Genomic DNA, 230,686 nt, shown 5'->3' with positions numbered 1-230,686 from the left:
GAGCAGGTCGGCGTCAGCGACAATTTCTTCGCCCTCGGTGGCGATTCGATCATCTCGATTCAAGTGGTCAGCCGCGCCCGTCAGGCCGGGCTGCATTTCACGCCCAAGGATCTGTTCCAGCATCAGACCATCCGCAGTCTGGCGACGGTGGCCACACTCGGTGACGGTGGGGTGCGCATCGACCAGAACCCGGTGACCGGCAGCACGCCGATGCTGCCGTTCCAGCAGTTGTTCTTCGCCACCGAGATTCCCGAGCGGCATCACTGGAACCAGTCATTGCTGCTGAAGCCTGCGCAAGCCCTGCACGGCGAAACGCTGGAGCAAGCGCTGCAAGCGCTGGTGCGTCATCACGACGCCTTGCGCCTGACGTTCAAGCAGAACGCCGATAGCTGGCACGCCGAACACCGCGCAGTCACCGATCAGCAAGACTTGTTGTGGCAAACCGCGCTGAATTCGGCCGATGAAGTCGAAGCCGCCTGCGAAGAAGCCCAACGCAGCCTCGATCTGCACCACGGCCCGCTGTTGCGCGGCATGTTGCTGAGCCTGGCCGATGGCAGTCAACGCCTGCTGCTGGTGATCCATCACCTGGCGGTGGACGGCGTGTCGTGGCGCGTGCTGCTGGAGGATTTGCAAGACGCCTACCGCCAGATTCAGGCCGGGCAAGCGCTGAAGTTGCCGGCCAAGACCAGCGCCTTCAAGCACTGGGCCGAAGGCTTGCAGGCGCACACGGCGAATCTCGTCGGTGAACTGAGCTTCTGGCGCGAACAACTGCGCGACGCCCCGCTGGACTTGCCGCGCGACAACCGCGACGGTCGTCTCGACAACAATCAGGCGCTGAGCGTGCGCACGCAACTGGACAAAGAACTCACACGCAAACTGCTGCAACGCGCTCCGGCGGCCTATCGCACCCAGGTCAATGATTTGCTGTTGACGGCGCTGGCGCGGGTGATCTGCCGCTGGACCGGTGACGCCTCGACGCTGATCCAGCTCGAAGGCCATGGCCGCGAAGAGCTGATCGACGGTATCGATCTGAGCCGCACCGTGGGCTGGTTCACCAGCCTCTATCCGGTGCGCCTGACTCCGCAGGCGCCACTCGCCGAGTCGATCAAACAGGTGAAGGAACAACTGCGCGCGATCCCCAACAAAGGCCTGGGTTTCGGCGCCTTGCGTTACCTGGGCGATGACGCGACCCGCGCGGCGCTGGCCGCGGTGCCGGATGCACGCATCACCTTCAACTACCTCGGGCAGTTCGACAGCCAGTTCGACGAGGCTGCCTTGTTTGTGCCGGCAGCGGAAAGCGCCGGGCGCGAGCAGAGTCCGTTGGCCCCACTGAGCAACTGGCTGGAAGTCAGTGGTCAGGTGTACGGCGCCGAGCTGAAACTGAGCTGGACCTTCAGCCGCGAAATGTTCAACGAGGCGACCATCCAGCGCCTCGCCGATGACTACGCCATTGAGCTGGCAGCGCTGATCGAGCATTGCTGTGCGCCGGGCAACAGCGGCATCACGCCGTCGGACTTCCCGTTGGCGAGCCTGAACCAAGCGCAACTCGACGGCTTGCCGCTGGCAGTGGCCGAGATCGAAGACATCTATCCGCTGTCGCCGATGCAGCAGGGCATGTTGTTCCATACCCTGTCCGATGATGGCGATGATCTGTACATCAACCAGATCAACCTGCCGGTCGACGGCATGGATCCGGAACGCTTCCGCCGCGCTTGGCAACATGTGATTGGACGGCATGCGATTTTGCGCACTTCGTTCCACTGGCAGGGCGGGCAGACTTCGCCGATTCAAGTGGTGCAGCACCATGCCGAAGTCGATCTGCAGGTCATCGACTGGCGTGGTCAGGACATCAGCGCGGAGCGTCTGGCCGAGCGTGCACGTGAAGAACGCGCGCGCGGTTTCGAGCTGCACCGTGTGCCGTTGCAGCGGTTGTTGCTGATCCGTACCGGCGAAGACAGTCATCAACTGGTCTGGACCAGCCATCACATCCTGATGGACGGCTGGAGCAGCTCGCAGCTGTTCGGCGAAGTCTTGCAGCATTACGCAACCGGCGAGGTCGTCGGCGACAGCGGCCGTTACCGCGATTTCATCGAGTGGCTGCAAAGCCAGGATCAGGACCGTCTCGAACAGTTCTGGCGCGGTCATCTGCAAACCCTGGCCGAGCCGACTGCGCTGAGCCAGGCGATGCACCCGCGTCACGTTGACACCACCGCGGGCCACGAAGCGCTGTACACCAACTGGGACGCGCAGCAGACCAGCCGTCTGCAACACCATTGCCGCGCCCATGGCATCACCGCCAACACTCTGATTCAGGGCGCGTGGCTGCTGGTGTTGCAACGCTATACCGGACAAAGCAGCGTGGCCTTCGGCGCGACGGTGGCCGGGCGTCCGGAAGGGCTGGCGAATGCCGACAGCATGCTCGGCCTGTTCATCAACACCCTGCCGGTGATCCAGACCCTGCAACCGGCGCAGCGTTTGAGCGACTGGCTGGCGCAGTTGCAGGCCTACAACCTCGATCTGCGCGATCACGCACATGCGCCGCTGGCGGATATTCAGCGCTGGTCGGGGCAGGGCGGGCAGATGCTGTTCGACAGCATCATCGTGTTCGAGAACTACCCGATCGACCGCCGTCTGGAAGAAGCCAAGGGCGGCCTGCGTTTCGGCGCTTCGGCCAACCATGACGTGACCAACTTCCCGATGGACCTCGCGGTGCATCTGAACGAAGAGCTGTCCATCGAGTACCTGTTCCTGCGTGATTGCTTCAGTGTCGAAGCGGTGCAGCGCATCCGCGAGACCATGGAAATCACCCTGCAAGCGATGCTCGACACGCCGCACGAATACCTCGGCAACCTGCAACGTCTGGCCCCGCAGCAACTGCAAGCCTTGCAGCAGTGGGGTGGTGAACCGGCGCAATCTGACCAGCGCGAATGGTTGCCGCTGATGATCGCGGAACACGCGCGCATTCGTCCGCAGGCCAGTGCCGTGGAATGCGCCGGTGAACGGCTGAGCTACGGCGAACTCGACGCCCGGGCCAATCGTCTGGCGCGGCACCTGATCGCCAATGGCGCGGGTCCCGAAGTGCTGATCGGCGTGGCGCTGGAGCGTTCGCTGGACATGCTCGTGGCGCTGCTCGCGGTGTTCAAGAGCGGTGCTGCGTATGTGCCGCTGGACATCGATTACCCGCGTGATCGCCTGGCCTTCATGATTGAAGATTCGGGCATGCGCCTGATGATCAGCCGCGGCCAGGTGGCCGAGCGTTTACCTTTGTCTGACGGACTGGCTTTGGTCGATCTGAACGCGTTCGACGCCAATGCCTGGCCGGACACGGCGCCGCCGGTGCAGGTCAGTGAAGACACCCTGGCCTATCTGATTTACACCTCCGGTTCCACCGGGTTGCCCAAAGGCGTGGCCGTCACCCATGGCCCGCTGAGCATGCACTGTCAGGCGATTTGCCAACTGTATGAAATGGATCAGACCACGCGTGAATTGCACTTCATGTCGTTTGCCTTCGACGGTGCCCATGAGCGCTGGCTGACCACTCTGGCGTTCGGCGGCACGCTGGTGCTGCGTGACAACGAATTGTGGACGCCGGAGCAGACCACGCATGCCTTGCAGACCCTGGCGATCGACATCGCCTGCTTCCCGCCGGCGTATCTCAAACAAGTCGCCGAGTATGTGCAGGCCAGTGGTTTGAGCGCACCGCAAGTACGCATCTATTGCCTGGGCGGCGATGCCGTGCCGGAGCAGACCCTGCAACAGGTGCGCAGCATTCTGCGCCCGCAATACATCACCAACGGTTACGGGCCGACCGAAACCGTGGTCACGCCGATGCTCTGGAAAGCGCCCAACGATGAAGCCTGCGCGGCGGCCTATGCGCCAATCGGGCGAGTGGTCGGCCAGCGTTCGCTGTGGGTGCTGGACGATGATCTCAATCCATTGCCGGCGGGGTTGTCCGGGCAATTGCACATCGGTGGCTATGGGGTTGCCCGTGGTTACCACGGTCGTCCTGCGGTCACTGCCGAACGCTTCGTACCGGACCCGTTCGGTGCGCCGGGCAGTCGTCTGTATCGCAGCGGCGACCTGGTGCGCCTGCGTGATGACGGCGTGATGGATTACGTCGGCCGCGCTGACCATCAGGTCAAGGTGCGCGGTTTCCGTATCGAGCTGGGCGAAATCGAAGCCTGCCTGCGTTTGCAGGAAGGCGTGAGCGACGCGGTGGTGATTGCGCGTGACGGCGTCTCCGGCAAGCAATTGATCGGTTACGTGGTGTGTGACAGCGATGATGAGGTGCGCACTGTCGAACGCCTGAAGACCGAATTGCGTGCACGTCTGCCGGACTACATGGTGCCGGCGCAGATCATGTGCCTGACGCGCATGCCGATTTCACCCAACGGCAAACTTGATCGCAAGGCCTTGCCCGAGCCGCAGTTTCAGGTTGAGCAATACGTGGCGCCGCGCACCGAGGAAGAAGCCCTGCTGGCGCAGATCTGGGCCGAGGTGCTGCAAGTCGGACAAGTCGGTTTGACCGACAACTTCTTTGAGCTGGGCGGCGACTCGATTCTCAGCCTGCAAGTGATTTCGCGGGCGCGTAACCACCCGCAACTCAAGCTCGATCTGAAGCTGCGTGATCTGATGCGCTACCAGACCATCGGCAATCTGTTCGATCAGCAGGTGGTCAACCGCGCGGCCGAGGAGCAGGTGCAGGTGGTGCGTGCAGGCGCATTCCCGCTGATCCCGATTCAGCAGTGGTTCTTCGACGAAGAAATGAACGCGCCGCACCACTTCAACCAGGCCCTGATTCTGCGTTCGCGGCAGTCGCTCGATGCGCAGGCACTGGAAAAAACCCTGATGGCGATGCTGGTGCAGCACGATGCGCTGCGTCTGCGCTTTGTCCGCGAAGGTGGGGTCTGGACTCAGCATTATCAGAGCCTTGAGGAATGCCAACAGCAGGCGCAAAACGCGCCGTTGCTGTGGGTGCACGAGGTGGCCGACAAGGATGAACTGGAAGTGCTCGCCAACCAGGCGCAGCGCAGCCTGAATCTGGGAACGGGGCCGCTGGTTCGCGGCTTGCTGGCAACGTTGCCGGACGGCGAGGCGCGGCTGTTGCTGGTGATCCATCACTTGGTGATCGACGGCGTGTCGTGGCGGGTGCTGTTGCAGGATCTGCAAACCGCCTACGACGCTTATTGCCTGGGCGAGGAGCCGCAATTGCCGGTGCGCTCCAGCAGCTTCCGCGACTGGGCCGAACACCTCAGCGCACACACGCGCACGCTGATCGACGAGGAACTCGATTACTGGCTGCAAACCCTCGACCAGCCGGGCAAGGAAATGCGCTGCGACAACCCGCGCGGGAAAAACCTCGTGCGGCATCGCGCCGAAGCGGTGATGAATCTTGATGAAACCTTCACCGCCAGCCTGCTCAAACAGGCACCTGCGGTGTACCAGACGCAGATCAACGACCTGTTGCTGACTGCGCTGGGCCGGGTGCTGTGCCGCTGGAACGATGAACAGTCGGTGCTGGTGCAACTTGAAGGGCATGGCCGTGAAGATTTGTTCGAAGACCTCGATCTGAGCCGCACCATGGGCTGGTTCACCAGCATGTTCCCGGTGCGTCTGGCGCCGGGTGCGAGCGCCGACATCGGCGCCTCGATCATGACTGTGCGCGATCAATTGCAGAGCCTGCCGAACAAGGGCGTCGGCTACGGCGCGCTGCGGCACATGGCGGGTGCGCAGATCGGCCAGCGTCTGGCGGCATTGCCGCAAGCGCGGGTGACGTTCAACTATCTCGGGCAGTTCGACCAGAGCTTCGACGAGCAGGCGTTGCTGGTTCCGGCCGATGACAACATCGGCGACAGCTACGACATGGACGCCGGCATGGCCAACTGGCTGGAACTGGTCGGCCAGGTGTACAACGGCCGCTTGGCGTTCCGCTGCATCTACAGCACCCGACGCTACCGCACCAGCACCGTCGAACGTTTGATGGATGACTATCAGCGCGAGCTGCAAGCCCTGATCGACCACTGCCTGGCGCAGTCGGCCTGAACCCTTTTCAACCTTCGATAGAGGTGCGGCCCACGGGCCGCACCGGGATGTCCTACATGTCTTTGAATCCGGAAATCGCTGCGTTTCTCGACCTCGTCGAGGCCAACCAGACAGGTGCTGCGCAGGCCTTTCACCAACAGACGCCGGAACAGGCCCGGCAAGCGTTCGAGCAGTCTTCGGCGCAGATGCGCTGGCAAGTGCCGGGCGTGGAGTCGCGTGATCTGAGTTACCCGACCCGCGACGGCTCGAGCATGGCGCTGCGGCTTTACACGCCGATCAGCGACAACGCCGAGCCATTGCCGGTGACGGTGTTCCTGCACGGCGGTGGTTTTGTGGTTGGCAGTCTCGACTCCCACGACGGCATCTGCCGCGAGTTTTGCCAGCGCACGCCGTGTGCGGTGGTGGCGGTGGAGTATCGTCGCGCACCGGAATACAAATTCCCCACCGCGCTGCATGACGCCGCCGATGCGCTGGCCTGGCTGGCGCAACAGGCACCGGCGCTGAACCTCGATAGCACGCGGCTGGCGCTGGCCGGCGACAGCGTCGGCGCAACTCTTGCCACGGTGCTGGCGATTGAAGCGGCGGCCGATCCGCAACGGCTGCAACCGTGCCTGCAACTGCTGTGTTATCCGGTCACCGATGCTTCGCGCAGCAGTGAATCGCGGGAATTGCTCAGTGAAGGTTATCTACTGGAAAGTCCGACGCTGGAATGGTTCTACGAGCACTACGCGCGCACCCCTGAAGACCGCCACGACTGGCGCTTCTCGCCGTTACTGGCGCCTGCTTTGCCCGGTGTCGCGCCTGTGCATCTGGCGCTGGCCGGGTTTGATCCGCTGATCGACGAAGGCCATGCCTACGCGCAACGGCTGGAAGCGAGCGGGGTGACGGTGCAGTGCAAGGAATACACCGGGCTGGTGCATGACTTCCTGCGCATGCCGATGGTCACGGGCGAGATTGAAAGCGTGTATCAGGAGCTCAGCGAGGTATTGCGACAAGCGTTGTACCCGGCGGGTTGAGCAATCGCTGTAACGCACGAGGCCGGAGCGGGGTAACCCGTTCCGGCCTTTTTGTTGCTGGCTGGCGCAGTGCGGCAAGCACCTGAAACCCGCGCATAAAAAAACGCACCGTCAGACGGTGCGTTTTTTCAGACTGAGGCAGTTTTGTCTCAGAACGAGTACTTGAAGCTGGTCATCACGTTGCGCGGGGCGCCGTACATGCCGTCGTAGTAGATCATCGAGTAGTACTCGCGATCGAACAGGTTATTGACGTTCAGGGAGGCACTGAGGTTTTTGCTGATGTCGTAACGCGCCATCACGTTGGTAATCGCGTAGCTGCCTTGCTCGTTGGTGTGCAGGTCTTCGCCGATTTTCGACTGCCAGTTCACGCCACCGCCAATGGTGATCTTGTCCAGTGGGCCATGCAGACGATACGAGGTGAACGTCTTGAGCATGTGGCGCGGGGCGTTGGTGACAATGCGCTTGTCATCAGCGTTGGTGGTGACGCTGTAAGCATAACCGGCGGACGCCTGCCAGCCCTCGGCCAACTCACCGTTGAGTTCGAACTCGACGCCTTTGGTCTCGGCGCTTTGCTCGAGGCGATAAGCCTGAGTGTCGGACATCCACACGGCCAGGTTGTCTTGTTCAAGCTTGAACAGGGCCAGGCTGGTGTTGAGTTTTTCGTCGAAGAAGGTGCCTTTTACGCCCACTTCGTAGCCCTTGCCTTCGGTCGGTGCCAGGGACTTGTTGTTGATGTCGCGAACGTAGGACGCCTGCGGGTTGAAGATTTTGGTGTAGCTGGCGTACAGCGACCAGTTGTCGTCCAGGTCGTACACCACGCCGGTGTATGGCGTGAAGATCCCGGTTTCCTTTTCCTTCACGGTGCTGGCTTCACCGCCGTAAGGCTTGGTGTCGGTGTCACGTTTCCAGTCGGTCAGACGACCGCCGAGGATGAACGTCAGGTCATCGGTGACGTTGAAGCGCGAGGTCATGTAGGCCGCGTACTGCTTCTCGTGCATGGAGCCCTTGCTGATGACCGAGGTGGCTGGTTTCGGCGAGTTGCCGTTCCAGGTATTGATGTCCGGTACAGCGAAGCTGTAATCGCGCAACCAGTCGCCGTAGCTCGGAGTGCTTTCCTTGTAGTCGGTCGCGGTGACGCCGAGGATCAGCTCATGCTCGCGACCGAAGGCCGAGAACGGGCCGGTGAGGTATGCGTCGATGTTGTCCTGGCGTGGCGTACCGGACCAGCGCACCGGCAGCAGGCCGGTGCCCGAGCCAGTCGCCTGGTCGAGCGTGCCGGTGGCGACGGCGTAGAGCTGGTCGAACTTGTTTTCGGTGTGACCGTATTCGATCTTGCCGCTCCAGCCATTGTCGAAGCGGTGCTCGACCGAGGTGAAGAAGTTGGTTTGATCGTGGTCGTTGTAAGACCAGTCCGGCGAAGTGTTCAGCGAACGACGCACGTGGGACTTCTGGCCATTGCCGAAGAATGCCGGGTAGCCGCCGCGCATTGGCGAGTCGACCTGGGTTTTCTGGTAGCTGAAACCGGCGGTCAGCAGGGTGGCGTCGCTGAGGTCGAATTCGGTGATGCCGTAGATCAGTTGCGAATCCTGTTTGAAGCGATCAACCCACGAACCCTGAGTCTTGTAATCCACCACCAGACGGCCGCGCACGTTGCCGGTTTCGGTCAGTGGACCGGACACGTCCATGCCGGTGCCGTAGCGATCCCAGTTGCCGGCTTCGCCAGTCACGCTGGCTTGTGCTTCGGCGGTCGGACGCTTGCGGATCAGGTTGATGGTCGCGGAAGGATTGCCCAGGCCGCTGATCAGGCCGGTGGCGCCACGCACGATTTCCACGCGGTCATACATCGCGGTGCTTTGGGTGTAGTTGTCCAGACGGGTGGAAGTCGGCACGCCGTCGATTTCGAAGTTCTGGATCTGCGAGCCGCGCGACCAGTAGGAGTCGTTCTCGGTGCCCATGCCGTTGCGGGTCACGGTGATGCCGGCGGTGGCGTCGAGCACGTCGGTCAGGTTGGTCAGCTTCTGGTCATCCAGACGCTGACGGGTCATGACGGTCACCGACTGCGGGGTTTCGCGCGGGGTCAGGTTCAGCCGCGTCGAGCTACTCGACGAATAGGTGGTGTACAGCCCGGTGCCTTCGGTCTGCGAACCGGGCGCCTTGCCGGAAATCGAGATCGCACCCAGTTGCATCGAATCTCCCGCTGCGCCGGCAATTGGCGTCAACGAGACCGTGTTGCCGGTGATCTGATACGTCAGGCCGCTCCCCAGCAGCAAGTCGTGCAACGCCTGTTCAGGCTCGAGATTGCCCGACACCGCGTTGGATTTCAGGCCCTGGAGCATTTCCGGGCTGTAGATCATCTGCAAATTGGCCTGTTGACCCAGCTGCTGCAAGGCGCTGGACAATGGCTGAGCCGGGATGTTGACGTTGGTCGGTGCGGCGAGCACCTCACCGGTGCCAAGCAACAGCAGGGTCAGCAGGGCGCGCGGCAGGATCGCCTGGCTCCGGGTTTGCTGCTGGATCGCCGTTGCCAGGGGTGCGCGGGACAAGGTTGGGCTGTGCATTGCGTGAAATGCTCCTGAAGTGCGTATGGGCAGTTTTATTAGTTAATGATAATTAGACGCAACAACCGCCGAAAACCGGAAAAATAAATCCCGCACACTGCGAAAAAACGTCTATCGCGAGAGGCGGGATTGGTTTGACGCGGTATTGCTCCGTCAGGCCGGGGCCATTTCCGTCACGACGCGGCCGGCTTCCATGCGCACCAATTGGTCGGCCACGTCGAAATAGCGGTCATCGTGGGAGATCACGATGATGGTTTTTCCCAGCCGTTTGAGGTCCGGCAGCAGCTCGGTGTAGAAGATCCGGCGGAAGGTCGGATCCTGATCCGCCGCCCATTCGTCGAACACCAGCACCGGGCGTTCTTCGAGCCAGGCGTTGACCAGTGCCAGGCGCTTGCGTTGCCCGGTGGACAGATCGGTGGTGGTGAAACTGCCGTCCTGCACGCTGACCTTGTGCGCGATTTCCAGGCGTTGCAGGTATTTGTTGGCGTCTTCGGGGATGTGCGTGTCGCCCTGCACCACGTCATCGAACAGGTAGTAATCGGCAAAAATCGTGGTGAACAACTGGCGGTAGTCGTCGCGGTTCTCGGCATTCACGCTTTGCCCGTTGAGGCGGATTTCACCCTGCTGCGGCGGGTACAGCCCGAGCAGCAGTTTGATCAGGGTGGTCTTGCCGCAGCCGTTTTCGCCGACGATGAAAATGATTTCGCCCTGAGCGATGTTCAGGTTGACCGGGCCCAGACGAAATGGCGCAGCATCGGCCACCGCCGGGAACGCGTAGCTGACGTCCTTGAGTTCCAGGCTGTGCACGGCCGGGGCCTTCTGGCCCTGATCATCGAGCAGCAGGTGCGCTTCTGGCGAGGAGAACTGTTCGGACAGTTCGGCGATCCGGCGGAAGGCGATTTGCGCACGGCTGACAATCGGCAGGGTGCCGACCAGATGCTCCAGCGGGCCTTTCATGTACAGCAACACCAGCACAAAACCGCTCATGACGGTTTTGTCGGCGCTCGGCCAGTAGGTTTGCAGCGCCAGTGCGAGGCCGATCACCACAAAGAACAGCATCGAACCGAAGGTCTTGGCGATCACGAACGTGTTGATCGAACGAATCTGCGTGCGGCAGATGAACTCGGCGGTGGCCTTGATCCCGGAGACGAACATGCGCTGGCGACGCGGGCGGTGAATGCGCAGTTCCTTGGCGCCTTCAGCGATCGCGTTGTAGTGCTTTTGCAATTCGTCTTCAGCGTCACGCGCCGCCATGAAGCCTTGAATGCCACGGCCCTGGGCGAAGAACTGAATGCCGGTGCCGATGATGATCGCCACCACCATGATCAGGAACATCGGCCACGACAACATCGCCAGATAGCCCATGCAACCGAGGGTCACAGTCATCGAAATGGCCAGCGGGGCGAAGGCGAAAGCGAAGTCACTGATGGTGTCGACGTCGTGGGTCAGCACCGGTATCAGGCGATGGCTGCGATAGCGCTCGATCTGTTCGATGGGGGCCGACAGCACTTTCTCGCCGAGCTGTTTGCGCAGGGTGGCGATGATGTGTTGCCCGACGAAGTTGGTGCCGATGTCCGAGCAGATCGAGCTGAGCAGCGCCAGCACGCACAGCCCGGCGAATAGCGCGACCATGCCTTGGGTCAGGCCGGCGTCGGAGTGCAGCGCCGAGTTGATGGTTGCCAGCAGCACCGTCACGCTGAGGCCGCCGACCATGCCGAGAATGATCGACAGGATGACGACCAGCCTGAACGGTTTGAGCAGCGTGAACAATTCGTGAACGGCACCGCGTGAGGGCTGGGACATGGGGAGACAGTTCCTTGGGTCGTAGAGACAGATACCCAGTAGAACGTCTGGTCAGGCGCTTAATTTAGACGGTCGCCGACTGGCGGCGACCGGAGGGGAGAGCGGGTGCCTGCGCGCAGGTCAGAGATCGCGTACTACGCGAAAGCCGATCCAGTCGCCACGGGTGCTCGGATAGATGTTGTTGCGGTTGCCCGAGCGCGAGAACACCGGTGCTTCGCCCCAGTCGTTGCCGCGAATGTTGTACGACTCGCAGCCCGCTTCAACCCACGCGCTGCCGTCGGTCGGGGCACCGACGTAGTTGGGATGTTCGCAATCGGCAATCCACTCGTAGACGTTGCCGTGCATGTCGTACATGCCGAAAGCGTTTGCCGGGAAGCTGCCGACTGGCGAGCTGAAGCTGAAGCCATCGGTCGGGCCGTAGGTGTTGGCATGCTTGGCGATGTTGTACTCGCCGTCTGCATCGAAGGGGAACGGAAACGGGCCGCTCGAACCGGCGCGCGCAGCGTATTCGCGCTGCGCTTCGCTGACCATGCGGTAGTTCTGGCCGGTTTTCTTCGACAGCCAGGCGACGTAGGCCTGAACGTCGCTGAAGTCCATGCACACCGCCGGTTGCCGCGGTTCCTGTTTGTAGCGCGGTTTGCTCGCCACGCATTCGCGTCCCGGACGGGTGTCACCGTCGGCGATCTTCACCCCGGTTTCCTTGACGTAGCTGTCCCACTCGCCGGCGGTGATGTGGAAGCGGCTCATGGCGAACGGCTTGGCGAAGGTCACTTCGTGCATCGGGCCTTCATCGGGTTCGCGGCCGACTTCGTTGTCCGGGGTGCCCATGGTGAATTTGCCGGCTGGCAGCACGACCATTTCCGGGCAGTTCTTGCAGTCCTTGAACACCTTGCCGGCGGGCAAAGGTTCAGTCGCCGCAGCGGCAGTGCCAGGCAGCAAACCGCCGAGCAGCGCGGTCAGGGCCAGTCCGGCCAGGGCGTTGAGTGTCGGGAGGTTTCGCGGTCGGTTGAGCGTGTCACTGTTCATGAGTTATCTCGATCAAAGGGAAAGCAAAGTTGTGGGATCACAGCTGCGGGACCAGCAACTGCATGAAGCGATCAATTTCGGCTTCGGTATTGAGAAGACCCGGCGCGGTACGCACCACTGGCCCGACATCGCGCTCGACGGCATCCACCACCACGCGGTTGTGCATCAGGAAGGCGGCGATCTTGTCGCTGTCGCGATCCTTGACCCGGAAGAACGTGAAGCCGGCCGACATCGCCGGACTCAGCGGGGTCACCAGTTCGATCTGCGGGTGTTGTTGCAGACGTTGTTTGAGGTAGCTGTTGAGCTGGTGAATGCGCGCCTGAACCTCGGCCTTGCCCAGTTGCAGGTGCAGCTTGAACGCCTCGCTCAATGCCCAGCGATGTTCGAAGGCGTGGTAACCACCGGGCGACATGCTGGTGGCGAAATTGCTGTCCTGAGAGAAGGTCGGAACAGTCGGCGTGACGTCTTTGAGCTCTTCCGAGCGCGCGCAGATTATCCCGGTGCCGCGCGGGCCGAACATCCATTTGTGGGTGCCGGCGATGAAGAAGTCGCAGTGCATGTCCGGGAAGCTCAGGTCTTCGACGCCAAAGCCGTGCACGCCGTCGACCACGTACAGAATCCGCTCTGCCTCGGCACGATTGCGGTTGATTTGGTCGACCAGTTTGCCGATCTCGCCGATGGGCAGTTTCACGCCGCTGCCCGATTGCACCCAGGTCATGCCCAGCACGCGGGTGTTGGGGCGAATGGCCTTGCGGATCGCGGTCAATACCTCGTCGGTCGAAACGCTGTAGGCGTTCTCGAACAGCTTGATCTTGCGCACCTGCGTGCCTTGCTTTTTCACCCGGAAGTCGAGGGTGAATTCGGTCGAGTAGTGTTCGTGAACGGTGGTCAGGATTTCCTGGTCCGGGCGCACGTGGATGCCGCCATAAATCGCCGCGAGGCCTTCGGTGGTGCTGCCGGTCAAGGCGATCTGGCCGGGTTTGACTTGCAGATAGCGACCGGCCCATTCGCGCACATCGGCTTCGTGTTTCCAGGTTTCTTCCAGGTCCCAATCCATCATCAGTCCGGGGTTGCGATCAAGCGTCGCGCGGTGGCGGTCGATGGCTTCCTGCACCGGGCGCGGATGCGAGGTGATCAGAAAATTGGAGAAATGCAGGTAGTCAGGATCCTGATTGAACAGCTGACGCAGCTGACCCCATTTGTCGTTGGTCAGCACTGGCGCGCTGGGGGAAGTCTGGGCGTGTGCCTGCACGGCGGCACCCAGCGGCAGGCCGGCGGCGAGGATGCCGGCCTGTTTGAGAAAGGTACGGCGGTCGGTCATGGGCGCGGTTCACTTGTGCTCAAAGTGGAGAAGTTCATCGGCTGGCGACGGGTTTGGCGGATTTCTGCACCTGATCCCAGACCCGCAGGAAGTTGCCGCCCCAAAGCTTGGCGATGTCGGCTTCGGAGTAGCCGCGCTCCAGCAATTCGGCGGTGACGTTGCGAATCTCGCCGACGTTTTCCCAGCCTTTGACGCCGCCACCTTCGTTGAAATCCGAGGCGATGCCGACGTGGTCGATACCGATCTTGCGCACCGTGTAATCAATCGCGTCGCCGAGATCTTTCAGCGTGGCTTTCGGCTCTTCCTCGAGGATGCCGTACAGCTGACCGGCGTACTGGCCGAACTTCTGTTCCGGCCATGCCGCAATGATCGGATCACCCGGCATCAGCGCCATGGCCAGGTTCGGCAGCGGCGGCAGATCGAAGCGCGCGCGCAGGGCGTTGAGTTTGTCCTGCGTGCCTTGGGTCAGCGGTCGCAGATAGGCCGAAAAACCCACCACCTGGACCACGCCGCCGCTCTGTTTGATCAGCTGCATTTCCTTGTCGCTGAGGTTGCGCGGGATGTCCACCGACGCGCGCGGTGCCGAGTGCGAGGCAACCATTGGCGTGCGGCTCAGTTGCGCCACTTGCTCCAGCGCCTTGGTCGACATCTGCGAGACATCGATGATCACCCCCAGATCATTGAGGCGCTGCACCGCTTGTTTGCCGACATCCGACAGACCATTGAGCGCGTCCGGCGAATCATTGAAAAACGGCAGCGGCCGCGAAGAATCGCTCCACTGGTTGTTGCCGATGTAGCTGAAGCCGAACATGCGCATGCCGCGTGCGGCCCAGGTGTCCAGCAGGTTCAGGTCATTGCCCAGCGGGTAGGCGTTGAGCATGCTGATGAAAATCGCGAATTTGCCTTCGCCATGCAGACGGCGGAAGTCGTCGGGGGTGTAGGCGATGGCCACCTGATTGGGGAAGTCGCGGACCATGCCGGAGATGATTTTGTAGCGCACTTCCTGTTGATTGCGCGCTTCCTCGACGAAGCCGTCGGTAGGTTTGTGCGGAGCATTCGGGCCGTTCCACATTTCCGGCCAGCCGAAGATCGTCAGCGCCGCGCCGGACAGGCGTCCGCGACTGGCCTTGACCAAGTCGAACTGGCCGCTGCCGTCCTTGTCGATTTCGTTGCCGGCAGTGCCGAAGTCCAGCGGCACGGTGATGTGGCTGTCGAACGAGAGAATTCTCTCCTGCAGCTCATCTGCCTGTTTCAGGGTTTTGGCCGGGTAGCCGGGATTGTCCTTGAACCAGTAATCCCAGGCCGCATAGCCTGCACCGGCGCTGATTGCCAGAGCCAGCGGCAGGCCGATGTATAGAGCCTTTTTCGAACGTGGTTTTGTCATTGCCAATCTCAGTCAGTTCGCCGTCGAGGTGCAGGCACAAGGGCCTTTGCTATCTGGAAAGAACGAGTGATTGGCGAGGGAATTTAGGTTTCGGCCAAAGATCGCTTCAGGGCGCGGCGGTCTTTTGCCGTCGCTGCGTAAATTTGCCGGCGTAACAATCGTTCTAGCTTGGATAAAGCCTGCTTCATGGCTGACACAGGTAGGGCAATGAAGATTTCTCGACGATGGTTCATGGCAGGCCTGGCGGTGACCGGTGCTGCCGTGCCTGCGGCTATTTATGGGCATCGCGAATGGACGAAGCCCGACCCGACGATTACCCCCGGCGAGGCCACGGTGGACCTGGCCGATGCGGCCGGTCAGCAACTGTCGAACGCCTTGCGCGGGGTCTGGAGTATTCGCTTCGAAGGCTCACAAGCGGGGCTGGACGGGTTGCCGCTGGAGGGGCTGGAACTGTTTCTTGATGTAGCTCAGCGCGGTCGCGGTCTGCGCGGTTACCTCGACACCGCCCAACGTCTGCGTGGCGATGCCGAGCCGCGCTATCGGATCATCGGCGATCTGGTGCAGGCCAAACCGTCCGAGCTGTACTGGCGCCTGATCGACACGCACGCGGCTGACGGTGCGCCGGCGTACGAGTTGGCGGTGGTGCTGGATGAGGTCTGGGCGGATTTCGGCAATGCCGGCAGCGGCACGCTCAGCGGGCGCATTTTGCGTCTGGATCGGGCACTCGGTTTGCCCGAGGAGAACAATCGCTTTGTCGCACACAAACACTTGTTTCCCGAAGCACGGCAGCGCATCGGCCTGAGCCCGACCTTGCTGGCGTGGCTGATTTCGCCCGAGCATCGGCTGTTCCATCAGCTCTGGCATGCGTCGCGAGACAAGTGGCATACCCTGCCCGAAGACAAACGCGATGCGCTGCGCGGCATCGGCTGGCAGCCCGGGCCGCGCGGCCAGGAGCGCGATGCGCGTGGGCCACGCAAGGATCGTAATGGTTCGGGCATCGACTTTTTCTTCATGCACCGGCACATGCTTGGCACGGCGCGCTCGATGCAGCCGCTGCCGTCGTGGCCGGAGTTTCCGCGACCGCAACCGCAACTCGATCTCGACCGCCAAGGCTTCGCGCGTTATTTCGATAATCACGACGGCTATGCCTTGCCGCCGACCTGGCTGGCCAGCGATGACGCCGACTACACGCAGTGGGTCAGCGACATCAAAACCAGCGAGACCTATCACAGCAATTTCCAGGTCTGGGAGTCGCAGTACCGTGATCCGCGCTACCTGTCGAAGCTGACCCTCGGGCAGTTGGGGTCGGAGATGGAGTTGGGTCTGCATGACTGGCTGCACATGCGCTGGGCCTCGGTGCCGCGCGATCCGTCGAACGGTCAGCCGGTGCCGTTCGCCCGCGATCCGGCGGACTTTTCCGCGCGCTGGTACGCCGCCGAAAACGACTTTCTGGGCGACCCGTTTTCCTCCCACGTCAACCCGGTGTTCTGGCATTTCCATGGCTGGATCGATGACCGTCTCGAAGACTGGTTCAAGGCGCACGAGCGCTTTCATCCGGGTGAGCTGAGTCGTCAGGAGGTCAACGGTGTGCCGTGGTTTGCGCCGGGGCGCTGGGTCGAGGCCGGTGATCCGTGGCTCGGGCCGGTGACTCACGGTTGCAGCACCACGCCTGGCTTGCAGGTCGGCAAGTCGATGGAAATGGACCCGGAAACCATGAAGCTGGCGCTGCGCATCACCTTCAGCGAAGACGAGAAAGTCCTCGCCGGGTTGTTCCGTCGGGTGCCGCAACGGCCGTGGTATGCACGGCATCTGAAGGTCAAACAGCGGCAGGTCTGACTGGCGCTTTATCTAGCAATCGCGAGCCTGGCTCGCGATTTTCATCTGAAGGCTGATGCGGTTAGCGCGTCGGCCATCCGCCACCCAACGCCTTGTATAACGCGATGCTCGCCTGCACGCGCGACAGCCGCAGTTGCACGTTCAGATCCTGCGCGGCGTACAGCGTGCGCTGGGTTTCGAGTACCGTCAGCAAGTCTTCGGCGCCGGCCTGATAGCGGCTCTGAGCGATGTTGAAAGCGGTTTGCGCCTGATTCAGTTCTTCGCTTTGCCATTGTCGCTGTTCGTCGAGCCCGCGCACGCTGCTCAGCGCTTTCTCGACGTCGGCGAAACCATTGATGATCGCGCCACGGTAGTTTTCCAGCAGTTCCTGCTGGCGGGCTGTGGCCTGATCGCGCTCGGCGCTCAAGCGGCCGTTGTTGAAAATCGGCGCGATCAGTCCGGCAGTCAGGTTATAAAAAGGGCTGCGCAGCATGTCGTTGAAGCGGTCGGCACCGGAACCCAGTTCGGCACTCAAAGTGAGATTGGGCAGCATCTTCGCGCGGGCCACGGTGACGTCGGCGCGGGCGGCGGCCAGTTGCGCTTCGGCGCGAGCGATGTCCGGGCGCCGATTGATCAGCTCGCTGGGCACGCCGGCAGCGATGGTTGGCCACTGCAATTGGTCGAAGTGTCGGGTGAGCGCGGGCAATTCCTGCACTGGCCGGCCGAGCAGGGCGGCGAGGGTGATTCTGGCGTCGCGCGCACGTTGCTGCACCAGCGGTAATTGCCGTTGTTGCGCGGCGACCAGGCTTTTCTGCTGCGCCAGTTCCAGCGCGGTTGCGGAGCCTGAATCAAAACGCGTCTGCACCAGTTTCAGGACATCCGAGGCGTTGCTCAGATTGAGTTGGGCAATCCGGCTTTGCTCGCTCAGGGACAGGGTTTGCGCATAGCTGTCAGCAACGCTGCCGAGCAATGTCAGCTCCACGGTCGCCTGATCGAATTCGCTGGCCTGCAAGGCGTATTGCGCGCTTTCGCGCGAAGCTCGCTGGCCGCCCCAGAAGTCCAGTTCATAACTGGCGCTGAGGTTGGCGCTGAAGTAGTCCACCGTGGTGTTGCTGCTGTCGGCGTCGAGCTGGCTGTAGCCATTGCCGCGCAACAGCTTCTGCCGATTGGCGTTGAGCCCGGCCTTGACCTCGGGCAGTTGCGAACCACCGGCAATCACCGTGCTGGCCTGGGCCTGGCGAACGCGCGCGACCGCCGCCGCAAGATCAAAACTGCCGAGCCGCGCCTGTTCGATCAGGCTATCCAGTTCAGGGCTGCCGAACTGCGTCCACCACTGCGCGTCGTTGCGCGCGCTGCTGGCGCTGTGCGGCGTGTGCCACGCGGCGGGTGGCTGGATGCCGCTCTGCGGGCGTTGCGTAGGACTGCCGCAAGCACTGAGTAAAAGGCACACGGTCAACAGGCTGAGACACGGTTTCATAGATCGATCATTCACTGGTAAGGGCCGTGACCGGGTCGAGCCGGGCAGCTTTGCGAGCCGGCATGAAGCCGAAGACAACACCGGTGACCAGTGCGCAGCCAAAAGCGCCGAGCACCGCCATCAGGGAGAATGCGACGGCGACTTCGCTGAGGATCAGCACGCCGCCGACCAACAGCGCCAAGCCGATGCCGGCGAGTCCGCCGACCACCGAAAGCATCACCGCTTCGGTGAGGAACTGGCGCAGGATGTCGCGTTGCCGCGCACCGGTAGCCATGCGAATCCCGATCTCGCGGGTGCGTTCACGCACGGTCATCAGCATGATGTTCATCACGCCGATGCCGCCCACCAGCAGCGAAATGGCGGCAATCGAACCAAGCATCAGCGACAGGGTGTTTTGCGTGCGCGCCTCGGCCTGGATCATCGCGGCATTATTGGTCAGCTCGTAGTCGTGCTTGCCGTTGTGCAGGCGCTTCATCAATTCATCGATGGCCAGTTCGGCCTCTTTGACCTTGCGCGCGTCACTGGCGGCAATCACCACGTATTCCGGATTGTGCCCGCCAAGCAGACGGATGGCGGCGGCGGAGTAGGGCACGGCAATGCGGTTGTCGCTGTCCTGATCGCCGGAGCTGGCGCCTTTCTCGGCGAGCACCCCGACCACCTGAAACGGTACGTTCTCGATCAGGATGTACTGGCCGATCGGGTTGGCGACATCCTTGAGCAGTTTGTCGCGAATCTTCTTGCCGATCACCGCGACGGCGGCGGCGTTACGCTCGTCCGCGTCGGTGAAGTAGCTGCCTTGCACCACCGGCCAGTTGAAGATGCTCGGGAAATTGGTGTCATTGCCGCCGACGTAAGCGCTCTGATCGACGTTGCCAAAACGCACGGCGGCTTCAGCACCAGTGACCGGCATGATGCGTTTGACCTGCGGCAGGGTTTTCAGCGCGGCCACGTCGTCGAGAGTGATCACGCCCAGCGGCGTGCGCGGATTGGGTGAAGCGCCGCTGAGGTACAGCAGGTTCGAGCCGAAAGCACCCATTTGCGCCATGACCTGGCGCTTGCTGCCTTCGCCGACCGCCAGCATCACCACCACCGACGCCACGCCAATGACGATGCCGAGCAGGGTCAGGGCAGTACGAAAGCGGTTGATCCACATCACTCGCCACGCCGCCTGCACGGCGTCCACCAGTTCACCTTTCCACGCGCCCGTGGCTTCGGCGCCTTCGCTCAGCCGCTTGCGCAGATCGACGGCCTGCAGGGCGCCGGGATTGGCCGAGGTCTGCGCGTGGGGGTTGTCCAGCGCGCTGTCGCTGATGATCAGCCCGTCGCTGATTTCAATGATGCGCTTGGCGCGGGCGGCAACTTCGCGGTCGTGGGTGATCAGGATCACCACGTGGCCCTGGCTCGCCAATTCGTCGAGCAGCGCCATGACTTCTTTGCCGCTGTGGCTGTCGAGCGCGCCGGTGGGTTCATCGGCCAGGATGATATGGCCGCCGTTCATCAAGGCGCGAGCAATGGAAACCCTTTGCTGTTGCCCGCCGGACAGTTGATGCGGACGGTTGCCGGTGCGCTCGCCCAGACCCAGGCGTTGCAGCAGGGCGGCGGCATGCGCGTGGCGCTCGGCGGCGGGTGTGCCGGCGTAGATGGCCGGCATTTCAACGTTTTCCTGGGCTGAACTCGACGGAATCAAGTGGTAGCCCTGGAACACAAAACCGAAGGCTTCGCGGCGTAGCCAGGCCAGTTCGTCACTGTTCAGTTGCGCAACGTTTTCCCCGGCGAACAGGTATTCACCCGAGGTTGGGCGGTCGAGGCAGCCAAGGATGTTCATCAGGGTCGATTTGCCGGAGCCGGAAGCCCCGACAATCGCCACGAATTCCCCGGCGTGGATCGCCAGGTCAATCCCGCGCAGCACGTCGACTTGCGGGGTGTCCTGTCCGCCGTAGGATTTGCGAATGTCTTTGAGGTCGATCAGCGGCGTTTGCATCAGCCTCCGCTACCTTCTGCCGGGCCGATCAACAGGTGATCGCCTTCATTCAGGCCGTCGAGGATTTGCACCTGCAAGCGGTCGCTGAGGCCGGTGCGCACCTGACGATGTTCGATGTCACCGTTTTTCGCCACCACCCGCGCGGTCTGGCTGCCGGCCTGCTGGCCTTCGTTGTACAAGGCTGCAACCGGTGCGGTGAGTACATCTTTGGCGGCGCCGGCGACGAAAAATACTTGGGTGGTCATCTCGGCCATCAGCGCGTTGTCGCTGTTTTCGACGTCGAGCAAAACCGTATACAGCACCACGCGGCCGCTGCCGCTTTTGCTCGTGCTGTTGGGGCTGCCGCTGCCCTGGCTGGTTTGATCCAGTGGCTTGGGCGGCACCGGCAGAATTTGCCGCACGGTGCTGCTCCAGCGCCGGCTGCCGCCGCTGAGCGTGGTGAAGTAGGCATTCATGCCGGGTTTGACGTGGCCAATGTCGGCTTCGGAAACCTCGGCCCATACGGTCATCGGCGACAGCTTGGCAATGCGCAGGATCAACGGCGTCTGCTGCTGCGCGTTGAGGGTCTGGCCTTCGCGGGCGTCGATGTTGACCACCGTGCCGGCCATCGGCGCATAGATTCGTGTGTAGCCGAGCTCGGCCTGATCGCTGCGCAGGCTGGCCTGAGCCTGGCGGATCTGCGCCTGGAACATGTCGATGCGGGCCTGCGTGGCCTTGAGTTCGGCGCGGGCGGTCTGCACATCTTCTTCACGAGTGGCGCCGCCGGCGGCGAGGTTTTGCTGGCGCTGGTATTTCTGCTGCGCCAGTTCGTGCTGGGCCTTTTGCTCTTGCAACTGCGCTTTGAGGTTCTCGATGGAAAACTGCCCGGCGTCAAGTTTGGCCTTCTGCGTGGAGGGGTCGATCTCCACCAGCAACTGGCCTTCCTTGACTACGTCGCCGACTTCCACATGGATCTTCTGGATCTGCCCCGACGCTTGCGCACCGACATCCACGTAGCGTCGCGGTTGCAGGGTGCCGAGCGCGGTGACGCTGCTTTCGATGTCGCCGCGACTCACCTGCACCGTGGTGAATTTGTCCCGGCCCGGCGGCATGATCTGCCAGGCAGCGTAAGCGACAACGGGGATCAGACAGAGGATAACGAGCAGGGCGCGTCGGGCGGGACGAGGACGTTTCATGCAGGGTTCCGGCCAGTGGAATTCGGCCCGTCATTCGTGTGCCGCGCAAGATCGGCGGTCATTGAATGCTGGCGCAGGGCGCGACAGACACGGGGAGCTGTCCATTAAACGATGAAAGCAGGCAGGAATTTAGCTGGTGACACAGGTTGTTACAGCTAATCATGCGGTATAGCGGAGGACTATTTATCCGGCAACGACAAACACCACTTTAAATCTATATGAGAATTACTATAAATTACGCGCCTCAAGTTGCCACCATCTCGCTACTGCGCTTTTGCGGGTGGCCGGGTGGTGTGCTCAAGGACAGAAACCGCGCTTTTCGCGGCCGGGAGTCATGTTGGAAAACTACTATCGCGAGCTGGTGTGTTTCCTGAACGCCAAGCTCGGCAACCGTCAGGTTGCCGAAGATGTGGTGCATGACGCCTATCTGCGGGTGCTGGAACGCTCCAGCGACACGCCGATCGAGCAACCCCGCGCTTTTTTGTATCGCACCGCTCTGAATCTGGTGATCGACGACCATCGGCGTAATGCTCTGCGTCAGGTCGAGTCGCTGGACGTGCTCGACAGCGAAGAGCGCTATTTCACCCCGTCGCCGCACAGCACCCTCGATCACAGTCAGCGTCTGGAAATGCTCCAGCGTGCGTTGGCAGAACTTCCCCCGCTGTGTCGCGAAAGTTTTCTGCTGCGCAAGATCGAAGGCCATTCGCACCCGGAGATCGCTGAGCATCTGGGGATTTCCAAGGCGCTGGTGGAAAAGCACATCGTCAACGCGATGAAACATTGCCGGTTGCGCATCAAACAATGGGATGCCCATTGAGCTGTTGCCGGTAAATTTTATTTCACTGTCCTCGTTCCTACTCAACAGACGACCTGCTGTCCCGCTCAAGGGCCGGCCGGTCACCCAAGCTCTTCCTCCCCGCTGTTGAGGGGTTCATCCAGAGGACACTGGAAATGACACAGGCAATTGCATCGCCCATCGTTCACGACCTGATCGGCGTCGGCTTCGGCCCTTCCAATCTGGCGCTGGCCATCGCTCTGCAAGAGCGCGGCCCGACCCAGGGCGAACTGGATGTTCTGTTTCTCGACAAGCAACCCACCTACAGCTGGCACGGCAACACCCTGTCGACCCAGAGCGAGTTGCAGATTTCCTTCCTCAAGGATCTGGTGACCCTGCGCAATCCGACCAGTCCGTATTCGTTCGTCAACTACCTCAAGCAGCACGGGCGCCTGGTGGATTTCATCAACCTCGGCACCTTCTACCCGTGCCGCATGGAGTACAACGACTACCTGCGCTGGGTCGCAGGGCAGTTCACCGAACAGAGCCGCTACGGCGAAGAAGTGCTGACTATCGAGCCGGTGCTGCACAACCATCAAGTTGAAGCGCTGCGAGTGATTTCCCGTGGCAGCGACGGCCAGCAATTCGTGCGCACCGCGCGTTCGGTGGTGGTCAGTGCTGGCGGCACGCCGCGCATTCCCGAAGCGTTCAAAGCGCTGAAGGGTGACGGCCGGGTGTTCCACCATTCGCAGTACCTGTCGCAAATGGCCAAGCAACCGTGTGTGAACAATCAGCCGATGAGCATCGCGATCATCGGTGGCGGGCAGAGCGCGGCGGAAGCCTTTATCGATCTGAACGATTCGTTCCCGTCGGTGCAGGTCGACATGATCCTGCGTGGCTCGGCGCTCAAGCCGGCGGACGACAGCCCGTTCGTCAACGAAGTGTTCTCGCCGGAATTCACCGACCTGATCTTCCAGCAGAAGAGCAGCGAGCGTGAGCGGCTGGTCAACGAGTACCACAACACCAACTACTCGGTGGTCGACATCGATCTGATCGAGCGCATCTACGGCATCTTCTATCGCCAGAAAGTTTCCGGTGTCGCGCGTCACGCGTTCCGCACGTTGACCACGGTCGAGAAAGCCATCGCGACCGACAACGGTATTGAACTGGCAGTGCGTAACAACGCTACTGGCGAAGTCAGCGTGCGCACGTACGACGCCGTGGTGCTGGCCACCGGTTACGAGCGGCAGATGCACCGCAAACTGCTGGCGCCGCTGGAAGAGTATCTGGGCGACTTCGAGGTTGATCGCAACTACAAACTGATCACCGACGAACGTTGCAAGGCCGGTCTGTACATGCAGGGTTTCTGCCAGGCCAGCCACGGTCTGAGCGACACGCTGCTGTCGATCCTGCCGATTCGCGCGGATGAGATTGCCGGTTCGCTTTATGAGCATGGCAAGAACCGTGGGCACCGTTCGATGGCGGATCTGTTGTTGGCGACTGCCAGCTAAATCAATGTCGGCTGATACATCGCCTTCGCGAGCAAGCTCGCTCCCACACTTTGCCCTGTGTACACAGAGCTATTGTGGGAGTGAGCTTGCTCGCGAAGAGGACCTTGCTGGCACTGCAAAATCTGAATCCTGAACCCTTCCTGAACATCCGCCACATTCCCCAACCTCATTCCTTTTGCGGGTTTACTCTCCAGAAATCGGGGCGTAAGCTTCGCGCGTTTTCATCAATAGCGGAGACCCACAGTGGGTACTTGTTCGAGTGACAGTTGTCGGCCGGTCTCGGTAACCGGCAGATTCTCGGCAAGATAACGCGCATCTTTTTGTGCCGTTGTCTCGCCGAACAGCGAGCAGCGGCATCCCGATCCTGACCGATTCCGGTCATGTCCCGACGTCCTTCTCATCGACACTGAAAAGAGCGTGATTACGACCTCATCGTCGTCATCGCAGCCCTATCGACACGCCTGTCTTTTGTGACTGGCGCGCCACGCCTTGCCGTGCCGATTTTCCGGCTGCCAGAGGCATGGCCGTACCTGCTTGACGGTTTCCCGGCTGACCATAGGGGCAACAGCCATGAAACTTACGCTCAAGGAATTTTTCGCAGGCTTTCTGCGTAACCGCCACATCGCCCGGCACTTCCGCCGCCTGGCGTTGCTGGAAACCATCAACGACACCACGGTCAGCCGTGAAGTCCCGCCCACGCTGGCCAACGTGTTGGTCGACGCCGCGCATTTCGACAGCGGCCTGCTGCTGTCATCGCTGGGCACCCACAGCGATGGCCTCACCGATATCGAAGTCGAAGCGCTGCGTGCGCAATATGGCCTCAACGAAGTCGAACACGAACAGCCGCTGCCGTGGTGGACCCATCTGTGGCACTGCTACAAAAACCCGTTCAACCTGCTGCTGACCCTGTTGGCAGTGATCTCGTGGCTGACCGAAGACCTCAAAGCCGCCACCGTGATTTTCTCGATGGTGGTGCTCTCGACCCTGCTGCGCTTCTGGCAGGAGAGCAAATCCAACCAGGCTGCCGACGCGCTCAAAGCAATGGTCAGCAACACCGCTACTGTGCTGCGCCGCGATGCACCACGCGCTGAACTGCCGATCAAGCAACTGGTGCCGGGCGATCTGATCGTGCTTTCGGCCGGCGACATGATCCCCGCCGATTGTCGGGTGCTCAGTGCCAAGGATCTGTTTGTCAGTCAGGCAGCGATGACCGGCGAATCGATGCCGGTGGAGAAATTTCCGCGCCAGCCCGATCGCGACACACGCAATCCACTGGAGCTGGAGAACATCCTGTTCATGGGCACCAACGTGGTCTCCGGGACGGCGGTGGCGGTGATCCTGACGACCGGCAACAACACCTATTTTGGCGCCTTGGCCCAGCGCGTTGGCGCCACCGATCGCGCGCCGACTTCGTTTCAGCACGGCGTGAACAAAGTCAGCTGGCTGTTGATCCGTTTCATGTTCGTGATGGCGCCGCTGGTGCTGTTCATCAACGGTTTCACCAAGGGCGACTGGACCGAAGCGCTGCTGTTTGCGCTGTCGATTGCCGTGGGCCTGACCCCGGAAATGCTGCCGATGATCGTCACCTCGACCCTGGCCAAAGGTGCGGTGTTTCTGTCGCGCAAAAAAGTCATCGTCAAACGTCTCGATGCAATCCAGAACTTCGGTGCGATGGATGTCCTGTGCACCGACAAGACCGGCACCCTGACCCAGGACAAGATCTTCCTGGCGCGCAATGTCGACGTCTGGGGCCAAGACTCGGATGACGTGCTGGAAATGGCTTACCTGAACAGCTACTACCAGACCGGCCTGAAAAACCTGCTCGACGTCGCGGTGCTGGAACACGTGGAAGTCCACCGCGAACTGAAGGTCGGTACGGCGTTTCGCAAGATCGATGAAATCCCGTTCGACTTCAATCGGCGCCGGATGTCGGTGGTGGTCGAAGGGCGCGGCCAATCGCATCAACTGATCTGCAAAGGCGCCGTGGAAGAAGTGCTGGCGGTGTGCAGCCGCGTGCAGCACGGTGATGTCGAGGAAGCCTTGAGCGATGAATTGCTGGCGAAAATTCGTCAGGTCACAGCAGCATTCAACGCTGAAGGCTTGCGCGTGGTGGCGGTGGCCGCTCGGTCAATGCCGCAAGGTCGCGACACTTACAGCCTGGCCGATGAGCAGGAACTGACGCTGATTGGTTATGTGGCGTTTCTCGATCCACCGAAAGAAAGCACCGCGCCAGCGCTCAAGGCGTTGGCCGCACACGGTGTGGCGGTGAAAGTGCTGACTGGGGATAACGAACTGGTCACGGCGAAAATCTGCCGCGAAGTCGGCCTCGCTCAGCAAGGCCTGCTGATGGGCAACGACATCGAGCGCATGAGCGATGCCGAACTGGCGCTGGCAGTGGAGACCACTAACGTGTTCGCCAAACTGACGCCGTCGCACAAAGAACGCATCGTGCGCATCCTCAAGGGCAACGGTCATGTGGTCGGCTTCATGGGCGATGGCATCAACGACGCCCCGGCGCTGCGTACGGCAGACATCGGCATTTCCGTGGACAGTGCGGTGGACATCGCCAAGGAAGCCGCCGACATCATCCTGCTGGAAAAAAGCCTGATGGTGCTGGAGGAGGGCGTGCTCGAAGGACGGCGGACCTTCGCCAACATGCTCAAGTACATCAAGATGACCGCCAGTTCGAACTTCGGCAACGTGTTTTCGGTGCTGGTGGCGAGCGCGTTCATTCCGTTCCTGCCGATGCTGCCGATGCATCTGTTGGTGCAAAACCTGCTTTACGACATTTCTCAGATCGCGATCCCGTTCGATAACGTCGATGAGGAAATGCTCAAGCAGCCGCAGCGCTGGCAGCCAGGCGACGTCGGGCGCTTCATGCTGTTCTTCGGGCCGATCAGTTCGATCTTCGACATCACAACTTTTGCTTTGATGTGGTACGTGTTTGATGCGAACACCCCGGATCACCAGACGCTGTTCCAGTCCGGCTGGTTCGTGGTCGGATTGCTGACCCAGACGCTGATCGTGCACATGATCCGCACGCCGAAGATTCCGTTCCTGCAAAGCCGCGCAGCCATGCCGCTGCTGGTCATGACCGCAATCATCATGGCCGTGGGCATCTTCCTGCCGATGGGACCGCTGGCGCACTACTTCAAACTGCAGGCGCTGCCGTCGCTGTACTTCGTGTTCCTGCCGATGATTCTGCTGGCGTACATGGCGCTGACTCAGGCAGTGAAAGGCTTCTACATCCGCCGGTTCGGCTGGCAATAACAGCTGTCGCTGTTCCACATCACCCTGTAGGAGCTGCCGCAGGCTTTGTGTTTTCAGCCCCCAGCAAGGGGGCTGTGATTTATTCAAGGATTTCATCATGCAAGCCATCAACAACCTCAACCTGACCTCGCTGATCGACACCCTCGTCAGCCTCAGCGCGGCGTTCATTCTCGGCGGTCTGATCGGCTTCGAGCGCCAGTATCGGCAACGCACCGCAGGCCTGCGCACCAACGTGCTGGTGGCGGTCGGTGCGGCGATTTTTGTCGACATGGCCAACCGTCTCGCCGGGGCCGAAGGCGCGGTGCGCGTGGTTGCTTACGTGGTCTCCGGGATCGGTTTTCTCGGCGCCGGGGTGATCATGCGCGAAGAGGGCAACGTGCGCGGCCTCAACACAGCCGCGACTCTTTGGACATCCGCGGCGGTCGGTGCCTGTGCCGGCGCCGATCTGCTCGCCGAAGCCGTGCTCGGCACACTGTTCATTCTCGCCGCCAATACCTTGCTGCGACCGATCGTCAACAACATCAACCGCCAGCCACTGGATGTGGTCTCGGCAGAAGTCACCAACATCGTCTACGTGATCGCCCGGCGTTCGCAGCAAAAAGCCGTGCTGGCCTTGCTCGAAGCCGAGCTGGAGCGCAGCAACTACCCGGCTAGCGATGTCGATGTGCATGCGTTTGGCTCCGACGAAATTGAGGTCGAAGCCACCCTGGCGACCACCTCGGTGGACGGCGATGAACTGGACGCACTGGTGGCGCGCATCTCGACATCTGCGCTGGTGGTTCAGGCGTTCTGGAGCCCGAGCACGACCGAATAAGCGTTGCTGGCTAACGCATCGCAACGCAACAACCCGGATGAATGACTGGTTTTTTAGGAAAAGTCCTACAGAAGACTTCGCGTGGCGTGCGTAACCTTGGCGACCCTGAAGCAGCCACCGCCCGGGTAATCCACCGTGATCCACAAAGACTTGCGCATTCTGATCGCTGATCCACAGCACTTTCAGCGAATGATGATCGAGCGATCGTTCAATCGCCTCGGCTACTATCGCATCGCTCCGGTGCAATCGCTTATCGAACTGCTGACCCTGGTCGACAGCGAGTGCACGACGTTCGACGTGGTGCTGGTGAATGCAGATCTGGCGGCAGGTTCGCTGAATCTGGCGGGATACTTCCTCGATAACCCGCAGGTTCGTCAGTGGCTGATCTATAACGAGCCTTTGAGTGATGCGGCCACGCCGGACCTCCAGACAATCGAGCGTTTGATGTCGCGGGTCGAAGCGTCACGCAAGCAGGAGGTTGTGACCTGGAACCAGGCGTTGCCCATGCAATGCAGGGCGTGAACACAGTTTTCAGCCGGCCGCAACTGTCAGATCTGACAGGTAGATTGATCGCGATTCCCGTGCAACAGTCGTTGAGCAGCCACCGTGGCGCCAGCGTCCTACGTCTGTATGGGGAGTGGTAATGAATAAAGCGCTGATTGCTGACGATCATCCGGTGATCCAGAGCGCCGTCAGTCTGATTCTGCAAGCGTTGGGCTTCGGCACGATTTATCTGGCGACCAGCGGTGTGGAAGCCTTGTCGGTGATTCGCGAACACCAGCCGGATATCGTGATCCTGGACTTGAAACTCAAAAAAGGGAGCGGCTTGGAGGTGCTTGAGCGTATCCGGTCGAGTGGCTTGAGTAGCCGGGTGCTGGTCTACTCGGCGGCGGGAGATGACCACTACATGGGGCGCTGCAGGCTCGTCGGGGCAATGGGTTACGTCAACAAGGCAGCGCCATTGCAGCAGTTGCGCGATGCCATCAAGGCTCTAATGACCGGTTACACCTTTTTCCCTGAATCCGCATTCAACGGGAGCAGAGGTACGCCACACAGCAGTGAGCGCCAGATGATCGATCAATTGTCCGATCGGGAACTGCAGATTCTGGTCCAACTGGCCGCTGGCAAAGCCAACAAGGACATCGCGGTCGAGATGTATCTGAGCCATAAAACCATCAGTACTTATAAAACCCGCCTGATGCTGAAACTTGGGCTGAGCTCGCTGGTGCTTTTGCGCGAATTTGCCACGCGTAACGGGCTGATCTGATGGCGCGCGCATGAGGCCGGGCGAAGTTGTCCTCGCGCTGCTTTTGGTAATCGGGATTGCGGCATGGGCCAGCGCCACGCCGCAGGAACTGGAAGTACTCCCCCGCGCCAGTCTTGAAAACGTCCATCTGCAACTGGACGGCAGAGACCAACAATGGCTACGCAAGCTTGCACCATTGAGCATCGGGGTTTCTGGTGCCGATTACGCGCCGTTCGAAGTGACGCGCAATCAGCACGAGCTGGAAGGTCTTTCCGCTGACTACGCCGACATGCTTGGGCAACTGTTGAATGTTCCGGTCAAGGTGCTGCGTTACCCGAACCGTGATGACGCCATGGCCGCGCTCAAGTCCGGCACTCTCGATCTGCTGGCTACTTCGAACAACTTCGAGCGTGCCGACCCGGGTTTGACGCTGTCTCGCGCCTACGCCGAAGATCAGCCCATGTGGGTTATCCGGCACAACGCGCTGCTGCCGGCGGACCTTGCGGGCAAGCGCATCGCCATGGTTGAAGACTACTTGCCCGCGTCGACCATTCGGCAGGCATATCCCGGCGCCGTGCTGATCACGTATTCCTCGATTCTCGATGCCCTCGGTGCAGTGGCATTCGGCATGGCCGACCTGTATCTCGGCGACTTCATCAGCTCCAACTATCTGATCAACACCAACTACCGCAATGACCTGCAGTTGGCCGGGCCTGCCGGGCTGGACGCCAATCCGTTCGCTTTTGCAATGGCACACGGCAATGCCCGATTGAAGCGCATCGTCGACCAGGCGTTGCTGGCCATCCCCATGGAGCAGCGGCAGATCATGGAGCAGCGCTGGAGCGCTGGCCGCGCCGACATGAGTGGGCAATTGCGCGTGAGTCTCAGCCCTGGTGAGCACGATTGGCTCGAACAACATCCAGTGGTGCGGGTCGGTGCCATCGAGGATTTCGCCCCGCTGACATTCTTCGATGCTGATGGGCAGTTGCAAGGTCTCACTGCACGATTGCTGGATCTGATCACCCAGCGCAGTGGACTGACATTCGAGATCGTGCCCGGGCAGTCTCTGGATGCTCAGGTCGAGCAGCTCAAGAGCGGGACGCTGGATGTGTTGCCCGTGTTGACGCCGAGCCGCGACCGAGAAACCGAGATGCTGTTCACTCGCGCCTACCTGAACAGCCCATTTGTGTTGATCACTGGTACACAGGCTCATGCACCGCGCAGTCTGGGCGAGATGGCAGGCAAGCGCCTGGCGCTCTATCGCAACAATCCTCTGCGTGACTACCTGTTGGATCTCGTGCCGGATATTCGCCTGATCGAGTTGCCGAGTCCGGCGCAGGGCACGCAGGCGCTCCTTGAAGGTCAGGCGGACGCGACGTTGAGTTCGCTGCTGGTCGCGCGCTATCTGATTGATCACCGGTACCGCGAGCGATTGCGCATCGTGTCCACCTTGGGCGATACCCCGGCCAGAGTGGCCATGGCCACTGCGCAGGACGCACCGCAACTGCATTCAATTCTGAACAAGGCACTGCTCAGCATCACTCCACAGGAGATGGACGATCTGCTATCGCGCTGGAGTCATAACGTGGTTGTGCAGGACAGTTATTGGCTGCGCCATCGCCAGCAAATCCTCCAGGGGTTTGCGATGGCGGCGGGGTTGTTGCTGCTGGCCCTGCTGTGGATCGCTTTTCAGCGCCGACAGATCCGTCAGCGTCAACAATGGCTACATGAGTTGCAGCAAGCCAAGCAAGCGGCCGATGACGCCAACCGCGCCAAGACGACTTTTCTGGCGACCATGAGTCACGAGCTGCGCACCCCGTTGAACGCGGTGATCGGCATGCTCGAGCTGGCACTCAAACATGCCGATGAAGGTGTCACCGACCGTGAGGCCATTGAGGTCGCGTCTCAGGCCGGCCAACAGTTGCTGGCAGTGATCGGCGATATTCTCGATATTGCGCGCATCGAATCCGGGCATTTGTCGCTGAATCCCGAACGCGCCAACCTGCGCGAGCTGGTGATGTCGGTGGGCCGGGTCTTCGAAGGCTTGGCACGACACAAGCAATTGGCATTGCACGTTGAGGCGGATACGCGCAGTTATGTCGATGTAATGATCGATCCGACGCGTTTCAAACAGGTAGTGTCCAACCTGCTGAACAACGCGATCAAGTTCACTGATAACGGCGAAGTGCGCCTGCGCTTGCAGGTCATCACCGAACATGACGGACGCGTGGAAATTGGCCTGGCCGTCGAAGACACCGGTAGCGGTATTAGTGCCGTGGATCGCCAGCGTTTGTTCAATCCTTTCGTGCAGGTCGGCGACCAGGCGCATTCGGCGCGCATCGGATCCGGCCTGGGCCTGGTGATCAGTCGCAATCTGTGCCGGATGATGGGTGGCGAGTTATGGCTGGAAAGCGAGCCGGGACGCGGTACCCAAGTCATGCTGCGACTGGAGCTGCTCAAGCTCGAGCCAATTGTGCAGCCGGCCGAAGGGGCTCAATCGCTTCCTTCAGCAAAATCGCTGAGGGTACTGGTGGTGGATGATCATCCGGTAAACCGTTTGTTGCTGTGCCGGCAGTTGAGCGAACTCGGGCATCGAACCGTCGACATCGAGGATGGCGAGCAGGGCTTTGCGTTGTGGCGCAGACAAGCGTTCGATGTACTGATCACGGACGTCAATATGCCCGGTCTCACCGGTTATGAACTGGCACGCGCGGTGCGACAGGAGGAGGTGGCAACGCACAGGGCGCCGTGCCTGATACTAGGATTTACGGCCAACGCCCAGATTGAAGAAAAGCTGCGGTGTCTGGCTGCAGGCATGGACGAATGCCTGTTTAAACCGATTCTGCTGCGCGAATTGAGCGAGGCGCTGTTGGTCGCGCAATCTGCCGAGTGGCCGACTGAGGGCGGGATCGATGAGGCATCGGCCGACTTTGATTTGTCTACGCTGGTGCAACTTGCGGGAGCGGACAATCCGCTTGTCCAGCAACTGCGTGAAGAGGTCTTGAGCAGTCTCCGCATCGACCTCAAGCGCTTGCTCGAATTGGGTCGGATCGTTGACCGAAGTGGCTTGCATGAACTGGCGCATCACATCACTGGCGGCGCTCACATGATCGGAGCTGATCGCGTGGTCTCGGCGTGTCGAGAGCTTGAACGGGCCTGTAGTGACGGCTCCGCCGGGGTAATCAAGAGCGCAGTCGATGCGCTGCGCGATGCCATGCACGACCTTGCGCAGCAGCTTCAGGCCTGACCGGTCAATCCCACTGTTGCGCAATGTGCTCGGCGCCGACCACGGCAATCGCCTGCTGCATCAGATCGTAGCCTAGTCCAAGGGCAGTGCTCACCGAAGATGACTACCTGACCTTGCAGGGGAAACGTACCACGACCGAAAGCGGGAACCGACATGCAGGACTCCAGGGTTGCAGTGGGAATGGGCTGGAGTATCCGCAAGTGGTGGTCTGAGAAAAACCGTTAACAGGGCAATATAATGTCCACCCAGGGTCACGAATGACATCATAATCATTTTTAACTGCGTTTATGAAAGCGATACTGCCGACCTCTTTCATTGATAGTTGCCAGTAAATCCAGCGCGTGTTTGTCCAAAATTCCGGACCGTTGCAGTACTGCGTAGAGTTGGTAAAAGTCGCCGTTAAGATCGTTAGCAAATATGCCAGGATCGTCCGAGCCTAATGAGATCATGATATCTGGGTCTCCATCGATAGCATAGCCAGGAGCTTTCATCCACCTCAGGGAGTGATGCTCGGAAAACGACTCGTACTGACTGATCCGAACATTGCTGGTGGGAAGTGTTTCTACCACGATGTTTCGTTCAGAAATCAACTTCATAACTTTCTGTTGAAGTAGAAGCAGCATGCTGTCATCAAGATAGTTAGTATTAACACTGATCAGCTCTTCGCTACGCTCCCATAACTTATTCTCTCCGGTGAGCCACTGTGCGTAAAGTTTTAGCGCGCGCGCGTTTTTTCTTTTTACCATATAAACTATGGAGGCTTCCTCTCTCCAGTTGTCAGACAGGGATGCCTGCCGCCAGCACCAAGAAGAATTTTTCTCAGCCTCAAGTACATACGGGGCATGCAGCCCGCGTAGTCGCATAATATGTTCTAGGCAGGTTATGCTGATGTCCTCATTGAATATGTAGCTGGCGAGTCCCGTAATTGATGCCTCCAAACTCCTTGCCGAAAGTTGAGCTTTAGGGTCAGTGTGCAATAGGGACCACGCACACAACAGATCCAACATCCATTCCCCTCGGGTTATCACTAATTGCGGGGGCATTCTCGAGAGCCAGAGAGACGGGGCAATTCCGAAAGCCGTACCATGCCCAATCCGATCTCCTTGTTCAAGATTTAGCAATTGCAGTGCATCGGTTACATGGCGCAAACCGGATATTAAGTGGGAGAAGTCTTCTCCGACGTGGTAGGTTCGGTGCGTGAATCCCTTGCGCTGACATACTCTGAAAATAGTTGCGAACACTTCAGGAGGTGCGTGTAGTTCATTTGCCGCAGCATCAATCCCGGTTATCCAATCCTCTAACAATGGCCACTTATTGATCACTCCGATCAATGCGTTGCCTTGGACAGCAAGTTCTCTTCTTAGTGAATAATGTCTATATGGTTGTTCTTTTTTATCTTTCCAGTTCCATTGTTTTTTGGGGAAGTGTGCGACTAGAGTCAGTTTGTGATTGTTGCGATGATTAGAGGTGTTGAAATCGTTTCTGCGTGCATCCAGTTCTAGCAGAATTTTGCTTAAAGAGCGCGGCGGGCGGGAAGATTTATTTTTAGTATCATTGTTTAATAAATACTCCAAGTACCCACCTAATACGGAAGCAAGAATCGTTTGATTCGCAGTGATGCTTCTTTTTGGTGCAAAGCGCCCCTCCAACCATCCAATCCTACTGACTTTTGGGTTGTCTCCATGCATCTGCTGGAAGCGCGCGAGATACCACTTCTCAATGGGGTCGCGCAAATTTGTCAAGGTCAGTTTTTGGAATTGGTCGAAGCCATACTGTTCTTCGCTTTGTACAAGAAGTCGGTAATATTGGTTTTGCAAAAGTAGATAGATGTGCAAGAGTCGATCAATTAGTGGGAATTTCTTTTTTTGCAGGCGCTCAAGTACGACCTGTATCCAGATTAGTTCTTCGCTAAAAGTGCATCTGTTTTCAATAAGTGCACGGGGAGTAGCTTTCGATGATGCACTTAAGATTTCTTTATGATGAATCATGTTCTGGAAAGTGGCTGGAATTGTTAAGTTTTGAAAACACTCGATATCGTAAGCGAATACAATCAGGCAGGCGCGAATGTTCCGAGCACCTAGCAAGTGACGATACAGGAGGGCCGGTGACAAATCCGCGTTTATCGAGTGGCACAGTTCTCGAGTTCGTGCCCCGTTTTGAGAGCGCTCGGAGTACTGTTTGGAAAATGCCTGAATGTCTGACTTGGGTTCGTAGAGCGCCTTAAGCCAGCAAGATTCAGCGTGGGTACTCCCATTGAGGTGCAGATGCGTCTCATGAAGCCCTTCACGTTCGATATAATCCTCAACGAGTGGATGTGTTGGACTCAGTAAATGGGCCACCTTCATATGATTTTTGTGAGTTTTCTGCCGGTTATATATCGCCTGTTCAGCGCTTCCTGCATATGCCGCCGCCTGAATGGGGAGGGCGGATATCCTACTTAGAATGTTCTGTTGCCACTCGCCAAAACGCGCCATGGTGACATGGAGGTCTCCATGCTGAAATTCTAGGAATTCGTTAACCAGAGTTTGCAGTGTCGGTAATACCCAATGTCCTTCTTTCGCGAGGTAACTACTGCAGAAAAGTCGCCAGTTAGACTGGAAGATATGATCCGGTTGACGGGCGAACCAAGTTTGAAACGTTAAATACACAGCTTCCGCCATATCTTCTGCGAGAAGTTCTTGGGTGAATGGAAGTTGCAGTAGTCTATTGAGTAGGCGGTTGCTCGATAATAGCGAAGTAGCTATTCCCGAATGTACTATGGCAGGAGTGTCCAGATAAGATTTCATATGGTGTTTTTCGCTACCTGCGAGGGTGTGGTTTTAGTTGTTATTAGATTTGTTTTTTCTCGCCTGACGAGGGATTGAAGCTAGGTTTATATATGCATGTGTTCTTTCCGGTACGCCGGGATTATTTTTTTCTGAAGCGCTTAATGCAGAAAAAAGTTCTGTGTATGTGATTATATTAGGAAGTAAGTTTAGAATTAACGGGCATCCTCCGATAATGGTAGTCAGCGGGTAGTCACCTTTTTTAAAATCCTTAAATTTTGAATTGATTGTAGATCCAGATTGTTTTGGGTTTTTTCTGAAATTGTTGGAGGTGTCTGGGTTTCTGTTCGAGCTGTAATGGTGCTCATGCTCTTCCACGAACACGGCGTTGATTACACAGAGTGCGTAAAATTCCATGATGGTGGCTGCACCAGTTGTTGAATGTGCTTCGGTCGAGTAGTTTTGTGCCACATTTATAAGGCTGAAATACAGACGTGTCCAGATTTTGCCGATTAGAATCGCAGATGGATTTACATTTTTTTCTTGTCGTTTGGTTTCGGTAATCCATTCGGCTAAGTTTGCAAATAGTTTGGATTCTGTTTTGTAGCTGGGTTCAGTTTCGTCTTCTTTGTGCAGTGAATCTTCCGGCCCCGTGCCCTCGGACCAGCGTGGTGCGGAAATTGTCGGAGTGGGGCGGATTTTACTCAGTTCATCCGTCACATGAGTCAAAGGATTTTTGTTTGTGTCGCGCAACAAGCGACACATTAATCCGAGTGTGTTGAAGATGGACGCATACGTTCGGTTGTCTTTATCAAAAACGTTGATGAGTGTGAATGCAAAAGCTGGAAGTTCTTCATCAGGTTTTAACTCGAGTTCAGTAAGGATTTGCTCAATTGTTGTTGCGTTCGAGTTGGATCCTGTGCTTCGGCTCAGGCGGATTACGCCGCACCTTATAGGTGTGGACGGTGTAGTGGAATTCATGATTACCGGTGTTGCATGCCATGCCCAGTTCAAAGCGTCCTCTTCGCGACCGATGCTGAGATAGTTTTTGAATCGACCTTGAGCTGTTTCATCATCGTCTATTTTCATACTGCTTCGGGAATCTTTGTATAGTGCGACGCTGCCAGGGCCTTGCAATAGATACTTAATGGTGTTCGCGGTGCTGTTTTCGCACAGTCGTGCAACTTCCGTCGAGAGTGCTGCGAAACTTTTACGTAAGCTTTCGTCTTTCGGTTGCGGACGCAAATAGGCTCCAGTGTCGAACTCGCCATCTTCTAGAGTCAGGCGAAAGACAGCGTCAATTAACGTGGGCGTGTCTCCAGCGCCAAGCGCGTCTATGTCCACCTCTTTTTTATATAAACTGCCTTGCACCATGGCACGCATTGCTTCAGACAATATCGTGGGCGTGATGGAGGAATTCTCGGAGACTAAATATGGTGCGCAGGTGTTTAGTAGTTGTAGGATAGATCGCAACGGCTGTTTATATAGAAACTCACGAAAGAGCTGAATGTCTTGGTCGGACTTTAATCGCAGACCATCGGTAATGATTCTGGTAACAACTACATCAAGCTTGCGTGGCTCGGCTCCCCAGATAGAATGCGTGAGGAATATGTTGTCGATCGACTTATGAATCCATAGAGGAGGAAGCTGAATTCTTTTGTTTATTGGGAATAATTTAAGCAGGTATTGATCTTCAAGATGGTCGATTAGTTTTTCACGTTGCACATTTCTGGATGGATCTTGCCGATACAGTCGATCGCCCATGTTTTCATGGTAATGGTCGCGCACTAGGTGCGAGTATAATTTCATATCTCCAGTAAACAGTACAACAAACCTGGACGTATCGAGGTAGCATCGAATTAGTTCCAGTATTTCACGTCCTTTTTTAAAATTAGTATCTGCATCGTCGATCGCAATTACTAATGCGTTGGCGTCAAGTATTTTGCACGTTAGTTCTACAAGGTTTTGAAAGTTTTTGGCGAGTTCAACTCCATCTTTTGCTCTTTCTATTCCCCAGTCTAGAAATACTTCCTCGTCTATATTGGTTAGAGGGTTGTGTTCTTCGTTGAGTAGCTGAAGTCCACCCGCTAGCTGTTTGAATTGGTTTCTGAAATGTTCATTTGTATCGTTCGAAGAGTCAGAGCGGTATTGGCTGTTTTCTCGGTTGTGAGAGTCTACTGTTTTTTTAATTTTATATAGTATTGATAAAAATACATGCTCGCGGATATGGATCTTGCTTGGGTCAATTAATTGAAGTGGGGCAAGCTTTAGCTCCTTAATTTGTGCTGTGCTGCCATAGCATAGAGCATTATATACAGCGCTCAAAAATGTAGATTTTCCTGCGCCACGAGTTCCATCAATAAAAAAACCTGGCTGTTTCCCAATGCCGGCGAGTATGACTCGGAAGATTTTCTATTGATCAGTCGTTCTTTAATTTGATTTGTCAGTTTTGTGAACGCTTCTGATTGAATCAGATTATTGGGTTCTATCTGCGAGTTTTGTTCACTTGCAGACAAATCAATTGTTATATGAGGATCAGTTTGATGTGCCAACATTTTTTTATTCCGTTTGAAAAAATGGTGTTGAACTTCTGTTGCTTGATTTTGCGTCGTGCTCAAGAAGTTATTGAATGTTTTGGCATGCTATGCCGAATTTTTGGCCGTTTTATGCCGAAGCCGTTTCTACGAAGTCGTTCACATAAATTCCATCCCTAGAAAAGTTACAGGCAGAAATATTCTGAAAGATATCGAATTGACATCACTTCGTCTACGGAGTCCATGTAGACATTGGTCTGAGCCTTAGAAGCTCAAGCGATGTCGCTTCGCGCGAACTCCTCGCCAAGAAAATCAATCAACGTCCGCACCGAAGGCAATAACCCGCGCCGCGACGGAAATATCGCATGCACGATCCCGCTCTTCGGCGCCCAGCCCGGCACCAGTTGCACCACGCGTCCGGCGGCGATGTCCTCACGCACCACCACGCTGGGCAGATGCGCGATGCCAACCCCGGCAATCACGGCCTGACGCAACGCGATCAGATCATCGGTGACCAGCCGTGGCGTGTGACGGATCTGCGCCTGGGCACCGTCAGGGCCGGACAACTCCCACTGATATTCGCGCTGCGCCGCGCCCCAATGCAGGCTCGGCAAGCCGCTGAGATCAGCGGGCGAGGGCGGTGATGACAGGCGTTCGGCAAACAACGGGCTGCCGACCAGCGATTGCGTGCTGTTGCCCAACACTTTCATCACCATGTCGGTGTTTTCCAGCGGCGGAAACCGTACCCGCAGGGCGATATCGAAACCTTCGTGCAGCAAGTCGACCCTGCGGTTGGTGCTCTCGATGAATAACTCCACCAGCGGGTACTTGAGCATGTAGCGCGTAAGCATCGGCCCGACCCAGGAATTGAGCAGCGCGGTCGGGCAACTCAGGCGCACCAGTCCCTGCGGCTCCGAGCGGTTGCGCTCGATCAGTTCGGCGGCGCTCTCGGCCTCCACCCGCATAGCCAGGCAACGCTGGTAGTAGGCCTGGCCGAGTTCGGTCGGCGAACAATGGCGGCTGGTGCGATGCAAAAGCCGTACGCCGAGGCGCTCTTCGAGCTGCGAAATTCGCCGGCTAAGCTTGGATTTAGGCATGTCCAATGCCCGTCCCGCAGCGGCAAAACCATGATGTTCGACCACTTGGGTGAAGTAATAAAGGGTGTTGAGATCTTCCACCATCGTTCTCCAGATAGAACGCTAAAGCTGATTTTTGCAGTCTAGCGCAGCAAGGGTCACGGTTTTAAGCTTTGTCCATCGCGTCACTCACCCGAATTGGAGGCAAGCATGAAAAACATCATCGGTATCTACACCAGCCCTCGCGGCCATTGGGTCGGCGATGGCTTCCCGGTTCGCACACTGTTTTCCTACGACACTCTGGGTAAACACATCAGCCCGTTTTTGCTGCTCGACCACGCCGGGCCTGCGCCTTTCACCCCGACCACCGAGCGACGTGGCGTTGGTCAGCATCCGCACCGTGGTTTCGAAACCGTGACTATCGTCTACGAGGGCGAACTGGAGCACCGCGACTCGACGGGCAGCGGCGGCAAGATCGGCCCCGGTGATGTGCAGTGGATGACCGCCGCCTCGGGGATTCTCCATGAAGAATTTCACTCCGAAGGCTTCGCGAAAACCGGCGGCACCCTGGAAATGGTTCAGCTGTGGGTCAACCTGCCGGCCAAGGACAAAATGGCCGCGCCGGGTTACCAGACCATTCTCGATGGCGACATTCCGAACATCGCGCTCAAGGACAACGCCGGCAGCTTGCGTCTGATCGCCGGTGAGTTCGATGGCCACACCGGCCCGTCGCGCACTTTTACGCCGATTGATGTGTGGGACCTGCGACTGAACGCTGGCAAGTTGCTGACGCTGGATCTGCATCAAGGTCGCAACACTGCGCTGGTGGTGCTGCGTGGCGCGATTCAGGTCAACGGTCTGGAATCGGTACGCGAAGGGCAGTTGGCGCTGTTCGAGCGCGATGGCCAGCACCTGACACTGGAGGCCAGTCAGGAGGCTGTGGTGCTGCTGCTCAGCGGCGAGCCAATCGACGAGCCGATCGTCGGTCACGGCCCGTTCGTGATGAACACCGAGCAGGAAATCCATCAGGCGTTTGCCGACTTCCAGTCCGGTCGCTTCGGCCGCATGCACGGCTAGCCCGCAGCACTTCAACACTCCGCTCTACAAAGGACGCGTAGGCCGGTTCGAAGGCCAGGGATGGCTGTTGCCCAAAAGAAAGAGGAAACGCACATGAATAACGTCAATGCTGCCAACTTCAATGGCCAAAAACCGACCATCGACGCCAACGACAGCGCGATGCTGTTGATCGACCATCAGAGCGGTCTGTTCCAGATCGTCAAGGACATGGACGTGCCGCAACTGCGCGCCAATGCCGTCGCGCTGGCCAAGGCTGCAACTTTGCTGAAGATGCCGGTGATTACCACGGCTTCTGTACCGCAAGGACCAAACGGGCCTTTGATCCCGGAGATTCACGAAGCCGCGCCGCATGCGCAATACGTGGCGCGCAAAGGTGAAATCAACGCCTGGGACAACCCTGAGTTTCACGCGGCAGTGAAAGCCACCGGCAAGAAGACCTTGGTGATCGCCGGCACCTTGACCAGCGTCTGCCTGGCATTTCCGTCCATCGCAGCGGTGCATGAAGGCTACAAAGTATTTGCCGTGGTCGATGCCTCCGGCAACCACTCGAAACTCGCCACTGATCTGACCATCGCCCGTCTGACTCAGGCCGGGGTAGTGCCGATCGACATCATGGCCACGCTGTCCGAGCTGCAAGGTTCGTGGAACCGCCCCGATGCCGAGCAGTGGGCGGCCGTGTACGCCCAAGCCGTGCCGCACTATCAATTGCTGATCGAGAGCTACCTCAAGGCTCAGCAAGTCGCGAACGAACACGAGGCGCTGGATTCCCAGCGCTGACCTGACCCATCGACATCATTCGATGTCGATCCCACGCGAGGATTACTGCAATGACCACTCAATACAAACGTCTGGACAAAAACAACGCTGCGGTTCTGCTGGTCGATCATCAGGCCGGGCTGCTGTCGCTGGTGCGTGACATTGACCCGGACAAGTTCAAGAACAACGTGCTGGCGCTGGCCGATCTGGCCAAGTACTTCAAGCTGCCGACCATCCTCACCACCAGTTTCGAAACCGGCCCCAACGGCCCGCTGGTGCCTGAGCTGAAAGCGCTGTTTCCGGATGCGCCGTACATCGCGCGCCCCGGGCAGATCAATGCCTGGGATAACGAAGACTTCGTAAAAGCGATCAAGGCTACCGGCAAGAAACAGCTGATCATCGCGGGTGTGGTGACCGAGGTCTGCGTAGCGTTCCCGGCGTTGTCGGCGCTGGAAGAAGGGTTTGACGTGTTCGTAGTAACTGATGCGTCCGGCACATTCAATGAACTGACCCGTGAATCAGCGTGGAACCGTATGTCCAGCGCCGGCGCGCAACTGATGACCTGGTTCGGCCTGGCCTGTGAGTTGCATCGCGACTGGCGCAACGATGTCGAAGGTCTGGGCACACTGTTTTCCAACCACATTCCCGATTACCGCAACCTGATGACCAGTTACAGCACGTTGACCAACAGCAAGTAATACAAGCTGAACAACACACCCCGTGAGCTTTGTGCTCACGGGGTTTTTCGGCTATCCGGGGTAGCGTAACCATCCCGCCAAATCAATTGCTCCTACACTGAGCCCAATCTGTGCGATCTTCTCGCGATTGGCCCCTGTCGGAGTTGTTTGATGCTGTCTCTGCTCACCGAACATCCGTTGTTTTGTGCATTGATCCTGATCCTCGTCGACTTGGGGCTGTGGCGCCTGATCAGCTCGCGCGGCAGTGAGTGGAAGCTGCTGGTGCGGGTGCTGATTTTCACCCTGTTCAGCATCGTGCTGTTCAACGAAGGTCTCAACCCGATGGAGCCCGCGCCGTGGGCTGACAACGTGCCGCTGCACCTGGCGGCGACCGGGTTGCAGATCGGCTGGTGGCTGTTCGGTGCGCGTACGCTGACGGTGTTGCTCGGCGCGGTGATGATGCAGCGGGTCGGGCACACCGGGCGCTTGTTGCAGGACTTGCTGGGTGCGGTGATCTTCCTGATCGCGATCATTGCGGCATTGGCTTATGTGCTGGATCTGCCGGTCAAAGGTGTGCTGGCGACTTCCGGCGCCTTGGCGATCATTGTCGGTCTGGCTTTGCAGAGCACCTTGAGCGACGTGTTTTCCGGGATCGTCCTGAACACCACCAAGCCCTATCAACTGGATGACTGGATCTCCATCGACGGCACCGAAGGGCGGGTCACCGATATCGACTGGCGCGCCACGCGTCTGCAAACCAGTCAGGGCAGCATGGCGGTGATTCCCAACTCGCTGGCGGCCAAGGCCAAGATCATCAACTTCAGCCGCCCGAGCGATATGTTCGGAATCTCCATCAGCCTGCAAGTCAGTCCGCATGCGCGGCCGAACACGGTGATCGAAGCGCTGGAGCGCGCCATGCAGGGTTGCCGTCCCTTACTCGACCACCCGGCGCCAAACGTGTCACTGAAAAGCTCGGCCAGTGGCGGCGTGGAGTATGAAATCAGTGGCTTCGTCGCTTCGATGAACGAAAAGCGCACGGTGCGCAATCAACTGTTCGATCTGGCCTATCGGCACTTGCAGGCTTCTGGAGTCAACCTGTTGTCGAGCGTCGAACCCAGCCCGCCTGCGCACCTGTCGCGGCCACGCGGGTTGCTCGACAGTTCGCCGATTTTCTCCACGCTGCGTGAGGAAGAAAAAGAAACGTTCAGCCAGAACATGACCCTGCAAACCTTCCGTGCCGGCGAGACGATTCTCGGCGCAGGCGAGGTCAGCGATCACTTGTTCATCATTGAATCCGGCGTGGTCAGCGTGACTCTGACGCGCCACGGCGTGCCGTTCGAATCCGGGCGCATGGGGCCGGGCGAGGTGATCGGCGAGGCCGGGATTCTTTCCGATTCATCGGTGCCCGCCGCGTTCGCCGCGAAAACCTTCTGCGCGATGTACCGCATCGAGAAGACTTACCTCAAGCCATGCCTGGATGCCCGTCACGACATCAACGACGCCATGCAGACTTTGCTCGATTACCGCCTGCACAAGGCGCAAGCGCTGACGCAGGACGCGCCGGTGATCGTGCCGAAGAAAGGCTTTCTTCAGTGGCTGCGCAATCGGGTCTGAGCAGGCAAATCCAACGCAACCACTTCGGCACGATGGCGGTCACAGCTTAACCGTCACTGGCAGGAGCTTGCGTCGATGAAAAAGCTGCGGATCGCCACCTACAACGTCAACGGCCTGCGCGCGCGGCTGCCGAATCTGCTGGATTGGCTCAAGCGCGAACAGCCGGACATCGTTTGTCTGCAAGAACTCAAACTGGTCGACAGTGCATTTCCGGCTGCAGAACTTGAGGCGGGGGGCTACGGTGCGATCTGGCACGGTCAGGTGGCGTGGAACGGCGTGGCAATTCTCGCTCGCGACGCGCAACCGCTGGAGAGTCGGCGCGGCTTGCCCGGCGATCCGGATGACAATCAAAGCCGATATCTGGAAGCCGCCGTGCACGGCATTCTGGTCGGCTGTCTGTATTTGCCCAACGGTAACCCGCAACCGGGGCCGAAGTTCGATTACAAACTGGCCTGGTTTGAACGCTTGATCAGCTACGCCAAGGATCTGCAACGCAGCGATCATCCGGTGGTGCTGGCCGGTGATTACAACGTGGTGCCGACCGATATGGATATCTACAACACCCGCTCATGGCTCAAGGATGCACTGCTACAACCTGAGAGCCGCGAGTGCTATCAGCGTTTGCTCGATCAGGGCTGGACCGATTCGCTACGGCATCTGCACCCCGAGGATCGGCTGTACACGTTCTGGGATTATTTCCGCAACCACTGGCAGAGCAATTCCGGGTTGCGCATCGACCACTTGTTGCTCAATCCGGCGCTGAGTCCTTATCTGCACGAGGCCGGGGTCGATGCGTGGGTGCGCAATCAACCGCACGCCAGCGATCACGCGCCGACCTGGATTCGGATTGATTCGCGCAAAAAGCGTTAGGGCTGATTGGCGAAATCAATTGTCGAAGCGTGGCTCGGATCCCGTATACATGGCGACCATCAGCGGAACGATCCGCAGCCACTGCATAAGGACCGAGCAATGAGCGAACCACGCCTGACGGACGTCAAACTGTATCTGCAACGCCTGGGTTTCGAGCAACCTCCCGCGCCGACACTCGACACCTTGCGCCAATTGCAACTGCGCCACACCGGGGTTTTTCCCTTCGAAAATCTTTCGACCATCAGCGGCGAAGCGGTGTTGATCGATCTGCCATCAGTGCAGCAGAAAATTCTGCACGATGGGCGGGGCGGTTACTGCTACGAACTCAACAGTCTGTTTCTGGCGCTGCTGCTTGAGCTGGGTTTCGCTGCGCGTGGTATCAGTGGCCGGGTAGTAATGGCTCAGCCCGAAGGTGCATGGACGGCGCGCACGCACCGCTTGAGTCTGGTGACCATCGACGGGGTGCGTTACATCACCGACGTTGGCTTTGGCGGCATGGTGCCCACTGCACCGTTGTTACTCGACACTGAAAGCGAGCAAGCCACGCCGCACGAGCCGTATCGCATCGAAGCGCAAACGGACGGCTACATGCTCTCGGCCAAGGTCGCTGGCGAGTGGCGCCCGATGTACCTGTTCGATCTGCAGCGCCAGGAAGATATCGATTTCACCCTCGGCAACTGGTACGTCTCGACGCATCCGGAATCGCCGTTCGCTAACCGTCTGATGGTTGCGCGCACTGGCGACGGCTGGCGGCGTACGTTGAACAACGGCAGTTTCGCGATTCATCGCATGGGTGCCGAGAGCGAGCGGCGCGAGGTGGTGGATGTCGATGAACTGCTCGAATTACTCGGGCAGGAATTCGGCATTCGCGTGCCACGCGATCCAGCCTTGCGCGCGGCGTTGTTGCGTTTGATCACCCCGATCTAAGGCTTCACATCCGGCTCCAGCACTCGGCGGATTTCATTGACTGCCGCCGAGAGTTTTTTCTCCAGACTTTTGAGGTCGGTGGTGGTGATGCCGTTTTTGAACTGACCGGATTGCACCGCGTGCTCGACCTGTTCCGGCCTGCCGACATCGAGCAAGGCGTGGCGCAGGGTGTTGTTGATCACCGTCTGATATCCAAACCCTTCGTCTTCGGCCAGCGTACGTGCCGCCTCGATCACCGCATCATCGAGCATGATGGTGATGCGCGTCTTACCCTTGTTGGGCGCCAACGCGCCACGTTTGCCCTGAGAGAAGTCGTATTCATCTTTCATAGATCAAGCCTCCAGAAAATACTCGCGACGTTCGCTCGGTGTGGCGATACGTGCGGAAATGATTCGAATGACATTCGCTTCGCGATAGCTGTACGCAACGACCAATAACCGTCCTTTGTTATCAAGGCCAATGCTGATCCAGCGCGGTTCGTTATGGTCGTTGTCCTCAATGGTCAGTGCTCGTTCGTCGTGAAACACCGGTTCGGCCTCAGCGAGGCTGATGCCTTTGTGCTTGAGTTTGTTGGCTGCGTTCTTGCTCTTGTCGTACTGAATGTCGAATGACTTCATTATGCATACTTTATATGTATAGAAAAGAGCGCGACCGTACCGCTGGTCGCCATGAACACTTCAGCCTAGTGGGATAAAACGCGAAGCCGCAGACGGATGTATTGCCGGATTTGTGAGGGATGGAAGCACCGGGATAGAAGGTTGGGTGGCTACCTATCCATTATGTGACTGACAAGTTGTATACAACTCTATGGACATTTGTCCTGAGTCTTGCATACAGTGTGCGCATAACAAAAACCAGGGAACCCCCCAACCATGAAAACGCCCCATGTTTCACACCAACGGCCCGAGGACGAGAATCTCGGGGTCGGCGCGAATATGGCTTACGGCCTGCAACATGTTCTGACCATGTATGGCGGTATCGTCGCGGTGCCGCTGATCATCGGCCAGGCGGCCGGTCTGTCGCCGGCAGACATTGGTTTGTTGATTGCTGCTTCATTGTTTGCGGGGGGGCTGGCGACGCTGCTGCAAACCCTCGGCGTGCCGTTTTTCGGTTGTCAGTTGCCGCTGGTGCAGGGCGTGTCGTTCTCGGGCGTTGCGACCATGGTCGCGATCGTCAGCAGTGGCGGGGAGGGTGGCTTCCAGTCGGTGCTCGGCGCGGTGATTGCCGCGTCACTCATAGGACTATTGATAACCCCGGTGTTTTCGCGAATTACCAAGTTCTTCCCGCCGCTGGTCACCGGGATTGTGATCACCACTATCGGCCTGACGCTGATGCCGGTGGCCGCACGCTGGGCGATGGGCGGCAACAGCCATGCGCCGGACTTCGGCAGCATGCAGAACATCGGTCTGGCGGCGGTCACGCTGGTGCTGGTGTTGCTGCTGAGCAAGGTCGGCAGCTCGACCATCTCGCGCTTGTCGATTCTGTTGGCGATGGTGATCGGTACGGTGCTGGCGGTGTTCCTCGGCATGGCCGATTTTTCCACCGTCACTCAAGGCCCGATGTTCGGTTTCCCGACGCCGTTTCACTTCGGCATGCCGACCTTCCACTTCGCCGCGATCCTGTCGATGTGCATCGTGGTCATGGTGACGCTGGTGGAAACCTCGGCGGACATTCTCGCCGTCGGTGAAATCATCGGCACCAAGGTCGATTCCAAACGTCTGGGCAACGGCCTGCGCGCCGACATGCTGTCGAGCATGTTTGCACCGATCTTCGGCTCGTTCACTCAAAGTGCCTTTGCCCAAAACGTCGGGCTGGTGGCGGTGACCGGGATCAAGAGCCGCTTTGTGGTGGCCACCGGGGGCTTGTTTCTGGTGATACTCGGCCTGCTGCCGTTCATGGGGCGGGTGATCGCGGCGGTTCCGACTTCGGTTCTGGGCGGCGCCGGCATCGTGCTGTTTGGCACCGTGGCGGCGAGCGGCATTCGTACGCTGTCCAAGGTCGATTACCGCAACAACGTCAATCTGATCATCGTCGCCACTTCAATCGGCTTCGGCATGATCCCGATTGCTGCGCCGAGCTTCTACGACCAATTCCCGAGCTGGTTCGCGACCATTTTCCACTCGGGCATCAGTTCGTCGGCGATCATGGCGATATTGCTGAATCTGGCGTTCAACCACTTCACCGCTGGTAACTCTGACCAGCAATCGGTGTTCGCAGTAGCAGAGGAGCGCACCCTGCGCTATCGCGACCTGGCGGCGCTGCGAGAAGGCGATTACTTCAGCGACGGCAAACTGCATGACTGCGACGGCAAGGAGGTGCCGGTGATTGAAGTGGACGCGGATCACGGCCACGGTGCGCCTAAAGTGCAGAGTAAAAGCAGCGAGCATGTCTGACTGCTTTGACGTTTGAAAAAGGGCCGATCTGGTGACAGATCGGCCCTTTTTATTGGGAGCCACCACGCCCTCTTGGGTGGGAGTATGCAATACCTGCGCAAAGGTTGATTGTTGACGCAATTACAATTTGGTCACAAGTTGTCAACCACCTTGGGGATGAGTAAGCTGCTCGCATGAATCAGCCATCAGTTTCTTCGCCCAGCGCCCGAGGCCCAGTCGATCACGACATTCGAGACCAGATTGTCGCGGCGGCCAACGAGCATTTCAGTCAGTACGGTTATGGCAAAACAACCGTTTCTGACCTTGCCAAGGCCATCGGATTTTCCAAGGCTTACATCTACAAATTCTTTGAGTCCAAGCAGGCGATTGGTGAAGCAATCTGTAAAAATTGCCTGACGGAGATCGTCACGGCAGTGGAGCAGGCCATCAACGTAGAGGGCATTTCGCCGACCGAACGGTTTCGGCGTCTGGTCAAAACCGTGATCGCTACAGGTGTGAGCCTGTTCTTCAACGACCGGAAACTCTATGACATCGCAGCGTTTGCGGCGTCAGAGCGCTGGCCCAGTTCAGAACTCTATGACACTCAGATCAAGAACTTCGTGATGCAAATCGTGCGTGAAGGGCGAGAACTGGGAGAGTTCGAGCGCAAGACACCGCTGGACGAAACGGTAGAGGCGATTCATCTCGCGCTGCGGCCCTTCATCAATCCTTTGCTCTTGCAGCACAACCTCGATGTTGTTGAGCAAGCCCCTTCTCTGATCTCCAGTCTGGTTCTGCGCAGCCTGATGCCTTGAACCTCTGCTGACGGATGCACTACGCATCCGTCTCAGCTTGTACGCCTGAAAAACAGATATCAGTCTTTTCTGCTGTGTTCTGATCCAGTGGAAAGTACTCATTTGTCCGATTAGTGACGATTGACTTAATTGGTCACTTGAATGAGCATGGCGCATCCGTTACCGGGAGGTCTTTATGATCCTGCGCCATCGCTTGTCACTCGCTGTCATTCTCGTCTTGCCGTTTGCCCTGGCCGCCTGCAACAAGGCCACGCCTGCCGATCCTCGCCTTCAAGTGCCTTTGGTGCGTATCGGTGTGGTTCAGCCAGCCGGGGCCGCTGCACGGACATTCACGGGGATCGTCGCGGCGCGCGTTCAGAGCGATCTCGGTTTTCGGGTATCAGGGAAAGTCTCGGAGCGTCTGGTGGATGCCGGGCAGACTGTAAAGCGCGGTCAGGCGCTCATGCGCATCGATGCCAACGACTTGACGCTGACGGCGAGGGCGCAGCAGGAAGTGGTTCTGGCGGCGACAGCTCAAGCCCGGCAAGCCATCGATGATGAGCTTCGCTACCGTAAGTTGGTGTCCGTCGGCGCAGTATCGGCTTCCGCGTACGCCGGGTACAAAGCGGCTGCCGACTCGGCGAAGGCCCAGCTCAACGCTGCCCGAGCTCAAGCTGATGTGGCAAAAAACGCGACCGGTTACTCGACGTTATTGGCTGATGCCGATGGCGTTGTGGTGGAAACCCTGGCTGAGCCGGGACAGGTGATTGGCGCTGGTCAGGTGGTGGTGCGTGTTGCTCACTCAGGGCTGCGCGAGGCGGTGATCCAGTTGCCCGAAACGCTCCGTCCAGCCCTGGGTTCTGTGGCGACGGTTGAGCTCTACGGACCCAACCAGCGTGGCGGCAGTGCTCGTTTACGTCAGTTGTCCGATTCTGCCGACCTGCAGACCCGAACCTTTGAAGCGCGTTATGTGCTGGAGGGGACTCTTTCCCAGGCCATCCTGGGTTCGACGATATCGGTGGGTATCGCGGATACGCATGTGGCTGATGCCAAGGAATTACAGGTGCCCATGGGCGCCCTCTACGACGCGGGTAAAGGCCCCGGTGTCTGGCTGGTTGAAGGCGAGCCGGAACATGTGGTGTGGCGTCCGGTCAAGGTTCGCAGCCTGAACAACGAAGCCAGCGTGCGCGTGACGGGTGATCTGCGTGTGGGTGATCGAGTCGTCGCATTGGGTGCGCACTTATTGAGTGAGGGAGAGAAAGTCAGGACTGAACTGACCGGTGCCACGCAAAAAATGCTGGGAGATGTGAGTCGATGAGCGGCTTCAATCTTTCGGCCCTGGCAGTGCGCGAGCGCTCAATCACCCTGTTTCTGATTCTGCTGATTTCTGTGGGTGGGTTGTACGCCTTCTTCAAACTGGGGCGTGCGGAAGACCCCGCATTCACCATTAAACAGATGACAGTGGTCAGCGCCTGGCCCGGGGCGACAGCCCAGGAGATGCAAGACCAGGTGGCAGAAAAACTGGAAAAACGCATGCAGGAATTGCGTTGGTACGATCGGACCGAAACCTTTACCCGGCCCGGCCTGGCGTTCACCACGGTTTATCTGCTCGACAGTACGCCGCCTTCAGCCGTTCAGGAGGAGTTCTACCAGGCGCGCAAGAAAATCCTCGATGAGCAGAAGGGATTGCCGTCCGGGGTGATTGGTCCAATGGTCAATGACGAGTATTCCGATGTGACCTTCGCGCTTTATGCGCTCAAGGCCAAGGGTGAGCCGCAACGCCTGTTGGTGCGCGAAGCCGAGAGCTTGCGCCAACGTCTGCTGCATGTAGCGGGTGTGAAAAAGGTCAACATCATCGGTGAACAGTCAGAGCGCATTTTTGTCGAGCTGTCCTACGAACGTCTGGCGACACTGGGCATTTCTGCACGAGACATCTTCAGTGCGTTGAACACGCAAAACATGATGACGCCGGCCGGCTCGGTGGAAGCGAAGGGGCCGCAGGTTTTCATTCGCCTGGATGGCGCATTTGATGACCTGCAGAAGATTCGTGATACCCCACTGATGGTGGAAGGCAGAACCCTCAAGTTGTCCGATGTGGCTGAGGTCAAGCGCGGTTATGAGGATCCGGCGACGTTCCTGATTCGCAACAATGGTGAGCCGGCATTGTTGCTCGGCGTGGTCATGCGTGATGGCTGGAATGGTCTGGATCTGGGCAAGTCGCTGGAGGCCGAGGCGACAGCGATCAACCAGCAGATGCCTTTGGGCATGAGCCTGACCAAGGTCACGGATCAGGCGGTGAATATTGGCGCATCCGTCAACGAATTCATGCTGAAGTTTTTTGCAGCCCTGGGCGTGGTGCTGCTGGTGTGTTTTCTCAGCATGGGCTGGCGGGTCGGCGTTGTGGTTGCCGCGGCGGTGCCGCTGACCCTGGCGGCGGTGTTCATTGTGATGGCGGCCACGGGCAAGGACTTCGATCGAATTACTCTGGGGTCGTTGATTCTGGCGCTGGGACTGCTGGTGGACGATGCAATCATTGCCATTGAAATGATGGTGGTGAAGATGGAGGAGGGCTATGACCGGATCAAGGCGTCTGCTTACGCCTGGAGCCACACGGCCGCGCCGATGTTGTCGGGGACGTTGGTGACGGCAATCGGTTTTATGCCCAACGGGTTTGCCAAGTCGACCGCCGGTGAGTACACCGCGAACATGTTCTGGATCGTTGGTATCGCGCTGATCACTTCGTGGGTGGTGGCCGTGGTGTTTACCCCTTATCTGGGGGTCAAACTGCTGCCGCAGATCAAGGTGCCTGAAGGCGGGCATGCGGCGATTTACGGTACGCCGAACTACCAGCGGTTCAGGCGCCTGCTGGGCAGTGTGATCCGCCGCAAAGGCCTGGTGGCTACATCCGTCGTTGGCTTGTTTGTTATCGCGATTCTGGGCATGGGTGTGGTCAAGAAACAGTTCTTTCCCACGTCCGATCGACCTGAAGTGTTGGTTGAAGTGCAAATGCCTTACGGCACCTCGATAGAACAGACAGATGCGGCAGCGGCCAAGGTCGAGGCGTGGCTGGCTCGGCAGCCGGAGGCGAGAATCGTCACCGCTTACGTTGGTCAGGGCGCGCCGCGTTTCTATTTGGCGATGGCACCTGAGCTACCCGATCCGTCCTTTGCAAAAATCGTCGTGCTCACCGCGAGCCAGCAAGAGCGCGAGGCGCTCAAGCTTCGCCTCAGGCAAGCCGTGGCCGATGGCTTGGCGCCTGAAGCTCGGGTGCGCGTGACGCAGTTGGTATTTGGCCCCTATTCACCGTATCCAGTGGCCTTCCGTGTGATGGGTGCCGACCCTGCAGTATTGCGGGATATCGCCGCGCAGGTGCGTCAGGTGCTGACCGCCAGCCCCATGACGAGAACCGTCAACAGCGACTTCGGCGAACGCGCGCCGGCACTTCATCTGACGCTGGATCAGGATCGCCTGCAAGCCTTCGGCTTGACCTCGGCCGATGTCGCGCAACAGTTGCAATTCCTGCTCACGGGGGTGCCTGTCACCGAGGTGCGTGAGGACATTCGTTCGGTGCAGGTGGTCGCTCGCTCGGCGGGAGATACGCGTCTGGATCCAGCGAAAATTGCCGCCTTCACGCTGACCGGCGCCCAAGGGCAGCGCGTGTCGCTGTCCCAGGTCGGCGCGGTGGATGTGCGGATGGAGGAGCCTGTTCTGCGACGTCGTGATCGTACGCCGACCATCACCGTGCGTGGTGACGTGGCTGAAGGTCTTCAACCACCCGATGTTTCCAATGCCTTGATAAAGCAGTTGCAGCCCATCATCGACAAACTGCCAGCGGGATACCGGATTGAGTTGGCCGGCTCGATCGAGGAGTCGGGTAAAGCGAACAAGGCATTGCTGCCGTTGTTCCCGATCATGATTGCGCTGATGTTGCTGACCATCATCATCCAGGTACGTTCGATGTCGGCAATGATGATGGTGTTCGCTACTGCGCCGTTGGGACTGATTGGAGTGGTGCCCATTTTGCTGCTGTTCCAGCAACCGTTCGGGATTAACGCCTTGGTGGGGCTGATTGCCCTGTCCGGGATTCTGATGCGCAACACGCTGATTCTCATTGGCCAGATTCACTCCAATGAGCAATCCGGCCTGTCGCCTTACAACGCCGTGGTCGAAGCCACTGTGCAGCGCGCGAGGCCGGTGATTCTCACGGCGCTGGCGGCGATGCTGGCGTTCATTCCGCTGACCCATTCGGTGTTCTGGGGGACGCTGGCCTATACCCTGATTGGCGGTACGTTTGCCGGCACCGTGCTGACCCTGGTGTTCCTGCCAGCGATGTACGCCCTCTGGTTCAAGATCAGGCCTGAGCCCGCGCATACGAAAGACTGAAACGAAAAAACCCGCCAGAAGGCGGGTTTTTTCGAGGATTCAAAGACTGGAAAAACCATCTCTGAATCTATGTTTGGCTCCACAACCTGGACTCGAACCAGGGACCCAGTGATTAACAGTCACTTGCTCTACCAACTGAGCTATTGCGGAATTGGTGCGTATGTTACTGATTCAAAAAGAGAAGTCAAGCATCAGTTATTAACTTTTACGATTCATCAGGACGGACGGTGGTTTGTCAGCGATTGGCGGTTACCAGAATCGCCCGAGAGGTCTACCATGGCCGCCCGGAAGTGGTCACACGCGCTGCCGGCCATTCGCCGAAAAGGTACGCGCCACATGAATCACACATCACTGCACATCGAGGTGTCCGCATGACCACCGCTCAAATCAGCCTGCCCAAGGGCGTCGGCCCGCACGCCGAAAAACTCTTCGATGCGATCACTCAGGCCAGCACCGCTGAAGAATTGAACCGCGCGGGCGGCAAGGCTGAAGGCTTTGTCCTCGGCCTGGAAACTGCCAAGGCCATCAAAAGCCAGATCGCCGAGTCGCTGTACGTGGTCTATGACGACGCTGCCACTCAGCGCGCAACCGAACTGGCTTAACCGCCGAACGTGACGGTGCCGAGCATCAATTTGGCGTAGAGCATCGTCGCGCCGAGTTGCACCAGCCACAGCGCCAGACCGCCGAGAAACACTCCAGCCGCGACTTGCAGCACCAGATTGTTGCTGCGTTTGGCCGGGGAGCGGGGGATGAAGTCATCCATTTCGTCGCGGTCGGCACGCAGGTCATCGTTTTTCATGTTGTCTCTCTGAAGTATCGTCTGTGTGCAGTCTAGAGGTTATGGGCGGCTTTCTTCAGACAAATAAAAACGGGAAGCCCTGAGGCTTCCCGTTTTTCGTCACGCAACCGAATCAGATCACCTGAACGATGGCATCCGTCACCGCTTTGATGTTGCGCTGGTTCAGCGCGGCCACGCAGATGCGGCCGGTGTCCAGGGCGTAGATGCCGAACTCGTTGCGCAGGCGATGCACCTGTTCTGTGGTCAGACCGGAGTAAGAGAACATGCCGCGCTGACGACCGACGAAGCTGAAGTCGCGTTGCGGGGCTTTTTCTGCCAGCAGGCTGACCATCTGTTCGCGCATGCCACGAATGCGCAGACGCATTTCGGCCAGTTCGGCTTCCCACTGGGCGCGCAGTTCCGGGCTGTTCAACACCGCAGCGACGATGCTTGCACCGTGGGTCGGCGGGTTGGAGTAGTTGGTGCGGATCACGCGTTTGACTTGCGACAGCACGCGCGCGCTTTCTTCTTTCGATTCGCTGACGATCGACAGGGCGCCGACGCGCTCGCCGTACAGCGAGAACGATTTGGAGAACGAGCTGGAAACGAAGAAAGTCAGACCGGACTCTGCGAACAGACGCACGGCAGCGGCGTCTTCATCGATACCGTCGCCGAAGCCTTGGTAAGCCATATCGAGGAAAGGCACGTGACCTTTGGCGCGCACGGCTTCCAGTACGTTGTTCCAGTCCGCCGGGCTCAGATCGACGCCGGTCGGGTTGTGGCAGCAGGCGTGCAGGACAATGATCGAGCCGTTCGGCAGAGCGTTGAGGTCTTCGAGCAGGCCGGCACGGTTCACATCGTGGGTGGCGGCGTCGTAGTAGCGGTAGTTCTGTACCGGGAAACCGGCGGTTTCGAACAGTGCGCGGTGGTTTTCCCAGCTCGGGTCGCTGATGGCGACGACGGCATTCGGCAGCAGTTGCTTGAGGAAGTCGGCACCGATTTTCAGAGCACCGGTCCCGCCGACAGCCTGAGTGGTGACTACGCGACCCGCAGCCAGCAGCGGCGAATCATTGCCGAACAGCAGTTTTTGCACAGCCTGGTCGTAAGCGACGATGCCATCGATTGGCAAATAGCCTCGCGAGGCATGCTGAGCAGCGCGGGTGGTTTCGGCTTCGATAACGGCGCGCAGAAGTGGAATTCGCCCCTCTTCGTTGCAGTAAACACCCACGCCCAGGTTGACCTTGTCGGTGCGGGTGTCTGCGTTGAATGCTTCGTTGAGGCCCAGGATCGGATCACGGGGTGCCATTTCGACAGCGGAGAACAGGCTCATTTTTGCGGCGGCTCTGAATGGAGTATGGAGGGACGTGTAGCGCTCCAGCCGAATGCACTAGAGCGGTGCACAAACGGGGAGCTAGTATAGAGGCCATCATCGACCGATGGCGACAGGCGAATCGGCTTTTGGCGTAAGTTTTTCCGATTATTTCTCGACCGTTAGTCGATTGCCCATGTCAGAGACTTTACCGGATGTAGGACGTTTGCCTTGAAAGGCGAGGCAATCGACTCCACATTCAACACAATCTTCGTTTTTCCTCGGGCGACATTGCTCGTTTGCGGTCTTTTCCGTGGCGCGCCGGTTGATCCGCAGCGTCGCGACCCAGAGGTATTTATGTCCGAATTCCAGCTTGTCACCCGTTTCGACCCCGCTGGCGACCAGCCGGAAGCCATTCGCCAATTGGTCGAGGGCATCGAGGCCGGGCTGGCGCACCAGACGCTGCTCGGCGTGACCGGTTCGGGCAAGACCTTCAGCATCGCCAACGTGATCGCCCAGGTGCAGCGTCCGACGCTGGTGCTGGCGCCGAATAAAACCCTGGCCGCGCAGTTGTACGGCGAGTTCAAGGCGTTTTTCCCGAACAACTCGGTCGAGTACTTCGTTTCCTACTACGACTACTACCAGCCTGAAGCTTACGTGCCGTCGTCCGACACCTTCATCGAGAAGGATGCGTCGATCAACGACCACATCGAGCAGATGCGTCTGTCCGCGACCAAAGCGCTGCTGGAGCGCAAGGACTCGATCATCGTCACCACGGTGTCGTGCATCTATGGTTTGGGCAGCCCGGACACCTATCTGAAAATGGTGCTGCACATCGATCGCGGCGACAAACTCGATCAGCGCGCCCTGGTGCGCCGCTTGGCGGACTTGCAGTACACGCGCAACGACATGGACTTCGCCCGCGCGACCTTCCGCGTGCGCGGCGATGTGATCGATGTTTATCCGGCCGAATCCGATCTGGAGGCGATCCGCATCGAGCTGTTCGATGATGAGGTCGAGAGCATTTCCGCGTTCGATCCGCTGACCGGCGAAGTCATCCGCAAGATGCCGCGTTTCACTTTCTACCCGAAGAGCCACTACGTAACGCCGCGCGAAACCCTGCTCGGCGCCATCGAGGGCATCAAGGTCGAATTGCAGGAGCGCCTCGAATACCTACGCAGCAACAACAAACTGGTCGAAGCCCAGCGCCTGGAGCAACGCACGCGTTTCGATCTGGAGATGATCCTCGAACTCGGCTACTGCAACGGCATCGAAAACTACTCGCGCTACCTCTCGGGTCGCGATTCCGGCCAGGCGCCGCCGACCTTGTTTGACTACCTGCCGGCCGATGCCTTGCTGGTGATCGACGAATCCCACGTCAGCGTGCCGCAGGTCGGCGCGATGTATAAAGGCGACCGTTCGCGCAAGGAAACCCTGGTCGAATACGGCTTCCGTCTGCCCTCGGCGCTGGACAACCGGCCGATGCGTTTCGACGAATTCGAAACCATCAGCCCGCAGACGATTTTTGTATCGGCCACGCCGGGCAATTACGAGGCGGAACACGCCGGTCGGGTGGTCGAGCAGTTGGTGCGGCCGACCGGTCTGGTCGACCCGCAAATCGAAATCCGTCCGGCGCTGACCCAGGTCGATGATCTGCTCTCGGAAATCGGCAAACGCGTGGCGCTGGAAGAGCGGGTGCTGGTCACCACGCTGACCAAGCGCATGTCCGAGGACTTGACCGATTACCTCGCAGATCACGGCGTGCGCGTGCGCTATCTGCACTCGGACATCGACACCGTCGAACGCGTGGAGATCATCCGCGATCTGCGCCTCGGCGCTTTCGATGTGCTGGTGGGAATCAACCTGCTGCGTGAAGGTCTGGACATGCCGGAAGTGTCGCTGGTGGCCATTCTCGATGCGGACAAGGAGGGCTTCCTGCGGTCCGAGCGATCTCTGATCCAGACCATCGGCCGTGCGGCGCGTAACCTCAATGGCCGCGCGATTCTTTACGCGGATCGCATCACCGGTTCGATGGAGCGTGCGATTGGTGAGACTGAGCGTCGTCGCGACAAACAGATCGCGTTCAACCTGGCCAATGGCATTACGCCGAAGGGCGTATTCAAGGACGTCGCCGACATCATGGAAGGCGCCACCGTGCCCGGTTCGCGCAGCAAGAAGCGCAAAGGCATGGCCAAGGCTGCCGAAGAAAGCGCCAAGTACGAAGCCGAACTGCGTTCGCCGAGCGAGATCACCAAGCGTATTCGTCAACTCGAAGAGAAGATGTACCAGTTGGCGCGTGATCTGGAGTTTGAAGCGGCGGCGCAGATGCGTGATGAAGTGGCGAAACTCCGCGAGCGCCTTTTGGCTGTTTGATCTTCATTGCTTCAGATGGCCTCATCGCTGGCAAGCCAGCTCCCACAGGTTTCTCTGGTGTTCACACATGTTGTGTACACCGTCAATCCTTGTGGGAGCTGGCTTGCCAGCGATGGGGCCAGTACAGGCCATACAAAAAATCAGTGGGCCTCTCCAGCCTTCAACCCCTGCGGCAATTTCTTGGTCAACAAGATCGCCAACATGCTGATCCCCAGCGCAATCCCGACAAAGTGAAACGCATCGTTGTAGGCCATGATCGCCGCCTGCTGATGCACGATTTCACTCAACTTGCCCAGCGCTGCCGTGTCACTGCCAAAGCGATCGGTCATCGACGCCATACGCTCGGCCACCTGTGGATTGGTCGGCACAATCGCCTCGCGCAGATAATCGAAGTAGGTCTTGGTGCGCGCATCCAGTAGCGTGGCGAGCAACGCGATACCGATCGCGCCGCCGAGGTGGCGCAGGATGTTGAACAGGCTCGACGCCGATCCCGCGTCCTGCGGCAGGATGTACGCCGTGGCAATCAGCGAAATGGTGACCATGATCAGCGGCTGACCCAGCGCACGGATGATCTGGATCTGATTGAACTGCGGCCCGGCGAAATCCGGATTGAGCACCCCCGAAGAAAAACTCGCCAGCCCGAACAGCCCGAAGCCCACCGTACACGGCCACTTCGGCGAGATGTATTTCATCAGCTTGGGCACCAGCGGAATCAGAAACAGCTGCGGCACGCCCATCCACATGATCACTTCGCCAATCTGCAAAGCGTTGTAGTTCTGGATCTGCGCCAGGTAAAGCGGCAGCAAATAGATCGAGCCGTACAATCCGACGCCCATGCCCAGGCTGGAAATACTCGACAGGCCAAAGTTGCGATTGCGCAGGATGCCCAGGTTGATCAACGGATTCGGCTTGGAGATTTGCACAATGACGAAGGTGATCAGACTCACCAGTGCAATGCTCCCCAGCATTACGATCAGGCTCGATTCCAGCCAGTCCTTGCGATGGCCCTCTTCAAGAAAAACCTGCAAACAGCCGAGGCCGATCCCTAGCGAGAGGATGCCGGTGTAGTCGGTGCTTTTCAGCAGTTCCCAATGCGCCTCTTTCTTCTCCAGACCGTACATCAGCCCGGCAATCATGATCAGCCCCGGCGGGATGTTGATATAAAAGATGTATTCCCAGCCCCAGTTTTCCGTGAGCCAGCCGCCGAGGGTCGGGCCGAGCATCACGCTCATCACCGCAATCCAGTCGCGCCGGGTCGGTTCGCCGACCGGGCGGATCAGCGAATCACCGGCCATTTTCCGGGGCGTCTTTGATGTTCACGGTCGCGGTGACGGACATGCCCGGGCGGATCTTGCCGTGCAGCGGATTGTCAGCCTTGAACGTCAGTTTCACCGGAATGCGCTGCACGACTTTGGTGAAGTTGCCGGTGGCATTATCCGGCGGCAACGGGCTGAACTGCGCGCCCGATGCAGCGAACAGACTGTCGACCCGCGCCACGAATCTGGCATACAGTCGACAAGCGGTAAATGCCGTCTGCTGATATTCGGCCATTCACCACGGCCAACGGGCGTTACAGACGCAAACTTGGCTTAAATGCCCTGCCTGCTGGAGCGGGGCGGGTGTCGCCTGTTACCATTCGCCGCTTATTGATCTTTGCTTTTCATTCTTTTCGAGACATGCCATGACCACCGTCCGCACTCGCATCGCGCCATCGCCTACCGGGGACCCCCACGTAGGTACCGCTTACATCGCATTGTTCAACTACTGCTTTGCCAAGCAGCATGGCGGTGAGTTCATCCTGCGCATCGAAGACACCGACCAGTTGCGTTCGACCCGCGAGTCCGAACAGCAGATCTTCGACGCTCTGCGCTGGCTCGGCATCGAGTGGAGCGAAGGCCCGGACGTCGGTGGCCCGCACGGCCCGTATCGCCAGAGCGAGCGCGGCGATATCTACCAGAAATATTGCCAGCAACTGGTTGACCTCGGTCACGCCTTCCCGTGCTTCTGCACCGCCGAAGAGCTGGATCAGATGCGCGCCGAGCAACAGGCTCGCGGCGAAACCCCGCGTTACGACGGTCGCGCGCTGTTGCTGTCCAAAGAAGAAGTTGCTGCGCGTCTGGCTGCTGGCGAACCGCACGTGATCCGCATGAAAGTCCCGAGCGAAGGCGTGTGTGTGGTGCCGGACATGCTGCGTGGCGACGTCGAGATCCCGTGGGATCGTATGGACATGCAAGTGTTGATGAAGACCGACGGCCTGCCGACGTACTTCCTGGCCAACGTGGTCGACGATTACCTGATGGGCATCACCCACGTACTGCGTGGCGAAGAGTGGCTGCCGTCCGCGCCGAAACTGATCCTGCTCTACGAATACTTCGGCTGGAAGCAACCGGAACTCTGCTACATGCCGCTGCTGCGTAACCCGGACAAGAGCAAGCTGTCCAAGCGCAAGAACCCGACTTCGGTGACGTTCTACGAGCGCATGGGCTTCATGCCGGAAGCGATGCTCAACTATCTGGGCCGCATGGGCTGGTCGATGCCGGACGAGCGTGAGAAGTTCTCGCTGCAAGAAATGGTCGACAATTTCGACCTCAAGCGTGTGTCGCTGGGCGGGCCGATTTTCGACATCGAAAAACTCTCTTGGCTCAACGGCCAGTGGTTGCGTGATCTGCCGGTGGAAGAGTTCGCCAGCCGCTTGCAGACCTGGGCGCTGAACCCGGAATACATGATGAAGATCGCGCCGCACGTGCAGGGCCGGGTTGAAACCTTTAGCCAGGTTGCCCCGCTGGCCGGGTTCTTCTTCGCCGGTGGCGTGAATCCGGATGCCAAACTGTTCGAATCGAAGAAGCTTTCGGGTGATCAGGTTCGGCAGTTGATGCAGTTGATTCTGTGGAAGCTCGAAAGCCTGCGTCAGTGGGAGAAGGACAGCATCACCGCGACGATTCAGGCGGTGGTTGAATCGCTTGAGCTGAAACTGCGCGATGCGATGCCGCTGATGTTTGCTGCGATCACCGGGCAGGCGAGCTCGGTGTCGGTGCTCGATGCGATGGAAATCCTCGGACCGGACCTGACCCGGTTCCGTCTGCGCCAGGCGCTTGACCTGCTGGGTGGCGTGTCGAAGAAAGAAAACAAAGAGTGGGAAAAGCTGCTGGGCGCGATTGCCTGAGGCTGTGTGGCGCTGCCGTGAGTTGTGATCTTTTGATCCAGCTCTTCGGCAGTGTCCCCGTTTTACGGGGGGAGGGCGGTAAGTGATTGTTATGTCGGCAAAAAACTTTGAAATATTTTAAAAATAAGTTTGACAGCCCTCCGAAGCGCCATTAAGATTCGCCCCGTCCTCAGCGATGACATCAACGATGAGGGGCTTTAGCTCAGCTGGGAGAGCGCCTGCATGGCATGCAGGAGGTCAGCGGTTCGATCCCGCTAAGCTCCACCAATTTACACTTTGAAGCCTGGCCACACCGGCTTCGAAGCGATCAACACTCAGCGTTGATCAGTTGTATAGAAGGGTTTGCGTCCCCTTCGTCTAGTGGCCTAGGACACCGCCCTTTCACGGCGGTAACAGGGGTTCGAGTCCCCTAGGGGACGCCAGTTTTACAGAAGTGATGTTGCAAGATGTCACTCCGCCGCGAGGCGAAAAATCCGGGGCTTTAGCTCAGCTGGGAGAGCGCCTGCATGGCATGCAGGAGGTCAGCGGTTCGATCCCGCTAAGCTCCACCAATTTTACAGTTCAAGGTCTGGCCACACCGGCCTTGAATCGATCAGCACTCAGCACTGATCAGTTGTATAGAAGGGTTTGTGTCCCCTTCGTCTAGTGGCCTAGGACACCGCCCTTTCACGGCGGTAACAGGGGTTCGAGTCCCCTAGGGGACGCCACGATTACCCGCTATGCGGGATTTATAAGGGTCATTCAATTATTGAATGGCCCTTTTGTTTGTCTGGCGTTTGGCCAAATCTCCTTTTTCCCTAACACTGTGCTTCAGACCAGCGGTCATATCTTTGACTTGCAGAATATTATTATGAGAATAATATTCTAATCGTAATATTCGGAGGCGACGATGAACGACAAGAAGGCTCAAACCCGCGAACGCATTCTCAAGGCCGCCAGCTCCGCGCTGATCCAGCGTGGCCCGGCCGAACCGAGCGTGGGCGAAGTGATGGGCGCCGCCGGCCTGACCGTCGGTGGCTTCTATGCGCACTTCGAAAGCAAGGACGCGATGATGCTGGAGGCGTTCAAACAGCTGCTGGGTCGTCGCCGCGACCTGATTGCCGACATGGATAGCGAGCTGACTGGCGAAGAGCGTCGCACGCTGGTCGCTGCGTTTTACCTGTCGCGCAAGCACCGCGACTCCAGCGAAGCCGCCTGCCCGATCCCGGCCTCCATCGGCGAGCTCGGCCGGCTGCCAGAGGAGTTCCGCATCGCGCTGAACGAGCACCTCGAATTGATGATCGCGCAGTTGGCATCCAGTCCTGAAGACACTGACAAAGCATTGGCCGACGTGGCCTTGATGGTAGGTGGCCTGGCACTCGCAAGAGCGCTCGGCCCAGGTGATTTATCCGATCGATTGCTGCGCGCCGCCAAGTCGGCGGTGCGTTGACCTGAAGGCGACAAGCCTGAGGAGAGAGCGATGAGCACGTTGAAGTGGGTTCGCGGCGTTAATGGCACCTTAGGCTGGTTCGCACCGAAACTGGTGGCGAGCAAAATGCGTTTGGCATTCATGACGCCGCGCGAACGTCCACTGCGTGATTGGGAATTGCCGCTGCTGGCGCAATCCGAACGCATCACTTTGCGCTTCGGCCTCTCGGCGCTGCGCTGGGGCCAAGGCCCGGCGGTGTTGCTGATGCACGGTTGGGAAGGGCGGCCGACGCAGTTTGCTGCGCTGATCACGGCCCTGGTCGACGCTGGTTACACGGTCGTTGCGCTCGATGGTCCGGCTCATGGGCGATCGCCCGGTCGTGAAGCCAATCTGGTGCTGTTCGCCCGAGCGATGCTCGAAGCGGCCGCCGAGTTGCCACCGCTGCAAGCCGTCATCGGCCACTCGATGGGTGGCGCCAGTGCGATGCTCGCCGTGCAACTGGGCTTGCGCACTGAAACTCTCGTCAGTATTGCCGCACCGGCGCGAATTCTCGGCGTGTTGCGCGGCTTTGCCCGCTACGTAGGCATGCCGCCCAGAGCGCGTTCGGCATTCATTCGCCAGGTTGAGCTCGACGTCGGCATGCGCGCTGCCACCCTTGATGTGGCCCACTATCAACTGGATATGCCGGGCCTGATCGTGCATGCCGAGGACGACAACTTCGTCTCGGTCAAAGAATCGCAACTGATCCACGAATCGTGGTTCGACAGTCGCCTGCTGCGTCTCGAAAGCGGCGGTCATCAGCGTGTGCTCGCCGATCCGCGGGTGATTGATGGCGTGTTATCACTGCTGGCCGGGCGCAGCCTGCAGGCGCGGCAATCGGCGTAGGCATCCGTTACACTGCCACGGTCGAATAATCTGACCGGGAGTGAGGCATGGGCTGGGATCGGGCAACGCCGTTTACCATTGATCTGCAAGTGGGCGCCGAGGACATCGACGGGCTCGGCCACGCGAACAACGCGGTGTACGTGACCTGGCTCGAACGCTGCGCCTGGCGCCACTCGCAGCGTTTGGGTCTGGATCTGGTTGAGTATCGCCGTCTGGATCGCGCGATGGCCGTGGTGCGTCACGAAATCGATTACCTCGCTGCTGCCTATGAAGGCGACGAATTGCAATTGGCGACCTGGATCGTCGATTGGGATCAGCGCCTGAAAATGACCCGACACTTCCAGTTGATCCGCCCCAGCGACCACACCACGCTGCTGCGCGCCCAGACCACGTTCGTGTGTATCGAGCTGTCCAGCGGCAAGCCCAAGCGTATGCCCGTCGAGTTCATCGAAGGTTACGGCCCGGCGATCCAGACGGCGGACATGGGTTTAACCGGCGAAACCCAGTAAACTGCCGCACGTTTTTTCTTTAAGTAGTGTTTTCCCCATGCAAATTGCCTTGGCGCCGATGGAAGGGTTGGTCGACGACATCCTGCGCGATGTCCTGACCCGTGTCGGCGGTATCGACTGGTGCGTGACCGAGTTCATCCGCATCAACGATCAGTTGCTCACGCCAGCCTATTTCCACAAGTTCGGCCCGGAGCTGCTCAACGGTGCGCGGACCCGCTCCGGTGTGCCGCTGCGCGTGCAGTTGCTCGGGTCCGATCCGGTGTGCCTGGCGGAAAACGCTGCGCTGGCCTGTGAGCTCGGCTCCGAAGTCATCGACCTCAACTTCGGCTGCCCGGCCAAAACCGTGAACAAATCCCGTGGCGGGGCGGTGCTGCTCAAAGAACCCGAGCTGCTCAACACGATCGTCGAGCACGTGCGCCGCGCCGTACCCGCGCACATTCCGGTCACCGCCAAGATGCGCTTGGGCTTCGACAGCCCGGACGGTTCGCTGGTGTGCGCCACGGCTTTGGCTGAGGGCGGCGCCGAACACATCGTCGTGCATGCCCGCACCAAGACCGACGGCTACAAGCCGCCGGCGCATTGGGAGTGGATCCCGCGCGTGCAAGAAGTGGTCAAGGTGCCGGTGTTTGCCAATGGTGATATCTGGAGCGTCGAAGATTGGCGTCGTTGCCGCGAAATCAGCGGCGTCGAAGACATCATGCTCGGTCGCGGCCTCGTTTCGCGGCCGGATCTGGCGCGACAAATCGCTGCTGCGCGCGCCGGCGAAGAAGTGGTCGAGATGACCTGGGCCGAACTGCTGCCGCTGATCCAGGACTTCTGGATACAGGCAAAAGCGCAGATGACCGCACGTCAATCGCCGGGTCGCCTGAAGCAATGGCTGGCCATGCTCACGCGCAACTATCCGGAAGCGGTCGAGCTGTTTACCGTCCTGCGGCGTGAAACAGAACTCGATCAAGTCTCGCGTTTATTGGGCTTGCCGGTGTCAGAAGCCGCGTAAAAAAAATTGAAAATAATCTCTTGAAATCAAATCAGCGGTCCCTATCTAAGGGTTACGCGATGCCGAATTCGGGTCGCGGCGACAAAAAACCTTGCTGATTTCTTTCAGGAGATTTGAACCATGAGTACTGCATTTTCCCTCGCACCACTGTTCCGTTCCTCGGTAGGCTTCGACCGTTTCAACGATCTGTTCGAAACCGCCCTGCGCAACGAGCCAGGCAGCAGCTACCCACCTTACAACGTCGAGAAACACGGTGATGATCAATACCGTATCGTCGTCGCGGCGGCCGGTTTCCAGGAAGAAGACCTGGAACTGCAAGTCGAGAAAGGTGTGCTGACCATCAGTGGCGGCAAGCGTGACAACAACGAAGGCGTGACCTTCCTGCACCAGGGCATCGCCCAGCGTGCATTCAAGCTGTCCTTCCGGTTGGCTGATCACATCGAGATCAAGGCCGCCGATCTGAGCAACGGTCTGCTGAGCATCGACCTGTTGCGCGTGATCCCGGAAGAGGCGAAAGCCAAACGCATCCCGATCAGCGGGGCGCAGAAGCCGGCGTTGCAACACTGATTCACGTGTCGCAACACAATCGTCTGAAAAGACCATAGGCCGTTGAATGGAGGCCCCGATACGTCGGGGCCTTTTTTATGTGCGGGGAAACCACCGCAGCGTTTGCCGCTGCTGCCACGGCTCTTTACAATCCGCGCAGTTTTGCTGACCCCACTCCTTACCGGTCAGCCTGGAGCCTTTTTTCATGGACGAGATTCAACAGCGCTGGCTGTTCGCCCTCTCTGCGCCGATGGCGGCGCTCAATCCGGGTGCGGGTTACGCAGACCCCGAGTTCTGCGACGACAAATACATCGATCTGCAATGTAGCTGGGGCATTGATGACCGGCCGCAGCTGTTGGCCATGTTCGAAAGGATGGCCGATCGCGGCCACGCCACTCACCTCGAAGATGCCTACCTCGCCTGGCAGCGCTGTTTGCCCAGTGAATGGCAGGCTTTGCTCGACACGCTCGAACCGCGTGAGCGCATTCTGCATGAGTACGCCAGTCGCACTTTCGGCAATTGTGGGCCGGGTGGGATTCTGTCCTGGGACTACGGGCGCATGAGTTTTCTCTTGCGTTGCGCAGTGCGCAACAAGTGGATCGAGCCGGGCGAAAGTCTTTGGCTGCACAGTCGGCTGGCGATCAGGGCGCAATTTCACTACGGCAGTTGGCTGGCCTATTTCAATGGCTTCCTTACAGGGCGCGCATTCTGGTCATGTCTGAGCAAAAGTGACGATCAGTTGGCTATTGAACTGGATCGACAAGGGGTGAACCCCTACAACCTGCTGATTGCTCGCGGCCTCGATCAAAATATCCCGGATTTTCTGGCTGACTTGCCCTGGCATATGGATCTGGATTTGCCGCAGCGTCCGGCTTCCCTGCAGGAGTTCGACTGGTCATGAGTTGCTGGATAAAACTGGGCATCGAGCCCACCACCGACGAAACACTGATCCGCACCGCGTATCGCGCACGCTTGCCGCAACATCATCCGGAAACCGATCCCGAAGGCTTTCAAGCCCTTCGCCAGGCCTACGAAGGCGCGCTCCGCCTGGCCCGTGAAGACGCTGACGAGACTGAGGATGAATCCGAAGATATGTCGGCGGATGAATCGGTGGTCCAGCAGATGTTCATCGACTTCGATGGGCTGCTGAAGGATCCGTCGCGACGCTTCAATCCGGATGCCTGGCAGGCTTTCATCAGCAGTCTGGATCAGTTGCCGCTGGGGGTGCTGGATGACGTGCGTTGGGGCATGCTGCGCAAACTGACCGACGCCGGCCCTGTGTCTCACCGCTGTGCAAATGCGCTGGCCAAGCGCATGAGCTGGGAACAGCAATTGCTCGAGCTGGATTTCGATCACGCCCGGCATGTGGAGCAATTCCTCAACCGGATCAAAACCGCGGATCCTTTTGATACGACGCTCATGAGTGAATGGTCGCAAGCGGCGCAGTGGGAAACCCTGTGGTATGCGCGCAGTCTCGACTTCATCTTCAATCAGCGTCCGCTGCGCGAATTCGTCGAGTTCGCCAGCCGTGCGACCTGCTTGCCATGGCCTGACGATGCGCAGTTCCTCAAGCGCCTGGCGGTGCAGTTTACCCAGGCGGGGATCGGGGTTACCGGGTTGGAGCAGATATGTGCCGAGCAGCAGCGCGCAGCACCGGATGACGTCGACTGGTTGTATCTGCTGGCGTGTCAGAACAGTTTGCTCGGGCTGGATGATGCGGCACTGCCGTGCTGGATTCGGCTCTGGCAGGAGCACCGCCATCCCGACGCCGAGAGCCAGTTGCTGGCACTGTGCGCGAAGCGTCAGCCAGACTTTTTACCGCTGCTGATTCAGGCTTTCGATCGTCTGCAAGACTTCAGTGACTGGCCGGACGATCTCGGGGATAACACTCAGGCATTTGGCAGTCCCGCGCAACGTCCCGAGACGTTGATGCGCTGGCTGGAGATCGCCCATCTCGACCTGAAGGGGTTGGCGAAGAGCTTTGCCGACTGGCAAATGAATGGCGACGAGTTGCCACTCCTTGCACAGTTGCTGGGGGCGCATGCCGACACTCGGTTGTTGCGGCTTTATCGGCATGCGTGGGCGTTGCATCGTGGTGAGGCAGATCTGCTGCAACAAGTATTGGACGATCCGTCTCCGGTTGATGCACTGGAAGGGTTGTTGCTGAGCGGGTTCAAGTTGCAGGCCGAGCAGCAACTGCGCTGGTTGACTGAGGCGCCGATTCCTCTGGCGATGAAGGCCTTCGTCGACGCTGACGCTGACTCGGCGCAACTGCCCGAGGCTCTGACCAAAGATGCGCCGCACACGATTTGCCGATTGTGGCTGCGCAGAATGCGTCCTTACAGTCACGCGGCGCTGGAGCGCATCGATCAGGCGTTCAAGCTGAGCGATTCGAAGGCCGAAAGCGATCTGGCGCCGCTCAAACTGTTGCTGGAATTGAGCCAGCGCGGCGTTGTGTTGCCGGCGATCGGGCAGGGCGAGGCGGCCTGGCAATGGCATGCCCACACCGCGTTCCTGCTGGCGTTGCTTGACCAGGCGGAGCGCTGGATGCAGTTGATCGATGCGCAATGTCTGCAGCGCCTGACGTTCAATTCCCTGCATCCGGTCAGCCGGTTGCAACCGCAGCTGTCCCGACTGCAACGCGAACAACTTGAACTCAGCGCAATGCTCGGCTGGTTGCAGTCGGCAGACCCGGTGCATGCCATGCTCGCCCGGCAATTGCTCGGTGTTCAGGAGGCGCTCGACAGTCCGCGACTATTAAGCAATGACAGCTTGTTCGAGTGCATGCGCAGCGACATGCAAGCCTTTGACGACGACTTGCTCGGGCGCATGGTCTTGAGTGCTGCGCTGTATCACGACCCATTGTTCGATGCGAAGCAGCGCAGATACTTGATCGACCGGATAACGGAGGTCGTCAATCCACAGGATTGGTTCGACGGCTTTCGCCACGGTTCGATCAAAGGAGAGCCGCCACGGCCACCGCGTCAGGCACTCGAGGATGATGAAATCGACTGCGAGGCCTTTTATCTGGCACTCGATGTGCTCAAGGATCTGGTGCGTTATGGCAGCGCCGGCGTGCCTCGGCAGAAAACCCTGTTGCGGATGCAGCGTGCCAAAGACAATCCGGCGAATGGGCTTGGTTTGCGGTTCGCCTTCAGCGCACTGCTGTCCCGGTGCGAATGCCTGCTCCTGGCCAAAGGCGCCAGCCGTGCGGCGCCCGCCGCAGCATTCTGGCGTTTGAATACGCGGCTGGGGCGCGGGGCGTTTTTCTGGCAGGTACTGGGCACGGTGTTGCTTACGCCTCTGGCGGCGTTGCTCAGCGGCACGCCGCTATCGGGGATCGCTGTGCTGTTGTTGGGCATCGCGCTGCTGCTTGGCATCATTCTGCGGCGCCTGCATGACATCGGACGCGGTATCCCGACGCTGCTGGTGCTTGGCTGCCTGTCGCCGTTCCTGCCATTTCTGCCGTTGATGCTGTTCGCCTTCCCGGGCGACAAATTGCTCAATCGCTATGGTGTGCCACCGGACAGTGCAGGTGAAGACTTGCTGCCCGGTGGCTTGCAGGCCGCATTACGGCAGCTCGACAACTAGAGGCGCAATTGATCCAGCGCCTTGTTCAGCTGAGTCCGCTGGCTGGCAATCTGCGCTGATTGCTGGCTGGCGAGCACGGTGGTGAAGGTCGCCAGCCAGTCAGCGATCTGCTCGCGTTCGTCGCCAAGACTCTGCATCCACGCCCGCTCCAGTCGCGCCAACAGCGTGCGATTGGGCAGCGCGTCGCGCGGATGAATCTTCAGCGTGATCAGGCGTTCATGGCTAGCCTGGCGCGCTTGCGCGTCGAGTCCGGTGGGGCTGCGGTCGATGCTGTGGCTATGGCGTATGCCAGTGGCCAGCAGCGTGACGTCGACTTCCAGCAAACCATTGATGTCGTAACTGAAGCGCACGTCCAGATCCTGGATTTGCTCGCTGGGTGTCAGCTCAATATTGAAGGCATCGATGAAAATGTTGTCGCGCACCCACGGCCGCTCGCCCTGATACACCTCAATGCGGATCTGCGTTTGATTGGGGTAAGAGGTGTGGAAATGCTGGACCCGGGATGTCGGGATGACGGTGTTGCGTTCGATGATCGGCGAAAAGGCGCCCTGGATGTGCTCGCCACGATTGCTGGAAATCCCCAACGTGTACGGACAAACATCCGTCAGGATCAGCTCCTCGATCGCCCCGTCGCGCGCCTTGCACGCCGCTTGCGTGGCCGCACCCAGCGCGACAATCGTATCCGGGTCGAGATGGCGATATGGCAAGCGTCCGAACAGCGTCGCGACCATTTGCTGCACCGCGGGCATGCGCGTGGCGCCACCGACCAGCACCAGACTGTCGAGGTCACGCGGTTTCAGCCGTGCATCGCGCAGGGCTTGTTCGATTGGCGCACGCAAACGCGCCAGCAGCGGTTCCCAGATTTTCAGTGCAGACGCTTCGTCCAGCGACCATTGATACGCGGTGTCGGCATGCCGCCAGCTCAGGTGCTGAATGCCTTCGGCAAGTTTGCACTTGAGCTGCTCCAGCGCATCACCGAGGCTGGCCATGGCGTGCACGTCGATAGCCGCTGCGCTGAGTTGCCAGTGTTTAAGGCAGGCGTGCAGCAGCGCTTCGGTAAAGTCTTCGCCACCGAGAAAGTTGTCGCCGGTCGAGGCGTGAACCTCGATCAGTGGCAGCGCATATTCCAGCACCGTCACATCAAACGTGCCGCCGCCCAGATCGAAAATCAGGGTGCGTTCGAACTTCTGTTCATGCAGCCCGTAAGCCATGGCTGCAGCGGTCGGTTCATTGATCAGGCGCGAGATTTTCAGGCCGGCCAGTTCGGCGGCGAACAACGTCCGTTTGCGTTGCTCGTCACTGAAATACGCCGGTACGGAAATCACCGCTTCAGTCACCGGGTGGCCCAAAAAGGCTTCGGCATCCTGTTTCAACGAACCGATGACCAGTGCCGACAATTCCTCCGGACTGAACTGGCGGCTGCCCAATTCGATCTGTTTGTCGCTGCCCATGAAGCGCTTGAACGCCGCTGCGCTGCGTTGCGGATGGGTGGTCAGGCGGGCACGGGCGGCTTTGCCGACCAAAATGCTCTCGTCCTCATCGAGGCTGATCACCGAGGGTGTCAGCACCTCGCCGAGGGCGTTGGGAATCAACTGTGCGCGGCCGTCCTGCCACACGGCAATCAGGCTGTTGGTGGTGCCAAGGTCGATGCCCAGCAAGGCCGGGCGGGGGAGGGTTGCATCCTGCATGTCAGATCTCGTTGGCGCGTTGCAAAAAAACGCGACCCTACAGGTTGCGGGAAAACCTGGCAATTGCTCGTCCGACCGATCAGTCGAGCAATGTTTTCAGGGTCTCCAGCGCCACCGGCCGGCTGTGCAAAAAGCCCTGATACAAATGGCAACCCAAACCCTGCAAAAACTCCAACTGCTCGGGCGTTTCCACACCTTCGGCGATTACTTGCAGGCCCAGACTGCGTGCCATGGCGACGATGGCGCGGATAATCTCCGCATCGTTGGGGTCGGTGGTCGCGTCGCGGATGAACGACTGATCGATTTTCAGGGTGTCGACCGGCAGGCGTTTGAGATAGGTCAGCGACGAATAACCGGTGCCGAAGTCGTCCATGGCGAAGCTCACACCGAGCTTTTTCAGGCGACGCATTTTGCTGATGGTGTCTTCCAGATTCTGGATCACGATGCCTTCGGTGATTTCCAGTTTCAGCAGTGAGCAGGGCAAGCCGTGGCTGGACATGCTGTGTTCTATGCGCTCGACAAAATCGTTCTGGCGAAACTGGCGCGGGCTGATGTTGACGCACAGGCTGAACGCCAGCGGATCCACCAGACCTTCAGCGATCAATTGTTTGAAGGCATCGCAGGCTTCATCGAGAATCCATGTACCGACTTCGAGAATCAGCCCGCTGTCTTCCAAAACCTTGATGAACTCGGTGGGCGACTGCGCGCCGAGTTCCGGGTGATTCCAGCGCACCAGTGCTTCGGCACCGATGATGCGGTTGTCGCGGGCATCGACTTGCGGCTGGTAATGCACTTTGAATTCGCCACGCGATAACGCCAGACGCAGGTCGGTTTCCATGCGCAGCCGTTCGCTGGCGGCTTTCTGCATGGTGTTGTGATACATCTGCGTGGTGTTGCGCCCGGAATCCTTGGCCCGGTACAGCGCGATGTCGGCACGTTTGAGCAGGTCGGTCGGGGTCGAACCGTGATCGGGAATCAGCGCCACGCCAATGCTCGGCGTGACTTGCAGGCGCTGGCCATCGAGGAACATCGGCTCCGAGAGCAGCTCACGAATGGTGTCGGCCAGTTCGCGCACCTGTGCACTGACGTCATTGCGCGAGCCTTCCAGCCCGCTGAGCAATACCACGAACTCATCGCCACCCAGACGCGCGACGGTGTCTTCCATGCGCACACTGGCTTCAAGCCTGGCGGTGACGATCTTCAGTACCGTGTCGCCGACCGGATGCCCCAGCGAATCATTGATGTGCTTGAAGTGATCGAGGTCGAGAAACAGCAGCGCACCGCGCAAATTATGGCGTTTGAGCAGGGCGATTTGCTGACTCAGGCGATCCATCAGCAACGCACGGTTGGGCAGGTTTGTCAGTGGGTCGTGATAAGCCAGATGGCGGATCTGCGCTTCGGCGTTTTTCAGCAGACTGACGTCACGCGCAGTGAGCAACAGGCAGGCGGTTTCGTTGAGGGTGATCGGCTCGACCGAGACTTCCACGGTGAGCATGTCCCCGCGCTTGTTGCGTCCAAGCATTTCCTGATGGTGCACGCGGCCCTTGATCTGCAATTCGGCGAGCAGTGCCGAGCGCTGTTTTTCCTCGGCCCAGATTCCGACCTGATACACGGTTTTGCCCACCACCTCGTCGGCGCGGTAACCGGTCAGACGACAGAAACCGTCATTGACCTCCAGATAACGCCCGGTATCGCGTTCAGTGATGGTGATCGCGTCGGGGCTTGAGTGAAACGCCTTGGCAAACTTCTCTTCGCTGGCCTTGAGCGCCGCTTCCGAGCGCTGTTGCTGGGTGATGTCGCGCAGGGTGGTGACGATGCACGGCTGATCGCCGACGCTTATCTGTCGGCTGGAAATCACGCAGGTCAGCGACTGGCCGTCCTTGTGCTGGACGATGATCGCGACGTTGCTCAGGCCTTGTTCGCGGATCACCCGTTCGATGCGTTGCAGGCTTTTTGCCGAGGCATCCCACAGGCCGATTTCTTCGGCGGTGCGGCCGATGATGTCGGCGGCACTCCAGCCGAAAGTCTGGGTGAAACTCGAGTTGATCTCGATGAATTCGCCGCTGTCCTGACGGGTCACGCAGATCGGGTCGGGGCTGACCTGGAACAGCGTGGCGAATTTTTCTTCCGAAGCCACCAGGCGCTGTTCGCGCTCGACCTGATCGGTGATGTCGAGCAAGGTCCCGGCCATGCGCAGTGGCGCGCCGTTGTCGTCGCGATACAGGCGCGCGCGGCTTTCCAGGTAGCGCGAACTGCCGTCCGGCAATTGCACGCGGTAGGTCAGCTGATAATTGCCGGCCGGGCCTTCGCGCAGGCTGCGGTAGGCGTCGCGCATGCTCTCGCGTTCTTCGCCGGGCACGCCTTCGAAAAACTCCTCGAACGACTCGTGAAACGGTATCGGCTCCAGCCCGTGCAATTGCGCGGCGCGCGCCGAGCCGTAGAGCATGCCGCTGGGAATGTGCCAGTCCCAAGTGCCGAGTTGCGCCGAATCGAGTGCCAGATCGAGGCGTTCCTGACTGTCCTTGAGCGCAAGCTCGGCGGCTTTGCGTTCGGTGGTGTCAAGAAAGGTGCTGAGCAGGTACGGCTGGCCTTCAAGTTCGACTTTTTGCGCGCTGAGAATGCCGTCGAGGACTTGGCCGTTGCTCGCGCGAAATTGCACTTCCATGCTCACCAGTTCGCCCTTGGCCATGGTTGCCTTGACCAATTCCTTGCGTTGCTCGGGATGCACCCACAAGCCCAGTTCGAGGGTGGTGCGGCCGATGGCGCTCTGCACCGGCCAGCCGAACAGACTTTCAAAGTACTGGTTGGCCTCGCTGATCAAACCGTCTTCCTGACGCGTCAGCAGCACCATGTTCGGACACAGGTGAAACAGTGTGGCGAAACGTTTCTCCGAGCTGCTCAGGGCCTGTTCGCGTTGACGCTGGTGGGTGATTTCGCGAATCACCCCGATCATTCGGGGCCGGCCATGCTTGTCCGGCAGCAGACTGCCGTTGATCTCCAGCCAGTGCAGGCTGCCGTCGGGCCAGCGGATACGGTGGTGCATCGCCTGTTCCAGCGGTGCGCCGGCAATCACCGCGTGAAACGCACGCACGGTTTTCGCCCGGTCCTCTGCCGGCAGCAGATCAAGGTATTCGAGGTCTTCCGGCAGCGGCTGCTTGGGATCGAAACCGAACAACGCCTGCGTGCCGCGCGACCAACTGATCTGCCCGCGCTCGATGTCCCAGTACCACGCGCCCAGCCGCGCGCCGTTGAGCGCGGCCAATAGTTGCGGCGCACTTTCCCAGCTCTGCTCGGAACGACGCGGGTCAATGGCCTGAATACGCGGCATCGGCGGAATTCGGTCAACAGATTTGGGCATTGTTCACGAGCCTTGAGCAGATTTTGGCGTTAGGCACAGGGATAAGCGGCTCTATAGGAGTAGCACAAGTTAGCCGAGAGTCCCTGGCAGATCGATTTGCGCATCCAGCAAGGCCATAAATGCCCGTGCCGCGTTCGACAGCGTCCGTTCAGTGTGCAAGATATAGCCTAGCTGGCGACTGAGCTGTATGCCCGGCAAAGCGATGCTCGCCACCTGTTCGTCGAGCATGGTGCGTGGCAGTACGCTCCAGGCCAGGCCGATAGAGACCATCATCTTGATGGTTTCCAGGTAGTTAGTGCTCATGGCGATGTTCGGCGTCAGGCCCTGCGCCTCGAACAGGCGATGCACGATGTGGTGGGTAAAGGTGTTGCCGCCGGGGAACACTGCCGGATGAGCGGCGATGTCCGCCAGATTCACCGGGCCGTTGTTGATCAGCGAATGCTCCGGCGCCACCACGAAATCCAGCGGGTCGTCCCATACTGGCGTTGCTTTGACCAGTGCGTGCGGCTCTGGCGCGAGGGTGATCACCGCCAATTCCGCGCGGCCGTGGAGAATCTCCTCGTAGGCCACTTCCGAATCGAGGAACTGAATATCCAGCGCGACCTGTGGGTAACGGCGAGTGAACTCCCTTAATAAGGGGGGCAAGCGGTGCAGGCCGATATGGTGACTGGTGGCCAGCGTTAGGCGCCCGCTGACCTCGCCATTCAGGTTGGTCAGCGCGCGGCGGGTGTCGTCGAGCACATTCAGAATCTGATAAGCCCTTGGCAGCAACGCCCGGCCGGCCTCGGTCAGGCCGACTTCCCGGCCCAGCCGATCAAACAGACGCACCTTCAATTGCTGTTCCAGCCCGGCGATGCGTTTGCTGATCGCCGGTTGCGTCAGGTGCAGGCGTTCGCCGGCGCCGGAGAAACTTCCGGTCTCGGCAATCGCGATAAAAGCATTCAGGTTGGCCAGATCCATGTTGGTATTCCAGTTGGTTATCCAAAGCATAAAAAATATGAATTTGAGTTATTTAATCTAACCCCATAGGATCGACCTCACAAGCCAAAGGGTTATTGAATCTCTCAAATACCCAGGGCATAGAAACAAGCTGATGAGGAACCGTCTGATGGCCGGCAAAACGCTCTACGACAAGCTCTGGGATTCGCATTTGGTCAAGCAGCGCGACGATGGCTCGGCGCTGATCTACATCGATCGTCACATCATCCACGAAGTGACCTCGCCGCAAGCCTTTGAAGGTCTGCGTCTGGCCGGGCGCAAGCCGTGGCGCATCGATGCCAACATCGCGACCCCGGACCACAACGTACCGACCACCCCGGAGCGTAAGGGCGGCATCGAAGCCATTGCCGACCAGGTCTCGCGTTTGCAGGTTCAGACCCTCGACGACAACTGCGATGAATATGGCATCGTCGAATTCAAGATGAACGACGTGCGCCAGGGCATCGTTCACGTCATCAGCCCGGAGCAGGGCGCGACCTTGCCGGGCATGACCGTGGTCTGCGGCGACTCGCACACTTCGACCCACGGCGCGTTCGGCGCGTTGGCGCATGGCATCGGCACTTCCGAGGTTGAGCACGTGCTCGCCACTCAGTGCCTGGTCGCCAAAAAAATGAAGAACATGCTGGTGTCCGTCGAAGGCCAATTGCCGTTCGGCGTGACTGCCAAGGACATCGTCCTCGCGGTGATCGGCAAGATCGGCACCGCCGGCGGTAACGGCCATGCCATCGAATTCGCCGGCAGCGCGATCCGCGATTTGTCGGTGGAAGGGCGCATGACCATCTGCAACATGTCCATCGAGGCTGGCGCCCGTGTGGGCCTGGTGGCGGCGGATCAAAAGACTGTCGATTACGTCAAGGGCCGTCCGTTTGCACCGAAAGGCGCTGAGTGGGACTTGGCCGTCGAATCGTGGAAAGATTTGGTATCCGACAGCGACGCCAAATTCGACACCATCGTTGAACTCGACGCTACGCAGATCAAGCCGCAAGTCAGCTGGGGCACCTCGCCGGAAATGGTTTTGGCCGTTGATCAGAACGTGCCGGATCCGGCCAAGGAGATGGATCTGGTCAAACGCGACTCGATCGTCCGCGCCCTGAAATACATGGGTTTGACCGCCAATCAGGCGATCACCGACATTCAGCTCGACCGCGTATTCATTGGTTCCTGCACCAACTCGCGCATCGAAGATTTGCGTGCGGCGGCAGTGATCGCCAAGGGCCGCAAAGTGGCCTCGACCATCAAGCAGGCCATCGTCGTGCCGGGCTCGGGTCTGGTGAAGGCGCAGGCCGAATCCGAAGGGCTGGACAAGATTTTCCTCGAGGCCGGTTTCGAATGGCGTGAGCCGGGTTGCTCGATGTGCCTGGCGATGAACCCGGATCGTTTGGAGTCCGGCGAACATTGCGCCTCGACCTCCAACCGTAACTTCGAAGGCCGTCAGGGCGCCGGTGGCCGTACCCACCTCGTCAGCCCGGCCATGGCCGCTGCGGCGGCGGTGAACGGTCGCTTCATCGACGTTCGTGAATTGATTTAAGGAGCGCAGCATGAAAGCTTTTACCCAGCACACTGGACTTGTCGCGCCTCTGGATCGTGCCAACGTCGACACCGACCAAATCATCCCGAAACAATTTTTGAAATCGATTAAACGCACCGGTTTTGGCCCGAACCTGTTCGACGAGTGGCGGTATCTGGATGTCGGGCAACCGTATCAGGACAACTCCAAGCGTCCGCTGAACAAGGACTTCGTGCTTAACGCCGAGCGTTATCAAGGCGCCAGCGTGTTGCTGGCCCGCGAGAACTTTGGTTGCGGCTCCAGCCGTGAACACGCGCCATGGGCGCTGGAAGAGTACGGATTCCGCAGCATCATCGCGCCGAGCTATGCCGACATCTTCTTCAACAACAGCTTCAAGAACGGTCTGTTGCCGATCATTCTGAGCGACGCCGAAGTCGATGAATTGTTTAAGCAGGTTGAGGCCGAGCCGGGCTATCAATTGCAGGTCGATTTGCAGACACAGACTGTGACCCGCCCGGATGGCAAGGTCTACCACTTCGAAATCGACGCGTTCCGCAAGCATTGTCTGCTCAATGGCCTGGACGATATCGGCCTGACCTTGCAGGACCACGAAGCGATTGCAACGTTTGAAAGCAAGCATCGGGCGAGCCAGCCGTGGTTGTTTCGCGACGCTTGATGGTTTGAGGTGATGCCGAAAAGCTCGCAGCCTTCGTCAGCTCCTACATGAAATGGCATACACCTGTAGGAGCTGCCGAAGGCTGCGATCTTTTGATCTTGAAAATGGAGAAACTGCTATGACCAGCACCGCCCACACTCAGGTTGTCCAGAAGCAATTCGGTGAACAGGCTGCCGCCTATTTGAGCAGCGCCGTTCACGCTCAAGGTACAGAGTTCGCGCTGCTACAGGCCGAACTGGCCGGGCAGGGCGAGGCCCGGGTGCTGGATTTGGGTTGCGGCGCCGGTCATGTGAGTTTTCATGTGGCATCGCTGGTGAAAGAAGTGGTGGCGTACGACCTGTCGCAGCAAATGCTCGACGTGGTCGCCGCAGCCGCTGTTGATCGCGGTTTTAGCAACGTGTCCACGGTCAACGGTGCCGCTGAGCGTCTGCCGTTCGCCGATGGTGAATTCGACTTCGTCTTCAGCCGTTATTCGGCGCACCATTGGAGCGACTTGGGCCTGGCCCTGCGCGAAGTGCGCCGGGTGCTGAAGCCGGGCGGTGTGGCGGCGTTCATCGATGTGTTGTCGCCGGGTAGCCCGCTGTTCGACACCTACCTGCAAAGCGTCGAAGTGCTGCGCGACACCAGCCATGTGCGCGATTATTCCGCCGGTGAGTGGTTGCGCCAAGTCAGCGAGGCCGGTTTGCATACGCGCAGCACCACGCGGCAGCGGTTGCGGCTGGAATACACCAGTTGGGTCGAGCGCATGCGCACACCGGAAGTGATGCGCGCCGCGATCCGCGAATTGCAGCAGTCGATGGGCAACGAAGTACGCGAATATTTTGAGATTGAGGCCGATGGTTCGTTCAGTACAGATGTGCTGGTGCTGTGGGCCGAACGCTAAACAGTATTTTTCCGGGCGCGCCGCTTGATGGCGCACCGACTGAAGACATGAGGAAAGCATGAGCAAGCAGATTCTGATTCTCCCAGGTGACGGTATTGGCCCGGAAATCATGGCCGAGGCGGTCAAGGTGCTGGAGCTGGCGAACGACAAGTACAGCCTGGGCTTCGAATTGAGCCACGACGTGATCGGCGGCGCCGCCATCGACAAGCATGGCGTGCCACTGGCCGACGAAACCCTCGATCGTGCGCGCGCTGCCGATGCCGTGTTGCTCGGCGCGGTGGGCGGCCCGAAATGGGACACCATCGAGCGTGATATCCGCCCTGAGCGCGGCCTGCTGAAAATCCGTGCGCAACTGGGTCTGTTCGGCAACCTGCGTCCGGCGATCCTCTATCCGCAACTGGCCGAAGCATCCAGCCTGAAGCCTGAAATCGTTGCCGGTCTGGACATCCTGATCGTGCGTGAGTTGACCGGTGGCATCTACTTCGGCGCACCACGCGGCACGCGTACGCTGGAAAACGGTGAGCGTCAGGCTTACGACACGCTGCCGTACAGCGAAAGCGAAATCCGTCGCATCGCCCGCGTCGGTTTCGACATGGCCCGCGTGCGAGGCAAGAAGCTGTGCTCGGTGGACAAGGCCAACGTGCTGGCTTCCAGCCAACTGTGGCGCGAAGTGGTCGAGCAAGTGGCCAAGGACTATCCAGACGTCGAGCTGAGCCACATGTACGTCGACAACGCGGCCATGCAACTGGTACGCGCCCCGAAGCAGTTCGACGTGATCGTCACCGACAACCTGTTCGGCGACATCCTCTCTGACGAAGCGTCGATGCTCACCGGTTCGATCGGCATGCTGCCGTCGGCCTCGCTGGATGCCAACAACAAGGGCATGTACGAGCCTTGCCACGGTTCGGCACCGGACATTGCCGGTAAAGGCATTGCCAACCCGCTGGCAACGATTCTGTCGGTATCGATGATGCTGCGTTACAGCTTCAATCTGCACGCGGCGGCCGACGCCATCGAGCAAGCCGTGAGCGTGGTGCTCGATCAAGGGCTGCGCACTGGCGACATCTTTTCGGCTGGTTGTACAAAAGTCGGTACGCAGGAAATGGGCGACGCTGTAGTCGCCGCGCTGCGGAATCTGTAATCTCTCGGGCCCGCTGCGAAATTCAATACAAAGCAGCGGCCCACTTTTCAAGAAGGTGTAGTTGCGATGAAACGTGTAGGTCTGATCGGTTGGCGCGGTATGGTCGGTTCCGTGCTCATGCAGCGGATGCTGGAAGAGCAGGATTTCGATCTTATCGAGCCGGTGTTTTTCACCACTTCCAATGTCGGTGGCCAAGGCCCGTCCGTGGGCAAGGACATTGCTCCGCTCAAGGACGCTTACAGCATTGAAGAGCTGAAGACCCTCGATGTGATCCTGACCTGCCAGGGCGGCGACTACACCAGCGAAGTCTTCCCGAAACTGCGTGAAGCAGGCTGGCAGGGTTACTGGATCGACGCGGCTTCGAGCCTGCGCATGAATGACGATGCGGTCATCATCCTTGATCCGGTCAACCGCAAGGTGATCGACCAGCAACTCGACGCAGGCACCAAAAACTACATCGGCGGCAACTGCACCGTCAGTCTGATGCTGATGGGCCTGGGCGGTCTGTTCGAAGCCGGTCTGGTCGAGTGGATGAGCGCCATGACCTATCAGGCAGCCTCTGGTGGCGGCGCGCAGCACATGCGGGAACTGATCAAGCAAATGGGCGTGACCCACGGCGCTGTTGCCGAGCAACTGGCGGATCCGGCCAGCGCGATCCTCGACATCGACCGTCGTGTGGCTGAAGCCATGCGCAGCGAAGCCTACCCGACCGAACACTTCGGCGTACCGTTGGCTGGCAGCCTGATCCCGTGGATCGACAAGGAACTGCCGAACGGCCAGAGCCGTGAAGAGTGGAAGGCTCAGGCCGAGACCAACAAGATCCTCGGCCGCTTCAAGAGCCCGATCCCGGTTGATGGCATCTGCGTGCGTGTTGGCGCCATGCGCTGCCACAGCCAGGCATTGACCATCAAATTGAACAAAGACGTACCGATTGCCGATATCGAAGGGCTGATCAGCCAGCACAACCCTTGGGTCAAACTGGTGCCGAACCAGCGCGAAATCAGCATGCAGGAGCTGAGCCCGACCAAGGTCACCGGCACCCTGAATGTACCGGTGGGCCGTCTGCGCAAGCTGAACATGGGCACCCAGTATCTGGGCGCTTTCACCGTTGGCGACCAACTGCTGTGGGGCGCCGCCGAACCGCTGCGTCGCATGCTGCGGATTCTGCTTGAACGTTGATCGCTTGAAGCTGTGAAACAACCCGCGCCCGGAAACAGGCGCGGGTTTTTTTTGCCTGCGTGGCGGTCACCCGGTAAAGTGCCGCTCCCCCCGTTTCGCCAGAGGTAGCACCATGAGCCAGACCATTGATATTGCCGTGATCGGCGCCACCGGTACTGTCGGCGAAACCCTTGTACAGATTCTCGAAGAGCGCAAATTCCCGATCGGCACGCTACACCTGTTGGCCAGCAGTGAATCGGCGGGCAGTTCGGTGCCGTATCGCGGCAAGAACGTGCGCGTGCGTGAGGTCGACGAGTTCGATTTCGCCAAGGTCAAACTGGTGTTCTTTGCCGCCGGCCCGGCCGTTACTCTGAGCTATGCCGCCCGTGCGCACGCTGCCGGTTGCTCGTTGATCGACTTGTCCGGCGCGTTGCCGGCCGATCAGGCGCCGCAAGTGGTGCCGGAAGCCAATGCCCAAGTGATTGCCGGTCTGAAAACGCCATTCCAGGTCAGCAGCCCGAGCCCTTCGGCGACCACGCTGGCCGTGATGCTGGCGCCGTTGCTGGATCTGATCGATCTGCAATACGTGCATGTCACCGCTAATCTGGCCGTTTCCGCACAAGGTCGCGAAGCAGTTTCCGAACTGGCCCGCCAGACTGCCGAGCTGCTCAATCTGCGTCCGCTGGAGCCGACATTCTTCGACCGGCAGATGGCGTTCAACCTGTTGGCGCAGGTCGGCACACCGGATGCACAGGGCCATACGCTGCTGGAAAAACGTCTGGTGCGCGAGCTGCGTCAGGTGCTGACACAGCCTTTATTAAAGATTTCCGCAACTTGTGTTCAAGCCCCGGTGTTTTTTGGCGATAGCTTTAGCGTGACCTTGCAGTCAGCGAGCGCGGTCGACCTGCAAAAGGTCAACGCTGCGCTCGAGGATGCGCCGGGTATCGAGCTGGTCGAGGCCGGTGATTACCCGACTGCGGTCGGTGACGCGGTGGGGCAGGACGTGGTCTATGTCGGGCGGGTGCGTGGCGGGGTCGACGAGCCGGCGGAACTTAATCTGTGGCTGACGTCAGATAACGTGCGCAAAGGCGCGGCACTCAATGCTGTGCAGATCGCCGAGTTGTTGATAAAAGACCTGCTGTAAAAGATACTTGGCAACAATTTGTCGACTGATTCTAGCCGGGCGCTATGCTTGGCCGGAGCACTTGATAACGTTTCACCCTCCGGGACTTTCCGGGGCATCAAAGAAATGATCGCGCGCGACATGCTGTCGTCGTCGCGCGCAATGCCTTACGGCAGCGGCAATCAATATCTTCTCGCTGGCCGAGGAACGTTCAAACAAAGGATGAGGCTATGGTTCAAGTTCGCAAACTGGTGTTAGCAATAGCGGCCGCCTCGGCGCTGTCCTCCGGTATGGCGCATGCCCTCGGGCTCGGGGAGCTGACCCTGAAGTCGACCCTGAACCAGCCGCTGCTGGCGGAAATCGAGCTGCTCGATGTCAAGGATCTCACCGCTGCCGAAGTGGTGCCGAGCCTGGCCTCGCCGGAAGATTTCGCCAAGGCCGGCGTCGATCGCCAGGCCTTCCTCAACGACCTGACCTTTACCCCGGTGCTCAATGCCAGCGGCAAAAGCGTGCTGCGTATAACCTCGAGCAAGCCGCTGTCGGAACCGATGGTCAAATTCCTCGTGCAGGTGATGTGGCCCAACGGCCGCCTGCTGCGTGACTACAGCGTGCTGCTGGATCCATCGAAGTTCTCGCCGCAGACCGCTGACGCCGCTGCTCAGCCTGCGCCGACTTCGACCATCACCGCACCGAGCACCGGCGCGACCCATCCGAACCAATACACCACCACGCCGCGCGATACCCTGTGGGAAATCGCGGCGAAGGCGCGTACCGGCGGTTCGGTGCAGCAGACCATGCTCGCAATCCAGGCCTTGAACCCGGACGCGTTCATTGGCGGCAACATCAACCGCTTGAAAACCGGTCAGGTGCTGCGTCTGCCGGACGCCGTACAAAGTGCTGCGTTGCCGCAATCGGCGGCTATCGCTGAAGTCGCGGCGCAGAACGAAGCCTGGCGTCAGGGCCGTCGTTATGTGGCCAAGCCGGGCACCGGTCAGCAACAGCTGGATGCAACCAACCGTGGTCGCGCCAACACTGGCGCTGCACAAAACGCCAAGGACAATCTCAGTCTGGTCTCCGCCGAAAACGCCAAGGGCCGTGGCAAAGGCCCGGCCGGTGATGCCAAGGCGCTGAGCAACAAACTCGCGGTCACTCAGGAAAGCCTCGACACGACTCGTCGTGACAACGAGGAACTGAAAAGCCGAATGTCCGATCTGCAAAGTCAGCTGGACAAGCTGCAACGTCTGATCGAACTGAAGAACAATCAACTGGCCAAGATGCAGGCTGAAGGGGCGGGCGCTGCGCCGGCCGTAAATCCTGCTGTTCCAGCAATTACTGCCGAGCTGGCCGCGACACCGCCAGCCACGCCAGCAGAGGCCGCAGCGGCAGCGCCTACGCCAGAGTCGGCTATTGCGCCGCCGGTTGAAACACCAGTCGAGCCGGTGGTTGGGCCGGTCGTCGAAACGACCCCTGTCGCTGACGACGAGAAAACCTTCAACGAACTGCTGACCAATCCGATCCTGCTGGGTCTGGTCGGTGGTGGCGCTGTGGTGTTGTTGCTTCTGCTGTTGCTGTTGGCGCGTCGCCGCAAGGCTCAGCAAGAAGCCGACAAACATCTGCGCATGGCGCGCGCGCTGGAGGAGCAGTCGTTCTCCGCCGATGACGATCTGCCGCAAAGCAGCTTCGAAGGTCTGGAAACGCCAGCCGCCAGCGTCACGCTCGCACCAGCGCCAGTCACTCCGGCACCTGCTGTGGTAGTCGCGCCAATCGTGATGGCCGAGCCGATCTCCGCGCCACTGGTTGCGCCGTCGGGCGAGCGTTCCGATGACGTGCTCGACAAAGCCCAGTCGCACCTTGATGCCGGTCGCTTGAATCAGGCTGCCGCGTTGCTGGAGGAGGGCATCAGCCTGGAACCGCAGCGCAGTGATCTGCGTTTGAAACTGATGGAAGTCTACGGCCGTCAGGGCGACCGCGATGCGTTCGTGGTGCAGGAGCGTCAACTGGTTGCCAACGGCGATAACTTCGCCAAAGTCGAAGAGTTGAAAACCCGCTTCCCGGCCATGGCTGTGGTGGCTGCAAGCGGTCTGGCGGCTGCCGCCATCGCCGCCGAGCTGGACGCGGAATACGTCAAGGAATTGCTGCTGGATGAAGACGAAGCGCCGGTTGCTCCGGTGGCTGCGCCTGCTGACGATCTGGACAGCACATTCGACTTGAGCCTGGATGATCTGGACAACATCACGCCAATCGAGCCAGTTGCTGCTGTCGAGCCTGAAGCACCGGTGGAGCTGGACGAATTCCCGTCCGACGATGACCTGAGCTTCGAGTCGGTGCTGCAACAGCAGACCGAGATCAAGGAAAACCTCGACGACCTGTCGGACTTTGACCTCGATCTGGACCTCGGTGCCGATCCTGCGCCGGCACCGGTAGAGCTGGCGGACGATGATTTCCTGCTGGATCTGGACGAAGGCGTGAAGGATCTGCCGCCAGTTGAAGCGCCGGTCGCGGCAGAAATGCCGGATGACCTGGAGCTGCCGGCCGATTTCGATCTGTCGTTGGCTGACGAGATGGATGCAGCCCCAGCCGAGCCGGACGCGTTCGAAAGCGAACTGAACGACGTCAATGCCGAGCTGGATAGTCTGTCGGGCAGCATTAACGAGCCGACGTTCACCGAAGCCGATGCGGCGCTGGGTGATGAGCTGGGTGAAGATGATTTCGACTTCCTCGCCGGTACCGACGAAGCCGCGACCAAACTCGATCTGGCTCAGGCCTACATCGACATGGGCGACAACGACGGCGCGCGCGACATCCTCACGGAAGTGTTGACCGAGGGTAACGAGAAGCAGCGCGGCGAAGCCAAGGAAATGCTCTCGAGCTTGTAAGTCAGGTTCGTCGCTAAAAGAACGGCAGCCCTTTGAGGCTGCCGTTCTTTTTGGCAGATCAAAAGATCGCAGCCTTCGGCAGCTCCTACAGGAAACCGCTGATTTCTGTGTAGGAGCTGCCGAAGGCTGCGATCTTTTGATCTTGAAGCCCTATAATGCCCGCCTTTGTAGATCAGCAGGCTGTCCCATCTTGGCAAACATCGAAACCCCGGCCGCCGAAATGGCACCCGAAGGCTTTTTTCGCGTCGCACTCGGCGTTGAGTACAAAGGCTCGCGCTACAGCGGCTGGCAGCGCCAGTCGACCGGTGTGACCACGGTGCAGGAAACCCTCGAAAAAGCCCTGTCGAAGGTCGCCAATGCGCCGATCTCGCTGCAGTGCGCCGGACGTACCGACGCGGGCGTGCACGCCTGCGGTCAAGTGGTGCATTTCGACACCACAGTCGACCGCTCGCTGAAAGCCTGGGTCATGGGCGCCAACATCAATCTGCCCCACGACGTCAGTGTCAGCTGGGCCCGAGTCATGCCCGCGCATTTTCATGCGCGGTTCAAGGCGATTGCGCGACGCTATCGCTACGTGATCTACAACGATCAGATCCGCCCGGCGCACCTCAACGAAGAAATCACCTGGAATCATCGTCCGCTGGACGTAGAGCGCATGGCCGAAGCCGCGCAATATCTGGTCGGCACCCATGATTTCAGCGCGTTCCGGGCCGGTCAGTGCCAGGCCAAGTCGCCGATCAAGAAGATGCATCACTTGCGCGTGACCCGTCACGGCAAAATGATCGTGCTCGATATCCGTGCCAACGCCTTCCTGCATCACATGGTGCGCAACATTGCCGGCGTGCTGATGACCATTGGTGCGGGCGAGCGTCCGGTGGAATGGATGAAGGAAGTTCTGGAAAGCCGCGAACGCCGCTCCGGCGGGGTCACGGCGCATCCGTACGGTCTGTATCTGGTGCAGGTCGAGTATCACGACGAGTTCCCGTTGCCTGAGCGTTTCATCGGGCCACATTTCCTTACGGGTTTCTCGGAACTTGACGGCTGACGCCCTCGAACGCATTTGTTACCATCCGGGACTTTCTCGGATTTGCCTTGGGGTTTTTATCGACATGTCAGCCGTTCGCAGCAAGATTTGCGGGATTACCCGCATAGAAGATGCGTTGGCCGCCGTCGAAGCCGGGGCCGATGCCATCGGTTTTGTGTTCTACGCTAAAAGTCCGCGCGCCGTGACCGTGCAGCAGGCAAGGGCGATCATTCAGGCGCTGCCACCGTTCGTGACCACGGTCGGCCTGTTCGTCAACGCCAGCCGCTGCGAGTTGGGGGAAATCCTCGATGCCGTGCCGCTGGATCTGTTGCAGTTCCATGGTGATGAAACCGCTGCCGAGTGCGAAGGCTGGCACCGTCCCTATATCAAAGCTTTACGGGTCAAGGCCGGCGATGACATTGCCGCCGCCTGCGACGCTTACCCGAGTGCCAGCGGCGTGTTGCTCGACACTTACGTCGAAGGCGTGCCCGGCGGAACCGGCGAAGCCTTCGACTGGTCACTGATTCCGCAAGTGCTGAGCAAACCATTGATTCTGGCCGGTGGCCTGACTCCGGATAACGTCGCTGACGCAGTCGCCCAGGTCCGGCCCTACGCCGTGGACGTGAGCGGCGGAGTAGAGGCGAGCAAGGGCATCAAGGATCACGCGAAGATCCAGGCTTTTATCAACGCAGTACGCAAAACGACGATGTGACGGCTGGCAGACTGCCGCCGTCCACAGCTTGGTAGAAAACAGGCTGAGGATTTTTTGGGTCGTACGCAGGTCAGTTTTGCTGACCCGGCCATCCATCAATCATCGCCACCCATGAATTTAGCTGAAGGGCATACGCGGGGCCGCGAACCAGAGTGTTCGGGCCGCCGGTACTGGAGATAGAAAGCATGAGCAACTGGTTGGTAGACAAACTGATCCCTTCGATCATGCGTTCCGAGGTCAAGAAGAGCTCGGTGCCTGAAGGTCTGTGGCACAAATGCCCGTCTTGCGAGGCTGTGCTGTACCGTCCGGAACTGGAAAAGACCCTGGACGTTTGCCCCAAGTGCAACCACCACATGCGCATCGGCGCACGTGCACGCATCGACATCTTCCTTGATGCCGAAGGCCGTGCCGAACTGGGTGCTGACCTGGAGCCGGTTGACCGTCTGAAATTCCGCGACGGCAAAAAGTACAAGGATCGCCTGACCGCTGCGCAGAAGCAGACTGGCGAAAAAGACGCGCTGATCTCCATGAGCGGCACCCTGTTGGGCATGCCGGTTGTGGTTTCGGCGTTTGAGTTCAGCTTCATGGGCGGTTCGATGGGCGCAATCGTCGGCGAGCGTTTCGTGCGCGCCGCCAACTACGCGCTGGAAAACCGTTGCCCGATGATCTGCTTCGCCGCTTCCGGTGGTGCGCGGATGCAGGAAGCCCTGATCTCGCTGATGCAGATGGCCAAGACCTCGGCGGTACTGGCGCGTCTGCGTGAAGAAGGCATTCCGTTCATCTCCGTACTGACCGACCCGGTCTACGGCGGTGTTTCCGCCAGTCTGGCGATGCTCGGTGACGTGATTGTCGGCGAGCCGAAAGCCCTGATCGGCTTTGCCGGTCCGCGCGTGATCGAGCAGACCGTGCGCGAAAAACTGCCGGAAGGCTTCCAGCGCAGTGAGTTCCTGCTGGAGCACGGCGCGATCGACATGATCGTGCACCGTCAGGAACTGCGTCCGCGTCTGGGTAACCTGCTGGCACAAATGATGGGCCTGCCGACGCCGAAATTCGTCGCCGCGCCAATCGAGCCGATCGTTGTTCCGCCGGTGCCTGCCAACGTATGACCGAGCGCACCCTTGGCGAGTGGCTCGCCTACCTCGAGCAGTTGCATCCGTCGGCCATCGACATGGGCCTGGAGCGTTCGCAACAGGTAGCGTCCCGCATGGGGCTGGGCCAGCCAGCGCCTCGGGTGATTACGGTCACCGGCACCAACGGCAAGGGTTCGACCTGCGCATTCGTGGCTTCATTGCTGCGGGCGCAGGGCCTGCTTGTTGGTGTCTATAATTCTCCGCACCTGCTGCGTTACAACGAGCGGGTGCAGCTCAATGGCGTCGAGGCCACTGATGCACAGCTGTGTGAAGCCTTTGCCGCGGTCGAGGCCGGGCGTGGCGACACTTCCCTGACTTACTTCGAAATGGGCACCCTTGCGGCGTTCTGGCTGTTTCAACAGGCCGGGCTCGATGCTGTGGTGCTGGAAGTCGGTCTGGGCGGGCGTCTGGACACGGTCAATGTGGTCGATGCCGATATCGCGCTGGTCACCAGTATCGGCGTCGATCATGCCGATTATCTGGGCGACACCCGCGAATCCGTGGCCTTCGAGAAGGCCGGAATTTTCCGTCAGGGCAAACCTGCCCTGTGTGGCGATCTGAACCCGCCGCAGCCATTGCTCGACAAGGCGCGCGAGCTGGTGTGCCCGTTCTTCCTGCGTGGACGCGATTTTGATCTCGGTATTACCGATCAGCATTGGCAGTGGCGCGGCACCGATGCCCAAGGGCAATCGGTCGAACTGCGTGACTTGCCGCTGCTCGATCTGCCGATGGAAAACGCCGCGCTGGCCTTGCAGGCTTATTTACTGCTGGGCTTGCCGTGGGATGCTCAGCAGATTGTTGGCGCATTGCAGGCGACCCGCGTGGTCGGGCGTCTGGATCGTCGCTCGTTCGACTGGAGCGGCAAGCGCCTGAATCTGCTGCTGGACGTGGGGCATAACCCGCACGCGGCGGAGTATCTGGCGCGGCGTCTGGCCAGTCGGCCTCCGGTCGGCAAGCGTCTGGCGGTGTTCGGTCTGCTGGCGGACAAGGATCTGGATGGTGTTATCGGCGAGTTGAGTGCTAGTGTCGAGCACTGGGCCGTGGCACCGCTGGATTCGCCGCGCGCGCGTCCGGTGCGAGAGTTGCAGGCAGCACTGCAGAACCTTGGTGCGTCGGTGACGTCATACGACAGTGTCGCGGCCGCCCTCGAAGGGCAGTGTGCCGTGGCCAGCAGTGACGACGAGATTCTGTTGTTCGGATCATTTTATTGTGTTGCCGAGGCCCTTGAATGGCTGGCCCGGCGCTCCACGGAGGAAGCGGCAAATGGCTTTGCTGGATAAAGCGTACAAACAGCGCATGGTCGGTGCTCTGGTGCTGGTGGCGCTGGCGGTGATTTTTCTGCCGATGCTGTTTACCCGTCAGGATGAGCAGCGTCAGGTGACCGTCGAGGCACCGACAGCGCCGCAAGCGCCGGCTGTGGCGCAGATCCAGATGGAGCCGGTGGCGGTGACCGATCCACGAGTCCTGCCGCAAGAGCCAGTGCCAAGCGACGAAGAAGTCGCCGAGCAGACTGCGCCGTCGATGCCGATTGCTCCGGTAACGCAAGCTCCAGCGGCACCCGTTGCGCAGGCCAAATCGGTTGCTCCGGCGCCAGTGACCAAGCCTGTCGCCGCGCCGGCCCAGCCGATTGCCGCGGCACCGGCCAAGCCGGATACCACGCAAAGCCGCGTCGACGCCAATGGCCTGTCGGTAAGCTGGTCGGTGCAACTGGCGAGCCTGTCGAGTCGTGCCAGTGCCGAAGCCCTGCAAAAGAACCTGCGCAGCCAGGGCTACAACGCCTACATTCGCTCTGCCGACGGCAAGAATCGAGTGTTCGTCGGGCCGCTGATCGAACGCGCCGAAGCCGATCGCCTGCGTGATCTTCTGGGTCGCCAGCAGAACCTCAAGGGTTTTGTCGTACGCTTCCAGCCCGAGCGCGGCTGATATCTATCGGCCCGATAGGAATGCACTGTAAATCGCAGCTTACCGACAGCCATGCGCTCTGCTAAAATGCGCCGCCTTATCCGTCTGTAGGCTGCACTGTGCCATTTACCTGGGTTGACTGGGCGATCGTTGCAATTATCGCCATCTCCGCTTTGATCAGTTTGAGCCGCGGCTTCGTCAAGGAAGCATTATCGCTGGTGACCTGGATCATCGCAGGAGTCGTCGCCTGGATGTTCGGTGGCGCACTGTCCGAGTACCTCGCCGGATACATCGAAACCCCATCGGCTCGCGTGATCGCGGGCTGTGCCATCATGTTTGTCGCCACACTGATCGTGGGCGCAATGATCAATTATCTTATCGGCGAGTTGGTTCGCGTCACCGGGTTGTCCGGGACCGATCGATTCCTCGGCATGGCCTTCGGCGCTGCGCGTGGCGTGTTGCTGGTGGTCGTGGCGGTCGGGCTGTTGAGCCTGGGGCCGGTACAGCAGGACGGGTGGTGGAAAGAATCACAGCTCGTGCCAAAGTTTCTATTGGTCGCAGACTGGTCCAAAAACCTGATTCTCGGGTGGAGCAGTCAGTGGCTTGCCAGCGGTATCAGCGTACCCGCTGATATTCCGTTCAAGGAGCAACTCATGCCGTCGGCCAAAACGCCGCAGTGAGTGTTGCTCAGTTCAGATCCATTAAGTAGGGGTTGCGTCGCATGTGTGGCATCGTCGGTATCGTCGGTAAGTCGAACGTCAATCAGGCGCTGTATGACGCGCTAACCGTGCTCCAGCACCGCGGCCAGGACGCTGCCGGTATCGTCACAAGCCATGATGGCCGGTTGTTCCTGCGCAAAGACAATGGTCTGGTGCGTGACGTGTTCCAGCAGCGTCACATGCAACGCCTGGTCGGCCACATGGGTATCGGCCACGTCCGTTACCCGACCGCCGGCAGCTCGACCTCGGCCGAAGCTCAGCCGTTCTACGTCAACTCGCCTTACGGCATTACCTTGGCGCACAACGGCAACCTGACCAACGTTGAACAGTTGGCCAAAGAGATTTACGAATCCGACCTGCGTCACGTCAACACCAGTTCCGACTCGGAAGTGTTGCTCAACGTGTTCGCCCACGAGCTGGCCCAGCGCGGCAAGCTGCAACCAACCGAAGAAGACGTGTTTGCCGCCGTGACCGACGTGCACAACCGTTGCGTCGGTGGTTACGCAGTAGTCGCGATGGTCACCGGTTACGGCATCGTCGGTTTCCGTGACCCGCACGGCATCCGTCCAATCGTGTTCGGCCAGCGTCATACCGACGAAGGCGTCGAATACATGATCGCTTCCGAAAGCGTTTCGCTGGACGTGCTCGGGTTCACCCTGATTCGCGATCTGGCGCCGGGCGAAGCGGTTTACATCACTGAAGACGGCAAGCTGCACACCCGCCAGTGCGCGACCAACCCGTCGCTGACCCCGTGCATCTTCGAACACGTCTACCTGGCGCGTCCGGATTCGATCATCGACGGCGTGTCTGTTTATAAAGCACGTCTGCGCATGGGTGAGAAACTCGCCGAGAAGATCCTGCGCGAGCGTCCTGAGCACGACATCGACGTTGTCATCCCGATCCCGGACACCAGCCGCACCGCCGCGCTGGAACTGGCCAACCATTTGGGCGTGAAATTCCGCGAAGGTTTCGTCAAGAACCGTTACATCGGCCGTACATTCATCATGCCCGGCCAGGCCGCGCGCAAGAAATCGGTACGCCAGAAACTCAATGCCATCGAGCTGGAATTCCGCGGCAAGAACGTGATGCTGGTGGACGATTCGATCGTTCGCGGTACTACTTGCAAGCAGATCATCCAGATGGCCCGTGAAGCTGGCGCGAAGAACGTTTACTTCTGCTCCGCTGCACCGGCCGTGCGTTATCCGAACGTGTACGGTATCGATATGCCGAGCGCGCACGAACTGATCGCGCATAACCGCTCGACTCAGGACGTGGCTGATCTGATCGGCGCAGACTGGCTGATCTATCAGGACTTGCCTGACTTGATCGAAGCGGTCGGTGGCGGCAAGATCAAGATCGAGAACTTCGATTGTGCGGTGTTCGACGGCAAGTACGTCACCGGTGACGTCGATGAGGCCTACCTGAACAAGATCGAGCAGGCGCGTAACGACCTGTCGAAGGTCAAGACCCAAGCGGTCAGTGCGATCATCGATCTGTACAACAACTGAGTTTCTACCGGCCCTGAGGGGCCGGTTTTGTATCCGGCAAAAGACATTTATTTTTCGCGAACAGGGCAAGGAGAGACAGCATGAGTCAGGAATGGGATGCCGGTCGGCTGGACAGCGACCTCGAAGGCGTAGCGTTCGATACCCTGGCCGTACGTGCCGGTCAGCACCGTACGCCGGAAGGCGAACACGGTGATCCGATGTTCTTCACTTCCAGCTACGTGTTCCGCACTGCTGCCGACGCGGCTGCGCGCTTTGCCGGCGAAGTGCCGGGCAACGTCTACTCGCGTTACACCAACCCGACCGTGCGCGCGTTCGAAGAGCGCATCGCTGCGCTGGAAAGCGCCGAGCAGGCGGTTGCCACCGCCACCGGCATGGCCGCAATCATGGCTGTCGTGATGAGCTTGTGCAGTGCTGGCGATCACGTTCTGGTGTCGCGCAGCGTGTTTGGTTCGACCATCAGCCTGTTCGAGAAGTATTTCAAACGTTTCGGCATCGAAGTCGACTACGTGCCGCTGGCCGAGCTGCCGGCGTGGGACGCGGCGATCAAGTCCAACACCAAATTGCTGTTTGTCGAATCGCCATCCAACCCGCTGGCGGAGTTGGTGGATATCGCCGCACTCGCCGAAATCGCGCACGCCAAAGGCGCGATGCTGGTGGTCGACAACTGCTTCTGCACGCCCGCGTTGCAGCAGCCGCTGAAGATGGGCGCTGACATTGTCGTGCACTCGGCGACCAAGTTCATCGATGGACAGGGGCGTTGCATGGGCGGCGTGGTGGCCGGTCGCAGCGAGCAGATGAAAGAAGTTGTCGGTTTCCTGCGTACCGCCGGGCCGACCTTGAGTCCGTTCAACGCCTGGATCTTCCTCAAAGGCCTGGAAACCCTCAGCCTGCGCATGAAAGCGCACTGCGCCAACGCGCAAGAGCTGGCCGAGTGGCTGGAGCAGCAGGACGGCATCGAGAAAGTGCACTACGCCGGTCTCAAGAGCCATCCGCAGCATGAGCTTGCGCAGCGTCAGCAGAAAGGCTTCGGCGCGGTGGTGAGCTTCGAGGTCAAGGGCGGCAAAGAGGGCGCGTGGCGCTTTATCGATGCGACCCGACTGATTTCGATCACTGCCAACCTTGGCGACAGCAAAACCACCATTACTCACCCGAGCACCACCTCCCACGGTCGTCTGGCGCCGCAAGAGCGTGAAGCGGCGGGCATTCGTGACAGCCTGATTCGCATCGCGGTTGGCCTGGAAGATGTGGCTGATCTGCAAGCCGATCTGGCGCGTGGCTTGGCGGCACTGTGATCGAGTTGTCCACGCCGAAGGCCGGGACTCATGGCCGAGTTGCGCTGGTCACGGGTGCCGCACGCGGTATCGGTCTGGGCATCGCGGCATGGCTGATCAGCGAAGGCTGGCAGGTGGTGCTGACGGATCTGGATCGGGTGCGTGGTTCGAAAGTCAGCAAGGTGCTCGGCGAGAACGCCTGGTTTATCGCCATGGATGTCTCGGACGAGAGTCAGGTTGCTTTGTGTGTGGCTGAAGTGTTGGGTCAGTTCGGTCGTCTGGATGCATTGGTGTGCAACGCAGCGGTCGCCGATCCGCATAACATCACGCTGGAAAGCCTCGATCTGGCTTACTGGAATCGCGTGCTGGCGGTGAACCTTAGTGGGCCGATGTTGCTGGCCAAGCACTGTGCGCCGTATCTGCGCGCGCACAATGGGGCGATCGTCAATCTGGCCTCGACCCGCGCCGGGCAGTCCGAGCCTGATACCGAGGCCTACGCGGCGAGCAAGGGCGGTTTGCTGGCCCTGACGCACGCCCTGGCGATCAGCCTCGGGCCGGAGATTCGCGTCAACGCGGTCAGTCCGGGCTGGATCGATGCGCGGGATCCGTCTGTAAGGCGTGCTGAACCGCTGGCCGACGCGGATCATGCGCAGCATCCGGCGGGCAGGGTAGGCACGGTCGAAGACGTCGCGGCGATGGTGGCCTGGCTGCTGTCGAAGAATGCCGGGTTCGTGACGGGGCAGGAATTCGTGGTCGACGGCGGCATGACCAAGAAGATGATTTACTCGGAATGACACGTTTTTGTCTTTTTCAGAAAAACTTCAATCCTGCTATTGACTTAGGTTCGCTACCTGCGTAAATTTCGCGGCCTCGGAGATGCAAACGGGTGATTAGCTCAGCTGGGAGAGCGTCTGCCTTACAAGCAGAATGTCGGCGGTTCGATCCCGTCATCACCCACCACTCCCCGAGAAACTTGCGTAAGCAAGAGCGTAGGCTGAAAGTGCCTGCACCGACGCGCAGCGGTAGTTCAGTCGGTTAGAATACCGGCCTGTCACGCCGGGGGTCGCGGGTTCGAGTCCCGTCCGCTGCGCCATATTTAACGAGTCAGACATTGTCTGGTTCGCGATTGAAAAGCACCGAAGCTTTCAATCAAACGAGTTACTTGAGCGCAAGCTCAAAGCGATACGCAGCGGTAGTTCAGTCGGTTAGAATACCGGCCTGTCACGCCGGGGGTCGCGGGTTCGAGTCCCGTCCGCTGCGCCATATCTGTTTCAAGGATCACTGAACGCCTTGAAACACCGAAAGCAGCCTCTGGTTGATTCGGAATCGATAGCAAACACCCTGGTCGAAAGACCGGGGTTTTTTGTGTCTGAAATTTGACCCTTCCCTTCCTCTCGCAACTCAACACCAATTCGTGTAGGAGCTGCGGCACGCTGCGATCTTTTGATCTTGAAAAACTGGATCAAAAGATCGCAGCCTCGTTTCACTCGTCAGCTCCTACAGAAATTTGTGTGTTCACTGCGGTGCAATGCCGCATTGATTTTTGATTCTTTAGTCAGATTTTTGTAACTGGTTGTTTGCTGCGAGCGCAGAAACCTTTAAAGTTAACCTTTCGGTCAGCTTTGCACTGTCAACACAGCTCTTTGCTTCGCCAGAAAGAGCTTCTGCAAGACTCGAGATTCCCAGCACATAACCAGAAGGGCGGATCCATAACCGCCCAGAGGATGATCCATGTCCAACCGTGAAATATCCCGGCGCTCGTTCCTTCAGGGCGGGCTGGTGGCGGGTGTGAGCGTCACGCTCACGCCGCTCAGCAGTCAGGCGCTGGCTGCCTTGATGGAAAACAGCGTGACCGTGCCGTCCGAGCAGTGGCTCGGCAACAACGGCAAGGCGCGCCAACGTAACGACGCTTTGTCCAAAGTCTGCGGCAGCAAAGTCTTTGCTCGCGACATCCGCTCCAAGGACATGCCAGGCTGGCCGCAGCAGCAAGGCCACGCCATGTTGCTGAAAACCATCAAGGCCGACCGCATCTACGACGGCTACGACCTGTCGTGGCTCGGCGACGACTTGCAGCCTGACCGCATCGTCACTGCGGCCGATCTGGACAAGGACGGCATCGTCTTCCCGGAAGAGCACGCGCCCGATCCGCTGTTGCCGCCGGGCAAAGTGCCGATGTTCATCGGCCATCCGGTGGCGATCCTGATCTGGAACGATTTCGAGCGTTTCCGCCAAGCCAAGAACAAACTCAAATTCAATGACAAAGCGATTCGTTACGGTGCGCAAGTGCCGTTTTACGAAGGCGATCCGTACGGCAGCTTCCGCTACGTACGCGTCGGCGGCCCGACTTCGGCTGATGAAGACGAATTCGCCAGCCTCAAGGATTCGATCCTGTTTCCGATGCTGAAGAACCGCCGCCCGGTGTGGAATGCTCAGCCGAACCTGCACGGCAATCTCACCGAGCGCGGCCTGTTCTACGCCGAGCGCATGCAGAAACAGATCGACACGCCGCCAGACAATTGGCTGGTGTTCGACGAGCGCTACAAGACGCCATCGATCGAACCGGCCGCACTGGAGCCGGACAACGGTAATGGTTGGTACGACCCCGCGACCAAGACTCTGCATTTCGTGGTTGCCACTCAGTGCCCACTGGAAGTTGCGACCGAAACCGCGAAGATGATTTCGCCGTCGCGTTTCGGCCTGGCCAACCTGAACATGCACCCGGGCTACACCGTCGGTTACGGCTCGAAAGACCACAATATTTTCGTTTACTACGCAGCCTTGGCGGCGTTGTACGGCGCTGGCGTGCCGATTCGCCTGGCCAACGACCGCTACGAGCAGTTCCAGAGCGGCATCAAGCGTCACCCGTTCGACATTCGCTACCAACTGGTAGTGGACAAGAACGATCACAGCTTCAAGATTTTCCGCTCGGAAATGAGTGTCGACGGCGGTGGCCGGATCAACTACAGCCCTTCAGTAGCAGCAGTTGGCGCCACGGCGGCGCAGTCGATCTACTACATGCCGCAGAACGACCTGCAAGTGACGGCCTATCATTCACGCGCGGTTGAAGCGGGATCTATGCGCGGCTACGGTACTCTGCAAAGCATGGCTGCCACTGAGATGATGATCGACGAAATCGCCGGTCGCCTCGGTGTCGATGCCATCGACCTGCGCCGCAAAAACGCTCTGCGTTCGGGGATGAAAAACACCCAGGGCGCGATCCCGGCCGGTGCGCTGCGCCTGCACGAGATTCTCGACAAGGCCTCGCTGCACGAAGTCTGGAAGAATCGCGATGTAATTAAAAAGCAGCGCGAAGCGGCCGATCCGGATAACTGGTACGGCGTCGGTTTTGCGATTTGCCAGAAAGACTTCGGCACCGGTTCCGAAGCGCCGATGGCCAGCATCGAATTCACTGCCGAGGGTCGCATTTCCCTGCGCCATATCGGCATCGAGATCGGCACCGGCATGTCCACTTCGCAAGCACTGGTTGTCGCTGATTTCCTCGGCAGCCCGGCGCACGAAGTGAAAACCGGCGAAACCGAATGGCAGGAAATGCAGCTGATCACTGGCGGCAACCCTTACACCATGAGCCAGGCCGAGCAGGACAACTTCCTGCGCAATCCGCGCTGGGTCGGCAAGCTTGCTTCGGCTTCGTCGGCGACCAACTCCGCCTACTACTTCAGCCACGCCACCCGCGAAGCGGCGCGCGTGCTGTTCAATCACGGTCTGTGGCCGGCGGCGCTGGAGATCTGGCGTCAGGGTCCATTCGGTGGCCAGGCCAACCCTTACGTGGTGCGTCGCGAAGATGCGCATTGGGTCGACGGCAAACTCACCGCCAACGGCATGCAGCCGCTGACGTTCGAAGAGCTGGCCAAGCGCTGCCACGAACGCGGTCTGGTGACTGGCGCAACCGTGCACGGTTTCAACCGCTGGAGCTGGGCCGAGGCCGAATACAGCATCGATGGCGTGCGCGAGCGTCTGCCGCTCGACGGCCTGGCGGTGAAGTACGGCGACGGCGCTCCTAAAGCGAAAAAAGCGCAGATGAGCAGCAATGGGTTCCATCTGCTCGATCGTCAGAACATTGCTTACCCCGCGACCCAGCTGAACAACGCGGCTGTGACTTATTACAGCCCGGTCGCGACGCTGGTCGAGTTGAAGGTCAACAAAGGTTCGGCCGAGGTGTCGGTGCTCAACCACCACTCGTGGCTGGAATGTGGGCGCGTGTTGGTCGAAGAGCTGGTGCGCGGTCAGCTCGAAGGCGGGATCGCCATGGGCATCGGCCATGCGTTGATGGAAGAAATGCCGCTTTACGAAGGCGGGCCGGGGGAGGGTGACTGGAACTTCAACCGGTATCGCCTACCGATGGCGCGCCACGTTGCGGTGTGGAAGCAGACGGCGGAAATCCTGCCGCCGCTGTCACCGAGCGATCCGTCCAAAGGCATCGCCGAAGTGGTGATGATTCCGGTGGTCGGTGCCATCGGTAACGCTGTGGCTCATGCCATCGGCAAACGTGTTCGCGACCTGCCAATCACTGCTACGCGCATCAAGGAGGCCCTCAATGGCTAACCGTCCGCTTCAACTGACCCTCAACGGTCAATCCGTCGGCCCGGTGGAGATCCCTGATGACCTGCCGATGATCGACTACCTGCACGAATACAAGAACCTCACCGGTTCGCGTCTGGGCTGTGGCCAAGGCATCTGCCACGCCTGCGTGGTGATCGTCGATAACCCGGACGGCACCAGCGAAGAAGTGCGCACCTGCATCACTGGCGCACATTACTTCGAAGGTAAAAAAGTCCGCACCATCGAAGGCCACGCCACCCGTGACGAGCAGGGTCAGGTCACTGAACTGAACCCGATTCAGCAGCGTTTCGTCGACGAGTTCGCCTTCCAGTGCAGCTACTGCGCGCCGGGCTTCGTCAACGCCGCCACCGTGCTGGTGGAAAAACTGCAACGCCAGCCGATCGTCAAAAGTCAGCTGGAGCAAGTGATCGAGGACAGCCTCGGCCATCACATCTGCCGTTGCACCGGGTACGTGCGTTATTACAGCGCTACCCGCAACGTGCTGACCGATCTCGGCCTGGTCAAGGAGGGTTAAGCATGAAGCAATTATTAACCCGCCTGACGCTGGCGGTCGGTTTGGCTGCGCCGATGTTTTTGGCGCATGCGGATGATCAGGTCAAGCGTGGCGAATACCTCGCTCGCGCTGCCGATTGCATGGCTTGCCACACCGCACCGGGTGGCGCGCCGTATGCCGGCGGGCTGCCGATCGTCTCGCCGTTTGGCACGATCTACGGCACCAACATCACCCCGAGCAAGGAACACGGCATCGGTCTGTACAGTGATGACGAATTCTTCGCTGCGCTGACTGAAGGCAAGCGTCGTGACGGCGCGAATCTGTACCCGGCGATGCCTTACACCTCGTATCACTTGATGCCTCGCGAAGATTCGGACGCGATTCACGCGCATCTGAAAACCGTCGAGCCGATCGAGCGTGCGTCGCCGGTCACCAGCCTGAGTTTCCCGTTCAACGTGCGTCTGGGTCTGATGGGCTGGAACATGCTCTACGGCAAAGACGTCAAGCTGGAGCCTGCCGAAGGCAAAAGCGAGGCGTGGAAGCGCGGCCAGTACATGGTCGACGTGCTCGGTCACTGCGGTGAATGCCACACTCCGCGCGGCTTGCCGGGTGCGATGCAGCAAGACAAGCGCATGACCGGCGGCATTCTCAATGGCTACCTGGCCCCGAGCCTGCTGGCGACTGATCTGGCTGCACGCGGCTGGAATCATCAGGATCTGAGCACGTTCCTCAAGCACGGCATGAGCGCGCAAGGCACGATGTTCAACGAGATGTTCCCGGTGTTCCACAACAGTACTCAAGGGCTGAGTGATCCGGATCTGGCAGCGATGGCGACGTTCCTGCTCGGCGATCAACCGCCAGAGGCCAAGGCGCTGACTGAAGTGCCATTGGACAAGCTCAGCCCGAGCGCTCAGCGTGGCCGTCAGGAATACCTGAACGTCTGCGCCGGTTGTCACGCGGCTGGCGGTGAGGGCAAGCCGCACATTGCTGTGGCCATGCGCGGCAACACTACGTTGCGTCTGGAAGACCCACGCAATCTGCTGCGGGTGATCGAGGACGGCATCGGCGAACAGAAATTCTCCGGGTTCGAACACATGCAACCGATGCCGGGATTTGCCGACAAGCTGAGTCCTGGGCAACTGACCGATCTGCTCAACTATCTGCGTCAGGGTTGGGGTGGTCAGACTGCTGAATTGGCGGTGAGTGACGTGCAGAAACTGCAAGCCGATGCGCCGGCCGTCGAGCACAAGGCGCACTGACATGCAGCATCTCGATCTGCAAGTCATCCGCCGGGCGCTGGAATGGTCGGTGGCCGGGCAGCGCATCTGGCTCTGTACCGTGCTGGCGACTTACGGCTCGGCGCCGCGCGCGCCGGGTTCGCTGCTGGCGGTTAACGCTGGCGGGCAGTGGATCGGGTCGCTGTCTGGTGGTTGCGTCGAGGAAGATTTTCTCGAACGTGTGGCCGAAGGTGCGTTTCTCGATGCGGTCAACGTGGTGCGTTATGGCGAGGGGGATGATCCGCGTTCGCGGGTCAGCCTGCCTTGTGGCGGCATTCTCGATGTGCTGGTTGAGAAATTTGACGCTGACTGTGATGTGCAGGCGCATCTGCGTGAGCTGGAGTCGGCGCTGCTTGGTCAGCGTCGATTGATTCGTGAGGTCGATCTGGCCTCAGGCGCGCGCAGTGTGTTTGCAGATCAGGAGCAGGGCGCGCGCATCGAGCGCGAGATTGATCGCGTGCGGATCCGCATCGGTGCGGCGCAACGGTTGTTGCTCGCGGGTTATTCCAGCGTGGCGCAGGCCTGTGCCGAGTTTGCGGTCGGTCTCGGCTTCGAGGTGATTCTCTGCGATCCGCGTGACGAAGTACTGGAGGGTGTAGTGCTGAATGGCGTGGAAATTCGTCGGCAATTGCCGTCGGTGTTCATTGCTGACGGCGGCTGCCATCGCGACACGGCGGTGGTGGCGTTGACCCATGATCCACGCATCGACGACCTGGCGATGATGGAAGCGGTGCGCACCGAAGCGTTTTATATCGGCGTGATGGGTTCACTGCAGACATCGCAGAAACGCTTCGAGCGACTGCGTCGGATTGGTGGGTTGGGCGAGGTTGAACTGGCGCGGATTCATGCGCCAATCGGGCTCAACCTTGGCAGCAAGACGCCGGCGGAGATTGCCTTGGCGGTGCTGGCGGATATCTTGCGGATTCGTAGCGGGATTGCTCGCGATCGACTCTGATGTTTTCTCTCGCGCAATAAAAATGGCCGCTTTTTAAGCGGCCATTTTTTTTGCCTAGAAACCGAGCTTATCTCTCAGCCCGTAGTACCAGGCACCCAGTGCCGCGAACGGCGTACGCAGCAATTGCCCGCCGGGGAACGGGTAGTGCGGCAAATCGGCAAACGCATCAAAACGCTCGGCCTGACCACGCAGCGCCTCGGCCAGCACCTTGCCGGCCAGATGCGTATAGGTCACGCCGTGGCCGCTGCAGCCCTGCGAGTAATAGATGTTATCGCCCAGGCGCCCAACCTGCGGCAATCGCGATAGGGTCAGCAGGAAGTTTCCGGTCCAGGCGTAATCAATCTTCACGTCCTTGAGCTGCGGAAAAGCCTTGAGCATTTTCGGGCGGATGATCGCTTCGATATTCGCAGGATCGCGCGCGCCATACACCACGCCGCCGCCGAAGATCAGGCGTTTGTCGCCCGTCAGTCGGTAATAGTCGAGCAGGTAGTTGCAGTCTTCGACGCAGCAGTCCTGCGGTAGCAGAGATTTCGCCAATGCATCGCTCAGCGGCTCGGTGGCAATCACCTGGGTGCCGCACGGCATGGACTTGGCCGCCAGTTCCGGCACCAGATTGCCCAGGTATGCGTTGCCGGCAACGATGATGAACTTGGCCCTGACCTTGCCTTGCGGCGTGTGCACCACCGGGTTGGCACCGCGCTCGATGCGCACGGCGGGGGATTGTTCATAGATAGTGCCACCGAGCGATTCCACCGCTGCAGCTTCGCCGAGCGCCAGATTCAGTGGGTGGATGTGCCCGCCGCTCATGTCAAGCATGCCGCCGACGTATTGATCGCACGCCACCACTTCACGGATGCGCTTTTGATCGAGCAACTCAAGCTGGGTGTGACCGAAACGCTCCCACAGACGCTTCTGCGATTCCAGATGCCCCATCTGCCGCGCGGAGACTGCGGCGAACACACCGCCATCCTTCAGGTCGCACTGGATGTTGTATTTGGCAACGCGCTCGCGAATGATCCGCCCGCCCTCGAATGCCATATGCCCGAGCAACTGCGCCTGCTTCGGGCCGACGCTGCGCTCGATCACATCGATATCGCGGCTGTAACTGTTAACGATCTGCCCGCCATTGCGCCCGGAAGCGCCGAAGCCGACTTTGGCCGCCTCCAGCACAGTCACACGAAAACCGTTCTCCAGCAGGAACAGGGCAGAGGACAGTCCCGTATACCCGGCGCCGATCACACAAACATCCGTCTCTACCTCATCCTGCAAGGCCGGACGTGGCGGTACGGCATTCGCCGACGCAGCGTAATAAGACTCTGGGTAAGGAGTGTTCGCCATCCTGCAGCCTCTGTTTAATATATTTTACGAGTGCGCCGATCCTACCCGAGTTGAAAATCCTCCGCCAGCCTGGGCAAAACCCAGGGCCGAGGGTGCGAAATTAAATATTTTGCATATTCATAGGGTTAGGTGAAAAAAAGGTGTTGACACCCCTCCGAAATTCCGTAGAATGCCGCCTCACAGCAGGCACGTAGCTCAGTTGGTTAGAGCACCACCTTGACATGGTGGGGGTCGTTGGTTCGAGTCCAATCGCGCCTACCAAACAAAATCCGCTCTGCTGGGCGGTCTAGAAGGGCTCACCGAAAGGTGGGCCCTTTTTTGTTGTCTGCGATTTGCAAAACTCCTGCCTCGGACCGCCGATTCGGCGCCCACCTCGACGTGCTCAATCATCATCTTCTAATTAGCACAGGTTTCAACCGCCCGTCCGATGAAAGTCGTAAAAATAATGTGGTTATTTAATAGCTTACGGATTTTATTAACCAACCAGTTATCAAAAACACGTTGTTACACATCCGATATTTCAGTAACATTCGTCCCGCGTTCACCACCACGGTTTATGCATTTTTAAATCCCAAGCTTCCATCAGCTGCTTGGGATTTTTTTTGCCTGCGATTTGCCTCTCTCCGATTTTCGCTCCAGATCGGCACTCAACGGCCGCGAGCGAATCCCTGCTTTTTCGACTACTACTCTCAGGCTGATTTCTAAATCCGTCCGACGGGAGTCTATCGATGCTTTCTCATTGGTTTCTTGCAGCTATTCATCTGCTGGCATTTGCCTTGGGCTTCTGGGCCGTGCTGACCCGTGGCAGTGCTTTCAGTCGCCTGGCGGCCGGTGCGGGGGAGGCTCGGCGTGTGTTGATAGCCGACAATCTGTGGGGGCTTTCTGCTTTGGTGTTGCTGGTGACTGGCGGCATGCGCGCTTTCGGCGGTTTTGAGAAGGGCACTGACTATTATCTACACCAGCCGCTATTTCATTTGAAGATGACGTTGTTCGTGTTGATTCTGCTGCTGGAGCTTGCGCCAATGATCACGTTGATCAAGTGGCGCGTCGCACAGTCGCGCAGTGCGCCGCTGGATATGCGGCGTCTGAAGCTGTTTGCGCGAATCAGTCATGTCGAAGCACTGTTGCTGGTGCTGATGATGATTGCTGCTACGGGCATGGCGCGCGGCGTCACATTTGGGTAGGTGGGCGCGATTCCGAGCGATGTATCAGAAACGTCCGACAGCCAGTCATGGGAATGGCAGGTAACATCGGCTGCGAAAAGGGGAGTAGAGCGGGAGAGATGACAATGCAGGCGCCGTGACCTGTGGGGTGGGAAGCAAATGGCAATACGGCGCTCGAATCTTTAGCCAGTCATCACGCGAAGGCAAACGAACTGGCTACTGACTGCAGGTTTCAGGGGGTTTGTGGCTTGTCCGGAGCGGTCAGGCCAGCCTGAATGCGCTGGTAGATTTCTTCACGGTGCACGGCAACGTTTTTCGGGGCGTTGATGCCGATCCGAACTTGCTGGCCGCTGACGCCGAGAATGGTGATGGTGATGTCATCACCAATATTTATGCTTTCACCGACTTTGCGGGTGAGTATCAGCATGGTCTTCTCCTTGATTGCTTTGTAGGGCACCTGATTCAGACAGTGCAGAGGTCGGTGGTACGTATAGATTAGTGCGAAGTCTCACAATGTGGGTGCCTCATTCTGACGCGCAGATGCGGCATTAATTCCCAGCGCGTAACTATACAGGGGGAGCAATCATCAATCTCGTTGTTTTGTGCCCATTTTGCGGGGGCTTTGGCAGTATTTGCGATGTTAAGATCGCTGCTTTGAGAATTTCGAGGAAAACGTTGTGCGCAAATTGGTCTGGGTAATCGCAGCACTGGCATTGGCGGGATGTGGTGAAGGCAAAAACGTGGATGCGCAGAAGCCTAAATCGGCAGTGGTGACGGCGCCTGCCGTTGCTGCAGGTCCGCAGTGGGATCTGGAAGTGCGTGGCGAAACGCCCCAGGCAGTCAGTGATCTCAGCGGTTGGCTGATCGAACATGGCTTTGTCACCAGTGTCATTCGCGATGCCAATGGCAAAACCCGGATTCTGGTCGGTCCGTTCAATTCGCAGGCGGATGCCGAAGCGCGTCAGGTGCAACTGAGTGCGGCGCTGATCAAGGCGAAAAAGCAGAACATCGAGTCGCTGGTTCTTGAGCGTCCGGCCGCACAATAAACGGACCATTCAGCGGAGCTGACTAAAGCGGATTCCACGCGGCTCGTTTTCATGGGATTCACTGATGAATTCCTCAAGGAGCTCCGCATGGCCTCCGCCAATCCGTACAAGCTGTTTGACGTGATTTTGCGTCAGAAAACCCGGCTGACTCCGCATTTGATGCGGATCACGCTCGCCAGTCCGGCAGTCACCGAGATGGCGACTTGGGCGCCCGATCAACGAGTGAAGTTGTTTTTCCCCGCCACCGATGGTTCGCCTGCCAAACTTTCTCAGGGTGAGGGCTGGTATGCGCGTTTCCGCGCGATGCTGGCTGACCGCCGCCCCGCGATGCGCACTTACACCATCCGCCACTTGCGCGCCGCACAGGGTGAAGTGGATATCGATTTCGTTCTGCATGGTGAAACCGGCCCGGCGTCTCGTTGGGCGTTGCGCGCGCAACCTGGCGAGTCGATGCAAATCCTCGCGCCGGACAGGGATTTTTCTGCGCAGGACGCGGGTGGTTTCGAATGGAAGCCGCCACAAACCCTTAAGCAGCTGTTACTGGTAGCCGATGCGACCGCATTGCCCGCCGCTATGGGTATTCTCGATGAGCTCGCGGCGCTCGCGGAGCCACCGCAGACCGAAGCATTTTTTGAAGTGGATAGTCGTGAGGACATGCTCGCAGTTCCCGACTGGCCCGGGCTTTCGGTGCAGTGGCTGATTCGCGAGCAAGCGGTAGCTGGCTCGTTGATGGTGGAGGCGGTGCGGCAGGCAGCATTACCTGCCGACGCATCATCTGTCCGTCAGGCAGTCGACTTGGCCGACGTCGATATCGATGAAGAAATTCTCTGGGAAACTGCCGGGGCGGCCACTGAAGGATTTTATGGCTGGATCGCCGGCGAGTCCGCTGCGGTCATGAATCTGCGCAAGTACCTGATCAAGGAGCGCGGGATCCCGCGCGAATCGCTCAATCTGATGGGCTACTGGCGTTACAACAAGGCTGGCAGCTAGACACAATAAAGGCCTCGTTTGAGGCCTTTGTTTTATGCGCTCGATCAGCCGCAGGATTTCATGTTCACCGGGCCGACGAACTCGTTGCCGCGTCCCATCACGCACGCCACGCTTTGATTACGCTGACGCTCCCAGTCTTGCACCGGATAGGTCTTGTTCCACGCTTCGTACAATTGCCGATCCTGTTTCGACAAGCGCAAACCGTATTGTTTGCTCATGTAGAAATAAGTGCGGGCGATCATGCCGCGAATCGAAGGGCGGGGCATGACCTTCTTCGCCTTGAAGTCGACCTGGGTCAGGCAGGAACCATACTGGCCCTGCTGCACCGGCAGCCAACCGAAACTGAAATTGCTGCGATCGCCGTTGACCTCGCCAATGCTCGGTACCAGGTTATGCAAGTCGGCTTCGGCTTTCTGATAAGTCGGATCGTAGCGCGTGCAGTTTTTGCGCCCACCTTCCTGCCAGCATTGACGCTGATGGCCGATTTGCCAGGCTGGAACGATGTGCTCCCATTCAATCCGTGAGGCGCGCTTGGCATTCTTGCGCGGCACATAACCGCAAGCGGCCAGATCGACTCTGTTGCCGGTGTACTTGCACCCGCAATAAAACTCGGTGGACTGCGGCGCGTACAGCTTCCAGGCGACCTTCTTGGCTTCAGAGAATGTCCGGGGTGCGCCAGCGTTGGCGCCCATGGAAACGAACAGCAACAGCACAGCAATAAAACGCAAACTCATTAAATCAATCTTCCTTCGGCACAACCCAGAAAATCTGCACGCCGCCATCGTCGCGATAAGCGAGGGTGACGTTGTCGTTCTCGTCGATTTCTTCCAGCAACTGCTCCCATTCATCCACGGGTTCATCCGGCAGACGAAAGATCAACGCAGCCTTGGCTTTTTGTGCGGTGGGGGAATTGATGATTTTTTGCACGCGAATGCCCATGCGCGCATAGGTGTCAGGAGCATCAAAGGAGGTGGCCACGAGGTTATCCTTATTAAGCTGTACGTGCATACAGTATTTAACTGTAGGCATTTTCGCAACTGCTTAAAATTCAAGAAAATCCTCTGACAGCGGTTTTCCGCTTTTGATGTAACTCGAGTCCGATTTTTTTGCAGGATAGAGGTGAAGCGCTTGTAGGATTTTGCACCACTCGCCGGCGTGGCCAGTGGCGCAAAAAAAGCCCGATCAGGAGGCGATCGGGCGAGGATCAATCAATATTCCCAGAACATCCGCTGCAGTTCTTTGCTGTCGTTGGTCTTGGTCAGTGCGACCATCGCCAGGATGCGCGCTTTCTGTGGGTTCAGGTCGTGAGCCACAACCCAGTCGTACTTGTCGTCAGGCTGTTCAGCGTTACGCAGGACGAAACCACCGGCATTGACGTGGGACGAGCGAATGATCTGCACGCCGTCTTTACGCAGGGCTTGCAACGCCGGAACTACGCGCGAAGACACCGAACCGTTGCCGGTACCCGCGTGGATGATCGCTTTGGCGCCGGATTGCGCGAAGGCTTTGTAGGCGGTATCGCCCACGTTGCCGTAGGAATAGGCGATTTCTACATCAGGCAGACTCTTGATGTCTTTGATGTCGAATTCCGAATCCATGGTGTGGCGCTTGGCTGGCAGGCGGAACCAGTAGGACTTGCCTTCAACGACCATGCCCAGTGGGCCCCAGGCGCTTTTGAAGGCTTCGGTTTTGATGTTGATCATCTTGCTGACGTCGCGACCGGACTGGATTTCATCGTTCATGGTCACCAGCACGCCTTTGCCGCGCGCATCTTTGCTGCTGGCAACGGCTACTGCGTTGTACAGGTTGAGCATGCCGTCTGCCGACATCGCGGTGCCTGGGCGCATCGAGCCGACAACGATGATTGGCTTGTCGGTTTTCTCTACCAAGTTGAGGAAGTAAGCGGTTTCTTCCAGGGTGTCGGTGCCGTGGGTGATGACGATGCCATCGACGTCTTTGCTGTCGGCCAGTTCGGCTACGCGGCGACCCAGTTGCAGCAGGTTTTCATTGGTGATGCTTTCCGAGGCGATCTGCATGACTTGTTCGCCACGCACGTTCGCCAGTTTGTTCAATTCCGGAATGCCGGCGATCAATTGTTCAATGCCAACCTTGGCCGCCTGATAGGTGGCGCTGTTAGCTGCGCTGGCGCCAGCGCCGGCAATGGTGCCGCCGGTGGCCAGTACTACCACGTTGGCCAGTTTGGTCTGGGCTTCAACTTCTTTTGCTTGAAGAGCGGTGGGCAGGAGCAGCAGGAAGGCCAAAGCGCCCGGAACGAAGGTTTTGAAAGCAGATTTCATTATTTTTCTCTCTAGTAGTGAGACGGTGCTGATGCAGGTTCATCTAGATGCGCCCCTTCGCGATCTGAGGGGCGCAGGTAAGGGAGCAGGATCTGTACCATCCGTACTGTGCTTGAGAAAATTGTTTAACTTTATGATTTACATCAATATTTTATCGTCGGATAAAACGTCGCGAGCATTCGGGGTCCGGTATTCCGAACAACAATGCCTTTCACGTTCGGCTCTCCGAAAAGGCCTGCATGATCAGTCGGACATGCGCGGTTGCCGATTGCGGATTCTCTGCTAAAGAAACCACCCGAATGGCCGATGTGCTCCCTAAGGAATCTATTTTTTCAGGAGTTCATATGTCGCTGACCGTCGGTTTTCCTCATCCCAACACCATCACCATCGGTGGCAAGACGCCGGCTGCAATTGATGCCTTGAATGAGGCCGCTGCCAAGGAGTCGGACCAGTTGCTGGGCAAGGAAGAGGTCAAGACCAATCAAGTCAGAACCGGCGGTCCTGCGCAGGAAGAACCTCAGGTCGAGAGCGGTGGCAATCAAAGTATCACCGTGAAAATGCTGCTCAAGCGCATGCAGGAACTGCAAAAGCAACTGCAAGAACAGCAGCAGCAACTGGCCGCCGCGCAAGCTGCGAGTTATCCGACCCCTGAAGCCAAAGCTACCCGGGTGATGGCTATTCAGGGCCAGATCGCCGCCACCAGCGGTGCACTCGCCCAAGTAGCGGCGAGCCTGGTGAAGGAGCTGACCAAGAGCGCGGGCGGCGTGATCAACACTACGGCGTAAGATGCGCGGCGATTCTGGTGAATCGCTTAACCAAAAGAGCCGATTTTCTAACGTTGACAAATCTCGGCAGGATTCGCATAGTTCGGTCTACGCAAACGTTTGCGCGGCCTCCACGATGGGCTACAGTCATCGGGGACGCAGCGAAGCTTACGCCAGCGCAAGCGTTGCTCACAATAATCATAAGATCGGAGTGAACCCATGAAGCTGCCATTCGCTGGACGTCTTCTCGCTGTCGCCATGCTGGCTGCCGCGTCCGCTGCACTGCCTGTCTCCTCGGCCTTCGCCGAAACCCCGGAAAAACCTAAAGTCGCGCTGGTCATGAAGTCTCTGGCCAACGAATTCTTCCTGACCATGGAAGACGGCGCCAAGGCCTACCAGAAAGACCACGCCGCCGATTTCGACCTGATCTCCAACGGCATCAAGGACGAAACAGACACCGCCGGCCAGACGCGCATCGTCGAGCAAATGATTCTGGCCAAGGTCAATGCGCTGGTGATCGCGCCGGCTGACTCCAAAGCCATGGTGCCGGTGATCAAAAAAGCCATCGATGCCGGTATCACCGTGATCAACATCGATAACCAGCTCGACCCGGCCGTGGTCAAAAGCAAAAACCTCACTGTGCCTTTCGTAGGCCCGGACAACCGCAAAGGCGCGCGTCTGGTGGGTGAGTATTTGGCCAAACAACTGAAGGCTGGTGACCAAGTCGGCATCATTGAAGGTGTATCGACCACCACCAATGCCCAGGCGCGTACCGCTGGCTTCAAGGACGCGATGGAAGCGGCGCAGATCAAAGTGGTCTCGCTGCAATCGGGTGATTGGGAAATCGACAAGGGCAACAAGGTTGCCGCTTCGATCCTCAGCGAATACCCGGACGTCAAAGCCCTGCTCGCCGGCAACGACAGCATGGCCGTCGGCGCCGTGTCCGCTGTGCGTGCCGCCGGCAAGGCTGGCAAAGTGCAAGTGGTCGGTTACGACAACATCAATGCCATCAAGCCAATGCTCAAAGACGGCCGCGTGTTGGCGACTGCCGACCAGTTCGCTGCCAAGCAAGCGGTGTTCGGCATTGAGACTGCACTGAAAATCGTCAAGGGTGAGAAGGTCGACACCGGCACCAATGGCGTAGTCGAAACGCCAGTCGAACTGGTCACCAAGTAAGCCTTCTGGCGACACAAATGGCGCTCGTCCGTCCGGGCGAGCCCATGGAGATTTCTTATGTCAGTTTCCGCTCCGAACGCTGTCCTCACGGTCAGCGGTATCGGTAAGACTTATGCGCAGCCGGTGCTCTCGGACATCGACCTGACGCTGATGCGCGGTGAAGTGCTGGCACTGACCGGCGAGAATGGCGCCGGTAAAAGCACTCTGTCGAAGATCATAGGCGGGCTGGTCACACCGACCACCGGCCAGATGCAGTTTCAGGGCAAAGACTATCGCCCCGGCAGTCGGACTCAGGCTGAAGAGCTTGGCGTACGCATGGTCATGCAAGAACTCAATCTGCTGCCGACGCTGTCGGTCGCAGAAAATCTGTTTCTCGACAATTTGCCGAGTAACGGTGGCTGGATCAGCCGCAAGCAATTGCGCAAGGCTGCAATCGAGGCAATGGCGCAAGTCGGTCTCGATGCGATTGATCCGGATACCCTTGTTGGTGAACTGGGCATCGGTCACCAGCAAATGGTCGAAATCGCCCGCAACCTGATCGGCGATTGCCACGTGCTGATCCTCGACGAACCGACCGCGATGCTCACGGCTCGCGAAGTCGAAATGCTCTTCGAGCAGATCACCCGCTTGCAGGCGCGCGGCGTTTCGATCATCTATATCTCGCACCGCCTCGAAGAACTGGCGCGCGTGGCGCAACGGATCGCCGTGCTGCGTGACGGCAATCTGGTCTGCGTCGAGCCGATGGCCAATTACAACAGCGAGCAACTGGTCACGTTGATGGTCGGTCGTGAGCTGGGCGAACACATCGATATGGGGCCGCGCAACATCGGCGCGCCTGCATTGACGGTCAAAGGCCTGACCCGTTCCGACAAGGTGCGCGACGTTTCCTTTGAGGTGCGTGCCGGCGAGATCTACGGTATTTCCGGATTGATCGGGGCAGGGCGCACTGAGCTGCTGCGCTTGATTTTCGGCGCGGATATCGCCGACAGCGGCACCGTCGCGCTTGGTTCGCCAGCGCAGGTGGTGAGCATTCGCTCGCCGGTCGATGCGGTGCGCAACGGCATTGCCTTGATTACCGAAGACCGCAAGGGCGAAGGTTTGCTGCTCAGCCAGTCGATCAGCGCCAACATCGCACTCGGCAACATGCCGGAGATTTCCAGCGGCGGTTTCGTAAACAATGCTGACGAAGTATCTCTGGCGCAACGGCAGATCGCTGCCATGCGTATCCGCAGCTCCAGCCCGACACAACTGGTGTCCGAGCTGTCCGGCGGCAACCAGCAAAAAGTCGTGATCGGCCGTTGGCTCGAGCGTGATTGCTCCGTGCTGCTGTTCGATGAGCCGACCCGCGGTATCGACGTCGGTGCCAAGTTCGACATTTATGCCTTGCTCGGTGAATTGACCCGTCAGGGCAAAGCGCTGGTGGTGGTGTCCAGTGATCTGCGTGAATTGATGTTGATCTGCGACCGCATCGGCGTGCTGTCCGCCGGGCGCCTGATCGACACCTTCGAGCGCGATAGCTGGACCCAGGATGACTTGCTTGCCGCCGCGTTCGCCGGCTACCAAAAACGTGATGCGCTGCTCAACGAAGCCGCGCCTAGGGATCTCCCATGAAAACTGCATCTTCCGCCAGCAAACGTAGTGGCAATTTTTACGGGCTCGGCACTTATCTAGGCCTGGCCGGGGCCTTGCTGGCGATGATCGCGCTGTTCTCGGTCATGAGCAGTCACTTTCTGTCATACGACACGTTCAGCACGCTGGCCAACCAGATTCCCGATTTGATGGTGTTGGCGGTGGGCATGACGTTCGTGCTGATCATCGGCGGCATCGACCTGTCGGTGGGTTCAGTGCTGGCGCTCGCCGCATCGACGGTCAGCGTGGCGATCCTGGGCTGGGGCTGGAGCGTTTTGCCGGCCGCATTGCTCGGCATGGCCGTGGCTGCGTTGGCCGGCACAGTCACCGGTTCGATCACCGTGGCCTGGCGTATTCCGTCGTTCATCGTCTCGCTCGGCGTGCTGGAAATGGCCCGTGGCCTGGCGTATCAGATGACCGGCTCGCGCACTGCTTATATAGGTGACTCGTTCGCCTGGCTGTCGAACCCGATTGCTTTCGGCATCTCGCCATCGTTCATCATTGCCTTGCTGGTGATCTTCATCGCTCAGGCTGTGCTGACGCGCACGGTGTTTGGTCGTTATCTGATCGGCATCGGCACCAACGAGGAAGCCGTGCGACTGGCGGGGATCAATCCCAAGCCGTACAAGATTCTGGTGTTCAGCCTGATGGGGTTGCTCGCGGGTGTCGCTGCACTGTTCCAGATTTCGCGTCTGGAGGCGGCGGATCCAAACGCCGGTTCCGGGCTTGAGCTGCAAGTAATTGCTGCGGTGGTAATCGGTGGCACCAGTCTGATGGGCGGGCGCGGTTCGGTGATCAGTACTTTTTTTGGTGTACTGATCATTTCCGTACTGGCGGCCGGTCTGGCGCAGATTGGTGCGACCGAGCCGACCAAGCGCATCATCACCGGTGCAGTGATCGTCGTGGCCGTGGTGCTCGATACCTATCGCAGTCAACGCGCAAGCCGACGGGGCTGAACCATGGCAACAATCAAGGATGTGGCGGCGCTCGCGGGGATTTCCTACACGACCGTGTCCCACGTGGTGAACAAGACCCGGCCGGTCAGCCAGGAAGTGCGGCTCAAAGTCGAGGCGGCCATCAAGACCCTCGATTATGTGCCCAGCGCCGTGGCGCGCTCGTTGAAGGCCAAGACCACCGCGACTATCGGCCTGCTGGTGCCTAACAGCCTCAACCCGTACTTCGCCGAGCTGGCGCGGGGGATTGAGGATTACTGTGAGCGCAACGGTTACTGCGTAATCCTCTGCAACTCCGACGACAACCCGGACAAGCAGCGCAGTTACCTGCGCGTGCTGCTGGAGAAACGCATCGATGGCTTGATCGTCGCCTCCGCTGGCGGCGACCGTGGACTGGCCGAAGGGTTGGCCGCGGTGAAAACGCCGATGGTAATCGTCGACCGCGGCCTGGACGGCGTGGACGCGGATCTGGTGCGCATCGACCACGAATATGGCGCGTACCTGGCCACTCGACATTTGTTGGAGCTGGGACATCGCGACATCGCCACCATCGGCGGTCCGGCAGATACGCGCGTGGCGCAAATGCGTCTCGCGGGTTTCCGTCGGGCGATGCAGGAGGCTGGTGTCGAAGTTGTGCCTGAGCGTGTGCTGGAAAGCGATTTCACCAGCACCGGCGGTTACAACGCAGCGGCGGTATTGCTGGCGAACAACCCGCCCAGCGCGATCTTTGCCGGTAACGACATGATCGGTATCGGTGTGCTGCGCGCGGCTGCCGAACGCAATGTGCGAGTGCCGAGCGCGTTGTCGGTGATCGGCTTCGACGATATCCAGATGAGCCGTTATGTGTACCCGGCGCTGACTACGGTCGGCCAGTCGATCCTGCAACTGGGTGAGATGGCTGCCGAAGTGCTGCTGCGAAGGATCGCCACCCCGAGTCTGGCGACTGATCAGAAGATCGTGACCCCGAGTATTGTCTTGCGAGAATCGACCGCGCCGCTGTCCGGCGTGTTCACCGAGTACCGCTGAAACCGAATTGACGAGTAGTGATGAATGCCAGCAAAAGTAGTGGTAATAGGCAGCCTCAACATGGATCTGGTGACTCGTGCGCCACGCTTGCCTAGAGGTGGTGAAACGCTGATCGGCCATTCGTTCGCAACCGTGTCCGGCGGCAAGGGCGCCAATCAGGCAGTGGCCGCTGCGCGCTTGGGTGCGCAAGTGGCAATGGTTGGCTGCGTCGGTAACGATCCCTATGGCGTGCAATTGCGTGAGGCTTTGCTGGCTGACCACATTGATTGTCAGGCTGTCAGCGTGGTCGAGGACTCCAGTGGCGTGGCGTTGATCGTGGTCGATGACAACAGTCAGAACGCGATCGTGATTGTCGCAGGTGCCAATGGCGCTTTGACGCCTGCGGTGGTGGACCGATTCGACGCGGTATTGCAGGCAGCGGATGTGATCATCTGTCAGCTGGAAATTCCCGATGCCACGGTTGGCCATGCGCTCAAGCGCGGTCGTGAGCTGGGCAAAATCGTCATCCTCAATCCGGCGCCGGCCAGCCGCCCGCTGCCAGCGGATTGGTATGCCTCGATCGATTACCTGATTCCCAACGAAAGCGAAGCGGCCGCGCTCAGCGGCTTGCCGGTGGACTCGCTGCAAACCGCTGAAGTCGCTGCCAGCCATCTGATCTCGATGGGTGCCGGCAAAGTGATCATCACTTTGGGGGCTGAGGGTTCACTGTTCGCGAACGGCAAAAGCTTTGAACATTTCCCTGCGCCCAAAGTGAAAGCGCTTGATACCACGGCGGCGGGGGATACCTTTGTCGGTGGTTTCGCCGCTGCGCTGGCGTCCGGCAAAACCGAGGCCGATGCCATTCGTTACGGGCAAGTGGCGGCGGCGCTGTCGGTGACCCGTGCTGGCGCGCAACCTTCGATTCCCACTTCATCTGAAGTTCAGGCATTTAAACCCGTATGAAAAAGACTCCTTTGCTCAACGTCGCGCTCTCGCGGCTGATTGCCTCCCTTGGTCATGGGGACAAAGTGGTCATCGGCGATGCTGGTCTGCCGGTGCCACCGGGTGTCGAGCTGATTGATCTGGCTCTGACCCATGGCGTACCGGATTTCGTCAGCACCCTGAAAGTCGTGCTCAGCGAGATGCAGGTCGAGAGTCATGTATTGGCCAACGAAATCTTCGACAAGAATCCGGGCGCGCTCACCACGCTGAACGAGCTGAATGATGCAGGTGCTCTGGGGCGACGCGATTTGCTCAGTCATGAGCAATTCAAGGTTCTCAGCCGACAGGCACGAGCGATTGTTCGTACAGGAGAATGTCAGCCGTACTGCAACATCGTGTTGGTCGCCGGGGTAACATTTTAACCGGGCGTCACGCCCAAATTTAATAAGCACAAGGAATGCGCCATGCACCGCTATGCTCAGAAACTGCACCAACTGATCCGGAGTCTGCTGCTTTTGTCCCTGATTACCGCGACCGGCGCCCAGGCGGCGGAAAAAATCGATCTGATCATCGACACTGACCCAGGTGCCGACGACGTGGTCGCTCTGCTGTTCGCTCTGGCTTCGCCGGAAGAACTGAATATTCGTGCGCTGACCACCGTGGCCGGCAACGTGCGTCTCGACAAGACTTCGCGCAACGCGCGACTGGCTCGTGAGTGGGCAGGGCGCGAGGAAGTGCCGGTGTACGCCGGTGCACCCAAGCCGCTGATGCGCACGCCGATCTACGCCGAGAACATCCATGGCAAGGAAGGCCTGTCGGGTGTCACCGTGCATGAGCCGAAAAAAGGCCTGGCCGAAGGCAATGCGGTCAACTACTTGATCGACACGCTGAAAAACGCCAAGCCGCACAGCATCACCATCGCCATGCTCGGTCCGCAGACCAACCTGGCACTTGCGTTGATCCAGGAGCCGGAGATCGTTAACGGTATCAAGGAAGTGGTAGTCATGGGTGGTGCCCACTTCAACGGTGGCAATATCACTCCTGTGGCCGAATTCAACCTGTTCGCGGATCCGCAAGCGGCTGAAGTCGTGCTCAAAAGTGGCGTGAAGATGACTTACTTGCCGCTGGACGTGACTCACAAGATTCTCACCAGTGACGCACGCCTGAAGCAAATCGCTGCGCTGAACAACAATGCGGGCAAGATTGTCGGCGATATCCTCAACGAGTACGTCAAAGGCGATATGGAGCATTACGGCATCCCGGGTGGCCCGGTGCACGATGCGACTGTCGTGGCTTATCTGCTCAAGCCTGAGCTGTTCACCGGTCGTTCGGTAAATGTGGTGGTAGATAGTCGTGAAGGCCCGACCTTCGGCCAAACCGTTGTCGATTGGTACGACGGCCTCAAAGCGCCGAAGAACGCCTTTTGGGTGGAAAATGGCGATCCGCAAGGCTTCTTCGACCTGTTGACCGAGCGTCTGAAGCGCCTTAAGTAATCAGCTCGACAACCCGCAGGTGCCAGCTTGCGGGTTTTTTCTGGCCGATCTAGTCGGTCGGATATCTCTCGAAGATCTGCGCGATGAACTGCTGGGCCGCTACGGTCCCCAGTTCTTTCACCAGTAGATCAATGCCTATAAGCGCCAATTCTTCTGTGCTCCCCGGGCTATAAGAGCTGTGTCCGTCTGCCCATTTGGCTTTGATGTCGGCGTCGATGCTTACGGTGGTCATGATCGTGCTCGAAAAGTCGGAAGGTCTGAGTTTCGAGTTAACCATTTTGTCAGGCGTTTGGCACTGCGACTTAGGCATGAGCGCAGGGCTATGCGACACTTGGTCATTGATGAATAGACCCAGGATTGAGTTGTGCAGATCGATTTGAATTCCCCCGATGGCCTGACGCTGGACTCGGTGCGCCAGTTACTGGCATCGGCCAGCGATGACGAACACACCCAGTTGCGCGTGACCAAGGGCGGTATCGCCTATATTTCTACTGGCGTTACGGGTGGTCAGGGCATCGACGGCTTGCTGTTTCGCCTCGAAACGTGGGCCAAGGGTTCCGGTTATGTGGGAAACGTCGCGGCCAGCGATGAAGTGTGGGTCATGCAGATCTACAACGCGCTCAAGGAGAATTGGCCAAACCCTCCGTTCGATTACATTGACGTCTATTGATCGGCATTAATATTCAGTGACGATTGCGTGATTATGCATTCTCCGCTGGTCAGGCACACTCGCCATTTTTCCGATCGTGGGGCAGGGGATGGCGCTTGTCGCGAAACCAACTGCCAAATTGGCGGTCGCACGATCTCAGTTCATTTATTGAAAGAAGGAGGCTTCATGCCTTGGAAGCTCGCGTCACTGGGTACTTTTATGGCCGTTGCTGTGCTGAGCGGTTGCAGTACCAGCTCGAGTGAGTCGGCAACTGATCCGGTAGCGACCGAATCCGGCCATAGCCGCTGTGAAGCTCAATCGGCGCAATTTGCCATCGGCAAAAAGGCCTCGCCGGAATTGCTGGAGCAAGCGCGTACCAAAGCCGGCGCGCAAAACGCGCGTTTCCTCAAGCCTGACGATATGGTTACTCTTGAGTACCGCTCTGATCGCCTGAACCTGAACACCGACAATGCGCTGGTGGTCACGCGCATCAACTGCGGTTAAGCGCGGGCAGGCTTTTTTAGCAGGCATAAAAAACCCCGTCACATGGACGGGGTTTTTTTAGTGCGGCTGAAAATTACTCAGCGCGTACTTGTGCAGCTTGCATACCCTTTTGGCCTTTCTCAGCCACGAAGGAAACGGTCTGGCCTTCTTTCAGGCTTTTGAAACCGTCGCTTTCGATAGCTTTGAAGTGTACGAACAGGTCGTCACCGCCACCTTGAGGAGTGATGAAGCCGAAGCCTTTTTCATCGTTGAACCACTTAACGGTGCCGGTTTGGCGATTAGACATGGTGTATCTCCAAGAAACATATATTTTTCAGTACTGTGCTGCTCAGGCCAACTGGGCACACGGGGATATCATAGTCGAAATGTTCGCTTTGGTAGCCCCCCGGACGTGCTGTTTGCCAATCAGTCGTGTTTTCTTCACTGCCTGTTTCGGCTGAAAGCCCCGGTTTTAAAGGCTTCCAGCGAAACGTAAAGACTATAAAAAAACCTGTAAAACCTGCATAAATCGGCTGAAAAAGCTCAAATCAGGTGCTTTTTTTCGCGTTTCGACAGGTTCAAAATGAATTTTTTGTCACTTTTTCGCCGGGGTATTGGCCTTGCATTTGGCAATCTGGCCCAACGCTTTCTGTTGCAATTCAGGCGTGGCCTTGTTGTCCATCAAAGCCTGAATGTCACTGGCTGGATAGGATTTGATGGCGTCAGCGCCACATGCACAGTGAGATTTCGCCGCAGCAGCGCCGATTTGCGCAGTGGCCGCCTGCGTGCATTGGGCCATGTATTTGTCACGCTCGCCCTTTGGCCAGTCGGCGTGGGCGCTCAATGGCAGCAGGAGGGCGAAAGGGGCGACTACTGCAAACAGGTTATTCAGACGCATGCGAGGATGCTCCTTGTGGGTCAATGTCTTGTTATCTGAGGGCTGAAGGGCCGATCAAGTTCAGCACTGTGGCATAAAACAGATGATTTGCCTTCCAGCAGAAGTCGAGCACATCGGCGACCGTTCATCTGTGCTAGCATGCCCGGCTCGGGCGTTTGCAGGCTCCGGATGACCTTCAGTCCCGGTAGCGGCAACGTACGAAAATCCCGATTTGAATCCCAGTCACTCTGGTTCGGTTTTCCGGTTGGCCGCAAGGCTCCTGCCGCTGTAAGGCAGGCGTTCGTCATTGAATGGCCTGGATCGGATCTTGTACTGGCTCATCCCAACCCACGTGACCTTTGGTAGGGGTCACCACTAGGAGAGGAGGCGCCATGCCAACTATTACTCTTCCCGACGGCAGTCAACGTTCATTCGATCACCCGGTTTCCGTAGCCGAGGTCGCCGCATCCATTGGTGCTGGTCTGGCCAAGGCCACCGTAGCCGGCAAGGTCAATGGGCAATTGGTCGATGCCAGCGACATCATCGACAGCGATGCCACGCTGCAAATCATCACGCCAAAGGATCAAGAGGGGCTGGAGATCATTCGTCACTCTTGCGCCCACCTGGTTGGCCATGCGGTCAAGCAGTTGTACCCGACGGCCAAAATGGTCATCGGTCCGGTCATTGACGAAGGCTTCTATTACGACATCGCCTTCGAACGTCCTTTCACGCCGGACGACATGGCTGCCATTGAGCAGCGCATGCAGCAACTGATCGAAAAAGATTACGACGTGATCAAGAAAGTCACTCCGCGCGCCGAAGTGATTGAAGTGTTCAAGGCCCGTGGCGAAGACTACAAGCTGCGCCTGGTCGAGGACATGCCGAACGAACAGGCCATGGGTCTGTACTATCACGAAGAATACGTCGACATGTGCCGCGGCCCGCACGTGCCGAACACGCGTTTTCTGAAATCCTTCAAACTGACCAAGCTGTCCGGCGCCTACTGGCGTGGCGATGCCAAGAACGAGCAGTTACAGCGCGTTTACGGCACGGCCTGGGCTGACAAGAAACAACTGGCAGCCTATATCCAGCGCATCGAAGAAGCGGAAAAACGCGATCACCGCAAGATCGGCAAGCGTCTGGGCCTGTTCCACACCCAGGAAGAATCCCCGGGCATGGTGTTCTGGCACCCGAACGGCTGGACTCTGTACCAGGTGCTTGAGCAGTACATGCGCAAGGTGCAGCGTGATAACGGCTATCTGGAGATCAAAACTCCTCAGGTCGTTGACCGCAGTCTGTGGGAGAAATCCGGGCACTGGGCCAACTACGCCGACAACATGTTCACCACTCAGTCGGAAAACCGCGACTACGCCATCAAGCCGATGAACTGCCCGTGCCACGTGCAGGTGTTCAACCAAGGCCTGAAGAGCTACCGCGAGTTGCCGATGCGTCTGGCCGAGTTTGGTGCCTGTCACCGTAACGAGCCATCGGGTGCGCTGCACGGCATCATGCGTGTGCGTGCGTTCACTCAGGATGACGCCCACATCTTCTGTACTGAAGAGCAGATGCAGGCTGAGTCCGCTGCGTTCATCAAGCTGACCATGGACGTTTATCGCGACTTCGGCTTCACCGATGTCGAGATGAAACTGTCCACTCGTCCGGAAAAACGCGTTGGCTCCGACGAATTGTGGGATCGCGCCGAAGCTGCACTGGCCGCCGCCCTCGACAGCGCGGGCCTCGCGTACGATCTGCAGCCGGGTGAGGGGGCGTTCTACGGTCCGAAGATCGAGTTCTCGCTCAAAGATTGCCTTGGCCGCGTCTGGCAGTGTGGTACTCTGCAGCTCGATTTTAACCTGCCGATCCGTCTGGGAGCCGAATACGTCTCCGAAGACAACAGTCGCAAGCACCCGGTAATGTTGCACCGGGCGATCCTGGGATCCTTCGAGCGTTTCGTCGGAATCCTGATCGAGCATTACGAGGGCGCGTTCCCTGCGTGGCTTGCTCCGACCCAGGCAGTGATCATGAACATCACTGACAAACAGGCCGATTTTGCCGCCGAGGTTGAAAAAACTCTCAACGAAAGCGGATTTCGTGCCAAGTCTGACTTGAGAAATGAAAAGATCGGCTTTAAAATCCGCGAGCATACTTTGCTCAAGGTCCCCTTTCTCTTGGTTATCGGAGATCGGGAAGTCGAGATGCAGACTGTCGCTGTGCGTACTCGTGAAGGTGCTGACCTGGGCTCGATGCCCGTCGCCCAGTTCGCTGAGTTTCTCGCGCAAGCGGTTTCCCGGCGTGGTCGCCCAGATTCGGAGTAATTACTATTAAGCGTGAAATGAGACAAGATAAACGAGCTGCACCGAAAGCCCCGATCAACGAGAATATCTCGGCACGCGAGGTTCGGTTAATTGGGGCTGAAGGTGAACAGCTTGGGATTGTGTCAATTGAAGACGCGCTTCTTAAGGCTGAAGAGGCCAAACTGGATTTGGTGGAAATTTCCGCCGATGCAGTACCCCCTGTTTGCAAACTGATGGATTACGGCAAATCGATCTTCGAGAAGAAGAAGCAGGTTGCCGCAGCCAAGAAAAACCAGAAGCAGATTCAGGTTAAAGAAATCAAGTTTCGTCCAGGGACGGAGGAAGGGGATTACCAGGTAAAACTGCGCAACCTGGTACGTTTCCTGAGTGATGGGGACAGGGCCAAGGTATCCTTGCGATTCCGCGGCCGTGAGATGGCCCACCAGGAGCTGGGGATGGAACTCCTCAAGCGAGTTGAAGGTGACTTGCTCGAGTACGGTTCGGTCGAACAGCATCCTAAGATGGAAGGACGCCAACTGATCATGGTCATCGCCCCGAAAAAGAAGAAGTAATCATCAGGGCACGGCAGGCCTTCTGATTATGTTTATCAACTGAATGCGGAGTATCCGAACATGCCAAAAATGAAAACGAAAAGTGGTGCTGCTAAGCGGTTTCTGAAAACTGCTAACGGTATCAAGCACAAGCACGCTTTCAAGAGCCACATCCTGACTAAAATGTCGACCAAGCGTAAGCGTCAACTGCGCGGTAGCAGCTTGCTGCATCCGTCTGACGTGGCAAAAGTCGAGCGCATGCTGCGCCTTCGTTAATTTTAGTCAAGAATAGAGGAAGTAACTCATGGCTCGTGTAAAGCGTGGCGTCATTGCCCGTAAGCGTCACAAAAAAATTCTGAAACTTGCTAAAGGCTACTACGGTGCACGTTCGCGCGTATTCCGTGTTGCCAAGCAAGCGGTAATCAAGGCAGGCCAATACGCCTACCGTGACCGTCGTCAGAAAAAACGTCAGTTCCGCGCTCTGTGGATCGCTCGTATCAATGCTGGTGCTCGTGTTAACGGTCTGTCCTACAGCCGTTTCATCGCTGGCCTGAAAAAAGCGTCCATCGAGATCGACCGTAAGGTTCTGGCTGATCTGGCAGTGAACGAAAAAGCGGTGTTTGCCGCGATTGTCGAGAAAGCTAAAGCCACTCTGGCTTAAGTACCCCCGACAATCACCCGGCCTCACTTCCGTGGGGTCAGGTGGTAAACGTCATAAATAGGGGAAGAGCCTTCAAGCTCTTCCCCTATTTTGTATCTGGAGTCTGTACATGGAAAACCTGGATGCGCTGGTCTCTCAAGCACTAGAGGCTGTGCAAAGCGCTGAAGACATCAATGCCCTGGAGCAAATCCGGGTTCATTACCTTGGTAAAAAAGGTGAATTGACTCAGGTGATGAAGACCCTGGGGAATTTGCCGGCAGAAGAGCGCCCACAAGTCGGCGCGCTGATCAACGTTGCCAAGGAGCGTGTTACGGACGTTCTCAATGCGCGCAAGGCACTGTTTGAAGAGGCCGAGCTGGCCGCCAAACTGTCCGCCGAGTCCATTGACGTGTCCCTGCCTGGCCGTGGTCAGACCTCTGGTGGTCTGCATCCGGTAACGCGGACTCTGGAACGCATCGAGCAGTTCTTCACCCATATCGGCTACGGCATTGCCGAAGGCCCTGAGGTCGAAGACGACTATCACAACTTCGAGGCGCTCAACATCCCAGGCCACCACCCGGCCCGGTCGATGCACGACACCTTCTATTTCAATGCGAACATGTTGTTGCGCACCCATACCTCGCCGGTACAGGTCCGCACCATGGAATCGCAGCAGCCGCCGATCCGCATCGTCTGCCCAGGCCGCGTGTATCGCAGCGACTCCGATATCACCCACTCGCCGATGTTCCACCAGGTCGAAGGCCTGCTGGTTGATCGCGACATCAATTTCGCTGACCTGAAAGGTACCATCGAAGAATTCCTGCGGGTGTTCTTCGAAAAAGAACTCGCGGTGCGTTTCCGTCCTTCGTACTTCCCGTTCACCGAGCCATCCGCTGAAGTCGACATGGAATGCGTGATGTGCAGCGGTAAAGGCTGCCGCGTCTGCAAGCAGACTGGATGGCTGGAAGTGATGGGCTGCGGCATGGTGCACCCGAACGTGTTGCGCATGTCCGGCATTGACCCGGAAGAGTTCTCGGGCTTTGCCTTCGGCATGGGCGTTGAGCGTCTGGCCATGCTGCGTTACGGCGTGAATGACTTGCGTCTGTTCTTCGACAACGACTTGCGGTTCCTCGCGCAATTTCGCTAGTCGTAACGAATTTTTAGGAGAGCAGGATGAAATTCAGTGAACAATGGCTGCGCGGCTGGGTTAGCCCGCAGGTAGATCGCGACGCGCTGGTTGCCCGTCTGTCGATGGCCGGTCTTGAGGTCGATAGCGTTACGCTGGCCGCCGGTGTATTCAGTGGCGTAGTGGTCGGCGAGGTGTTGAGCACCGAGCAGCACCCGGATGCCGACAAGTTGCGCGTGTGCCAGGTCAGCAATGGCGCGGAAACTTTCCAGGTCGTATGCGGAGCGCCAAACGTGCGTCCGGGCCTGAAGATTCCGTTCGCCATGATCGGTGCCGAGCTGCCGGGCGACTTCAAAATCAAGAAGGCCAAGCTGCGTGGCGTTGAATCCAACGGCATGCTGTGCTCGCAGTCCGAGCTGCAGGTCGGTGAAGGCAACGACGGTTTGATGGAGCTGCCGGCCGATGCGCCGGTGGGCGAAGATTTCCGGGTTTACCTGGATCTGGAAGACGCCAGCATAGAAGTCGACCTGACCCCGAACCGCGGCGACTGCCTGTCCCTGGCCGGTCTGGCGCGTGAAGTCGGCGCTCTGTACGACGCGGTAGTGACTCGTCCGGTTGTGGTTTCGATCGCTGCAGCGCATGACGAAGTGCGCCCGGTTGAAGTGTTGGCGCCGGCCGCGTGCCCGCGCTACCTTGGCCGTGTCATTCGTAACGTTGACCTGTCCAAGCCTACACCGCTGTGGATGGTCGAGCGTCTGCGCCGTGCCGACGTGCGCAGCATCGACGCTGCTGTCGACATCACCAACTACGTGATGCTTGAGCTTGGTCAGCCGCTACACGCCTTCGATCTCGCCGAAATCAATGGCGGCATTCGTGTGCGCATGGCGGAAGAGGGCGAGAAGCTGGTGCTGCTCGACGGTCAGGAAGTCAGCCTGCGTAGCGATACGCTGGTAATTGCCGACCACACTCGCGCGCTGGCCATCGCCGGTGTAATGGGTGGCGAGCACAGTGGCGTGTCTGCAACGACTCGTGACGTATTCCTGGAAAGTGCCTTCTTTGACCAGATCGCTGTAGCGGGCAAGGCGCGTTCTTACGGTCTGCACACCGATGCTTCGCACCGCTACGAGCGTGGCGTGGATTGGCAACTGGCCCGTGAAGCCATGGAGCGCGCCACCGGCCTGCTGCTGGAAATCACTGGCGGTGAAGCTGGCCCGATCATCGAGACCGTCAGCGAGCAACATCTGCCGTCGATCGCGCCGATCACTCTGCGTGCGCAACGCATCACGCAGATGCTCGGCATGGAAATGGATTCGGCTGAAATCGAGCGTCTGCTCAGTGCTTTGGGTCTGAAGATCTCCGCCGACGGAGCAGGGCAGTGGCGCGTAGAAGTGCCAAGCCATCGCTTCGACATCAGCCTGGAAGTCGATCTGATCGAAGAACTGGCGCGTCTGTACGGTTACAACCGTCTGCCGGTTCGCTATCCGCAAGCGCGTCTGGCGCCACAAGCCAAGGCTGAAGCGCGTAGCGACCTGCCGGAACTGCGTCGTCTGCTGGTAGCTCGTGGTTATCAGGAAGCGATCACCTACAGCTTTATCGATCCGAAGCAATTCGAGCTGTTCAGTCCCGGCGTTGAGCCGCTGTTGTTGGCAAACCCGATCTCTAACGATATGGCCGCCATGCGCTCGTCGTTGTGGCCGGGCCTGGTCAAGTCGTTGCAACACAACCTGAACCGTCAGCAAGATCGCGTCCGTCTGTTCGAAAGTGGTCTGCGTTTTGTCGGTCAACTGGACGGTCTGAAGCAAGAGCCTATGCTCGCTGGTGTAGTTTGCGGTAGCCGTCTGCCGGAAGGCTGGGCGCAAGGTCGCGACACGGTCGATTTCTTCGACGTCAAGGCTGATGTGGAAGCGGTACTCGGTTTCGCTGGTGCGCTGGATGCGTTCACGTTTGTACCGGGCAAACACCCGGCGCTACACCCGGGCCAAACCGCGCGCATCGAGCGCGATGGTCGTGAAGTCGGGTACGTCGGCGCGATTCATCCTGAACTGTCGAAAACTCTGGGGCTTGACCGTCCAGTCTTCGTTTTCGAGCTGGTTCTGGCTGAAGTGGCATCCGGTAAAATGCCTAAATTCCAGGAGTTGTCGCGCTTTCCTGAAGTGCGTCGTGACCTTGCACTGATTGCACACACAGATGTTGCCGCCTCGGCTGTATTGGACGTAATCCTTGAAAATGCAGGCGAATGGCTGACAGACCTCAGGCTATTTGACGTGTATCAGGGTAAAGGTATTGATCCTGATAGAAAAAGCCTTGCAGTCGGCTTGACCTGGCAGCATCCATCGCGCACTCTTAATGACGATGAGGTGAATTCGACGACGCAAAATATCCTCACCTCGCTCGAACAAAGGTTGAACGCCACGTTAAGGAAGTGACGTATGGGGGCTTTGACGAAAGCTGAGATGGCGGAACGTCTGTATGAAGAGCTGGGCCTGAACAAACGGGAAGCCAAGGAATTGGTTGAACTGTTTTTCGAAGAAATCAGGCACGCTCTTGAAGACAACGAGCAGGTCAAATTGTCCGGTTTCGGCAATTTCGACCTTCGGGACAAACGCCAGCGGCCTGGCCGCAACCCGAAAACGGGGGAAGAAATCCCGATCACGGCTCGCCGTGTGGTCACCTTTCGTCCAGGGCAGAAGTTGAAAGCCCGAGTTGAGGCTTATGCTGGAACCAAGTCATAACGACGAACTACCCGTCATCCCGGGCAAACGCTACTTCACCATTGGTGAAGTCAGCGAGCTGTGTGCCGTAAAGCCACACGTGCTGCGCTACTGGGAGCAGGAGTTTCCTCAACTCAACCCCGTCAAACGCCGCGGAAATCGCCGGTATTATCAGCGCCAGGATGTGCTGATGATCCGGCAGATCCGCGCGCTCCTTTACGATCAAGGGTTCACCATCGGCGGTGCGCGGCTGCGCTTGTCCGGCGATGAGGCCAAAGACGACACCACTCAATACAAGCAAATGATTCGGCAGATGATTGCCGAATTGGAAGACGTACTCGTGGTTCTCAAGAAATAATTTTCTGCTTTTGAATCCTTCCAGTTTTCAAAAGCTTGCGCTATATTCTTGAGCGTTCTTCGATATGAAGGGCGAGTTTCACGCCTAGTCGGGGCGTAGCGCAGTCCGGTAGCGCACTAGCATGGGGTGCTAGGGGTCGAGTGTTCGAATCACTCCGTCCCGACCATAATTCCTGAGTAAAATCAGACACTTGAGCCGATCAGATAGATCGGCTTTTTTGTGCCTGCGCAAAACTACCCGGTAGTTTCGCTGATGCTGTTCTTATGTCTTCAGAGGTGCGGGATGAATCGAGGAAAAGCTCAGACTTCCCGAGCCTCATCGCAGACAGGCATCCCTGATTGAGCTTTTACTTGCTCTGGGTTCGTGCATTGGATTTGTTTCTTCGCCGTAGAACCCACCCGCGCAATGCGTGTATAGGGTGGAGTACAGCACCTAGCACGCAAAGCAGCAGGATGATGAACAGCGAGATGAGCGGAATGCTTTCGTGCGAGAACATGGTGGGTTACTCCTGTAGTCACTATGTCGGAACCCGCAGACTAGACGCCTTGAACTGTTTTTGGGATGAATGTATGTTCATTCTGAGGCGTTTGGATTGTGCTACGGCTGCGCGTGTAATTCATTGAATGGAGACCTGAGCATCCAATCGTTGCGAGGAGGGATGGCTAGACCGAACGCTTTTGTCTTTGTCTCGTTAAACATTGCCAGAACCATGCCGATACGCCGGTATCTCATTACTAGCGGAATGACATCACATGGATATCAGCAGCACACCAAGCGAATACCAAAAGCCCAAGAATCTGGCCGGACTAGGTCGTCGCTGGGGAGGGCAGATCATTGACTCGATCGTCACCTTCGCGTTGTTCTTTATCGTCGCGCGGGTATTGGAGTTCGTGGGTGTGCCGGCCAGTCAGGCTGGTCTGGTCGGATTTTGCGTGGGGGTGGCTTATTACCTGTTCTCCGATGCCATGCCGAACGGCCAGAGCATAGGCAAGAAGCTCTTGGGGATGGCGGTGATTGACGAGCGGAGTTACATGGACTGCAACCTCTATCAATCTTTCATGCGCAACATCACGACGCCGTTTCTGAATTTTTTCGACTGGATCTTTATCTTCTTCGGTTCGCGCAAGCGGCTCGGTGACATGCTCGCATCCACGATTGTCATCCGCGCCAAGTAAAGCACAGGCAAAGAAAAGCCCGCGTGGGGCGCGCGGGCTAAAGGGGTTATCAAAGGAGCTGTGTGCACCTTATGCGCGCGGCAGTGAAAAAACTGTGAAAGCCGCAAACCGAGCGCATGAATAAACAGTTCACTGATCCCTGACCTGATTCCACTCAATTCCAAACCGCCCCAGATACTTCCTCAGTCGATCCGCATCATTGGGCTGTGCCTTCGCCTGTCGTGACACCCCGAATAATTTCCTGCCCGCGTCCGACACGCTGTCGGCTTGCTTGCAAACCTCCAGCACTGCCTTCAATTGCAGTCGATCAAACAGGTCCATGCTGCCGGCATCTCCTGGCAAACTTTCCGGGTCAGCTCCCGGCTGCGCCAGCCCCCATGCATAGCGCAACCGAGCGATCTCCTCCTGCACCTGCGCTTCATCGATCCGTCCGCTATCGGCCAGCGTAGCCATGCGCGTGATCGAGGCTGACAGTTCGCGAAAGTTACCCAGCCATGCAGCTTCGCGCGAGCTGGCGAATGCGAGATACAGGCGCCTGGCTTCCAGGTTGAAACGCACCAGTTGGCCCTGTTCACGGGCGTGGCGTTCAAGTTCGAAGTCGATGTTCGGTTCGATGTCTTCGCGGCGTCCAGCGAGACCCGGCAGATCGAAGGTCCACAGGTTGATACGCGCGTAGAGGTCTTCGCGAAACAGCCCTTCGGCAACCCGGCTGCGCAGGTCGCGATGGGTGCCGGCGATAATGAGGAAGTCGCTTTCGACTTCCTTGTCCGAGCCAAGCGGGAAGAAGCGTTTTTCTTCGATGGCCTTGAGCAGCATGGCTTGTTCGTCCGCGCCCAGCTCACCGATTTCATCGAGAAACAGCATGCCACCATCCGCTGCGCGCAGCAGGCCGTCGCGCGCATTTTGTGCGCCGGTGAAGGCGCCTTTGACGTGGCCGAACAGCGCGGACATCGCGCCGTCGCCGCGCAGAGTGGCGCAGTTGACTTCGACGAAGCGGCCCTGCATTTGGTGGCGGCTGCGTTTGAGTTCGTAGATACGTCGGGCGAGGAAGGATTTGCCCGCGCCAGTCGGGCCGATCAGCAGCATCGGCGCTTTCGAGCGCACGGCCACGCGTTCGATTTGTTCGATAGATCGGTTGAATTCGGCATTGCGCGTAGCAATGCCGGACTTGAGAAATTCCAGCCCTTCGAGGCGTTTGCTGGCGAAGCGCGAGGCGATCCGGTCGTAGCGCGACAGGTCGAGGTCGATCAGCGCGTGAGTGCCAATTGCGTGCTCTTCCACGTTGTCGCGGCGTGCAGGTGAGGTCTGAATCAGACGGGCCGGCAGATAGCGCGCTTCGGTCAGCAGGAACCAGCATATCTGCGCAACGTGAGTGCCAGTGGTGATGTGGACCAGATAGTCTTCGCGCTCGGTATCAAAGGTGTAAGCGGTGGTGAAGTCGTGCAACGCGCCGTACACCTCTTCGAAATCCCATGCGTTGCGCAGCACCATCGGATGCAGGCGGACTTCCGTCTGCGGCGAGACCTGGCGAATATCCTCGCTAACCCGCTGGGCAAGACTGACGTCTCGCGCGTCGAGGCCGTGAATCAACTCCAGGCGGTCGATCGCCACGTCGGGCTGCTGGCACAAACCGACAGTGGGTCGCCAATGGTTCCAGCGATTGGCACCCTTGCCGACACGATCAAGGGTTGCTCCGATAAAACCGATGGCGACTGTGCGCTTGCTCGACATGACTATCTCAAAAGATAAATTACGATATTCAATGATAGTCATCGGGCGCGGGATTTGTCTCAGTTGAAATCTCAAAATTCATAAATAAAAATAAAAAACTATATAAATCAACTAGATAAATATTTATTCGCCGCGTTTTCAGGAACTGGCACAGCGTCTGCAATACCTATCGCAACGAACAGGACAACACAGCGAGACGCCACGATGGCCAACCAGAACCTCTTCAACACGCAATCGAACAACCTGCCGGCCTGCGACACTCTGAATGCTTCCGGCGCTACGGCTTATGCCTATACGCCCAAGCATCAGTTGGCCCAACTGGCAGTCACCGGTTGCCTGAACCAGACGTTTTACGCATCCGCCGAGAGTCAGTTGGATCAGGTGCTGCAACTGGTGAAGGAACTGGACAGCCGCTTCGTGGCGAAGGCCGCCATTTACGCCCGTCAACAAGGCCATATGAAAGACATGCCGGCGTTGCTCTTGGCGGCATTGACTGCTCAGCGTTCATCGCTGGTGCCGCAGGTTTTCGAACAAGTAGTGGACAGCGGCAAGATGTTGCGCAATTTCGTGCAGATCCTGCGCAGCGGTGCGACTGGCCGCAAATCCTTGGGTTCGCAGCCCAAGCGTCTGGTGCAGAACTGGCTGAACACCGCGACCGAGCGTCAGTTGTTGCAAGCGTCGATCGGCAACCAGCCATCGCTGGCGGATGTGGTGAAGATGGTTCATCCCAAACCGGCAGAAGCCTGGCGTGCAGCGTTCTTCGCCTGGTTGATTGGCAAACCGGTGGATGTGCAGGCGTTGCCTGAACTGACCCGCAACCTGCTGGCGTTTCGCAGTGGTGCAAGTGATGAAGTGCCGGCGGTGCCGTTTCAACTGCTCGGCAACGAAACGCTGAACAAGGAACAGTGGGCCGCCCAAGCGCGCAACATGGGCTGGCAGGGTCTGCGGATCAACCTGAATACGCTGGCACGTCATGCGGCATTTGAAGTCCCAGGTTGCACCGAGTATGTGGCGGCGCGGCTGGCGGATCCGCAAGAGGTGGCCAAGGCGCGGGTGTATCCATACCAGTTGCTTACGGCCTACCGGATGATCGGCGACGACATCCCGCAGCAAATACGCGAGGCGTTGCAGGACGCGCTGGAACTGTCGCTGGCCAATGTGCCGAAGCTGCAAGGCGCTGTAGTGGTCTGCCCGGATGTCTCGGGTTCGATGGGCAGTCCGGTGACTGGTTATCGCCAGGGCGCAACCACAGCGGTGCGCTGCATCGACGTCGCGGCGCTGATCGCTGCTGCGGTGTTGCGTAAACAGCCGGCCGCGCGAGTCATGCCGTTCGAGGTGGATGTGGTGGATATCACCCTCAACCCTCGTGACAGTGTGATCAGCAACGCGGAAAAACTGGCGAGTATTTTTGGTGGCGGAACCTGCTGCTCGGCGCCGCTGAAGAAGCTGGCGGACAGCAAGGCCAAGGTCGATACGCTGATCATGGTCTCGGACAATGAATCCTGGATCGACTCACGTCGCCAAGGGGCCAGTGAGACGATGCGGCAATGGGAGCGGATCAAGAAGATCAACCCGCAAGCGCGACTGGTATGCATCGATGTGCAACCCGGTTGGGCGACGCCGGCCGCGGATCGCGACGACATCTTGAATGTCGGCGGCTTCAGCGATGCGGTGTTCGATGTGATCGAGCAGTTCACGACCGGGCGTTATGGCGCGCAGCACTGGGTCGAAGCGATTGAGAACTCCGGCGAATGAATTGATTTATCACAGGCACTGAATGCCGACGGGACTACATCCAACGCGTCTCGTCAAACCCTGGTCAGTGCGTGTGACGGCACGAATGCCGATGGCTGTACATCTGAGGCCGGCTAACCCCGGTGCGCGATTACGCGCAACAGTCATCAACCTTTGTCGTGCCACCTATTTGCAGATTTGCCCGGCGAATACCGGGCTGGGAAACAATGCCGAATCATCGGCCAATGAATAAAGAACAGAAATCATGAAAGAACACACTTACCAACTGCTGGAAGTCGCCAACGGCAAGCCGATCAAACTCTGGACCGAAGGCGTCCCGGTGGAAAACGAGGCCCGCGAGCAGTTGAAGAACACGGCGAAGATGCCGTTCATCTTCAAGCACCTCGCGGTGATGCCGGACGTGCATTTGGGCAAAGGCTCGACCATCGGCAGCGTCATCCCGACGGTCGGCGCGATCATTCCGGCGGCAGTCGGCGTCGACATCGGTTGCGGCATTATTGCTGCGCGCACCTCGCTGACTGCCGCCGATCTGCCGGACAACCTGCACGGTCTGCGCAGCGCCATCGAACAAGCGGTGCCGCATGGCCGCAGCTCGCCCCGTTCGCGGCGGGACAAGGGTGCCTGGGATGAGATTCCGCAACAAGCCGATCAGGCCTGGGCGGCGCTGCATCCACGGTTCAAGTTGATTACCGACAAGTCCCCGAAACTGGCCAACACCAATAACCGTGCGCACCTCGGCACCTTGGGCAGCGGCAACCACTTCATCGAAGTGTGCCTGGATGAAGCAAACCGTGTGTGGTTCATGTTGCACAGCGGATCACGCGGGGTCGGTAATGCCATCGGCAACCTGTTCATCCAAATGGCTCAGGCGGATATGCGTCAGCACATTGCCGATCTGCCGGATCGCGATCTGGCGTACTTCGAAGAGGGCAGTCAGCATTTTGATGACTACGTGGAAGCGGTGGGCTGGGCGCAGGATTTTGCCAAACAGAACCGCGCGCTGATGATGCAAGCGGTGATTCAGGCAACACGGCAGATCATCCGCAAACCATTTGACGTAGCGCTGGAGGCGGTCAACTGCCACCACAACTACGTACAGAAAGAGCGGCATTTCGGCGAAGACGTACTGATCACCCGCAAAGGCGCGGTGTCGGCGAAGAAGGGCGAACTGGGGATCATTCCAGGTTCAATGGGCGCGAAAAGTTTCATCGTGCGCGGGTTGGGCAACCCAGAGTCGTTCAACTCTTGCAGCCACGGTGCTGGACGCACGATGAGCCGCACCAAGGCGAAGAATACTTTCACCGTCGAAGATCAGATCCGCGCCACTGCTCACGTCGAATGCCGCAAGGACGCTGCCGTGATCGATGAAATTCCGATGGCCTACAAGGACATCGACAAAGTCATGCACGCCCAGCGCGAGCTGGTGGAAGTGCTGCACACCTTGCGGCAGGTGGTGTGCGTCAAGGGATAACGCGTGCCGGATGGCACGCTTGATGGAAAGGATTAAAGGCAATGAATCTTGAAGAACGCCACCCACTGTGCAGCACGATGCGCGCGCGGGTGCTGGAAGAGTTGGAACGCATAGAGCGCGAGCGCAATGTCAGCGTGCTGTATGCGTGCGAATCGGGTAGCCGGGCCTGGGGCTTCGCCTCCACCGACAGTGACTACGATGTGCGATTTGTTTATGTGGAAAAGCCCGACTGGTTCGTTCAGGTCGACACGCCACGGGATGTGATCGAGCGGCCGCTGGACGATGAACTCGACGTCAGTGGCTGGGAGCTGCGCAAAACCCTCGGGCTGTTGCGCAAATCCAATCCGACGTTGCTGGAGTGGCTCGATTCGCCGTTGGTCTATCGCAGCGAGACAGCTGCGGTTGCGCAATTGCGGGCACTGGCTGAGGCGTTCTACAGCCCGCCGGCCGCGCGTAATCACTATCTGTCGATGGCGAAAAAGAACTTTCGCGGCTACCTGCAAGGCGACAGCGTGCGCTACAAGAAGTACTTCTATGTACTTCGGCCGCTGCTGGCGGTGCGCTGGATCGATCAGGGCCGTGGCCGGCCGCCGATGACGTTTGCCGATCTGCTGAGCACCGTCGATGACCGCGCGTTGCTCGATGAAGTCGACGAACTGCTTGCACTCAAACGCAATGCCGACGAGAGCGCCTATGGGCCACGTCGTCCGGCCTTGCACGCGTTCATCGCGGCTGAACTTGAACGCGCCGTTCCGCATTTGAACAGAACACAGGAAGACTCGCGTCAGCTTGATCGCTACCTCAGGAAAATGGTCGGGCAGTACGCATAAGGATCGAAATGAAACAGGAAGTGATTGAACTGGACGGCGCCATCGGCGGCGGACAGGTATTACGCAGCGCCTTGAGCCTGTCGATGGTGACGGGACGGGCATTTCGCATCAAACAGATTCGCGCCAAACGCAGTCGACCGGGACTGTTGCGCCAACACCTGACGGCAGTGATGGCTGCGGCCGATGTGTGTGGTGCCAAGGTTGAGGGCGCGCAATTGGGCTCGATGCAATTGAACTTCGAACCCGGGCCGATTCGCGGCGGCGAGTATCAGTTTGCGATTGGCACGGCCGGGAGTTGCACGCTGGTTTTGCAGACCTTGTTGCCTGCTTTGTTGCAGGCGCCGCACGCCAGTCGAGTGCGGATCTCTGGGGGTACGCATAATCCGTTGGCGCCGCCGGCGGATTTCCTCAGCAACAGTTGGTTGCCGTTGTTACGACGCATGGGCGCCGATGTCGATCTGCAGTTGCTGCGCCACGGTTTTGTCCCGGCGGGCGGTGGCGAGATCGAAGCCACGGTGCAGCCGTCGCAACTGCAGCCGCTGAATCTGTGTGAACGCGGTGTGCTGCTGTCGCAACGGGCGTCGGCGCTCACAGCCGGGCTGGCCCCGACAGTTGCAGCGCGTGAGCTGGATCGGGTGGCCAGGCGTTTGAGCATGCCGGCGCAAAATCTCATCCACGTCTGCCTCGATGCGGGGCGTGGACCGGGTAATGTGCTGCTGCTGGAGTATGCGTTCGAGCATGTCTCGGAGATATTCAGCGCGTTTGGTCAGGTTTCATTACGCGCGGAAACGGTGGCCGATGCCGCTATCAACCAGGCGGCAGACTGGTTGCGCAGCGGTACAGCGGTTGCCGAGCACCTCGCCGATCAGTTGCTGTTGCCGATGGTGCTGGCGGGTGGCGGATCGTTCACCACGCCAAGGTTGACCGAGCATTTGCAAAGCAACATCGCGGTGATCGAGCGTTTCATGCCGGTCAGCATCGAGTGTCGCGAGGAGGGCGCAGACCGCTTGCGGGTCGAAGTACGCAGCAGTTGTTCTGCCTGACGGGACGGTGTGATTTCTCATGAAATCGCACTGTCCCTTTTTTTGCCTGAAAAAAATCGCCGCAATGCGGCAAACTGCTGGCCCCCTAACGTTCCGCGTCCCGGCAAAATCGCCTTTTTTCAAAAGGTTAGGCTGGCTATATGCGGACGACTGTCATAACCGTTGCAATGCTTTCGCTGGCTGTATTTTCGCTGAGCGCCCACGCTCGAGAACTCGATAAGAGACACCGATTTGCCTGTACCTGGGGCGCGGACATTGCGGCCGGCGCACAGCAAGCCAAGCTCTCGGGCGTGTCCTTGTATGGCGCTCGCAAGCGTCTGCAAGTGCGTAAGTTTCAGCAGCCGTGGATGCGCATGACCGCCATGGGCATCACCGAGCAAACTTACGACAGCAGTTCGCGGCTGAAACCGGCGGAGGTCAGGCAGACCTATTACGAACAATGCGTCAGGCATGAACTTGCGCAGCGATAAACACCAAGCCCAACCTGAACCGGTTGGGCTTTTTCATGGGTAGCGCAAACTACGCTGATTTGTCGCTGTCGCAATTGACCATCCACGCCACGCCAAAACGATCCGCCAGCATGCCGAAGCGCGCGGCCCAGAAAGTAGCTTCCAGCGGCATGTCGATGCGACCGTTCTCGGCCAGTGCGTTAAACACCCGCTCGGCCTCGGCGATGCTGTCGACGTTGAGCGAAATCGAGCAGCCGCTCATGCCTTGGGTCGGGCGGTCGGGGGTGGTGTCCGAGGCCATAAGCATCTGATCGCCAACCATCAGGCAGGCGTGGATGATCAGGTGATGGTGTTCTTTGGGCACGTGTTCAGCAGCGGGTGACTCGCCAAACGGCATCATCGCTTCGAGTTTGCCTTGCAGGCATTGCTGATAAAACGTGAAAGCTTCGCGGCACTCGCCGTTGAAGATCAGGTACGGGTTGATTTTCATGTTGCTGCTCCCGGCAGTCAGGCGCGGAGAGGGCGGTGGTTCGCTGGGCTCCGCTATGGGCTGTTAAAACATAGCAGAGCATTTGACGGCGGGATTGGCAGTGTTTATCCAGATGTTTTTTGCATGGGTATGGCCCGGATTATCAGCAGTCAGTCGACAAATACGCGTTCATCGTCGCTGTCACCCAGACAGATGGTCAGTTGCATGCCGTTCTTATCGAAGGCGCAATGCGGCAGGGACCTGTGCTGGGCGATTTTGACCGGTACGCCTATGAAGATCAGCGCCAGCAGTGCCGCCACCGCAAATTTGCCGACCAACTTCAAGCGCGATAGTGGTTTTTGCGTGCTGCGTTTTTTCAGCCAGGCGCGCAAATAGAAGCCTGCGAGAAACATCGCCACGCCGATCAACATTGCGACAACGATTCCTTTCTGGCTGGTGCTGTAAATCACCTGTTCTGCGTTGTCCGGATACATCACCAGCCACCCGATGCTGATGCCGGTTTGCACCGCGCCTGCGGCCATGCATGCGACTGTTGATCCTGGCAGTCGCACCAGCATCGCGATCAGCAAGCCCAGCGCCGTGATCATCCAGGCACTGGCATACATTTGTCCGCCCATGCCACCCATCAAGGTGCCGCCGACGTCGGTGGGTGTGAGCAGCAGCCAGTCATAAAAAGCCAGGTGCAGCACCAGTACGGTTACGCTGAGCCAGCAGATGGGGTAGTAAAGCCAGAGGAGATTGGGGCGGGATAACACACTCATTCCTTTTCGTGATGTTTTTGCGGGCGCCAGTATGCCGTGGCTGCACTAAGGTGTGAAATTCAATTCCCGGGCCGGAGTACCATGGCGCCAATCCGCTTTCTACCGAGTCCGATGCCCTATGCCCGCTCTGTCACGCTTCACCACGCTGCTCGGTCAGGCCAGCCGCGCCCTGCAATTGGTCTGGGGCACGTCGCGCGCGTTGTTTCTCGGCCTGGTGCTGGCGACGTTGGTCGCCGGGGTACTACCGGCACTGGCGGCGTGGCTGGGGCAGCGAATTGTTGATGCGGTGGTCGCGGCGATGCAGTTGCACGCGCAGCAGGGCAGCGCGCCGTTGTGGCCGGTGTTGCGTTATGTGCTGCTAGAGGCGGGGGTGCTGGCGTTGCTGTCTGGGACGCAGCGGGCATTGTCGGTGCAGCAATCGCTGCTGCGAGTGCAACTGGGGCAGAAGGTCAACACGCTGATTCTGGAGAAGGCGCAGACCCTGTCGCTGGTGCAGTTCGAGAACTCGGAGTTCTACGACAAGCTGGTGCGGGTGCGGCGAGAGGCTTCTACCCGGCCGTTGGCGTTGGTGATGAAGTCGCTGGGGCTGGTGCAGAACTTGATTATGTTGATCAGCTTCGGCGTGCTGCTGGTGCACTTTTCGCCCTGGGCGCTGCTGTTGCTGGTGGTTGGCGCGCTGCCGGTATTTTTCGCCGAGGCGCATTTCTCCGGTGATGCCTTTCGCTTGTTCACTCGACGTGCGCCGGAGAGCCGCCAGCAAAACTACATCGAAACCTTGCTCTCGCATGAGGCCTATATAAAAGAGGTCAAACTGTTCGGTTTCGCGCAGCTGCTTTTACAGCGTTACCGCGACACCTTCACTCGGCTGTATGCCGAAGACCGCAACCTGACGTTGCGCCGCGACGGCTGGGGTTTTGTCCTTGGTCTGCTGGGTACGGCTGCGTTTTACCTGGCCTACGCGTGGGTGGTGATCGACGCGATACACGGTGAGCTCAGTCTCGGGCAAATGACCATGTACCTGGTGCTGTTCAAGCAAGGACAGAGCGCAGTCAGCAGCAGCCTGAGCGCAATCAGCGGTCTGTACGAGGACGGCCTGTACCTGTTGAGTCTTTATGATTACCTCGCCGAACCGGTACTGGCAGACAGCGGTCATCTCACCGAGGGTGCGCTGCCGGGCGACGGGCTGCGTTTGCACAATGTCGGGTTCCGCTACCCCGGCGCCAGTCGTGCGGCGCTGGAAGGCATTGACCTGCATCTGGTGCCCGGTCGCAGTCTGGCGCTGGTGGGCGAGAACGGTTCAGGCAAGACCACGCTGATCAAGTTGCTGACCCGACTGTACCGTCCCGATCAAGGCGTGATTCTGCTCGATGGCAGCGATCTGCAGGACTGGGAAGAAACCGCTTTGCGTCGCCGCATCGGTGTGATCTTCCAGGATTACATCCGCTATCAATTCACCGTCGGGGAAAACATTGGCGTCGGCGACACCCTGGCGTTCAACGATGAACAGCGCTGGAAAGACGCTGCCGCCGAGGGCATGGCCGCGCCATTCATTGAAGGGCTGGATCGCGGTTACGCCACGCAACTGGGGCGCTGGTTTGCCGGTGGCCAGGAATTGTCCGGCGGGCAGTGGCAGAAAATCGCCCTGTCCCGAGCCTACATGCGTCGCGACGCCGATATTCTGATTCTCGACGAACCAACCTCGGCCCTTGATCCTGCGGCAGAAGCCGCAGTGTTCGAACATTTCAGCCAGAACACCGAAGCACGCATGACGCTGCTGATCTCCCATCGTTTTTCGAGCGTGCGCAATGCCGATCACATCATCGTGCTTGCGCAGGGGCGGATTCTGGAGCAGGGCGCTCACCAAGGCTTGATCAGCGCCGGTGGACACTACGCGCAGCTTTTCGATCTACAGGCTCGCGGTTACCGCTAGGTATCCCGCGCACTGCGCCCAACAGCCGGCCCCGCGACCCGCGGCGCGGGTTTGGTCTGCATCAGTGCATCGATGGCCTTGCGATAATTCCGCCCACCCAGCGCCATGCTGTTGTTGTGTGTCCCGCCGGGCACCAGCAACAGGCGCTTCGGCTGTTGTGCGGCAGCGAACAGTTGCTCGCTGAAGCGCGGCGGCACGAATGCGTCGGCCAAACCATGCACCACTAATAGCGGCATATGAATGTCGGCGATCTTGTCGATGGAATCGAATTTCTGCGACAGCAACCAGCGCACCGGCAGTGAAGTGTTAGCCACCGATGCCGCGACATCCGCCAGCGTGGTGAAAGTCGATTCAATGACCAGACCGCGTACTGGCAGCGGGGTATGCTCGCGCACTGCTCTCTGTCCAAGTTCAGCAGCCAGATCGACTGCCACGGCACCACCCAGCGAGTGTCCGTAAATCAAGCGTTTGGCCGGGTCCGGTTGCAGCAGTTTGAAACGTTCCCATGCCACCCGAGCATCTTCGTACACCGTGCTTTCAGACGGCAGATCACCGTGACTTTTGCCGAACCCGCGATAGTCGATGGCCAACACCGAATAGCCCGCCGCGCGCAATTGCTCGATACGGAACAACTGCCCGGTGAGATTCCAGCGTACCCCGTGCAAATACAGAATCGCCGGGGCGTTGGGTCGTTCCGCCGGCCACCACCACGCATGAATGCTTTGCCCGGCCTTGAAGCTCTTCGGTTGCAGATCAAGTTCCTGAACGCTGCCGGGCAGGCCGTGATACCAACCGGCATTGCCCGGTTCGATGCGGAACAGCAATTTGCGCTCAGTGTGTTCCAGCACGGCACAACTTGCCGGCACGCCGATAATCAACGCGGCCATGCAAGCAAACGCCAGACGGCGGCGTCGGAGTCGGGTCATGAAGGCAAGCAACATTAAACGTTTCACCACGGTGCGGACAAAGAACGCTTTGTATCAGAAGCCCAAGCCTGTGCGTGACATTTTCGACCACCGTGCGCCCGCAACAATTACAAAATGCTGCGGCAGCTCAATCGACCTTCAGCACGATCTTGCCGATATGGTCGCCGGCCTCCATGTGCGCATGGGCCTGGGCTGCGTCTGTCAGCGCGTAGACCTTGTCGATGATCGGCAAGCAGCGTCCGCCAGCCAATGCGGGCCAGACGTGCTCGCGTAGCTGATCGGCGATGGCAGCTTTTTCCGCAGCGCTTCGTGCCCTTAAAAGTGAACCGGTGATGACCGCCCGTTTGGCCATGATCGCCAGCAGATCAACGTCGTTGGCCTTGGCGCCGCCGAGGAAACCGAGCATCACCAGGCGTCCGTCCATCGCGAGCGCGCTGACGTTACTGTTGAGGTACGAGCCGCCCATGATGTCGAGGATTGCATTCACGCCACGGCCATCAGTTTTCTCGGCAATGACGCTGGCGAAATCCTGTTCGCGATAGTTGATTGCCTCGCCACCCAATTCACGGATTGCAGCGCACTTGTCGGCACTGCCAGCAGTGGCGAAAGCCTGGATACCGAATTCGCGGCAGAGCATCAAAGCGGTGGTGCCAATGCCACTGGTGCCGCCGTGGATCAGCGCGCGCTGGCCTTTGTTGGCGCCACCGAGGCCGAACAGATTGGCCCACACCGTGAAGAAGGTTTCCGGAATCGCGGCCGCCTGTACCCAGTCCAGCCCTTCAGGAATCGGCAACGTCTGGCCTGCCGGGACAGCGCAGTATTCGGCGTAACCACCGCCGTTGGTCAGCGCGCAAACTCGGTCACCGACTACGAACGCGGTTACGCCAGTACCGAGAGCCACCACTTCACCCGCCACTTCAAGGCCGGGGATCGGATTCATGCCCGGTTTCATCGGATATTTGCCGGCGCGTTGCAGAGCATCCGGACGATTGATGCCAGCGGCATGTACGCGAATCAACACTTCGCCATCGCCAGCCACTGGCAGCGGCACGCGTTGCGGTTGCAGAACTTCCGGGCCACCGGGTTCGGTGATTTCAACTAGGGTCATTTCTGTAGGCAGGGTCATTTTCGATTCCTCTGGAGCAATTGATCGTTCGTAGATGGGAACGTGATCGGGCGTTAATGATTCCCGTCAATTCACGCAGCAACGCTGTTCGGTTCTTGCGGGCAGTAATTTCATGGCTTGCTCAAGCAACAGCGCTACCACGATTGCGCCAGCGGCGATCATGAACAGCAGCGCGTGCTGGCCGCCACTGGCATTGAACAGCGCCGAGTAGGCAAATCCGGCCAGCGCCTGGAACGTGGCGAACGACACGGTGGCGCGACTCCAGGCGACCTGCTGGCGCTTATGCTCCGGCACCAGTTCATGCACTCGCGCCAAGGCCAGTGGCACGATGCCCGGCGGGAACGAGCCGAGGATCACCGCCAGCAACGCCAGGGCGAGGAACGAGTGAGATATCGCCAGCAAACCGAGGGCAATCGCCTGTACCACCAGCACCAGTCGAATGCCGGTTCGCGCACCGAGGTGGTCAGCCAGAAAGCCGTAACTCACCGGGCCGACAATCGCCCCCAGACCGTACATGACCCAGATCAGCGCCCCGACATGCGCCCCGGCACCGAGGCCGCGCGCCACGTAATCCACGAGGAACACCATGGCCGGCACCAGACCTGCGGCCATGAAAGCGTATTGCGCAAACAACAGGTAAACAGCCGGCGGTGTCGACTTGCCGGATTTGGCATCTGCCTCGCTGGCCGCGACATGCGGCAGATCCGCCGGCCAGCCGAACCAGCTCAGCGCCGTCAGCAACACCGACAGTGCGCCCAGGCCCAGCCAGGTCGCTTGCAGGCCCAGACTCAGCAGTGGCGGCACCAGCGTGCCGGAACCGGCGATTCCCAGGCCGATGCCGAGAAAAATCGCCCCGCTAGCCAGGCCTTTACGCGCCGCCGGCACATGCGGCAGTACCGTCGCGACCAACACCATGATTGCGCCGCCAGCGATCCCCGACAGCAAACGCCAGCCGAAATACCAGCTCACCGACACCGGGAAGGCGCAGGCAAAAAATGCCAGCGTCACTGCGATCATCATCAGCCGCAGAGCATTCTTGTTGCTCAGGCGACGGGCCATCGGCCGGCCGAGCAGCGCACCGATCAGATAACCGACCAGATTCGCCGCGCCGAGATAGACCACATCGTGGGCGGAAAACCATTGCGCCTCAATTAACGCGGGAATCAGCGGTGTGTAGGCGAAACGCGCGAGACCAATGCTGACCAGGCTGGCACAGAGTCCGGCGAAGATTGGCAGCCAGATACCCGAGGGCGTGCTGTCGAGCGAGGAAGATGTGCGCATGATTGCGCTCCTGTGGGAGGTTTATGGCGTGCAGCTTATCGGTTATGGTTGCTGCATTCGCGCAGCGATTGCGCGTCAATCCGATGCAAATCTGCATCATCGGGAGGCTGGATGAACTGGGATGATGCGCGGGTGTTTCTCGCAGTCTGTCGCGAGTCGACGTTGCGCGGCGCCGCGCGCGTGCTGGGTGTGGATCAGGCGACAGTCGGACGGCGCGTAATGGCGCTGGAAAAGTCTCTTGCTGCAACCTTGTTCCTGCGCACTTCCGACGGTTACGCGCTTACAGCGCTCGGTGAAGCAGCGCTCAAAGCAGTGGAAAAAATGGAGCATTCAGCGCTGGAGCTGGAACGGCAGATCCAGGGTCTGGATGATCGCCTGACCGGCAATGTGCGGGTCAGCACCACCGATTCCATGGCCATCGATTTCCTGATCCCGGCCATCGCCCGTTTGCATCTGCAGCATCCTGACGTACGCGTGCAACTCGATGCCTCGACGCAAATGCTCAACCTGGCCAAGCGCGAAGCGGACATCGCAGTGCGCAATACGCGTCCCGACAACCCTGACCTGATCGCCCGACGTATCGCACGCTGGCCGGTGGGGTTGTTCGCCTCGCAGGCCTACGTCGACGCCCATGGTGAACCCTCGCCAGGCAGCGCGTTCGAGGGACACGATCTGGTGGTTTATCAGCCCTATTTTCAGTCGCATAAGGACATGACGCTGGTATCTGAACCGATCACCCGTGGGCGGATCGTCGCCAGCCTGAGTTCAAGTCTGTTGGTGCGCCGCTCGATTGCTGCTGGTCTCGGTGTAGGAGAAATCCCTGTCTACATGGGCGAACGCGACGGTCTCGTGAGGCTCTGGCCGCAACGCACGCGGCCGCTGCCTTACGAAGTATGGTTGGTGACCCATGCAGATTTACGCCATACGGCGCGGGTGAGGGCGGTGATCGAGCAGATTGTCGAGGCGTTTGCGTCGGAGAATGAATAGATAAATCAAATCCATGTAGGACGGCTACAGCGACCGGCGATATTGCCTACATCCGTACCAGAATCCGCTGGCTTGTGAGTTTTTCAGCCGGGTTCTATCGTTGTTCAAACCTTGGGTGAGCAGGTAGAGCGCTGCAAGGGGATCAATCAGGGAAGCATTGATAAGCGCAGGGGTGGGGAATTGATTGCAAGGGAAATCAGCCAATTTCAAGAATGTGACATGGCCAGCAAAACCGGTGGTAACGAGTCTATGAACTACGTAACGCGAGACGAATTCAGCGCCAGGATCGAGCTCATCGAGACCCGAATCGATGCCCGGATCGAGTCCATGTCTTCGAAGATTGACGGGTTTCTGATTGATCAGGCAACCCGAGACAAGGCTCGGGAGGAAACCGAAGCCCGCCAGGAGAATCTCCGACGAGAGCAGGAGCGTTCTCAAGAAGAACTGCGACTTGCGCGAGAACGCTATCTGGAAGAGCTCCGGCAGGAGCGCGAGGCGGCTCGACTGGAAAGTGACAAAAAGATCGAAGCAGCCCGGTTAGAGCGAGAAAAATCGCAGGAAAAAATCCTCATTGCGCAGGAAAAGGCTCATCTGGAGCGCGACAAACGCTATGAATTGCTTGGCAATCGAATGGACAAATCCATCGAGAGACTGGATGAAGCCATGGAGAAAATTTCGAGTATCAAGCCGCACTACTGGGCAGCGACTACAGTTCAGTTTCTCGGGATGATTGCCATACTCGTCGGCTGTTTCTACGCCAATCAAGCCAACGTGCTCGTCACGATGCAGACGACCCTTGCGATGATTCAATCGGTGAAAGAGGGCGGCGTTCCGGCGCTGACAGCTCCGACTGCAATCATCGAACAATAAAAAACGGCCCTCAATGAAGGCCGTTTTTTGTGGGCGATGCAAACACGCCTCATGGCATTTCGGGCAGCTCTTGCGGGCGCAGGTCGAACACCAGTACTTCGGCGTCCACGCCATTGCTCAAGGTCAGCATCTGTTCTTCGCGAACCCGTACGCCGTCACCTTCCTGCAACTGCACGCCGTTCAATTCGACGCTGCCACGGGCTACATGCACGTACGCATAACGATTGGCTGGCAATTTCAGCGTGGCGCTTTCCTGGCCATCGAACAGCCCGGCGTACACTCGTGCATCCTGGCGCACTTTCAGCGAACCGTTGTTGCCCTCCGGCGAGATGATCAGTTGCAGACGACCGCGTTTTTTCTGCGCGCTGAAGTGCTCCTGCTGGTAGCGTGGCTTGGCGCCGCTGACATCCGGCACGATCCAGATTTGCAGGAAGTGCACCGGTTTGCTCGCCGAGTGGTTGAATTCGCTGTGCGCCACGCCGCTGCCGGCGCTCATCAGTTGCACGTCGCCCGGGCGGATCACCGAGCCAGTGCCCAAGGTATCCTTGTGTTCCAATGCACCTTCGAGCACGTAGGAGAAAATCTCCATGTCGCGATGCGGGTGCTGGCCGAAACCTTTGCCGGCGGCGACGCGGTCGTCGTTGATCACCAGCAGATCGGAGAAACCCTGCTCCCGCGGGTCGCGGTAGCTGGCGAAAGAAAAGGTGTGGAAAGACTTCAACCAGCCATGATTGGCCAGACCACGGTCAGAAGCTTTGCGAAGGGTCAGCATGATGAAATCTCCTTTCAGGACGTTGATTCGTCCGAGTGAGGAGAAGCTTACTGGTTACCGTCAGATGCAATAAGTAGATGAAAATTGAAATACTGTCCTGTTCAGGTTGACAGTTTCGTGGGCCAGTTCACGCAAATTCCTGGGCCGGCCTTGATGTTCGTCGCCATAATGCTGCGTTTATATCAGTTCGTCGATTTCAGTGATGGATTCCCATGAAAACCGTGGCAATGGTGTTGTTCCCCGATTTCTTACTGCTGGATATGGCAGGGCCAATGGAGGTCTTTTCAGTCGCCAATCGCTACCTCAAACCCGAATGCCACTATCAGTTGACAACGCTCGGCACTGAGCGCGGTGCGCTGCGCGCGTCCAACGGCGTAATGGTCCATACCGACCGCCATATCGAGGATGCCAGCGCAGCTTATGACTTGCTGCTGGTACCCGGCGGCCCGGGTGCCTACAACGAAAAACATCCACCGCTGCTCGCCTGGCTCAAAGGTGCGGTCAAACGCGCCGAGCGCTACGGCTCAATCTGCACCGGCGCCTTCGTGCTCGGGCATGCCGGGTTGCTGGATGGCTATCGCGTGACCACCCACTGGAATTACACCGAACGGCTGACCAAGGGCTTTCCACAGGCGAAAGTCGCGACCGATCAGATCTACGTCGAGGATCGCAACCTGATCACTTCCGGCGGGGTAACGGCCGGCATCGATATGGCCTTGGCCGTGGTCGCCGGCGATCACGGCAAAAAACTCGCACAGGACGTGGCCAAAGTGTTGTTGGTGGTGATGAAACGTCAGGGCGGGCAGGCACAGTTCAGTCCGTTGATGGCCGCAGTAGCACCACACGAAACGCCGATCACCCGCGTACAGAATCATGTGCTGGAGCATCTCGACGAAGCCTTCAGCGTCGAGCGCATGGCCGGGCTGGCGAACATGAGCGCGCGGCACTTCGCGCGGATGTTCACCCGTGAAGTGAACATGACGCCGATGGATTTTCTGCAAAGTGCGCGCATTGACTGCGCACGCAATCTGCTCGAAACCAGCGATCTGCCGCTGAAAACCGTGGCCTACAAAAGTGGTTTCGGCAGCGTTCGGCACATGCGCATTTTGTTCGGTGAAAAGCTCGGCCTTACCCCTGCGCAGTACCGCGAACAGTTCAGCTAGAGCGCTTCTGTCCGTTCTGCGCACTTGTATGTCCGTGCTGCGCCCTGCGTGGTGGTTGTAGCGTCATCGAGGCCTGCCAAGATAGTTGATATGAACAGCGTCCTCGATTTGAACTCAGCGTCGGTCCTGCATTTCGGCCCGTACGCGTTTCATTTGCGCCAACGGCTGATCCTCGATGGGGATCGCCAACTGCGTATGGGCGGGCGTGCACTGGACATTCTGCAAGTGCTGGTCGAGCGTGCCGGTCGGGTGGTCAGCAAGGAACAATTGATCGCGCTGGTGTGGCCGGCTTCGGTGGTTGAAGAGATCAATCTCAGGGTGCACATCGCCGCCCTGCGTCGGGCGCTAGGCGACGGCGAGAACGGCCAGCGCTATATCGTCAATGTGCCGCAACGCGGTTACAGCTTTGTTGCCCCAGTGCGAGGCGATAGCACCGCGCAAGTGGTTTTTGAAACACTGCAAACGCCTCAACATAATTTGCCGGCGCGCCTGACGCCGGTCACTGGCCGAGATTCGCTGGTTGGCAGTCTGGTGCGGCAATTGCCACTGTCGCGGCTGATGACCGTGACCGGGCCTGGCGGTGTCGGCAAAAGCACCGTGGCTCTGCGGGCGGCAGAACTACTTCTGCAGCATTTTCGTGACGGCGTGTGGCAGGTGGATTTTTCGTTGATCGACGAGTCCACACCGATACTCGATCATCTGTTGCAAACCCTCGATACAAACCTGGCTACGTTGACCACGCGCCACGCCTTGCTGGTGCTGGATAACTGCGATCACTTGCGCGAACCCTGCCGGCACTTGCTGGAAAAACTGCTGGATGCAGCTCCACGGCTGTCGATCCTCGCCACCAGCCGTGAACCGTTGCGCGTGGGCCTTGAAACCGTACAACAGCTGCCGCCTCTGACGATTCCCAAAGCCAGCGCACTGAACAGTGTCGCTGAGGCAATGGGCTATTCGGCGGTGCAGTTGTTCGTCAGCCGTGCACGGGCGCGTCAGCAGGGTTTCAAGCTGCGCGAGCAGGATTTGCAAGCCGTGTGCGACATCTGCCGGCGACTGGATGGACTGCCATTGGCGATTGAATTGGCGGCAGCGCAGATTGATGCATTGGCGATCATCGGTGTGCACGCGCAGCTGGATAACGGTCTGCAGCTGCTGAGCCACGGTCGAAGGACGGCGGTGCCTCGTCATCAGTCCATGACCGCCGCACTGGAATGGAGTTATCGGCATCTGAGCCATCAGGAGCAACAAGTGCTGCGGCGGCTTTCAGTGTTTCAAATGGCGTTCAGTCTGAAGGCGGTTATTGATGTGATCGGTTGTGAGCTGCTGCCAGCGTCGGTACTGGCAGCGGTGATCGAACGGCTGACCGCCAAGTCGCTGCTTGGCGTGGAGCGCGGCGGTGAGCGTTATCGGATGCTTAACACCATCCGCCGTTTTGCCCGCGAGCAGCTGGAACAGACCGGCGAATCGAAAGAACTCGAACGCCGGCACGCCCGATACATCGCCCATACCCGCCGGGCTTCAGATGTGCAGTTGGCCGTTTAACTCGTCGAGCAACGCACGCACCTTGCGCAAGTCAGGCGTGGCATAGCCTTCGGTGAAACGTTGGTAAATCGGCTGCAATAATTCCAGTGCTTCGCGATAGCGCGACTGACGCTGCCACAGCTGCGCCAGTGAAGTGGCACTGCGCAGTTCCCAGGCGAGTGCGCCTTGAGCTTGCGCGATGCACAGCGCCTGCTGCAGAACGGTTTCGACCGATTGCAGGCAAGGCGCCTCTTGCGCCAGCGATCTATCTGCTTTGGCGCGCAGAATCTCCGCTGTGCTCCAGCCCGCTGCACCGCCTTGTGCCCGCTCCACCAGGGCATCGTCAACAAAAGAGCCGTCCAGCGTGACCATGATTTCCCGAACCAGGCCGCTGCCATCCGGCAACAAGTCAGTCGCCGAATCGGCATCGATCACCTGCGCATAATGCCGCGCCCATCTGTAGAACAGCAGCACCGAATGCTTCTGCGCCTGTTCCAGCAGCAATCGCAGCATTGCGCGGGCGTTCTGTTGGTCGCCGTTGTAATGCGCGATCAAGCAACTCGCCAATGCCAGCGTGTAGCAGATCGACGTGCCATGGTTGATCTGCACTGCGATGTCCAGCGCCTGGCGCGCAGTACGCCATGCCTGCTCGGGGAAACCTTGCAGCCACAGTACACGGGCGAGGACGGTCAGCGAGGCGACGCTCTGATCGTATTGCACGCCAAAGCCGTGGGTGAAGCGATTGAGGTTACCGCTCTGCGCCATACGCTGAATGACTTGCTCGGCGTGAATTCGCGCCTGTTGCTGATCGCCAGCGTAATGCAGCGCCAGCACGCGCAGGCGATGGGTGCTCAGCGACAATTGCGGATCGCCATGCACGCCGAGGCGATCAAATTGCTCACTTTGCTCCAGCGCCATCTGGTAGTTGCCGCAACTGAGATTGACCGCCATATGCCCAGATACTGCGCGCAATTGCGCGGCCATGTTGGCGTGTTGTCGGGCAAGATCGTTGGCGTCGACAAACGCTTTGATCGTCTCCGGCGTGCCACCCCAGGTGTGATAACACGCGCTGCCGAGCGCCAGTTTCAGAGCGATTGTCAGCTGTGGGCAGGGTTGCGCAGATGCATCGAGCAGCCGCAGCGCATGACGTACATGTCCGCCGTATTCCTTGAGCAACGACAACTCTTGCCACAATGGCGCGGAAGTCGCGGTCAGGCGCACGCCGGTTTCCCGCGAGCCGTCCGCGTTCAACGTCCAGTCGAGCGCCGCGCGCAAGTCTTCCAGGCCCCGCGCATAGCGCTCGATCCACAATCCAGTCGGTGTGGTCTGCCAATCGCTTTGCGCCTGATGCATCAATGTCAGGCAGCGCTCGGCGTGGCGTTCGCGGGTGTCACTGAGTTCGACTGCGTGATCGAGTTTTTCCAGCGCATAGCGGCGGGTGGTGTCGAGCAGGCGATAAAAAACCTCTTCATCACCGACTTCGACGTTGAGTAACGATTTGGCGACCAGTTGCGTGATCGAAGCGAACACTTCACCCGGCGCAATGTGCTGGCCGACGATCACCGCTGCGGCGGACTCCAGCGTGAAACCGCCGCGAAACACGCTCAGTCGGCGCAGACAGGTCTGCTCGCACTCGGTGAGCAGATTGAAGCTCCAGTCGAGTGTGGCGCGCAGGGTTTCATGGCGCCCGAAAAGGCTTTGTGTACCAGTCGGCAATCGGCCCTGCAACTGCGTCAGCACACCGTCCAGACCGAGGCTGGCGACCTGCGCTGCCGCCAGTTCCAGCGCCAGGGGAATGCCATCCAGCCGGCGACAGATTTCGATAACCAGCGGCAGTTCGGCATCGTTGAATTCAAAGTGTTCGTTGGCGGCCATCGCCCGCTCGACGAACAATTGCAGCGCTGAAAATCCCATCGCCTGTTCGCGCTCGAGCACGGCAATCGGCGGCGGGCAATCGAGCGATTCCAGGCGCTGCACGAATTCGCCTTCGGCGCGCAGACTTTCGCGGCTGGTGGCCAGAATATGCACCTGCGGGGCGCCGCGCAAAATGCTCTCACTGAGCAGTGCGACGGCGTCGATCAGGTGTTCGCAGTTGTCGATCACCAGCAGCATCTGCCGCTCGCGCAGGCTGTTGATCAGACACGGCAGTGGTTCACCGTCGTGCAGTGACAAATCCAGCAGTCCCGCCAGGTGCGAGCAGATCAGGCCGGGGTCGTTCAGCGGTGCCAGATCAAGCAGACGTATGCCGTCGCGATAGCGGCCGATCAATTGCTCGGCAACGCGTAACGCGACCGAGGTTTTGCCAATCCCGCCGGGGCCGACCAGGGTGATGCAGCGCTGGCGCGGCAGTTGCGTGATCAGGCTGTCGACCAACGGCTGGCGGCCGATCATCCGCGCGCGGCGCAGCGGCAGATTATGCCGGCCAACCGCATCGACGCTGGCGCGTGGTTCTATGGCTTGCAGCGCAATCGGCGCGACAAAACTGTAGCCGCGTTGCGCCACGGTAACGATGAAACGCTGCCCGGCCTGACCGTCGCCGAGCGCCTTGCGCAATGCCGCCATGTGCACGCGCAGGTTGATGTCTTCAACCACGCTGTCGGGCCAGACCCCGACCATCAATTGCTGCTTGCTCACCACCTCGCCAGCATGTGCCAGCAGGATCAACAGAATATCCATGGCGCGCCGACCCAGACGCAGCGGCTGCTCGCCTTCAAGCACCAGCCGTTGTCCGGGATGGATCCGATAGGGGCCAAAACCGATGGCCTGATTCGGGGAAAAACTCAACCGCTCACTCCTGTGCTGTTTTTCATGATCCTGACCTGACGTTGCGACGAACGTGTGACGGGCAGGGCGGACCGCGACTTGAGGGGCACGCCAGCCGTCTGCGCCGCGGTATCCGGGCATATTCCTCAGGATCGGCCGCGAGTGCAATGCATCGCTTTCGCAACAGCGCCCAAGCCAAGTCCGCCTCGAGCGTCGCGCCACTGTATTTAAAGGCGCAAACCGGCGGCGTTCAAGCAATCCATGGAGGCGACTGCGGGGGTTTATCTGGTCCGACCCTGGCGAGACAAACTCGCGGCAGGCTTCACCCATTCCGGCAGCCTGTGCGGGTGACAAGCTCAACACCTTGCTGCAAATGGCGGTGTTTGCGGCGCAACATTCGATGGCTGCGATCTCTTGATCTTCAAATCCCGAACCTCCCGGCAACGCCACGCAAACGGATTGATCCCTTCGCTGCGGGTGAAGATATGGCAGAAGTGCGCCTGATCACAGAAACCGCATTCCTGGCTGATGTGCGTCAGGCTCAGCTCGGTGTGCTGGATCAACAGCTTGGCGCGGGCGATGCGTTGAGTGCGGATCCAGTCCTGCGGTGAGAGCCCGGTGCTGCATTTGAAGGCGCGCGAGAAATGGCTGCGCGACAGCGAGCAGGCGCGGGCCAGGTCAGTGACTTCGAGACTGTCGCCGAGGCGATCGAGAATCAACTGTTTGACCAACCGCTGGCGCTGCGGACTTAGCCCGCCGGTACTGTTGCGGCGCGGTTCGCAGGCGGAGGCGAGGGCGACGTTTTGCTTTGTGTGAGCCATGGCCAGAGTCCGTATCGGGGGGAGTGCACCGGCGGTGCTGTCCCTCGGGGCAAAAAACAACGCTGCGCAGAGGCATTCATTGTTGGACGGGGGCCTGAGGCTGACGAGTTAAACGTTGTTAATTCCATCGCCACTGCGTGAACTCAGCACACCGTTGCAAGTCTGGGCGCCAAGGTTCGGGCAGGATGACGAAAATATGGGCGGGCCACCGGGGGTCGCGAAAACGGGGTAAAACATGAAGAGTCTTGTTAACGGCGCAATTACCTTGGCACTCGCGGTGGGTGTGTCCAACGCGATGGCACAAGCACCGCAAGTCGGCACGCAGGCGCCGGGCTATTTCCGTCTGGCCGTCGGCGATTACGAAGTAACTGCATTGTTCGATGGCTATAACGACCTGTCGCCCAAGCTGTTGCAAGGCATGAGTCAGAGCCAGATCCGCGCATTGCTGGCGCGGCGCTCGATTGAAACGCCGGGCGTACAGACCGCGTTCAACGCGTTCCTGGTCAACACCGGCAAGCAGCTGGTTCTGGTCGACACCGGCGCTGGCCAGTGCATCGGCGCCACCGCCGGTCAGCTCTCGGCGAACATGCAGGCGGCGGGCTACAAGCCTGAGCAGGTCGACACGATTCTGCTGACGCACCTGCATCTGGACCACGTTTGTGGCCTGGTCGACGGCGAGCAAAAACCGATCTTCGCCAACGCCACGGTCTACGCCGCCAAGGCTGAAGCCGATTACTGGCTCGACCCGCAAGCCCTCGCCAAAGCCCCGGACGGCGCCAAAGCGTTCTTCAAAATCGCCCAGGATTCAACTGCGCCGTACGTTGCGGCCGGGCGCTTCAAAACCTTCGCCGCCGGCCAGTCGCCGTTGCCGGGTCTGGTCGAAGCCACGCTTGAGGCCGGCCACACGCCGGGCAGCACCACGTACCGCTTCACCTCGCAAAAGCAGAGCATCGTGTTCATGGGCGATCTGGTGCACAACCTCGCGGTGCAGTTTGAGCATCCAGAGGTGTCGATCAGCTTCGACGTCAATAGCCAGCAGGCGATCAAAAGTCGCAACGCGGTGTTCAGCGCAGCGGCGGCCAGCAAAACCTGGGTGACGGCTGCGCATCTGCCGTTCCCCGGCATTGGGCATATCACGGCCGTGGACAAACATTTCCAATGGGTGCCAGTGGAATACGGCCCGTACAAACGCGCGGCCAAAGTGCCGTTGATCGAGTAAAGTGCCCACATCTCACACTCGGCTAAAACAAGGAAAACGTGCCCATGAACCGTAACGATCTGCGCCGCGTCGACATGAACCTGCTGGTGATTTTCGAAGCATTGATGTTCGAAAAGAACCTGACCCGCGTCGCCGAAAAACTGTTCATGGGCCAACCGGCGGTGAGCGCCGCATTGGGCCGCTTGCGCGATCTGTTCGACGATCCGTTGTTACTGCGCAACGGTCGCGGCATGGAGCCGACCGCGCGGGCGCTGGCGATTCTGCAGGAACTGCAACCGGCGATGGACGTGATTTCCGGCGCTGTGAGCCGCGCCAAGGAATTCGATCCGGCGACCAGTTGCGATGTGTTCCGCATTGGTCTTTCGGACGACGCCGAGTTCGGTCTGTTTCCGCCGCTGTTGCGCCAGTTGCAGGAAGAGGCGCCGGGCATCGTCGTGGTGGTGCGACGCGCCAACTACCTGCTGATGCCGACATTGCTCGCCTCGGGCGAAATCTCGGTTGGCGTCAGCTACACCACCGACCTGCCGGCCAACGCCAAGCGCAAAAAACTGCGCGACATTCCCTGCAAAGTCTTGCGTGGCGATGATCGTCCGGGGCCGCTGACCCTCGACGAATATTGTGAGCGTCCGCATGCCATGGTGTCGTTCTCCGGCGATCTGAGCGGCAATATCGACATGGATCTGGCCAAACTCGGCCGCACCCGCCGCGTGGTGCTCGGCGTGCCGCAATTCAGCGGATTGCGTGCATTACTCGCGGGCAACGAGATGATCGCCACGGTGCCGGATTACGCGGCGTGTGCATTGGTCGACGGTTGCGCGTTGCGCGCGGAAGATCCGCCGTTTCCCATCGATGCGGCGCAACTGTCGATGGCGTGGAGCGGGGTGCATGACAACGACCCGGCGGAGAAATGGCTGCGGGCGCGGATCAGTCAGTTCATGTCGGTGACGCTGGATATTCCACTGGTGTAAGTGGCCGTTCGTCTGAAACTGCCTTCTACCTGTTAGTTCTGACAGTGGTCTGAATTCGCCTTCCCGTGTTTGATGGGCCGATGCCGAAAAGGCCTGCTCTCAAGGGAAGTGAATATGGACACGCCGATTCCTGCGCTCACCAGTGACGATCTGCCGCCACTGGCAATTAAAGAAAGTTCCGGTGGGTTCCTGGTGCCAGCGGCCGCTCGGTCCAACCTGACGGTAATAATCGACTTCCCTTGGTTACCTGGAGACTCCATTACGATCACGGTGGCCGGGACTCCAGGTTCCGGGTCCTACACTTCGCCGCGCATACCGATTGGCGGGTTTAAACGCCCTTTCACGACCCACATTGACAACATTCTGGTGGCTTTCAACCTCGGGCTGACTGTTATCGCCTATTACACGCTTTACCGTGGCACTGAATCGCCTGTGAACTCACAACTATTGGCGCTTTTCATACCGGTCATAGATCAACCTGACCAGCCCCTGCCGGTGATCAAAGAGGCAGACGACGAAGGTGAGGGCACTCACCTGAATGTGAGCGAGCTGACTAAGGTTACATTGCGTATCAGGACGTGGCTGTTCAGCAGGCGCGAGCAGTTTTACTGGCTCCAGCTCACAGGCCGGAAGCGCGATGGCAGTGTTTGGCAGGCTTGGTATTGGCAAGCGCCGACGGATTTCGTCGATGGAAAATTCAGTCTTGGGTATCGCGAAGAAGAGGTCTCTGCTACACCGCTGCAAGATCTGGAAAATGGCAGCGTGCTGACGATGAGTTTTTGGGCCGGGCTGCAGTTCAGTCCGGATCGATCTAACGTCCAGGCATTTGCCCATCGGAACTACATAGTCGTCACACAATCGACCAGTGCGCCAAAGATATTGTCGGTCACCGATCTCGATGGAGAAGTCCACGATGGTGCGGACACTCGCTACACCACTGTCACCCTGAGTGGCAGCACCTCCGGTCCAGTGGATGTATTCGATGGGTCGGCTCACCTCGATACGGTCAACCCCGTCGCCGGTGTCTGGACGTATGTCGTAGCTGCGCTCACGGGTGGACTGCATGTGTTTACAGTCAAGTTGGCGGATGGCAGCGGCGGTGCCTCAAGTGCACGGCGAATCAACGTCGTGGTGCAAAACCTGGAGTTGACGATTGCCGAGGCGCCCGACAACGGCACTATTGATCCAATGGCGGCATTGACCAGTCTGACGGCAGTCCTGAATTACAACATGCAGGCCAACGACCGAATCAGAGTCCGTTGGGCTGCCGCCCCGGGCACTCCACCGGGCGGCTCACATACCACCAACACCGTCACGGCGGGTACCACGATTCCCAGGAACATCCCGCTACCGCTTACGCTGCTGGCGTTCAGCCTGGGCAAGCGGGTCACGGTCAGCGCCGAGTATGACCGCGGCACGGCCCCGCCAGCGCCTTTAGGACCTATCCACTTGAGCGTGGGCACGATCCCGGCGGATCGGTTCGTTGCGCCAGTCTTTCTCGAGGCGAATGGTACGGCGGACTTGATCCTGGCCAACGTGCAAGCCGGCGCTACGTTGCGATTTGGTGTGTGGCCGCATATCGCGCGTGCGCAGGCACTTTGGCTGGACTTTGAGGGTGAAGATGCCAATGGCGCCCCGCACAACCATGCGATGTGGATGGGCAACGTGGTGGTGAATCAGAGCTGGGTGTTCAATGGCGGATACAGCGTCATCGTGTTGTTCAGCTATCTGAAGGATCTGCGCCCCGGCAGCACGTTGACGCTGCGGTTCAGGGTCAACCTGGACACAGTGGCTAACGCCGCAACGGCTCAGGTTTTTGCCCCGCGTCTGTACACGATTCGGTAGCGCTCGCGAGTGGTTCATGACGTTTAGCCAGCGGTGTTTATGGACGTTTATCGTTACTTGATGAAAGCTACAGCGCCTTGCGCCTTTGCCTACACGTACGCCAGAATCGGCCGGCTTGTGCGCCTTGGGGGCGGGTTCTATTGTTGGCGGGTCGCTGATTGACAGCGATCGGGTTTAGCAGCCCGGGCTTTTCTCTAGACGCACAACGTCCTTTTTCGTGATCAGGTTAATGCCTGTCCGTTCACGTTATGGCGGCTTTGCGTGGGGCACTTCGGTGCGCCGGGTTCTAGAGTCCTGGTCTGCTAACCCGCGTACGGCCGCCACCTCTTTCGTTTAGCAGCGAAGTGTGGCGCCCCCAACCACTCTAGAGGCTTTATCAATGATCAAACCAACACCCAACCCACCAGAAACCGACACCACCTCGCCCTACGAATCCCTCGATTCCAAGAAATTCCACGAAGCCGCCGAACGCGCGCTCGATCATTACCTCAATCCGTTCCTGCCGCGCAGACCTGCGCTCAAACCCAACACCATCTACAAAATCGCCCCCGGCATCGACAGCGAAGAACTGCTGGCAAACGCCTGCGAAACCCTGACCTCGGCCAAGGTCATGGCCAACGACTTCGCAGGCATGCTTGATGCGTCGCAGCGGCATGTGCTGTTGGGGATTGCGCAGTTGATCATGCTAGGTGAACTGGCGGTGAATCGGGTGCTGGATAATCTGGAACTGAAGGCTGACAAAGCCCTGTAGGCTTACGAACTGTTGTGGCGAGGGAGCTTGCTCCCGCTCGAGTGCGAAGCACTCGCAATACTTTTTTGGGGCTGCTTCGCAACCCAGCGGGAGCAAGCTCCCTTGCCACAGATTTCTGCCTGCCATCAAAAGCCCGCCGTCCCGCTAGATCGGGGCGGCGGGTTTTGTTGTTTCAGCGCTCAGGTCAGACCGTCTCCACCTTCAACGAATGATCATTGAGGATGCCGCTGATGATCGTCGCAACGTTTCGTGCTCCCCACAATCACCCGGCGCTTGACGACCGTTCGTCTTGAAGCCCTGCGCACCTGTCAGATCTGACAGGTGACGCAACTCCCGTTTCGCGGTGTGATGTGCCAAGTCCCGAAATGCCTATGGCGCAGCACCCGAGGAGCAACAGATGCCCACCATCAACGTTAATTCAACGCAGGTCACCAATGCACTTGTGCTGAGGCCCATGTTCATCGTAGGTGCGTCAACGCAGGTGCTTCCCGCAAATACGGTGCATTACGGCGTATCCCAGGCCATCTACTCGCCGACCACTCCCCTGACCATCGTGATCGATCCGGCTGCAACGTTGTCCATCTCGCGGGCCGCTTACGACTCTGTGGTGATATACGTCAATGGCGTAAGGACTCCCGTAATCAAGATCATCCAGCTGGGTGAGGAGAATATGCGCTTTGCCCTGGACCTGCCGTGGGGGTTATTTAAAAACGGTATCAATACAATGTTCTACCGGTGGGAGCGGCTCAGCGGGGGCTATGCGGATTCCACACCGGTGCTGAAAGTATTGTTCAACAATCCCGCACCCACTGCCAAGGTCGCTCATCCGGCGACCGTCGGTCCCGGGCAGACGGTAGTCATCACCATCACAATCAATGACGCGCGACCTCACGACACTGGGACACTGAACATTGGCCCATGGAGCCACACGTTCACCAACCCAGATCCCACCAAACCGATCAGCTACACCCTGACGACCGCCGACCTCAAGACGATTGGCGACGGTGTCCGTTCGGTCTTCGCCGTGGTGTCCGATCAGTTAACCAACACCGAAGTATCGGCGACAACCTCAATCACAATAAGTACCGCGGCCGCCGTATTGGTAACGTTTATCAATGGCCCTTACTCCGCGTCGGCGGGTGGGCAGGTGACGGGAATCGAGTTGAGCCTGACTCAAAGCGGACAGCCAATTGTGGGAACCATCAAGGTTACGTTGCCGACAGGGACGACGTTTCCTAACGGGAAGAGGGTGGGCAATTTCGTGACGGGGCCGGACGGGAAGGTGAGGCTCGCCGGAGTGACAGCGAGTGGAGTGGCGGGAACATCCTCAATCAAGGCTGTCAGTGGAGGGAGTACGGCCAGTGCCGTGTTGACGATTACGGCGCAGGCACCGCTCGGCCCGATTGCGGTAAGTCCTACACCCACGGGCATTACTTATAGCTCCGATGGCAAATTGGCTTACGTCACCGGGGCGAAACTGGTACAGGTCATTGATACAACTCGCTCAACGTTGATCAAACAGATACCGCTCCCTTCGCTTGATGTTTCGTGGGAGATTGCCCTGTCTAAAAACGCCTCGCGTGCTTTTGCCTGTAATGGCAATAACGCGTTGTCAGTTATTGACACGAATACCAACTCGTTGATTGCCAATATTCCTGCGGCGGGGCATCCAATCGGGATAGTTTTAAGCAACGATGGTTCTCAAGCATTTGTTAGCACTTGGCAGACCAATACGGTCGTGGTGATAGATGCCGTTAACTTGAAGTCTGTCAAAACTATCCACGTTGGGCCATATCCCAGAGGTATTGATATCTCCCAGGACGGTCGGTGGGTTTACGTTGCAAATTTCGGCAACGGCCCTGGCTGGTCAGTCTCGGTGATTGATGCACTGACTTTAAGCGTTGTCAGGACTGTGCCGATGCCGGTGGCGGCTTATGGAGTCGCAGTCAGTCCTGATGGAAAGAGCATTTACGTTTGTGGCGTTGACAATAGCGGGATTGGTTACGTAGTTAAATTCGATGCTCTGACATTTACACAGATCGCTGCAATTCAAGTGATAGGGTGGCCAAGGGGCATTGTGCTGAACCATGCAGGTACACGGGCTTATTGCTGTGACAACGGTACCAATACGGTCACGACGATTGACACCGCTCTGGACCAAGTCATTGCGACAACCACTGTCGGGCAGGGGCCTGTGCAAATCGGAATAAGCCCGGATGACTCTCGTGCGTTGGTCACTTGTGTTTATGACAACACGGTATGGGCTATCTCGCTGCTGCCGGGCGCATCCAGTCAGGGATCGAGCAGCGCTGGCGTGTCAGGTGTGACGAGCACCATTTCTCAATCGAGGGCCCCGCTGCCGGGTGATGCGTATTGAGCGTGGATGATTAGAAGCCGCTAGCGGCCTCGACCATTACAGCTGGCGGTGAATCGGGTGCTGGACACTCTGGAGCTGAAGGCAGCGTGGCCAAGTGGAAAAGGGGACGCATTTATTTACCAGTCTCACCATGAAAGCCCGCGCTTCCTTGTAAACGGAGCGCGGGTTTGTCGTTTAGGCCAATCCGCCGCTCATGTTGAATAGTGTTTAAGGCTATGTCCGCAAAGCCACGCAACCTTGCGCCTTTGCCTACACGTACGCCAGAATCGGCCGGCTTGTGCGCCTTGGGGGCGGGTTCTATTGTTTGCGGGTCGCTGATTGACAGCGATCGGGTTTAGCAGCTCGGTTAATCTCAAGGCACGTCGGTTTCGCCATTCTTGTTTTATGGCGGCTAGCGTGGGGCACTTCGGTGCGCCGGGATTCTTGAGCCTGGTCTGCTAACCCGCGTTCAGCCGCCACCTGATTCGTTTAGCAGCGATGGATGACGGCTCCATTCTCAAGGAGTTTCACCATGATCAAACCAACGCCAAATCCACCAGAAACCGACACCACCTCGCCCTACGAATCCCTTGATTCAAAGAAATTCCACGAAGCCGCCGAACGCGCTCTCGATGTTGATCATGCTCGGTGAACTGGCGGTGAATCGGGTGCTGGATAATCTGGAGTTGAAGGCTGACACAGCCCCGTAGCCTGACGAGCTTTTGTGGCGAGGGAGCTTGCTCCCGCTGGGTTGCGCAGCAGCCCCGAACCTGTGGCTGCGGTACATCAGGAATTCCGCGTACTCAGGTTTTGCGACTGCTGCGCAGCCGAACGGGGATAAATCCCCTCGCCACAGGGGATGGTGAGGCAGCAGTTGGAGGTTGTGGTGCGTCCAGCTTTCAAGAGAGCACACCTGTCCAATTTCCCCGTGATCGATCGTTGCACCATGTCGGGCAATGATCGATCACGGGTGGCCCCATGCAATCTTCCCAACGCAATGACCAGGCGCAAAGCCTTGGCTTGCTGTTCCTGCGGGTAACCGGCGGACTGTTTCTGCTGTGGATCCACGGCCTGCCCAAGCTGCTGGACTTCACTGCACAACTGCAGCTCATCGAAGACCCGTTCCACCTCGGTGCCCACCTCACGTTGATCCTGGCGATTTTCGCCGAAGTCGTCTGTCCGCTACTGATCGTCGCCGGGGTTCTGGCGCGATTGGCGTGCTTGCCTATTCTCTTTGTGCTGCTGGTGGCGCTGCTGGTCGTGCATCCGCAATGGAGTGTGGCCGAAGGGCAGTTCGGCTGGTTGCTGCTGATTATTTTCACCACTGTGTTTATCGCCGGGCCGGGACGGCTGGCGCTCAATGTTCGTTTGCCCGGAGTGTTTCGTTATGCCTGATGCCCAATCCCTGAAAAAACCGGGGCCCGACGAGACGGTCACGTTGATCGTCAAGCACCGGGTCAAGGCCGGTTTCGAGGCGCCGTACGAAGCCTGGCTGCGCAACATTGTCAGCGTGGCGGGGCGTGAGGAAGGGCATTTGGGCGTGGATGTGATGCGCAGTCAGCAGGGCGGACTTGCTTTGTTCACCTGCGTGTTGCGCTATTGCTCGACCGACGCGATGCAGCGTTGGCTCGATTCGCCGCAGCGTCAGGCGCTGGTCGATGAGGCCGCGCCAATGCTTGCCGACGGTGATGTGACGGAGGTCAACGCCGCCAATGAATTCTGGTTCACGCCGCAGACCGATGCCGCCTCGCCACCACCGCCGCGCTGGAAACAAGCCGTGGTCACGCTGTTTGTGATTTTGCCGCACACCTTGCTGGTGCCGCTGATCTGGGGGCCGCTGTTGCGCCTGAATGCGTTTCTGTCCAACTACGTGATCGCCACATTCCTGATCACCGTGACCATCGTGGTTTCTGTGGTGTACGTGTGCATGCCGCTGGCGACGCGTCTGTTCGCTCCATGGCTGCAAGCCAAAAAACCTGAATCCAACACCAATCCGCCGCGCTGATCCGGCGGATTCCGGCTTTGTTTCACTTTTACCGAAGGAACTGCGATGAACGCCAATGCTGATCTGATTCTGTTCAATGGCCAATTTCATACCGTAGACCGCACCAAACCCCTAGCCAGTGCCGTGGCGATCAAGGATGGCCGCTTCGCCGTCGTCGGTAACGATGCCCAAGCCATGGCCCTGCGCGGTGCCGGAACACAAGTGGTCGACCTCAAGGGCCGCTGCGTGATCCCCGGCCTCAACGACTCGCACTTGCACCTGATCCGTGGCGGTTTGAACTACAACCTCGAACTGCGCTGGGAAGGCGTGCCGTCGCTGGCCGATGCGCTGCGCATGCTCAAGGATCAGGCTGACCGCACGCCAACTCCGCAGTGGGTGCGCGTGGTCGGTGGCTGGAACGAATTTCAGTTCGCCGAAAAACGCATGCCGACCCTGGAAGAAATCAACCAGGCCGCGCCGGACACCCCGGTATTTATCCTGCACTTGTATGACCGCGCGCTGCTCAACCGCGCTGCCCTGCGCGTAGCCGGTTACACCCGCGACACGCCGAATCCGCCGGGTGGCGAGATCGTGCGTGATGCCAACGGCAACCCGACCGGCATGCTGGTGGCGCGGCCAAACGCGATGATTCTGTACTCGACGCTGGCCAAAGGGCCGAAGCTGCCGCTGGAATATCAGGTCAACTCGACCCGGCAGTTCATGCGTGAGCTCAACCGTCTCGGCCTGACCAGTGCAATCGATGCCGGTGGTGGTTTCCAGAACTACCCGGACGACTATCAGGTGATCGAGCAGTTGGCCAAGGATGAGCAACTGACCATCCGCATCGCCTACAACCTGTTCACCCAGAAGCCCAAAGAAGAGCTGAGCGATTTCCAGAACTGGACCGGCAGCGTCAAGTTGCATCAGGGTGACGACTACCTGCGCCACAACGGCGCTGGCGAGATGCTGGTGTTCTCGGCAGCCGACTTCGAAGACTTCCTCGAACCGCGCCCGGACCTGCCGCAGACCATGGAGCAAGAGCTGGAACCGGTGGTTCGTCATCTGGTGGAGCAGCGCTGGCCGTTTCGTTTGCACGCCACTTACAACGAATCGATCAGCCGCATGCTCGACGTGTTCGAGAAGGTCAATCGCGACATTCCGTTCAACGGCTTGCCGTGGTTTTTCGACCACGCCGAAACCATCACCCCGCAGAACATCGAACGCGTGAAAGCGTTGGGCGGCGGCATCGCGATTCAGGATCGCATGGCGTTCCAAGGCGAATACTTCGTCGACCGCTACGGCAAACAAGCCGCCGAATCCACACCCCCGATCAAACGCATGCTCGCCGAAGGCGTGCCGGTTGGCGCCGGCACCGACGCCACTCGCGTCTCCAGCTACAACCCGTGGACCTCGCTGTACTGGATGGTCAGCGGCCGTACTGTTGGAGGTCTGGCGTTGTACGAAGAAGGTTTGCCGCGCACCACCGCGCTGGAATTGTTCACCCACGGCAGCGCCTGGTTCTCGTCCGAGCAGGGCAAGAAGGGTCAGATCAAGGTCGGGCAACTGGCGGATCTGGCGGCGCTGAGCGCGGACTTCTTCCATGTCGAGGAAGAAGCGATCAAGTGGATCGAGTCGGTACTGACCGTGGTCGGCGGCAAGATTGTGTACGCCGCTGATGACTTCGAAAAACTCGGCCCGGCCAGCGTGCCGGTACTGCCGGACTGGTCGCCGGTGGTGAAAGTCCCGGGCCACTGGCGGCCGAATTCGCCATTGCAGGTGGCAGTGCACCAGTGCAGCGGCCCGTGCGGCGTGCACTCGCACAGCCATGAAAAGGCGCGCTTGTCGAATGCGCCGGTCAGCGACTTCGCCGGTTTCTGGGGCGCGTTCGGTTGCTCCTGCTTCGCTTTCTGATTGCTTTTAAAAGCGTCGGCCCGCTTGGTCGGCGCTCAGCGCAATAACCATCCATCGAGGAGTTTCACATGAGCAACGTTCCTTACAAGCGCCTGAACAAAGACGATGCAGTTGTGCTGTTGGTCGATCACCAGACCGGTCTGATCTCGCTGGTGCAGGATTTCTCGCCGAACGAGTTCAAGAACAACGTGCTGGCGTTGGGCGACATCGCCAAGTTCTTCAAACTGCCAACCATCCTCACCACCAGCTTCGACGCCGGCCCGAACGGCCCGATCGTGCCGGAACTGCGCGAGCAATTCCCGGACGCGCCGTTCATTCAGCGTCCAGGTCAGATCAACGCCTGGGACAACGAAGACTTCGTCAAAGCGATCAAGGCCACCGGCCGCAAGCAACTGATCATCGCCGGTGTGGTGACTGACGTGTGCATAGCGTTCCCGACCTTGTCGGCGCTGGCTGAAGGGTTTGAAGTGTTTGTGGTGACCGATTCGTCCGGCACTTTCAACACCACCGTGCAGCAAGCGGCGTGGGCGCGGATGTCGGCGGCCGGTGCTCAGCTGTTGAACTGGTTCTCGGTGGCTTGCGAGCTGCAGGGCGACTGGCGCAACGATATGGAAGGTCTGGCGAATCTGCTGTCGAACCGCCTGCCGAACTATCGCAACCTGATCAACAGCTATACCAAGTTCACTGAGAAGTAAGAAAGATCAAAAGATCGCAACCTGCGGCAGCTCCTACATTTGGAATGCGTTCCTCTGTAGGAGCTGCCGCAGGCTGCGATCTTTTGCTTTCAGCGCCTTTGCAGCCACCCCAGAAAACCACCTTTCCTCACTGGCGCCGGCGCTGCCACCAACGCCAACCGGCTGCTCTGCTGCCGCACCGCCTGCAACTTGTTCAGCGCACGTCCAACCTCGCCACGCTGGCCCATGCACTGGCGAGTCAGTTCTTTATCGAGGCGATAAATGATCGAAGACGTCAGCGCAGTGAACGTCGCCTGTGAAGGCGTATCCGCCAGAATACTCTGCTCACCCATTACTTCACTCGGCCCCATGCGCCCGGCTTCAGCCTGGCCGTTGCCGTCGGTCACCGTCGCGCTGACCACGCCTGTGGCAATCACAAACAGACTGTCCGGCACTTCATTCAGATCGAGCACCACCTGGCCCGCGCTGTACTGCTGCGCGACCATCGATTCGGCCAGGCGATCACGTTCATCAGGGCTCAACGAGCGGAAGATTTTCACTTCATCGAGCAACGCACGGGCGCGGGTCGAAGGTTCGATCACGCCGTCGGGATGGCGGGAAACTCCAGCGGCTTCGAGATGCCGATGAGCTAGGTCGAACAGTTGATTGCGCACTTCGCTTTTCCTGCCCAGTTCAGCGATAAAACCGCTGGCCACGTATTCGGACATTTCTTCGCCAGCTTCTTTCAACACGACTTTCGGCGCTGGCGACAACAGCAGACTGCTGCTGCCTTGCAACGTGCGGTCGAGGGCATCGAGCACTCGGCGCGGGCGGATATGGTTCGGCACTTTGATGCTGATCGAAACGCCGTGCATGTTGTTCGGGCGGCTGAGGTTGACGATCTTGGCCTTGGCCGCCACCGAATTCGGTACCACGGCCATGGTCCCGGCGCTGGTCAGCAGGTGTGTGGCGCGCCAGTCGATGTCGAGCACCTTGCCCTCGACACCGTCGATCACCACAAAATCGTCCACCTGGTAGGGTTTGGTGGTGTTGAGCACGATCCCGGAAAACACGTCAGCCAAAGTACTTTGCAACGCGAGACCGACGACGATGGCGACCACGCCGGAGGTTGCGAGCAAGCCTTTGACCGGCAGTTCGAGCACGTAACCTGCAGCAGCGACGATGGCCACCAGAAACACCAATGCACCGATCACATCTTGCAGCAAGCGACCGCTGTGACCGATGCGCCGCATCAGCAACAGGCCAATCACTTCAGTCAGCACGCGCGCCGCGTACAGCCACCAGAGAATTCCCAAGGCCGTCGCACCGAGTTGCGCCACACGGTCATCTGCGAACAACGGAGCCTGCAACGGGCTGACGCCGGCATTGATGATCAGCGCACTGAACGCCAGAAACAGCACCAACCGCAGACCGACCCGCGGCGCGCGATGCTTGAACGGAGCGAGGTGCCAGAGTGCGGTGTCGAGCACCAGCAGCAGGGCGCTCCAGGACAGCAGGTGGGTGTAGAAGAAGGACATGGGGATTCTCCGAGCCGGATGGAAATCTGTGGCGAGGGAGCTTGCTCCCGCTTGAGTGCGCAGCACTCACAAAATCTCCAATGTTTTGTAGATTCTGGGGTCGCTTCGCAACCCAGCGGGAGCAAGCTCCCTCGCCACAAAAAGCAGCTTTGCCACACACAGGTGGCAAAGCCTTGGGACTTAGTTCAGATGAGTCTTGAGTTCAGCCGCAGCCTGACGTACCGCCGCTTTCACTTCCGGAATCTGACTCAGCGGATTAAGCAGCCCGAAGTCATGAATCATCCCGTTGTAGCGCACCGAGGTCACCGGCACACCCGCTGCATCGAGGTGGCGAGCGTAACCTTCGCCTTCGTCACGCAGCACGTCGAACTCGGCGGTCTGCACCAGCGCGGCGGGCAGGCCTTTGAGCTGTTCGGCGCTGGCGTTCAGCGGCGAGGCATGGATCTGCGCACGCTCGGCCGGGTTGGTGGTGTAGTTGTCCCAGAACCACTGCATCATGCCTTTGGTGAGGAAATGGCCTTCGGCGAATTGCTGGTACGAACCGTCGTCGAACTGCGCGTTGGTCACCGGCCACATCAACAGTTGGAAGCGCAGCGCCGGGGTTTTCTGTTCCTTGGCCATCAACGCGACGACTGCCGCCATGTTGCCGCCGACGCTGTTGCCGGCCACTGCCAGACGCTGGCCGTCGACGCCGATCTCTTTGCCGTGCTCGGCCACCCATTTGGTTGCGGTGTAAGCCTGGTTGATCGCGGTCGGGTACTGCGCTTCCGGCGACGGCGTGTAATCGACGTACACCGCCACTGCCCCAGAACCCACAACCAGATCACGAATCAGGCGTTGGTGAGTCGGGAAGTCCCCCAGCACCCAGCCGCCACCGTGGAAGAACATGAACACCGGCAACTCGCCTTTGACCTTGGCCGGGCGCACCACTTTCAGGTTGATGGTCTGGCCGTCGACGGTGATCGCCCTGTCGCTGACTTCCACCCCGGACAGATCAACCTTCACCGATGCCTGAGCACCGGTCAGCACTGCACGGGCGTCCTTCGGGCTGAGTTGTTCAAGCGGTTTGCCACCGCCAGCGGCGAGGGCGTTTAGGAAGGCTTGGGTGTTGTGTTCGACACCGGTCGGTTCTGCGGCGAAGGCGTTGCCGATGGACAGGGCAAGGAGGGAAGCGGCCAGGGTCTTTTTAATGTTCATGTTCAATTCCATTTTCGATAAGTTGAGTTGTTGTGTTTTCAAACCGTGGACATAGATTAATAGTGTGCCGTGGTGTGAAAAAGCGGCTATAAAGCGTTTAACTGTCCACCAGAGAGTGACAATGAACCCGTTCGAAGACATGCGTATTTTTTGCCAGGTCATGGACTCCGGCAGCTTCACCGCAGCGGCTGATCAGTTGGGCCTGTCCAAGCAGTTCGTCAGCCGTCGCTTGATGCAGTTGGAGGAGCGCCTCGGCGTGCGCTTGCTCAACCGTTCGACCCGGCGCCTCGACGTCACGCCACTGGGCCAGAGCTATTACGAATCGGCGCTGCGCTTGCTGGGCGAAGTCGAACAGGTCGAGCAGGGCATCGCCGGGCAAACTGCCGAGCCGCGCGGGACAATTCGTCTGAGTGCGCCGTTGTCGTTTGCTGTGGCGCACCTTGGCTGCCTGTTGCCGCTGTTCTTGCAGCGTTATCGCGAAGTCACGGTGGAAGTCGACTTGAGCGACCGCCCGGTGGATCTGCTCGGCGAAGGCTATGACCTGGCGCTGCGCATCGGCGTGCTGGAAGACTCGACGTTGATCGCGCGTCGCATCGCCAGCATCGAGCGTGTGTATTGCGCCAGCCCCGCGTACCTCGCCGAACGCGGCACGCCGCTCAAACCTGAGGACCTGCACAACCATGACTGCTTGCCTTACGGCCACGGGCGTTCGGTGCAATGGCGATTCGATGCGGGGCAGGGCAAGCCGGTATTGGTGAATGTCACTGGCCGCATGCGGGTCAACAACGGCGAGTTGCTCAGGGACGCGGCGGTGCAGGGAATGGGGATTACCTATCTGCCGACGTTCATTGTGGGCGCAGCGCTGAAGGATGTGCGGCTGGTGCCGGTGCTGGATGACCTGCGCCCTGAGCCCTTGACCCTTTCGGCGGTCTATCCACAACACCGCCAGGCCTCGCGCCCGGTGCAGGCGTTGATCGAGTTTTTGCGCGAACGCCTCAACCAGAACGCAACCACGAACCCCCTGTAGGGGCTACCGCAGGTGGGGCTTACAAGATTGCAACAATCTGGATGGTCGGGCTGATCTAGACTCGGGCCGCTCAATCACGAGCATCGTCCGGAGTGCGCCATGGAAGTGCCCAACAATAAAAACGCGATTGAAAGCAATCGACAGGCGTGGAACGATTCAGCCCGCCATCACCAGGAGTCGCCTGACTGGCAGGCGCTCTTGAACGATGTGGCGCAGGCCGATTTCTCCTGCCTCGACGACACCTTGCGCGGGTTACTGGAACAGGTTGGGGTTGACGGCAAGGCCGTCATTCAACTGGGCTGCAACAACGGTCGCGAAAGCCTTTCGCTGTTTGCGTTGGGTGCGCGGCAGGTGGTGGGGGTTGATCAGTCGGCCGCGTTCCTGGAGCAGGCGCGGGAGATCAACGCGCGCTCACCGCACACGGCCGAATTCATCGAAGCCGATATCCACCGCTTGCCGACGTCGCTGCATAATCGCTTCGACGTGGCGCTGATCACCATCGGCGTTCTCAACTGGATGCCAGACATTGGCGAATTCTTCCGCCATGTGGCCTCGACCCTCAAGCCGGGCGGCCGCCTGGTGATCTACGAAACTCATCCGTTTCTGGAGATGGTTGACCCCGAGGGCGAAGACCCGTTTCGCCTGGCGACGTCGTACTTTCGCGAACAACCGTTCGTGCAGGAACAGCCGATCGTCTATGCGGGCAAGGTCGAGCAGCAGTCAGCGGCATCGTACTGGTTCGTGCACACCCTCGGCGCGATCTTCACCGCTGCCATCGAAGCGGGCCTGAACATCAGCCACTTCAAGGAATACCCGCATTCGAACCGCGAGGAAGTGTACGACCAATACCTGAACCGCGAGGCGCAGATGCCTTTGTGTTTCACTTTGGTTGCCACCAAAAACTGAAGAAAAACGCGGACTGTGTAGGAGCTGCCGAAGGCTGCGATCTTTTGATCTTGCTTCTAAAGATCAAAAGATCGTCCGATCGCGGCCCGAGCCTTCGGCAGCTCCTACATTTTCTACGTGATGGCGGCGCTAAGGCCGCCACATATCCTGGCCTTGAATCAAGCCTGCGCTGCCGTCGTGACCACTGGTCTTTCCGGCTTGCGCAGTGCCTCCAATCTTGAATCGCTGTAGCGTGTTTCGCGGAAGAAACGCCAGTGCCCGAACAGGTCGTAAACATGGGTGATACGCCCTTGTTCCTGATAGCCCAGGCGCATATGCATCTTCAGGGCCTGTACATTGGCGTTGTCGCAGATATCCACCACTTTTTTGAAGCCTCGGGCATCCATGACTTGCCAAAGTGCGACCTGCGCATCGACGGTCAAGCTACTGCCGAAATACTGTCGGGTAATTTCGGCACCGAACTGAAAGTATTCACCGGGTTTGACCGGGAACGTGCAGCGGTAGAAGTGGCGGTCGTAATAGTCGCGAGCGCTGGCCCAGACGAACCCGACGGTGTGACCGTCCTCGTCCAGGTGCATTTGCCCTGTATGCCCTTCAGCGGCCAACTCGGCCATGGTCTGCACGCGATCACCAAAGTACTTGCTGAATGCCTTGGCGTTTTCCTCGGTGATGTCGACTCTGCGCAAACCTACACAGGGGCGCAGATTGTTTGGGGCGATCGGCGTGACCAGATCGCGCTCCATCCACAGCAATTCACGGTGAGCGAATACGTAACGTTTCCACAGCGCGCCAAGGGTACGGCGCAGGCCTTTTTCTCTGATGCGCAGAAGCAGGTTTTCGATGACTTTCATGATGCCCTCCGAGGCGCTAGCCCAGGTGTTGTGGATGGTGTTGTGGATGGTGTTGCCGGTTGAGTTTCGGATGTGTTCGCCGCTGTCGAGTTGCCGGCACGCTGTGCGCGCCATTTTTGCAGGGCCGGTTTGACGCGGTGCCAAAGGCGTAGCCCCAGGCCCAGTAGCAAGCCGCTGGGGCGCCACGAGTAAAAGCTCCAGCGCCAGTGCTCCAGTTGCCCGGTCATGCGTTCGTGAAGTTGATGGCTGGAGTTATCCAGGCTGACCCGCGACGCATCGATCCAGCGCCAGTGCTCATCCAGCCCCCAGCGAATCCACTCATCCAGCAGCACGCGACCGCTGCCCAGATCCGCATGCTGCGGCAAGAACGCCAGGTTGTAGTCGTAGAGTCGGCCCTGCTCCAGCAGACCTAACCGGTAACTGATGCAGCAGCCGTCCAGTTCCAGCGTCACGACCCGCACCAGGCCTTGGCCGGCGAGAGCGGTGAAGGCGCGTTCGATCCATTGGCGGCTGCGCGGCGTGGCGAAAATCCCCACGCCTTCATCGCCTTTCCAGCTCACCGCTTCGACTTCGCTGATGGCCTGCAGCAAGGCGCCCATGCTCAGTGCATCCGGGGTGATCCGGCGTATCTGCGCACCGCATGCGGCAATCCGTTTGCGCGCCCGACGCAGCTTGTAGCGCGGGTCGCCGGAGACCTCCTGATGATCGGCGTCGCTGATCAGATGCACCGGCACCCGGCAACTCAGGCGTCGTTCAGCAGTGGAACTGCGCGCCATCCATTCGGTGAGCGCACTTTCTTCACCGGCAGGTTCCGACAGTTCGTTGAGTTGCAGCAGCGCATGGGGCAGACGCTCACGGATCAGCACCAGTGCCTTGTGCATGTCTTCGCTGCCGAGCAACGACAGCAGGGCCAGACGATCGGCCAGCGGATAACCCAAGTGATGCAAAACGCGAAACGGCACGCCAGCGAAGCGTTCGCGGCTGGCCACCAGTGGCAGGCACAGCTGCAATTGCTCTGCTTCCCAGCCGAGCAGAATGTGCAGGCGCTGGTCCTCGCCCAAGGTCTGTTCTGCCGCGCACAACCAGCCAAGGTGGTTGAACGGCGTGTGGTCGGCCACACGCAGGCGCAGTGCCTCGTAGGCTGTTGCCGGGAAGTCGGCAGCGCACAGGGTCGCGCGCCATTCGAATCGCATCACCATAGGTTCAGGCCGCCGTTGCTTTGACAGGTGGACGGGAAGATTCACCCAGCGCCGCCAGGCGCGAACCGCTATAGCGGGTTTCGCGGTAGAAGCGCCAGCGGCCGAACAGCGTGTAGATATTCATGACCCGCTGTTGTTCGGTATAGCCCATGCGCAGGTGCAGTTTGAGTGCCGGGATGTTTGTCGACTCACAGACATCGACCACTTTGCGGCAGCCTTTCATGGCCATGTCTTTCCACAAGCGCAGTTGCACATCGACTGACAATTCGCTACCCCAGTAGGCGCGGGTCATTTCGCCACCGAATTCGAAGAACTCGCCGGGTTTCACCGGGAACCGGCAACCGTAGTGATGCCGATCAAGATAATCGCGCACCGAGCCCCAGATAAACGCCACGGCATCGCCTTGCTCGTCGACATGCATATGCCCGGTGTGACCTTCATTGGCCAGCTCGGCCATGACGCCGACACGGTCACCGAAGTAACGGGTGAAGGCGCTGGCGTTGTCTGCGGTAATCTCCATTACGCGCAGCGGCGGGTAGGGTTTGAGGTTGTGTGGCGGCACGGGACTGACCAGATCGCGCTCCATCCACAACAGTTCCTGATGGGCAAAAATGTACATTCTGCGGATCTTGCTCAAGGTCGCTCGCAGGCCTTTACGACGGATATGTCCGCTGAGTTTTTGCAATACATTCATGGTTTTTTTCCTGATGAGGGTGCCGCGCGCAGCAAGAGGCTCGCGGGGCAGAACATCAAAGGGCGGTTCACGAAGCGCTCCAGTTCAGGGCAAACAGGGTTTGCCCCGGCAATTCGAAACGCACGCGCCCGTTTTCACAGACAAACGGGGCTTCACGGCTGCGACTGTCGGCGCCGAAGTAGTGCAGCGCAGCGTTGTTCAACGGGCAGCCGGCGCCTTTCAGATCGACACGCTGCAACCGCGTGCCTTTGTTCACACCCAGCAGACTGCGCTGCTTTTCGTTGGCCATGGCCAGCACATCGACTTCAAAGGCGTCGTTGTCCAGTTGCAACACGCGTTTGAGCCAGTGTTGCTGGATGAACTGCTGGGCCAGGCCCACTGGTTTCAGTTCGACGCGCCCGTTGTCCAGCACGCGGACCATGCCTTTGCCGTAAGGCGGTTCGTCGGCGGCCTGAAACCAGTTGAGCATGCTCAGCAGGCCGTCCTGGGAGGCGTTGATCACCACCGACGTCCACCACAGCGAGGTGTAATGGGTTTCCTGATCGTAGGGGCTCAGGGCCGAGCCACTGGACAGGTTGGTCTGGTCCAGCAACAAGGCTTTACGCGGCTGACCGTTGGCGTCCAGCCCCACCAGATCAGCGGCGCGGCGCACGCTGTCGCGATAGACACGGGTCGCCAGCAAATCGCGAATCATCCATTCGTGCCAAGCCAGGGCATCGACCTGATCGGCGGATTCACTCAAAAGACGCCGCGCCCAGTCGATCCCGCGTTTGTCCGCCGCGTTTTCAGTGAACGGCCCGTTGACCAGCCGCGAACTGGCGGGCATTGCAATGCGTACGCCAGCCTTGGCATTCGCTGGATCGCTGCGAACCTGGCGCGCCATGCTGTTGAAAATCGACTGATATTGCTCGTAGCTGGAATAGTTGAGATTCGGCTCGTCGGCGAACCCGATGTAATGCGTGCCTTTACCGCCCAAAGCGCGGGTGCCGGCGAGCCACGCATCGAGGCCGCTGTTGCTTTGCACGTCGGCGCGCAGATCGGCCTTACGCTGGGTGCCAGCGAGCAGCGTGATGTCCTGGTGAATGCCGAAGCGATTCTGATAGAGCTGACGAAAAGCGTCTTCGAAGTGTGGATCCTTCGCCATGACGTCAACGAAGCTGTAGTAACTCGCTGCGCCAGGTTTCAAGGCATCAAGTGCGGCATGACTGGCCGGCGGCGGCACGAGGTAAGGCAGTGCGATTCCCAGATCCGGCGTGCGGCCGAGGACTTTGTCGTGCAGGGTCAGACGCGTCTGCCCCGGGTCTGCGCGCAAGGGTTTGAGCTGTTGCGGATTCTGCGCAAACAGATTCGCCGTGCCGTCGAGCCAGAACGCTGCTTTGCCGCTGCCTTGCAGACGCAGGCGCCAGACTTGCTCCTTGTCGCTGACCGGCAACGCCACTTGATCGAACTGCCAATAGGCGCGATAGGGTTTCAGCGCCAATGACAACTGTTGCCCATCGCCCACTCGCTGCGCTTGCAGAGCGCTGACACCGCCGTGAAATTTGCCGGCCAGCACCGCATGTTCGCCCGGCGCAATGCTGAAATACAGTTCGGTGCCGGCACGGGTTTCCGCGCTGAAATGCACTTTGGCTGGGGCAAACAGCGCTACGGTTGCCGCGTCGTGTTCAACGCGGTAACTGCGAAAACTGTAGCCGGGAATCTCCAACTGATAACTCGCTGCGCCGGGCGCCAGCGGCCAACTCTGGCTGCCACGGGTTTCGCTGGCCTTGATCAACCGCTCGCCCTGTAATTTGCCCTGACCGTCGAGCAGATACAGATGCTCTTCGTTGGCCTCGGCCTGCCACGCCGGCACCCAGCGCACGGTCACCGTGTCCGGGCGATCGGCTTGCAGATACAGGCTGCCGTCGCGGATATCACCCCATTGCATGGGCGCCGCAATGGCGTCCAGCGACAGGCCGAGACCGAGCAGCAGGACCAGGCGATTCATGCGGCTTTCCTGCGTTGCAGCATCGACAGCATCGGGCTGATATCGCTGGGCAGGATGATCAGGGTTTGCCAGAACGCCACGCCGCTCAATTTGCAATAGAGCACCAGCATCGCGATGGTCACCGCCAGATAGGCAATCGACGACGCCGCCGCGGCGCCGACGATGCCGTAAGTCGGGATCAGCAGCAGGTTCAACGCGAGATTGAGCAGGGCGCCAAGGCCCATCAGCAACGACACCGTGCCGGGGCGATTCTTGCCGATCAGATCCAGCCGCAGGATGCTCGCGTAGCACAGGCCAAAAAGCCCCGGCAGTAATGCGAGCAACGCCGGATACGCCGGTTGATACGCCACGCCAAACAGGGTGACGATCAGCCATTCACCGATCACCGCCATAGTGATACAGGCGCCGAGCATCACCGTTGCGGTCAGGCGCAGCGCGAGCGGCGTGACCTTGTCCATGCCTTTGTCCTGTTGCAGCAGGCGTTTCATCAGCGGTGTGGTCACCGCTTCCGGGACGATCAGCAGCAGTTCGGCAGCGGCGCTGGCCATCGCGTAATGGCCGAGGGCGGTGCTGCCGAGCAGGGCGCCGATGAACAGATAATCCGAGCGCAGAATCACTTGCTGGAACAGCAGATCCGGATGACTGCGCGCGCTGAAACGCAGCAGTTCGTTCTGGCTGGCGCGATCCCATTGCAGTTGCAACGGTTGCGCGCGTTTGAGCCACATCCAGCCAACCAGCACCACCAGACTGATGCCGGCCAGCCAACTGATCAGCGCGGCTTCCAGCGCCGCTTCTTTCCACATCCAGAACAGCGCAAGAAACAGCAACAGCGGCGCGAGTGATTCCACCAGGCGCAAAACGTTGAACGCGACCACACCACCGGACGCGTTGTGCAGCGTCAGCAGACCGCTTTTCAAAACCGTCAACGGTACAGCCAACAGCAATAGCCACGCGAGCAAGCCGAGTTGCACCGTCACATCGAGTTCACTGCCGAACTCGCGCGCCAATGCCACCACCAGCAAGGTCAACAATCCCGCTAGCAAGCAACCGAACACCAGCACCTGTGCCAGCAGCAAACCCATCGGCCGTTGCTGGGCCGCCTGATAACCCACAGCGGAATTCAAACCGCCACTGGTGGCCGCGCTGATCAGATCCGGCAAGGTGCTGAGCAGTGCGAACAACCCACGTTCGCTGGGGCCGAGAATCCGCGCCAGCAGCACATTCCTCAGCAGGCGCAAGGCGATCATCGCCAGTTTGGTGCCCATGCTCAGCGCCAGATGCTTGAAATAGTTGCCTCGGCTCATGGTCGCGCCCCGCGAAAGATGCGCAGCGACAGCAACTCGGGATTGCGCGCGGTGCGCTGGCTGACGCCGAAGCGCGGCAGATCCAACGGATCGCCGGCGCCGCGATAGAGGCCGGTGGCGGTGCCGAGGGCAAATGGGTAATCGTGATTGGCGACCTGTTCGCGGACCCGCTCATCGCTGTCGCCGTTGGGGTAGCAATACACCGGCAACGGCCGGTTGCAGCCATTGTGCAGCGCCTCGCGGCTGCGGCTGATTTCCTGGTTGAGCCGCGTATCGTCAAGGCCGGTGAGGATCGCGTGGCTGGCACCGTGCGGGCCGAAACGTACCAGCCCGGAGGCTTCCAGCGCCCGCACCTGATGCCAGTCGAGTGCTTGCGGCAATGACTCTTGCGGGCATTCATCGGTCAGCCGTTCGAGGATTTTTGAATCGAGTTCCTTGAGTCCTTGCAGGTAATGCAAAAGCGCCAGGCTGCGCCGCTGCACATCGATGTCATCCACCAGCACCGGCAGCGGCCGACCAATGGAGCGCAGGCATTCGATCAGGTGCATCCGGGCTTTTTCGCCGTGGCTGTTCCACAGGGTTTCACCGAGGCTCTCCCACCAGAACCGCTGACGGCTGCCAATGAAATCGGTGGACAGGAAAATGCTCGCCGGCACCTGATGTTTTTGCAGCAGCGGGAAGGCGTTGACCGCGTTGTCGCGCCAGCCGTCATCGAAGGTCAGCGCCACTTGCGGGCGCTCGGTGCGCAGCGCGTTGGGCTGGAGAATTTCCATCAGCGGCACGCAATCGAAATGCTTGCGCAGCCACACCAATAGATGTTCGAAGGCTTTCGGGCCGACACACAATTCATTGCGGTGCGGCAGGTCGGCGGCGCGGTCGGTGGCCAGCACCCGGTGCAGCATCAGAATCACCCCGGCGCCGTGCAGCTGATTACGTCCCACGGACGAGTTGAGATAGAGCCAGCCGCTGGTGCGTTTTATCAGCTGTTTGATCGCCATGGCATGCGTCCTCTCAACGGTTTTGTTCAGGATTCCACTGGGCGTAACGCTGGCCGCGCAGGAACTGCCACAGGCCGATGCTCATGCCAGCCAACGTCACCAGCAGGAACGCCGCGAGGCGAAACGGTTTCGGTAAGCGGTGTTGCGAATCCAGCAGCCCGGCAATTGCGATGGCGTAGCCGAACAGTTGCGCGATCAGGCTCAGGCGATAGAAACCGTGCTCGTTCCACAGCCAGAAATTGCTCAGCAGCAGCGGCACCAGCAGCACCGGTGCCAGTCGGCGGATCAACTTGTGGCTGATCAGCGCCAGCGAATACAGACCATGTTTGAGCGGATTGAGCAGTTCGCTGCGCTGCGCCAGGCTTTGCAAACCGCCGACGGTAACGCGCTGGCGGCGGCGAAACTGTTTGTCCGCTTCATCGACGCCCTGGTCGATCACCTGGGCTTCAGGCACATACACGATGCGTTTGAATTTGATCGGCGCGCAGGTGCTGATGAAGAAATCGTCGTTGACCTCCGCCGGAACGTTTTCAAACAGCTCGCGGCGCAGGGCGAGCAGGGCACCGTCGGCCGAGACCATGCACCCGGTGCGATTCTCCACCCGGCGCAACCAGCCTTCGTAATGCCGATACAGACTGTCGCCGACGCTCAGGCCGCCACCGGTGACCGGGATCACCATGTGCCCGGCGCACGCGCCGACCTGCGGGTCATTCAACGGCGCGAGCAAGTGGCCGAGGGTGTCGCGTGACCATTGGTTGTCGGCATCGGTGAACACCAGAATGTCCCCGGTGCTCAACGCCACGCCGGCATTCAGGGTGGCGGCTTTACCCTGGCGCGGCAGGTCGAGCACGGTGATGCGCGAGTCCACAATCTTGTGCGCGCAAGCCACGGTGTCATCGGTGGATCCGTCGCTGGCCAGAATGATTTGCAGCGATGCTGGCTCATAATCCTGCGCCAGCAGCGTGCGCAGTTTGTGTTCGATATGCCGCGCTTCGTTGTGCGCGGCGATCACGATGCTCACGTTCAGCGGCGGTGCCGGAGTGTGGCGCCACGCCGGGAACAGCGGCGCGAGCACGCTCAGCAGCAGCGGATAGCCGAGGTAGGCGTACACCGGCAGCAACAGGCACATCCAGTAAATGAACTCAGCCACGGGCAGGCCTCCTGGCGTTCCAATGACACACACTGAGAATGAATGCCGCGCTGGCCAGGTGCAGGCGCAACCAGTGCAGGCCCCACAGCTGCAGGGTCAGGCGGATGTTGTGGTGCTTGCTGCTCTGCCGCACGCTCAGCACCAGACTTGGCAGCAGGGTCAGCATCAGCATGATCATTGCGTGCTGCACCTGGCCGACCAGCAGGGCAACAATCGCCAGAAAATCCAGCACCCAGACCAGCAGCGACAGCAGCGGAAAGCGCAGCAGGCGCAGGCTCACACCATGGGTGCGCAGCAACTGCAGGTGACTGCCCTGACGCCACAGTTCCTTGCCCATCCATTCGCGCCAGTTCATTTCGTAGCCCCAATGCAGGGCGACGCTTTTGTTGACCGACAACAGTCGCGCCCCGTGTTTGCTCAGGCGCAGCGTGTATTCCTTGTCCTCACCGGTGCGCAGGGTTTCGTTGAAACCACCGAACTCGTCAAACCAGCGTTTGCGCATCAGCAGGTTGGCGCTGGGCAACCAGTCCACGCTGCGAGTGGCTTGATTGGACGGGCGCAGCATGCGCCGTTGCCATGCGGTTGCGAACCACGGCGCGGCGGCGGGGGTGTGCAGGTCGAGGCCAAATACGTCGCCCTGGGCGTGGGCTTCGAGGTCGAGCAGTTGGGTCAGCCAGTCCTCGGGCATCTCGATGTCAGCGTCGATGAACGCCAGCCATTCACCGCTGGCAACGCTTGCGCCACGGTTGCGCAGCGCGCCGATCAGCAGGCCGGGCATGACCAGCACTTGCGCGCCGAAGCTGCGCGCAATCTGTGGCCCTTCATCGTCGGAGCCGTTATCGACCACGATCAACTCGCAGTGGATATTCGCGGCATTCGCGGCTTTCTGTGCGGCCAGCAGGGTGCGACCAATGTGCCGGGCCTCGTTGTACATCGGGATGACGATGCTGATCCGGCTCATGCCCTGGCCTCCGTCAGCGGCGCTTGTTCGGCCTTCAGACGCAGGACACAGGTCAGCGCGAGCATGATCCACAGGTATTTCAGATTCGGCGCGCTGAGGAACATCAGGAACAATGTCAGCGCCATAAAACTCATCCCCAGGTGAGTGATCAAGTCTGCTTGCTGCCACTCTCGACGCTCCAGCCATGCGCGGCGTGCGCGTATCAGGTTGTAGAACCCCTGGAGGAGCATGCCGACAAACAGCAGGCCGGCGGGAATCCCCAATTCGCTGAAGATTTCCAGATAGGTGTTGTGCGCGCGACGGTACAGGTCGCCGATCTTGCGGTTGGCGGAAAACGCCTTGGCGTAACCGGTGGTCGCGTAGTGCAGCGGGAAGGTGCCGGGGCCGGAGCCGAGCAGCGGATTGTCACGGATGATCTGGCTGCCCACCACGATGTACGAAGCGCGGCGGCCAAGGGATTCGTCCTGCGCCTTGGCCCCGGCGCTCAAGATACTCAGCGACTGGATGCGTGCCAGGTAACCGGCCGGCATCGCGTAGATCGCCAGTGGAAGCACGATGGCGGCGCCTAACATGGCAAACCCCAGATGCCGTGGGCGGATGTGCGACAGCTGACTGCGGTAGTGCCAGGCGCCGATGGCCAGACTCAAGGCCAGTACCACCAGCCCGGAGCGCGATTCGGTTTTGGTCATGCCGCCCAGCAACAACAGGCAGCAGGCGCCCCAGAACAGTCGATGCAGCAGGTTCGGGCTGCGGATCACCAGCAGCAGGCCCAGCGGAACAGCGAAGGCGATCAGCAGGGCGAAGGCGTTCGGGTCTTCGAGCAGGCCGGCAGCGCGACCCTTGTCCTGGAATTTGCTGGAAAACATCGCCATGGCGCAGGTCGCGCTGACGCTTAAGGTCACGAGTCGTGCGAACAGGTCGAGGTTCAATTCGCGGCCGATCAGCAGGGTGATCCCGAACAGAATCAGGCCGACGCTGAGCTCACGCAGGTGAGTGATCGACATGCCCATGTTGTCGGTGGTCAGCATGCTCAGCAAATACAGCGCCATGAACCCGAACAGGTAACGCCAGATATTGCTGCGCAGGCGTTCCGACGGGATCTGGTGCAGCGCCAGTTGCAACATCAGGATCAGCGCCAGCGACGCACCGAGGAATTTGCTGCCGGAAAACGCGCTGTCCTTGAAAAAGCCCTCGAACGGCACCAGCGCGGCAATGCCCAGCAGGCCCCAGCTCGGCTTGCGGTACAGCACCGCGACACCGACCAGACCGAGCACCGCACCCGGCGCCAGATAGGGATAAGGACTGACCAGCAGCGCCATGCAGACCACTGCGAGCAGACTGACGATCGAGAGCGGGAAAATCATGCGCGTGCCTCCCGTGCCGTGCGGATGTACAGCTGCGACCAGCGTTCAGCCAGGGCCTTGAGGTCGTAGCGATCCTGTTGCGTGCGTTTGGCGTTGTCGGTCAGTTGCCGGGCCAGGCCCGACTCGCTCAGCAAGGTGTCGAGCTGGCGGGCGAGGGCAACGCTGTCGGCGGGTGCGGCGAGCAAGCCGCTGTGCCGGTTTTCCAGTACGTCGGGAATCCCGCCCACCGCGAAGGCCACCACCGGCACACCGGCCTGCATCGCTTCGAGCAGAATCATTGGCGTGCCCTCGGTGCGCGAGCTGATCACCAGCGCATCGAGGCGCTGCCACCAGCGGCGCATGTCGGTCTGATAACCCGGCAAACGAATACGCTGTTGCAGTCCTGCGGCGTTGATCCGTGCCTGCAAGGTCTCGCGTTCCGGGCCGTCGCCGAGCATCACTGCGTCGAGTTGCGCGTGTTGCAGACACAGCGGGATCAGCGCGTCGAGGAACAGGTCCGGGCCTTTCTCGCTGCTCAAACGGCCAACGTAACCGGCGACGTAGCGTTGCCGATCAACATCCGGGGTCATCCGTGCGGTGGCCGGCAAGCCGTTGGGGATCACTTGCAGCTTGTCGGCGCGCACGCTGGCCTGACGGTGAATCGCGGCGATGCTCTCGGCCACGCACACCACTCGATCCACCGAGGCGGTGCGGCACAGTTGCAGGCTCAGCCAGGTGTAGAACTTCTGCTTGCGGCTGCGCGGGGTGAAACCGTGCTGAGTGATCACCAGCGGCAGGCGCCACAGCGTCGCGCCTACCCACCCGAATAACAGCCCTTTGAAGTTGTGCGTATTGATCAAAGGTTTTTCGCCACGCCGCTGACGCAACTGCCCCAACAGCGTGCCGAGGCCGGCGCAGCCTTGCGCATCGACCCCAGCGTCGCGAAAGCGCTCGATCAGTTCTGGCGGCGCATCGAGAAACAGCACTTGATGCTGCCCCGGTGTCGCCAGGCAATGATCCAGCAACATGCGCTCGGCCCCATAGAAGCCGCCGCTGCTGAGCAAATGAATGATCGGCAGGGCGGTCCCCGGGGTGGGCGACATGCTCAATTGCGCACCCAGTGCACGAAACTTGGCACCGTCCAGCTCTTGTGCGGATTGCCTGGCAGCGCGTTCTGTTCGTTGATCACCAACAGGACTGGCAGATCCAGTTCGTGGCTGATTTGCGCCGGATGCTTGAAGCGATGATCGAAGAACTCGCGCACGTAGACGAATGCGATCGCCAGCAGCAGGCCGGTCAGCATGCCGAACGGAATGATCAACATGGGTTTCGGGAATGCCGCTTCAGTCGGTTCGAACGGCGGGCTCAAGACCCGGGCATTCGACAGGTCGTTGTCGAGGGAACGGGTGGTACTGCTTTCGGCAAAGCGTTGCGCGTAGGTCGAGAATGCGGCGTGCAGGGCGCCGATCTCGGTGTCCATCTGCCGCAGCTTGCTCTGGGTTTGCTGCAGTTGATGAATGCGCTCCTTGAACTCGGCAATGCGCGCGGTTTTTTGCTCGATCACCTGGCTGATCACCGACAGATCGACAGCGCGTTCCTGAATCCGGTTGTTGACCACTTTGAGGAATTGCTGGCGAGCGCGGGCGATTTGCTCGCGGGTCAGCAACATTGGTTCACTGCCGGGCTGGAACACTGCCAGATCATTCATGTAGCGGCTGACCAGCGTGGTCAGTTGCTCGCCCATCTGCCTGATCTCGCGATCTTCGAACGCGATGTTGTCCACGGTGGTGGTGAAGGTGAAGGGGAAGGTGTAGTCATTGAGTTTGTTGCTGTTGGCAGCGGCGAGGCTGGTTTTCAGGTACTCGAGCCAGCGCTGGCTTTGCAGCAAACGGTCGCGGGACAGATTGAGTGCCTGCTCCTCGGTATTGATCGCGTTGAGGCGGAAGGTAATTTCCTCTTTCGGGTCAGCCGAACCGACGCCTTCCAGCAAGCTCAGCCGAGCACCTTCCAGGCCGTCGAGGCGCACCTGGTATTGATGCTTCTTGGTTTCGTAGAACGAGTGCGGCAGCTCGATCGATTGCAGCGCCTGACGGCTGACCAGATAGTTTTGCAGCAGGGCTGCGACAAACGTCGTGCCTTGGGCCGGGTCAGGGAAGCTGTAGACAATCGAGATCACATTGGAACCCGGCAGGGTTTCGATCTTCAGGTTGTCGATGGCTTCCTGGGTCAGGCCGTCGAGCACCGTGTCACGCACCGGATCGGTTTCCATGCCCAGCGCGCTGCGCAGCGGGTTGACCACGTATTCACGCAGCGGCGAGCTGACGTAGCGTTTGAACGGTTCACCGACCAGTTTGCTGAACATCCCCGGCGCTGGGGTGTACTCGCCTCTGTCGCGCAGGTCGCTGATGGTCTGACGAATCAGCGCCGGCGAACGCAGGATGTTGCTTTCGGTTTCCATGTCCGCCAGTGACGGCGGGATGAACGTGGCGTTGTCCTGGGTCAGCGAGGTGGTCGCATCGCCCTGGGAAAGTTTTTTCGACTGCACGATCACCTGCGCGGTGATATCGAAGCTCTGTTTGAGCAACAGCGGCAGCACCAGCGCGATCACTGCAAAGATCAGGAAGACACGCTTCACCAGTTGCTTGTTGGCGAAGAAGATCCTGAAGAACTCATGCAGGTAGTTTTCCTTCGGATTCATGGTTGTCACCTGAGAGTCAGTTGTCACTGCCTTTGTTGTCGACGCGGTAGCCGAAGCTGAACCCCACGCCCTGAAACAGCACCACGTCGGCCAGTTGCCGGGCGAGTTCGCCGGCGCTGGCCAGTTTGGTTTTTGGCACGTAGAGCATGTCGTCCGGTTGCAGGTAGGCGATTTGCGGCGCCTCGCCCGACAAAGCCTTCTCGACGTCGTAATTCATCGCCTGCACCTGATTGCCATTGCGGCGCATGATCACCACCGAATCGAGCCGCGCCTTGACGTTGGTGCCGCGGGCGAGGGTCAGTGCTTCAAGCACCGAAACCGGACGGCGGATCGGGTAGGAGCCGGGTTGCGCGACTTCGCCCAATACGTAGATCTCGTTGCCAGCAGTGGATTTGAGCAGCACATCGACGGTCATCCGCCCCGGCAATTGCGCGTACTTGCTGTTGAGGAAGGCTTCCAGTTGATTGACCGTCATGCCCTGCATCGGCACGGCCCCGATTTCCGGGAAGCTTGCGTAGCCGTCAGTGCCCACGGTGATCTCGCGGCTCATGCCGGTGGCGGGGTGGTTGAGGGCACTTTTGAGATTCTGTTCGTTGCTCAACGGGCTGAGGATTTGCACCGATAGCTGATTGCGGTTGGGCTGGAACAATTGTTTGCGTTGATAGACGCGCTGGATTTCCTGGCGCGCTTCATCGCTGGTCAGCCCGGCAATTTTCACCGAAGTGTTGGCGCCCGGCAGTTCGATGGTGCCGTCCGGCAGCACCAGTTGATTGCCGTTGAGCTGGCTGGCGGCGGTGAAATTCAGGCCGATCTGGTCACCCGACTGCACGCGATAAGCGTCCGAGCCGCTGGTGCTGATGTGAAAGATCACATCCAGCACATCCTTGGGGCGCAGGGTCTGCTCGATTTTCGGCATGTCGCTGGCCTGCGCGTTGGCCGGAGTGGCGGTGAGGATATTCACCGGCATATTGCGGGTCTCGGTATTGCTGGAGCAGCCTGCAAGCGGCAGCAACAGCAGGACAAGCATCTTGGCGTTCATGGCGTCATCCTTCGCGGTTGCTTACAGGTTTTTGTAGAGCCATTTGGGCATGTAGTACTTGCGCCGGTTGAACACGCTACCGACCACTTTGGCCCCGGCTTGCGTCAGCCGTTGCACGGCGGCCTGGGCGACTTCCCAGCGCGTGTCTTCGGCGCGCACCACAAACACCACGCCGTCCACTTGCGTACTCAGCACCAGCGTGTCGGCGGCTGAGTACACCGCATCGCCGTCGATCACCACAAAGCGGTACTGGCTGCCCAACTGATCGAGCAGCGGCCCGAGGCGTTCGGCGGTCAGGTGTTCCATGGTGCGGATCGGCCGGCCGTTGGGCAGCACGTGGAACGGCAGGCTCGAGACCTGCACCACGCAGTCCTGCAACAGCGGCGGGCTGTCGGCGCTGAACAACAAATCGCGAAAACCGCGCTCCTTGCTCAGGTTCAGTTGCTGGGTGAGGTTGTTCGCCGATTGGCTGGCATCCACCAGCAACACCTGGCCGCTGCTCATCTGCGCCAGTTGCGCAGCGAGCGCGAGGGCGCTGGTGGTGGTGCCGGCGCCGGGGTTGGCAGCGGTCAGGAACAGGATCCGCAGATCGAGATCCAGCACGGTCGAGGTCAGGTTCGATTCGCTGGGGCTGGCGATGCTCAGGCTTTTGTTGGTTGAACCGTCCATTAGCTTGCTCCGTGGCCGCTGAATACTTTGAAGGGGGTTTTCAACAGAATCTTCAGATCAAGCAAAAGGCTCTGCTCGGCGATGTAGCTGAGGTCCAACTCAACGCGCTGGTCGAAGTCGATATTGCTGCGCCCCGAGATCTGCCACAGGCCGGTCATGCCGGGGTAGATGCTCAGGCGTGCGAGGTGACTGTCCTTGTAGCGATAGGCGTTGAACGAGGTCGGACGCGGGCCGACCAGACGCATGTCGCCGCTGATCACATTGATCAGGTTGGGCAGTTCGTCGAGGCTGGTACGGCGCAGGAAGCCGCCGATACCGGTGATTCGTGGGTCTTGGTCGATCTTGAAATCGATGGCATCGGCACCGTGCTTGTTCAGGTGGCGCAGCGATTCTTTCAAGTCTTCGGCGTTGGCGACCATGGTGCGGAACTTGTACATGCCGAACTTGCGCCCGCGATAGCCGGTGCGTTTCTGCACGAACATCACCGGGCCTTTGCTGGTGAATTTGATTGCCAGTGCGAGGCCGATCAACAGCGGCGAGATCAGCAGCAGAATCATCAGTGCGCCGAGGCACGCCACCACGCGATTGGTGCGCGACAGTTGCCATGGCCGACCACCGTCGCGGCCGGTGAACCAACCGCGACCCTGGCGATGAATGGCAGCGTCGAGGCGCATGCGTTGCTCGGGATCCAGGCGCTTGTCACGGCGCAGCTGTTGAATCGCTAAACCTTGTTCATGTCCAGTCATGGGGTAATCCTCCACTGGTGGTCAGCCGCGAGCGGCGCGTGGGTGAGAGGCAGTCGGGTAGTAATCGCGGAACCAGGCGATGAAGCGCCCGAGTCCTTCGTCCAGCTCTATCCGGGGCTGAAAACCGGTGGCCTGGGCCAAGTCACTGGCGTCGGCGCAAGTGTTGAGTACGTCGCCCGGCTGCAATGGCAGCAGCTCGACCACGGCTTGCTGGCCGAGGTGTTTTTCGATCAGCGCGAGATAGGTTTTCAGTTCCACCGGATGCTGGCCGCCAATGTTGAACAACCGCCACGGCGCCATGCTGCTGGCGGGGTCGGGCTGTTCACGGTTCCACTGCGGATTGGCCTGCGGTGCACGCTCGATCAGCCGTGCGATGCTTTCGATGATGTCGTCGATGTAAGTGAAATCGCGCTGATGCTCGCCGTAGTTGAACAGCTGCAACGGCTGGCCCTCGCTGATCGCTTTGGCGAACTGGATCGGCGACATGTCCGGCCGGCCCCACGGCCCGTACACGGTGAAAAAGCGCAAACCAGTGCACGGAATGCCGAACAGATGGCTATAACTGTGCGCCATCAGTTCATTGGCTTTTTTGGTCGCGGCGTACAGCGACAGCGGATGGTTGACGCCGTCTTGCACCGAGTACGGCGTGCTCTGGTTGGCGCCGTACACCGAACTCGACGAGGCGTAGATCAAGTGCTCGACCGGGTGCTGACGACAGCACTCGAGAATGTTCAGGAAACCGCTGAGATTGCTGTCCAGATACGCCCGTGGATTCTCCAGCGAATAACGCACCCCGGCCTGCGCCGCGAGGTGGATCACTATTTGTGGACGTTGTTCGGCGAACAGTGCGGCGAGGGCCGAAGCGTCGGCCAGGTCAACCGTTTGCAGCTGGAAATCGCCGACCTCGCCCCGCACCCAGGTCACGCGATCGTGCTTGAGCTGCGGGTCGTAGTAGCTGTTGAAATTATCCAGCCCGAGCACCTGATGGCCGTCGCGGATCAGCCGCAACACGCAATGAGCGCCAATGAAACCGGCAGCACCGGTGACCAGAATCTTCATGGCCGCAGACCTTCGGGCGCTATGTGGCGCAGGCCAATGCCGCTGTAGTGCAGGCCGGCGGCGGCTACTTGTTCCGGGTTGTACAGGTTGCGGCCGTCGACGATGACCTTGGAGCGCAGCTTGTCGGCGAGCAGCTCGAAATCCACCACACGGAAGTTTTTCCACTCGGTGCAGATCACCAGCGCGTCGGCATCTTCCAGCGTGTCATCACGGGTGGCGCACAGGTGCAGGTCGTTGCGATAGCCGTAAATGCGTCGGCATTCGGACATGGCTTCCGGATCATAGGCCTGCACGCTGGCGCCTTCGGCCCACAATGCGTCCATCAGATAACGGCTCGGCGCTTCGCGCATGTCATCGGTGTTCGGTTTGAACGCCAGGCCCCAGATTGCGATGGATTTGCCGGCCAGACCTTGCGGGAACTGCGCTTTGAGTTTGCTGAACAGGATGTGCCGCTGACTGTCATTGACGTCGGTGACGCTGCGCAGCAATTTCAGCGGCATGCCGTTGTGTTCGGCGGTGTGCAGCAGGGCACGCAGATCCTTGGGGAAGCACGAACCGCCGAAGCCGCAACCGGGGTAGATGAAGTGGTAGCCGATGCGCGGATCGGAACCGATGCCTTTGCGCACCGCTTCGATGTCGGCGCCGAGCAGTTCGGTGAGGTTGGCCAGTTCGTTCATGAAGCTGATGCGCGTGGCGAGCATCGCGTTGGCCGCGTACTTGGTCAGCTCGGCGCTGCGGTTGTCCATGAACATGAGTTTTTCGTGGTTGCGGCAGAACGGCGCGTACAGCTCGCTCATCTGCTCGCGAGCCGCGGCGTCGTCGGTGCCGACGATGATCCGGTCCGGGCGCATGCAGTCGGCGAGGGCGCTGCCTTCCTTGAGAAATTCCGGGTTGGACACCACGCGCACGTTCAACGCGCTTTTGCCGCGCCGCTGCAATTCTGCAACGGCTGCGTCGCGCACTTGATCCGCTGTGCCGACCGGCACGGTGGATTTGATGATCAACGTGCGGTCAGCTTCCATGAAGCTTGCGATCTGCCGCGCCACATTCAGCACATGGCTGAGGTCGGCAGAGCCGTCTTCGTCGGCGGGTGTGCCGACGGCGATGAAAATCAGTTCGGCATGCTCCACCGCATCGCTGGCCTGGGTGCTGAACAACAAGCGTCCGGCCTTGATGTTTTCTTCCAGAGTGCTGGATAAACCTGGCTCGCTAATTGGCGGCACCGCTTGTTGCAGTTGTTTAATCTTGTTCGAGTCTATATCGACGCACAACACGCGATGTCCGACGTCGGCAAGTGCTGCCGCTTGTATCAGGCCAACATAGCCCGTACCAAATACGCTCACGTCCATATTGGCGTGCCTCGTAAGACGGTGGAAGAAGATCAAAATTGAACTGTCAAAAGGGGTATAGCGCAGGGTTGGAAAAGCGTGTCAGCAAAATGACATGTTGCAGATGTATAACACGCCCTGTTTCCGGGGCTATTGGCCATCAAGTGCTTGCTGTATCTGCGTTTGCCGCGGTTTTGACGGGTTTTTCACATTTACAACTAAACGATAAACGGTCGCTAACCAATAAATACAAGCCTTTTAGCAACTTGTGTGTGTCAGATTTGAGTCAACGTTTTTTTGACGCTTTCAGCAAAAGTCCGGCATTTCTTGCGCTTTAAAGACCCGGTGCTAGTGTCAGTTTTTGGCCGACAAACTATTGACCAAGCGCCGTCGGGCACGCCATGGAATCGCCATGTTTCGATATTTGAAAGAACTGCTTTTAGTTATTTATCTGCTGCTTTATTTCGAATATTACCTAGAGCGTTTAAACGCCTTGGGGATCGGACTGGCAGTACTACTTTTTGGCGCGATGTTTTTGGCGCTGACTTTCGCATTATTACTAACGGCCTATATACGTCAGACTTTCATTCGGCATTTATTCGCATTGGCGATGTGCGCCTCTGCAGTATTTTTTGATGTTTATACGCGGGTCACTACCGACTATCTGACCTACAGCAGCTTTGTTTCGCTGGTCTATTCCGGCGGTTTTATCCAGGAAGCGATCTACCAGTATCGCGACGCGATCATCCACGGGGTGCTCAGCGGCTTGCTGCTGTTGTTTGGCATCGGCCTCAAACCACGGCATTCGATGCCGGTGCCGAATGCCTTGCGCGTGGCGGCGCCGATCTGCGGGGTTCTGCTGCTCAGCGCAGTGCTGTTCATGCGCGCCGGGGAGGGCGCACGCGGACTGCCGATCATGTACACGCCGCTGGCGTATCTGAACCTGTTTTCCTACGAGGCGCTGCACAACACGGTTGGCCCGCGCGAGCCGGTGAAGCTGGCGCGCACCGGGCCGGCAATCGATCACGACATCGTGTTGATCATCGACGAGAGCATTTCCGGCAACTATCTGGATATCAACGCGCCGTTTGGCGTGCACAGCAACCTTAAACAGCCGCAGCCCGGCGTTGCAGTCTTCAACTACGGTTACGCCGCGTCCATCGCCAATTGCAGTGCAGACACCAACGTCACGCTGCGCTACGGCGGCACCCGCGCCGATTACATGCGCATCAACAGCACGCTGCCGTCGATCTGGCAGTACGCCAGACAGGCTGGCCTGCGCACGGTGTATATCGATGCCCAGCGCACCGGCGGCAATCTGCAGAACCTGATGAACGATGCCGAGAAAAAGGACATCGACGAATTTGTGCAATTCGACCAGACCAGCGTGCGCGAGCGCGACATGGCCGCCGCTGCCAAGTTGATCGAACTGCTCAACGACGGCAAACCCGAGTTGGTGCTGATCAACAAGGTCGGCGCGCATTTTCCGGTGCACGATAAATACCCCGACGCATTCATGGCCTACCGTCCGACCTTGCCGCGCGGGCAATTCGTCGAAATCGCCGACACCGGCAAGCGCGATGGTTTCAACGGTCAACCGGATGACTGGGTGCTGTATCGCAACGCCTACAAAAACACCCTGTTGTGGAATGTCGGCGAGTTCTTCTCGCGGGTGTTTGCGCAGGCCAATCTGAATAATGCGCTGCTGATCTACACCTCGGATCACGGCCAGGATCTGCACGAACGCGGCAATCCCGGGCTGAATACCCATTGCGGTGGCGATCCGGTGGAGGAGGAGGGGCTGGTGCCGCTGGTGGTGATTCAGGGCGATCAATTGCACACGCTGGACTGGTCGGCGCAACTGGCGGCGAACAAGGATCGCTCCAGCCACTACAACATTTTTCCGACGCTGTTGCAGTTGATGGGCTACGACCTGGCGGGAATTGAGGCGGTGTATGGCAAACCGCTGAGCGTGGCGACGGCGGATGAGTTTACGTTCAACTACCGGTTTAACGCGCGGCTGGGGGCGAAGCCTGAGTGGAAGCATATTGATTTGGGCAGCATTGTGTTGCCGGGGCAGGCGCCTGCGAGTGTCGCGGTGGAACGGCCCTCACCCTAACATTGCAGCAAGCAATAAACACAACTCGCCCAGCGCGTTTAACTTACACGAACCGTTACTCCATAAAGGCTACAACACCTTGCGCCGTTGCCTACGCGTACGCCAGAATCCGCCGGCTTGTGCGGCTTTGAGGCGGGCTATATCGTTTCCCGGTCACTGAAAAACAGTGATCGGGTTTGGTAGCCCGCTTCGGTACGATCGCATAGCGTCACCTTATTGCAGCCTCTTTTTGCGGCTGAGTTTTATATGGTGGACATGCGTGGGGCTCATTCGTGAGCGCCGGGTTTCCCGTATCGACCGGTCTACCAACCCGCGCATGGCCGCCACCCTTCGTTTGGTAGCGAGGGTGATGGCTCCAATTTTCTCGATACGGAGCTTCATCTATGTTCAAAATCACGCCCAACCCACCGCACACCGATCCAATCCCCTACGACCCCGAACTCGAAGCCGAAAACATAAAAACGGCCACAGAACGAGCGATCAACCACTACCTCGATCCTGCCACACACAAGACATCCAAACCTTCGCGCAAGCCCGGCCGAATCTTCCTGGTCAATCCCACGGTGGACGACGAAACCCTACTCGTCGAAGCATGCGAAACGCTGTCGTCCGCCACGGACATGGCCCGCGACATCGCCAGTACGATCGATCCTTCACAGCGCAAAGCGATGCTGGTGTTGCAGCAGGTCATCATGCTCAGTGAGCTGCTGGCCAATCGCGTGCTGGATAACCAGCGCATCCCGCAAGCCGGGGGTATCAACTGATGCTCACGACAGCGCCCACTGCCAGAATCATGGCCACGCCCTACACGCCCAGCGTAATGTTCATGGTCAACCCGCAAGCCGACACTGAGTCGTTGCTGGTAAATGCCTGCGAGTCGTTGGCTTCTGCCACGGTCATGCTCGGGGATTTTGCCGGGTTGCTGGAGGGGCCGAACCGCAACACGTTGCTTGGGATTGCGCAGGTGGTGATGTTGGGGGAGTTGGCGGTTAATCGAGTGCTGGATAACGTTGTGCCGAAGGAGTAGTTGCGGTGGGGCTGCTTGCTGTGTTCCTTCAGTTTCAGCCCTCACCCTAGCCCTCTCCCAGAGGGAGAGGGGACTGACCGAGGTGATCTTGAAAGTTACGCCGACGTGAAATACCGAGTCGAACTCAAGTTCTGAAAATCACGCAAATCGGCTCCCATTCCCCCTCGCCCCCTTGGGGGGGCAGCGATTTCCAGCCGTACACAGATTCCAGCCCAACCATCCGCTATCCTTGCCCCACACTGACCAATCAGGTGGCGGCATGCTCCACGTCGAAAACCTCTGCAAAACCTACCCGACCCCCCAAGGCCCGCTGCCCGTGCTGCAAGGCATCGACCTGAGCCTGAAATCCGGCAGCAGCCTGGCGCTGATGGGCGAGTCCGGCAGCGGCAAGAGCACGTTGCTGCACCTGATCGCCGGTCTGGACCAGGCCGACAGTGGCAGCATCCGCAGCGGCGAGCATCGGTTGGAGCTGATGAACGAAGGCCAACTGGCGAACTGGCGGCGTAGCGAAATCGGCCTGGTGTTCCAGCAATACAACCTGATCGGCAGCCTGCGGGTCGAGGACAATCTGGCGTTTCAGGCGCGCCTTGCCGGGCGTCACGATCCGCGTTGGCAAAAGCATCTGGTGCAACGTCTCGGTCTGTCCGATTTGCTCAAGCGTTATCCCGAACAACTCTCCGGCGGCCAGCAACAGCGCGTTGCACTCGGCCGGGCGCTGGCCTCGAAACCGAAATTGCTGTTGGCTGACGAACCCACCGGCAGCCTCGACGAGGCCACCAGCGATGAAGTGCTGCGCCTGTTACTCGAACTGCTGGATGACACGCCGACCACGTTGCTGATGGTCACCCATAGTCAGCGTGTCGCGGCACGGCTTGCCGAGCGCGTGGTTTTATCCAGTGGCCGTTTGACGTGATGGTATTCCGGCAAACCCTGATTGCACTGCTCAGCCATTGGCGCCGGCATCCGGTGCAGTTTTTCAGCGTGCTGACCGGGTTGTGGCTGGCCACCAGTCTGCTGACCGGCGTCGAGGCGCTGAACAGTCAGGCGCGTGACAGCTATGCCCGCGCCAGCCAGTTGATCGGCGGCGAGCCGCAGGCCAGCCTGAGTGCGCCGAGCGGCGCGAATTTTTCCCAACAATGGTTTGTCGATCTGCGCCGCCAAGGCTGGCCGGTGTCGCCGGTGTTGCAGGGCCGTTTGATTCTCAAGGATCACGAAACCCAGCGCCTGCAATTGATGGGCATCGAACCGGTTTCGCTGCCGGGCGACAGCGCCGTGGCCGGGCGGGCGATGCCTATCGAGCGCATTGTCGAGTTCTTCAGTCCACCGGGTAGTACGTGGATTTCACCGGAAACGTTGCAGGCGCTGGATCTGCACGAAGGCGCTACCCCGCAGACCGAAAACGGCCAGACCTTGCCACCGTTGCTGGCGCAAAAAGACATGGCGCCGGGTGTGCTGCTGGTCGATATCGGTGTCGCGCAACACTTGCTCGATCAGCCCGATCAATTGTCTCGGCTGTTATTGCCCAAGGATTTTCACGCTGAGATCCCGGCTGCGTTCAACGGCTTGTTGCAACTCAAAAGCAGCGGTGAGGAAAACAATCTCTCGCGGCTCACCGAGAGCTTTCACCTCAACCTCGATGCGCTGGGATTTCTCTCATTCATCGTCGGCCTGTTTATCGTGCACGCGGCTATCGGTCTGGCGCTGGAACAACGCCGCGGATTGCTGCGCACGTTGAGGGCCTGTGGCGTCAGCGCGCGGATGTTGATTGCCTGCCTGATCGTCGAACTCGGTGCGTTGGCGTTGATCGGTGGTGTGTTCGGCGTGATCAGCGGTTATTGGCTGGCCAGCGTATTGCTGCCGGATGTCGCCGCCAGCCTGCGCGGTTTATATGGCGCGGAAGTGGCGGGGCAGTTGCACTTGAGTCCGTGGTGGTGGTTCAGCGGCATTGGTTTGAGTTTGCTCGGCGCGCTGCTCGCTGGGGCCAACAGTCTGCTGCGCGCGGCGCGCCTGCCGTTGCTGGCGGTGGCCAATCCGCAGGCGTGGCATCAACAACATGCGCGCTGGTTGCGGCGCCAGGGTTGGGTGGCTGGCGTGTTTGCCGCGATTGCCTCGATCGCGTTGATTTGGGGCAACAGCCTCGGCAGTGGTTTTGTGCTGATGGCTGGGCTGTTACTCGGCGCGGCGCTGGCGTTGCCGGTGCTGCTCAGTGGAGTGTTGAACGGCTTGCTCGGGCGTAGTCGTTCGGTGCTGGGTCAGTGGTTCCTCGCCGATTGTCGTCAGCAATTGCCGGCGCTGAGTCTGGCGTTGATGGCGCTGCTGTTGGCGATGGCGGCGAATATCGGCGCCGGCAGCATGACCGCCGGTTTCCGCCAGACCTTCAATGACTGGCTCGAACAGCGCCTGAGTGCCGAGCTGTACCTCAACCCGAGCAATCCGGCTCAGGCGCGGGAAATGTATGGCTGGCTCAAACAGCAACCGAGCGTGAGCGCGGTGCTGCCGAACTGGCAAGTCTCGGTGACGTTGCAAGGCTGGCCAGCGGACGTGTACGGCGTGATTGACCATCCTTACTATCGTCAGCACTGGCCTCTGCTTGAAGCGCATGGCGAGAATCCGTGGTCGGCGCTGGCCACCGATGATGCGGTGATGCTTAGCGAACAACTGGCACGACGCCTGAAAGTTGCACCGGGCGATCACCTGACGATTCCCACGCCGAGCGGTTCTTGGTCGCCGCGTATCGTCGGGATCTACGCCGATTACGGCAATCCCAGGGGCCATGTGCTGGTGAGCAGCAATCACCTGCTGCGCGGCTGGCCGCAGTTGACGCCGAACCGCTTCAACCTGCGCATTGACCCAGCGAAAATCCCCGCGCTGCTGAGTGCCGTGCAGGCGCGCTTTCAGCTCGACGACAGTCGCATCGTTGATCAGGCGCGGCTCAAGGGCTGGTCGGTTCAGGTGTTCGAGCGCACGTTTGCTGCGACCGCCGCGCTCAACAGCCTGACGCTCGCGGTCGCGGGTGTGGCGCTGTTCATCAGCTTGCTGACGCAGAGTCAAAGCCGCCTCGGCCAGCTCGCGCCGCTGTGGGCACTGGGCGTGACGCGCCGGCAATTGATGCTGCTCAACCTCGGCCAGACCTGGCTGCTCGCGGTGCTGACGCTGGTGTTGGCGTTGCCGTTGGGGATTGCTCTGGCGTGGTGTCTGGACGCAGTGATCAACGTGCAGGCGTTTGGCTGGCGCCTGCCGCTGCGGGTGTTCCCTTGGCAACTGTTGCAACTGATGGGGCTGGCGCTGTTGGCGACATTACTGGCGTCGGCGTGGCCACTGTATTCGCTGTACCGCACGCAACCGGCGGATCTGTTGAGGACGTTTGCTCATGAGGATTAACGTCGTTCTGCTGTTGCTCGCGCTGTTTTTGAGCGGCTGCGATAAACCCGCACCCGAGCAAAAAGGCTTCGCCGGGATGGGCGATCAGGCGCAAGCGTTTACGCCGGTGACGCCAAGGCGGGTGTTCAGTTTCCCGGCGGATCATGGTGCGCATGACGGATTTCGAATTGAATGGTGGTACGTCACCGCCAATCTGAAGGATCAGCAGGGCAACGAATTCGGCGTGCAATGGACGTTGTTCCGCAGCGCGTTGAGCGCAAGTGCCGGGCAACCGGGCTGGGCCAATCAGACCATCTGGCTCGGGCATGCGGCGGTGACTTCGGCAACTGCGCATCACGCTGCCGAGCGTTATGCGCGAGGCGGAGTCGGGCAGGCCGGGGTGCAACTGGCGCCGTTCGATGCGTGGATCGACGATTGGCGGTTTGTCAGTCAGGCCAGCGATCCGCTGACTGACTTGCAGCTCAGCGCCCGTGACAAGAACTTCAGCTATCAACTGCGCCTGACCTCGAGTCGGCCGCTAGTGTTGCAAGGCGACAAGGGCTTCAGCCAGAAATCCGAACAGGGACAGGCTTCGTACTATTACAGTCAGCCGTTTTTTCAGGCCAGCGGCACCTTGGTAATCGACGGCAAAAGCTACAGCGTCAGCGGCCCGGCCTGGCTTGATCGCGAATGGAGCAGTCAGCCGTTGACGGCCAATCAGACGGGTTGGGACTGGTTCTCCCTGCATCTCGACAGTGGCGAGCATGTGATGCTTTATCGCATGCGTCAGAAGGAGGGAGCGCCGTATCTTACCGGTACATGGATTGCCGCAGATGGCCGGGCCGAGACCCTGCATGCCGGGCAGATCAAACTTACTGCGCAGGACACTGTGACGGTTTCCGGGCGTTCGATGCCGGTGCGTTGGACGATCGCTATACCTTCGAAGCGGCTGGACATCACCCTTGATGCACTCAACCCTCAGGCCTGGATGGATCTGCGTATTCCGTACTGGGAGGGGCCGGTGCGCTTGAGTGGCAGTCATGGGGGGCGCGGCTATCTGGAGATGACCGGCTACTAAGGGGCAGCATTTTTCGGAGCGTCTATGCTCCTTGGCACGCATTGCGCTGGAACTGATTCTGCGCCGTGCGCTGCCATCCATCACAGGGAATGTACCGCTTATGAAGCTCAAAGCACTGACTCACGCCATCGCCCTCGCCACTGTTCTGTCCGCTGCCAGCCTGTCGGCAGTGGCTGCCGATATTCCATTGTCCGCCACGGTCGAGGCTGACCAGGTCACCACCAAAGTGCTGGCGGTTGACCCAGCCAATCATCAGGTTGTCCTTGAAGGCGCTGAAGGCCGCCAGGTGCACGTCCAGCTCAGCGACAAGGCGAAAAACCTTGCCAATCTCAGGGTTGGCGATCAGGTGAAGGTCGAAGTTACCCGTGCTGTCGCTGCTTATTTGGACACCGACGTGGATAAAGGTCTGCCTGGCTCTACCGAACGTACCGGTGAGCTGCGCAACGCGCCGGGCAGCAGCAACCCGGGTGGCGAGGCATTCCGTCAGGTGCAGGTGCAACTGAAAATCACCAAAATTGATCTGAACAAACATCAGGTCACCCTGGAAAACCCGTCCGGCCAATCGAAAACTCTCGACGTCGTGAGGCCTGAAGTTCAAGCCAAGCTCAAAGACCTGAAAGTCGGGCAGAGGGTGGTAGTGACTTACACCGATATCCTGAAAGTGACCAGCCAACACGAAAGTTGAGTACTAGCTCTACAGGATGATTGTTCTTGTACAAGGTATTTGTATGAGAACAATCATATGAAATTTTCGAACCTGACATTTGTTGAAGTTTGTCGGCAAATATCGGTCACTCGTTGCTGTTAACGTTTTAGTACACAAATTTCATGTTCGAGAATGACGACATATCTGCCAACTTCCATTAAAATCCCTCCCGTTCGCCCAGTGTCAGGGCTCTTTACCGGTGCATGGATTGCCAGGCCATTACACTGGGCGAACACCTCCTCGGAGCAGAAGCACAAAATTCAGACAAAAAAAGGGCGACTATTAAGTCGCCCTTTTTTATTGTCCGCTGTTATTTATCCGCAGATCAGTTATGGCTCGCTTGGCCCATGCCGCGTTTCAGCTGGAGGCGCTTGAGCGTCTCCTGGTACATCTTGGTGCGGCGGTGATTTTTGCCGTAGGTGCCCGCCGCAGCGACCGTGCCTGCCTGAATATGGTCGAGATAGCGAAATATCTTGCGGTGAGAGAGGAACTTGATTCCGTAGCCTTGGCTGATCATACGGTCTTGCAGGGTATAACCGGGCACTCGGTCATCCATGGAGAAATGCAAACCGCGCGACTTCATCAAACGGCAATTCCACAAGGTGCAGAAGCTCTTGAGATGAGTTTCTCGATAAGGCTTTGGTTCTTTGGAGGGCAAGCCCATGCTCGTTCTCGCCCGACGATAGTAGTGTTTGACAAAGCGCGAACTTAAACGCCAGGTATCTCTCAACAGGCCGCGATCAAGTTGCTCTACACAACCGACAGCCGCCATGTCCGGAGTTTTCATGCACTCGCGCATCATCAGTGCAAAGATGTCTTTTTCGTAGACAAAGGTATCGGTGTGCAGCAAAAACAAGTAGTCGGTTTCAACTTTTTCCAATGCCAGATCGAGCGCTTTGCCATGAGCAATATGGCCATGTTCCTTCCCCGGCGAAGGACGTTCGATCAGATTGATCCAGTCGAGTGAACGCAAGTAATCCAGACTCTCGTCAGCGGAGTCGTTGTCTACGACCCACACCGGAATTTGATGCTGCGTGACGTGCTGGTGCAAAAGCTCCAGGCACATCTTCGTGAGATCGGCCGTTTTGTAATTCACCAAGACGAGACTGAAATTCGACTGCTGTCTGGTTGGTAAATCAAACGTTCTCATAGGTATGGCTCATCCGCAGCTTATGGGCTTGTTCTGCCGCGGATTGTATTGAGGCAACCTTAGCTCAAACTTAATTTTCACCGCGAAGCCATGCGCAGCCCCGGCAGATTCACGCTAAAATCCGCCGCCATTGCTCAGCTCAAGGAAGAAAACGGCAGCCGCCGTTGCGTCACGGATGAAACCACTTTCCCTTTACCACCCGGCCCTGTACTGGATGCGCGTGTGGCAAAAAAGACTGTTCCGGCAGATCGCCTGGCGCTACTCGCGTAAACGCTATGCGATGCCTATTGCGTTGGCCGAGCGCTTGCCGTTTCGCTACCTGAAACACACCTCAAAACTGATCCGCAAACTCGGCGACTCCGACCTGGCGTTGCAACACAACAAAGTCATTAACCTAAGACTGGCGGTCGCCGCCATCGACGGCGTAATCATCGCCCCCGGCGAACACTTCTCCTTCTGCCGCCTGGTCGGCCGCCCGACCCGCAAACGCGGCTATGTCGAAGGCATGGAGCTGTCCTTCGGCGAAGCGCGTACCGGTGTCGGCGGCGGCATTTGCCAACTGAGCAACCTCATCCACTGGATGGCCATTCATTCACCTCTAGTGGTGATCGAGCGCTCCAACCACAGTTTCGACCCGTTTCCGGATGAAGGGCGTGTTTTGCCGTTCGGCTCTGGGGCGGCAATTTTCTACAACTACGTTGATCTGGTGCTGCACAACCCGACGCATCGCCGTTTTCAGCTGAAGTTGAATGTCGCGCAGACGCAGCTGGAGGGGGAGTTGTTGTGTGATCAGGCACGGGAATTCCGCTATCACGTGTTTCAAGAGGCGCATCGGTTCGTTCGGGATGGCGGGCGGGTGTTTCGGGAGAATGAGATTTGGCGGGAGGTGCGGGAGAAGGGGCAGATTGGGGAGTTGGTGAAGCGGGAACGGCTTTATCGGAATCGGGTGGTGGTGAAATATGAAATCGCTGAAGCTTTGGTCGAGGACAAGCTGGGCAGTGGGGGATGAATACCACTAGGAGCGCGAGCGTTTCACGGTGTTCATCCAAAGCGCTAAGCTAATGTCCGATGCTGTTGAAGGACTGGACCGAGGTCGGCAGATAGCCGACCGGTTATTTGGCGCGGCCAGCCCAAAGTGATCAGTTCACCGCAACTTGGCCACGGCGTTTCAGGCGGCGACGTACGACCAAGGCGATAACCACCACGAACAGTGTGGTCACACTGAAGAAAATGATGTTGAACCATGGGAACGGTTGGTCACGGTGGGTCGTCGGTTCGATGTGCGTAATATTCGGGAAGACCGACAGGATCTGAATCCGCCAACCGTAGTAGCGGATGAGCGCCAGCTGCGTCGTATCACGCGAATAGCCCTGGGCCTTGGCCTGAATGTCGGCCGAGTCAAACTTAAAGTACCAAGGAAAGCTCCAGCCGGTATCTTCGTTGCGATACACCACAACCTTCTTCGTGTCCGGGTCCTCGGTATTGATGAAATAGACATCCCGGGTCGGGCCGTCCGCAGGGTTCTCGGCATTGATGACCCCGTCGTCATCGACGCGTTTGACTTCGACGCCGGTGATCAGCACTACCTCGTGTTGAGGTAGCACGTAATACAGCCCTAGCGCAGAGGCACCCAGCACCAGAATGAGTGCCCCCAGAACCAATCCTTTTAACCACTTCATGTGCACACTCCGATTGTAATGGACGCAATTCTGCCGCAATTCTGCTGAGCGAGTGTAGGTGTTTGGTTCTGAAAAGGCCTGATATCCGGGCGGAGACATTTGTTGAAACGATTTTCCCATCCGGCCAAAAAAAGGGGAGGCTTTATCGGAATCGGGTGGTGGTGAAGTATTAAATCGCTGAAGGCGTGGTGGAGGAGGCGGGGGCGAGCGGCCGGACACCTGCGGCAAGACCAATTACGCTGCCACGCCGCGATTTTTGGGTTAAGGTGATAGTTAAAAGGGGCGCTCGCTAAAGTTTATTTCACCCTCACTACTGATGCAGCCTATGAAGCTGAGGCTGTCTGAGAAGAAGTAGGTGTGTTGAGGTATATCCGAAAAAATTTTTAGTATGTTTTCCAAGCGTGCCGTGCTTGTTCTGTATGCGCTCTCAGTAAGAGAGTCGCCAATGAAAATTATCTCAGAGACATTCAGGTCTCTTATTTTATTTGATATATCAAAGAGTGCTTGTTTTTTTTCACTTTTTGCGTAGCTCATGCTGTTTTTGATTGTGTTCCACACTATTTTAGATCCGGAGAATGGGAGTTTTTCGTTGATGCTAGACACAAAAGTCTCATGGGCTTCGGGCTCCAGTATCTCAAAAAGAATATTGAAGGCTGTTAAGTCTTTTTCAAGTTCGTCGTCGAAATAACTCATTTTTTTAATGCCATGAGCAGTTCTATCACTGTTTTTTCGCTTGCGTTGAAGAGGTAGTGTGGGCAGGTTTTTTTCCTGGCCAGACATTCAGTCCCCGGATTGTAGTAGCGGTGCCGGTTGTAATGTAACCCTGTCTCAACATCGAAATACTGGCCTTGAAAGCGCAACAGGTTGGTTTTATGAGATCGATAGGTCTTGGCGAATTTATCAATGGTTTTCTTTGCGTCAGCCGCACGAAATGCTTTGTCTTCCGACGCTTTCGAGTACTTGACCTGCACCACGACGATCTGGTGCGCATTTTCGAATGAGGCAGCATCTCCATAGTACAAAACGGCATCGGCAATCTCATTTCCCGCGTCCGCTGCCCCTTTTTGATCGAGAGGGGAAAAGCCCTTGATCGCAACCCCAATGAATTTGTCTTTCGGCAGCACCAACCCCAGACATTTACGTGCCACCCACGCCTCGTGGAATTCATGACCGTCCCGGGATGCACGGACACTGTCCATTTTTTTTCGCATTTTAGCCATAGCGATCGAAGCACTCCCTGCTAGCTTTTCTGGGTGTTAAGTACCGATCATGACATTTTCTACCAACGCGGCCTATCCGAAGGCGCCGTTAGGGAAGATCTTGCCGCAGCGGGTGAATCGCCCGGAGTTTGGTAGACACTTTCAAGCCTCGAAAATAGACCGTTGAGTAGTTGCTATGGGCAAGCAATAATGAAATGAATAAATCGAAACTATTCGAATCATGGATCCGCAAGCAGCATCCTGATTTCGAGTTGGCTGGGCGATGAGGTTAAATCAGTGCCCACGAAAACCCCTATGCATTACTAGGGAACGTATCTTTGCAGTTGAACTCAATTCACAAACTTTCGAGTTCAAATAAAAATCCTTTGGCTTTTAATCTTTTGATCTCTTCGTCAAATTTGTATTTGGGCAGATCTCTGTTTTTTATGTCGTATTCCTGCCTCAATAGTCGAAATAGTTTTCCAATGTTTTTCTTGGCTTTCTCATCAAGGCTTTCAATTAGGTCATAGCTATCGCTGGCTAGAAACGGAATCTTGCTTTTTAATGTGTAGTAAGCGCTTATGTTTGAGAGCAATCCTTCCGCATCCGAATAATCTTCGTTTAAATATTTGGCGTAATCTTCAAATATTTTTGTCAAAAGGCTTTGTGGCGCTTTTTGATTTTTTAAAACACTGCACATTTCCTGCCAGTTGCTCACATGCAGGTGGTCACCCCAATCGGAACCTCTAGCGAAATAAATCCCTTCACCTTTGAAGAACTCGGAAATTTCATGCTGATCTAAGGCGGTTTCAAATGTGGTTTTCATTGAAGCTTTTCCCAATCGTCGAAGTTTTTCAGTAGTGTCCCAATGTCACAATTGGAAAATGAATCTGTCCCCTTTACGTTACCGAAAAACGCATAGGCATCACAGTCCGAAGCGTGTCGATGAAAGCGTTGCTGTTGATGCTGAAGAATTTCACGTCTACGATCCATTTGGGACTGTGTCCTTGGTTTGTCGGGGTGTGTTCGCAACTATCACCGTAGACCAAGACCAGCCCTTCTTCATTTTTTGCTTTCAACTCAAGTGCTTAGCAGTTAAGTAAGTGCCATTCAAATCTGTCCCCTTTCCATTCCAGTGCGTGGTAAGCGATTGTAATTACATCAGGCATTATTGAGTCTCTGTGTCTGAGGTCGTGTTAGTGTCGGAGGATTTAATTCTGAAGTAATCCAGCAGTGTGTTTCCGCTTGCAAAGAATTGAAGGGCTTTTTCACTTTCTTTCACCAGTTCTTCGCTAGGTTTCACATGGTCAATTGCTGAGATACTTTTTGACCATTCTATAACTTCCGTTGGAAAGCTAGCTTTCGGTCGATTGTTAATCCATGCAGAAATGTAGCATGGTAAAGTCCATCCACTAAATAGTTGAATTGTGAGGAAGCCCCATATATAACGTACTAGCGAATGGTTTTCACGATAGTTTTCGCGGCACAGGTGGAAAAAATCAACTGATCCTTCTTCCAGGTCGTCAGTGTAATTCCTTGGCAAGGCTGTAAGGCCTTTTTCCATATAAGCTCTAACTGTTTCCCATTCAGATAGCGCCGCGTTGAAGCTGCCGCACGGAATAATACTCCACAGAATATCTCCATTAGAATTGTTCCGCAAACCAATCATCAGTTTGTGTTCTGGAGTAGCTGCATATTGAGTTACTTGTCTTCCGGTGGAAATGCAAGTAATGACATCTTCCCAATGGACGTACTGCGGTTTTTGTCCTTTTTTTGCAATGTAAACGACTTCTCGGCGCTCTCGGTTGAACCGGAGTGGAGGTTGTGAGGAAATGTCATTGGCTATTTTTATGAAGTAGTAAAGGTAAAGCGCAGCGATGGATAAGATTATGAGCCATATAACTGGGTTGAAAAAGAAATTCGCCCAAGCGCTAAAAAAGGGTTCTGAGTTTCTTCTGATCCAGGAAGCAAACGCTGAGAATAACAAAAGTGAAGTCACTATCAGCATGATCGATCCTATGCCGATCCGCGCCATAAATTCAAAATTTCCTCGCCCAGCTGAAAAATCCAGAAAAGTATGGTTGGCGCTCTGATGTAACTCGCGAGCGCTTACCGCGAGTACCCCAGTAGGTATTGGCTTTGGGGATAAGTATATAACCTTCAAGCCATTTTCCTGTTCAAAGTCGCCAGCACGAGGTAGGCGCTGGTATTTTTTTTCAAGCACGTAGAGTCTCCGTTTTTATCTCATCCCATTTTAACGAGGTTTTACTGATTTTGACTGATGTTTCACCCTTAAGTGCTTTGTTAGTAACCGAGAAATTTAGGGATATCGGATAGAACAAAAAGCTATCATCGGATTTTAAGGGGGTTACAGCCACGTCTGGTTTGACGCTCAAGCGCAGCTGTAGTTGAGACTGTTCGCTACACCATTCATCTGGAATTTCAAGTTTCAAGAGTAGAGGGTCGGTAGTTGTTATTTTGAGGTTCTTCAATAATGTCGTGCTCACGTCCTTTTCGTGGTCGACATCGGGAGATATGAGCTCAGCCTGAAACCGGATGGGGTTTTCGCTCAGGGTTTCAATTGAAACTCCTGGTAGGGAAATTCCTATAGTGCGAATGGCTTGCGTACGATTTTTGTCTTTTATAATCCCAGCATCAACAATGACTGGGCGTAAGTTTGCTTCAGCTAATCCTTGCGCGTGCTTTGGCATATCCCAATTTTTATCGTCCATTCCCCAGCAGCAGTTGAGCATCCAGCGCTGCTGATCGTCGAGATTGAAGTAATTGTACAGAGACTCGCCACCGAGTTGTAATGCAGTGAAACCAAGCGACCACGGAGTCAGTCGTGATGAAAAGCTTAAAAATCGAACCCCTTTCGTTCCCCATGCTCTTCGAATGGCCACTACTCGCTCCGCCTTGGGTGTAGTTACAAAGATACGGCCAACTGAGCTTATGTCTCGAACCGATCTAACAGTAGTGAGAGCCATAGTTGCTGTATTGCCCATGTTGCCAGTGAATGCCATCAAAGCTCCAGCTTCCCCCCCCCCCCCCCCCTGTTCCCGTGAGTAGCGCGTCAGTCCATTTGATCCAGTTATCTAACGTAGTTCCGATTGAACTCAAGAGACCAATCGGAGCTATCAATTCGCCCAGACCAAGACCTAATTTACCGAGTTTTACCATGAACAGCGCACCACCTTTGCCCCCTGTAGCGGCGACAGTGGCTTTAAACCCCTTGTCTACTAACGCTATGTACGCGTTCTGGTAGACAGACAATGCTGCAGACATGACTCCAGAAAATGCGCCATAGAAAACGACGTCTTCTTTAATGGTGAAGTTGCTGGTCAGTTTGTCCCAAGTATCATATGCCTCTTTGAAGTTCCTGGCTTGGAAAAATAGTGCTGCCATTGGTATAAAAGAACTTGTTAATGCTGAACTTGCCCCGGGTTCTCCATAACCTCGCAGGGCTCCTGTTGATAAATTTTTAATTGGGCGTCGACGAGGCCGGATGTCATTAAGTTTGTTGCAATTAGGCTTTCTTGAATTTGGGTCGATAGGATCAGTCGTTCTATACGAGCGATTGCTAGTTGGCCATTCAGATGTGCCTATTCTACTTTGCAGTAATCTATTAAGCATCGAAAATTGCCAAGTCTTCTTGTTTGAAAAGCTTAAACTAACCAAAGGGAAAACATTTATTTAACCGGAATAAATTTTTTCCTTTGTCTGCGTAAATGCTCCCCATTCCCAAAACTTCAGTGAGGATTGTTTTCTGTTTGCTATTCTGATGTGGAAAATTTGATGTTGAAGTAGTCGAGTAATGTCTGGCCTCTTGATAACGCCTCACGAACCTCGGCGCTTTCACGTAAAAGTTCCTCACTCGGCTTTACATGCCGACTGGAAGGCAGTGGCTTTGACCACTGCAATATTTCCTTGGGGAAACCTGCTTTAGGTCGTTTATTAACCCACCCCGAAATGTAGCAAGGTAAAGTCCATCCACTAAAAAGCTGAATTATCAAAAAACCCCAGATATAGCGAGGAATGGAGTGTTCTTTGCGATAGGTTCGACGACATAAATGGAAGAAAGCGACGCTTCCTTCTTCAAGTTCATCCGATTGTTGCTGTGGTAACGCTGAGGGGCCTTCTTCCATATATGCGCGTATTGCCTCCCACTCAGATATAGCAGAACTTAAATTTCCGCTTGAAACGGAGGACCATAGTAGATCACCCGTGTCTTTATCGCGAAGCCCGATCATTAGTTTGAATTCAGGTAAGACAGCATATTGCGTTACTAATGTTCCAGAAGAGACACAGGCGATAGTGTCTTCCCACGATACATATCGTGGGCTACTGCCTCTTATCGGAACAAAAGCCACCTCCCGTCGTTCACGATTAAATCGAATCGGGGGGGGGCACTGTAATTTGACGAACTGATAAATAAAAAACTACTAGGTATAAAAAAGCTAAAGTTAACACGATGGTCCAAACTACCGGCCCGGAAAAAAACTCCCACCAGCTTTGAAGAAACGGCTCAAATCGCCTTCTACTCCAAGACAGATAGCCAGTTGCTATAAATAGAAAAATGATGAAAAACATCACCACGCCAATGCCGACTCGCGACATAAACTCAAAGTTTCCGCGGCCCACTGCAAAATCGAGAAATGTGTCATTAGCCTCTCGATGTAGTTGACGACTGCTGAAAGGTGGAAGACCTGTCGGTACTGGTTTTGGTGAGAGATAAATAATCTCGATACCAGCTTTTTTTTCAAAATCTCCGGCGTGGGGTAATCTGCTATATTTAGTCTCAGACATGTAAGTTTTCCGGTTTGATTTCGACCCATTTTAATGAAGGGTGATGTTTGACTGAAGAATCACCTTTTATCGGTGATTTGGTGCCGGATGATCGAAGAGATATCGCATAATACAAGAAATTCTCCTCAGCTTTTAGCGGCGAGTTAGCAATATCTGGCTGTACGCTTAAGCGTACTCGTAACTGCGCTTGCTCACCACACCAACTATCTGGTATTTGGAGTCTGAGTTGGAGAGGGTTAATATTAATTAGTGTGAGATTATTTTTTAATTCGTGGCAAAGGTAGCGGATCTAATTATTTGTAGGAAAAGTAGTGCATTTAATGCGTTAGTTCGATCGTCCCGGCTGCACGAATGTCCCCGAGTGGCCCTTTCTTGTCCCCCTTTCTCTGTTATTTTGGTTGTTATTATTTTTTTCAAAAATTTATCTTGTCCACACTACCGATTATTGCCGTTACTCTATCAGCAAACTCTTCTTCGGTTGTAAAGGTTGTGTTGTTGATTAGATCTAGAAACCATAGCGCATTTAGGGTTGAAAATGTTTCAAGGCACTCTGGCCGCTTCGCTTTTGATTCAGGCATGTCGTTCGCGGCGAATCCATGGCCTTTACCTTCCGATAGATAAAAATACTTATCTGTGAATGAGTAGCCTATAACTTTTGGCCAGCTTGAGCTATGCGGGAAATCTGGTTCCAAATCATTTTTGGCAATTATGTAAAAGGCTCTCATTGTTTTTCGGGAGTTTGCCGACTTTGTCGAAGTTTGCTTTTTGATCATTTGGATGAAGTTTAATTAATTATTTAAACCTGTAAATTTAATGATTGGAATGTGAAGTTTTTCAAGTGCTTTGGTGAAATCATTTAGTGTTGGGGGGGGTGAGGTTTTTAGACAATCTAGTATCCAGAGTGCGTTTAGTTCGATGAATAAAGGTGTCCATTCAGGGTCGGAGGCTTCAGCCTCCGGTAACTCAAACCCCGATAGTCCATGGCCTTTTCCTGCTGAAAATAACAAACATTTATGCTCGTAGCAGTACGCAATAAATTTTGGCCAGTCCGAGTCGTGAGGGTTTTCTGATGGACGGTCTTTCTTCGCTAAAATAAAGTAGTCTTTCACTGTTTCTCCGGTAGGATCTCAACTTTGTCGAAATGTATGACTCTGCTGTTTGTGGGAATCTGTTGTGCACCACCTTCGCCATATGCTGGATACGCGTCAGCGAATGGTTCCAGCTTGGTTTTATCCTCGTCACCCTTCCAGAATGGCGTTCGGGCATCAGGCTACCCATCTGTGTAGAGTTGTAACGCATCAAACTCTCCTCTTAGACGTGCATCACTCCACGAGCCTTTACCGTTACTGTCAGGACCCACCTCGGGCCCCTTAACCTGGAATGCTTTCCTCGCTTCAGAACCAGTATCAAACTTCTCAAAGCCAGCGTAGGTCACTTGTGCAGATTTAGTTTTCAATGTACCGAGTGCACTCGTATCGACAGTGCCGTCATCATGTTGATAGCGGACTGCCATTCGGGACAGATTTATTTTTCAGTTAGAAAATAAATTTTTCCCCTTTCCTCCTTTTCCTCTATTTAACAATAAAGTTGTCCCTCTTTTCGTCCGTAGCCAGAAAGGTGAGGGAGTCTGTCGTCTTTAGCTCCAATCGATGAATAGGTTGTCTGGACGGTCCTGGGGAATCGTCAACGTTGTACCGTTTGAGGAAGTGGCAAGTATACAGTCTTGGCTAAATTCTATTTTCTGGAACGGGTTAGTGTTGCTTAGTACGATCAACCAAATTAGTTCATCAGTGTTTTTATTAGTCATCGCGACGAAACCATCCTCCCCAGACGCTAAGCACTCACCGCAGTGGATGACGTTTCCCTCCGAATCCTCTGTAGTGGAAATGGTCGCGAGACCTTCACAGGTTATGCTGGTTGTTGACCCAAAATCTAGTGCGGGTATCCACGTCTTGTTTTTAATTTTCTTTTCACGCCCAGGGCTTTCAAACAGGCAATAAAATCCATTTTTAATCATTATTGAGTCGGATTTCGGGTACATCTCTTCTTGCCAGTCCGCTTGTATTTTTTCTCGGTCGTTGTGGAACATTTTATAACTACCTAGTCGTTGATTTTTGGTAGATCTTTGATACCTGTAGCCGGCGCTGGCTTGCCGTCTACCCAGTTCCGTTGCTCATTTCTTCTGAGGCTAAAGGCTTTTTCCCAAGTTTTTTTCGATCCGGGCATGATGTCTTGAGCCGAAACAATTTCGATAGGTATAGTCTCTAGCTCAGCCAATTGAGCGGCCCTCAATCGTCGGTTGTCATAAGATACAAGCTGTCCATCAACTTCCATCACCCGGATCGTGGAACCTTCTCTGTTCCAATCCCAAGTGCCGTTGCGCATCATTTGTTCGTAATCCTGTCCATTTTTGTTTACCCCAGGTTGAGTGAAATTGATATCTTTGGGGTTTACATTGCTTGGCCCAGGCCTATGCTTCCGACTAGAAGCGTCAGGAGGGTTGCCTTCTCTTGCATCAACGCTTGATCCTGATGGGCTAGACGGCGGCTCAACTGGAATTTTACATTTTTCTGAGTCAGGGCAGTTGCTGCTCAATCCCAATGGATCCACCCACCCCGTAGGATTAGGCACGTACTGATAGTTGTTCAGCCCACCCGCGAGCTTGATCGGATCCGGCGTCAAAAAACGTCCAGTTCCCGGGTTGTAGTAGCGATGGCGGTTGTAGTGTAACCCCGTCTCAGCATCGAAATACTGACCCTGGAAGCGAAGCGGGTTGTCGATTTCGCATACGTCGAGCGCTGCAAGGTTGCCGTAGGCGCGGTATTTTGCCGACCACATGATCTCGCCGCTGTAGTCGGTGAGTTCCTGCGGAGTGCCGAGGTGGTCGAGTTGGTAGTAGAACGGCGTGGCCTTTAGTGGACCCTCGCCGTCGAGCATCGCCAAGGGGCGGAAGCTGCCGGGTTCGTAGATGTAGGTGCGATAGCGGTTGTCGGCGCTCTCGGCGATCAGACGTTCGCCCTGCCACAGGAATTCGGTGGTATGGCTGTCGACGGTTTTTTCGATACGGCGGCCGAAGGCATCGTATCTGTATGACGCGGTACTACCCCCCGGCAGACTTACGCCGATCAGGCGATGTTGGCAGTCATACTGATATTCAGTGACGAGTTTCTGGTTCGCGCCGCGCCGTTCGCGGGTCAGGTTGCCGTAGGCGTCGTAGTCGTAGTGGCGGTCGCCCTGCATCAGCAGGCGGTTGCCTTTGACGTTCGCCAGATTGGCGACAGGCATGTCGGTCTGGCCGAGCAGATTACCCGCCGGGTCGTGGGCGAAGGTTTCCGGCGTTGCGCCACGCACGCTGATGAGGCGATCAAGTGGATCGTAGTGGTAGCTGCGGTTGCCTTTTCGGCTGTCGTCGATGCCGGCGAGGTTGCCGCTGGCGTCGTAATTGTAGCGACGCTGGAACAGATTTTTTTCGCGTTGGCTGACACTGTGCGCTTGCAGGCGACCCTGGTCGTCGTATTGGTATTGGCTAAGCAGCAAGCCCTGTTGACGCTGTTGTTCACGGCCAGCAGTGAACTGGTGGGTGGTCAGGCGTGAGCCATTGAGGTCGATGCTGCCCAGATGACCGCCCGGTTGGTGGCGATAATCGAGTGTGCTGCCATCCGGCAGGCGGCAGTGACTGAGCTGCCCGACGCTGTCGTATTCGTAACGCGTGGTGCCCCAGCCTTGGTGTTCGGTGATGAGGCGGTCTTGTACGTCGTACTCGTAAGCCAGCGGCCAATGGCCGTCGTCGACATTGACCAGACGACCGAGGGCGTCGTAGCTGTAGTGGATTTCCTCGCCATCGGCCAAAGTCTTCACCAGCAGGCGGCCGGCGGCGTCACGTTGATACTCGGTCAGCAGTTCACTGCCGTCGTCGCCGAACTCGCTTTTTTTGACCAACTGGCCATTAAGGTCGTACTCGTAAGCGGTGCGACGACCGTCGAACCCGGTTTCCTGCTGGATCAGGCCATTCGGGAAATAGTCGAGGTGATAGTGCTCACCGCGCTCGTTTTCGATTTCGGTGAGCAGCAGACGTGAGTTGTCGTAGCGATAGCGCAACTGGCTGCCGTCTGGATTGATGCGGCGACTAACGAGGTGCAGGTTGTCGGCATACTCGTAGCGAGTGACACGACCCAGTTCGTCGCGCTCGGCAGTGACACGGCCATACGGGTTGTAGGTGAAAGCACGAGTGGCGCCACCGGGCAGGGTAATTTGCGCCAATCGGTTGGCAGCGTCCCACTGGTAGTGGGTGATGGCTCCGGTTTCTGCCTGGCGCGTGATCTGCCGGCCGAGTACGTCATAACGATATTTGCGCTGCCCGCCGTCGGGCAGACGCTCTTCCAGCAGTTGGCCTAGGTTGTTCCAGCCCAACTGATGGCGGCTGCCGTCCGGATGCCTGATCTCCAGCAAGCGACCTTGGCTGTCATAGCTGTAATGCGTTGAATTACCATCCGGATCAACCTGCTCGGTGATATCGCCTTGGTCGTTGCGCCAATAAATCCACTTGGCTTGGCCGCGATTCACCACGCGGACGTAGCCGTGGTAATACTCATACGTGGTCGGGGTGTCTTCCGGCGGTATCACCGCAACCAATCGACCTGCGTCGTTGTATTGGTACTCCGTGATAGCGCCGAGTGGATCTTTTTCGGCGATCAACCGGCCCTTGTCGTCATAAGCCTTGAGGTGTTCCGCACCATCCGGGTCAACTTTGGCAACCAGGCGAGCCTTATCATCGTGGGTATAGACCTCTTCGCTGCCATCAGCATTGGTAACGGTGACACTGCCTTTGTCATCCCAGACGTAGTGCGCATCCATTTGCGAGAAGCTGGCCCAGTGATGGACGCAACGCGCCGACTTGCCTTCCTTTTCCCACTCCCAATAGAAACTGGCGCCACCAGCGAGTTTTCGTTCGAGAATGACGTTCTGGTTGTTGTAGGCGTAATGCTCAGACTCACCGGCAGCATTCGTGGCTTTGATCAAGCGTTGCTGAGTGTCGTACTCGTACGAGACCACCGTCTGGACAGTGCTCCAGGCGTCTTCCAGGTTGTCTGCCGGGACGAATTGCTGGTAGTCGATGGCGACGATGTGTTTGCGGTCGTACCGAACCAGAAGTGCTCGACCGGCCCCGTTATCCACTCGCTTGATTCGACCATGGATGTCACGGGTGATGTGCAGGCGATTGTCGTAGTTGTCGCTGATGGCGATCAGCGTCGCGCCTTTGCTGTTGAATCTGAAATGGTAGAACCGGGGGCGCTCGCCTGCCTGTGTCAGCACCAATTCGGAAGGATCGGCGCCTATAAAGATAGCCGCTTCCGAAAGACTATTAGTGATTGCCGGTCGCTGTACGCTGGGAAGAGGAAATGTGGTTACACGATTTTCGTGATCGGTCCAGACGACCTCATCATCATTGATGTCCACCCGCTGGGCGAGGGCATGACTCCAGCCAAAGCCAAGCCCACAATCAATTTCCGCTGCACTGGTGCGGTAGAGGCGGGTCCAACTGAACGGCACCAGACCGCCAAATTCGCCATCGGTAATTGTTAGAAGTTCTTCGCCGGTGACCATCGAGACGGGGCAGCCGTTGGTGCAGGTCTTCTTCGCGCAGGTGGCGCTTTTGTCATCGGGTGTCTTGGACTGATCAGGAGCGTCGTCGACTTTTTCTTTAGGTTGCAGAGTGGAGTGGTTTTTTTTCTTGTCCCTTGGGAATGAAGAGGCGTCGTTGACTTTCTGTTTCGGAGTATCAGCAGTTTTAGGCAGTTGTTTTTTTGGCGGCAGGCCCTCTACATGGCTTTTGGGTTCAGCTTTCAGTGAGCCAACCTTTGGCGCTTCGGTGGTCGCTTCATCGATTTTCAGCGCTGCGATTTTGGCAGGCTTCATCGGCACATTTTTAGCGCTGGCGATAATTGGCTTCGACACTTCAGCATGGGCGGGCAGGGCGTGTTTGTTGCTGAGTGTCATCAAGGTCGACGCAAGGTCTTCAAGGTACTTGATGGCTTCTCCGGATTTGACAGCAGAGAGGACTTTGGTGCCCGCTCTCACCGCCAGCCCGGCGCCACCTGTCAGGCAGATGCCTACCAGTACGTTGATCAGGAATTCCGAGGCGATGGCAGTCATCACGTCGACAACAACCTGCGGCGGCAGCATGCCGACCCAAGCAACAATGGCGGAGACGTAGATGAACATCAGCGGCTCGTCGCTGAGGATCAGCAAGCCTGAAGCGATGGATTCTTTGGAGGCGGAGTACAGCTTGTCGATCTCGACGTCAGACAGATATTTTTTTAGCTGTTGGTAGTTTTTCTGAGGGTTGGCGAGCAAGTCGAACAGGCTTTTTATGTCGTCCCATAGTCTCAGCAGGGCCTTTTCAAAACCTTCCAGCGCTCTTTTGAGCAAAATGACCGAGCGTCCGGTGCGATCCGCCGCCGAATAGCTGGTCCATTGGGGCTGAAACTTGCTCGACCATTCGCTTTGCAGCCAGCCTTCCAGTTTGCCGATAACGCCTTGATAGGAGTCGTAGAGCGCCTTGACGTTGCTCTGAGACACGTTCGGGAAAAAAGTAATGCGATAGGTCTGACCTTTCTTGCAGCCCTCTACGACCTTGATGCCACTCGGGCCAATCATGGTTTCAATGACTGGTCCCGTAACGTCGTCGTAGAACGTGCCTTTGGTGACCGGCTCCAGTTTCACCGGAGTGTTGCCAATAGGCACGAAGCGCGCCGATTCGAACATGTGAATCAGTGTGAAGTCACCCACCAGCGGGCAGGTCGCGTAAGTTTCCACTGCGCCTGTCTTGGTTTTTCGCTCGGATACGCTGACTTCGTTGCCGACTTTGAATGTCTGGTCAACATCCAGTGCCCAGCCGGTCCAAAAACCGTCGGCCCAGTTTTTGTAGTCACTCAGACAGTTCTTGAAGTCGTTGAGAATCAGGCTCACGTCAGGTGTTTTGGCGTCCAGCACGCGCAGGACCAATGTACCAATCGGGGTATTCATGACGTGACTTCCTTTGTCAGCTGGGAGGCGAGTTGCTCTGCTATGTCTTCTATATTTGGGTTTTGGCGTACGAAGCGCTCGACCTTTCTACGCAGGTTGGCTTCAGGGAATTCGTAGTACAGCTCTGGGCATTCCTCCGCCAACCACTGCATCAGGTTCTCGACAACCGTGGTGTGATCTTTTTTCGCGAGAAGATCCAGTAGCGTTTGAGGCACCTCCCACCAAGGCCATTCTTTTGCCGGAGACACGGCTCTTTGGCCGACTTCAAGGTTTTGGCCATTGATCAGGTAACGTTCAAATACCGGTAAGATTTCCCCGGCTGCGGTTCCCAATGCTTCTATGATCGGATAGATGTGCCGGCCGTCCCAGAATCGGAAAAACACTTCTGTAGTATCGGGCATGCGCACTTGAGTCAAGCTGCGCAGGTGTTCTAACACTGGATCCGGAGCGCTCTTGGACACGGCGAGCCAGCCCCAATCCATCGCATCGGTTTCAGCGATCCACTGCAGGAAGTCTGCGTTGGGGGCAATTTCTGCGAGGTAGGGCATTACCGGTTGCCAGTTGGCGTAAGGCGTTCCCCCCCAAATAGGTTGTAGTTGTGGTGCATTGTCCTGCTGATAAAAGGACTTGAGAGGTTGAGCATCACTCGCCGCGCTAATGATCAGGTACAGGCGCTGATCTTTTTGCAGTGGCTGTTGCGCCAGCCATTCCTTGGGTGTCAGTCGTTCAGATGGCACAGGCACCTGCCTTGCATTTTTCACACTCTTCACAGAACGGAGCATTGCGTTTGAGGGTGTTGATCTGGGCCGGGGTCAGGACAGCGCCGGCCTTGTCGGCGTCGGCCTGTTTCAGTGCGCCGGGCATCAGTGGGGCTGCGCCAGTCCCGCTACCCGGCCCACCACCGGAGTTGATGTTGATAACCGGCCCGCTCATGGTCACGCCGCCGGCATCGATCTTGATAAAGCTCCCCCCGCCAATCAGCGTCAACTCAGCGCCAGCCTCCATCACCACTTTCATGCCGCTGCTCAGGTGGATTTCCTGACCCGCGTCGATGAACTGTCCGGTGCCGATCTTGATGTGCTGATTCACACCCACCGTCAGGTGATCACTGGCCTGCGCCTCGACCTTGCGATCTGCATACACCGTGTGATGTTCTTCGGCTTTGAATTCCGTGTAGCTGTTCTTTTCGACGGTGTCGTGCCGTTCGTTGCCGACGCGAATTTTCTGGTCGTGCTCGATGTTTTCGTCCCAGTCGCGCTGGGCGTGCAGGAAGATTTGTTCCTGGCCTTTTTTGTCTTCGATGCGCAGTTCGTTGAAGCCGCCGCCGCCCATCGAGCTGAGGGTTTTGAAGGTGCTGCGCGTCTTGTTCGCCGGCAGGGCGTAGGGGACGGTGTTTTCCTTGTGGTACAGGCAGCCGCTGATCAGCGGTTGATCGGGGTCGCCTTCGAGGAAGGTCACGAGGACTTCCATGCCGATGCGCGGGATGGCGATGCCGCCGTATTGCGCGCCGGCCCAGGCGCTGGAGACGCGCAGCCAGCAGCTGGTTTTGTCGTCGGCCTGGCCTTCGCGGTCCCAGTGGAATTGCACTTTGACGCGGCCGTACTGGTCGCAGTGGATCTCTTCACCTTTGGGGCCGGTGACCACAGCGCTCTGGCTGCCGAGGATGCGCGGTTTCGGGTGATTGAGCGGCGGGCGATTGGGTACGTCCCATGGCGTGGCCTGGAAACGGTTGCGGTAGCCCTGATGGAAATCGTCTTTCAGCGCCGTGGTGTCGCTGGTCACCGACTCTTCCAGCACTTGCGGCTGTTTGCCTTCGTGCAGGATTTCGGTGAGCAGCCACAGGTCGTTCCACTTGGCTTTTGGGTGTTCGGTCAGCGCGAGAAAGTGGCCGCTGACCAGCAGTGGCTGATCGCTTTTGCCTTCGGCTAACTGGAAGTCGCTGCGATGGCGTTCGAGGGCGCGTTTGGCCAGGTGTTTGCCGCGCTCGCGGTCGATGAAACGCCCTGGGTAGTCGTAGTCTTCGAGGTCGGGCAGGGCGTCGCCACGGTTTTCGCTTTCGAGGGTGATGCGCGGTTTTTCGAAGTCGTAATCGCGGCGCGTGGTGCGGCTGGTGCGGGTTTCCAGGCGCAGGTCGAAACGCTTGATCACCGGGTCGCTGGCGACCATGCCCGAGTCTTGCTGATAGGCCACTGGCTTGAGTTTCGGGAACACCGTCTGGTCATCGCCGAAAATCAGTTTGTGCGCCGTGGCGCTGTGCTGAAAGTGGTAGTGAATACCTTCTTCTTCGCACAGGCGCTGGATGAAATGCAGGTCGGATTCGTCGTACTGCACGCAGTAGATGCGCTCGGGGTAGATCGAACCGGTCTGGAAGGCGTAGGCGTTGCTTTGAATGCCGTGTTCTTCCAGCACCATGCCGATGATTTTCGGCACCGTGAGGTTCTGGAAAATCCGCTGATTGACCCGGTGCGCCAGGTACGACAACTGCGGGCGCAGGGTCACGGCGTAACGCGTCAGGCGCTTGCCGGAATCGCCTTGCGCGGCGCGGTAGATCTGGCCGTGAATGCCGCTGCCGTCGGGCGACAGCTGCAAAAAGGCCGGTTTGTGCAGCAGGGTTTCGAGGTCCAGCGACGGCTGCTCACTGACCAGCTCCACCTCGAACACAAAAGGCTGGCTGATGGCTTCCCGGCCTTGCAGGGAAAACACCTGAAAGTCGACGGAAAGACCTTCGATGGTCAGAGCAAAATGGGTTTCATTGGCCGGCGCGAACATCCCTTGTTCCTCGTGCTGTACAGCGGCGCTCGTCGACCACCGCAAAGCGGGTCAACGTACGCGAAATTCTGGAGGGGCGTAAACAACATCGACCAGCAGAGCTGGCCGATGTGTGAAGCGATCAGCCGTAATTAAACGACTGGAGCACGCCAGTCATCGGAACCCGAAGTACCGGATACTTCGTGGGTCCAGGTGATTTTGCGGTAGGTGAACTGCACTTCTTCCAGGTGGGTGAAGTGCGAGTTGCCTGGATCCTGGCAGTTGTGCATTTTGTTGTTGATGGCGACGATGATCGCGTCTTCCAGTTTGGTGGTGTAGTAGTGCTCTTGAGTACCTTGAGCCGAAGTACGGAACCACTGGATAACGATTTCGCTCATGCGCTCGCCCGAAGTCAGAGCAGCTTGCAGCAGTGGCGAAGCCTTGTCGTAGACCTTGGTGATCACAACTGGCTTGTGCACGCGCTGACCGGTTGGCTGACCGGATTGCGGGTCACGCGGGATGATTACGTCGTGGCTGAACGCCTGAACCATGACCTGGTCTTCGTGACCTTCCTGGTAGGTGTTGCCAACGGAGTCAGCGGTGAAAGCGCCGGCAGTGATCAGGCCTTGTTTTTCGCCGGTAACCGACATGTACGCTGGTGTAGCCATGGGTGTGCTCCTTGCTGAAATTGAGAGTGCCCGGAGGCGAAATCGCCCGGTGGGTGGCTGAACTGTTATCAAGGAGCGTGCCAACTTTGACGAAGTGCCTGTCAGACGGGGACTTCGTGGCTTCGGCGCAGGATTTTGATCGTTTTTTGATCAGCGGTCAGGCGAAAAGTGCGCAAGAAGTTGCGCAATTGCGCGAAGCACTGCGCAACTTCTTGCGCACTTGGCTACAGGCCTTGCAGCGTAAGGCCTGTAGCGATTTTATGGGATGTTTTATTACGGGGTACTGCGCAACTTCTTGCGCAGTATGGCCCGGCGCTATCATCGAACGATTTCCCAAGGCTGACGGTCAATCACTGACACATTCCTCAACCGAGTGAGAACGACATGAAAATCCTGATGGTGCTGACGTCCCACGATCAATTGGGCGATACCGGCAAGAAAACCGGTTTCTGGCTGGAGGAGTTTGCCGCACCGTATTACGTGTTCAAGGATGCCGGTGCGCAGATGACCCTGGCCTCGCCGAAGGGTGGTCAGCCTCCGCTGGATCCGAAGAGTGACGAGCCGGATGCACAGACCGAAGCCACCGAGCGTTTTCGCAAGGACTCGGCTGCGCAGCAGGCGTTGGGTGCCACGGTCAAGCTCGATACGGTGAAGGCTGAGGAATTCGATGCAGTGTTCTATCCGGGCGGCCACGGGCCTCTATGGGACTTGGCCGAAGACCGCCATTCGATTGCGCTGATCGAGGCGTTTCACACTGGTGGGAAGCCGGTTGCGGCGGTGTGCCACGCGCCGGGCGTGTTGCGCCATGTGAAGGGTGCCGATGGTCAGCCGGTGGTAAAAGGCAAGCGTGTGACTGGCTTCACCAACACCGAAGAAGAGGCGGTGCAGTTGACGAATGTCGTGCCGTTTCTGGTGGAGGATGAGCTGAAGGCCAAGGGTGGGGTTTATTCCAAGGCTGAGGATTGGGCCAGTTATACGGTTGAGGATGGGTTGCTGCTGACGGGGCAGAATCCGGCTTCTTCGGAGGCTACTGCCAAGGCGCTTTTGGCGAAGTTGGGTTGAGTCGTTAAAGACCAAAAGATCGCAGCCTGCGGCAGCTCCAAAGGCTGCGATTCTTTCAGTGGGACAAACATTTCTCTATCGAGCGTCGTTGCGTCTCGGCATACAGTCCTAACTCATCAATAGTCGAACGGCCCAGCGCCGTTTCGAATGCCTGGCGATTGGAGTGCTCGCCGTAGTGTGTCTGTGCCGCGTCTCCGAGGTTGGACTGAAAAATCCCCGCTGCGCTGACTGGCAGGAAATCTTCGTACACCAGCGGCTCAGCTTTCACACGGCCATCGCGAAGCAATTCCTGCAGCGATGCAGTACCCGTCCGAGCCGCCGCCAAGCCCTTTTCGGTGACGAAATAGCGAAAGTACGCCAGTTCCTGTTCGCGCATTCCCTCAAGGCTGTCAGGAAATTCGCTGAAATGCTGACTCATCAACGCGTTGTAACGTGCGGCGTTGGCTTCATTGGGAAACTCACCGAGTTCATCCCGCGCAGCATTCAGCAAACGGTCATACAGCGCGCGGCCCTTGGGCGTCAGCGCCGCGCCACGTTGTTCGATTTCGCCGAAGCGCGCGCTGTGGCTGCCGCGAGTTTTTGTCTGATCGGTGAAAGCAATCGGCTCATCGAGTGCCTTGAAACTGGTCTGGCGCAGCAGAATCGGACACTGCCGACGCGGCGGGCCTTCGATCACCGCTTTGGGCGTGATGCCATGCAGCGGCATCTGCGCTTGCACGATGTCGATGTCCAGCGTGCGCGGCGTCAGATGATTGATGTGCGGGCCTTTGAACGCCACCACATCGGCGATCAGGCGATGCTGAGCGCTCAGCGTTTGGTACTGCGCGGCGCTGACGGTTGCGCTGTGATGCCAGCGAAAAGTCTCCAGCGCCTGTAAGACGAAGTCCTCAGCCTCTATATCGACCAGCCCGCCAGCATTCTCGGCACGCTCGATTAATTGCAGTGCTCGCTCGGTAAAAATCGACCGTTTTTCCAGCACGGATTCAGCGAACTCCCGAACCGAAAGGTCTTCGATCAATTCCAGACGCAACAGCGAGGTAAACACTCGAAACGGACTGACCTGCAACGCATCCTCATGCACCGCACGAAATGCCGTGGAATGCACCGGCACACCCGCCGGAGTCAGATCGTAATAGCCCACCGGCTGCATACCCATCACCGCAAACAGGCGGGCGAGGGTGGCCAACTCTGCGGCGGTGCCAACGCGGATTGCGCCGTGGCGCTCCATGTCCAGACGCTCGATTTCGCCGGTGCTGTGCAGCTGCCGGGCGATCTGCGGCTCGCGTTCGAGCACTTCACGGTTGGTTTTTTCCACCAATTCCATCAGCGCGCCGTACAGCGGCACTTCTTCGCGGTACATGTCGGACATCGCTTTGGAGAAGCGTTGGCGGATCAGGTCGGGGCTGACGAAAGGCTGCGCGGTCATGAAAAAAATTCCTGGCACGGTCACGTAAAGGATGTGGGAAAAGATCGCAGCCTTCGCCCACGCGGGCAAACGAAGAATCCTACGAACTTCATTCTGCCAACGACTGATCCATCACACGACCTCGCGGGAATTTTCCCCAAGAAACTCGCGGTACAAGCGCGCGGTGCTGGCCGGTTGCTCGACCATCGGCATGTGCCCGACGCCGTCCCAAACATCGACGCGCAAATTGGCGATGCCCTTGCTCCACACCGGCACGCTGCTGACGTCGATCAAGCGATCCTTACGCCCCCACAGCAACAGCGCCGGGCATTTGATGTTGGGCAGCTTTGGTTCCATCGGCGGGCTGGCGCGAAAATCGCGGAATATTTCTTCCAGTTCGTCGCGCTGCTGCTCATAACGCTGGGCCATAGCATCGAGCACCAGACCGGGCACCCAAGGTGGCGTGGCCATGGTCATGGCGTAGAAATTGCGGAATTCTTCGCGTGAGTTGATCAGGAACGGATTGTGCCCGCGCGCCAGATGACGCTCCATGTCGCTCGGTTCCGGGGCGGTGACGCCAGCCGGGTCGATCAATGCCAGCGAAGCGATGCGCTCGGGATAGGTCGCCGCCAGCCAGGCGGCAATGTAGCCGCCCATCGAGTTGCCGATAACGTGGACTTTTTCCACGCCGCACACGTCGAGCAACTGGATCATGCGTTTGGCCTGCACGGCGATGTCGTAACCGCCGCCAGCCTTGAAGCCGGTTTCACCGTGGCCGGCCAGGTCCGGAATGATCACTCGGTACTGGCCGACAAAATGCCGGGCGCAGCGCAGCCACAGGTTCTTGTCGGCGCTGAAGCCGTGCAGCATCAAGATCGTGCTCGACGCCTCGTACGGCCCACCTTGCCAGGTCGATACCGTCATCTCGGCGATCGGTACCTCAATCTTGTGCAGCCGGTACAGCCTGGCCTCGGCAGCCATGCTCCAGTCATAGAGCCAGTGGCCGATGGTCGGGTAAGTCAACCAGCTCCAGGCCGCGAAAACCGCGATAGCCACAAACAGCAAAAGCATCTGACGTTTTCCTTCTACGTGTTCAGGACAGAATGTGGTCGGCCGGTTTCAGCGCCCGGGTCAAGCGGTGGTAGCTGAAACTGAAGCCCGGAAACATCGCGATCACATGACCGCTCCTGCTTTGATACCAACTGTGACAGCCACCGGTTTTCCAGACTGTGCGTTCCATCTCTCGGTGGATCATTGCAGTGTAGGTACGTTCTGCCTCGCGGCGAACTTCAATGCTGCGCAAGCCTTTTGCCTGCACGGTGCGGATGCAGTCGAGGATGTAGTTCATCTGCGATTCGATGATGAACAGCGCCGAAGTGTGGCCAATGCCGGTGTTCGGCCCGGTGACGATAAACAGGTTGGGAAAATCCGGCAGGCTGGTGCCGAGGTAGGCGCGTGGGTATTGCGCCCAGACGTCGCGCAGTTGCACGGCGTTTTTTCCGCTGACCGGGTAGGAAATCACCCCGTCGGTGGCGTCGTAACCGGTCGACCACACGATCAGATCGACATCGATGTGCTTGCCGTCGGTGGTGATCAGGCCGGTTTCGTCGATCGCGGCGATGCCTTGTTCGCGGTTGTGCAGACTCACGTTGGGGCGGGTCAGCGCCGGGTAGTAAGTGCTGGAAACCAACACCCGTTTGCAGCCGATAGTGAAGTCCGGCGTGAGTTTTTGCTGGAGTTCGGCATCAGGAATCTGGTGTTTGAGAAATTTCAGCGCCTGGCGCTGCACCATATGGATCGCCGGTTTCGAATATTTGAAGGCAATGACGCGGGTTTCGAACTGCCAGTAGATCATCCAGCGCAGCAGCTTGTAGGCCGGTTTGAGTCCCAGCAGCCAGCGCTGAAATCGGCCGAAGGTGCGGTCGGCACGCGGCAGCACCCAGTGCGGCGTGCGTTGGAACACGTGCAGATGTTCGACATCGGCGGCAATTGCCGGAATCACCTGTGCGGCGCTGGCACCACTGCCGACAATCGCTACGCGTTTACCCCGATAGTCGTAGCTGTGATCCCAATTGTTTGTATGAAAGGTCTTGCCTTGAAAGCGATCCTGCCCGGCGAAGCGTGGGATCACCGGTTGGCTCAGTGGCCCGCTGGCGTTGATCAGGAACTGCGCATAAAAAATTCCCTTGGCGCTGGTGTGCACGGTCCAGTGTTTCTTGCTCTCGTCCCACTCGACACGCTCGACGTTGGCCTCCAGCTCCACACGCTCACGCAGCCCGAAATGCTCGGCCACATGTTCGGTGTAACGCTGCAGTTCGGCCTGCCCGGCGAACATTTGCGTCCAGCGATAGGGTGCGAACGACAGTGAATACAGCGGAGAGGGCACATCCACCGCAGCACCGGGGTAGGTGTTCTGGCACCAGGTGCCGCCGAAGAAGTCGCGACGCTCCAGCAAACGAAAATCGTCGATCCCGGCCTTGAGCAAGTTGACCGCCGCGCATTGGCCGCCGAATCCGCTGCCGATAATCAACACTTTATAGGTCTGCATGCGCCTCCTTCTTAGAGTGTTTTTTCCGATTTGCTCACTTCATGTATAGCCAATGATTTGTGCTGTGGGCGGTGCTGATGGCGAGGTATTTCGCCCGCTGGCCGGTGATGGCTATTTAACGTTGCCCTGTTAGACTCCCAGCACATCCGTTGTCCGGTATGCGCAGCTGCGTTGAGTGCTCGAGGCCCTTATGGCAAGAACGGGAGGAAAGGGACTTTCATTGGCCAGGAGGCTGTACACGTCGCGAATCCTCGGGTTGGTTCTGGGGCTGTTGTGCGTGAGCGTTGCGATGTACCCGCTCGACCCGCCGAAGTGGGTCTGGGCACTGATGTTTTTCAATGGCCTGATCTGGCCGCATCTGGCATTTCAATGGGCGCGCCGCGCCGCAGTTCCTTTTCACGCCGAACACCGTAATCTGTTGATCGACGCCTTTATGGGCGGCTTCTGGGTGGCGGCCATGCACTTCAATCCATTGCCCAGTGCCATGACCGTTTCGATGATGGCGATGAACAACGTCGCCATTGGCGGTCCGCGTTTTCTGCTGGCCGGTACAGCCGCACAGGTGCTTGGTGTTGCGGTCGGGCTGGTGGTGTTTGCGCCGGCGTTTGTGCCCCTGACCACGCCAGCGCAACTGTATGCTTGCCTGCCGTTGTTGATGTTGTATCCGTTGGCGCTGGGCTGGATCTGTTTCCGCCAGGCCTACACGCTCGGCGTGCATAAACGTGAACTGCTGGCGCTGAGCCGCACCGACAGCCTCACCGGTCTGCTCAACCACGGCGCGTGGAAAGATCAGCTGGAAATCGAGTTCCAGCGCTGCCGACTCCAGCAGAAGGGCGCGGCGATTGCGCTGATCGACATCGACCATTTCAAATCCATCAACGACACCTACGGCCATGTGGCGGGCGACATCGTCCTGCGCCAGCTCAGCAAAATGCTCAAGCACAACTTGCGCGCCGCCGATGTCGCCGGGCGTTACGGTGGTGACGAGTTCTGCGTGATCCTGCCAGACCTGCCGCTGTTCAACGCAGCGCAAGCCATGGAGGCGTTGCGCGAGCGTTTCGCTGTCCTCGGCTACGATCAGAACCCGGCGCTAAAAGTCAGCTTGAGCATCGGGCTGGCTGCGCTCGATCCGGGCCACACCGATGCCACGCGCTGGCTGAATGACGCGGATCAGGCCCTCTACGAAGCCAAGGCCGGCGGGCGCAATCGGGTGATCTGCTGCAGCGACAGCCCGCCACGCCTTGAAGTGCTCGGTTCGGTCTAGGTCTTGGCGAGGTCGCATCCGGTATAGAGCCTTGGCGCGATGTCGGGTACGGTTGAGTACCCCGACGCGAAACAAGGATCGATTCATGACGTGCAATTTTCCGCGCTCCCTGCTGGCTGCCGGCCTCGGCCTGACGCTCACCTTCGCCGCCTCTGGCGCCTTCGCCGAGCCGCACAAGCAAGTGTTGGCCGACGCCGAACAGTACAAACCCGAAGCCCTGAAACTGCTGGAGAAACTGGTCAATATCGACTCTGGTTCCGGCGATGAAGCGGGCCTGAAGAAAGTCAGCGACATCGCCATCGACGAGTTGAAAAAACTCGGCGCGACCATCGAACTGGTACCCAACACTCCAGAAAAAACCAACCACGTCCTCGCCACGTTCAAAGGCACCGGCAAGGCGAAAATCCTGCTGATGGCGCACATGGACACGGTGTTCAAGGAAGGCTCTGCCGCCGAGCGCCCGTTCCACATCAAGGATGGCCGCGCCTATGGGCCGGGGGTGATGGACGACAAGGGCGGCATCGTCGCCGGGATCTACGCGCTGAAAGTCCTCAAGAATCTCGACTTCAAGGATTACGCGCAGATCACTTTCCTGCTCGACGCCAGTGAAGAAACCGGCTCGGACGTCGGAACCGACCTGATCAAGAACACCGCCAAGCTGCACGACGTGACCCTTAATCTTGAGCCGGGGCGTCCGGCTGACGGACTGGTGGTGTGGCGCAAGGGCAGTGCTACGGCGCTGGTCGAAGTCAAAGGCAAAGCTGCGCACGCCGGGGTCGCGCCGGAACTGGGGCGCAACGCGGCGATGGAGGCGGCGCACCAGATCTTGCAACTGGGCAAACTTGGCGATGAGGCGAAGAAAACCACCATCAACTTCACCGTGCTCAAGGCTGGTGACCGGACCAACGTGATTCCGGATCAGGCAATCGCCAAGGCTGACGTGCGCGCGGCGGTGCCCGAGGAGTTCGACCGGATCGAGAAGGATCTGGCGCGAGTGTCGCAGGACAAATTGATTGCAGACACGACCGTGACCACCACTCTGCAACGCGGCCTGCCACCGATGCCGCAGACGCCGGAGTCGGATCGCTTAATGGCGATGGCGCAGGGGATTTATGGCGAGCTGGGGCGCAAGCTGACTGAAGAAGGCAGCGGCGGGGCGGCAGATGCGAGTTTGTCGGCCGGGGTTGGCACGCCGACGCTGGACGGGTTCGGGATTGTTGGCGGGAATATTCATACGCCAGAGGAATATGCCGAGGTCGAGAGTGTCGCGCCGCGGATTTACCTGTTGTCGCGGATGATTATGGAGTTGGCGAAGGGCCAGTGACGAGATACAGCCTGAAAGCCCCTCACCCCAGCCCTCCCGAAACGTCGGACCGCCCCGAGGGAGAGGGAGCCGACTGAGGTGTCTCGCGTTGTACATCGACCTGAAGAACCGAGTCGATTATGGTTTCGGTAAAGCAGATTCAGGTCGATGAATGTCCCGAGCATCCCCGGATCGGTCCCCTCTACCTCTGGGCGGTCCGACGTTTCGGGAGGGCTAGGGTGAGGGCCAGATCTAAAGCCGAACACCGCCAGCGAAATCACCCCACAACTATCGGTTTGTTGTCGTGCGCGATCTGGCGGACACGTTCTCCAGTCTCAGCCTGCGGGGCATTTCCGATGGTGATCTGACGCGGGTGACCAGCGCGGTGCATCTGTTGATGCGCGAAGGTTGCGCGATTCTGGATGTGATTCAGATGCGCGCGATGCAGCGGGAAAAGGCGTATAGCACGCCAGCTTAGCGGTGAAGCAGCGGGCCCCATCGCTGGCAAGCCAGCTCCCACAGGGTTGGTGGTAGCCACCAATCCGTGGTCAGCCACAGAATTTGTGGGAGCCTGGCTTGCCAGCGATGGCGTCAGCCGGGCCGATACATCACTCTTTAACGCTCATGAATTCCTTGGCCCAGCGAATGTATTCCTCAGGCTGGGTATACGTATGCGTCAGCTCGGTAGCGCTCAAATCCGAGGCTTGGGCAAACATCTGCCGCTGTTCGCGCAAGCTGTCGTACGTGGCTTTGATCGCGGCAAAGTAAGCGCCGTGACCATCAATCGTCACACGCACACCCAGTTCGGCCAGGCGCTTGTCGTCGCGCAGGGCAGGGTTGCCGTAGGTCACCAGCATCAGCGGCACGCTCAGGTGTTCGGCGATCTGTTCGAGTTGATCGAAGTCCTGAATCCCGACCATGCAAATCCCGTCAGCACCGGCGGCCTGATATTGGCGGGTGCGGCTGATGATTTCCTGGTTCGGCAAAATGCCCGCATTGGTGCGCGCAATGATGGCCATTTCCGAATCGACCCGCGCTTCGAGTGCCGCGCGGATTTTGCCAACGCCTTCGGCGACCGAAATCAGGTCAGTGGATTTGCGGCCGAATTGTGCCGGCAGCAAGGTGTCTTCGATGGTCAGGGCTGCGACACCGGCGCGCTCGAGTTCGACGATGGTGCGCATCACGTTGAGCGCGTTGCCATAACCGTGGTCGGCGTCGGCGATCACCGGCAATTGCGCGACACGGCCAATGCGCGTGGCCTGTTCGGCGAATTCGCTGAGGGTGATCAAAGCGAAGTCCGGCGCGCCCAGCACCTGCAACGAGGCTACCGAGCCGCCCAGAATTCCTACTTCAAAACCGAGGTCAGCGGCGATGCGCGCCGACATCGGGTCGAACACCGAAGCCGTGTGGTAGCAGGTGTCGGACGCCAGCAGTTGACGGAAGTTACGGCGCAAATCTTGATGAGAAAGCCTGGACATACGAGTTCCACCATACGAAGGAATGGAAAGGCTTGAACAAAGGTGTCAACGCCGAAGGATGAAAAGGCTATCACGCGAAAGGGGCAAGGATCATGACGAATTTGCGTGGCGGTGCTCAGGCCGCCACGGCGTGCTGCTGTTGATTGGGTAACAACACCGCGCGCACCGAGTTGCCCGGTTGCAGTTGCAGGCGTTTGGCGGTCAGGCGGTCGATCACCAGACTGCTGCCGACCCGACGCGCGGCGGCGACGGTGATGCGGCAGTTTTCCAGGCGCCGATTATGGATCAGCCACAGCGGCGCCTGATCGTCCGGGGTGCCCACGCTGAGAGTCAGTTCAAGACTGTCGCGCACGGTGCGGATGTTGCGGATCGGCGCTTCGATCACCGGACCGCCGTCGAAAATGTCGATGTAGCCTTTGTGCGCGAAACCTTCGGCCTGAAGGATTTTCAGCGCTTGTTCGGTGTTGGGGTGCGGCTGGCCGATCACCGCTTGTGCCTGTTCGGTGAGCAGGCAGGTGTACAGCGGCTGACGCGGCATCAGTTCGGCGATGAAGGATTTGTTGCCCAGCCCGGACAAATGATCGGCGTGGCTGAAATCCATCTGGAAGAAGTGCCGACCGAGGCTGTCCCAGAACGGCGAACAACCCAGCTCGTCAGCGCTGCCACGCAATTCGGCAATCATTTTCTCGCCAAACAGCTGCGGAAATTCGGCGACAAACAGCAGCCGTCCCAGCGATAGCAAGCGCCCATTGCTGCCGTGGCGCTGGTCGTGGCGCAGGAACAGCGAGCACAGTTCCGATTGGCCGGTCAGTTCGTTATTGAGAAACAGCGTGGGGATCTGCCGCTGAATGCCCAGATCCGGCGCCGAGCTGACGGTCAGCCCGACGCGATAGTTGTACCAGGGTTCGCGCAGACCCACGGCGCCGGCCATCGCGCTGACGCCGACCACACGCTGTTCGTCGTCTTCGAGCACGAACAGGTAGTCGGCGTCGGCACGTTCGACCTGTTCGGCGAAGGCGCGCTGCGCCCAGCGTACCCGGTGGGCCAGGCGATCTTCGTTGGCCGGCAGGGTGGTGAACCCCGGGCCTGCCTGTTGCACCAGCGTCATTAAAGCTGGCAGGTCGCTGACGAGAACCGGACGGACAATCATGCTGCAACTCCTTTTGCGCGCCTGCTCGGGCACTGTCGTTGGATCGGGGCGCGTTTCACAGCGAGGCCAGCCGGATCGTGCTGCCATCGGTCACGTGCAGCGCCGCGCACAGTGCCGGGGTCAGGGCCAGCGGTTGGCCGGGCTGGTAATCGAGTTCGGCGACGATCGCGCGAAAGCCATGCAGCCCGTCATTGCTCAACAAGTAGCGACCGCGAGCATCGATTGTTGCTTGCTGATCGACGGTTGCCGTCTGGCCCTTGGCGATCGAGCGAATGTTCGCAGTGCGCGCATACAAGGTCGGGCCGGCGTCAAACAGGTCGATGTAGCTGTTGGTCTCGAAACCCTCGCGCTCCAGGATGTCGAAGGCCTCTTGGCCATCGGGATGGACGGCGCCAATGCAGTCCTGTGCAGCCTGAGGCAGCATCGGCACGTAAATCGGATACTGCGGCATCAGTTCGGCGAGAAAGGTCCGGCTCTGCAATCCGCACAGACGCTCGGCCTCGACGTAGGGCAGATCGAAGAAGTGTTTGCCCAGCGCATCCCAGAACGGCGAATGGCCGTTCTCGTCGCTGTAACCGACTATTTCGGTGATCACCGCGTCGGCAAAGCGTCCGCTGTGTGCTGCGATGAACAGCAGGCGTGCGCGCGACAGCAGTTCGGAAAACGGCGTACGCACCAGCCCCGCGTCGATGTGAAAACCACGCAGCAGCGTGTGGCCGCTGAGGTCGTGACACAACGACAGTGCTGGCACGCCGTGTTCGATATTCAGTTCGCGCGAGGCGCTGGTGAAGTGGCGGTTGCGCAAGCTGTAGAACGGTTCGTTAAAACCGGCGGTGGCGAGAATTTCCGAGCAACCGACAAGTTTCTGGCTATCCAGATCTTCGAGTACGAAGAAGTAGTTCTCCGGGCCTTGCGCCTTCGCCTCGCTATCGAACGACGCGCATGAACTGGCGATTTTCTCGCGCAGGCGCTCGCTGTCGTCCGGCAGCGACGTGACGCCGACCAGGCTGTCGCGGGCCAGTTGTTGCAGTTGCGGCAGGTCGGTTGGCTCGACTGGGCGTAAGACCAGCATGGATGCACTCCTGTATCAAAGGGTCCGGCGAATTCGCCGAACCTGACTATCACTGTCGGTTGCCACGCATTAAATCGGCGGTCGCCTGATTTGATGTCAGACGCCGCTCTTTTTCTTGTCAGCCATTGCTCGGGTCAGGCAGCGCGGTATTCGCGCCGAGCTTGTTCAGGAAGAACAGATACACCAGACCCAGCGCCACCCAGATCAGGCCGAGCTTCTGCGCATCGACGCCCATGTTGTACATGATGGCCGCGACGATGATGAAGCCGACCACCGGGCAGATCAGATGCCGAATGACCTGGCCGGATTTCTGCCGGCGCCAGTAGTAATTGATCACGGTCAGGTGCAGCAGCATGAAACCGCTGAGGGCGCCGAAGTTGACCAGCGAGGTCAGGGTGTCCACCGAGTTGATGAACAGGTAGCAGATCACCAGCGACAGCACCGCCACCAGATAGATGCTCAGGTACGGCGTGTTGTGTTTCGGATGGACCTTGGCCAGCACTTTCGGCAGCTTGCCGTCGCGGGCCATGCCGAACAGCAGGCGCGAAACCGCCGCTTGCGAGGTGATTGCCACCGCCACACCCCAAGCCAACGCCGTGGCGATGCCGGTCAGGGACGCCAGCCAACTGCCAGCGGCGATTTCGGCGATTTCATAAAACGCAGTGTCAGCCGACTTGAAGCCCATGCCCGCTGCCAGATCGGTGGCGATCCAGGTTTGCGCGACAAAGATCACGCCCATCACCAGCAGTGTGATCAGCGCCGCTTTGCCGACGCTGCGGCCCGGATCGCCCTTGATCTCTTCAGCGAGCGTGGAGATCGCATCGAAGCCGAGGAACGACAGCACTGCAATCGACACCGCTTGCATCAGCAGGGCGAAGTTGAAAGTTTCCGGGTGATACAGCGGCGCCAGCGTCAGTTCCCCGTTGCCGCCACCGTTGTGCAGCGCGTTCCAGGCGTAGAACAGGAAAATCCCCAGTACCACCAATTGCGCCAGCAGAAACACGATGTTGATGCGCGCGGTGAAGGTGATCCCGCGCAGGTTGACGAAAGTCGCGCTGACCAGGAACGCCAGAATGAAGCCGACTTTTGGAATGTCCGGGTACAAATGGTTGAGCGCCATCGCCGCATAGACGTAGAGCAGCGGCGGAATCAGCAGGTAATCGAGCAGCATCAGCCAGCCGGCGATGAAGCCGACGTGTTGATTCAAGCCACGCTGGGCGTAGGAATACACCGAGCCGGCAATCGGAAATGCGCGGGCCATGCTGCCGTAACTGAGCGCGGTAAACAGCATCGCGACCATGCCGATGATATAGGCCAGCGGCACCATCCCCGGCGCCTCGGCGTTGACGTAGCCATACACGCCGAACGGGGCGATGGGGATCATGAAGATCATCCCGTAGACCACCAGGTCGGTCAGCGTCAGGCTGCGTTTCAACTCCTGTTTGTAGCCGAATTGTTCTATTTCCATGCAGCGCCACTCCTTGTCAGGCAATCGGTCGTTTTAGTTGTTCTATCGATCCATCGTTTACCGCGTCAGCATTGTTTCTTTACAGCAGTGGAGCGAGATAACTGGCCCAGCGCGACACCGCCTCGGGGCTGCGCAGCAGATCGTTGCGCACCTCGATCAGCACCGATGGCAGACCCCGGGCATCGCCGTGCACCGGCACGGTCATGTCGGCCAGCGGGTCGATCTTGTACGGCTGATTTCCGGCGACTTTCAGCGGCTGCTGGCCGAGGCCGTCGAGAATGCGCCGGGCATATTCTTTGGCCTGACCGAACAACACGCCGGCTTCCAGTTCGCGCGGCTGGCCGTAATAAATCGGGGTGAAACTGTGAATTCCTACCACACGCACCGGCCGGCCCTCGGCCAGGCGCGCATCGATCAGCTGTTGCAGGCGCGTGTGAAACGGCTTGAACAGCGTTTGGCGGCGGTATTCGCGCGTGGCTTCGTCCAGCTCGCGGTTGCCCGGCACCTGATAAATCTCGCTCTGCGCCGGGATGCTGTCCGGGGCATGCCGTGGGCGATTGAGGTCGATCAACAGTCGTGAATAGTTGGCGCTCAACAGGGTGGCGCCGAGTTGTTCCGACAGTTGCTCGGCCAGTTCCCGCGCGCCGATATCCCAGGCAATGTGTTCACGCGCGGCAGCCTCGTCCAGGCCCAGATTGTTCAGGGCTTCGGGGATGTAACGGCTGGCGTGCTCGCACACCAGAATCAGCGGGTGCGTCGAGTCTTCGTGGCTCAGGTTGTAAACCGGTCGGGTGTACAACCCAAGCTCGGCGGATTCAGTACAGGCGTGCATAGTGCTCACACAAGTCAGCGGGCGAGAGCTGTTCCGTCAGCGCCAGTTCCTCGGTTTTAAGGGCGAAAAAGGTGTCGAGCAACGCGGCGGGCAGCGCTGCAATCAGCGCTTCGTTGCGACGCAGGCAATCCAGCGCCTGCGCCAGTGAGGCGGGCAGGGCGACGATGCCCCGCGCCTTGCGTTGTTCGTTGTTGAGTGAGTCGGGGATTTCATCGGTGATCGCGTTCAGTGCCAGACGCTGTTCGATGCCCAGACGCCCGGCGATCAACAGCGCAGCCATCGCCAGATGCGGCGAGGCCGTCGCGTCCATCGCGCGAAATTCCAGGTTGTACTGCGCCGCCACGGATTTGCTGCCCAGGCTCACGGTCGGACAGATGCGCAGCGCCGCTTCACGGTTTTGCTGCCCGAGGCACGCGTAGGATGCGCTCCAGTGATGCGGCTGCAAGCGCTCGTACGAAACCGGGGTCGGCGCGGTAAATGCACACAGCGCCGGCAAGTAATGCAGCACGCCGGCGGCCCAGTGCTGGCCGAGGGTCGACAGGCCATTGCTGGTGCCCGCGTCGTACAAAATCGGCTGACCGCCCAGATCGAGCAGGCTGACGTGCAGGTGCACGCCGTTGCACACTGCGTCGGCGGAGGTTTTCGGCGCGAAGCTCAGATCGAGTCCCATCTGCCGGGCGATCTCGCGGGTGATCTCGCGCACGTTGACGGCACGATCCGCCGCCGCCACGCCAAAGGTCGGGCGGCAGGTGATTTCGTATTGATGCTTGCCATATTCCGGCAGGAACATTTCCGGCTCGACCCCGCCAGCACGCAGCGCGCTAAGCAGCCAGCCACCGAATTCCGCACCTTGACGCTGCGCTTCAAGCGAGAACGCCAAGTGCTCGGCAAAGCCTGCATGCAGATTGAATTCGTGTTCGAACGCGGCGTTGACCTGCAAGCCGAGTTGATCGCGATAACGCTCGATTTCATCGCGCAACAACGTGCGCGGACAGGCGCCCCACGGCCGGCCATCGGTCTCGCGGATGTCGCCATGGATGAAATCCAGCGCTGGCGCCGAGGCGTCCGGGCCATTGCCGACGGTCACACGGCTGGCCAGATCGGGAATCAGCCGCAGATCACCATAAGCGCCCCACGGGTTGGTCGAGGCGATGACATCCTGCGGCGTCAACGCGCTGTTGGCCGGCACCCAGCCGCAACCGGCAGCCTGATAATGCTCCAACTCATCGGTGGGAAACGAGCGACCACGGGTGATACCGATCAGGTCGGTGGTGACGATGGTGGTCATCGGCAACGGCGTCAGGCGCTCGCTCATGGCTGCATCTCCTGCAAACGGCCGAGCACGCTGTCGGTGTCAGTGATCCAGCAGTAACCCTTGATCGCGTTCAGGCACGCGTCATGTCGCGCCTCGGTGTAGGTCGCGCAGGCGTCGGCCACCAGCGTCACCAGATAGCCACGGTCGGCGGCGTCGCGCACGGCCATGTCCACGCATTGGTCAGTGACGATGCCGGCGATGATCAGATGCCGGGTTTCGAGGTTGCGCAGCACGTAATCAATGCTGGTCGAGTTGAAAACACCGGAGGAAGTCTTCGGCAGGACGATTTCATTTTCCGCCGGGGTCAGCTCGGCAATGACCTGCGCCTGCGGACTGCCCTTGGGCAAGTGCATGTCCGACAGTTTGTGATCGAGCGAGCGGTCGCGGCCGTCAGCGGTCAGGCTTTCGATCAGCGTGTGCAATACGTTTTGCCGCGCATTGCGGAAAGCGTTAAGCAGGCGCACTTGATTGGGCACCACTTGCGTGCGGGTTCGATTGAGGAAGTACGCGGCGTCCGGCTCGTCGAGGTGCGGGTCGAACTGCGGCTCGAGCCACGCACGCTGCATGTCCACCAGCAACAGCGCGGTGTGCCCGGTGACAAACGGCAGGTCCCGTGGCGAACGGTGGGGAAGGCTGAACATCCTTATTTATCCTCCAGCAAGTGAGTGTTGAAGTCGTTGCGCAAGGCGTCGATGCCTTCCAGGCGATCGGCCAGATCCGGGCTGCGCAACGTCAGGCAAGCGATCAACGCTTCGACCTGAGCCAGCGCCGGGACCATGGTGTCGAACGGCGACGCCGATTCCACCGGGGCGCTGATGATCAGGTCGGCCATTTCACGCAGCGGCGAGGCATAGATGTCAGTGAATAGCACGACGCGGGCGTTGCTGTTCTTCGCGGCGCTGGCCACGCGCAGGGCCTGGGTCTGGTAGCGGCGATAGTCGAACACCATCACCACGTCCTGACGTTGCAGGTCGAACAGGCGATCCGGCAGTTGCGGGTTGTCTTCCAGCGCAAAGCAACCGGGTCGCAGCAGGCGCAGGTGATTGAGCAGGTAAGTCGCCATCAGGCTGCTGAAACGCCCGCCAAAGCAGTACACCTGATGCCGCGTGTCGAGCAGCCAGTCGGTGAGGATGCGCACATCTTCGGGTTGCGTCAGCGATTGGGTTTCACCTAACTGGCGCTGACTGTCGGCCAGATAATGGCTCCACGCATCGTCCTTGTTCTGGTGCGAACGCGGTTGTAACAGGGTGCGCGGCGAGCGCAGGCGATGATCCATGTCGCTGAGCAGCGCGTCCTGGAATTCGGCATAGCCACCGAAACCGAGTTTCTTCACCAGTCGTACGATGGTCGGATCGCTGACGCCAGCATGTTCGGCCAGACGTGCCATTGGCCCGAGGCCATTGCGCGGGTACTGATCGAGCAAGGCGCGAACGACTTTGCGCTCCGACGGCGTCAATTCCAGGCCGGGGTCGGTGATCAGGTCTCTAAGAGGGGGCATCCGGGCTCCTGCTGGATGGGGGGATGTTGAATCTGCTTCATAATCCGTTAAAACAGTATTTATGTAACTGACGCTACATGTCTAGTGAATTTTTAACCGATACGTTTGAGCTTTTAAATCGTGTAAGACGCCTGTGTAGCAGGGGTTACATGGATGTCGATCGTGGTTGTAGTCCATCGCCCATTGCGGTGTCAGATATCTCCGCTTCTTTGCTGTTGAACGCTTCACCGTGATGCCCTGGGTGCCGCGGATTACGGCACAATGGCTGCCCAAATGCGTCTTACCGACTTCTCCAACCGAGTGCCTTACCGTGCTGGCCACCCGTTTGACTCTGATTTGCCACGCTCGAACCGTCGCACAGAAACTGGCGTGTTTTCCTACAGATGAGCCTGTTGAAAATGTCGGGTTGGCGTCCTACTCGTTGGCGCCCCGGTTCGACAAGCGTTCACGTCTGATCTGCGGCCCGGAATTGCGCACTCGCCAGACCGCCGAATACTTCGGCACCGATGCGCAGATAGATGAGGCACTGCGCGATTGCGCCTGGGGACGCTGGCATGGTCAGTCGATCAAGGATTTACAGCGTCAGGAGCCTGAAGAGCTGCAGGCCTGGATCGACGATCCGCACGCCGCTCCGCATGGCGGTGAGTCTGTCGCGCAACTCGGCGCGCGCGTGGCCGTGTGGCTGGCATCCCTGCAAGACACGCCGGGACATATTGTGGCGATCACTCATCCGTTCGTGATTCGCGCTGCGCTGATGCAAGTCATGCAGGGCCGCGCGGCGAATTGCATCGACGTCGAGCCATTGGCCGCGGTCGAACTGAGTTTTACCGGGCGCTGGCGGCTACGCTTGCCGGGTATCGACCTTCAAGGAGCGGATTCATGAAGCGATTGCTGGTCATCGGCATTGGCGCGGGCAACCCGGACTACATCACCATGCAGGCAGTCAAGGCGCTGAACCGCGTGGACGTGTTCTTTCTCATGGACAAGGGCCAGAGCAAAGACAAACTGATCGACCTGCGTCGTGACATCTGCGAGCAATACATCACAAATCCCACGTACCGCTTCGCCGAAGCCCACAGCCCGGAGCGCGAGCGCGGCGATGTGGACTACAGCGCCAGCGTCGATGATCTGAACCGCGCCAAGCAACAGACCTTCGAGCGGCTGATCAATGACGAATTGTCTGACGCCGAGTGCGGCGGTTTTCTGGTGTGGGGCGACCCGGCGTTGTACGACAGCACGGTGCGCATTCTTCAGGCGATTCTGGCCTCGGGCCGCTGTGCCTTCGAGTTCGAAGTGATCCCCGGCATCACCAGCGTTCAGGCGTTGGCGGCGCAACACAAAGTGCCGTTGAACACCATTGGCCGCTCGATCGAAATCAGCACCGGACGGCGCTTGGCGGCGGGGCAGGTGAGTGACACCGACAGCCTGGTGGTGATGCTCGATGCTGAAGATTCCTACCAACAAGTGGCGGATCGCGAGACGCAGATTTACTGGGGCGCCTACCTGGGCACGCCGGATGAAATCCTCATCAGCGGCAAGCTCAAGGATGTCGCGGATGAGATCGAGCGGGTGCGCAAGGCTGCGCGGGCCGAGCATGGCTGGATCATGGACACCTATTTGCTGCGCAAGCCTTGAGGTTTATGTCGGCTGTGCCGGCCCTATCGTTGGCAAGTCGAATCGTCGCACCGCAGCTCCCACAGGTTTTGTAGTGGTCACAGGTTTTGTGTACGACACGGACACTGTGGGAGCTGGCTTGCCAGCGATGGCGTACTGAAATTCAGCTCAGGAAATCGCTTTGACCTTGTGCCCAAACCGCTCGCGATACACCGACGGCGGCACGCCGACCACGCTGCGAAACGCCACGCGGAAACTTTCCACTGAACGATAGCCGCAGCGTTCGGCAATCTGTTCGGTGTTGTGTTGCGTGCTTTCGAGTAACTCACGCGCGCGGGCCAGTCGTTCATGTTGCAGCCAGGCTTTCGGCGATTGGCCGCTAGCCTCGGAGAACCTGCGCAAAAACGTGCGCTCGCTCATCGCCGCTTCACTGGCCAGATCGCGCACTTCCAGCGGTTCATGCAAACGCTCGCGTGCCCATTGCATCACCCGCGACAGATCGCTACGCGGCGTCGGGCTGACCGGGGTGGGAATGAATTGCGCCTGACCGCCGCTGCGTTGCGGCGACATCACCAGCCGCCGTGCCACGCAATTGGCGACCTGAGTGCCGAAGTCCCGCGCGACCAAATGCAGGCAGGCGTCGATGCCCGCCGCGCTGCCCGCCGAAGTAATCAACTGGCCGGAGTCGACATACAGCACATCCGGATCGACCGCGATCGCCGGAAAACGCTCGGCCAGTTCCGTGGTGTAGCGCCAGTGCGTGGTCGCGCCATGCCCATCGAGCAGGCCGCTGGCCGCCAGTACAAACACGCCTGAGCAGATCGACAGCAGCCGCGCACCGCGAGCGTGGGCCTGTCGCAGTGCATCGAGCAATTCTTCCGGCACTTGAGCACTGCGATCGCGCCAGCCAGGAATGATGATGGTGCGCGCCTGCGCCAACAGCTCCAGCCCGCCATCCGCGAGTATTTGAATGCCGCCCATGGCGCGCATCGGCCCTTGATCGACCGCGGCGATGGAGTGCTCGTACCAAGGGAAATCGAAATCCGGGCGCGCCAGACCGAAGATCTCCACGGCGATGCCGAACTCGAATGTACAGAGACCGTCGTAGGCGAGGATGGCGACCAATCCAGGTGATTCAGGCATTTGGCGGAAACTTCCCAGTGAGTGTCTTGTGCGCCACTGTAGCCGCAAGAATCAGCTCGATAAAGTCTGTTCACACCCAAGCAGATGTAGGAGCAACACCGCATGACCAGCCTGGTTCGCCAAATCCCTGCCGCCCCGTCGGCGATTGCCCTGATGCATTTCAGCAACCGTCTGACCTTCGAAACCGATTGTTCCGACGTCTTCAGCAGCCAGCAGGCGGGCGAAGTCGATTTTGTGCTGGTAGACGTGCGCGGGCCGCTGGCCTTCGAGCGCGGGCATGTGCCGGGGGCGATCAATATTCCGGGGCGCGAGTTGACTGCCGACGGGCTGGCGGCTTACTCGAAAAGTACATTGTTTGTGGTTTATTGCGCAGGCCCGCACTGCAACGGCGCGAACAAGGCGGCGGTGAAACTGGCGGCGCTGGGCTATCCGGTCAAGGAAATGATTGGCGGGGTGACCGGGTGGCTGGATGAAGGATTCGAGTTGAGTGTGGCCCAGGCAAAAACGGCGCTTACGCCCATCCAATGTGATTGCTGAGACAAAATCGGGCTTTGTCCTACAACGTGTGCACCGCTCTGGCGCACACTTTTCCTACCACCCGTCAGTCGCCGATTTTATGTAAGTAATTGTCGCTTAAAAACAATTTGCCCCGTGCGCGCCGCCATAGACTGCCGACCACTTCGGTTTTTGCTCCTAAAAAGCCATCACCGAACGCTGAATCCAAAGCTGCCAATAAAAGTCTCCGCACACGGGAGTAATAAATGAAAAAGCTAGTGATGTTCGGTGCCCTGGCACTGTCGATGTTGTCTCTGACGGCTGTGGCTGATGACGCAAAACCGATCCGCATCGGTATCGAAGCCGGTTACCCGCCATTCTCGATGAAAACCCCTGACGGCAAGCTGACCGGCTTCGACGTCGACATCGGCGACGCGCTGTGCGAGCAGATGAAGGTCAAGTGCACGTGGGTCGAGCAGGAATTCGACGGCCTGATCCCGGCGCTGAAAGTGAAGAAGATTGACGCGATCCTGTCCTCGATGACCATCACCGACGACCGCAAGAAAAACGTCGACTTCACCATCAAGTACTATCACACCCCGGCGCGCTTCGTGATGAAGGCCGGCTCCGGCGTGAAAGACCCGCTGACCGAGCTCAAAGGCAAGAAAGTCGGCGTGTTGCGCGCCAGTACCCACGACCGCTACGCCACCGAAGTGCTGGTGCCGGCCGGGATCGAACTGGTGCGTTACGGCTCGCAGCAGGAAGCCAACCTGGACATTACTTCCGGTCGTCTCGACGCGATGCTGGCCGACTCGGTCAACCTGAGCGACGGTTTCCTGAAAACCGACGCCGGCAAAGGCTTCGAATTCGTTGGCCCGACCTACGAAGACGCCAAGTACTTCGGCGGTGGCGCCGGCATTGCTGTACGCAAGGGCGATAAAGAGCTGGCGGACAAATTCAACACCGCCATCACTGAAATCCGCGCCAACGGCAAGTACAAGCAAGTGCAGGACAAGTATTTTGACTTCGACGTTTACGGTCAGTAATACGCAATAGAAAAAAGTGGCCCCGTTACGCGGAGGCCACTTTTTTTGTGCCCGTGATTTATCCCGGGCAACACCATTGCACTGTGCCAATCGCTAGCAGGCTAGCTCCCACAGTGATCGCGTTCCGACAGAGGAATGCGATCTAATTGTGGGAGATTCTATGTTTGGGGGGAAGCCCCCAAACCTGTTTTTGACTGAGTCCATATCCGTTGCTGCGGTAACGGCTTCCTAGGGTTCCGCCCTGACGGCGGGTCACCTTTTCCAAACGCCGAAAAGGTAACCCAAAAGGCTTTTCCCTGACGTTCGGCCCTCGCTGTGGCTCGGGTTCCTTCGCTGCGGGATTGATCCGGGCGCATCGCCTCCGGTTTGCTGCGCTGCACCTCCTCTCGATGTGTTCGACTTCGTCGAACGGTCGCTGCGCTCCCACCCCCGGATCAATCCCTCCACTCAGCCTGCCGACGGGCGCTTGAGATCAAAAGCCGCAGCCGAGCTAACGCTCATCCTGTTGAGTGGGGCGACTGCGCCGCATGGGTTGTACGCGAATTAAAGAATGTGGGAGCTGCGGTGCGACGATTCGACTTGCCAGCGATGGCGGCCTACGAGCCGACCAATCTCTTGGAGATGTACCCAGTTCCCCCGGTGGAGCCTGCTGGCGATGGCGGCATTCCAGGCGCTGCAACTTTAGGACAGTGTTAGGCTCTGCCCCGAACCCTGCACCCCGTGAAGGAACGCTCATGTTGAAGATGTTTGCCCTGTTGACCCTGCTGGCGTCGACCGTCGTCCACGCTCAAACCACGCTGCAAGGCGATCTGCCGCTGAAATACCTGGA

189 protein-coding genes, 10 tRNA genes and 6 pseudogenes (2 of these 205 only partly in view) are annotated in these 230,686 nt (G+C 58.6%); 120 read left to right on the top strand and 85 right to left on the bottom strand.

Going from position 1 to position 230,686, the window contains the following annotated elements:
- On the top strand, positions 1 to 6,042 hold the 3' portion of the coding sequence (locus tag ACOI8A_RS03795) for an amino acid adenylation domain-containing protein (protein ID WP_420648752.1). Its footprint begins 3,087 nt before the window's first position; only the last 6,042 of its 9,129 coding nucleotides appear in the window; the start codon falls outside the window, past its left edge; its stop codon occupies positions 6,040 to 6,042.
- 56 nt (positions 6,043 to 6,098) lie between these two features.
- Complete coding sequence (locus ACOI8A_RS03790; protein WP_420648751.1) at positions 6,099 to 7,058, top strand: alpha/beta hydrolase; 960 nt, start codon at positions 6,099 to 6,101, stop codon at positions 7,056 to 7,058.
- Positions 7,059 to 7,207: 149 nt separating this feature from the next.
- Here ACOI8A_RS03790 and ACOI8A_RS03785 read toward each other — a convergent pair whose 3' ends face one another.
- The 5 genes from ACOI8A_RS03785 to pvdM all read right to left on the bottom strand — a co-directional run bounded on the left by ACOI8A_RS03785 (position 7,208) and on the right by pvdM (position 15,150).
- The gene (locus tag ACOI8A_RS03785) at positions 7,208 to 9,616 is read right to left on the bottom strand and encodes a TonB-dependent siderophore receptor (RefSeq protein WP_420648750.1); all 2,409 of its coding nucleotides are present in this window, start codon (positions 9,614 to 9,616) and stop codon (positions 7,208 to 7,210) included.
- A 153-nt stretch (positions 9,617 to 9,769) separates the two neighbouring features.
- A complete protein-coding gene (locus ACOI8A_RS03780) occupies positions 9,770 to 11,419 on the bottom strand; it encodes a cyclic peptide export ABC transporter (RefSeq protein ID WP_420648749.1) in 1,650 nt (549 codons plus the stop codon).
- Positions 11,420 to 11,539: 120 nt separating this feature from the next.
- Entirely contained in the window at positions 11,540 to 12,445 is a 906-nt protein-coding gene (locus tag ACOI8A_RS03775) for a formylglycine-generating enzyme family protein (protein WP_420648748.1), read from the bottom strand.
- Between the two features lie 37 nt (positions 12,446 to 12,482).
- The gene (locus ACOI8A_RS03770; protein ID WP_420648747.1) at positions 12,483 to 13,766 is read right to left on the bottom strand and encodes an aminotransferase class V-fold PLP-dependent enzyme; all 1,284 of its coding nucleotides are present in this window, start codon (positions 13,764 to 13,766) and stop codon (positions 12,483 to 12,485) included.
- A 34-nt stretch (positions 13,767 to 13,800) separates the two neighbouring features.
- Complete coding sequence (pvdM, locus tag ACOI8A_RS03765; protein WP_420648746.1) at positions 13,801 to 15,150, bottom strand: pyoverdine-tailoring dipeptidase-like protein PvdM; 1,350 nt, start codon at positions 15,148 to 15,150, stop codon at positions 13,801 to 13,803.
- A gap of 207 nt (positions 15,151 to 15,357) precedes the next feature.
- Here pvdM and ACOI8A_RS03760 point away from each other — a divergent pair, with 207 nt between their 5' ends.
- Positions 15,358 to 16,986, top strand: coding sequence for a PvdJ/PvdD/PvdP-like protein (locus ACOI8A_RS03760; protein ID WP_420651332.1), 1,629 nt, complete (start codon positions 15,358 to 15,360; stop codon positions 16,984 to 16,986).
- A 61-nt stretch (positions 16,987 to 17,047) separates the two neighbouring features.
- On the opposite strand, the gene ACOI8A_RS03755 is transcribed toward ACOI8A_RS03760, so the two are convergent.
- The 3 genes from ACOI8A_RS03755 to ACOI8A_RS03745 are packed head-to-tail and all read right to left on the bottom strand — an operon-like array spanning position 17,048 to position 21,598.
- On the bottom strand, positions 17,048 to 18,442 hold the full coding sequence (locus ACOI8A_RS03755) for an efflux transporter outer membrane subunit (protein WP_420648744.1): 1,395 nt from the start codon (positions 18,440 to 18,442) through the stop codon (positions 17,048 to 17,050).
- 7 nt (positions 18,443 to 18,449) lie between these two features.
- Positions 18,450 to 20,423, bottom strand: a complete 1,974-nt coding sequence (locus tag ACOI8A_RS03750) for a MacB family efflux pump subunit (RefSeq protein ID WP_420648743.1) — start codon at positions 20,421 to 20,423, stop codon at positions 18,450 to 18,452.
- Positions 20,423 to 21,598 carry an efflux RND transporter periplasmic adaptor subunit gene (locus tag ACOI8A_RS03745; RefSeq protein ID WP_420648742.1) on the bottom strand — a complete coding sequence of 392 codons (1,176 nt, stop codon included), beginning with the start codon at positions 21,596 to 21,598 and terminating at the stop codon, positions 20,423 to 20,425. The genes ACOI8A_RS03750 and ACOI8A_RS03745 overlap by 1 nt, the downstream gene beginning before the upstream one ends.
- 334 nt (positions 21,599 to 21,932) lie before the next feature.
- Here ACOI8A_RS03745 and ACOI8A_RS03740 point away from each other — a divergent pair, with 334 nt between their 5' ends.
- The 7 genes from ACOI8A_RS03740 to ACOI8A_RS03710 all read left to right on the top strand — a co-directional run bounded on the left by ACOI8A_RS03740 (position 21,933) and on the right by ACOI8A_RS03710 (position 32,461).
- Complete coding sequence (locus ACOI8A_RS03740; RefSeq protein WP_420648741.1) at positions 21,933 to 22,415, top strand: sigma-70 family RNA polymerase sigma factor; 483 nt, start codon at positions 21,933 to 21,935, stop codon at positions 22,413 to 22,415.
- A 134-nt stretch (positions 22,416 to 22,549) separates the two neighbouring features.
- Entirely contained in the window at positions 22,550 to 23,884 is a 1,335-nt protein-coding gene (locus ACOI8A_RS03735) for a lysine N(6)-hydroxylase/L-ornithine N(5)-oxygenase family protein (protein WP_420648740.1), read from the top strand.
- Positions 23,885 to 24,454: 570 nt separating this feature from the next.
- Entirely contained in the window at positions 24,455 to 27,154 is a 2,700-nt protein-coding gene (gene mgtA / locus ACOI8A_RS03730; RefSeq protein ID WP_420648739.1) for a magnesium-translocating P-type ATPase, read from the top strand.
- Between the two features lie 97 nt (positions 27,155 to 27,251).
- Positions 27,252 to 27,968: an MgtC/SapB family protein gene (locus tag ACOI8A_RS03725; protein WP_420648738.1), complete on the top strand. Its 717-nt coding sequence runs from the start codon at positions 27,252 to 27,254 to the stop codon at positions 27,966 to 27,968.
- A 135-nt stretch (positions 27,969 to 28,103) separates the two neighbouring features.
- The gene (locus ACOI8A_RS03720) at positions 28,104 to 28,490 is read left to right on the top strand and encodes a hypothetical protein (protein ID WP_420648737.1); all 387 of its coding nucleotides are present in this window, start codon (positions 28,104 to 28,106) and stop codon (positions 28,488 to 28,490) included.
- A 121-nt stretch (positions 28,491 to 28,611) separates the two neighbouring features.
- Positions 28,612 to 29,235 (top strand): response regulator, encoded by a 624-nt coding sequence (locus tag ACOI8A_RS03715; protein ID WP_420648736.1) that lies wholly within the window; start codon positions 28,612 to 28,614, stop codon positions 29,233 to 29,235.
- 10 nt (positions 29,236 to 29,245) lie between these two features.
- Entirely contained in the window at positions 29,246 to 32,461 is a 3,216-nt protein-coding gene (locus ACOI8A_RS03710; protein WP_420648735.1) for a transporter substrate-binding domain-containing protein, read from the top strand.
- Between the two features lie 275 nt (positions 32,462 to 32,736).
- On the opposite strand, the gene ACOI8A_RS03705 is transcribed toward ACOI8A_RS03710, so the two are convergent.
- From ACOI8A_RS03705 to ACOI8A_RS03690, 4 genes are all read right to left on the bottom strand, one after another.
- Positions 32,737 to 35,247 (bottom strand): hypothetical protein, encoded by a 2,511-nt coding sequence (locus ACOI8A_RS03705; protein WP_420648734.1) that lies wholly within the window; start codon positions 35,245 to 35,247, stop codon positions 32,737 to 32,739.
- A gap of 33 nt (positions 35,248 to 35,280) precedes the next feature.
- The gene (locus ACOI8A_RS03700) at positions 35,281 to 37,551 is read right to left on the bottom strand and encodes a hypothetical protein (RefSeq protein ID WP_420651333.1); all 2,271 of its coding nucleotides are present in this window, start codon (positions 37,549 to 37,551) and stop codon (positions 35,281 to 35,283) included.
- Complete coding sequence (locus ACOI8A_RS03695; protein WP_420651334.1) at positions 37,548 to 37,781, bottom strand: hypothetical protein; 234 nt, start codon at positions 37,779 to 37,781, stop codon at positions 37,548 to 37,550. Before ACOI8A_RS03695 ends, ACOI8A_RS03700 begins: the two co-directional genes overlap by 4 nt.
- Before the next feature lie 251 nt (positions 37,782 to 38,032).
- Positions 38,033 to 38,941, bottom strand: coding sequence for a LysR substrate-binding domain-containing protein (locus ACOI8A_RS03690; protein WP_420648732.1), 909 nt, complete (start codon positions 38,939 to 38,941; stop codon positions 38,033 to 38,035).
- Positions 38,942 to 39,046: 105 nt separating this feature from the next.
- Here ACOI8A_RS03690 and ACOI8A_RS03685 point away from each other — a divergent pair, with 105 nt between their 5' ends.
- From ACOI8A_RS03685 to ACOI8A_RS03660, 6 genes are all read left to right on the top strand, one after another.
- Positions 39,047 to 39,913 (top strand): pirin family protein, encoded by an 867-nt coding sequence (locus tag ACOI8A_RS03685; RefSeq protein ID WP_420648731.1) that lies wholly within the window; start codon positions 39,047 to 39,049, stop codon positions 39,911 to 39,913.
- Between the two features lie 93 nt (positions 39,914 to 40,006).
- Positions 40,007 to 40,690 carry an isochorismatase family protein gene (locus ACOI8A_RS03680; RefSeq protein WP_420648730.1) on the top strand — a complete coding sequence of 228 codons (684 nt, stop codon included), beginning with the start codon at positions 40,007 to 40,009 and terminating at the stop codon, positions 40,688 to 40,690.
- A 50-nt stretch (positions 40,691 to 40,740) separates the two neighbouring features.
- The gene (gene ycaC / locus ACOI8A_RS03675) at positions 40,741 to 41,367 is read left to right on the top strand and encodes an isochorismate family cysteine hydrolase YcaC (RefSeq protein WP_420648729.1); all 627 of its coding nucleotides are present in this window, start codon (positions 40,741 to 40,743) and stop codon (positions 41,365 to 41,367) included.
- Positions 41,368 to 41,517: 150 nt separating this feature from the next.
- Positions 41,518 to 42,960, top strand: a complete 1,443-nt coding sequence (locus ACOI8A_RS03670; RefSeq protein ID WP_420648728.1) for a mechanosensitive ion channel domain-containing protein — start codon at positions 41,518 to 41,520, stop codon at positions 42,958 to 42,960.
- A 75-nt stretch (positions 42,961 to 43,035) separates the two neighbouring features.
- Positions 43,036 to 43,830 carry an exodeoxyribonuclease III gene (locus tag ACOI8A_RS03665; protein ID WP_420648727.1) on the top strand — a complete coding sequence of 265 codons (795 nt, stop codon included), beginning with the start codon at positions 43,036 to 43,038 and terminating at the stop codon, positions 43,828 to 43,830.
- A 99-nt stretch (positions 43,831 to 43,929) separates the two neighbouring features.
- Entirely contained in the window at positions 43,930 to 44,757 is an 828-nt protein-coding gene (locus ACOI8A_RS03660) for an arylamine N-acetyltransferase family protein (protein ID WP_420648726.1), read from the top strand.
- Here ACOI8A_RS03660 and ACOI8A_RS03655 read toward each other — a convergent pair.
- On the bottom strand, positions 44,754 to 45,086 hold the full coding sequence (locus ACOI8A_RS03655; protein WP_420648725.1) for a BrnA antitoxin family protein: 333 nt from the start codon (positions 45,084 to 45,086) through the stop codon (positions 44,754 to 44,756). The two genes, ACOI8A_RS03660 and ACOI8A_RS03655, sit on opposite strands and share 4 nt — an antisense overlap.
- A 3-nt stretch (positions 45,087 to 45,089) precedes the next feature.
- Entirely contained in the window at positions 45,090 to 45,374 is a 285-nt protein-coding gene (locus ACOI8A_RS03650; protein WP_420648724.1) for a BrnT family toxin, read from the bottom strand.
- A 255-nt stretch (positions 45,375 to 45,629) separates the two neighbouring features.
- On the opposite strand from ACOI8A_RS03650, the gene ACOI8A_RS03645 reads away from it, so the two are divergent.
- The 4 genes from ACOI8A_RS03645 to ACOI8A_RS03630 all read left to right on the top strand — a co-directional run bounded on the left by ACOI8A_RS03645 (position 45,630) and on the right by ACOI8A_RS03630 (position 52,306).
- Positions 45,630 to 47,150: a nucleobase:cation symporter-2 family protein gene (locus tag ACOI8A_RS03645; protein ID WP_420648723.1), complete on the top strand. Its 1,521-nt coding sequence runs from the start codon at positions 45,630 to 45,632 to the stop codon at positions 47,148 to 47,150.
- A gap of 173 nt (positions 47,151 to 47,323) precedes the next feature.
- Positions 47,324 to 47,944 (top strand): TetR/AcrR family transcriptional regulator, encoded by a 621-nt coding sequence (locus ACOI8A_RS03640; RefSeq protein ID WP_420648722.1) that lies wholly within the window; start codon positions 47,324 to 47,326, stop codon positions 47,942 to 47,944.
- 175 nt (positions 47,945 to 48,119) lie between these two features.
- Positions 48,120 to 49,241 (top strand): efflux RND transporter periplasmic adaptor subunit, encoded by a 1,122-nt coding sequence (locus ACOI8A_RS03635; protein WP_420648721.1) that lies wholly within the window; start codon positions 48,120 to 48,122, stop codon positions 49,239 to 49,241.
- Positions 49,238 to 52,306: an efflux RND transporter permease subunit gene (locus ACOI8A_RS03630; protein WP_420651336.1), complete on the top strand. Its 3,069-nt coding sequence runs from the start codon at positions 49,238 to 49,240 to the stop codon at positions 52,304 to 52,306. Before ACOI8A_RS03635 ends, ACOI8A_RS03630 begins: the two co-directional genes overlap by 4 nt.
- Positions 52,307 to 52,380: 74 nt before the next feature.
- On the opposite strand, the gene ACOI8A_RS03625 is transcribed toward ACOI8A_RS03630, so the two are convergent.
- Positions 52,381 to 52,456 (bottom strand) — tRNA-Asn (locus ACOI8A_RS03625).
- Positions 52,457 to 52,677: 221 nt separating this feature from the next.
- On the opposite strand from ACOI8A_RS03625, the gene ACOI8A_RS03620 reads away from it, so the two are divergent.
- On the top strand, positions 52,678 to 52,908 hold the full coding sequence (locus ACOI8A_RS03620) for a hypothetical protein (RefSeq protein WP_420648719.1): 231 nt from the start codon (positions 52,678 to 52,680) through the stop codon (positions 52,906 to 52,908).
- Here ACOI8A_RS03620 and ACOI8A_RS03615 read toward each other — a convergent pair.
- Positions 52,905 to 53,105, bottom strand: a complete 201-nt coding sequence (locus tag ACOI8A_RS03615; RefSeq protein ID WP_420648718.1) for a hypothetical protein — start codon at positions 53,103 to 53,105, stop codon at positions 52,905 to 52,907. The genes ACOI8A_RS03620 and ACOI8A_RS03615 overlap by 4 nt on opposite strands.
- A 112-nt stretch (positions 53,106 to 53,217) precedes the next feature.
- Positions 53,218 to 54,414 (bottom strand): amino acid aminotransferase, encoded by a 1,197-nt coding sequence (locus ACOI8A_RS03610; protein WP_420648717.1) that lies wholly within the window; start codon positions 54,412 to 54,414, stop codon positions 53,218 to 53,220.
- A gap of 336 nt (positions 54,415 to 54,750) precedes the next feature.
- Here ACOI8A_RS03610 and uvrB point away from each other — a divergent pair, with 336 nt between their 5' ends.
- Positions 54,751 to 56,766 (top strand): excinuclease ABC subunit UvrB, encoded by a 2,016-nt coding sequence (gene uvrB, locus ACOI8A_RS03605; protein ID WP_420648716.1) that lies wholly within the window; start codon positions 54,751 to 54,753, stop codon positions 56,764 to 56,766.
- Positions 56,767 to 56,906: 140 nt separating this feature from the next.
- Here the strand turns inward: uvrB and ACOI8A_RS03600 are convergent.
- Positions 56,907 to 57,986 (bottom strand): annotated as a pseudogene (locus tag ACOI8A_RS03600) (DHA2 family efflux MFS transporter permease subunit); the annotation flags it as partial.
- Positions 57,987 to 58,050: 64 nt separating this feature from the next.
- A pseudogene (locus ACOI8A_RS03595) lies at positions 58,051 to 58,260 on the bottom strand (HlyD family secretion protein); the annotation flags it as partial.
- A 187-nt stretch (positions 58,261 to 58,447) separates the two neighbouring features.
- On the opposite strand from ACOI8A_RS03595, the gene gltX reads away from it, so the two are divergent.
- From gltX to ACOI8A_RS03535, 12 genes are all read left to right on the top strand, one after another.
- On the top strand, positions 58,448 to 59,929 hold the full coding sequence (gene gltX / locus ACOI8A_RS03590; RefSeq protein WP_420648715.1) for a glutamate--tRNA ligase: 1,482 nt from the start codon (positions 58,448 to 58,450) through the stop codon (positions 59,927 to 59,929).
- A 191-nt stretch (positions 59,930 to 60,120) separates the two neighbouring features.
- Positions 60,121 to 60,196: transfer RNA gene (locus ACOI8A_RS03585), tRNA-Ala, on the top strand.
- 79 nt (positions 60,197 to 60,275) lie between these two features.
- A tRNA-Glu gene (locus tag ACOI8A_RS03580) sits at positions 60,276 to 60,351 on the top strand.
- 53 nt (positions 60,352 to 60,404) lie between these two features.
- Positions 60,405 to 60,480, top strand: a tRNA-Ala gene (locus tag ACOI8A_RS03575).
- A gap of 80 nt (positions 60,481 to 60,560) precedes the next feature.
- Positions 60,561 to 60,636 (top strand) — tRNA-Glu (locus tag ACOI8A_RS03570).
- A gap of 182 nt (positions 60,637 to 60,818) precedes the next feature.
- Positions 60,819 to 61,358 carry a TetR/AcrR family transcriptional regulator gene (locus tag ACOI8A_RS03565; RefSeq protein ID WP_420648714.1) on the top strand — a complete coding sequence of 180 codons (540 nt, stop codon included), beginning with the start codon at positions 60,819 to 60,821 and terminating at the stop codon, positions 61,356 to 61,358.
- Between the two features lie 30 nt (positions 61,359 to 61,388).
- Positions 61,389 to 62,222: an alpha/beta fold hydrolase gene (locus ACOI8A_RS03560; RefSeq protein ID WP_420648713.1), complete on the top strand. Its 834-nt coding sequence runs from the start codon at positions 61,389 to 61,391 to the stop codon at positions 62,220 to 62,222.
- 47 nt (positions 62,223 to 62,269) lie between these two features.
- Positions 62,270 to 62,731 (top strand): acyl-CoA thioesterase, encoded by a 462-nt coding sequence (locus ACOI8A_RS03555; RefSeq protein ID WP_420648712.1) that lies wholly within the window; start codon positions 62,270 to 62,272, stop codon positions 62,729 to 62,731.
- 37 nt (positions 62,732 to 62,768) lie between these two features.
- Positions 62,769 to 63,728, top strand: a complete 960-nt coding sequence (locus ACOI8A_RS03550) for a tRNA dihydrouridine synthase (protein ID WP_420648711.1) — start codon at positions 62,769 to 62,771, stop codon at positions 63,726 to 63,728.
- Positions 63,729 to 63,848: 120 nt separating this feature from the next.
- Positions 63,849 to 64,295: an Hsp20 family protein gene (locus tag ACOI8A_RS03545; RefSeq protein ID WP_420648710.1), complete on the top strand. Its 447-nt coding sequence runs from the start codon at positions 63,849 to 63,851 to the stop codon at positions 64,293 to 64,295.
- A 184-nt stretch (positions 64,296 to 64,479) separates the two neighbouring features.
- Complete coding sequence (locus tag ACOI8A_RS03540) at positions 64,480 to 65,175, top strand: DUF1266 domain-containing protein (RefSeq protein ID WP_420648709.1); 696 nt, start codon at positions 64,480 to 64,482, stop codon at positions 65,173 to 65,175.
- Entirely contained in the window at positions 65,172 to 67,865 is a 2,694-nt protein-coding gene (locus ACOI8A_RS03535; protein ID WP_420648708.1) for a DUF805 domain-containing protein, read from the top strand. Before ACOI8A_RS03540 ends, ACOI8A_RS03535 begins: the two co-directional genes overlap by 4 nt.
- Here the strand turns inward: ACOI8A_RS03535 and ACOI8A_RS03530 are convergent.
- From ACOI8A_RS03530 to ACOI8A_RS03520, 3 genes are all read right to left on the bottom strand, one after another.
- Positions 67,862 to 69,553 carry an Hsp70 family protein gene (locus tag ACOI8A_RS03530; RefSeq protein ID WP_420648707.1) on the bottom strand — a complete coding sequence of 564 codons (1,692 nt, stop codon included), beginning with the start codon at positions 69,551 to 69,553 and terminating at the stop codon, positions 67,862 to 67,864. The two genes, ACOI8A_RS03535 and ACOI8A_RS03530, sit on opposite strands and share 4 nt — an antisense overlap.
- Before the next feature lie 79 nt (positions 69,554 to 69,632).
- The gene (locus ACOI8A_RS03525; protein WP_420648706.1) at positions 69,633 to 72,911 is read right to left on the bottom strand and encodes a PAS domain S-box protein; all 3,279 of its coding nucleotides are present in this window, start codon (positions 72,909 to 72,911) and stop codon (positions 69,633 to 69,635) included.
- 69 nt (positions 72,912 to 72,980) lie between these two features.
- A complete protein-coding gene (locus tag ACOI8A_RS03520; protein ID WP_420648705.1) occupies positions 72,981 to 73,871 on the bottom strand; it encodes a LysR family transcriptional regulator in 891 nt (296 codons plus the stop codon).
- A 148-nt stretch (positions 73,872 to 74,019) separates the two neighbouring features.
- Between ACOI8A_RS03520 and leuC the strand changes: the two genes are divergently transcribed.
- The 23 genes from leuC (at position 74,020) to ACOI8A_RS03405 (ending at position 98,846) form a co-directional block, all read left to right on the top strand.
- The gene (leuC, locus tag ACOI8A_RS03515) at positions 74,020 to 75,438 is read left to right on the top strand and encodes a 3-isopropylmalate dehydratase large subunit (protein ID WP_420648704.1); all 1,419 of its coding nucleotides are present in this window, start codon (positions 74,020 to 74,022) and stop codon (positions 75,436 to 75,438) included.
- A 10-nt stretch (positions 75,439 to 75,448) separates the two neighbouring features.
- Positions 75,449 to 76,093, top strand: a complete 645-nt coding sequence (gene leuD / locus ACOI8A_RS03510; protein WP_420651337.1) for a 3-isopropylmalate dehydratase small subunit — start codon at positions 75,449 to 75,451, stop codon at positions 76,091 to 76,093.
- A 118-nt stretch (positions 76,094 to 76,211) separates the two neighbouring features.
- On the top strand, positions 76,212 to 76,976 hold the full coding sequence (locus ACOI8A_RS03505; protein WP_420648702.1) for a class I SAM-dependent methyltransferase: 765 nt from the start codon (positions 76,212 to 76,214) through the stop codon (positions 76,974 to 76,976).
- Between the two features lie 58 nt (positions 76,977 to 77,034).
- A complete protein-coding gene (gene leuB / locus ACOI8A_RS03500) occupies positions 77,035 to 78,117 on the top strand; it encodes a 3-isopropylmalate dehydrogenase (RefSeq protein WP_420648701.1) in 1,083 nt (360 codons plus the stop codon).
- Positions 78,118 to 78,183: 66 nt separating this feature from the next.
- The gene (asd, locus tag ACOI8A_RS03495; RefSeq protein ID WP_420648700.1) at positions 78,184 to 79,296 is read left to right on the top strand and encodes an aspartate-semialdehyde dehydrogenase; all 1,113 of its coding nucleotides are present in this window, start codon (positions 78,184 to 78,186) and stop codon (positions 79,294 to 79,296) included.
- Between the two features lie 112 nt (positions 79,297 to 79,408).
- Positions 79,409 to 80,419, top strand: a complete 1,011-nt coding sequence (locus tag ACOI8A_RS03490) for an aspartate-semialdehyde dehydrogenase (protein WP_420648699.1) — start codon at positions 79,409 to 79,411, stop codon at positions 80,417 to 80,419.
- 209 nt (positions 80,420 to 80,628) lie between these two features.
- On the top strand, positions 80,629 to 83,274 hold the full coding sequence (locus ACOI8A_RS03485) for a FimV/HubP family polar landmark protein (protein WP_420648698.1): 2,646 nt from the start codon (positions 80,629 to 80,631) through the stop codon (positions 83,272 to 83,274).
- A 220-nt stretch (positions 83,275 to 83,494) separates the two neighbouring features.
- The gene (gene truA / locus ACOI8A_RS03480; RefSeq protein WP_420648832.1) at positions 83,495 to 84,319 is read left to right on the top strand and encodes a tRNA pseudouridine(38-40) synthase TruA; all 825 of its coding nucleotides are present in this window, start codon (positions 83,495 to 83,497) and stop codon (positions 84,317 to 84,319) included.
- Positions 84,320 to 84,383: 64 nt separating this feature from the next.
- Positions 84,384 to 85,010: a phosphoribosylanthranilate isomerase gene (locus tag ACOI8A_RS03475; protein ID WP_420648697.1), complete on the top strand. Its 627-nt coding sequence runs from the start codon at positions 84,384 to 84,386 to the stop codon at positions 85,008 to 85,010.
- Between the two features lie 185 nt (positions 85,011 to 85,195).
- A complete protein-coding gene (accD, locus tag ACOI8A_RS03470) occupies positions 85,196 to 86,116 on the top strand; it encodes an acetyl-CoA carboxylase, carboxyltransferase subunit beta (protein ID WP_420648696.1) in 921 nt (306 codons plus the stop codon).
- A complete protein-coding gene (gene folC, locus ACOI8A_RS03465; protein WP_420648695.1) occupies positions 86,113 to 87,420 on the top strand; it encodes a bifunctional tetrahydrofolate synthase/dihydrofolate synthase in 1,308 nt (435 codons plus the stop codon). Before accD ends, folC begins: the two co-directional genes overlap by 4 nt.
- A complete protein-coding gene (locus ACOI8A_RS03460) occupies positions 87,404 to 88,063 on the top strand; it encodes an SPOR domain-containing protein (RefSeq protein ID WP_420648694.1) in 660 nt (219 codons plus the stop codon). Before folC ends, ACOI8A_RS03460 begins: the two co-directional genes overlap by 17 nt.
- Before the next feature lie 98 nt (positions 88,064 to 88,161).
- Positions 88,162 to 88,722: a CvpA family protein gene (locus ACOI8A_RS03455; RefSeq protein WP_420648693.1), complete on the top strand. Its 561-nt coding sequence runs from the start codon at positions 88,162 to 88,164 to the stop codon at positions 88,720 to 88,722.
- Between the two features lie 41 nt (positions 88,723 to 88,763).
- Complete coding sequence (purF, locus tag ACOI8A_RS03450) at positions 88,764 to 90,269, top strand: amidophosphoribosyltransferase (RefSeq protein ID WP_420648692.1); 1,506 nt, start codon at positions 88,764 to 88,766, stop codon at positions 90,267 to 90,269.
- Between the two features lie 80 nt (positions 90,270 to 90,349).
- Entirely contained in the window at positions 90,350 to 91,561 is a 1,212-nt protein-coding gene (locus tag ACOI8A_RS03445) for an O-succinylhomoserine sulfhydrylase (RefSeq protein WP_420648691.1), read from the top strand.
- Complete coding sequence (locus tag ACOI8A_RS03440) at positions 91,558 to 92,334, top strand: SDR family oxidoreductase (protein WP_420648690.1); 777 nt, start codon at positions 91,558 to 91,560, stop codon at positions 92,332 to 92,334. Before ACOI8A_RS03445 ends, ACOI8A_RS03440 begins: the two co-directional genes overlap by 4 nt.
- Positions 92,335 to 92,424: 90 nt before the next feature.
- Positions 92,425 to 92,500, top strand: a tRNA-Val gene (locus ACOI8A_RS03435).
- A gap of 56 nt (positions 92,501 to 92,556) precedes the next feature.
- Positions 92,557 to 92,633 (top strand) — tRNA-Asp (locus tag ACOI8A_RS03430).
- A gap of 93 nt (positions 92,634 to 92,726) precedes the next feature.
- Positions 92,727 to 92,803 (top strand) — tRNA-Asp (locus ACOI8A_RS03425).
- A gap of 468 nt (positions 92,804 to 93,271) precedes the next feature.
- On the top strand, positions 93,272 to 96,103 hold the full coding sequence (locus ACOI8A_RS03420; RefSeq protein ID WP_420648689.1) for a xanthine dehydrogenase family protein molybdopterin-binding subunit: 2,832 nt from the start codon (positions 93,272 to 93,274) through the stop codon (positions 96,101 to 96,103).
- Positions 96,096 to 96,635: a (2Fe-2S)-binding protein gene (locus ACOI8A_RS03415; protein ID WP_420648688.1), complete on the top strand. Its 540-nt coding sequence runs from the start codon at positions 96,096 to 96,098 to the stop codon at positions 96,633 to 96,635. Before ACOI8A_RS03420 ends, ACOI8A_RS03415 begins: the two co-directional genes overlap by 8 nt.
- A gap of 2 nt (positions 96,636 to 96,637) precedes the next feature.
- Positions 96,638 to 97,873 (top strand): c-type cytochrome, encoded by a 1,236-nt coding sequence (locus tag ACOI8A_RS03410; RefSeq protein WP_420648687.1) that lies wholly within the window; start codon positions 96,638 to 96,640, stop codon positions 97,871 to 97,873.
- Position 97,874: 1 nt separating this feature from the next.
- Positions 97,875 to 98,846, top strand: a complete 972-nt coding sequence (locus ACOI8A_RS03405; protein WP_420648686.1) for an XdhC family protein — start codon at positions 97,875 to 97,877, stop codon at positions 98,844 to 98,846.
- Between the two features lie 54 nt (positions 98,847 to 98,900).
- Here ACOI8A_RS03405 and ACOI8A_RS03400 read toward each other — a convergent pair whose 3' ends face one another.
- On the bottom strand, positions 98,901 to 100,184 hold the full coding sequence (locus ACOI8A_RS03400) for an NAD(P)/FAD-dependent oxidoreductase (protein WP_420648685.1): 1,284 nt from the start codon (positions 100,182 to 100,184) through the stop codon (positions 98,901 to 98,903).
- A gap of 184 nt (positions 100,185 to 100,368) precedes the next feature.
- Between ACOI8A_RS03400 and ACOI8A_RS03395 the strand changes: the two genes are divergently transcribed.
- Positions 100,369 to 100,445, top strand: a tRNA-Val gene (locus ACOI8A_RS03395).
- A 467-nt stretch (positions 100,446 to 100,912) separates the two neighbouring features.
- Positions 100,913 to 101,368 (top strand): DUF2214 family protein, encoded by a 456-nt coding sequence (locus tag ACOI8A_RS03390; RefSeq protein ID WP_420648684.1) that lies wholly within the window; start codon positions 100,913 to 100,915, stop codon positions 101,366 to 101,368.
- 211 nt (positions 101,369 to 101,579) lie between these two features.
- Here the strand turns inward: ACOI8A_RS03390 and csrA are convergent, their stop codons facing one another.
- Positions 101,580 to 101,774 carry a carbon storage regulator CsrA gene (gene csrA / locus ACOI8A_RS03385; protein ID WP_003179932.1) on the bottom strand — a complete coding sequence of 65 codons (195 nt, stop codon included), beginning with the start codon at positions 101,772 to 101,774 and terminating at the stop codon, positions 101,580 to 101,582.
- A 250-nt stretch (positions 101,775 to 102,024) separates the two neighbouring features.
- Between csrA and ACOI8A_RS03380 the strand changes: the two genes are divergently transcribed.
- Positions 102,025 to 102,393 carry an SPOR domain-containing protein gene (locus tag ACOI8A_RS03380; RefSeq protein ID WP_420648683.1) on the top strand — a complete coding sequence of 123 codons (369 nt, stop codon included), beginning with the start codon at positions 102,025 to 102,027 and terminating at the stop codon, positions 102,391 to 102,393.
- Between the two features lie 87 nt (positions 102,394 to 102,480).
- Positions 102,481 to 103,383, top strand: a complete 903-nt coding sequence (locus ACOI8A_RS03375; RefSeq protein WP_420648682.1) for a siderophore-interacting protein — start codon at positions 102,481 to 102,483, stop codon at positions 103,381 to 103,383.
- Positions 103,384 to 103,427: 44 nt separating this feature from the next.
- On the opposite strand, the gene ACOI8A_RS03370 is transcribed toward ACOI8A_RS03375, so the two are convergent.
- From ACOI8A_RS03370 to ACOI8A_RS03360, 3 genes are all read right to left on the bottom strand, one after another.
- Positions 103,428 to 104,117, bottom strand: coding sequence for an endonuclease (locus ACOI8A_RS03370; RefSeq protein WP_420648681.1), 690 nt, complete (start codon positions 104,115 to 104,117; stop codon positions 103,428 to 103,430).
- A gap of 4 nt (positions 104,118 to 104,121) precedes the next feature.
- Entirely contained in the window at positions 104,122 to 104,412 is a 291-nt protein-coding gene (locus tag ACOI8A_RS03365) for a DUF1654 domain-containing protein (RefSeq protein WP_420657635.1), read from the bottom strand.
- A 179-nt stretch (positions 104,413 to 104,591) separates the two neighbouring features.
- On the bottom strand, positions 104,592 to 105,680 hold the full coding sequence (locus ACOI8A_RS03360) for an asparaginase (RefSeq protein ID WP_420651338.1): 1,089 nt from the start codon (positions 105,678 to 105,680) through the stop codon (positions 104,592 to 104,594).
- A 344-nt stretch (positions 105,681 to 106,024) separates the two neighbouring features.
- On the opposite strand from ACOI8A_RS03360, the gene ACOI8A_RS03355 reads away from it, so the two are divergent.
- From ACOI8A_RS03355 to ACOI8A_RS03320, 8 genes are all read left to right on the top strand, one after another.
- Complete coding sequence (locus tag ACOI8A_RS03355) at positions 106,025 to 106,465, top strand: hypothetical protein (RefSeq protein ID WP_420648678.1); 441 nt, start codon at positions 106,025 to 106,027, stop codon at positions 106,463 to 106,465.
- A 198-nt stretch (positions 106,466 to 106,663) separates the two neighbouring features.
- The gene (locus ACOI8A_RS03350) at positions 106,664 to 107,620 is read left to right on the top strand and encodes a sugar ABC transporter substrate-binding protein (RefSeq protein WP_420648677.1); all 957 of its coding nucleotides are present in this window, start codon (positions 106,664 to 106,666) and stop codon (positions 107,618 to 107,620) included.
- Between the two features lie 57 nt (positions 107,621 to 107,677).
- Positions 107,678 to 109,231 (top strand): sugar ABC transporter ATP-binding protein, encoded by a 1,554-nt coding sequence (locus ACOI8A_RS03345; protein WP_420648676.1) that lies wholly within the window; start codon positions 107,678 to 107,680, stop codon positions 109,229 to 109,231.
- A complete protein-coding gene (locus ACOI8A_RS03340) occupies positions 109,228 to 110,205 on the top strand; it encodes an ABC transporter permease (protein WP_420648675.1) in 978 nt (325 codons plus the stop codon). Before ACOI8A_RS03345 ends, ACOI8A_RS03340 begins: the two co-directional genes overlap by 4 nt.
- A 3-nt stretch (positions 110,206 to 110,208) precedes the next feature.
- The gene (locus tag ACOI8A_RS03335) at positions 110,209 to 111,228 is read left to right on the top strand and encodes a LacI family DNA-binding transcriptional regulator (protein WP_420648674.1); all 1,020 of its coding nucleotides are present in this window, start codon (positions 110,209 to 110,211) and stop codon (positions 111,226 to 111,228) included.
- Positions 111,229 to 111,252: 24 nt separating this feature from the next.
- The gene (rbsK, locus tag ACOI8A_RS03330; RefSeq protein WP_420648673.1) at positions 111,253 to 112,170 is read left to right on the top strand and encodes a ribokinase; all 918 of its coding nucleotides are present in this window, start codon (positions 111,253 to 111,255) and stop codon (positions 112,168 to 112,170) included.
- Complete coding sequence (gene rbsD, locus ACOI8A_RS03325) at positions 112,167 to 112,571, top strand: D-ribose pyranase (protein WP_420648672.1); 405 nt, start codon at positions 112,167 to 112,169, stop codon at positions 112,569 to 112,571. Before rbsK ends, rbsD begins: the two co-directional genes overlap by 4 nt.
- Before the next feature lie 42 nt (positions 112,572 to 112,613).
- Positions 112,614 to 113,642 (top strand): nucleoside hydrolase, encoded by a 1,029-nt coding sequence (locus ACOI8A_RS03320; protein ID WP_420648671.1) that lies wholly within the window; start codon positions 112,614 to 112,616, stop codon positions 113,640 to 113,642.
- 49 nt (positions 113,643 to 113,691) lie between these two features.
- Here the strand turns inward: ACOI8A_RS03320 and ACOI8A_RS03315 are convergent, their stop codons facing one another.
- Positions 113,692 to 113,874 (bottom strand): hypothetical protein, encoded by a 183-nt coding sequence (locus ACOI8A_RS03315; RefSeq protein WP_420648670.1) that lies wholly within the window; start codon positions 113,872 to 113,874, stop codon positions 113,692 to 113,694.
- Positions 113,875 to 114,006: 132 nt separating this feature from the next.
- Between ACOI8A_RS03315 and ACOI8A_RS03310 the strand changes: the two genes are divergently transcribed.
- Both ACOI8A_RS03310 and ACOI8A_RS03305 read left to right on the top strand, forming a co-directional pair.
- A complete protein-coding gene (locus tag ACOI8A_RS03310; protein ID WP_420648669.1) occupies positions 114,007 to 114,312 on the top strand; it encodes a hypothetical protein in 306 nt (101 codons plus the stop codon).
- 165 nt (positions 114,313 to 114,477) lie between these two features.
- A complete protein-coding gene (locus ACOI8A_RS03305; RefSeq protein WP_420648668.1) occupies positions 114,478 to 114,795 on the top strand; it encodes an I78 family peptidase inhibitor in 318 nt (105 codons plus the stop codon).
- A gap of 73 nt (positions 114,796 to 114,868) precedes the next feature.
- Here ACOI8A_RS03305 and ACOI8A_RS03300 read toward each other — a convergent pair whose 3' ends face one another.
- Positions 114,869 to 115,081, bottom strand: a complete 213-nt coding sequence (locus ACOI8A_RS03300; RefSeq protein WP_007905882.1) for a cold-shock protein — start codon at positions 115,079 to 115,081, stop codon at positions 114,869 to 114,871.
- 288 nt (positions 115,082 to 115,369) lie between these two features.
- Positions 115,370 to 115,672, bottom strand: a complete 303-nt coding sequence (locus tag ACOI8A_RS03295) for a hypothetical protein (RefSeq protein ID WP_420648667.1) — start codon at positions 115,670 to 115,672, stop codon at positions 115,370 to 115,372.
- A 371-nt stretch (positions 115,673 to 116,043) separates the two neighbouring features.
- On the opposite strand from ACOI8A_RS03295, the gene thrS reads away from it, so the two are divergent.
- The 10 genes from thrS to ACOI8A_RS03245 all read left to right on the top strand — a co-directional run bounded on the left by thrS (position 116,044) and on the right by ACOI8A_RS03245 (position 124,506).
- Positions 116,044 to 117,966, top strand: coding sequence for a threonine--tRNA ligase (thrS, locus tag ACOI8A_RS03290; RefSeq protein WP_420651339.1), 1,923 nt, complete (start codon positions 116,044 to 116,046; stop codon positions 117,964 to 117,966).
- Positions 117,966 to 118,517 carry a translation initiation factor IF-3 gene (gene infC, locus ACOI8A_RS03285; protein ID WP_176469887.1) on the top strand — a complete coding sequence of 184 codons (552 nt, stop codon included), beginning with the start codon at positions 117,966 to 117,968 and terminating at the stop codon, positions 118,515 to 118,517. Before thrS ends, infC begins: the two co-directional genes overlap by 1 nt.
- Positions 118,518 to 118,577: 60 nt before the next feature.
- Positions 118,578 to 118,772, top strand: coding sequence for a 50S ribosomal protein L35 (gene rpmI / locus ACOI8A_RS03280; RefSeq protein ID WP_002553160.1), 195 nt, complete (start codon positions 118,578 to 118,580; stop codon positions 118,770 to 118,772).
- Positions 118,773 to 118,800: 28 nt separating this feature from the next.
- Entirely contained in the window at positions 118,801 to 119,157 is a 357-nt protein-coding gene (gene rplT, locus ACOI8A_RS03275) for a 50S ribosomal protein L20 (RefSeq protein WP_007913489.1), read from the top strand.
- 109 nt (positions 119,158 to 119,266) lie between these two features.
- Complete coding sequence (gene pheS, locus ACOI8A_RS03270; RefSeq protein ID WP_420648665.1) at positions 119,267 to 120,283, top strand: phenylalanine--tRNA ligase subunit alpha; 1,017 nt, start codon at positions 119,267 to 119,269, stop codon at positions 120,281 to 120,283.
- A gap of 26 nt (positions 120,284 to 120,309) precedes the next feature.
- Positions 120,310 to 122,688, top strand: coding sequence for a phenylalanine--tRNA ligase subunit beta (gene pheT, locus ACOI8A_RS03265; RefSeq protein ID WP_420648664.1), 2,379 nt, complete (start codon positions 120,310 to 120,312; stop codon positions 122,686 to 122,688).
- 3 nt (positions 122,689 to 122,691) lie between these two features.
- Positions 122,692 to 122,994: an integration host factor subunit alpha gene (gene ihfA, locus ACOI8A_RS03260; RefSeq protein ID WP_002553164.1), complete on the top strand. Its 303-nt coding sequence runs from the start codon at positions 122,692 to 122,694 to the stop codon at positions 122,992 to 122,994.
- On the top strand, positions 122,975 to 123,331 hold the full coding sequence (locus ACOI8A_RS03255) for a MerR family transcriptional regulator (RefSeq protein WP_003179985.1): 357 nt from the start codon (positions 122,975 to 122,977) through the stop codon (positions 123,329 to 123,331). Before ihfA ends, ACOI8A_RS03255 begins: the two co-directional genes overlap by 20 nt.
- A gap of 89 nt (positions 123,332 to 123,420) precedes the next feature.
- A tRNA-Pro gene (locus ACOI8A_RS03250) sits at positions 123,421 to 123,497 on the top strand.
- Between the two features lie 586 nt (positions 123,498 to 124,083).
- Positions 124,084 to 124,506 carry an RDD family protein gene (locus ACOI8A_RS03245; protein WP_420649584.1) on the top strand — a complete coding sequence of 141 codons (423 nt, stop codon included), beginning with the start codon at positions 124,084 to 124,086 and terminating at the stop codon, positions 124,504 to 124,506.
- A gap of 129 nt (positions 124,507 to 124,635) precedes the next feature.
- Here the strand turns inward: ACOI8A_RS03245 and rtcR are convergent, their stop codons facing one another.
- Entirely contained in the window at positions 124,636 to 126,237 is a 1,602-nt protein-coding gene (rtcR, locus tag ACOI8A_RS03240; protein WP_420649583.1) for an RNA repair transcriptional activator RtcR, read from the bottom strand.
- 204 nt (positions 126,238 to 126,441) lie between these two features.
- Between rtcR and ACOI8A_RS03235 the strand changes: the two genes are divergently transcribed.
- From ACOI8A_RS03235 to ACOI8A_RS03215, 5 genes are all read left to right on the top strand, one after another.
- Positions 126,442 to 127,992 (top strand): RNA-binding protein, encoded by a 1,551-nt coding sequence (locus ACOI8A_RS03235; RefSeq protein WP_420649582.1) that lies wholly within the window; start codon positions 126,442 to 126,444, stop codon positions 127,990 to 127,992.
- Positions 127,993 to 128,236: 244 nt separating this feature from the next.
- Entirely contained in the window at positions 128,237 to 129,463 is a 1,227-nt protein-coding gene (locus tag ACOI8A_RS03230) for an RtcB family protein (protein WP_420651340.1), read from the top strand.
- A 41-nt stretch (positions 129,464 to 129,504) separates the two neighbouring features.
- Positions 129,505 to 130,293, top strand: a complete 789-nt coding sequence (locus ACOI8A_RS03225) for a nucleotidyltransferase domain-containing protein (RefSeq protein ID WP_420649580.1) — start codon at positions 129,505 to 129,507, stop codon at positions 130,291 to 130,293.
- Between the two features lie 8 nt (positions 130,294 to 130,301).
- A complete protein-coding gene (gene rtcA / locus ACOI8A_RS03220; RefSeq protein ID WP_420649579.1) occupies positions 130,302 to 131,336 on the top strand; it encodes an RNA 3'-terminal phosphate cyclase in 1,035 nt (344 codons plus the stop codon).
- Between the two features lie 140 nt (positions 131,337 to 131,476).
- Positions 131,477 to 131,806: a hypothetical protein gene (locus ACOI8A_RS03215; RefSeq protein ID WP_420649578.1), complete on the top strand. Its 330-nt coding sequence runs from the start codon at positions 131,477 to 131,479 to the stop codon at positions 131,804 to 131,806.
- Between the two features lie 49 nt (positions 131,807 to 131,855).
- On the opposite strand, the gene ACOI8A_RS03210 is transcribed toward ACOI8A_RS03215, so the two are convergent.
- Both ACOI8A_RS03210 and ACOI8A_RS03205 read right to left on the bottom strand, forming a co-directional pair.
- Complete coding sequence (locus ACOI8A_RS03210) at positions 131,856 to 132,275, bottom strand: VOC family protein (protein ID WP_420649577.1); 420 nt, start codon at positions 132,273 to 132,275, stop codon at positions 131,856 to 131,858.
- Positions 132,276 to 132,424: 149 nt separating this feature from the next.
- Complete coding sequence (locus tag ACOI8A_RS03205; protein ID WP_420649576.1) at positions 132,425 to 133,036, bottom strand: hypothetical protein; 612 nt, start codon at positions 133,034 to 133,036, stop codon at positions 132,425 to 132,427.
- 118 nt (positions 133,037 to 133,154) lie between these two features.
- On the opposite strand from ACOI8A_RS03205, the gene ACOI8A_RS03200 reads away from it, so the two are divergent.
- Positions 133,155 to 134,966: an ABC transporter ATP-binding protein gene (locus tag ACOI8A_RS03200; RefSeq protein WP_420649575.1), complete on the top strand. Its 1,812-nt coding sequence runs from the start codon at positions 133,155 to 133,157 to the stop codon at positions 134,964 to 134,966.
- Here ACOI8A_RS03200 and ACOI8A_RS03195 read toward each other — a convergent pair.
- The 3 genes from ACOI8A_RS03195 to ACOI8A_RS03185 all read right to left on the bottom strand — a co-directional run bounded on the left by ACOI8A_RS03195 (position 134,963) and on the right by ACOI8A_RS03185 (position 138,299).
- The gene (locus ACOI8A_RS03195) at positions 134,963 to 135,907 is read right to left on the bottom strand and encodes an alpha/beta hydrolase (RefSeq protein WP_420649574.1); all 945 of its coding nucleotides are present in this window, start codon (positions 135,905 to 135,907) and stop codon (positions 134,963 to 134,965) included. The genes ACOI8A_RS03200 and ACOI8A_RS03195 overlap by 4 nt on opposite strands.
- A gap of 112 nt (positions 135,908 to 136,019) precedes the next feature.
- Complete coding sequence (locus ACOI8A_RS03190) at positions 136,020 to 137,018, bottom strand: NAD(P)H-quinone oxidoreductase (RefSeq protein ID WP_420649573.1); 999 nt, start codon at positions 137,016 to 137,018, stop codon at positions 136,020 to 136,022.
- Between the two features lie 66 nt (positions 137,019 to 137,084).
- Positions 137,085 to 138,299 carry a YbfB/YjiJ family MFS transporter gene (locus ACOI8A_RS03185; RefSeq protein WP_420649572.1) on the bottom strand — a complete coding sequence of 405 codons (1,215 nt, stop codon included), beginning with the start codon at positions 138,297 to 138,299 and terminating at the stop codon, positions 137,085 to 137,087.
- Between the two features lie 111 nt (positions 138,300 to 138,410).
- Between ACOI8A_RS03185 and ACOI8A_RS03180 the strand changes: the two genes are divergently transcribed.
- Positions 138,411 to 139,286: a LysR family transcriptional regulator gene (locus tag ACOI8A_RS03180; protein ID WP_420649571.1), complete on the top strand. Its 876-nt coding sequence runs from the start codon at positions 138,411 to 138,413 to the stop codon at positions 139,284 to 139,286.
- 219 nt (positions 139,287 to 139,505) lie between these two features.
- A complete protein-coding gene (locus ACOI8A_RS03175; RefSeq protein WP_420649570.1) occupies positions 139,506 to 140,156 on the top strand; it encodes a hypothetical protein in 651 nt (216 codons plus the stop codon).
- Positions 140,157 to 140,205: 49 nt separating this feature from the next.
- Here ACOI8A_RS03175 and ACOI8A_RS03170 read toward each other — a convergent pair whose 3' ends face one another.
- The gene (locus tag ACOI8A_RS03170; protein ID WP_420649569.1) at positions 140,206 to 140,928 is read right to left on the bottom strand and encodes a pirin family protein; all 723 of its coding nucleotides are present in this window, start codon (positions 140,926 to 140,928) and stop codon (positions 140,206 to 140,208) included.
- A gap of 212 nt (positions 140,929 to 141,140) precedes the next feature.
- Between ACOI8A_RS03170 and ACOI8A_RS03165 the strand changes: the two genes are divergently transcribed.
- Together ACOI8A_RS03165 and ACOI8A_RS03160 are read left to right on the top strand one after the other, a co-directional pair.
- On the top strand, positions 141,141 to 142,091 hold the full coding sequence (locus ACOI8A_RS03165; protein WP_420649568.1) for a GlxA family transcriptional regulator: 951 nt from the start codon (positions 141,141 to 141,143) through the stop codon (positions 142,089 to 142,091).
- A gap of 90 nt (positions 142,092 to 142,181) precedes the next feature.
- Positions 142,182 to 143,633, top strand: a complete 1,452-nt coding sequence (locus ACOI8A_RS03160; RefSeq protein WP_420649567.1) for an ATP-binding protein — start codon at positions 142,182 to 142,184, stop codon at positions 143,631 to 143,633.
- Here the strand turns inward: ACOI8A_RS03160 and ACOI8A_RS03155 are convergent.
- Positions 143,610 to 146,396 carry an ATP-binding protein gene (locus ACOI8A_RS03155; protein ID WP_420649566.1) on the bottom strand — a complete coding sequence of 929 codons (2,787 nt, stop codon included), beginning with the start codon at positions 146,394 to 146,396 and terminating at the stop codon, positions 143,610 to 143,612. The two genes, ACOI8A_RS03160 and ACOI8A_RS03155, sit on opposite strands and share 24 nt — an antisense overlap.
- A 222-nt stretch (positions 146,397 to 146,618) precedes the next feature.
- On the opposite strand from ACOI8A_RS03155, the pseudogene ACOI8A_RS03150 reads away from it, so the two are divergent.
- Positions 146,619 to 146,778: pseudogene (locus ACOI8A_RS03150) on the top strand (NADPH-dependent FMN reductase); the annotation flags it as partial.
- Here the strand turns inward: ACOI8A_RS03150 and ACOI8A_RS03145 are convergent.
- Positions 146,732 to 147,196 (bottom strand): helix-turn-helix domain-containing protein, encoded by a 465-nt coding sequence (locus tag ACOI8A_RS03145; protein WP_420649565.1) that lies wholly within the window; start codon positions 147,194 to 147,196, stop codon positions 146,732 to 146,734. The pseudogene ACOI8A_RS03150 and the gene ACOI8A_RS03145 overlap by 47 nt on opposite strands.
- A 235-nt stretch (positions 147,197 to 147,431) precedes the next feature.
- Between ACOI8A_RS03145 and ACOI8A_RS03140 the strand changes: the two genes are divergently transcribed.
- The 9 genes from ACOI8A_RS03140 to ycaC (ACOI8A_RS03100) all read left to right on the top strand — a co-directional run bounded on the left by ACOI8A_RS03140 (position 147,432) and on the right by ycaC (ACOI8A_RS03100) (position 158,925).
- Positions 147,432 to 148,415 (top strand): MBL fold metallo-hydrolase, encoded by a 984-nt coding sequence (locus ACOI8A_RS03140; protein ID WP_420649564.1) that lies wholly within the window; start codon positions 147,432 to 147,434, stop codon positions 148,413 to 148,415.
- A 44-nt stretch (positions 148,416 to 148,459) separates the two neighbouring features.
- Positions 148,460 to 149,383 (top strand): LysR substrate-binding domain-containing protein, encoded by a 924-nt coding sequence (locus tag ACOI8A_RS03135; RefSeq protein WP_420649563.1) that lies wholly within the window; start codon positions 148,460 to 148,462, stop codon positions 149,381 to 149,383.
- A 114-nt stretch (positions 149,384 to 149,497) separates the two neighbouring features.
- A complete protein-coding gene (locus ACOI8A_RS03130) occupies positions 149,498 to 151,228 on the top strand; it encodes a hypothetical protein (RefSeq protein ID WP_420649562.1) in 1,731 nt (576 codons plus the stop codon).
- Positions 151,229 to 151,607: 379 nt separating this feature from the next.
- Positions 151,608 to 151,979: a DUF6124 family protein gene (locus tag ACOI8A_RS03125; RefSeq protein WP_420649561.1), complete on the top strand. Its 372-nt coding sequence runs from the start codon at positions 151,608 to 151,610 to the stop codon at positions 151,977 to 151,979.
- Between the two features lie 397 nt (positions 151,980 to 152,376).
- Entirely contained in the window at positions 152,377 to 154,356 is a 1,980-nt protein-coding gene (locus ACOI8A_RS03120; RefSeq protein WP_420649560.1) for a cytochrome D1 domain-containing protein, read from the top strand.
- 957 nt (positions 154,357 to 155,313) lie between these two features.
- Positions 155,314 to 155,730 (top strand): DoxX family protein, encoded by a 417-nt coding sequence (locus tag ACOI8A_RS03115; protein WP_420649559.1) that lies wholly within the window; start codon positions 155,314 to 155,316, stop codon positions 155,728 to 155,730.
- The gene (locus ACOI8A_RS03110; RefSeq protein WP_420649558.1) at positions 155,723 to 156,340 is read left to right on the top strand and encodes an antibiotic biosynthesis monooxygenase; all 618 of its coding nucleotides are present in this window, start codon (positions 155,723 to 155,725) and stop codon (positions 156,338 to 156,340) included. Before ACOI8A_RS03115 ends, ACOI8A_RS03110 begins: the two co-directional genes overlap by 8 nt.
- Positions 156,341 to 156,385: 45 nt before the next feature.
- Positions 156,386 to 158,230, top strand: a complete 1,845-nt coding sequence (locus ACOI8A_RS03105) for an amidohydrolase (protein ID WP_420649557.1) — start codon at positions 156,386 to 156,388, stop codon at positions 158,228 to 158,230.
- Positions 158,231 to 158,298: 68 nt separating this feature from the next.
- A complete protein-coding gene (ycaC, locus tag ACOI8A_RS03100) occupies positions 158,299 to 158,925 on the top strand; it encodes an isochorismate family cysteine hydrolase YcaC (RefSeq protein WP_420651341.1) in 627 nt (208 codons plus the stop codon).
- 89 nt (positions 158,926 to 159,014) lie between these two features.
- On the opposite strand, the gene ACOI8A_RS03095 is transcribed toward ycaC (ACOI8A_RS03100), so the two are convergent.
- Positions 159,015 to 160,442 (bottom strand): mechanosensitive ion channel domain-containing protein, encoded by a 1,428-nt coding sequence (locus tag ACOI8A_RS03095; protein WP_420649555.1) that lies wholly within the window; start codon positions 160,440 to 160,442, stop codon positions 159,015 to 159,017.
- A gap of 180 nt (positions 160,443 to 160,622) precedes the next feature.
- Positions 160,623 to 161,639 (bottom strand): alpha/beta hydrolase, encoded by a 1,017-nt coding sequence (locus ACOI8A_RS03090; RefSeq protein WP_420649554.1) that lies wholly within the window; start codon positions 161,637 to 161,639, stop codon positions 160,623 to 160,625.
- Positions 161,640 to 161,760: 121 nt separating this feature from the next.
- Between ACOI8A_RS03090 and ACOI8A_RS03085 the strand changes: the two genes are divergently transcribed.
- Together ACOI8A_RS03085 and ACOI8A_RS03080 are read left to right on the top strand one after the other, a co-directional pair.
- The gene (locus ACOI8A_RS03085; protein WP_420649553.1) at positions 161,761 to 162,666 is read left to right on the top strand and encodes a LysR family transcriptional regulator; all 906 of its coding nucleotides are present in this window, start codon (positions 161,761 to 161,763) and stop codon (positions 162,664 to 162,666) included.
- 99 nt (positions 162,667 to 162,765) lie between these two features.
- On the top strand, positions 162,766 to 163,572 hold the full coding sequence (locus ACOI8A_RS03080) for a class I SAM-dependent methyltransferase (protein WP_420649552.1): 807 nt from the start codon (positions 162,766 to 162,768) through the stop codon (positions 163,570 to 163,572).
- Between the two features lie 158 nt (positions 163,573 to 163,730).
- On the opposite strand, the gene ACOI8A_RS03075 is transcribed toward ACOI8A_RS03080, so the two are convergent.
- The 16 genes from ACOI8A_RS03075 to ACOI8A_RS03000 form a co-directional block, all read right to left on the bottom strand.
- Positions 163,731 to 164,423: an N-acetyltransferase gene (locus ACOI8A_RS03075; protein WP_420649551.1), complete on the bottom strand. Its 693-nt coding sequence runs from the start codon at positions 164,421 to 164,423 to the stop codon at positions 163,731 to 163,733.
- The gene (locus tag ACOI8A_RS03070; protein ID WP_420649550.1) at positions 164,420 to 165,622 is read right to left on the bottom strand and encodes a GNAT family N-acetyltransferase; all 1,203 of its coding nucleotides are present in this window, start codon (positions 165,620 to 165,622) and stop codon (positions 164,420 to 164,422) included. The genes ACOI8A_RS03075 and ACOI8A_RS03070 overlap by 4 nt, the downstream gene beginning before the upstream one ends.
- Positions 165,623 to 165,626: 4 nt before the next feature.
- Positions 165,627 to 166,316 carry an N-acetyltransferase gene (locus tag ACOI8A_RS03065; RefSeq protein ID WP_420649549.1) on the bottom strand — a complete coding sequence of 230 codons (690 nt, stop codon included), beginning with the start codon at positions 166,314 to 166,316 and terminating at the stop codon, positions 165,627 to 165,629.
- A 67-nt stretch (positions 166,317 to 166,383) separates the two neighbouring features.
- A complete protein-coding gene (locus tag ACOI8A_RS03060) occupies positions 166,384 to 168,303 on the bottom strand; it encodes a hypothetical protein (RefSeq protein WP_420649548.1) in 1,920 nt (639 codons plus the stop codon).
- The gene (locus ACOI8A_RS03055) at positions 168,300 to 169,607 is read right to left on the bottom strand and encodes a lipopolysaccharide biosynthesis protein (protein WP_420649547.1); all 1,308 of its coding nucleotides are present in this window, start codon (positions 169,605 to 169,607) and stop codon (positions 168,300 to 168,302) included. Before ACOI8A_RS03055 ends, ACOI8A_RS03060 begins: the two co-directional genes overlap by 4 nt.
- On the bottom strand, positions 169,604 to 170,605 hold the full coding sequence (locus ACOI8A_RS03050; RefSeq protein WP_420649546.1) for a polysaccharide deacetylase family protein: 1,002 nt from the start codon (positions 170,603 to 170,605) through the stop codon (positions 169,604 to 169,606). Before ACOI8A_RS03050 ends, ACOI8A_RS03055 begins: the two co-directional genes overlap by 4 nt.
- Before the next feature lie 13 nt (positions 170,606 to 170,618).
- On the bottom strand, positions 170,619 to 171,755 hold the full coding sequence (locus ACOI8A_RS03045) for a glycosyltransferase family 2 protein (protein ID WP_420649545.1): 1,137 nt from the start codon (positions 171,753 to 171,755) through the stop codon (positions 170,619 to 170,621).
- Positions 171,748 to 172,716, bottom strand: a complete 969-nt coding sequence (locus tag ACOI8A_RS03040; RefSeq protein WP_420649544.1) for a glycosyltransferase — start codon at positions 172,714 to 172,716, stop codon at positions 171,748 to 171,750. Before ACOI8A_RS03040 ends, ACOI8A_RS03045 begins: the two co-directional genes overlap by 8 nt.
- On the bottom strand, positions 172,713 to 174,080 hold the full coding sequence (locus tag ACOI8A_RS03035; RefSeq protein WP_420649543.1) for an O-antigen ligase family protein: 1,368 nt from the start codon (positions 174,078 to 174,080) through the stop codon (positions 172,713 to 172,715). The genes ACOI8A_RS03040 and ACOI8A_RS03035 overlap by 4 nt, the downstream gene beginning before the upstream one ends.
- Positions 174,077 to 175,162 (bottom strand): glycosyltransferase, encoded by a 1,086-nt coding sequence (locus ACOI8A_RS03030; protein ID WP_420649542.1) that lies wholly within the window; start codon positions 175,160 to 175,162, stop codon positions 174,077 to 174,079. Before ACOI8A_RS03030 ends, ACOI8A_RS03035 begins: the two co-directional genes overlap by 4 nt.
- A gap of 2 nt (positions 175,163 to 175,164) precedes the next feature.
- Positions 175,165 to 176,757 carry a GumC family protein gene (locus ACOI8A_RS03025; RefSeq protein WP_420649541.1) on the bottom strand — a complete coding sequence of 531 codons (1,593 nt, stop codon included), beginning with the start codon at positions 176,755 to 176,757 and terminating at the stop codon, positions 175,165 to 175,167.
- A 16-nt stretch (positions 176,758 to 176,773) separates the two neighbouring features.
- The gene (locus tag ACOI8A_RS03020) at positions 176,774 to 177,796 is read right to left on the bottom strand and encodes a polysaccharide biosynthesis/export family protein (RefSeq protein WP_420649540.1); all 1,023 of its coding nucleotides are present in this window, start codon (positions 177,794 to 177,796) and stop codon (positions 176,774 to 176,776) included.
- A gap of 21 nt (positions 177,797 to 177,817) precedes the next feature.
- Complete coding sequence (locus tag ACOI8A_RS03015) at positions 177,818 to 178,465, bottom strand: CpsD/CapB family tyrosine-protein kinase (RefSeq protein ID WP_420649539.1); 648 nt, start codon at positions 178,463 to 178,465, stop codon at positions 177,818 to 177,820.
- Positions 178,465 to 179,211 carry a sugar transferase gene (locus ACOI8A_RS03010; protein WP_420649538.1) on the bottom strand — a complete coding sequence of 249 codons (747 nt, stop codon included), beginning with the start codon at positions 179,209 to 179,211 and terminating at the stop codon, positions 178,465 to 178,467. The genes ACOI8A_RS03015 and ACOI8A_RS03010 overlap by 1 nt, the downstream gene beginning before the upstream one ends.
- A gap of 21 nt (positions 179,212 to 179,232) precedes the next feature.
- Positions 179,233 to 180,270, bottom strand: a complete 1,038-nt coding sequence (locus tag ACOI8A_RS03005) for an NAD-dependent epimerase/dehydratase family protein (protein ID WP_420649537.1) — start codon at positions 180,268 to 180,270, stop codon at positions 179,233 to 179,235.
- The gene (locus tag ACOI8A_RS03000; RefSeq protein ID WP_420649536.1) at positions 180,267 to 181,619 is read right to left on the bottom strand and encodes a UDP-glucose dehydrogenase family protein; all 1,353 of its coding nucleotides are present in this window, start codon (positions 181,617 to 181,619) and stop codon (positions 180,267 to 180,269) included. Before ACOI8A_RS03000 ends, ACOI8A_RS03005 begins: the two co-directional genes overlap by 4 nt.
- 391 nt (positions 181,620 to 182,010) lie before the next feature.
- Between ACOI8A_RS03000 and ACOI8A_RS02995 the strand changes: the two genes are divergently transcribed.
- From ACOI8A_RS02995 to ACOI8A_RS02965, 7 genes and pseudogenes are all read left to right on the top strand, one after another.
- Positions 182,011 to 183,717 carry a sulfatase-like hydrolase/transferase gene (locus ACOI8A_RS02995; protein WP_420649535.1) on the top strand — a complete coding sequence of 569 codons (1,707 nt, stop codon included), beginning with the start codon at positions 182,011 to 182,013 and terminating at the stop codon, positions 183,715 to 183,717.
- A 383-nt stretch (positions 183,718 to 184,100) separates the two neighbouring features.
- Entirely contained in the window at positions 184,101 to 184,481 is a 381-nt protein-coding gene (locus tag ACOI8A_RS02990; RefSeq protein ID WP_420649534.1) for a DUF6124 family protein, read from the top strand.
- Positions 184,482 to 184,501: 20 nt separating this feature from the next.
- Positions 184,502 to 184,744, top strand: a pseudogene (locus ACOI8A_RS02985) (DUF6124 family protein); the annotation flags it as partial.
- Between the two features lie 259 nt (positions 184,745 to 185,003).
- Positions 185,004 to 185,657 carry an ABC transporter ATP-binding protein gene (locus ACOI8A_RS02980; RefSeq protein ID WP_420649533.1) on the top strand — a complete coding sequence of 218 codons (654 nt, stop codon included), beginning with the start codon at positions 185,004 to 185,006 and terminating at the stop codon, positions 185,655 to 185,657.
- A complete protein-coding gene (locus ACOI8A_RS02975) occupies positions 185,654 to 188,125 on the top strand; it encodes an ABC transporter permease (RefSeq protein WP_420649532.1) in 2,472 nt (823 codons plus the stop codon). The genes ACOI8A_RS02980 and ACOI8A_RS02975 overlap by 4 nt, the downstream gene beginning before the upstream one ends.
- On the top strand, positions 188,115 to 189,182 hold the full coding sequence (locus tag ACOI8A_RS02970; RefSeq protein WP_420649531.1) for a lipocalin-like domain-containing protein: 1,068 nt from the start codon (positions 188,115 to 188,117) through the stop codon (positions 189,180 to 189,182). Before ACOI8A_RS02975 ends, ACOI8A_RS02970 begins: the two co-directional genes overlap by 11 nt.
- Positions 189,183 to 189,282: 100 nt before the next feature.
- Positions 189,283 to 189,867, top strand: coding sequence for a hypothetical protein (locus ACOI8A_RS02965; protein ID WP_420649530.1), 585 nt, complete (start codon positions 189,283 to 189,285; stop codon positions 189,865 to 189,867).
- A gap of 346 nt (positions 189,868 to 190,213) precedes the next feature.
- Here ACOI8A_RS02965 and ACOI8A_RS02960 read toward each other — a convergent pair whose 3' ends face one another.
- Positions 190,214 to 191,038: a glycosyltransferase gene (locus ACOI8A_RS02960; RefSeq protein WP_420657634.1), complete on the bottom strand. Its 825-nt coding sequence runs from the start codon at positions 191,036 to 191,038 to the stop codon at positions 190,214 to 190,216.
- Positions 191,039 to 191,213: 175 nt separating this feature from the next.
- Between ACOI8A_RS02960 and ACOI8A_RS02955 the strand changes: the two genes are divergently transcribed.
- Positions 191,214 to 192,047 (top strand): VanW family protein, encoded by an 834-nt coding sequence (locus tag ACOI8A_RS02955; RefSeq protein ID WP_420649528.1) that lies wholly within the window; start codon positions 191,214 to 191,216, stop codon positions 192,045 to 192,047.
- Positions 192,048 to 192,177: 130 nt separating this feature from the next.
- Here the strand turns inward: ACOI8A_RS02955 and ACOI8A_RS02950 are convergent, their stop codons facing one another.
- From ACOI8A_RS02950 to ACOI8A_RS02880, 15 genes and pseudogenes are all read right to left on the bottom strand, one after another.
- The gene (locus tag ACOI8A_RS02950; protein WP_420649527.1) at positions 192,178 to 192,717 is read right to left on the bottom strand and encodes a DUF1523 family protein; all 540 of its coding nucleotides are present in this window, start codon (positions 192,715 to 192,717) and stop codon (positions 192,178 to 192,180) included.
- Positions 192,718 to 192,990: 273 nt separating this feature from the next.
- Positions 192,991 to 193,410 carry a hypothetical protein gene (locus ACOI8A_RS02945; protein ID WP_420649526.1) on the bottom strand — a complete coding sequence of 140 codons (420 nt, stop codon included), beginning with the start codon at positions 193,408 to 193,410 and terminating at the stop codon, positions 192,991 to 192,993.
- Between the two features lie 89 nt (positions 193,411 to 193,499).
- Positions 193,500 to 193,916 (bottom strand): annotated as a pseudogene (locus tag ACOI8A_RS02940) (RHS repeat-associated core domain-containing protein); the annotation flags it as partial.
- A gap of 355 nt (positions 193,917 to 194,271) precedes the next feature.
- Positions 194,272 to 194,742, bottom strand: coding sequence for a hypothetical protein (locus ACOI8A_RS02935; protein WP_420649525.1), 471 nt, complete (start codon positions 194,740 to 194,742; stop codon positions 194,272 to 194,274).
- A gap of 342 nt (positions 194,743 to 195,084) precedes the next feature.
- Positions 195,085 to 196,140, bottom strand: coding sequence for a hypothetical protein (locus ACOI8A_RS02930; protein ID WP_420649524.1), 1,056 nt, complete (start codon positions 196,138 to 196,140; stop codon positions 195,085 to 195,087).
- Positions 196,133 to 196,939: a hypothetical protein gene (locus ACOI8A_RS02925; RefSeq protein ID WP_420649523.1), complete on the bottom strand. Its 807-nt coding sequence runs from the start codon at positions 196,937 to 196,939 to the stop codon at positions 196,133 to 196,135. Before ACOI8A_RS02925 ends, ACOI8A_RS02930 begins: the two co-directional genes overlap by 8 nt.
- The gene (locus ACOI8A_RS02920; protein WP_420657633.1) at positions 196,884 to 197,321 is read right to left on the bottom strand and encodes a hypothetical protein; all 438 of its coding nucleotides are present in this window, start codon (positions 197,319 to 197,321) and stop codon (positions 196,884 to 196,886) included. The genes ACOI8A_RS02925 and ACOI8A_RS02920 overlap by 56 nt, the downstream gene beginning before the upstream one ends.
- Positions 197,322 to 197,689: 368 nt before the next feature.
- Positions 197,690 to 198,286 carry a hypothetical protein gene (locus ACOI8A_RS02915; RefSeq protein WP_420649521.1) on the bottom strand — a complete coding sequence of 199 codons (597 nt, stop codon included), beginning with the start codon at positions 198,284 to 198,286 and terminating at the stop codon, positions 197,690 to 197,692.
- A gap of 16 nt (positions 198,287 to 198,302) precedes the next feature.
- The gene (locus ACOI8A_RS02910; RefSeq protein WP_420649520.1) at positions 198,303 to 198,722 is read right to left on the bottom strand and encodes a hypothetical protein; all 420 of its coding nucleotides are present in this window, start codon (positions 198,720 to 198,722) and stop codon (positions 198,303 to 198,305) included.
- Positions 198,723 to 199,510: 788 nt separating this feature from the next.
- Positions 199,511 to 199,831 carry a hypothetical protein gene (locus ACOI8A_RS02905; protein WP_420649519.1) on the bottom strand — a complete coding sequence of 107 codons (321 nt, stop codon included), beginning with the start codon at positions 199,829 to 199,831 and terminating at the stop codon, positions 199,511 to 199,513.
- A gap of 527 nt (positions 199,832 to 200,358) precedes the next feature.
- Complete coding sequence (locus ACOI8A_RS02900; protein WP_420649518.1) at positions 200,359 to 200,811, bottom strand: hypothetical protein; 453 nt, start codon at positions 200,809 to 200,811, stop codon at positions 200,359 to 200,361.
- An 11-nt stretch (positions 200,812 to 200,822) separates the two neighbouring features.
- A complete protein-coding gene (locus ACOI8A_RS02895; RefSeq protein ID WP_420649517.1) occupies positions 200,823 to 205,748 on the bottom strand; it encodes an RHS repeat-associated core domain-containing protein in 4,926 nt (1,641 codons plus the stop codon).
- A complete protein-coding gene (locus ACOI8A_RS02890; RefSeq protein ID WP_420649516.1) occupies positions 205,745 to 206,485 on the bottom strand; it encodes a DUF4123 domain-containing protein in 741 nt (246 codons plus the stop codon). Before ACOI8A_RS02890 ends, ACOI8A_RS02895 begins: the two co-directional genes overlap by 4 nt.
- On the bottom strand, positions 206,475 to 208,517 hold the full coding sequence (tssI, locus tag ACOI8A_RS02885; protein WP_420649515.1) for a type VI secretion system tip protein TssI/VgrG: 2,043 nt from the start codon (positions 208,515 to 208,517) through the stop codon (positions 206,475 to 206,477). The genes ACOI8A_RS02890 and tssI overlap by 11 nt, the downstream gene beginning before the upstream one ends.
- 131 nt (positions 208,518 to 208,648) lie before the next feature.
- Entirely contained in the window at positions 208,649 to 209,164 is a 516-nt protein-coding gene (locus tag ACOI8A_RS02880; protein WP_007919523.1) for an Hcp family type VI secretion system effector, read from the bottom strand.
- Between the two features lie 384 nt (positions 209,165 to 209,548).
- Here ACOI8A_RS02880 and ACOI8A_RS02875 point away from each other — a divergent pair, with 384 nt between their 5' ends.
- Positions 209,549 to 210,226 carry a type 1 glutamine amidotransferase domain-containing protein gene (locus tag ACOI8A_RS02875; RefSeq protein WP_420649514.1) on the top strand — a complete coding sequence of 226 codons (678 nt, stop codon included), beginning with the start codon at positions 209,549 to 209,551 and terminating at the stop codon, positions 210,224 to 210,226.
- 55 nt (positions 210,227 to 210,281) lie between these two features.
- Here ACOI8A_RS02875 and ACOI8A_RS02870 read toward each other — a convergent pair whose 3' ends face one another.
- The 3 genes from ACOI8A_RS02870 to ACOI8A_RS02860 all read right to left on the bottom strand — a co-directional run bounded on the left by ACOI8A_RS02870 (position 210,282) and on the right by ACOI8A_RS02860 (position 214,179).
- Positions 210,282 to 211,652 carry a VOC family protein gene (locus ACOI8A_RS02870; RefSeq protein ID WP_420649513.1) on the bottom strand — a complete coding sequence of 457 codons (1,371 nt, stop codon included), beginning with the start codon at positions 211,650 to 211,652 and terminating at the stop codon, positions 210,282 to 210,284.
- Between the two features lie 111 nt (positions 211,653 to 211,763).
- The gene (locus tag ACOI8A_RS02865; protein WP_420657631.1) at positions 211,764 to 212,702 is read right to left on the bottom strand and encodes an alpha/beta fold hydrolase; all 939 of its coding nucleotides are present in this window, start codon (positions 212,700 to 212,702) and stop codon (positions 211,764 to 211,766) included.
- Positions 212,703 to 212,724: 22 nt separating this feature from the next.
- Entirely contained in the window at positions 212,725 to 214,179 is a 1,455-nt protein-coding gene (locus tag ACOI8A_RS02860; protein WP_420651264.1) for a flavin-containing monooxygenase, read from the bottom strand.
- A gap of 190 nt (positions 214,180 to 214,369) precedes the next feature.
- Between ACOI8A_RS02860 and ACOI8A_RS02855 the strand changes: the two genes are divergently transcribed.
- The 3 genes and pseudogenes from ACOI8A_RS02855 to ACOI8A_RS02845 all read left to right on the top strand — a co-directional run.
- Positions 214,370 to 215,443, top strand: coding sequence for a diguanylate cyclase (locus ACOI8A_RS02855; protein WP_420649510.1), 1,074 nt, complete (start codon positions 214,370 to 214,372; stop codon positions 215,441 to 215,443).
- A gap of 85 nt (positions 215,444 to 215,528) precedes the next feature.
- A complete protein-coding gene (locus ACOI8A_RS02850; RefSeq protein ID WP_420649509.1) occupies positions 215,529 to 216,767 on the top strand; it encodes a M20/M25/M40 family metallo-hydrolase in 1,239 nt (412 codons plus the stop codon).
- 268 nt (positions 216,768 to 217,035) lie between these two features.
- Positions 217,036 to 217,224: pseudogene (locus ACOI8A_RS02845) on the top strand (hypothetical protein); the annotation flags it as partial.
- Between the two features lie 130 nt (positions 217,225 to 217,354).
- On the opposite strand, the gene ACOI8A_RS02840 reads toward ACOI8A_RS02845, so the two are convergent.
- From ACOI8A_RS02840 to ACOI8A_RS02805, 8 genes are all read right to left on the bottom strand, one after another.
- A complete protein-coding gene (locus tag ACOI8A_RS02840) occupies positions 217,355 to 218,224 on the bottom strand; it encodes an isocitrate lyase/PEP mutase family protein (RefSeq protein WP_420649508.1) in 870 nt (289 codons plus the stop codon).
- Between the two features lie 115 nt (positions 218,225 to 218,339).
- Positions 218,340 to 219,374 carry an arginine N-succinyltransferase gene (gene astA, locus ACOI8A_RS02835; protein ID WP_420649507.1) on the bottom strand — a complete coding sequence of 345 codons (1,035 nt, stop codon included), beginning with the start codon at positions 219,372 to 219,374 and terminating at the stop codon, positions 218,340 to 218,342.
- Between the two features lie 55 nt (positions 219,375 to 219,429).
- A complete protein-coding gene (locus ACOI8A_RS02830) occupies positions 219,430 to 220,446 on the bottom strand; it encodes an arginine N-succinyltransferase (RefSeq protein ID WP_420649506.1) in 1,017 nt (338 codons plus the stop codon).
- 118 nt (positions 220,447 to 220,564) lie between these two features.
- Complete coding sequence (locus ACOI8A_RS02825; protein ID WP_420649505.1) at positions 220,565 to 221,914, bottom strand: APC family permease; 1,350 nt, start codon at positions 221,912 to 221,914, stop codon at positions 220,565 to 220,567.
- A gap of 79 nt (positions 221,915 to 221,993) precedes the next feature.
- Positions 221,994 to 222,746, bottom strand: a complete 753-nt coding sequence (locus tag ACOI8A_RS02820) for an N-formylglutamate amidohydrolase (RefSeq protein ID WP_420649504.1) — start codon at positions 222,744 to 222,746, stop codon at positions 221,994 to 221,996.
- The gene (locus ACOI8A_RS02815) at positions 222,730 to 224,061 is read right to left on the bottom strand and encodes a glutamine synthetase (protein ID WP_420649503.1); all 1,332 of its coding nucleotides are present in this window, start codon (positions 224,059 to 224,061) and stop codon (positions 222,730 to 222,732) included. The genes ACOI8A_RS02820 and ACOI8A_RS02815 overlap by 17 nt, the downstream gene beginning before the upstream one ends.
- Positions 224,058 to 224,702, bottom strand: a complete 645-nt coding sequence (locus ACOI8A_RS02810) for an isochorismatase family cysteine hydrolase (protein ID WP_420649502.1) — start codon at positions 224,700 to 224,702, stop codon at positions 224,058 to 224,060. The genes ACOI8A_RS02815 and ACOI8A_RS02810 overlap by 4 nt, the downstream gene beginning before the upstream one ends.
- Before the next feature lie 2 nt (positions 224,703 to 224,704).
- Positions 224,705 to 225,559, bottom strand: a complete 855-nt coding sequence (locus tag ACOI8A_RS02805; RefSeq protein ID WP_420649501.1) for a MurR/RpiR family transcriptional regulator — start codon at positions 225,557 to 225,559, stop codon at positions 224,705 to 224,707.
- A gap of 310 nt (positions 225,560 to 225,869) precedes the next feature.
- On the opposite strand from ACOI8A_RS02805, the gene ACOI8A_RS02800 reads away from it, so the two are divergent.
- Both ACOI8A_RS02800 and cobF read left to right on the top strand, forming a co-directional pair.
- A complete protein-coding gene (locus ACOI8A_RS02800; protein ID WP_420649500.1) occupies positions 225,870 to 226,442 on the top strand; it encodes a histidine phosphatase family protein in 573 nt (190 codons plus the stop codon).
- Positions 226,439 to 227,194, top strand: coding sequence for a precorrin-6A synthase (deacetylating) (gene cobF / locus ACOI8A_RS02795; RefSeq protein ID WP_420649499.1), 756 nt, complete (start codon positions 226,439 to 226,441; stop codon positions 227,192 to 227,194). Before ACOI8A_RS02800 ends, cobF begins: the two co-directional genes overlap by 4 nt.
- A 147-nt stretch (positions 227,195 to 227,341) precedes the next feature.
- On the opposite strand, the gene ftrA is transcribed toward cobF, so the two are convergent.
- Entirely contained in the window at positions 227,342 to 228,316 is a 975-nt protein-coding gene (gene ftrA, locus ACOI8A_RS02790) for a transcriptional regulator FtrA (protein ID WP_420649498.1), read from the bottom strand.
- A gap of 102 nt (positions 228,317 to 228,418) precedes the next feature.
- On the opposite strand from ftrA, the gene ACOI8A_RS02785 reads away from it, so the two are divergent.
- The 3 genes from ACOI8A_RS02785 to ACOI8A_RS02775 all read left to right on the top strand — a co-directional run.
- Positions 228,419 to 228,853 (top strand): rhodanese-like domain-containing protein, encoded by a 435-nt coding sequence (locus ACOI8A_RS02785; protein WP_420649497.1) that lies wholly within the window; start codon positions 228,419 to 228,421, stop codon positions 228,851 to 228,853.
- 224 nt (positions 228,854 to 229,077) lie between these two features.
- Positions 229,078 to 229,857 carry an ABC transporter substrate-binding protein gene (locus tag ACOI8A_RS02780; protein WP_420649496.1) on the top strand — a complete coding sequence of 260 codons (780 nt, stop codon included), beginning with the start codon at positions 229,078 to 229,080 and terminating at the stop codon, positions 229,855 to 229,857.
- A gap of 734 nt (positions 229,858 to 230,591) precedes the next feature.
- Positions 230,592 to 230,686: the start of an alpha/beta hydrolase gene (locus tag ACOI8A_RS02775; RefSeq protein WP_420649495.1), read on the top strand. It continues 622 nt past the right edge of the window; the window shows 95 of its 717 coding nt (coding positions 1-95); it begins with the start codon at positions 230,592 to 230,594; the stop codon falls past the right edge of the window.

Source organism: Pseudomonas sp. P4795 (assembly GCF_048822895.1).
In the GTDB taxonomy this organism is placed as follows: Bacteria; Pseudomonadota; Gammaproteobacteria; order Pseudomonadales; family Pseudomonadaceae; genus Aquipseudomonas.
This window is presented reverse-complemented; position numbering and strand designations above follow the sequence as displayed.

What these genes read in the sequence shown, in the direction of transcription:
- ACOI8A_RS03790 (WP_420648751.1), top strand. Translation starts at nt 6,099, where the DNA reads ATGTCTTTGAATCCGGAAATCGCTGCGTTTCTCGACCTCGTCGAGGCC.
- ACOI8A_RS03785 (WP_420648750.1), bottom strand. Translation starts at nt 9,616, where the DNA reads ATGCACAGCCCAACCTTGTCCCGCGCACCCCTGGCAACGGCGATCCAG.
- ACOI8A_RS03780 (WP_420648749.1), bottom strand. Translation starts at nt 11,419, where the DNA reads ATGTCCCAGCCCTCACGCGGTGCCGTTCACGAATTGTTCACGCTGCTC.
- ACOI8A_RS03775 (WP_420648748.1), bottom strand. Translation starts at nt 12,445, where the DNA reads ATGAACAGTGACACGCTCAACCGACCGCGAAACCTCCCGACACTCAAC.
- ACOI8A_RS03770 (WP_420648747.1), bottom strand. Translation starts at nt 13,766, where the DNA reads ATGACCGACCGCCGTACCTTTCTCAAACAGGCCGGCATCCTCGCCGCC.
- pvdM (WP_420648746.1), bottom strand. Translation starts at nt 15,150, where the DNA reads ATGACAAAACCACGTTCGAAAAAGGCTCTATACATCGGCCTGCCGCTG.
- ACOI8A_RS03760 (WP_420651332.1), top strand. Translation starts at nt 15,358, where the DNA reads ATGAAGATTTCTCGACGATGGTTCATGGCAGGCCTGGCGGTGACCGGT.
- ACOI8A_RS03755 (WP_420648744.1), bottom strand. Translation starts at nt 18,442, where the DNA reads ATGAAACCGTGTCTCAGCCTGTTGACCGTGTGCCTTTTACTCAGTGCT.
- ACOI8A_RS03750 (WP_420648743.1), bottom strand. Translation starts at nt 20,423, where the DNA reads ATGCAAACGCCGCTGATCGACCTCAAAGACATTCGCAAATCCTACGGC.
- ACOI8A_RS03745 (WP_420648742.1), bottom strand. Translation starts at nt 21,598, where the DNA reads ATGAAACGTCCTCGTCCCGCCCGACGCGCCCTGCTCGTTATCCTCTGT.
- ACOI8A_RS03740 (WP_420648741.1), top strand. Translation starts at nt 21,933, where the DNA reads ATGTTGGAAAACTACTATCGCGAGCTGGTGTGTTTCCTGAACGCCAAG.
- ACOI8A_RS03735 (WP_420648740.1), top strand. Translation starts at nt 22,550, where the DNA reads ATGACACAGGCAATTGCATCGCCCATCGTTCACGACCTGATCGGCGTC.
- mgtA (WP_420648739.1), top strand. Translation starts at nt 24,455, where the DNA reads ATGAAACTTACGCTCAAGGAATTTTTCGCAGGCTTTCTGCGTAACCGC.
- ACOI8A_RS03725 (WP_420648738.1), top strand. Translation starts at nt 27,252, where the DNA reads ATGCAAGCCATCAACAACCTCAACCTGACCTCGCTGATCGACACCCTC.
- ACOI8A_RS03715 (WP_420648736.1), top strand. Translation starts at nt 28,612, where the DNA reads ATGAATAAAGCGCTGATTGCTGACGATCATCCGGTGATCCAGAGCGCC.
- ACOI8A_RS03710 (WP_420648735.1), top strand. Translation starts at nt 29,246, where the DNA reads ATGAGGCCGGGCGAAGTTGTCCTCGCGCTGCTTTTGGTAATCGGGATT.
- ACOI8A_RS03705 (WP_420648734.1), bottom strand. Translation starts at nt 35,247, where the DNA reads ATGAAATCTTATCTGGACACTCCTGCCATAGTACATTCGGGAATAGCT.
- ACOI8A_RS03695 (WP_420651334.1), bottom strand. Translation starts at nt 37,781, where the DNA reads ATGTTGGCACATCAAACTGATCCTCATATAACAATTGATTTGTCTGCA.
- ACOI8A_RS03690 (WP_420648732.1), bottom strand. Translation starts at nt 38,941, where the DNA reads ATGGTGGAAGATCTCAACACCCTTTATTACTTCACCCAAGTGGTCGAA.
- ACOI8A_RS03685 (WP_420648731.1), top strand. Translation starts at nt 39,047, where the DNA reads ATGAAAAACATCATCGGTATCTACACCAGCCCTCGCGGCCATTGGGTC.
- ACOI8A_RS03680 (WP_420648730.1), top strand. Translation starts at nt 40,007, where the DNA reads ATGAATAACGTCAATGCTGCCAACTTCAATGGCCAAAAACCGACCATC.
- ycaC (WP_420648729.1), top strand. Translation starts at nt 40,741, where the DNA reads ATGACCACTCAATACAAACGTCTGGACAAAAACAACGCTGCGGTTCTG.
- ACOI8A_RS03670 (WP_420648728.1), top strand. Translation starts at nt 41,518, where the DNA reads ATGCTGTCTCTGCTCACCGAACATCCGTTGTTTTGTGCATTGATCCTG.
- ACOI8A_RS03665 (WP_420648727.1), top strand. Translation starts at nt 43,036, where the DNA reads ATGAAAAAGCTGCGGATCGCCACCTACAACGTCAACGGCCTGCGCGCG.
- ACOI8A_RS03660 (WP_420648726.1), top strand. Translation starts at nt 43,930, where the DNA reads ATGAGCGAACCACGCCTGACGGACGTCAAACTGTATCTGCAACGCCTG.
- ACOI8A_RS03655 (WP_420648725.1), bottom strand. Translation starts at nt 45,086, where the DNA reads ATGAAAGATGAATACGACTTCTCTCAGGGCAAACGTGGCGCGTTGGCG.
- ACOI8A_RS03650 (WP_420648724.1), bottom strand. Translation starts at nt 45,374, where the DNA reads ATGAAGTCATTCGACATTCAGTACGACAAGAGCAAGAACGCAGCCAAC.
- ACOI8A_RS03645 (WP_420648723.1), top strand. Translation starts at nt 45,630, where the DNA reads ATGAAAACGCCCCATGTTTCACACCAACGGCCCGAGGACGAGAATCTC.
- ACOI8A_RS03640 (WP_420648722.1), top strand. Translation starts at nt 47,324, where the DNA reads ATGAATCAGCCATCAGTTTCTTCGCCCAGCGCCCGAGGCCCAGTCGAT.
- ACOI8A_RS03635 (WP_420648721.1), top strand. Translation starts at nt 48,120, where the DNA reads ATGATCCTGCGCCATCGCTTGTCACTCGCTGTCATTCTCGTCTTGCCG.
- ACOI8A_RS03630 (WP_420651336.1), top strand. Translation starts at nt 49,238, where the DNA reads ATGAGCGGCTTCAATCTTTCGGCCCTGGCAGTGCGCGAGCGCTCAATC.
- ACOI8A_RS03620 (WP_420648719.1), top strand. Translation starts at nt 52,678, where the DNA reads ATGACCACCGCTCAAATCAGCCTGCCCAAGGGCGTCGGCCCGCACGCC.
- ACOI8A_RS03615 (WP_420648718.1), bottom strand. Translation starts at nt 53,105, where the DNA reads ATGAAAAACGATGACCTGCGTGCCGACCGCGACGAAATGGATGACTTC.
- ACOI8A_RS03610 (WP_420648717.1), bottom strand. Translation starts at nt 54,414, where the DNA reads ATGAGCCTGTTCTCCGCTGTCGAAATGGCACCCCGTGATCCGATCCTG.
- uvrB (WP_420648716.1), top strand. Translation starts at nt 54,751, where the DNA reads ATGTCCGAATTCCAGCTTGTCACCCGTTTCGACCCCGCTGGCGACCAG.
- gltX (WP_420648715.1), top strand. Translation starts at nt 58,448, where the DNA reads ATGACCACCGTCCGCACTCGCATCGCGCCATCGCCTACCGGGGACCCC.
- ACOI8A_RS03565 (WP_420648714.1), top strand. Translation starts at nt 60,819, where the DNA reads ATGAACGACAAGAAGGCTCAAACCCGCGAACGCATTCTCAAGGCCGCC.
- ACOI8A_RS03560 (WP_420648713.1), top strand. Translation starts at nt 61,389, where the DNA reads ATGAGCACGTTGAAGTGGGTTCGCGGCGTTAATGGCACCTTAGGCTGG.
- ACOI8A_RS03555 (WP_420648712.1), top strand. Translation starts at nt 62,270, where the DNA reads ATGGGCTGGGATCGGGCAACGCCGTTTACCATTGATCTGCAAGTGGGC.
- ACOI8A_RS03550 (WP_420648711.1), top strand. Translation starts at nt 62,769, where the DNA reads ATGCAAATTGCCTTGGCGCCGATGGAAGGGTTGGTCGACGACATCCTG.
- ACOI8A_RS03545 (WP_420648710.1), top strand. Translation starts at nt 63,849, where the DNA reads ATGAGTACTGCATTTTCCCTCGCACCACTGTTCCGTTCCTCGGTAGGC.
- ACOI8A_RS03540 (WP_420648709.1), top strand. Translation starts at nt 64,480, where the DNA reads ATGGACGAGATTCAACAGCGCTGGCTGTTCGCCCTCTCTGCGCCGATG.
- ACOI8A_RS03535 (WP_420648708.1), top strand. Translation starts at nt 65,172, where the DNA reads ATGAGTTGCTGGATAAAACTGGGCATCGAGCCCACCACCGACGAAACA.
- ACOI8A_RS03530 (WP_420648707.1), bottom strand. Translation starts at nt 69,553, where the DNA reads ATGCAGGATGCAACCCTCCCCCGCCCGGCCTTGCTGGGCATCGACCTT.
- ACOI8A_RS03525 (WP_420648706.1), bottom strand. Translation starts at nt 72,911, where the DNA reads ATGCCCAAATCTGTTGACCGAATTCCGCCGATGCCGCGTATTCAGGCC.
- ACOI8A_RS03520 (WP_420648705.1), bottom strand. Translation starts at nt 73,871, where the DNA reads ATGGATCTGGCCAACCTGAATGCTTTTATCGCGATTGCCGAGACCGGA.
- leuC (WP_420648704.1), top strand. Translation starts at nt 74,020, where the DNA reads ATGGCCGGCAAAACGCTCTACGACAAGCTCTGGGATTCGCATTTGGTC.
- leuD (WP_420651337.1), top strand. Translation starts at nt 75,449, where the DNA reads ATGAAAGCTTTTACCCAGCACACTGGACTTGTCGCGCCTCTGGATCGT.
- ACOI8A_RS03505 (WP_420648702.1), top strand. Translation starts at nt 76,212, where the DNA reads ATGACCAGCACCGCCCACACTCAGGTTGTCCAGAAGCAATTCGGTGAA.
- leuB (WP_420648701.1), top strand. Translation starts at nt 77,035, where the DNA reads ATGAGCAAGCAGATTCTGATTCTCCCAGGTGACGGTATTGGCCCGGAA.
- asd (WP_420648700.1), top strand. Translation starts at nt 78,184, where the DNA reads ATGAAACGTGTAGGTCTGATCGGTTGGCGCGGTATGGTCGGTTCCGTG.
- ACOI8A_RS03490 (WP_420648699.1), top strand. Translation starts at nt 79,409, where the DNA reads ATGAGCCAGACCATTGATATTGCCGTGATCGGCGCCACCGGTACTGTC.
- ACOI8A_RS03485 (WP_420648698.1), top strand. Translation starts at nt 80,629, where the DNA reads ATGGTTCAAGTTCGCAAACTGGTGTTAGCAATAGCGGCCGCCTCGGCG.
- truA (WP_420648832.1), top strand. Translation starts at nt 83,495, where the DNA reads ATGGCACCCGAAGGCTTTTTTCGCGTCGCACTCGGCGTTGAGTACAAA.
- ACOI8A_RS03475 (WP_420648697.1), top strand. Translation starts at nt 84,384, where the DNA reads ATGTCAGCCGTTCGCAGCAAGATTTGCGGGATTACCCGCATAGAAGAT.
- accD (WP_420648696.1), top strand. Translation starts at nt 85,196, where the DNA reads ATGAGCAACTGGTTGGTAGACAAACTGATCCCTTCGATCATGCGTTCC.
- folC (WP_420648695.1), top strand. Translation starts at nt 86,113, where the DNA reads ATGACCGAGCGCACCCTTGGCGAGTGGCTCGCCTACCTCGAGCAGTTG.
- ACOI8A_RS03460 (WP_420648694.1), top strand. Translation starts at nt 87,404, where the DNA reads ATGGCTTTGCTGGATAAAGCGTACAAACAGCGCATGGTCGGTGCTCTG.
- purF (WP_420648692.1), top strand. Translation starts at nt 88,764, where the DNA reads ATGTGTGGCATCGTCGGTATCGTCGGTAAGTCGAACGTCAATCAGGCG.
- ACOI8A_RS03445 (WP_420648691.1), top strand. Translation starts at nt 90,350, where the DNA reads ATGAGTCAGGAATGGGATGCCGGTCGGCTGGACAGCGACCTCGAAGGC.
- ACOI8A_RS03420 (WP_420648689.1), top strand. Translation starts at nt 93,272, where the DNA reads ATGTCCAACCGTGAAATATCCCGGCGCTCGTTCCTTCAGGGCGGGCTG.
- ACOI8A_RS03415 (WP_420648688.1), top strand. Translation starts at nt 96,096, where the DNA reads ATGGCTAACCGTCCGCTTCAACTGACCCTCAACGGTCAATCCGTCGGC.
- ACOI8A_RS03410 (WP_420648687.1), top strand. Translation starts at nt 96,638, where the DNA reads ATGAAGCAATTATTAACCCGCCTGACGCTGGCGGTCGGTTTGGCTGCG.
- ACOI8A_RS03405 (WP_420648686.1), top strand. Translation starts at nt 97,875, where the DNA reads ATGCAGCATCTCGATCTGCAAGTCATCCGCCGGGCGCTGGAATGGTCG.
- ACOI8A_RS03400 (WP_420648685.1), bottom strand. Translation starts at nt 100,184, where the DNA reads ATGGCGAACACTCCTTACCCAGAGTCTTATTACGCTGCGTCGGCGAAT.
- ACOI8A_RS03390 (WP_420648684.1), top strand. Translation starts at nt 100,913, where the DNA reads ATGCTTTCTCATTGGTTTCTTGCAGCTATTCATCTGCTGGCATTTGCC.
- csrA (WP_003179932.1), bottom strand. Translation starts at nt 101,774, where the DNA reads ATGCTGATACTCACCCGCAAAGTCGGTGAAAGCATAAATATTGGTGAT.
- ACOI8A_RS03375 (WP_420648682.1), top strand. Translation starts at nt 102,481, where the DNA reads ATGGCCTCCGCCAATCCGTACAAGCTGTTTGACGTGATTTTGCGTCAG.
- ACOI8A_RS03370 (WP_420648681.1), bottom strand. Translation starts at nt 104,117, where the DNA reads ATGAGTTTGCGTTTTATTGCTGTGCTGTTGCTGTTCGTTTCCATGGGC.
- ACOI8A_RS03365 (WP_420657635.1), bottom strand. Translation starts at nt 104,412, where the DNA reads ATGCCTACAGTTAAATACTGTATGCACGTACAGCTTAATAAGGATAAC.
- ACOI8A_RS03360 (WP_420651338.1), bottom strand. Translation starts at nt 105,680, where the DNA reads ATGAAATCTGCTTTCAAAACCTTCGTTCCGGGCGCTTTGGCCTTCCTG.
- ACOI8A_RS03355 (WP_420648678.1), top strand. Translation starts at nt 106,025, where the DNA reads ATGTCGCTGACCGTCGGTTTTCCTCATCCCAACACCATCACCATCGGT.
- ACOI8A_RS03350 (WP_420648677.1), top strand. Translation starts at nt 106,664, where the DNA reads ATGAAGCTGCCATTCGCTGGACGTCTTCTCGCTGTCGCCATGCTGGCT.
- ACOI8A_RS03345 (WP_420648676.1), top strand. Translation starts at nt 107,678, where the DNA reads ATGTCAGTTTCCGCTCCGAACGCTGTCCTCACGGTCAGCGGTATCGGT.
- ACOI8A_RS03340 (WP_420648675.1), top strand. Translation starts at nt 109,228, where the DNA reads ATGAAAACTGCATCTTCCGCCAGCAAACGTAGTGGCAATTTTTACGGG.
- ACOI8A_RS03335 (WP_420648674.1), top strand. Translation starts at nt 110,209, where the DNA reads ATGGCAACAATCAAGGATGTGGCGGCGCTCGCGGGGATTTCCTACACG.
- rbsK (WP_420648673.1), top strand. Translation starts at nt 111,253, where the DNA reads ATGCCAGCAAAAGTAGTGGTAATAGGCAGCCTCAACATGGATCTGGTG.
- rbsD (WP_420648672.1), top strand. Translation starts at nt 112,167, where the DNA reads ATGAAAAAGACTCCTTTGCTCAACGTCGCGCTCTCGCGGCTGATTGCC.
- ACOI8A_RS03320 (WP_420648671.1), top strand. Translation starts at nt 112,614, where the DNA reads ATGCACCGCTATGCTCAGAAACTGCACCAACTGATCCGGAGTCTGCTG.
- ACOI8A_RS03315 (WP_420648670.1), bottom strand. Translation starts at nt 113,874, where the DNA reads ATGACCACCGTAAGCATCGACGCCGACATCAAAGCCAAATGGGCAGAC.
- ACOI8A_RS03305 (WP_420648668.1), top strand. Translation starts at nt 114,478, where the DNA reads ATGCCTTGGAAGCTCGCGTCACTGGGTACTTTTATGGCCGTTGCTGTG.
- ACOI8A_RS03300 (WP_007905882.1), bottom strand. Translation starts at nt 115,081, where the DNA reads ATGTCTAATCGCCAAACCGGCACCGTTAAGTGGTTCAACGATGAAAAA.
- ACOI8A_RS03295 (WP_420648667.1), bottom strand. Translation starts at nt 115,672, where the DNA reads ATGCGTCTGAATAACCTGTTTGCAGTAGTCGCCCCTTTCGCCCTCCTG.
- thrS (WP_420651339.1), top strand. Translation starts at nt 116,044, where the DNA reads ATGCCAACTATTACTCTTCCCGACGGCAGTCAACGTTCATTCGATCAC.
- rpmI (WP_002553160.1), top strand. Translation starts at nt 118,578, where the DNA reads ATGCCAAAAATGAAAACGAAAAGTGGTGCTGCTAAGCGGTTTCTGAAA.
- rplT (WP_007913489.1), top strand. Translation starts at nt 118,801, where the DNA reads ATGGCTCGTGTAAAGCGTGGCGTCATTGCCCGTAAGCGTCACAAAAAA.
- pheS (WP_420648665.1), top strand. Translation starts at nt 119,267, where the DNA reads ATGGAAAACCTGGATGCGCTGGTCTCTCAAGCACTAGAGGCTGTGCAA.
- pheT (WP_420648664.1), top strand. Translation starts at nt 120,310, where the DNA reads ATGAAATTCAGTGAACAATGGCTGCGCGGCTGGGTTAGCCCGCAGGTA.
- ihfA (WP_002553164.1), top strand. Translation starts at nt 122,692, where the DNA reads ATGGGGGCTTTGACGAAAGCTGAGATGGCGGAACGTCTGTATGAAGAG.
- ACOI8A_RS03255 (WP_003179985.1), top strand. Translation starts at nt 122,975, where the DNA reads ATGCTGGAACCAAGTCATAACGACGAACTACCCGTCATCCCGGGCAAA.
- ACOI8A_RS03245 (WP_420649584.1), top strand. Translation starts at nt 124,084, where the DNA reads ATGGATATCAGCAGCACACCAAGCGAATACCAAAAGCCCAAGAATCTG.
- rtcR (WP_420649583.1), bottom strand. Translation starts at nt 126,237, where the DNA reads ATGTCGAGCAAGCGCACAGTCGCCATCGGTTTTATCGGAGCAACCCTT.
- ACOI8A_RS03235 (WP_420649582.1), top strand. Translation starts at nt 126,442, where the DNA reads ATGGCCAACCAGAACCTCTTCAACACGCAATCGAACAACCTGCCGGCC.
- ACOI8A_RS03230 (WP_420651340.1), top strand. Translation starts at nt 128,237, where the DNA reads ATGAAAGAACACACTTACCAACTGCTGGAAGTCGCCAACGGCAAGCCG.
- ACOI8A_RS03225 (WP_420649580.1), top strand. Translation starts at nt 129,505, where the DNA reads ATGAATCTTGAAGAACGCCACCCACTGTGCAGCACGATGCGCGCGCGG.
- rtcA (WP_420649579.1), top strand. Translation starts at nt 130,302, where the DNA reads ATGAAACAGGAAGTGATTGAACTGGACGGCGCCATCGGCGGCGGACAG.
- ACOI8A_RS03215 (WP_420649578.1), top strand. Translation starts at nt 131,477, where the DNA reads ATGCGGACGACTGTCATAACCGTTGCAATGCTTTCGCTGGCTGTATTT.
- ACOI8A_RS03210 (WP_420649577.1), bottom strand. Translation starts at nt 132,275, where the DNA reads ATGAAAATCAACCCGTACCTGATCTTCAACGGCGAGTGCCGCGAAGCT.
- ACOI8A_RS03205 (WP_420649576.1), bottom strand. Translation starts at nt 133,036, where the DNA reads ATGAGTGTGTTATCCCGCCCCAATCTCCTCTGGCTTTACTACCCCATC.
- ACOI8A_RS03200 (WP_420649575.1), top strand. Translation starts at nt 133,155, where the DNA reads ATGCCCGCTCTGTCACGCTTCACCACGCTGCTCGGTCAGGCCAGCCGC.
- ACOI8A_RS03195 (WP_420649574.1), bottom strand. Translation starts at nt 135,907, where the DNA reads ATGTTGCTTGCCTTCATGACCCGACTCCGACGCCGCCGTCTGGCGTTT.
- ACOI8A_RS03190 (WP_420649573.1), bottom strand. Translation starts at nt 137,018, where the DNA reads ATGACCCTGCCTACAGAAATGACCCTAGTTGAAATCACCGAACCCGGT.
- ACOI8A_RS03185 (WP_420649572.1), bottom strand. Translation starts at nt 138,299, where the DNA reads ATGCGCACATCTTCCTCGCTCGACAGCACGCCCTCGGGTATCTGGCTG.
- ACOI8A_RS03180 (WP_420649571.1), top strand. Translation starts at nt 138,411, where the DNA reads ATGAACTGGGATGATGCGCGGGTGTTTCTCGCAGTCTGTCGCGAGTCG.
- ACOI8A_RS03175 (WP_420649570.1), top strand. Translation starts at nt 139,506, where the DNA reads ATGGCCAGCAAAACCGGTGGTAACGAGTCTATGAACTACGTAACGCGA.
- ACOI8A_RS03170 (WP_420649569.1), bottom strand. Translation starts at nt 140,928, where the DNA reads ATGCTGACCCTTCGCAAAGCTTCTGACCGTGGTCTGGCCAATCATGGC.
- ACOI8A_RS03165 (WP_420649568.1), top strand. Translation starts at nt 141,141, where the DNA reads ATGAAAACCGTGGCAATGGTGTTGTTCCCCGATTTCTTACTGCTGGAT.
- ACOI8A_RS03160 (WP_420649567.1), top strand. Translation starts at nt 142,182, where the DNA reads ATGAACAGCGTCCTCGATTTGAACTCAGCGTCGGTCCTGCATTTCGGC.
- ACOI8A_RS03145 (WP_420649565.1), bottom strand. Translation starts at nt 147,196, where the DNA reads ATGGCTCACACAAAGCAAAACGTCGCCCTCGCCTCCGCCTGCGAACCG.
- ACOI8A_RS03140 (WP_420649564.1), top strand. Translation starts at nt 147,432, where the DNA reads ATGAAGAGTCTTGTTAACGGCGCAATTACCTTGGCACTCGCGGTGGGT.
- ACOI8A_RS03135 (WP_420649563.1), top strand. Translation starts at nt 148,460, where the DNA reads ATGAACCGTAACGATCTGCGCCGCGTCGACATGAACCTGCTGGTGATT.
- ACOI8A_RS03130 (WP_420649562.1), top strand. Translation starts at nt 149,498, where the DNA reads ATGGACACGCCGATTCCTGCGCTCACCAGTGACGATCTGCCGCCACTG.
- ACOI8A_RS03125 (WP_420649561.1), top strand. Translation starts at nt 151,608, where the DNA reads ATGATCAAACCAACACCCAACCCACCAGAAACCGACACCACCTCGCCC.
- ACOI8A_RS03120 (WP_420649560.1), top strand. Translation starts at nt 152,377, where the DNA reads ATGCCCACCATCAACGTTAATTCAACGCAGGTCACCAATGCACTTGTG.
- ACOI8A_RS03115 (WP_420649559.1), top strand. Translation starts at nt 155,314, where the DNA reads ATGCAATCTTCCCAACGCAATGACCAGGCGCAAAGCCTTGGCTTGCTG.
- ACOI8A_RS03110 (WP_420649558.1), top strand. Translation starts at nt 155,723, where the DNA reads ATGCCTGATGCCCAATCCCTGAAAAAACCGGGGCCCGACGAGACGGTC.
- ACOI8A_RS03105 (WP_420649557.1), top strand. Translation starts at nt 156,386, where the DNA reads ATGAACGCCAATGCTGATCTGATTCTGTTCAATGGCCAATTTCATACC.
- ycaC (WP_420651341.1), top strand. Translation starts at nt 158,299, where the DNA reads ATGAGCAACGTTCCTTACAAGCGCCTGAACAAAGACGATGCAGTTGTG.
- ACOI8A_RS03095 (WP_420649555.1), bottom strand. Translation starts at nt 160,442, where the DNA reads ATGTCCTTCTTCTACACCCACCTGCTGTCCTGGAGCGCCCTGCTGCTG.
- ACOI8A_RS03090 (WP_420649554.1), bottom strand. Translation starts at nt 161,639, where the DNA reads ATGAACATTAAAAAGACCCTGGCCGCTTCCCTCCTTGCCCTGTCCATC.
- ACOI8A_RS03085 (WP_420649553.1), top strand. Translation starts at nt 161,761, where the DNA reads ATGAACCCGTTCGAAGACATGCGTATTTTTTGCCAGGTCATGGACTCC.
- ACOI8A_RS03080 (WP_420649552.1), top strand. Translation starts at nt 162,766, where the DNA reads ATGGAAGTGCCCAACAATAAAAACGCGATTGAAAGCAATCGACAGGCG.
- ACOI8A_RS03075 (WP_420649551.1), bottom strand. Translation starts at nt 164,423, where the DNA reads ATGAAAGTCATCGAAAACCTGCTTCTGCGCATCAGAGAAAAAGGCCTG.
- ACOI8A_RS03070 (WP_420649550.1), bottom strand. Translation starts at nt 165,622, where the DNA reads ATGGTGATGCGATTCGAATGGCGCGCGACCCTGTGCGCTGCCGACTTC.
- ACOI8A_RS03065 (WP_420649549.1), bottom strand. Translation starts at nt 166,316, where the DNA reads ATGAATGTATTGCAAAAACTCAGCGGACATATCCGTCGTAAAGGCCTG.
- ACOI8A_RS03060 (WP_420649548.1), bottom strand. Translation starts at nt 168,303, where the DNA reads ATGAATCGCCTGGTCCTGCTGCTCGGTCTCGGCCTGTCGCTGGACGCC.
- ACOI8A_RS03055 (WP_420649547.1), bottom strand. Translation starts at nt 169,607, where the DNA reads ATGAGCCGAGGCAACTATTTCAAGCATCTGGCGCTGAGCATGGGCACC.
- ACOI8A_RS03050 (WP_420649546.1), bottom strand. Translation starts at nt 170,605, where the DNA reads ATGGCGATCAAACAGCTGATAAAACGCACCAGCGGCTGGCTCTATCTC.
- ACOI8A_RS03040 (WP_420649544.1), bottom strand. Translation starts at nt 172,716, where the DNA reads ATGAGCCGGATCAGCATCGTCATCCCGATGTACAACGAGGCCCGGCAC.
- ACOI8A_RS03035 (WP_420649543.1), bottom strand. Translation starts at nt 174,080, where the DNA reads ATGATTTTCCCGCTCTCGATCGTCAGTCTGCTCGCAGTGGTCTGCATG.
- ACOI8A_RS03030 (WP_420649542.1), bottom strand. Translation starts at nt 175,162, where the DNA reads ATGTCGCCCACCCCGGGGACCGCCCTGCCGATCATTCATTTGCTCAGC.
- ACOI8A_RS03025 (WP_420649541.1), bottom strand. Translation starts at nt 176,757, where the DNA reads ATGAATCCGAAGGAAAACTACCTGCATGAGTTCTTCAGGATCTTCTTC.
- ACOI8A_RS03020 (WP_420649540.1), bottom strand. Translation starts at nt 177,796, where the DNA reads ATGAACGCCAAGATGCTTGTCCTGCTGTTGCTGCCGCTTGCAGGCTGC.
- ACOI8A_RS03015 (WP_420649539.1), bottom strand. Translation starts at nt 178,465, where the DNA reads ATGGACGGTTCAACCAACAAAAGCCTGAGCATCGCCAGCCCCAGCGAA.
- ACOI8A_RS03010 (WP_420649538.1), bottom strand. Translation starts at nt 179,211, where the DNA reads ATGACTGGACATGAACAAGGTTTAGCGATTCAACAGCTGCGCCGTGAC.
- ACOI8A_RS03005 (WP_420649537.1), bottom strand. Translation starts at nt 180,270, where the DNA reads ATGAAGATTCTGGTCACCGGTGCTGCCGGTTTCATTGGCGCTCATTGC.
- ACOI8A_RS03000 (WP_420649536.1), bottom strand. Translation starts at nt 181,619, where the DNA reads ATGGACGTGAGCGTATTTGGTACGGGCTATGTTGGCCTGATACAAGCG.
- ACOI8A_RS02995 (WP_420649535.1), top strand. Translation starts at nt 182,011, where the DNA reads ATGTTTCGATATTTGAAAGAACTGCTTTTAGTTATTTATCTGCTGCTT.
- ACOI8A_RS02990 (WP_420649534.1), top strand. Translation starts at nt 184,101, where the DNA reads ATGTTCAAAATCACGCCCAACCCACCGCACACCGATCCAATCCCCTAC.
- ACOI8A_RS02980 (WP_420649533.1), top strand. Translation starts at nt 185,004, where the DNA reads ATGCTCCACGTCGAAAACCTCTGCAAAACCTACCCGACCCCCCAAGGC.
- ACOI8A_RS02970 (WP_420649531.1), top strand. Translation starts at nt 188,115, where the DNA reads ATGAGGATTAACGTCGTTCTGCTGTTGCTCGCGCTGTTTTTGAGCGGC.
- ACOI8A_RS02965 (WP_420649530.1), top strand. Translation starts at nt 189,283, where the DNA reads ATGAAGCTCAAAGCACTGACTCACGCCATCGCCCTCGCCACTGTTCTG.
- ACOI8A_RS02960 (WP_420657634.1), bottom strand. Translation starts at nt 191,038, where the DNA reads ATGAGAACGTTTGATTTACCAACCAGACAGCAGTCGAATTTCAGTCTC.
- ACOI8A_RS02955 (WP_420649528.1), top strand. Translation starts at nt 191,214, where the DNA reads ATGAAACCACTTTCCCTTTACCACCCGGCCCTGTACTGGATGCGCGTG.
- ACOI8A_RS02950 (WP_420649527.1), bottom strand. Translation starts at nt 192,717, where the DNA reads ATGAAGTGGTTAAAAGGATTGGTTCTGGGGGCACTCATTCTGGTGCTG.
- ACOI8A_RS02945 (WP_420649526.1), bottom strand. Translation starts at nt 193,410, where the DNA reads ATGAGTTATTTCGACGACGAACTTGAAAAAGACTTAACAGCCTTCAAT.
- ACOI8A_RS02935 (WP_420649525.1), bottom strand. Translation starts at nt 194,742, where the DNA reads ATGAAAACCACATTTGAAACCGCCTTAGATCAGCATGAAATTTCCGAG.
- ACOI8A_RS02925 (WP_420649523.1), bottom strand. Translation starts at nt 196,939, where the DNA reads ATGGCATTCACTGGCAACATGGGCAATACAGCAACTATGGCTCTCACT.
- ACOI8A_RS02920 (WP_420657633.1), bottom strand. Translation starts at nt 197,321, where the DNA reads ATGGCAGCACTATTTTTCCAAGCCAGGAACTTCAAAGAGGCATATGAT.
- ACOI8A_RS02910 (WP_420649520.1), bottom strand. Translation starts at nt 198,722, where the DNA reads ATGTCTGAGACTAAATATAGCAGATTACCCCACGCCGGAGATTTTGAA.
- ACOI8A_RS02900 (WP_420649518.1), bottom strand. Translation starts at nt 200,811, where the DNA reads ATGTTCCACAACGACCGAGAAAAAATACAAGCGGACTGGCAAGAAGAG.
- ACOI8A_RS02895 (WP_420649517.1), bottom strand. Translation starts at nt 205,748, where the DNA reads ATGAATACCCCGATTGGTACATTGGTCCTGCGCGTGCTGGACGCCAAA.
- tssI (WP_420649515.1), bottom strand. Translation starts at nt 208,517, where the DNA reads ATGTTCGCGCCGGCCAATGAAACCCATTTTGCTCTGACCATCGAAGGT.
- ACOI8A_RS02880 (WP_007919523.1), bottom strand. Translation starts at nt 209,164, where the DNA reads ATGGCTACACCAGCGTACATGTCGGTTACCGGCGAAAAACAAGGCCTG.
- ACOI8A_RS02875 (WP_420649514.1), top strand. Translation starts at nt 209,549, where the DNA reads ATGAAAATCCTGATGGTGCTGACGTCCCACGATCAATTGGGCGATACC.
- ACOI8A_RS02870 (WP_420649513.1), bottom strand. Translation starts at nt 211,652, where the DNA reads ATGACCGCGCAGCCTTTCGTCAGCCCCGACCTGATCCGCCAACGCTTC.
- ACOI8A_RS02865 (WP_420657631.1), bottom strand. Translation starts at nt 212,702, where the DNA reads ATGCTTTTGCTGTTTGTGGCTATCGCGGTTTTCGCGGCCTGGAGCTGG.
- ACOI8A_RS02860 (WP_420651264.1), bottom strand. Translation starts at nt 214,179, where the DNA reads ATGCAGACCTATAAAGTGTTGATTATCGGCAGCGGATTCGGCGGCCAA.
- ACOI8A_RS02855 (WP_420649510.1), top strand. Translation starts at nt 214,370, where the DNA reads ATGGCAAGAACGGGAGGAAAGGGACTTTCATTGGCCAGGAGGCTGTAC.
- ACOI8A_RS02850 (WP_420649509.1), top strand. Translation starts at nt 215,529, where the DNA reads ATGACGTGCAATTTTCCGCGCTCCCTGCTGGCTGCCGGCCTCGGCCTG.
- ACOI8A_RS02840 (WP_420649508.1), bottom strand. Translation starts at nt 218,224, where the DNA reads ATGTCCAGGCTTTCTCATCAAGATTTGCGCCGTAACTTCCGTCAACTG.
- astA (WP_420649507.1), bottom strand. Translation starts at nt 219,374, where the DNA reads ATGATTGTCCGTCCGGTTCTCGTCAGCGACCTGCCAGCTTTAATGACG.
- ACOI8A_RS02830 (WP_420649506.1), bottom strand. Translation starts at nt 220,446, where the DNA reads ATGCTGGTCTTACGCCCAGTCGAGCCAACCGACCTGCCGCAACTGCAA.
- ACOI8A_RS02825 (WP_420649505.1), bottom strand. Translation starts at nt 221,914, where the DNA reads ATGGAAATAGAACAATTCGGCTACAAACAGGAGTTGAAACGCAGCCTG.
- ACOI8A_RS02820 (WP_420649504.1), bottom strand. Translation starts at nt 222,746, where the DNA reads ATGCACGCCTGTACTGAATCCGCCGAGCTTGGGTTGTACACCCGACCG.
- ACOI8A_RS02815 (WP_420649503.1), bottom strand. Translation starts at nt 224,061, where the DNA reads ATGAGCGAGCGCCTGACGCCGTTGCCGATGACCACCATCGTCACCACC.
- ACOI8A_RS02810 (WP_420649502.1), bottom strand. Translation starts at nt 224,702, where the DNA reads ATGTTCAGCCTTCCCCACCGTTCGCCACGGGACCTGCCGTTTGTCACC.
- ACOI8A_RS02805 (WP_420649501.1), bottom strand. Translation starts at nt 225,559, where the DNA reads ATGCCCCCTCTTAGAGACCTGATCACCGACCCCGGCCTGGAATTGACG.
- cobF (WP_420649499.1), top strand. Translation starts at nt 226,439, where the DNA reads ATGAAGCGATTGCTGGTCATCGGCATTGGCGCGGGCAACCCGGACTAC.
- ftrA (WP_420649498.1), bottom strand. Translation starts at nt 228,316, where the DNA reads ATGCCTGAATCACCTGGATTGGTCGCCATCCTCGCCTACGACGGTCTC.
- ACOI8A_RS02785 (WP_420649497.1), top strand. Translation starts at nt 228,419, where the DNA reads ATGACCAGCCTGGTTCGCCAAATCCCTGCCGCCCCGTCGGCGATTGCC.
- ACOI8A_RS02780 (WP_420649496.1), top strand. Translation starts at nt 229,078, where the DNA reads ATGAAAAAGCTAGTGATGTTCGGTGCCCTGGCACTGTCGATGTTGTCT.